General features: G+C 53.4%; 210 protein-coding genes, 4 tRNA genes, 1 other RNA gene and 4 pseudogenes (2 of these 219 only partly in view). 156 read left to right on the forward strand and 63 right to left on the reverse strand.

Annotation, left to right across the window (positions count from 1 at the left end; translation table 11 throughout):
* The 3 genes in view from GJQ55_RS03365 to GJQ55_RS03375 are tightly spaced (at most 9 nt apart) and all read left to right on the forward strand, a layout consistent with a single transcriptional unit that may run on beyond the window.
* Positions 1 to 619, forward strand: the 3' portion of a protein-coding gene (locus tag GJQ55_RS03365) for a thymidine phosphorylase family protein (RefSeq protein ID WP_228346105.1). Its footprint begins 899 nt before the window's first position; the window shows 619 of its 1,518 coding nt (coding positions 900–1,518); its start codon lies off the left edge, out of view; the stop codon is at positions 617 to 619.
* A gap of 9 nt (positions 620 to 628) precedes the next feature.
* Positions 629 to 1,552 (forward strand): ribose-phosphate diphosphokinase, encoded by a 924-nt coding sequence (locus GJQ55_RS03370; protein ID WP_228346106.1) that lies wholly within the window; start codon positions 629 to 631, stop codon positions 1,550 to 1,552.
* Between the two features lie 2 nt (positions 1,553 to 1,554).
* Positions 1,555 to 3,984 (forward strand): phosphoketolase family protein, encoded by a 2,430-nt coding sequence (locus GJQ55_RS03375; RefSeq protein ID WP_228346107.1) that lies wholly within the window; start codon positions 1,555 to 1,557, stop codon positions 3,982 to 3,984.
* A 65-nt stretch (positions 3,985 to 4,049) separates the two neighbouring features.
* Here GJQ55_RS03375 and GJQ55_RS03380 read toward each other — a convergent pair whose 3' ends face one another.
* From GJQ55_RS03380 to GJQ55_RS03390, 3 genes are all read right to left on the reverse strand, one after another.
* The gene (locus GJQ55_RS03380; protein WP_228346108.1) at positions 4,050 to 5,537 is read right to left on the reverse strand and encodes a flavin-containing monooxygenase; all 1,488 of its coding nucleotides are present in this window, start codon (positions 5,535 to 5,537) and stop codon (positions 4,050 to 4,052) included.
* 187 nt (positions 5,538 to 5,724) lie between these two features.
* Positions 5,725 to 6,060 carry an MGMT family protein gene (locus GJQ55_RS03385; protein ID WP_228346109.1) on the reverse strand — a complete coding sequence of 112 codons (336 nt, stop codon included), beginning with the start codon at positions 6,058 to 6,060 and terminating at the stop codon, positions 5,725 to 5,727.
* Positions 6,060 to 6,818: an SDR family oxidoreductase gene (locus GJQ55_RS03390; protein ID WP_228346110.1), complete on the reverse strand. Its 759-nt coding sequence runs from the start codon at positions 6,816 to 6,818 to the stop codon at positions 6,060 to 6,062. The genes GJQ55_RS03385 and GJQ55_RS03390 overlap by 1 nt, the downstream gene beginning before the upstream one ends.
* Positions 6,819 to 7,060: 242 nt before the next feature.
* On the opposite strand from GJQ55_RS03390, the gene GJQ55_RS03395 reads away from it, so the two are divergent.
* The 4 genes from GJQ55_RS03395 to GJQ55_RS03410 all read left to right on the forward strand — a co-directional run bounded on the left by GJQ55_RS03395 (position 7,061) and on the right by GJQ55_RS03410 (position 13,049).
* Complete coding sequence (locus tag GJQ55_RS03395; protein ID WP_228346111.1) at positions 7,061 to 8,260, forward strand: CaiB/BaiF CoA transferase family protein; 1,200 nt, start codon at positions 7,061 to 7,063, stop codon at positions 8,258 to 8,260.
* Positions 8,261 to 8,295: 35 nt separating this feature from the next.
* On the forward strand, positions 8,296 to 9,432 hold the full coding sequence (locus tag GJQ55_RS03400) for an acyl-CoA dehydrogenase family protein (RefSeq protein ID WP_228346112.1): 1,137 nt from the start codon (positions 8,296 to 8,298) through the stop codon (positions 9,430 to 9,432).
* A 240-nt stretch (positions 9,433 to 9,672) separates the two neighbouring features.
* Positions 9,673 to 10,878, forward strand: coding sequence for an acetyl-CoA C-acetyltransferase (locus GJQ55_RS03405; protein WP_228346113.1), 1,206 nt, complete (start codon positions 9,673 to 9,675; stop codon positions 10,876 to 10,878).
* 32 nt (positions 10,879 to 10,910) lie between these two features.
* Positions 10,911 to 13,049, forward strand: a complete 2,139-nt coding sequence (locus tag GJQ55_RS03410) for a 3-hydroxyacyl-CoA dehydrogenase NAD-binding domain-containing protein (protein ID WP_228346114.1) — start codon at positions 10,911 to 10,913, stop codon at positions 13,047 to 13,049.
* Between the two features lie 29 nt (positions 13,050 to 13,078).
* Here GJQ55_RS03410 and GJQ55_RS03415 read toward each other — a convergent pair whose 3' ends face one another.
* Both GJQ55_RS03415 and GJQ55_RS03420 read right to left on the reverse strand, forming a co-directional pair.
* Positions 13,079 to 13,696: an HD-GYP domain-containing protein gene (locus GJQ55_RS03415; RefSeq protein WP_228346115.1), complete on the reverse strand. Its 618-nt coding sequence runs from the start codon at positions 13,694 to 13,696 to the stop codon at positions 13,079 to 13,081.
* On the reverse strand, positions 13,623 to 13,883 hold the full coding sequence (locus tag GJQ55_RS03420) for an MHYT domain-containing protein (protein ID WP_338149187.1): 261 nt from the start codon (positions 13,881 to 13,883) through the stop codon (positions 13,623 to 13,625). Before GJQ55_RS03420 ends, GJQ55_RS03415 begins: the two co-directional genes overlap by 74 nt.
* Positions 13,884 to 14,029: 146 nt before the next feature.
* Here GJQ55_RS03420 and GJQ55_RS03425 point away from each other — a divergent pair, with 146 nt between their 5' ends.
* Positions 14,030 to 16,018: a methyl-accepting chemotaxis protein gene (locus GJQ55_RS03425; protein ID WP_228346117.1), complete on the forward strand. Its 1,989-nt coding sequence runs from the start codon at positions 14,030 to 14,032 to the stop codon at positions 16,016 to 16,018.
* Between the two features lie 64 nt (positions 16,019 to 16,082).
* Here GJQ55_RS03425 and ychF read toward each other — a convergent pair whose 3' ends face one another.
* The 8 genes from ychF to GJQ55_RS03465 form a co-directional block, all read right to left on the reverse strand.
* Entirely contained in the window at positions 16,083 to 17,174 is a 1,092-nt protein-coding gene (gene ychF, locus GJQ55_RS03430) for a redox-regulated ATPase YchF (protein WP_228346118.1), read from the reverse strand.
* 51 nt (positions 17,175 to 17,225) lie between these two features.
* Complete coding sequence (pth, locus tag GJQ55_RS03435; protein WP_228346119.1) at positions 17,226 to 17,813, reverse strand: aminoacyl-tRNA hydrolase; 588 nt, start codon at positions 17,811 to 17,813, stop codon at positions 17,226 to 17,228.
* A 102-nt stretch (positions 17,814 to 17,915) separates the two neighbouring features.
* Positions 17,916 to 18,539 (reverse strand): 50S ribosomal protein L25/general stress protein Ctc, encoded by a 624-nt coding sequence (locus GJQ55_RS03440; protein ID WP_228346120.1) that lies wholly within the window; start codon positions 18,537 to 18,539, stop codon positions 17,916 to 17,918.
* Between the two features lie 113 nt (positions 18,540 to 18,652).
* Positions 18,653 to 19,594 carry a ribose-phosphate pyrophosphokinase gene (locus GJQ55_RS03445; protein WP_228346121.1) on the reverse strand — a complete coding sequence of 314 codons (942 nt, stop codon included), beginning with the start codon at positions 19,592 to 19,594 and terminating at the stop codon, positions 18,653 to 18,655.
* Positions 19,595 to 19,640: 46 nt separating this feature from the next.
* Positions 19,641 to 19,715, reverse strand: a tRNA-Gln gene (locus GJQ55_RS03450).
* A 7-nt stretch (positions 19,716 to 19,722) separates the two neighbouring features.
* Positions 19,723 to 20,580 (reverse strand): 4-(cytidine 5'-diphospho)-2-C-methyl-D-erythritol kinase, encoded by an 858-nt coding sequence (gene ispE, locus GJQ55_RS03455; protein ID WP_228346122.1) that lies wholly within the window; start codon positions 20,578 to 20,580, stop codon positions 19,723 to 19,725.
* Positions 20,573 to 21,163, reverse strand: coding sequence for a lipoprotein insertase outer membrane protein LolB (gene lolB / locus GJQ55_RS03460; RefSeq protein WP_228346123.1), 591 nt, complete (start codon positions 21,161 to 21,163; stop codon positions 20,573 to 20,575). Before lolB ends, ispE begins: the two co-directional genes overlap by 8 nt.
* Positions 21,164 to 21,169: 6 nt before the next feature.
* Complete coding sequence (locus GJQ55_RS03465; RefSeq protein WP_228346124.1) at positions 21,170 to 22,978, reverse strand: tetratricopeptide repeat protein; 1,809 nt, start codon at positions 22,976 to 22,978, stop codon at positions 21,170 to 21,172.
* Between the two features lie 163 nt (positions 22,979 to 23,141).
* On the opposite strand from GJQ55_RS03465, the gene hemA reads away from it, so the two are divergent.
* The 4 genes from hemA (at position 23,142) to GJQ55_RS03485 (ending at position 27,874) form a co-directional block, all read left to right on the forward strand.
* Positions 23,142 to 24,440: a glutamyl-tRNA reductase gene (hemA, locus tag GJQ55_RS03470; RefSeq protein ID WP_228346125.1), complete on the forward strand. Its 1,299-nt coding sequence runs from the start codon at positions 23,142 to 23,144 to the stop codon at positions 24,438 to 24,440.
* Positions 24,437 to 25,522, forward strand: coding sequence for a peptide chain release factor 1 (gene prfA / locus GJQ55_RS03475; protein ID WP_228346126.1), 1,086 nt, complete (start codon positions 24,437 to 24,439; stop codon positions 25,520 to 25,522). The genes hemA and prfA overlap by 4 nt, the downstream gene beginning before the upstream one ends.
* Entirely contained in the window at positions 25,522 to 26,367 is an 846-nt protein-coding gene (prmC, locus tag GJQ55_RS03480) for a peptide chain release factor N(5)-glutamine methyltransferase (RefSeq protein ID WP_228346127.1), read from the forward strand. Before prfA ends, prmC begins: the two co-directional genes overlap by 1 nt.
* Before the next feature lie 229 nt (positions 26,368 to 26,596).
* On the forward strand, positions 26,597 to 27,874 hold the full coding sequence (locus GJQ55_RS03485; protein WP_228346128.1) for an NAD(P)/FAD-dependent oxidoreductase: 1,278 nt from the start codon (positions 26,597 to 26,599) through the stop codon (positions 27,872 to 27,874).
* A gap of 60 nt (positions 27,875 to 27,934) precedes the next feature.
* On the opposite strand, the gene GJQ55_RS03490 is transcribed toward GJQ55_RS03485, so the two are convergent.
* Genes GJQ55_RS03490 through GJQ55_RS03500 form a run of 3 tightly spaced genes read right to left on the reverse strand, consistent with a single transcriptional unit; the run spans position 27,935 to position 30,758 of the window.
* Positions 27,935 to 28,519, reverse strand: coding sequence for a phosphoheptose isomerase (locus GJQ55_RS03490; RefSeq protein ID WP_228346129.1), 585 nt, complete (start codon positions 28,517 to 28,519; stop codon positions 27,935 to 27,937).
* Positions 28,520 to 28,568: 49 nt separating this feature from the next.
* Positions 28,569 to 28,946: a YraN family protein gene (locus GJQ55_RS03495; RefSeq protein WP_228346130.1), complete on the reverse strand. Its 378-nt coding sequence runs from the start codon at positions 28,944 to 28,946 to the stop codon at positions 28,569 to 28,571.
* Between the two features lie 39 nt (positions 28,947 to 28,985).
* Positions 28,986 to 30,758 (reverse strand): penicillin-binding protein activator, encoded by a 1,773-nt coding sequence (locus GJQ55_RS03500; RefSeq protein ID WP_228346131.1) that lies wholly within the window; start codon positions 30,756 to 30,758, stop codon positions 28,986 to 28,988.
* A 34-nt stretch (positions 30,759 to 30,792) separates the two neighbouring features.
* Between GJQ55_RS03500 and rsmI the strand changes: the two genes are divergently transcribed.
* A complete protein-coding gene (gene rsmI / locus GJQ55_RS03505) occupies positions 30,793 to 31,653 on the forward strand; it encodes a 16S rRNA (cytidine(1402)-2'-O)-methyltransferase (protein WP_228346132.1) in 861 nt (286 codons plus the stop codon).
* A gap of 57 nt (positions 31,654 to 31,710) precedes the next feature.
* Here rsmI and GJQ55_RS03510 read toward each other — a convergent pair whose 3' ends face one another.
* Complete coding sequence (locus GJQ55_RS03510; RefSeq protein WP_228346133.1) at positions 31,711 to 32,193, reverse strand: hypothetical protein; 483 nt, start codon at positions 32,191 to 32,193, stop codon at positions 31,711 to 31,713.
* A gap of 394 nt (positions 32,194 to 32,587) precedes the next feature.
* Here GJQ55_RS03510 and GJQ55_RS03515 point away from each other — a divergent pair, with 394 nt between their 5' ends.
* The 5 genes from GJQ55_RS03515 (at position 32,588) to tmpT (ending at position 36,630) form a co-directional block, all read left to right on the forward strand.
* Entirely contained in the window at positions 32,588 to 32,998 is a 411-nt protein-coding gene (locus GJQ55_RS03515; protein WP_228346134.1) for a MarR family winged helix-turn-helix transcriptional regulator, read from the forward strand.
* A gap of 10 nt (positions 32,999 to 33,008) precedes the next feature.
* On the forward strand, positions 33,009 to 33,929 hold the full coding sequence (locus tag GJQ55_RS03520; RefSeq protein ID WP_228346135.1) for an alpha/beta hydrolase family protein: 921 nt from the start codon (positions 33,009 to 33,011) through the stop codon (positions 33,927 to 33,929).
* Positions 33,930 to 34,181: 252 nt separating this feature from the next.
* Positions 34,182 to 34,547: RNase P RNA component class A (gene rnpB, locus GJQ55_RS03525), an RNA gene on the forward strand.
* A gap of 729 nt (positions 34,548 to 35,276) precedes the next feature.
* Positions 35,277 to 35,846 (forward strand): PhnA domain-containing protein, encoded by a 570-nt coding sequence (locus tag GJQ55_RS03530; RefSeq protein WP_228346136.1) that lies wholly within the window; start codon positions 35,277 to 35,279, stop codon positions 35,844 to 35,846.
* Between the two features lie 103 nt (positions 35,847 to 35,949).
* Positions 35,950 to 36,630: a thiopurine S-methyltransferase gene (tmpT, locus tag GJQ55_RS03535; protein ID WP_228346137.1), complete on the forward strand. Its 681-nt coding sequence runs from the start codon at positions 35,950 to 35,952 to the stop codon at positions 36,628 to 36,630.
* Between the two features lie 12 nt (positions 36,631 to 36,642).
* Here tmpT and tsaA read toward each other — a convergent pair whose 3' ends face one another.
* On the reverse strand, positions 36,643 to 37,338 hold the full coding sequence (gene tsaA / locus GJQ55_RS03540) for a tRNA (N6-threonylcarbamoyladenosine(37)-N6)-methyltransferase TrmO (RefSeq protein WP_228346138.1): 696 nt from the start codon (positions 37,336 to 37,338) through the stop codon (positions 36,643 to 36,645).
* A gap of 290 nt (positions 37,339 to 37,628) precedes the next feature.
* On the opposite strand from tsaA, the gene GJQ55_RS03545 reads away from it, so the two are divergent.
* The 8 genes from GJQ55_RS03545 (at position 37,629) to GJQ55_RS03580 (ending at position 54,468) form a co-directional block, all read left to right on the forward strand.
* Complete coding sequence (locus tag GJQ55_RS03545; protein ID WP_228346139.1) at positions 37,629 to 38,993, forward strand: OmpP1/FadL family transporter; 1,365 nt, start codon at positions 37,629 to 37,631, stop codon at positions 38,991 to 38,993.
* Positions 38,994 to 39,147: 154 nt separating this feature from the next.
* Positions 39,148 to 40,206: a DUF2333 family protein gene (locus GJQ55_RS03550; protein WP_228346140.1), complete on the forward strand. Its 1,059-nt coding sequence runs from the start codon at positions 39,148 to 39,150 to the stop codon at positions 40,204 to 40,206.
* A 304-nt stretch (positions 40,207 to 40,510) separates the two neighbouring features.
* Entirely contained in the window at positions 40,511 to 41,650 is a 1,140-nt protein-coding gene (locus GJQ55_RS03555) for a DUF6160 family protein (RefSeq protein ID WP_228346141.1), read from the forward strand.
* A 1-nt stretch (position 41,651) separates the two neighbouring features.
* Positions 41,652 to 43,139: a DUF6160 family protein gene (locus GJQ55_RS03560; RefSeq protein ID WP_228346142.1), complete on the forward strand. Its 1,488-nt coding sequence runs from the start codon at positions 41,652 to 41,654 to the stop codon at positions 43,137 to 43,139.
* 13 nt (positions 43,140 to 43,152) lie between these two features.
* A complete protein-coding gene (locus GJQ55_RS03565) occupies positions 43,153 to 51,396 on the forward strand; it encodes a lectin-like protein (protein ID WP_228346143.1) in 8,244 nt (2,747 codons plus the stop codon).
* Complete coding sequence (locus GJQ55_RS03570; protein WP_228346144.1) at positions 51,393 to 52,817, forward strand: hypothetical protein; 1,425 nt, start codon at positions 51,393 to 51,395, stop codon at positions 52,815 to 52,817. The genes GJQ55_RS03565 and GJQ55_RS03570 overlap by 4 nt, the downstream gene beginning before the upstream one ends.
* A gap of 2 nt (positions 52,818 to 52,819) precedes the next feature.
* On the forward strand, positions 52,820 to 53,287 hold the full coding sequence (locus GJQ55_RS03575) for a DUF6160 family protein (protein ID WP_228346145.1): 468 nt from the start codon (positions 52,820 to 52,822) through the stop codon (positions 53,285 to 53,287).
* 26 nt (positions 53,288 to 53,313) lie between these two features.
* Positions 53,314 to 54,468, forward strand: coding sequence for a hypothetical protein (locus GJQ55_RS03580; protein WP_228346146.1), 1,155 nt, complete (start codon positions 53,314 to 53,316; stop codon positions 54,466 to 54,468).
* 185 nt (positions 54,469 to 54,653) lie between these two features.
* Here the strand turns inward: GJQ55_RS03580 and GJQ55_RS03585 are convergent, their stop codons facing one another.
* Positions 54,654 to 55,310: a leucine-rich repeat domain-containing protein gene (locus GJQ55_RS03585; RefSeq protein ID WP_228346147.1), complete on the reverse strand. Its 657-nt coding sequence runs from the start codon at positions 55,308 to 55,310 to the stop codon at positions 54,654 to 54,656.
* A 321-nt stretch (positions 55,311 to 55,631) separates the two neighbouring features.
* Between GJQ55_RS03585 and GJQ55_RS03590 the strand changes: the two genes are divergently transcribed.
* From GJQ55_RS03590 to GJQ55_RS03625, 8 genes are all read left to right on the forward strand, one after another.
* Positions 55,632 to 58,628, forward strand: coding sequence for a TonB-dependent receptor (locus tag GJQ55_RS03590; RefSeq protein WP_228346148.1), 2,997 nt, complete (start codon positions 55,632 to 55,634; stop codon positions 58,626 to 58,628).
* 87 nt (positions 58,629 to 58,715) lie between these two features.
* Positions 58,716 to 60,185 (forward strand): hypothetical protein, encoded by a 1,470-nt coding sequence (locus GJQ55_RS03595; RefSeq protein ID WP_228346149.1) that lies wholly within the window; start codon positions 58,716 to 58,718, stop codon positions 60,183 to 60,185.
* Between the two features lie 264 nt (positions 60,186 to 60,449).
* Positions 60,450 to 61,220: a DUF3450 domain-containing protein gene (locus GJQ55_RS03600; RefSeq protein ID WP_228346150.1), complete on the forward strand. Its 771-nt coding sequence runs from the start codon at positions 60,450 to 60,452 to the stop codon at positions 61,218 to 61,220.
* A complete protein-coding gene (locus tag GJQ55_RS03605) occupies positions 61,220 to 62,599 on the forward strand; it encodes a MotA/TolQ/ExbB proton channel family protein (protein ID WP_228346151.1) in 1,380 nt (459 codons plus the stop codon). The genes GJQ55_RS03600 and GJQ55_RS03605 overlap by 1 nt, the downstream gene beginning before the upstream one ends.
* A 5-nt stretch (positions 62,600 to 62,604) precedes the next feature.
* Positions 62,605 to 63,126: a MotA/TolQ/ExbB proton channel family protein gene (locus GJQ55_RS03610; protein WP_228346152.1), complete on the forward strand. Its 522-nt coding sequence runs from the start codon at positions 62,605 to 62,607 to the stop codon at positions 63,124 to 63,126.
* A gap of 24 nt (positions 63,127 to 63,150) precedes the next feature.
* Positions 63,151 to 63,561 carry an ExbD/TolR family protein gene (locus GJQ55_RS03615; RefSeq protein ID WP_228346153.1) on the forward strand — a complete coding sequence of 137 codons (411 nt, stop codon included), beginning with the start codon at positions 63,151 to 63,153 and terminating at the stop codon, positions 63,559 to 63,561.
* 1 nt (position 63,562) lies between these two features.
* Positions 63,563 to 64,189 (forward strand): energy transducer TonB, encoded by a 627-nt coding sequence (locus GJQ55_RS03620; protein ID WP_228346154.1) that lies wholly within the window; start codon positions 63,563 to 63,565, stop codon positions 64,187 to 64,189.
* 17 nt (positions 64,190 to 64,206) lie between these two features.
* Entirely contained in the window at positions 64,207 to 65,502 is a 1,296-nt protein-coding gene (locus GJQ55_RS03625) for a tetratricopeptide repeat protein (protein WP_228346155.1), read from the forward strand.
* 73 nt (positions 65,503 to 65,575) lie between these two features.
* On the opposite strand, the gene GJQ55_RS03630 is transcribed toward GJQ55_RS03625, so the two are convergent.
* Positions 65,576 to 66,598 (reverse strand): CvfB family protein, encoded by a 1,023-nt coding sequence (locus GJQ55_RS03630; RefSeq protein ID WP_228346156.1) that lies wholly within the window; start codon positions 66,596 to 66,598, stop codon positions 65,576 to 65,578.
* A gap of 187 nt (positions 66,599 to 66,785) precedes the next feature.
* Here GJQ55_RS03630 and GJQ55_RS03635 point away from each other — a divergent pair, with 187 nt between their 5' ends.
* On the forward strand, positions 66,786 to 67,271 hold the full coding sequence (locus GJQ55_RS03635) for an FKBP-type peptidyl-prolyl cis-trans isomerase (RefSeq protein WP_228346157.1): 486 nt from the start codon (positions 66,786 to 66,788) through the stop codon (positions 67,269 to 67,271).
* Between the two features lie 133 nt (positions 67,272 to 67,404).
* Here GJQ55_RS03635 and plsB read toward each other — a convergent pair whose 3' ends face one another.
* Both plsB and GJQ55_RS03645 read right to left on the reverse strand, forming a co-directional pair.
* Positions 67,405 to 69,858, reverse strand: a complete 2,454-nt coding sequence (plsB, locus tag GJQ55_RS03640; protein WP_228346158.1) for a glycerol-3-phosphate 1-O-acyltransferase PlsB — start codon at positions 69,856 to 69,858, stop codon at positions 67,405 to 67,407.
* Positions 69,859 to 69,999: 141 nt separating this feature from the next.
* Complete coding sequence (locus GJQ55_RS03645) at positions 70,000 to 70,236, reverse strand: SlyX family protein (RefSeq protein ID WP_228346159.1); 237 nt, start codon at positions 70,234 to 70,236, stop codon at positions 70,000 to 70,002.
* A gap of 135 nt (positions 70,237 to 70,371) precedes the next feature.
* Here GJQ55_RS03645 and GJQ55_RS13400 point away from each other — a divergent pair, with 135 nt between their 5' ends.
* On the forward strand, positions 70,372 to 70,863 hold the full coding sequence (locus GJQ55_RS13400; protein ID WP_275944431.1) for a cold shock domain-containing protein: 492 nt from the start codon (positions 70,372 to 70,374) through the stop codon (positions 70,861 to 70,863).
* Between the two features lie 77 nt (positions 70,864 to 70,940).
* Here the strand turns inward: GJQ55_RS13400 and GJQ55_RS03655 are convergent, their stop codons facing one another.
* Entirely contained in the window at positions 70,941 to 71,714 is a 774-nt protein-coding gene (locus GJQ55_RS03655) for an inositol monophosphatase family protein (protein WP_228346160.1), read from the reverse strand.
* 123 nt (positions 71,715 to 71,837) lie between these two features.
* Here GJQ55_RS03655 and trmJ point away from each other — a divergent pair, with 123 nt between their 5' ends.
* From trmJ to GJQ55_RS03725, 14 genes are all read left to right on the forward strand, one after another.
* Positions 71,838 to 72,590: a tRNA (cytosine(32)/uridine(32)-2'-O)-methyltransferase TrmJ gene (gene trmJ / locus GJQ55_RS03660; protein ID WP_228346161.1), complete on the forward strand. Its 753-nt coding sequence runs from the start codon at positions 71,838 to 71,840 to the stop codon at positions 72,588 to 72,590.
* Positions 72,587 to 73,420 (forward strand): serine O-acetyltransferase, encoded by an 834-nt coding sequence (cysE, locus tag GJQ55_RS03665; protein ID WP_228346162.1) that lies wholly within the window; start codon positions 72,587 to 72,589, stop codon positions 73,418 to 73,420. Before trmJ ends, cysE begins: the two co-directional genes overlap by 4 nt.
* An 84-nt stretch (positions 73,421 to 73,504) precedes the next feature.
* A complete protein-coding gene (gene iscR, locus GJQ55_RS03670; RefSeq protein WP_228346163.1) occupies positions 73,505 to 73,987 on the forward strand; it encodes a Fe-S cluster assembly transcriptional regulator IscR in 483 nt (160 codons plus the stop codon).
* 72 nt (positions 73,988 to 74,059) lie between these two features.
* Entirely contained in the window at positions 74,060 to 75,223 is a 1,164-nt protein-coding gene (locus GJQ55_RS03675; RefSeq protein WP_228346164.1) for an aminotransferase class V-fold PLP-dependent enzyme, read from the forward strand.
* A gap of 107 nt (positions 75,224 to 75,330) precedes the next feature.
* Positions 75,331 to 75,756 (forward strand): nucleoside-diphosphate kinase, encoded by a 426-nt coding sequence (gene ndk / locus GJQ55_RS03680; RefSeq protein WP_228346165.1) that lies wholly within the window; start codon positions 75,331 to 75,333, stop codon positions 75,754 to 75,756.
* A gap of 73 nt (positions 75,757 to 75,829) precedes the next feature.
* Positions 75,830 to 76,963 carry a dual-specificity RNA methyltransferase RlmN gene (gene rlmN, locus GJQ55_RS03685; RefSeq protein WP_228346166.1) on the forward strand — a complete coding sequence of 378 codons (1,134 nt, stop codon included), beginning with the start codon at positions 75,830 to 75,832 and terminating at the stop codon, positions 76,961 to 76,963.
* Positions 76,960 to 77,766, forward strand: a complete 807-nt coding sequence (locus tag GJQ55_RS03690; RefSeq protein ID WP_228346167.1) for a tetratricopeptide repeat protein — start codon at positions 76,960 to 76,962, stop codon at positions 77,764 to 77,766. The genes rlmN and GJQ55_RS03690 overlap by 4 nt, the downstream gene beginning before the upstream one ends.
* 2 nt (positions 77,767 to 77,768) lie before the next feature.
* Positions 77,769 to 78,881, forward strand: a complete 1,113-nt coding sequence (gene ispG / locus GJQ55_RS03695; RefSeq protein WP_228346168.1) for a flavodoxin-dependent (E)-4-hydroxy-3-methylbut-2-enyl-diphosphate synthase — start codon at positions 77,769 to 77,771, stop codon at positions 78,879 to 78,881.
* Between the two features lie 33 nt (positions 78,882 to 78,914).
* Complete coding sequence (hisS, locus tag GJQ55_RS03700) at positions 78,915 to 80,195, forward strand: histidine--tRNA ligase (RefSeq protein WP_228346169.1); 1,281 nt, start codon at positions 78,915 to 78,917, stop codon at positions 80,193 to 80,195.
* Positions 80,196 to 80,225: 30 nt separating this feature from the next.
* Positions 80,226 to 80,891 carry a YfgM family protein gene (locus tag GJQ55_RS03705; RefSeq protein ID WP_228346170.1) on the forward strand — a complete coding sequence of 222 codons (666 nt, stop codon included), beginning with the start codon at positions 80,226 to 80,228 and terminating at the stop codon, positions 80,889 to 80,891.
* Positions 80,891 to 82,114 carry an outer membrane protein assembly factor BamB gene (bamB, locus tag GJQ55_RS03710; RefSeq protein WP_228346171.1) on the forward strand — a complete coding sequence of 408 codons (1,224 nt, stop codon included), beginning with the start codon at positions 80,891 to 80,893 and terminating at the stop codon, positions 82,112 to 82,114. Before GJQ55_RS03705 ends, bamB begins: the two co-directional genes overlap by 1 nt.
* 68 nt (positions 82,115 to 82,182) lie before the next feature.
* Positions 82,183 to 83,682 (forward strand): ribosome biogenesis GTPase Der, encoded by a 1,500-nt coding sequence (gene der, locus GJQ55_RS03715; RefSeq protein ID WP_228346172.1) that lies wholly within the window; start codon positions 82,183 to 82,185, stop codon positions 83,680 to 83,682.
* Between the two features lie 258 nt (positions 83,683 to 83,940).
* Positions 83,941 to 85,554: a methyl-accepting chemotaxis protein gene (locus GJQ55_RS03720; RefSeq protein ID WP_228346173.1), complete on the forward strand. Its 1,614-nt coding sequence runs from the start codon at positions 83,941 to 83,943 to the stop codon at positions 85,552 to 85,554.
* A 91-nt stretch (positions 85,555 to 85,645) separates the two neighbouring features.
* A complete protein-coding gene (locus tag GJQ55_RS03725) occupies positions 85,646 to 86,479 on the forward strand; it encodes an ATP-grasp domain-containing protein (protein WP_228346174.1) in 834 nt (277 codons plus the stop codon).
* 23 nt (positions 86,480 to 86,502) lie between these two features.
* On the opposite strand, the gene GJQ55_RS03730 is transcribed toward GJQ55_RS03725, so the two are convergent.
* Both GJQ55_RS03730 and GJQ55_RS03735 read right to left on the reverse strand, forming a co-directional pair.
* Complete coding sequence (locus GJQ55_RS03730; RefSeq protein ID WP_228346175.1) at positions 86,503 to 87,285, reverse strand: crotonase/enoyl-CoA hydratase family protein; 783 nt, start codon at positions 87,283 to 87,285, stop codon at positions 86,503 to 86,505.
* Between the two features lie 268 nt (positions 87,286 to 87,553).
* Positions 87,554 to 89,356 (reverse strand): acyl-CoA dehydrogenase, encoded by a 1,803-nt coding sequence (locus GJQ55_RS03735; protein WP_228346176.1) that lies wholly within the window; start codon positions 89,354 to 89,356, stop codon positions 87,554 to 87,556.
* A 123-nt stretch (positions 89,357 to 89,479) separates the two neighbouring features.
* Between GJQ55_RS03735 and GJQ55_RS03740 the strand changes: the two genes are divergently transcribed.
* Genes GJQ55_RS03740 through GJQ55_RS03750 form a run of 3 tightly spaced genes read left to right on the forward strand, consistent with a single transcriptional unit; the run spans position 89,480 to position 91,827 of the window.
* Positions 89,480 to 90,460: a GlxA family transcriptional regulator gene (locus GJQ55_RS03740; protein ID WP_228346177.1), complete on the forward strand. Its 981-nt coding sequence runs from the start codon at positions 89,480 to 89,482 to the stop codon at positions 90,458 to 90,460.
* A 55-nt stretch (positions 90,461 to 90,515) separates the two neighbouring features.
* Complete coding sequence (locus tag GJQ55_RS03745; RefSeq protein WP_228346178.1) at positions 90,516 to 90,920, forward strand: YbaN family protein; 405 nt, start codon at positions 90,516 to 90,518, stop codon at positions 90,918 to 90,920.
* A gap of 25 nt (positions 90,921 to 90,945) precedes the next feature.
* Entirely contained in the window at positions 90,946 to 91,827 is an 882-nt protein-coding gene (locus GJQ55_RS03750) for an alpha/beta fold hydrolase (RefSeq protein WP_228346179.1), read from the forward strand.
* On the opposite strand, the gene GJQ55_RS03755 is transcribed toward GJQ55_RS03750, so the two are convergent.
* The 3 genes from GJQ55_RS03755 to GJQ55_RS03765 all read right to left on the reverse strand — a co-directional run bounded on the left by GJQ55_RS03755 (position 91,822) and on the right by GJQ55_RS03765 (position 96,127).
* The gene (locus tag GJQ55_RS03755) at positions 91,822 to 93,210 is read right to left on the reverse strand and encodes an ABC transporter permease (RefSeq protein WP_228346180.1); all 1,389 of its coding nucleotides are present in this window, start codon (positions 93,208 to 93,210) and stop codon (positions 91,822 to 91,824) included. The two genes, GJQ55_RS03750 and GJQ55_RS03755, sit on opposite strands and share 6 nt — an antisense overlap.
* Positions 93,207 to 93,896 carry an ABC transporter ATP-binding protein gene (locus GJQ55_RS03760; RefSeq protein ID WP_228346181.1) on the reverse strand — a complete coding sequence of 230 codons (690 nt, stop codon included), beginning with the start codon at positions 93,894 to 93,896 and terminating at the stop codon, positions 93,207 to 93,209. Before GJQ55_RS03760 ends, GJQ55_RS03755 begins: the two co-directional genes overlap by 4 nt.
* Positions 93,897 to 93,958: 62 nt before the next feature.
* On the reverse strand, positions 93,959 to 96,127 hold the full coding sequence (locus GJQ55_RS03765; protein WP_228346182.1) for a TonB-dependent receptor: 2,169 nt from the start codon (positions 96,125 to 96,127) through the stop codon (positions 93,959 to 93,961).
* 170 nt (positions 96,128 to 96,297) lie between these two features.
* On the opposite strand from GJQ55_RS03765, the gene GJQ55_RS03770 reads away from it, so the two are divergent.
* Complete coding sequence (locus GJQ55_RS03770) at positions 96,298 to 96,861, forward strand: DUF3299 domain-containing protein (protein ID WP_228346183.1); 564 nt, start codon at positions 96,298 to 96,300, stop codon at positions 96,859 to 96,861.
* A 69-nt stretch (positions 96,862 to 96,930) separates the two neighbouring features.
* Positions 96,931 to 97,608, forward strand: a complete 678-nt coding sequence (locus tag GJQ55_RS03775) for a phosphatase PAP2 family protein (protein WP_228346184.1) — start codon at positions 96,931 to 96,933, stop codon at positions 97,606 to 97,608.
* Between the two features lie 57 nt (positions 97,609 to 97,665).
* Here GJQ55_RS03775 and GJQ55_RS03780 read toward each other — a convergent pair whose 3' ends face one another.
* Positions 97,666 to 98,508: a Tim44 domain-containing protein gene (locus GJQ55_RS03780; RefSeq protein ID WP_228346185.1), complete on the reverse strand. Its 843-nt coding sequence runs from the start codon at positions 98,506 to 98,508 to the stop codon at positions 97,666 to 97,668.
* A gap of 218 nt (positions 98,509 to 98,726) precedes the next feature.
* Here GJQ55_RS03780 and GJQ55_RS03785 point away from each other — a divergent pair, with 218 nt between their 5' ends.
* Positions 98,727 to 99,197: a bacteriohemerythrin gene (locus GJQ55_RS03785; RefSeq protein WP_228346186.1), complete on the forward strand. Its 471-nt coding sequence runs from the start codon at positions 98,727 to 98,729 to the stop codon at positions 99,195 to 99,197.
* A 20-nt stretch (positions 99,198 to 99,217) separates the two neighbouring features.
* Here GJQ55_RS03785 and GJQ55_RS03790 read toward each other — a convergent pair whose 3' ends face one another.
* From GJQ55_RS03790 to GJQ55_RS03805, 4 genes are all read right to left on the reverse strand, one after another.
* Entirely contained in the window at positions 99,218 to 100,579 is a 1,362-nt protein-coding gene (locus GJQ55_RS03790) for an SLC13 family permease (protein WP_228346187.1), read from the reverse strand.
* A gap of 30 nt (positions 100,580 to 100,609) precedes the next feature.
* Positions 100,610 to 102,721, reverse strand: a complete 2,112-nt coding sequence (gene metG, locus GJQ55_RS03795) for a methionine--tRNA ligase (protein ID WP_228346188.1) — start codon at positions 102,719 to 102,721, stop codon at positions 100,610 to 100,612.
* 99 nt (positions 102,722 to 102,820) lie between these two features.
* Complete coding sequence (locus tag GJQ55_RS03800; protein ID WP_420907153.1) at positions 102,821 to 104,107, reverse strand: HlyC/CorC family transporter; 1,287 nt, start codon at positions 104,105 to 104,107, stop codon at positions 102,821 to 102,823.
* Between the two features lie 72 nt (positions 104,108 to 104,179).
* Positions 104,180 to 104,980: a cytochrome C assembly family protein gene (locus tag GJQ55_RS03805; RefSeq protein ID WP_228346189.1), complete on the reverse strand. Its 801-nt coding sequence runs from the start codon at positions 104,978 to 104,980 to the stop codon at positions 104,180 to 104,182.
* A gap of 125 nt (positions 104,981 to 105,105) precedes the next feature.
* On the opposite strand from GJQ55_RS03805, the gene ffh reads away from it, so the two are divergent.
* Genes ffh through GJQ55_RS03820 form a run of 3 tightly spaced genes read left to right on the forward strand, consistent with a single transcriptional unit; the run spans position 105,106 to position 107,981 of the window.
* Positions 105,106 to 106,521, forward strand: coding sequence for a signal recognition particle protein (gene ffh, locus GJQ55_RS03810; RefSeq protein WP_228346190.1), 1,416 nt, complete (start codon positions 105,106 to 105,108; stop codon positions 106,519 to 106,521).
* 30 nt (positions 106,522 to 106,551) lie between these two features.
* The gene (locus tag GJQ55_RS03815; protein ID WP_228346191.1) at positions 106,552 to 107,055 is read left to right on the forward strand and encodes a TIGR00645 family protein; all 504 of its coding nucleotides are present in this window, start codon (positions 106,552 to 106,554) and stop codon (positions 107,053 to 107,055) included.
* Positions 107,052 to 107,981 carry a bestrophin family protein gene (locus GJQ55_RS03820; protein WP_228346192.1) on the forward strand — a complete coding sequence of 310 codons (930 nt, stop codon included), beginning with the start codon at positions 107,052 to 107,054 and terminating at the stop codon, positions 107,979 to 107,981. Before GJQ55_RS03815 ends, GJQ55_RS03820 begins: the two co-directional genes overlap by 4 nt.
* A gap of 10 nt (positions 107,982 to 107,991) precedes the next feature.
* Here GJQ55_RS03820 and GJQ55_RS03825 read toward each other — a convergent pair whose 3' ends face one another.
* Positions 107,992 to 108,501 (reverse strand): BLUF domain-containing protein, encoded by a 510-nt coding sequence (locus tag GJQ55_RS03825; RefSeq protein ID WP_228346193.1) that lies wholly within the window; start codon positions 108,499 to 108,501, stop codon positions 107,992 to 107,994.
* 166 nt (positions 108,502 to 108,667) lie between these two features.
* Entirely contained in the window at positions 108,668 to 109,801 is a 1,134-nt protein-coding gene (locus GJQ55_RS03830; protein WP_228346194.1) for an NADH:flavin oxidoreductase, read from the reverse strand.
* 143 nt (positions 109,802 to 109,944) lie between these two features.
* Here GJQ55_RS03830 and GJQ55_RS03835 point away from each other — a divergent pair, with 143 nt between their 5' ends.
* The 10 genes from GJQ55_RS03835 to GJQ55_RS03880 all read left to right on the forward strand — a co-directional run bounded on the left by GJQ55_RS03835 (position 109,945) and on the right by GJQ55_RS03880 (position 119,155).
* A complete protein-coding gene (locus GJQ55_RS03835) occupies positions 109,945 to 110,448 on the forward strand; it encodes a DUF3087 family protein (protein WP_228346195.1) in 504 nt (167 codons plus the stop codon).
* A gap of 84 nt (positions 110,449 to 110,532) precedes the next feature.
* Entirely contained in the window at positions 110,533 to 111,942 is a 1,410-nt protein-coding gene (gene thrC / locus GJQ55_RS03840; RefSeq protein WP_228346747.1) for a threonine synthase, read from the forward strand.
* A 5-nt stretch (positions 111,943 to 111,947) separates the two neighbouring features.
* Positions 111,948 to 112,433 carry a DUF2947 domain-containing protein gene (locus GJQ55_RS03845; protein WP_228346196.1) on the forward strand — a complete coding sequence of 162 codons (486 nt, stop codon included), beginning with the start codon at positions 111,948 to 111,950 and terminating at the stop codon, positions 112,431 to 112,433.
* A 159-nt stretch (positions 112,434 to 112,592) separates the two neighbouring features.
* A complete protein-coding gene (bfr, locus tag GJQ55_RS03850) occupies positions 112,593 to 113,057 on the forward strand; it encodes a bacterioferritin (protein WP_228346197.1) in 465 nt (154 codons plus the stop codon).
* 12 nt (positions 113,058 to 113,069) lie between these two features.
* A complete protein-coding gene (gene bfr, locus GJQ55_RS03855) occupies positions 113,070 to 113,540 on the forward strand; it encodes a bacterioferritin (protein WP_228346198.1) in 471 nt (156 codons plus the stop codon).
* Positions 113,541 to 113,792: 252 nt separating this feature from the next.
* Entirely contained in the window at positions 113,793 to 114,845 is a 1,053-nt protein-coding gene (locus GJQ55_RS03860) for an ATP-dependent zinc protease family protein (protein ID WP_228346199.1), read from the forward strand.
* A 6-nt stretch (positions 114,846 to 114,851) separates the two neighbouring features.
* Positions 114,852 to 116,390, forward strand: coding sequence for an inactive transglutaminase family protein (locus tag GJQ55_RS03865; RefSeq protein WP_420907154.1), 1,539 nt, complete (start codon positions 114,852 to 114,854; stop codon positions 116,388 to 116,390).
* A 48-nt stretch (positions 116,391 to 116,438) separates the two neighbouring features.
* Complete coding sequence (locus GJQ55_RS03870; protein ID WP_229367421.1) at positions 116,439 to 117,362, forward strand: alpha-L-glutamate ligase-like protein; 924 nt, start codon at positions 116,439 to 116,441, stop codon at positions 117,360 to 117,362.
* A gap of 132 nt (positions 117,363 to 117,494) precedes the next feature.
* A complete protein-coding gene (locus tag GJQ55_RS03875; RefSeq protein ID WP_228346201.1) occupies positions 117,495 to 118,379 on the forward strand; it encodes an NAD(P)-dependent oxidoreductase in 885 nt (294 codons plus the stop codon).
* On the forward strand, positions 118,376 to 119,155 hold the full coding sequence (locus GJQ55_RS03880) for a hydroxypyruvate isomerase family protein (protein WP_228346202.1): 780 nt from the start codon (positions 118,376 to 118,378) through the stop codon (positions 119,153 to 119,155). Before GJQ55_RS03875 ends, GJQ55_RS03880 begins: the two co-directional genes overlap by 4 nt.
* Here the strand turns inward: GJQ55_RS03880 and GJQ55_RS03885 are convergent.
* Positions 119,152 to 119,523: a DUF1289 domain-containing protein gene (locus GJQ55_RS03885; RefSeq protein ID WP_228346203.1), complete on the reverse strand. Its 372-nt coding sequence runs from the start codon at positions 119,521 to 119,523 to the stop codon at positions 119,152 to 119,154. The genes GJQ55_RS03880 and GJQ55_RS03885 overlap by 4 nt on opposite strands.
* Positions 119,524 to 119,641: 118 nt before the next feature.
* Positions 119,642 to 119,851: a cold-shock protein gene (locus tag GJQ55_RS03890; protein WP_228346204.1), complete on the reverse strand. Its 210-nt coding sequence runs from the start codon at positions 119,849 to 119,851 to the stop codon at positions 119,642 to 119,644.
* A 319-nt stretch (positions 119,852 to 120,170) separates the two neighbouring features.
* Between GJQ55_RS03890 and GJQ55_RS03895 the strand changes: the two genes are divergently transcribed.
* From GJQ55_RS03895 to rfbB, 6 genes are read left to right on the forward strand one after another with little or no spacing between them, the layout of a single operon-like run.
* Positions 120,171 to 121,397 carry a GGDEF domain-containing protein gene (locus GJQ55_RS03895; RefSeq protein WP_228346206.1) on the forward strand — a complete coding sequence of 409 codons (1,227 nt, stop codon included), beginning with the start codon at positions 120,171 to 120,173 and terminating at the stop codon, positions 121,395 to 121,397.
* Positions 121,397 to 122,032: an endonuclease III gene (nth, locus tag GJQ55_RS03900; RefSeq protein ID WP_228346207.1), complete on the forward strand. Its 636-nt coding sequence runs from the start codon at positions 121,397 to 121,399 to the stop codon at positions 122,030 to 122,032. Before GJQ55_RS03895 ends, nth begins: the two co-directional genes overlap by 1 nt.
* Before the next feature lie 14 nt (positions 122,033 to 122,046).
* Complete coding sequence (gloA, locus tag GJQ55_RS03905; RefSeq protein ID WP_228346208.1) at positions 122,047 to 122,451, forward strand: lactoylglutathione lyase; 405 nt, start codon at positions 122,047 to 122,049, stop codon at positions 122,449 to 122,451.
* Positions 122,452 to 122,454: 3 nt separating this feature from the next.
* Entirely contained in the window at positions 122,455 to 123,009 is a 555-nt protein-coding gene (gene rfbC / locus GJQ55_RS03910) for a dTDP-4-dehydrorhamnose 3,5-epimerase (RefSeq protein WP_228346209.1), read from the forward strand.
* Complete coding sequence (gene rfbD / locus GJQ55_RS03915) at positions 123,009 to 123,914, forward strand: dTDP-4-dehydrorhamnose reductase (RefSeq protein WP_228346210.1); 906 nt, start codon at positions 123,009 to 123,011, stop codon at positions 123,912 to 123,914. Before rfbC ends, rfbD begins: the two co-directional genes overlap by 1 nt.
* Entirely contained in the window at positions 123,911 to 124,966 is a 1,056-nt protein-coding gene (gene rfbB / locus GJQ55_RS03920) for a dTDP-glucose 4,6-dehydratase (RefSeq protein ID WP_228346211.1), read from the forward strand. The genes rfbD and rfbB overlap by 4 nt, the downstream gene beginning before the upstream one ends.
* A gap of 414 nt (positions 124,967 to 125,380) precedes the next feature.
* On the opposite strand, the gene dapD is transcribed toward rfbB, so the two are convergent.
* The 6 genes from dapD to GJQ55_RS03950 form a co-directional block, all read right to left on the reverse strand.
* Positions 125,381 to 126,412 carry a 2,3,4,5-tetrahydropyridine-2,6-dicarboxylate N-succinyltransferase gene (dapD, locus tag GJQ55_RS03925; RefSeq protein WP_228346212.1) on the reverse strand — a complete coding sequence of 344 codons (1,032 nt, stop codon included), beginning with the start codon at positions 126,410 to 126,412 and terminating at the stop codon, positions 125,381 to 125,383.
* Positions 126,413 to 126,472: 60 nt separating this feature from the next.
* The gene (locus GJQ55_RS03930; RefSeq protein WP_228346213.1) at positions 126,473 to 126,817 is read right to left on the reverse strand and encodes an ArsC family reductase; all 345 of its coding nucleotides are present in this window, start codon (positions 126,815 to 126,817) and stop codon (positions 126,473 to 126,475) included.
* An 89-nt stretch (positions 126,818 to 126,906) separates the two neighbouring features.
* A complete protein-coding gene (locus GJQ55_RS03935; RefSeq protein ID WP_228346214.1) occupies positions 126,907 to 128,064 on the reverse strand; it encodes a DUF819 family protein in 1,158 nt (385 codons plus the stop codon).
* Positions 128,065 to 128,069: 5 nt separating this feature from the next.
* Complete coding sequence (locus GJQ55_RS03940; RefSeq protein WP_228346215.1) at positions 128,070 to 129,347, reverse strand: DSD1 family PLP-dependent enzyme; 1,278 nt, start codon at positions 129,345 to 129,347, stop codon at positions 128,070 to 128,072.
* Positions 129,348 to 129,473: 126 nt separating this feature from the next.
* Entirely contained in the window at positions 129,474 to 131,771 is a 2,298-nt protein-coding gene (gene feoB, locus GJQ55_RS03945) for a Fe(2+) transporter permease subunit FeoB (RefSeq protein ID WP_228346216.1), read from the reverse strand.
* Entirely contained in the window at positions 131,768 to 132,007 is a 240-nt protein-coding gene (locus GJQ55_RS03950; RefSeq protein WP_228346217.1) for a FeoA family protein, read from the reverse strand. Before GJQ55_RS03950 ends, feoB begins: the two co-directional genes overlap by 4 nt.
* Before the next feature lie 303 nt (positions 132,008 to 132,310).
* Between GJQ55_RS03950 and GJQ55_RS03955 the strand changes: the two genes are divergently transcribed.
* Positions 132,311 to 132,778: a hypothetical protein gene (locus GJQ55_RS03955; RefSeq protein WP_228346218.1), complete on the forward strand. Its 468-nt coding sequence runs from the start codon at positions 132,311 to 132,313 to the stop codon at positions 132,776 to 132,778.
* 67 nt (positions 132,779 to 132,845) lie between these two features.
* Here the strand turns inward: GJQ55_RS03955 and GJQ55_RS03960 are convergent, their stop codons facing one another.
* Complete coding sequence (locus GJQ55_RS03960) at positions 132,846 to 134,783, reverse strand: VacB/RNase II family 3'-5' exoribonuclease (RefSeq protein WP_228346219.1); 1,938 nt, start codon at positions 134,781 to 134,783, stop codon at positions 132,846 to 132,848.
* Positions 134,784 to 135,012: 229 nt separating this feature from the next.
* Between GJQ55_RS03960 and GJQ55_RS03965 the strand changes: the two genes are divergently transcribed.
* Positions 135,013 to 136,836 (forward strand): alkaline phosphatase D family protein, encoded by a 1,824-nt coding sequence (locus tag GJQ55_RS03965; RefSeq protein ID WP_228346220.1) that lies wholly within the window; start codon positions 135,013 to 135,015, stop codon positions 136,834 to 136,836.
* Positions 136,837 to 136,904: 68 nt separating this feature from the next.
* Here GJQ55_RS03965 and GJQ55_RS03970 read toward each other — a convergent pair whose 3' ends face one another.
* Positions 136,905 to 137,561 carry a class I SAM-dependent methyltransferase gene (locus GJQ55_RS03970; RefSeq protein WP_228346221.1) on the reverse strand — a complete coding sequence of 219 codons (657 nt, stop codon included), beginning with the start codon at positions 137,559 to 137,561 and terminating at the stop codon, positions 136,905 to 136,907.
* 62 nt (positions 137,562 to 137,623) lie between these two features.
* The gene (locus GJQ55_RS03975) at positions 137,624 to 138,367 is read right to left on the reverse strand and encodes an MBL fold metallo-hydrolase (protein ID WP_228346222.1); all 744 of its coding nucleotides are present in this window, start codon (positions 138,365 to 138,367) and stop codon (positions 137,624 to 137,626) included.
* A gap of 34 nt (positions 138,368 to 138,401) precedes the next feature.
* Here GJQ55_RS03975 and msrA point away from each other — a divergent pair, with 34 nt between their 5' ends.
* From msrA to GJQ55_RS04220, 52 genes and pseudogenes are all read left to right on the forward strand, one after another.
* Positions 138,402 to 139,040, forward strand: coding sequence for a peptide-methionine (S)-S-oxide reductase MsrA (gene msrA / locus GJQ55_RS03980; protein ID WP_228346223.1), 639 nt, complete (start codon positions 138,402 to 138,404; stop codon positions 139,038 to 139,040).
* Between the two features lie 9 nt (positions 139,041 to 139,049).
* Positions 139,050 to 139,787, forward strand: a complete 738-nt coding sequence (locus tag GJQ55_RS03985; protein WP_267874245.1) for a ParA family protein — start codon at positions 139,050 to 139,052, stop codon at positions 139,785 to 139,787.
* A gap of 10 nt (positions 139,788 to 139,797) precedes the next feature.
* A complete protein-coding gene (locus tag GJQ55_RS03990) occupies positions 139,798 to 140,601 on the forward strand; it encodes a TatD family hydrolase (RefSeq protein WP_228346224.1) in 804 nt (267 codons plus the stop codon).
* Between the two features lie 145 nt (positions 140,602 to 140,746).
* Positions 140,747 to 141,349, forward strand: a complete 603-nt coding sequence (locus GJQ55_RS03995) for a Yip1 family protein (RefSeq protein WP_228346225.1) — start codon at positions 140,747 to 140,749, stop codon at positions 141,347 to 141,349.
* Between the two features lie 129 nt (positions 141,350 to 141,478).
* A complete protein-coding gene (locus tag GJQ55_RS04000) occupies positions 141,479 to 142,822 on the forward strand; it encodes a DUF1329 domain-containing protein (RefSeq protein WP_228346226.1) in 1,344 nt (447 codons plus the stop codon).
* 54 nt (positions 142,823 to 142,876) lie between these two features.
* Positions 142,877 to 143,938, forward strand: coding sequence for a murein transglycosylase domain-containing protein (locus tag GJQ55_RS04005; RefSeq protein WP_228346227.1), 1,062 nt, complete (start codon positions 142,877 to 142,879; stop codon positions 143,936 to 143,938).
* Entirely contained in the window at positions 143,925 to 144,587 is a 663-nt protein-coding gene (locus GJQ55_RS04010) for a class I SAM-dependent methyltransferase (protein ID WP_228346228.1), read from the forward strand. Before GJQ55_RS04005 ends, GJQ55_RS04010 begins: the two co-directional genes overlap by 14 nt.
* Positions 144,588 to 144,618: 31 nt before the next feature.
* Positions 144,619 to 145,167: a hypothetical protein gene (locus tag GJQ55_RS04015; RefSeq protein ID WP_228346229.1), complete on the forward strand. Its 549-nt coding sequence runs from the start codon at positions 144,619 to 144,621 to the stop codon at positions 145,165 to 145,167.
* Between the two features lie 25 nt (positions 145,168 to 145,192).
* Positions 145,193 to 145,648 carry a ferritin family protein gene (locus GJQ55_RS04020; protein WP_228346230.1) on the forward strand — a complete coding sequence of 152 codons (456 nt, stop codon included), beginning with the start codon at positions 145,193 to 145,195 and terminating at the stop codon, positions 145,646 to 145,648.
* Positions 145,649 to 145,942: 294 nt separating this feature from the next.
* Complete coding sequence (gene ihfB, locus GJQ55_RS04025; protein ID WP_228346231.1) at positions 145,943 to 146,239, forward strand: integration host factor subunit beta; 297 nt, start codon at positions 145,943 to 145,945, stop codon at positions 146,237 to 146,239.
* Entirely contained in the window at positions 146,236 to 146,517 is a 282-nt protein-coding gene (locus GJQ55_RS04030; protein WP_228346232.1) for a lipopolysaccharide assembly protein LapA domain-containing protein, read from the forward strand. The genes ihfB and GJQ55_RS04030 overlap by 4 nt, the downstream gene beginning before the upstream one ends.
* A gap of 11 nt (positions 146,518 to 146,528) precedes the next feature.
* Complete coding sequence (locus tag GJQ55_RS04035; protein WP_228346233.1) at positions 146,529 to 147,707, forward strand: hypothetical protein; 1,179 nt, start codon at positions 146,529 to 146,531, stop codon at positions 147,705 to 147,707.
* An 11-nt stretch (positions 147,708 to 147,718) separates the two neighbouring features.
* A complete protein-coding gene (pyrF, locus tag GJQ55_RS04040) occupies positions 147,719 to 148,486 on the forward strand; it encodes an orotidine-5'-phosphate decarboxylase (protein WP_228346234.1) in 768 nt (255 codons plus the stop codon).
* A gap of 5 nt (positions 148,487 to 148,491) precedes the next feature.
* The gene (rfaH, locus tag GJQ55_RS04045; RefSeq protein ID WP_228346235.1) at positions 148,492 to 148,983 is read left to right on the forward strand and encodes a transcription/translation regulatory transformer protein RfaH; all 492 of its coding nucleotides are present in this window, start codon (positions 148,492 to 148,494) and stop codon (positions 148,981 to 148,983) included.
* Positions 148,984 to 149,119: 136 nt separating this feature from the next.
* A complete protein-coding gene (locus GJQ55_RS04050; RefSeq protein WP_228346236.1) occupies positions 149,120 to 150,565 on the forward strand; it encodes a mannose-1-phosphate guanylyltransferase/mannose-6-phosphate isomerase in 1,446 nt (481 codons plus the stop codon).
* Positions 150,562 to 151,917, forward strand: a complete 1,356-nt coding sequence (locus GJQ55_RS04055) for a phosphohexomutase domain-containing protein (RefSeq protein WP_228346237.1) — start codon at positions 150,562 to 150,564, stop codon at positions 151,915 to 151,917. Before GJQ55_RS04050 ends, GJQ55_RS04055 begins: the two co-directional genes overlap by 4 nt.
* A 51-nt stretch (positions 151,918 to 151,968) precedes the next feature.
* Positions 151,969 to 152,292 carry a hypothetical protein gene (locus GJQ55_RS04060; protein WP_228346238.1) on the forward strand — a complete coding sequence of 108 codons (324 nt, stop codon included), beginning with the start codon at positions 151,969 to 151,971 and terminating at the stop codon, positions 152,290 to 152,292.
* Positions 152,292 to 156,002 (forward strand): glycosyltransferase family 4 protein, encoded by a 3,711-nt coding sequence (locus GJQ55_RS04065; protein ID WP_228346239.1) that lies wholly within the window; start codon positions 152,292 to 152,294, stop codon positions 156,000 to 156,002. Before GJQ55_RS04060 ends, GJQ55_RS04065 begins: the two co-directional genes overlap by 1 nt.
* Positions 155,989 to 156,987 carry a glycosyltransferase family 2 protein gene (locus GJQ55_RS04070; RefSeq protein ID WP_228346240.1) on the forward strand — a complete coding sequence of 333 codons (999 nt, stop codon included), beginning with the start codon at positions 155,989 to 155,991 and terminating at the stop codon, positions 156,985 to 156,987. The genes GJQ55_RS04065 and GJQ55_RS04070 overlap by 14 nt, the downstream gene beginning before the upstream one ends.
* The gene (locus GJQ55_RS04075; RefSeq protein ID WP_228346749.1) at positions 156,987 to 157,349 is read left to right on the forward strand and encodes a GtrA family protein; all 363 of its coding nucleotides are present in this window, start codon (positions 156,987 to 156,989) and stop codon (positions 157,347 to 157,349) included. Before GJQ55_RS04070 ends, GJQ55_RS04075 begins: the two co-directional genes overlap by 1 nt.
* Positions 157,350 to 157,383: 34 nt before the next feature.
* Positions 157,384 to 159,477: a DUF7024 domain-containing protein gene (locus tag GJQ55_RS04080; RefSeq protein ID WP_228346241.1), complete on the forward strand. Its 2,094-nt coding sequence runs from the start codon at positions 157,384 to 157,386 to the stop codon at positions 159,475 to 159,477.
* Between the two features lie 36 nt (positions 159,478 to 159,513).
* Complete coding sequence (gene gmd / locus GJQ55_RS04085; RefSeq protein WP_228346242.1) at positions 159,514 to 160,548, forward strand: GDP-mannose 4,6-dehydratase; 1,035 nt, start codon at positions 159,514 to 159,516, stop codon at positions 160,546 to 160,548.
* Positions 160,548 to 161,447, forward strand: coding sequence for a GDP-mannose 4,6-dehydratase (locus tag GJQ55_RS04090; RefSeq protein WP_228346243.1), 900 nt, complete (start codon positions 160,548 to 160,550; stop codon positions 161,445 to 161,447). The genes gmd and GJQ55_RS04090 overlap by 1 nt, the downstream gene beginning before the upstream one ends.
* Positions 161,396 to 162,619, forward strand: a complete 1,224-nt coding sequence (locus GJQ55_RS04095; protein WP_228346244.1) for a glycosyltransferase family 4 protein — start codon at positions 161,396 to 161,398, stop codon at positions 162,617 to 162,619. Before GJQ55_RS04090 ends, GJQ55_RS04095 begins: the two co-directional genes overlap by 52 nt.
* Positions 162,619 to 163,752, forward strand: coding sequence for a glycosyltransferase family 4 protein (locus GJQ55_RS04100; protein ID WP_228346245.1), 1,134 nt, complete (start codon positions 162,619 to 162,621; stop codon positions 163,750 to 163,752). The genes GJQ55_RS04095 and GJQ55_RS04100 overlap by 1 nt, the downstream gene beginning before the upstream one ends.
* Positions 163,753 to 164,138: 386 nt before the next feature.
* On the forward strand, positions 164,139 to 164,285 hold the full coding sequence (locus GJQ55_RS04105; RefSeq protein ID WP_228346246.1) for a hypothetical protein: 147 nt from the start codon (positions 164,139 to 164,141) through the stop codon (positions 164,283 to 164,285).
* Positions 164,286 to 164,675: 390 nt separating this feature from the next.
* A complete protein-coding gene (locus GJQ55_RS04110; protein WP_228346247.1) occupies positions 164,676 to 164,906 on the forward strand; it encodes an addiction module protein in 231 nt (76 codons plus the stop codon).
* A gap of 141 nt (positions 164,907 to 165,047) precedes the next feature.
* Positions 165,048 to 165,773: a phosphoribosyltransferase gene (locus tag GJQ55_RS04115; RefSeq protein ID WP_228346248.1), complete on the forward strand. Its 726-nt coding sequence runs from the start codon at positions 165,048 to 165,050 to the stop codon at positions 165,771 to 165,773.
* A gap of 444 nt (positions 165,774 to 166,217) precedes the next feature.
* Positions 166,218 to 166,445, forward strand: a complete 228-nt coding sequence (locus GJQ55_RS04120) for a hypothetical protein (protein WP_228346249.1) — start codon at positions 166,218 to 166,220, stop codon at positions 166,443 to 166,445.
* Between the two features lie 271 nt (positions 166,446 to 166,716).
* A complete protein-coding gene (gene galU, locus GJQ55_RS04125) occupies positions 166,717 to 167,604 on the forward strand; it encodes a UTP--glucose-1-phosphate uridylyltransferase GalU (protein ID WP_228346250.1) in 888 nt (295 codons plus the stop codon).
* A gap of 315 nt (positions 167,605 to 167,919) precedes the next feature.
* Positions 167,920 to 169,131, forward strand: coding sequence for a nucleotide sugar dehydrogenase (locus GJQ55_RS04130; protein ID WP_228346251.1), 1,212 nt, complete (start codon positions 167,920 to 167,922; stop codon positions 169,129 to 169,131).
* Between the two features lie 62 nt (positions 169,132 to 169,193).
* Positions 169,194 to 170,735: an MATE family efflux transporter gene (locus GJQ55_RS04135; protein ID WP_228346252.1), complete on the forward strand. Its 1,542-nt coding sequence runs from the start codon at positions 169,194 to 169,196 to the stop codon at positions 170,733 to 170,735.
* Positions 170,736 to 170,760: 25 nt separating this feature from the next.
* Positions 170,761 to 170,826, forward strand: a pseudogene (locus GJQ55_RS13435) (4Fe-4S binding protein); the annotation flags it as partial.
* 9 nt (positions 170,827 to 170,835) lie between these two features.
* Positions 170,836 to 171,396: a coenzyme F420 hydrogenase/dehydrogenase beta subunit N-terminal domain-containing protein gene (locus tag GJQ55_RS13365; protein ID WP_267874246.1), complete on the forward strand. Its 561-nt coding sequence runs from the start codon at positions 170,836 to 170,838 to the stop codon at positions 171,394 to 171,396.
* The gene (locus tag GJQ55_RS13370; protein WP_267874247.1) at positions 171,393 to 172,130 is read left to right on the forward strand and encodes a Coenzyme F420 hydrogenase/dehydrogenase, beta subunit C-terminal domain; all 738 of its coding nucleotides are present in this window, start codon (positions 171,393 to 171,395) and stop codon (positions 172,128 to 172,130) included. The genes GJQ55_RS13365 and GJQ55_RS13370 overlap by 4 nt, the downstream gene beginning before the upstream one ends.
* Entirely contained in the window at positions 172,127 to 173,251 is a 1,125-nt protein-coding gene (locus GJQ55_RS04145) for a polysaccharide pyruvyl transferase family protein (protein WP_228346253.1), read from the forward strand. The genes GJQ55_RS13370 and GJQ55_RS04145 overlap by 4 nt, the downstream gene beginning before the upstream one ends.
* Before the next feature lie 363 nt (positions 173,252 to 173,614).
* Positions 173,615 to 174,724 (forward strand): EpsG family protein, encoded by a 1,110-nt coding sequence (locus GJQ55_RS04150; protein ID WP_228346254.1) that lies wholly within the window; start codon positions 173,615 to 173,617, stop codon positions 174,722 to 174,724.
* Positions 174,725 to 174,726: 2 nt separating this feature from the next.
* Positions 174,727 to 175,710 carry a glycosyltransferase family 2 protein gene (locus tag GJQ55_RS04155; RefSeq protein WP_228346255.1) on the forward strand — a complete coding sequence of 328 codons (984 nt, stop codon included), beginning with the start codon at positions 174,727 to 174,729 and terminating at the stop codon, positions 175,708 to 175,710.
* A gap of 79 nt (positions 175,711 to 175,789) precedes the next feature.
* Positions 175,790 to 176,023 carry a hypothetical protein gene (locus GJQ55_RS04160; protein ID WP_228346256.1) on the forward strand — a complete coding sequence of 78 codons (234 nt, stop codon included), beginning with the start codon at positions 175,790 to 175,792 and terminating at the stop codon, positions 176,021 to 176,023.
* 8 nt (positions 176,024 to 176,031) lie between these two features.
* A complete protein-coding gene (locus GJQ55_RS04165; RefSeq protein WP_228346257.1) occupies positions 176,032 to 176,607 on the forward strand; it encodes a hypothetical protein in 576 nt (191 codons plus the stop codon).
* Positions 176,597 to 176,752: pseudogene (locus GJQ55_RS04170) on the forward strand (ISAs1 family transposase); the annotation flags it as partial. The gene GJQ55_RS04165 and the pseudogene GJQ55_RS04170, both read left to right, overlap by 11 nt.
* A 192-nt stretch (positions 176,753 to 176,944) precedes the next feature.
* On the forward strand, positions 176,945 to 178,213 hold the full coding sequence (locus tag GJQ55_RS04175; protein ID WP_228346258.1) for an adenine nucleotide alpha hydrolase family protein: 1,269 nt from the start codon (positions 176,945 to 176,947) through the stop codon (positions 178,211 to 178,213).
* 17 nt (positions 178,214 to 178,230) lie between these two features.
* Entirely contained in the window at positions 178,231 to 179,016 is a 786-nt protein-coding gene (locus tag GJQ55_RS04180; protein ID WP_228346259.1) for a glycosyltransferase family 2 protein, read from the forward strand.
* Positions 179,017 to 179,055: 39 nt separating this feature from the next.
* Entirely contained in the window at positions 179,056 to 180,222 is a 1,167-nt protein-coding gene (locus GJQ55_RS04185; RefSeq protein ID WP_228346260.1) for a nucleotide sugar dehydrogenase, read from the forward strand.
* Between the two features lie 205 nt (positions 180,223 to 180,427).
* Positions 180,428 to 180,595, forward strand: a pseudogene (tnpA, locus tag GJQ55_RS13440) (IS66 family insertion sequence element accessory protein TnpA); the annotation flags it as partial.
* A 150-nt stretch (positions 180,596 to 180,745) separates the two neighbouring features.
* Positions 180,746 to 181,690: an IS5 family transposase gene (locus GJQ55_RS04190; protein WP_228346261.1), complete on the forward strand. Its 945-nt coding sequence runs from the start codon at positions 180,746 to 180,748 to the stop codon at positions 181,688 to 181,690.
* 88 nt (positions 181,691 to 181,778) lie between these two features.
* Positions 181,779 to 182,039, forward strand: coding sequence for a Rossmann-fold NAD(P)-binding domain-containing protein (locus GJQ55_RS04195; protein WP_228346262.1), 261 nt, complete (start codon positions 181,779 to 181,781; stop codon positions 182,037 to 182,039).
* A gap of 6 nt (positions 182,040 to 182,045) precedes the next feature.
* A complete protein-coding gene (locus GJQ55_RS04200; protein WP_228346263.1) occupies positions 182,046 to 183,002 on the forward strand; it encodes a UDP-glucose 4-epimerase family protein in 957 nt (318 codons plus the stop codon).
* 1 nt (position 183,003) lies between these two features.
* Positions 183,004 to 183,552, forward strand: coding sequence for a sugar transferase (locus GJQ55_RS04205; RefSeq protein ID WP_228346264.1), 549 nt, complete (start codon positions 183,004 to 183,006; stop codon positions 183,550 to 183,552).
* A gap of 794 nt (positions 183,553 to 184,346) precedes the next feature.
* The gene (locus GJQ55_RS04210) at positions 184,347 to 184,856 is read left to right on the forward strand and encodes a TrmH family RNA methyltransferase (protein WP_228346265.1); all 510 of its coding nucleotides are present in this window, start codon (positions 184,347 to 184,349) and stop codon (positions 184,854 to 184,856) included.
* Between the two features lie 427 nt (positions 184,857 to 185,283).
* Positions 185,284 to 185,562, forward strand: a complete 279-nt coding sequence (locus GJQ55_RS04215; protein ID WP_228346266.1) for a transcriptional regulator — start codon at positions 185,284 to 185,286, stop codon at positions 185,560 to 185,562.
* The gene (locus tag GJQ55_RS04220; RefSeq protein ID WP_228346267.1) at positions 185,559 to 186,854 is read left to right on the forward strand and encodes a type II toxin-antitoxin system HipA family toxin; all 1,296 of its coding nucleotides are present in this window, start codon (positions 185,559 to 185,561) and stop codon (positions 186,852 to 186,854) included. The genes GJQ55_RS04215 and GJQ55_RS04220 overlap by 4 nt, the downstream gene beginning before the upstream one ends.
* A 440-nt stretch (positions 186,855 to 187,294) precedes the next feature.
* Here the strand turns inward: GJQ55_RS04220 and GJQ55_RS04225 are convergent, their stop codons facing one another.
* From GJQ55_RS04225 to GJQ55_RS04265, 9 genes are all read right to left on the reverse strand, one after another.
* Positions 187,295 to 188,545 carry an ABC transporter ATP-binding protein gene (locus tag GJQ55_RS04225; protein ID WP_228346268.1) on the reverse strand — a complete coding sequence of 417 codons (1,251 nt, stop codon included), beginning with the start codon at positions 188,543 to 188,545 and terminating at the stop codon, positions 187,295 to 187,297.
* Positions 188,545 to 189,330, reverse strand: a complete 786-nt coding sequence (locus GJQ55_RS04230; protein ID WP_228346269.1) for an ABC transporter permease — start codon at positions 189,328 to 189,330, stop codon at positions 188,545 to 188,547. The genes GJQ55_RS04225 and GJQ55_RS04230 overlap by 1 nt, the downstream gene beginning before the upstream one ends.
* On the reverse strand, positions 189,323 to 190,174 hold the full coding sequence (locus tag GJQ55_RS04235) for a class I SAM-dependent methyltransferase (RefSeq protein WP_228346270.1): 852 nt from the start codon (positions 190,172 to 190,174) through the stop codon (positions 189,323 to 189,325). Before GJQ55_RS04235 ends, GJQ55_RS04230 begins: the two co-directional genes overlap by 8 nt.
* 226 nt (positions 190,175 to 190,400) lie before the next feature.
* Positions 190,401 to 191,252 (reverse strand): class I SAM-dependent methyltransferase, encoded by an 852-nt coding sequence (locus GJQ55_RS04240; protein WP_228346271.1) that lies wholly within the window; start codon positions 191,250 to 191,252, stop codon positions 190,401 to 190,403.
* Entirely contained in the window at positions 191,249 to 192,697 is a 1,449-nt protein-coding gene (locus GJQ55_RS04245) for a glycosyltransferase (RefSeq protein WP_228346272.1), read from the reverse strand. The genes GJQ55_RS04240 and GJQ55_RS04245 overlap by 4 nt, the downstream gene beginning before the upstream one ends.
* Positions 192,694 to 194,109, reverse strand: a complete 1,416-nt coding sequence (locus GJQ55_RS04250; RefSeq protein WP_228346273.1) for a glycosyltransferase — start codon at positions 194,107 to 194,109, stop codon at positions 192,694 to 192,696. Before GJQ55_RS04250 ends, GJQ55_RS04245 begins: the two co-directional genes overlap by 4 nt.
* Before the next feature lie 170 nt (positions 194,110 to 194,279).
* Positions 194,280 to 195,035: an enoyl-CoA hydratase/isomerase family protein gene (locus GJQ55_RS04255; RefSeq protein WP_228346274.1), complete on the reverse strand. Its 756-nt coding sequence runs from the start codon at positions 195,033 to 195,035 to the stop codon at positions 194,280 to 194,282.
* 88 nt (positions 195,036 to 195,123) lie between these two features.
* Positions 195,124 to 195,993, reverse strand: a complete 870-nt coding sequence (locus GJQ55_RS04260; protein ID WP_228346275.1) for a LysR family transcriptional regulator — start codon at positions 195,991 to 195,993, stop codon at positions 195,124 to 195,126.
* A gap of 125 nt (positions 195,994 to 196,118) precedes the next feature.
* Positions 196,119 to 197,015 (reverse strand): DMT family transporter, encoded by an 897-nt coding sequence (locus GJQ55_RS04265; protein ID WP_228346276.1) that lies wholly within the window; start codon positions 197,013 to 197,015, stop codon positions 196,119 to 196,121.
* Between the two features lie 96 nt (positions 197,016 to 197,111).
* Between GJQ55_RS04265 and GJQ55_RS04270 the strand changes: the two genes are divergently transcribed.
* The 4 genes from GJQ55_RS04270 (at position 197,112) to GJQ55_RS04285 (ending at position 201,058) form a co-directional block, all read left to right on the forward strand.
* Positions 197,112 to 197,810 carry a pirin family protein gene (locus GJQ55_RS04270; protein ID WP_228346277.1) on the forward strand — a complete coding sequence of 233 codons (699 nt, stop codon included), beginning with the start codon at positions 197,112 to 197,114 and terminating at the stop codon, positions 197,808 to 197,810.
* Between the two features lie 17 nt (positions 197,811 to 197,827).
* Positions 197,828 to 198,568, forward strand: coding sequence for a sulfite exporter TauE/SafE family protein (locus GJQ55_RS04275; protein ID WP_228346278.1), 741 nt, complete (start codon positions 197,828 to 197,830; stop codon positions 198,566 to 198,568).
* A gap of 120 nt (positions 198,569 to 198,688) precedes the next feature.
* A complete protein-coding gene (locus GJQ55_RS04280) occupies positions 198,689 to 199,987 on the forward strand; it encodes a homoserine dehydrogenase (RefSeq protein ID WP_228346279.1) in 1,299 nt (432 codons plus the stop codon).
* A gap of 135 nt (positions 199,988 to 200,122) precedes the next feature.
* Positions 200,123 to 201,058 (forward strand): LysR family transcriptional regulator, encoded by a 936-nt coding sequence (locus tag GJQ55_RS04285; protein ID WP_228346280.1) that lies wholly within the window; start codon positions 200,123 to 200,125, stop codon positions 201,056 to 201,058.
* A gap of 23 nt (positions 201,059 to 201,081) precedes the next feature.
* Here the strand turns inward: GJQ55_RS04285 and GJQ55_RS04290 are convergent, their stop codons facing one another.
* The 4 genes from GJQ55_RS04290 to GJQ55_RS04305 form a co-directional block, all read right to left on the reverse strand.
* Positions 201,082 to 201,978: a D-hexose-6-phosphate mutarotase gene (locus GJQ55_RS04290; RefSeq protein ID WP_228346281.1), complete on the reverse strand. Its 897-nt coding sequence runs from the start codon at positions 201,976 to 201,978 to the stop codon at positions 201,082 to 201,084.
* A 59-nt stretch (positions 201,979 to 202,037) separates the two neighbouring features.
* Positions 202,038 to 202,113 (reverse strand) — tRNA-Asn (locus tag GJQ55_RS04295).
* A 78-nt stretch (positions 202,114 to 202,191) separates the two neighbouring features.
* The gene (gene dcd, locus GJQ55_RS04300; RefSeq protein WP_228346282.1) at positions 202,192 to 202,773 is read right to left on the reverse strand and encodes a dCTP deaminase; all 582 of its coding nucleotides are present in this window, start codon (positions 202,771 to 202,773) and stop codon (positions 202,192 to 202,194) included.
* A gap of 72 nt (positions 202,774 to 202,845) precedes the next feature.
* Positions 202,846 to 204,675: a DUF885 domain-containing protein gene (locus tag GJQ55_RS04305; protein WP_228346283.1), complete on the reverse strand. Its 1,830-nt coding sequence runs from the start codon at positions 204,673 to 204,675 to the stop codon at positions 202,846 to 202,848.
* Positions 204,676 to 204,834: 159 nt separating this feature from the next.
* On the opposite strand from GJQ55_RS04305, the gene GJQ55_RS04310 reads away from it, so the two are divergent.
* The 8 genes from GJQ55_RS04310 to GJQ55_RS04345 all read left to right on the forward strand — a co-directional run bounded on the left by GJQ55_RS04310 (position 204,835) and on the right by GJQ55_RS04345 (position 212,794).
* Complete coding sequence (locus GJQ55_RS04310) at positions 204,835 to 205,698, forward strand: DUF4892 domain-containing protein (protein ID WP_228346284.1); 864 nt, start codon at positions 204,835 to 204,837, stop codon at positions 205,696 to 205,698.
* A gap of 16 nt (positions 205,699 to 205,714) precedes the next feature.
* Positions 205,715 to 206,632 (forward strand): patatin-like phospholipase family protein, encoded by a 918-nt coding sequence (locus GJQ55_RS04315; RefSeq protein WP_228346285.1) that lies wholly within the window; start codon positions 205,715 to 205,717, stop codon positions 206,630 to 206,632.
* A gap of 88 nt (positions 206,633 to 206,720) precedes the next feature.
* Positions 206,721 to 207,677: a 50S ribosomal protein L3 N(5)-glutamine methyltransferase gene (gene prmB, locus GJQ55_RS04320; protein ID WP_228346286.1), complete on the forward strand. Its 957-nt coding sequence runs from the start codon at positions 206,721 to 206,723 to the stop codon at positions 207,675 to 207,677.
* Between the two features lie 59 nt (positions 207,678 to 207,736).
* Positions 207,737 to 208,831: a chorismate synthase gene (aroC, locus tag GJQ55_RS04325; RefSeq protein ID WP_228346287.1), complete on the forward strand. Its 1,095-nt coding sequence runs from the start codon at positions 207,737 to 207,739 to the stop codon at positions 208,829 to 208,831.
* 45 nt (positions 208,832 to 208,876) lie between these two features.
* Positions 208,877 to 210,064 carry an MFS transporter gene (locus GJQ55_RS04330; RefSeq protein WP_228346288.1) on the forward strand — a complete coding sequence of 396 codons (1,188 nt, stop codon included), beginning with the start codon at positions 208,877 to 208,879 and terminating at the stop codon, positions 210,062 to 210,064.
* The gene (locus tag GJQ55_RS04335; RefSeq protein WP_228346289.1) at positions 210,061 to 210,315 is read left to right on the forward strand and encodes a hypothetical protein; all 255 of its coding nucleotides are present in this window, start codon (positions 210,061 to 210,063) and stop codon (positions 210,313 to 210,315) included. Before GJQ55_RS04330 ends, GJQ55_RS04335 begins: the two co-directional genes overlap by 4 nt.
* A gap of 183 nt (positions 210,316 to 210,498) precedes the next feature.
* Positions 210,499 to 210,888 carry a phasin family protein gene (locus GJQ55_RS04340; RefSeq protein ID WP_228346290.1) on the forward strand — a complete coding sequence of 130 codons (390 nt, stop codon included), beginning with the start codon at positions 210,499 to 210,501 and terminating at the stop codon, positions 210,886 to 210,888.
* Between the two features lie 97 nt (positions 210,889 to 210,985).
* Positions 210,986 to 212,794, forward strand: coding sequence for a PHA/PHB synthase family protein (locus GJQ55_RS04345; protein ID WP_228346291.1), 1,809 nt, complete (start codon positions 210,986 to 210,988; stop codon positions 212,792 to 212,794).
* A gap of 26 nt (positions 212,795 to 212,820) precedes the next feature.
* On the opposite strand, the gene GJQ55_RS04350 is transcribed toward GJQ55_RS04345, so the two are convergent.
* Positions 212,821 to 213,864, reverse strand: coding sequence for an AraC family transcriptional regulator (locus GJQ55_RS04350; protein ID WP_228346292.1), 1,044 nt, complete (start codon positions 213,862 to 213,864; stop codon positions 212,821 to 212,823).
* A gap of 178 nt (positions 213,865 to 214,042) precedes the next feature.
* Here GJQ55_RS04350 and GJQ55_RS04355 point away from each other — a divergent pair.
* Both GJQ55_RS04355 and GJQ55_RS04360 read left to right on the forward strand, forming a co-directional pair.
* Positions 214,043 to 214,119: transfer RNA gene (locus tag GJQ55_RS04355), tRNA-Met, on the forward strand.
* A 56-nt stretch (positions 214,120 to 214,175) separates the two neighbouring features.
* Positions 214,176 to 214,252, forward strand: a tRNA-Met gene (locus tag GJQ55_RS04360).
* A gap of 550 nt (positions 214,253 to 214,802) precedes the next feature.
* Here GJQ55_RS04360 and GJQ55_RS04365 read toward each other — a convergent pair.
* Complete coding sequence (locus GJQ55_RS04365) at positions 214,803 to 215,048, reverse strand: helix-turn-helix domain-containing protein (RefSeq protein WP_228346293.1); 246 nt, start codon at positions 215,046 to 215,048, stop codon at positions 214,803 to 214,805.
* A gap of 183 nt (positions 215,049 to 215,231) precedes the next feature.
* Between GJQ55_RS04365 and GJQ55_RS04370 the strand changes: the two genes are divergently transcribed.
* From GJQ55_RS04370 to GJQ55_RS04380, 3 genes are read left to right on the forward strand one after another with little or no spacing between them, the layout of a single operon-like run.
* Entirely contained in the window at positions 215,232 to 215,465 is a 234-nt protein-coding gene (locus tag GJQ55_RS04370) for a hypothetical protein (RefSeq protein ID WP_228346294.1), read from the forward strand.
* Positions 215,458 to 216,669: an Arm DNA-binding domain-containing protein gene (locus GJQ55_RS04375; protein WP_228346295.1), complete on the forward strand. Its 1,212-nt coding sequence runs from the start codon at positions 215,458 to 215,460 to the stop codon at positions 216,667 to 216,669. Before GJQ55_RS04370 ends, GJQ55_RS04375 begins: the two co-directional genes overlap by 8 nt.
* 9 nt (positions 216,670 to 216,678) lie before the next feature.
* Entirely contained in the window at positions 216,679 to 216,936 is a 258-nt protein-coding gene (locus GJQ55_RS04380; RefSeq protein ID WP_228346296.1) for a hypothetical protein, read from the forward strand.
* Between the two features lie 107 nt (positions 216,937 to 217,043).
* On the opposite strand, the gene cadR is transcribed toward GJQ55_RS04380, so the two are convergent.
* Positions 217,044 to 217,451, reverse strand: a complete 408-nt coding sequence (cadR, locus tag GJQ55_RS04385; RefSeq protein ID WP_228346297.1) for a Cd(II)/Pb(II)-responsive transcriptional regulator — start codon at positions 217,449 to 217,451, stop codon at positions 217,044 to 217,046.
* A gap of 95 nt (positions 217,452 to 217,546) precedes the next feature.
* On the opposite strand from cadR, the gene GJQ55_RS04390 reads away from it, so the two are divergent.
* The 8 genes and pseudogenes from GJQ55_RS04390 (at position 217,547) to GJQ55_RS04430 (ending at position 226,124) form a co-directional block, all read left to right on the forward strand.
* The gene (locus tag GJQ55_RS04390) at positions 217,547 to 218,443 is read left to right on the forward strand and encodes a cation efflux transmembrane domain-containing protein (RefSeq protein WP_228346298.1); all 897 of its coding nucleotides are present in this window, start codon (positions 217,547 to 217,549) and stop codon (positions 218,441 to 218,443) included.
* Between the two features lie 3 nt (positions 218,444 to 218,446).
* Complete coding sequence (gene lspA, locus GJQ55_RS04395) at positions 218,447 to 218,959, forward strand: signal peptidase II (protein WP_089140475.1); 513 nt, start codon at positions 218,447 to 218,449, stop codon at positions 218,957 to 218,959.
* Between the two features lie 21 nt (positions 218,960 to 218,980).
* Positions 218,981 to 220,270, forward strand: a complete 1,290-nt coding sequence (locus GJQ55_RS04400; protein WP_228346299.1) for an ISL3-like element ISPpu12 family transposase — start codon at positions 218,981 to 218,983, stop codon at positions 220,268 to 220,270.
* Positions 220,271 to 220,535: 265 nt separating this feature from the next.
* Positions 220,536 to 222,320, forward strand: a complete 1,785-nt coding sequence (locus tag GJQ55_RS04405; RefSeq protein ID WP_228346300.1) for a copper resistance system multicopper oxidase — start codon at positions 220,536 to 220,538, stop codon at positions 222,318 to 222,320.
* Positions 222,317 to 223,459, forward strand: a complete 1,143-nt coding sequence (locus GJQ55_RS04415) for a copper resistance protein B (protein WP_275944432.1) — start codon at positions 222,317 to 222,319, stop codon at positions 223,457 to 223,459. Before GJQ55_RS04405 ends, GJQ55_RS04415 begins: the two co-directional genes overlap by 4 nt.
* Before the next feature lie 17 nt (positions 223,460 to 223,476).
* Positions 223,477 to 223,887, forward strand: a complete 411-nt coding sequence (locus tag GJQ55_RS04420; RefSeq protein WP_228346301.1) for a copper resistance CopC family protein — start codon at positions 223,477 to 223,479, stop codon at positions 223,885 to 223,887.
* A gap of 17 nt (positions 223,888 to 223,904) precedes the next feature.
* Positions 223,905 to 224,804, forward strand: coding sequence for a copper resistance D family protein (locus tag GJQ55_RS04425; RefSeq protein ID WP_228346751.1), 900 nt, complete (start codon positions 223,905 to 223,907; stop codon positions 224,802 to 224,804).
* A 106-nt stretch (positions 224,805 to 224,910) separates the two neighbouring features.
* A pseudogene (locus GJQ55_RS04430) lies at positions 224,911 to 226,124 on the forward strand (IS256 family transposase).
* 88 nt (positions 226,125 to 226,212) lie between these two features.
* On the opposite strand, the gene GJQ55_RS04435 reads toward GJQ55_RS04430, so the two are convergent.
* The gene (locus GJQ55_RS04435) at positions 226,213 to 228,537 is read right to left on the reverse strand and encodes a heavy metal translocating P-type ATPase (protein WP_228346302.1); all 2,325 of its coding nucleotides are present in this window, start codon (positions 228,535 to 228,537) and stop codon (positions 226,213 to 226,215) included.
* Positions 228,538 to 228,853: 316 nt separating this feature from the next.
* Here GJQ55_RS04435 and GJQ55_RS04440 point away from each other — a divergent pair, with 316 nt between their 5' ends.
* Complete coding sequence (locus tag GJQ55_RS04440) at positions 228,854 to 229,537, forward strand: heavy metal response regulator transcription factor (RefSeq protein WP_228346303.1); 684 nt, start codon at positions 228,854 to 228,856, stop codon at positions 229,535 to 229,537.
* A gap of 3 nt (positions 229,538 to 229,540) precedes the next feature.
* Positions 229,541 to 230,686: the 5' portion of an Imm58 family immunity protein gene (locus GJQ55_RS04445; RefSeq protein WP_228346304.1), read on the forward strand. 261 nt of this gene lie beyond the right edge of the window; only the first 1,146 of its 1,407 coding nucleotides appear in the window; the start codon lies at positions 229,541 to 229,543; its stop codon lies off the right edge, out of view.

Consider the following 230,686-nt stretch of genomic DNA (forward strand, 5'->3'; position numbering starts at 1 on the left):
ACGCTCACAAGCCACTGCGCAAACCCTGAAACACCTGCTCGAACAAACCGGCGCAGCGCTGGGATTGGATGTGCGCACGGTCATTACCGATGGCAGCCAGCCGATTGGCCGGGGTATCGGCCCGGCGCTGGAAGCCCGCGATGTATTACAGGTATTACGTAACGATGGCCATGCACCGCAGGATCTGCGCGAAAAATCGCTGCAATTAGCCGGTGTGTTACTGGAAATGGGCGATAAAGCCGCGCCCGGGCAAGGCTATGCGCTGGCCCAGAGTACCCTGTTATCCGGTCAGGCCATGGCCAGGTTTGAAGCCATCTGTCTGGCCCAGGGGGGCTTTAATGAGCCGCAACTGGCCGATTACAGCCACGTTATCCGCGCCGAACGGACCGGCGTCGTCGCCTATTTCAATAATCGCTTTTTGGCCCGGCTGGCGTCGCTGGCCGGTGCCCCGAACGCCCGTAGTGCCGGCATGGATCTTCATGTAGCGCTGGGTGATCAGGTTCAGGCCGGCGATCCGCTGTTTACCCTGTACGCAGAAGCGCCGGGCGAACTGGCGTATGCGCTGGATTTCCTCAACGGCCACACCGATGTTATCCGCATCGAAGACGACATGGTTTAAGGAGTCGCTATGCCTGCTTTTATTTTGTGCCTGGATGACCATGCCGCCCTGGCCAGTACCCTGGCAGAACAATTAAGCCAGCAGCAGCCGGTATCGGTATTGCCGCTGGAGCGCCGCCATTTTCCCGATGGCGAGCTGTATTTTAATGTGCCGGCCGATGTGCAGGGGGCCGATATTATTGTGTTGTGCCACCTGCATCAGCCCGGTGAAAAAGCGCTGGCACTGTGGTTTATGGCCCGCCATCTGCGTGATATGGGGGCGCGGCGTATTGGCCTGGTCACCCCGTATCTGGCCTATATGCGTCAGGATATCCGTTTTCAGCCGGGCGAATGCTTAACCTCCAAATACTTTGCTGAACTGATCAACCTGAGTTTTGATTTTTTAATCACCATCGATCCGCATCTGCACCGTTACCACCACCTGAATGAAATCTACCGTATTCCGGCCACCGCGCTGCATGCCACCAGTGAAATTGCCGCTTATTTGCGTCAGCAGGTGAATAATCCAGTAATCATCGGCCCGGATGAAGAAAGTGAGCAGTGGGCACGGGAAGTGGCCGAACAGGCCGGCTGTGACGTCCTGGTGTTAACCAAAATCCGCAGTGGTGACCGTGATGTGGCCATCGACCTGCCCGACGTGCAGCGCTACGCCAGCCATCAGCCGGTACTGGTGGATGACATTATTTCCACCGGCCACACCATGCTGCGCACCGCCGAGCAACTGGTGCAGCAGGGCTTACAAAAACCCTTGTGCATCGGTGTGCACGCCGTATTTGCCGAAGGCGGGGCGGGTTTGCCCTCGGCCGCCGAAGAAATGCAGGCTGGCCCGGTCGCCGGCGTCATTACCTGTAACTGCATTCCGCACCCTACCAATGCCATTGATATCAGCCCGCTGCTGGTTCCCACCATTCTGCAGCATCTGAAGGAAGCCTGACTATGAACCTGTATCACACGCTGACCCAACCCGAATCTGTGCAGACGCTGACTGCCAGCGCGCGCCAGTTACGCGAACAGCATGCTGGTTTTGCTGCCTGGGCGGCTGGCGGCGGCGTTATCTGCCACAGCGACAAAACTCAGGTACAGGTCGCGGCACTGGCAGAAGAACTGCTGGCCGCCGGCCATATTGCTGACGTTGGCGAGTGTTACCAGGCGCTCAGCGCGCTGGATTGCCTGACCAATCAGGCGATGTGGCTGGTGGTGCACATGACCTACGCCAAAAATGTATTTCTTGATGGCCGCGATATGCAGCCGGACGATTTCAAACGCGATCCGCAGGGCCACACCGGTGGCTCGCTGAATATGGTACCGGCTTATGCCGGCATGCTGGCGCTGAACCGCTTAACCGGCCAGCCGCGCGACTGGCTGATGGGGCAGGGGCACTGTGTGGCCGCCGTCGATGCGCTGCAATTACTCACCGGCACCGCACTGTCGGAACGCCGCCAGCAGTACCCTCTGAACGATGACGGGTTAAGCCGGTTTACCCGCGATTTTTACAATTACCGGGTACGCCCGGACGGCAAACCGCTGTCGCCGCTGGGCAGCCATGTGAACGTACACACCGCCGGCGCCCGTATTGAAGGTGGTTATTTAGGCTTTGCCGGCCTGCAATATGTGCATCAGCCCTTACCCGGTGAGCGGCTGGTGGCCTTTTTAAGCGATGGCGCCTTTGAAGAACAGCGCGGCAGCGACTGGGCGGCGCGCTGGTGGCGCGCCGAAGACACGGGTTTAGTCAGCCCGGTGATGATTGCCAATGGCCGCCGCATTGACCAGCGCACCACGGTTGCCCAGCAGGGCGGCACTGAGTGGTTTGTGGAACATCTGCGTCATCAGGGCTTTGCGCCCTTTGTGATAGATGGCCGTGATCCGGCCGCCTTTGTCTGCGCCATTTTTGCCATGGAGCAGGAATTACAGCGCCTGGGGGCGGCGGTACAGTGCGGTGACAGCCGTTACCCGGTGGCATTGCCCTATTGCATTGCTGAAACCATCAAGGGCTATGGCTTCCCGGGCGCCGGCACCAACGCCGCCCACGGTTTACCGCTGGGCAGCAACCCGCGCCGCGATGCTGAGGCGCTGCGTTTCTTCCACAAAGGGGCCAAAGCCCTGTGGCAGGATGAGCAACAATGGCGCGCCGCCGTGGCTGAATTGAAGCAACCAAAAACCCCGGCTGCGCCAGTGGCGGTGACGGTGAACCGCCACGATCCGCACTGGCACAAAGACAACATTTCCCCCATGGCGGCGCTCGATGGCTATTTTGTTGACCTGATTGAGGTGAACCCGCAGCTGCGCGTGCGGGTGGGTAACCCGGACGAACTCAGCTCCAACCGCATGAACCAGACCCTCGATCACCTGAAACACCGGGTGACTGATCCGGAAGACGGGGTGGCCGAGGCCGTCGACGGTGCGGTGATTACCGCCCTTAACGAAGAAGCCGTGGTCAGCGCCTGTCTGGCCAATCAGGCCGGTCTGAACATGGTGGTGTCGTACGAAGCGTTCTCCACCAAAATGCTGGGCGCGTTGCGGCAAAGCATTATTTTTTCCCGGCACCAGAAAGAAGCCAACGATCCGGCTTCCTGGCTGGGTATTCCGGTTATTTCTACGTCGCACTTGTGGGAAAACGGCAAAAACGAACAGAGCCATCAGGACCCCAGCCTGGCGGAAGCCTTGCTGGGTGAAATGTCCGATATGGCGCGGGTGGTGTTCCCGGCCGATGGCAACAGTGCCATGGCCTGTCTGAAAGCCTGTTATGGCGACCTCGGTACGGTCTGGAACTTAGTGGTGCCGAAATCCGTGGTGCCGACCGTATTGGATGGCAAGCAGGCGGCAGCGCTGGTGCGCGATGGCGCTATTTGCGTGCGGGGGCATTGTGGGGCTGATCTGCAGCTGGTGGCCTGCGGGGCGTTTCAGTTGCAGCAGGCGTTGAAAGCGTCTGATCGCCTGCAGCAGCGGGGCGTAGCGCATTCGCTGATTTATCTGCTCGAACCGGGTCGCTTCCGCATTGCCCGCGATGCCCATGAAGCCGAAATTATGGCCGATGCATCGGTACTGGAATCGCTGTTCCCGGCCCGGGTACAGGGCCGGGTGTTGTTAACCCATACCCGTCCGGAAGTACTGTTGGGCCATGCCCGGCTGCTGGATCTGGGGCCGGCGCGTACGGTAGCGCTGGGCTATGTGAATCAGGGCGGGACGCTGGATACCGAAGCGTTACTCTTTGCCAACCATTGCACCTGGGCCGATGCGCTGGCGGCGCTGGCGCGCCTGGCTGGTCAGCCGCCTCAGCAGTGGCTGAGTGAGGAAGAATGGGCGGCCATTCAGGGAGAGGGCGATCCGTATCAGGTGATTAAACACCCCTATCCGGATGGCTTGTAAACGATTTATAAGACCAGGTAAGACCGGGCGCTTCGTTCTGAAACGCCCATCTTCGTACAGTCAGCTCAAACGGCTTCGCTGGGCTGGTTGCGGCCCCGGGAAACCGGGTTGCTGTATTCCAGTGAGGGGTCATCCAGACTGGCCAGCTTCAGCAATGTCATATCAAGAAAATAATTCTGATACAGCTTCCACGGTCGTTCGTCACCCTGCTGCGGAATCTGGTCTTTTACCCGGGCAATATAGCCCGACTGCATGTTAATAAAGGGCAGGCGCTTAATACCGGCGTTATGGTTGCGCGGTGTTACCTGGCGTACGCCTTTCTCATCCATATGCTGCAGCAAACGGCAGACATAGCTGGAAATCAGATCCGCTTTTAAGGTCCAGGAGGCGTTGGTGTAACCGAACACCATGCCCATATTGGGCAGGTTCTCGAACATCACCCCGCGGTAGCTCATGCTCTGGTTTGGCACGAACGGCTGACCATCCACGCTCACCTGCATTTTGCCCAGCATCTGCACCTTCAGGCCGGTGGCGGTAATAATAATATCGGCCTCCAGCGTTTTACCGGATTTCAGCAGAATGCCGTTTTCGACAAAACGGTCGATATGGTCTGTCACCACCGAGGCTTTACCGGCGGAAATGGCTTTAAACATATCGCCCTCCGGTACCGCGCACAGACGCTCGTCCCAGGGATTATATTTCGGCGTAAAGTGCTGCATATCGAAACCGGCCGGTAATTGTTTTTTTACCGTCCACTGCAGTAATTTCCGGGCGGCATTGGGAAAGCCTTTGCAGAAGCGGAACAGGCCCAGGGTAATAGAAACGTTGCGACCGCGGATAATGCGGTAGGCCCATTTCTGCGGCAACAGCGCGCGTAATACCTTCACCATGGCATCCTGTTGCGGCACGGTTAATACATAAGAGGGTGAGCGCTGCAGCATGGTAATGTGCGCGGCTTTGTCGGTCATGGCCGGCACCAGGGTGACGGCGGTGGCACCACTGCCGATGACCACGACTTTTTTATTCTGGTAATCGAGATTTTCCGGCCAGAATTGCGGGTGAATAACCTGGCCGTTGAAATCGTCGCGGCCAGCGAATTCCGGTGTAAAACCTTCCTCATAGCTGTAATAACCGGTGCAGCTGAGTAAAAAGTGGCAGCTGTATTCTTTCGTGCTGCCATCGGCCTGCTGTACGTCGACCGTCCACAGTGAGGTGCTGCTGTTAAAGCGTGCCGCGGTGACTTTTTGCTGGTAACGGATGTGCGGTTCGACGTTATTTTCGGCGGCGGCTTCGCGGATGTAATTGCGGATATCGGCACCATCGGCGATGCCTTTTTTGTTGTTCCAGGGCTTAAATTCATAGCCCAGGGTAAACATATCGGAATCGGAGCGGATGCCGGGGTAACGGAACAAATCCCAGGTGCCACCGCTGGCGTTGCGGCCTTCCAGAATCGCAAAGGTTTTATGCGGTAATTCTTTTTTCAGGTGACAGGCGGCACCAATACCGGACAGGCCGGCGCCGATAATAAGAACGTCAAAATATTCAGTTGCCATAATCTGTTCCGCTGCTGTGTGGTCGTTATTGTTGTCACTGCGCTGAGCTGAGTAAGTCTCTGAGCGTTACTGTCGGGCAGGCGGCTGTAAAAAAACAGGTGCGGCCCTGACATCTTTTACCGGTGTGGGTAGGGCGGAAGCGCGGATGGGGTAGTAAAGCCCGTGGAATCTGGGTTTTGGCAGGGGGTTAGTTCAGGCCATGACGCTGCAGAGCGATGCGTCCGCTGGGGGAAATGACCACGCCTTCGGCGCGCAGTAATTGCAGTTGGCGGGCATAAGCCGGGCTGGCGGGCGGAAAACTGCTGCGCCCCTGGGCGTTAATCACCCGGTGCCAGGGCAGGCGGCTGCCTTCCGGCAACCGTTGCAGCATTTGCCCCACCCAGCGGGCGCGGCGCGGAAAACCGGCTAAGGCGGCCAGCTGTCCGTAAGTAACCACCGTACCGGCGGGAATGGCCGCCAGCACGGTGTACAGCCGTTCGGCCGCACTGACGGCGGCCGTATCAGGCTGGTGGCTATTCGTCATTACAGACGCAGACCACCGTCGACTTCGACCACGCGGCCCGACATATAGTCGTTTTCCAGCAGGAAAGACACGGCGTGGGCAATTTCATCCGGTACACCCATGCGCTTGGCCGGAATGCCGGCAGTCATTTTTTCCAGCGCTTCCGGTTTCATGCTGGCGGTCATTTCGGTCGCGATAAAGCCCGGCGCAATGGCGTTGGCGCGGATGCCGTAACGGGCCAGTTCTTTCGCCCACACCACGGCCATGCTGGCGACACCGGCTTTGGCGGCCGAGTAGTTGCTCTGGCCCATGTTGCCGGCGCGGGAAATGCTGGAAATATTGATGATGCAGCCGCCTTCGCCGCCCTTGATCATCTGCACCGCCGCTTCCCGGCCGCACAGGAATACACCGGTTAAGTTCACATCGATCACCGACTGCCACTGCGCCAGGCTCATCTTGGTGACTTCACCGTCTTTCACTTTCACCATCAGACCGTCGCGCAGAATACCGGCGTTATTCACCAGGCCATGCAGGCCACCGAGGTCAGCGCTGATAGCGGCGAAAGTGGCCTCCACCTGATCTTCTTTGGCCACGTTGCAAACGTAGCTGCGGCCGGTGCTGCCGGCCGCTTCGACCTGACGCAGGGTTTCCGCCATGTGGCTTTCGTCCAGATCGATAATGGCCAGACGCGCGCCCTTGCTGGCCAGATACACGGCCATAGCACGACCCAGACCCTGGCCTGCGCCGGTAACAGCAATAACTTTATTGTGCAGATTCATAGCAAAACTCCTGAAGGATGTGAGGCACCGGTTGGCACAAAACGCGGCGATTATAAGGAATGCCGGCCTGATTTGCCCTGTCTGGATTAATGTCGCGCAGAAAAATGACCATTTTGTTGCTCTGGTCATAATTTTAATGTGCATTTATGCCAATGATTGTGCGCGCTTTGCACATTGCCGCGGGCTGCCGGCAGGGGTAGCCTGAGGTTCGTCACGTCCTATAACAATAACGAGGACCCCGCATGACTCTGCCATTAGCCGGTTTAACCGTGCTGGATTTGTCGCGCTTATTGCCTGGCCCAATGTGCTCATTGCACCTGCAGGATATGGGCGCGCGGGTAATAAAAATAGAAGACACCCACGCCGGGGATTACACCCGCAGTCTGGGCATGCCGAAAGGGCTGACCAGCCCGGTGTTTCATATTCTGAACCGTGGCAAAGAATCGGTGAGCCTTGATCTCAGCCATCCGGACGGGCATCAGTTGCTGCTGCAGCTGGTGGCCCGCGCCGACATTCTGCTGGAAAGCTTTCGCCCCGGGGTGATGAAAAAACTCGGCCTCGGCTACGAACGTCTGTGCGCGGTGAACCCGCAGCTGGTGATGTGCTCCATCACCGGCTTTGGCCAGACCGGCCCCTGGGCCAATAACGCCGGCCACGATATGAATTACTGCGCCACCGCCGGCATTCTCGACCAGAGCGGTGAAGCCGGCGGGCCACCGGCGCTGGGTAATTTTCAGATTGCCGATCTCGCCGGTGGCTCACTGAGTGCGGCCATGGCCATTCTGGCGGCGGTGGTGGGGCGCTTTCGCCACGGCGAGGGAAGTTATCTGGATATTTCCATGACCGACTGCGCCTTTGCCAATAACGTTATTCCGCTGGCCGCCATGAATTTAATGGGCAAAGCCATGCCGCGCGGGCAGGACATGCTCACCGGTGCGCGCCCCTGTTACAGCCTTTATAAAACCGCCGATAACCGCTATATGGCGGTGGGCGCGCTGGAACAGAAATTCTGGCATCAGCTGTGCGACGTTTTGGCACAACCTGACTGGAAAACCCGTTACCACGATATGGGGCCGCTGGCCGAACAATTACGCGCGGAAGTAGCAGCAGTTTTTGCTGCTCAGCCTCAGGCGCACTGGCGTGAAGTATTTGCCGCCACCGACTGCTGTGTTACTCCGGTATTAACGCCGCAACAGGCCTTTGAACATCCGCAATTACTGGCGCGGGAAATGGTGCAAACCCTGACCACGCCACAGGGGCAAACCCTGCGCTGCCCGGCGACGCCTTTCTGTTTTAATGAACCAAAACCCCAGCATCTCCGGCCTGGCCCGCAGCAGGGTGAACACAGCGTCAGCATCCTGCAGAACCTGGGGATTACGGATACTCAAATTCAGCAATGGCAGCAGGTCGGTGTTATCCGGACGGCGTCTGAACATTCTTAACCCGTAAATTCAAATAATAAATCAGGAGCAACAATATGATTCCACGTCACGTCTACACCGAAGAACACGATTTATTCCGCGACAATGTGCGCAAGTTTATGCAGCGTGAAATTCAGCCGCACTGGGAAGAGTGGGAAGCGCAGGGGCATATTTCCCGCGAAGCCTGGCACAAAGCCGGTGAGACCGGTTTATTGTGTACCCACCTGCCGGTGGAATACGGCGGTTCCGGGGTGGATTTTCGTTATTCCTCCATCGTTATTGAAGAACAGGCCTATGTGTTTTCATCCGGCCCGGGTTTTTCCCTGCACTCCGACATTGCCGCGCCCTATATTCTGCATTACGGCAGTGAAGAACAAAAACAACACTGGTTGCCCAAACTCTGTACCGGTGAAGTAATTACCGCCATTGCCATGACCGAACCGGGCACCGGTTCTGACCTGGCGGGGGTGCGTACCACCGCCGTAGCGGATGGCGACGACTACATTATTAACGGCTCCAAAACCTTTATTACCAACGGCCAGATGGCCGATCTGTATATTGTGGTGTGTAAAACCGACACCAGCGCTGGCGCTAAAGGCGTGAGTTTATTTCTGGTTGAAGGCACCCGTGCCGGTTTCAGCCGCGGTAAAAACCTGAATAAGGTGGGAATGAAAGCGCAGGATACTTCGGAACTGTTTTTCGACAATGTACGGGTACCGAAAGAGAACCTGCTGGGCCAGAAAAATGCCGGTTTTATTTATTTAATGCAGGAACTGGCGCAGGAACGTTTAAGTGTGGCCATCGGTGGCGTAGCGTCAGCCCGTGCCTGCTACGACGAAACGGTTAAATACGTAAAAGAGCGTCAGGCCTTCGGTAAGCCGATTGCGGCGCTGCAGAATACCCGCTTTAAACTGGCGGAATTACGCACCGAACTGGATGTAACCCAGTGTTATGTGGATCGCTGTCTGGAACTGCACTGCGAAGGCAAGCTGAGTGTCGACGATGCCGCCGCGGTAAAACTCTGGGCCACGGAAGCGCAGTTCCGCATTATTGACGCCTGCGTGCAGCTGCACGGTGGTTACGGTTATATGTGGGAATACCCGGTGGCGCGCGCCTGGGCTGATTCGCGCGTACAGCGGATTTATGCCGGTACCTCAGAAATTATGAAAGAGATTATTTCGCGGACGATTTAAACCATCTCAGTCAGAACAGTATGCCACCATGATGGTGCATTATTCTGCTGCCAGACACGCCGTGAATGCATCCATGCAGGCTCCGCTGCCGCATCGATCCCCACGACGGGGTGAATGCCTGATTTTATCGGGAATAAAATCAGGCCCGCGGCAGAGGGTCTGTCAGCAAAACAATACACCCGGTGGCAATATGAAAAGTCGCTGATGGTTCAGTCTTGATGGTTAACAAGGGATATAAAAATGACTGATGCTTATATATTTGACGCCGTCCGAACCCCGCGCGGCAAAGGTAAGAAAGATGGCAGTCTGCATGTGGTAACCCCGGTCAATTTAATGGCCGGCTTATTGCGCGATTTACAGCAGCGACACCAGCTGGATACCCGTCTGCTGGACGATGTGGTGCTGGGTTGTGTGGAACCGGCGATGGAGCAGGGCGCTGATATTGCCCGCACTGCGGTATTAATGGCCGATTACGCGCAAACCTGTGCCGGTACGGTGGTCAGCCGTTTCTGTGCCTCGGGGCTGGAAGCGGTGAATATGGCGGCGGCCAAAGTGAAGGCCGGTGAAGCGCAATTAACCATTGGCGGTGGGGTGGAATGTATGTCACGGGTGCCGATGGGTGCCAGTGGCGGTGCGTATTACACCGACCCGTCGGTGACTAATAAATTATCCTTCGTGCCGCAGGGGATTTCTGCCGATTTAATTGCCACACTGCACGGATTTTCCCGTACCGATGTAGACGCCTACGCGGTGGAATCCCAGCGGCGCGCCAAGCACGCCTGGGACAATGGTTATTTTAAAAATTCCGTTATGCCGGTTAAAGACCAGTTTGGTTTAACCCTGCTGGCGCACGACGAACTGATGCGCCCGGACGCCACACTGGAATCGCTGGCGACGCTTAAACCTTCCTTTGAGGTGCCGGGCAATATGGGCTTTGATGCCATTGCCCAGCAGGTGTATCCGCAGGTAGAGCGTATTCATCATGTGCACCACGCCGGTAATTCATCCGGCATTGTGGATGGCGCTTCTGCGGTATTAATCGGTACCAAAGAAATGGGCCAGGCGCTGGGTTTAAAACCCCGCGCACGCATCCGTGCCGCCGCCTCGGTGGGTTCCGAACCTACCATTATGCTCACCGGCCCGGCGCCGTCAGCGCGTAAAGCACTGAAAAACGGCGCCATGCAGGCCAGCGATATTGATTTATGGGAACTGAACGAAGCTTTTGCCTCGGTCGTGCTGTTGTTTATGCAAGAACTGAACATCGACCACAGCAAAATCAACGTTAATGGTGGTGCCATCGCCATGGGTCATCCGCTGGGTGCCACGGGGGCGATGATTTTAGGCACCGTGCTGGATGAGCTGGAACGCCGGGATCTGAATACGGCCCTTATCAATCTCTGTGTCGGCGGCGGCATGGGGACGGCCACGATTATTGAGCGCGTTTAAAAGCATTGGCTTTTACGATTTGAGGAAAGATTATGAGTACTTTTACACAGGAAATCGACGCTCAGGGCCTGGCCGTTCTTACCTGGAACGATCCCAATGGTCCGGTCAATTCACTGGCCCAGAGTGCGGTGCTGGCACTGGGCAAAGCCATCGATGATTTACTGGCCAATGATGCGGTAAAAGGCATTGTATTAACATCCGGTAAAGCCGATTTTGTCGTTGGTGCCAATTTAAAAGAAATTCAGACCATGCCGCAGAATGCGGAAACAGTGCTGAATTTTGTCCGCAGTCTGCATGCCATTACCCGACGCATGGAGCAGGGCGGTAAACCCATTGTCGCGGCCATGAACGGCACCGCATTGGGTGGTGGTATGGAAGTGGCGCTGGCCTGCCACCATCGTATTGCGGCCGACAACCCGAAAGCGGTGTTTGGTTTTCCGGAAGTCAATCTCGGCCTGCTGCCCGGGGGTGGCGGTACGCAGCGGCTGGCGCGCATGCTGGGCATTCAGGCGGCGATGCCCTGGTTGTTGCAGGCCACACAGGCGAAAGCCAAAGAAGCCCAGGCGGCCGGTTTCATTAATGCCGTTGTACCGGCCGAGCAGTTAATCAGTGCCGCCAAAGAGTGGCTGCTGGCCAATCCGGCGGCCTGCGTCCAGCCCTGGGACGAGAAGAAATTTAAACTGCCAAATGGCGAAGTACAGTCAGCAAAAGTGGCACAGGTCTTTATGGGTGCCGAAGCCATGCTGCGCCAAAAAGGCATGGGTAATTACCGCGCGCCGCAATTAATTCTGCAGGCCCTGTACGAAGGCTGTCAGGTGCCCTTTGATGCTTCACTGGAAATTGAAGCGCGGTATTTTACGGAATTACTGCTGTCGGACCAGGCCAAAGCCATGATCCGCACCTTCTTTGTGGCGTTGCAGGATGCCAATAAACTGAAAAACCGCCCTCAGGGCGTGGATAAAAAACAGTTTCAGAAAATCGGTATTTTAGGTGCCGGCATGATGGGTGCGGGTATTGCCTATGCTGCGGCCATCAGCGGTATGCAGGTGGTGTTACTGGATAGCACTCAGACCGCCGCGGATAAGGGTAAGGCGTATTCAGATGAGTTGCTGAAAAAGCGTGTCGCGCGCGGCAAAATGACGGCTGAAAAAGCCACCATTACTCTGGCGCATATTCTGCCTACTACGGATTTTAAGGATCTGAAAGGCTGCGAGCTGGTGATTGAAGCGGTATTTGAAGAGCGCACCATTAAAGCCGAGGTTACCGCCAGGGCCGAAGCGGTGCTGGCAGACGACGCAATTTTTGCTTCCAATACTTCCACGCTGCCGATTACCGGGCTGGCCGAAGCGAGTAAACGTCCGGCGCAGTTTATTGGCCTGCACTTCTTTTCACCGGTCGATAAAATGCCGCTGGTGGAAATTATTCTGGGCCAGCAAACCAACCAGCAAACCCTGGCCTGGGCGCTGGATTTTGTTCAGCAAATTAAGAAAACCCCCATTACCGTAAACGACAGCCGCGGTTTTTATACCTCGCGGGTATTTAAAACCTATGTGTTGGAAGGCATGGCGTTATTGCAGGAAGGGGTGGCGCCGGCGCTGATTGAAAATGCCGGTAAACTGGCCGGTATGCCGGTCGGGCCGCTGACCCTAAGCGATGAGGTGTCACTGGAACTCATGGACCGCATCGGCCGCCAGACCCAGCAGGATCTTGGCGCTGCCTATGTACCGCATCCGGGCGATGCCGTGGTGCAAACCATGGTGCATGAGTTAAAGCGTATCGGTAAAAAAGCCGGCGTTGGTTTTTATACCTACCCAACTGAGCCAGGCGCGAAAAAAACGCTGTGGACTGGACTGGCCGAACATTTTCCGGTCGCAACACAACAACCGGACGTGGAGACTGTCAAGCAACGCCTGTTGTACGCGCAGGCGGTGGAAGCACTGCATTGCCGTGCCGAAGGGGTTATTACCCGCGCCCATGAAATGGATATTGGTTCCATTTTTGGCTGGGGTTTTGCCGCCCATACCGGTGGGGTGATTTCCTTTATTGAAACCATTGAAGGGCTGGCGTCGTTTATTGCTAATGCCGATGCTCTGGCTGAGCGTTGCGGTAACCGCTTCCGCATACCGGAAAGTGTGCGGGATATGGCGGCCGCCGGACGGTCTTTTTATTAAGGAGTGTAAATGCGGGAGCAGAGCGGGCTTCAGGCCCGCTCTTCCGCCCACTGTTCTTTTATTTGCAGAACCTGCGGCAGCAATTCAATAAACAGCGGTACCAGTTCCGGATCAAAATGTTTACCCGCTTCGTCGCGCAATAACTGCACCGCTTGTTCTACCGGCCAGGCTTTTTTGTAAGGCCGCTCGCTGGTCAGGGCATCGAACACATCGGCAATGGCCACTATGCGGCCTTCCAGCGGAATATCGGTACCGGCTAAACCGGCCGGGTAGCCACTGCCGTCCCATTTTTCATGGTGGCTGACCGCAATATCATGCGCCATTTTCAGTAACCCGCTGCTGTGCTGGCCAATAATACGGCCGCCAATGGCGGCGTGGGTTTGCATAACCTGCCATTCGTCTGCATCCAGCTTGCCGGGCTTGCGCAAAATGGCATCGGGGATACCGATTTTTCCCACATCGTGCATGGGCGCGGCGTGCAGAATACGTTCAGCATCGGCGTCACTGAAACCCGCAGCCCGGGCTAACAATTGTGTGTAACGGCTCATGCGGATAACGTGCAAACCGGTTTCGTTATCTTTGTATTCCGCCGCCAGCCCCGGCAGCATGGACAACAGGGTCAGCAGCGGGTCGTAGTGAAATTGCACCGGTTGCGATGGCCAGGTGCCGGGTGCTGCGGGTGCGGCTCAGGCGTGCCAGACCAGCGATCTGCAGCGCCATGGCCGATGTCAGGATGGCGATCAGTACTGACAACAGCACAATGCCGTGGTTATGTTCCATGGGCAGTAAGTGGTTGATGGTGCCGGGCGGAACAAACCAGTCATTCAGTGTCATCAAGATATCTCCTGTCTGTTTTATAGGTCGCAGTATACAGAGGGCAGCGGTACTGTTCAGTGTTGGCGGTATTGGGGCTACCTAACCTGAAGTATGGCAGGCGGTTGTGGCTCTTCTACGCTGTCGGCACAAACCGGAGGCCTGTTATGAAGTTTATTCAGAATTTATCCATGCGGCATAAGCTGCTGATTCTTATTTTGCCAGCCATGCTGGTGTTGCTGATGCTGTTTGTGGAGCGTACCCACGGTTATCTGGGGCAGTATCAGGCGATGCAGCATCTGCAGCAGCAGGCCGCGTTATTACAGCTGCTCGACCCGGTGGTAACGGAATTGCAGAAAGAGCGTGGCCGCTCGGCGGTGTTTTTATCCAGCCGGCAGGCCCCGGCAGAGGCCACGGCCGCCCTGCAGGCGCAGTACCAGAGCAGTGACCGGGTGTTGTCTGGCTGGCAGCAGGGGTTAACCCAATGGCTGCAGAACAACGAGGCGCTGTCAGCGTTAACCGATTTTCAGCAACAGCTGCAGAAGCTCAGCCAGGTGCGCAATCAGGTGCTGGCTCATGCCATCAGCGGCGCAGAAGCGCTGCGCATCTATACCGATCTGGTTCATCAGGGGATGGCCTTTACCGGCCGTACATTACGGTCGGTGCAGGAGCCGGATATTCAGCGCCGGATGAGTGCCTATGCCGCCATTTCCAACCTGACAGAAGTAGCAGGACTGGAACGTGCACGGGGTGCTGCCTACCTCCGAATGGGTACATTCGAGCGGGCGGATTTATTACCGGTTACCCGCCTGCAGGGGCAACAGGAATCACTGCAGGCACAGGTGCCCTTGTTTTTGTATGAACAGGAAATGACCGACTGGAACAGCGCACTCAACAGCGCCGATAACCGCCAGTTTGAGGGTTTCCGTCAGCGTCTGAATGATCCCCAGGCGGCCGCCGCGATTACGCCGGCACAATGGTTTCAGCAAGCCACCGTGCGTATCAGCGTGCTGAATAACAGCAAAGAACAGCTGGTGCAGATTATTGCGGCTGATGCCGTCCAGCTGCAGCAGGCCGCTGCCACGGATTTATGGACGGAAACCGCGTTAATGGCTCTGGTGGTGTTGCTGGTGGTGGTGATGTCGGTGGTTATTTCGGCGCAGGTCAACGGCCAGGTGGGTGGGTTATTAAAGGTTATCCGCACCTCGATGCAGGAAAAGGATTTGTCGGTGCGGGTGCCGGTATCGTCACTGGATGAAATTGGTGAAGTGGCGGCGGCAGTGCAGGAATTATTTCTGGCTTTTTCCCGCGCCCTGGACCAGCTCGATAATGCCAGCCTGCAACTGGCGGCGGCGATGGAAGAAAGTGCAATGACCGCCGGTAAAAATGCCCTGCAGCTGGAACACCAGCAACAGCAGGTCGAGCAGGTAGCAACGGCGACGGAAGAAATGTCGGCCACTTCCGAACAGATTTCCCAGCATACCCAGCGGGTGGCGGATGCGGCCGTGAGTGTGCGCTCAAAGAGCGAAGCGGGGGAAGAAACCGTTAAACAGAGTGTCAATCAGGTGCAGCGTCTGGCCGGATCGGTACAGGGTGTGGACCAGTTAATGCAGGATCTGCAGCACCGCAGCGATTCAATGATTGAAGTGATTGATGTTATCCGTAACGTTGCTGACCAGACCAATCTGCTGGCGCTGAATGCGGCGATTGAAGCCGCCCGGGCCGGTGAGCATGGCCGCGGTTTTGCAGTGGTTGCTGATGAGGTACGCACGCTGGCCCAGCAAACCCACAGTTCCACCCAGAAAATTCAGGAGATTATCGAAAGCTTTACCGAACTGGCCGCAACGGCAACCCATTCCATTGAAAGCAGCCATAAAATTGCTGATGAAGCACTGCTGCAGTCGAAAGAGCTGGAACGCACCTTTGACGATATTCTTAACGATGTAAAAGGCATTTCTGATATGGCGTCGGAAATTGCCACAGCCTCGGAAGAGCAGGTGGCGGTAAGCCGGGAAGTGGCCCGCAGTATGGAAATGATCCGTGATGATTCGGCCCAGACGTATCAGGGCGCGATGGAAATACGTTCGGTTACCCAGAATCAGTCGGCACTGGCAACGGAATTAAAAGATCTGGCGGGTGAATTCAAAACTCATTGATGTCTTTGCGGAATAAAAAAACGGCGGTAAAAACCGCCGTTTTTTTTATAGCGTTAGCAACACTTCAGACGTTAAAGCGGAAATGCACGACGTCACCGTCCTGAACGATGTAGTCCTTGCCTTCCAGACGCCATTTACCGGCTTCTTTGGCGCCGTTTTCACCCTTGTACTGAATAAAATCGTTATAGCTGATGACTTCGGCGCGGATAAAACCACGTTCAAAGTCGGTGTGAATAGCGGCGGCGGCGCGCGGTGCGGTATCACCCACTTTAATGGTCCAGGCGCGCACTTCTTTTACGCCGGCGGTAAAGTAAGTTTGCAGGCCCAGAAGCTGGTAACCGGAGCGGATAACCCGGTCCAGGCCGGCTTCTTCCATGCCCATTTCCTGCAGGAATTCCAGTTTGTCTTCGTCGTCCAGCTCGGCAATTTCCGCTTCGATTTTATTGCAAACGGCTACGACGGAAGCGCCTTCGGAAGCGGCAATCGCCGTTACGGTATCCAGGTGCGGGTTGTTCTCAAAACCGTCTTCGGCCACGTTGGCAATATACATGGTCGGTTTAATGGTCAGCAGATGAAAGGTGCGGGCGAACTTACGCTCGTCATCGTTCAGCTCCAGCATGCGCGCGGTTTTACCCGCTTCAAAATGCGGAATCAGACGTTCCAGCAGCGCTTTCTGTGCCACCGCATCTTTGTCACCGCCTTTGGCGATACGGACAATGCGCTGGTACTGTTTTTCGCAGGATTCGAGATCGGCCAGAATCAGCTCGGTATTGATAATGTCGATGTCGTCGGCCGGATTAACGCGGTTGGCCACGTGGATTACGTTGTCGTCTTCAAAGCAACGCACGACGTGGGCAATGGCATCGGTTTCACGGATATTGGCCAGGAACTGGTTACCCAGGCCTTCGCCCTTGGAGGCGCCTGCCACCAGACCGGCGATATCCACAAATTCCATGGCGGTCGGCACCACGCGCTCGGGTTTTACAATGGCCGCCAGTTCATCCAGCCGCTTGTCGGGCATTGGTACGATGCCGGAGTTCGGTTCAATGGTACAGAACGGGAAGTTTTCGGCCGCAATGCCGGATTTGGTCAGGGCGTTGAAGAGGGTGGATTTACCCACGTTGGGCAGGCCCACGATACCGCATTTGAATCCCATAACAGGTCCTGTATATGTTCGTAAAAAATTTGCCGGGTAGTTTACCCGATTTCAGCCTTTAAAGGAGTGCAGACGGTTCATGGCTTTGGCCAGATCACCGCCCAGGGCCTGCGGCAGCACACAGAGTGCTTCGTCGATAACATCCTGCATGGCTTTCAGTTCGGCCTGTGAGGGTTTGCCCAGTACATGGCCGGTCACTTTGCTTTTATCGCCAGGGTGGCCGATACCTATGCGCAGACGGTGAAAATTCTGGTTATTACCCAGTTTGCTGATAATGTCGCGCAGCCCGTTCTGACCACCATGGCCACCGCCGAATTTGAATTTGGCCTGGCCGGCGGGCAAATCCAGCTCGTCATGCACCACCAGAATCTGGGCCGGGGCCAGCTTATAAAAATTCGCCAACGCCTGTACCGCATTACCGCTTAAATTCATAAAGGTGGTGGGAATCAGCAGCCAGCAATCCTGTCCGCCAATACGGCCTTTGCCATACAAACCGTGAAATTTTCGTTCCGGCAGAAGTTGGATGCCTTCCTGACGGGCCAGTTTTTCAACCAGCCAGGCACCGGCATTGTGGCGCGTGTGTTGGTATTCGGCTCCGGGGTTTCCGAGGCCGACAATCAGCTGAATAGAGTCGCTCATAACGGGTCGGCTCCCTGCAGAATGATGTCAGATAGATCAATGCGACCAGACATAAAAAAAGCGGGGACCAGCCCCGCTTTTTTGTTACCACCGGAGCAGAAATTACTCGGCGGCGGCTTCTTCGTCGTCACCGCCTTTAACGGCCAGAACAGACACAACGGCGTCGTCGTGGTCAGCACCGTGTGCCAGTTCCACAGACTCAACGCCTTTCGGCAGTTTCAGGCCAGACAGGTAAACAACGTCACCAACATTCAGCGCAGCCATATCGACTTCGATGAACTCCGGCAGGTCGCCGGCAGAGCACAGAACGTCGATGCTGGTCAGGTGGTGAGCAATTTTGCCACCGCCGGTTTTCACGCCCACGCAGACGTCTTCGTTGATGAAGTGCAGCGGGATGTGCGCTTTGATCTTGGTGGATTTGTTCACGCGCAGGAAGTCAGCGTGCCATACCATCGGCTTGGCCGGGTGACGCTGCAGGTCCTGCAGTACAACCTGTTCGGCTTTGTCGCCGATGGTCAGGGTGATGATGCTGTTGTAGAACGCTTCGTTTTCCAGAGCTTTGTTCAGCTCGTTCACTTTCAGAGTGATGGAAACTGGCTTGCGGTCGTTACCGCCGGCTTTACCACCGTAAACTACGGCTGGTACGCCATTTTCGCGACGCAGGCGGCGGCTCGCACCTTTCCCTTCGTCTTCGCGAAGTACTGCAGACAGAGTAAATTCTGACATGGTCTTTCCTCATGGTTTTGACATAAAAGCCGCCAGAGCTTGCGACCAGCTCGGGCGGCCCGGATAAAAACGGTTATTTCAGCGGGTTCGGTAAGAACCTTTACAGCCGTTCCTCAGCGGAACATCGCACTGATGGATTCTTCGTTGTTAACGCGGCGTACGGCTTCGGCCAACAGACCAGCAATGGTCAGCTGACGGATTTTACCGATGGCTTTGGCGGCTTCAGACAACGGAATAGTGTCGGTAACAACCAGCTCATCCAGTTCAGCCATAGCCAGACGCTCAACAGCGGGGCCGGATAATACAGGATGGGTACAATAAGCGACAACTTTTTTGGCACCGAATTCTTTCAGTGCTTTAGCGGCCTGACACAGGGTGCCGGCGGTATCGACCATGTCGTCAACCAGTACACAGGTACGGCCGTTCACATCACCGATAATGTTCATCACTTCAGACACGTTGGCTTTCGGACGACGCTTGTCGATGATGGCCAGATCAACGTTCAGCTGTTTGGCGATGGCGCGGGCACGAACCACACCGCCGATATCCGGGGATACCACCACCAGGTTTTCGTAATTCTGACGTTCCAGATCGTCAATCAGTACCGGAGAGCCGTACACGTTATCCACCGGCACATCGAAGAACCCCTGAATCTGGTCGGCGTGCAGGTCAACAGTCAGTACGCGGTCAATACCGGCGCCAGACATCATGTCGGCAACGGCACGGGCACTGATCGGTACCCGGGCTGAGCGCGGACGGCGATCCTGACGGGCATAACCAAAGTAGGGAACCACGGCGGTAATACGGCTGGCTGACGCGCGACGCAAGCCGTCGGCCATCAGCAGAATTTCCATCAGATTATCATTAGTCGGTGCGCAGGTCGGCTGCATGATGAACACATCTTTGCCGCGCACGTTTTCATGAATTTCGATGGTAATTTCACCATCACTGAATTTGCCAACAGTGGCTTCACCAAGGGGGATATCCAGGCGCTCAACAACGAGTTTCGCCAGTTCCGGATTTGCATTTCCGGAAAAAACCATCAATTTAGACACAGTTGTCCCCTTTGATGCACATTTTCAATGATGGAAAGAAGAGATTTGGCTGGGGTGGTAGGACTCGAACCTACGAGTGGCGGGATCAAAACCCGCTGCCTTACCACTTGGCGACACCCCAGCATCTTTTAAGACGGTCTGAATAATACCCTATGGGCCGGTGATTGGTTAACACCTTTAGCCACAAAGGCCACATATTCAGCCGGTAACTGGTCAGAAACTCTGATAGCTTCTGCCTCAGAACCGAAGCTTGAAAATATGCAAGCTCCAGTGCCCGTCATCTTAGCAGGGGATAATTTATTTAGCAAATTCAATGCGTTACCGATTTCCGGGTAAAGCACTGTGACAACTTGCTGGCAGTCATTTCTGCCCCCTTGCCTCAACGCGGTGCGAATATTAATGGGGGCCGTATCACGGGTCAAGCCCTCATGTGAAAAAATTTTCCCAGTATTAACATGCACTTGTGGGCACACCACCAGATACCAGGGTTCCGGCAGTTCCGGCACGGCCGTCAGCTGCTCTCCCACGCCTTCGGCGAAGGCCGCCGCACCCCGTACAAACACCGGTACGTCGGCGCCCAGGGTCAGGCCCAGAGTGGCCAGTTCGTCCGGGCTCAGCTGCAGTTGCCAGAGTTCGTTCAGCGCCAGCAGGGTAGTAGCGGCATCGGAACTGCCGCCGCCCAGACCGCCGCCCATGGGTAATGTTTTATCCAGCCGGATATCAGCCCCGCAGGTTTTGCCGGCCCGTTGTTGTAACAAGCGGGCGGCGCGGATAATCAGGTTGTCTTCAAACGGCACGCCATCAATGGCCGGCACCAGGGTCAGTTCATTGTCGTCCCGGCGGCGGAAATGCAGGGTGTCGCCATAATCCAGAAACTGAAACAGGGTTTGCAGGTTGTGGTAACCATCCGGCCGGCGGCCGGTAATGTGCAGCATCAGGTTGAGTTTGGCCGGTGCCGGTACACTCAGCCAGCGGGTGTCAGTCATTGAGGGTCCATTCCTGAATGGCAAAGGTAAAACGGAAATCGTAGCCGCTGATGCGGATTAACCCCGGCAGCCAGTAACCACCACGCTGCTGGTAACGGGAATAACGGATCTCCCAGCCGTGCTGCTGTAATTGGGTCAGTAACCCCTGGTCACTGTATTGGCTGGTAACACGACCGTTGGGGCTGGGCTGGCCTTTTACCCAATAGCGGATATCCGAGACCGGAAAATTCCAGCCCAGATGCGTCAGCATCAGTTGTTCCGGGCTGCGCGCCTGTTGGGGTTGTGGCCAGCCGGGCAGGCTGAGTTCGGCCTGTTGGCGGTTGCCTTGCAGACGGGAGGAGCCACTGCCGAACGGTCCGGCAATAAATAAATCGTACTGATCCTGCTGCTGCTGCCAGGTTAAATAACCGGTAACGCTGTCGTCCGGAGTGACGACGGATAATTTCCCCCGCACCTGCCAGTTGTGCAATTCATTCAGCCGGGTCAGCTGGCCTTCTTTGCCGCCCTGGGGCAGCAGTGCGGCACAGCCACCAAGCAGCAATAAGGCCAGGGCCAGCGCCGTTAAACGGGTAATGCGTAACATAGAACCTCAGAAGCCGGATGAGCCGGAAGCGCCCGGATTAACCTGCAGGCGCTCCAGTGTACGGTCGATGATGGGGCTGTCGGGGGTTTGTTCATAGCCCTGCTGCCAGACCTCAAGGGCCCGTTCGCGGTCACCGGTCAGCCACAATACTTCGCCCAGATGGGCGGCGATTTCGTGGTCAGGCATCAGGCTGAAGGCCTGCTCCAGCAGGGGCAGGGCTTTATCAATATCGCCCATACGGAAATAGACCCAGCCCAGGCTGTCGATGACCGCCGGATTATCCGGGGAAATTTCCAGCGCGCGTTCAATAAACGGCAGGGCTTCGGCCCAGCGTTCGGTGCGGTCGGCCAGGGCGTAACCCAGTGCGTTCAGGGCTTCGGCATGCTGTGGCTGGCGCTCAATAATATGGCGTAAATCCGCTTCCATTAAGGGCAGATTATCCGTACGTTCGGCCAGCATGGCGCGGGTATAGCGCAGATCAATATGCTCTGGCTGCTGTTGCAGTTCGTCGCTCAGCAGGTTCAGCGCGGTCTGGTATTCACCGGCGCTGCTGAGCAGTTCAATTTCGATGCGTAATAAATCTGTCTGATGCTGTGGGTGTTGTTGCTGCTGTTCCTGCAGAAAATCCCGCGCGGCTGCCAGGCCATGTTCCTGTTCCATCAGTTGTGCTGCCCGCAGCTGGGCCGGCAAAAACTCGCGACCGCTGTCAACCTGGCTGAAATGATTGATGGCCTGATCCGGGCGCCCTTCTTTGTCGGCGATGCGGCCCAGATAAAAGTGCGCTTCGTTAACATGCGCCTGGCTGGCCAGCAGTTGGTAAAAACAGGCGCTGGCCTGCTCGTACTGGCCGGCTTCCTCGTACAACAGTGCCAGCGACAGCAGAATGGCGGCGTCTTCCGGAAAGTTTTTATGCAGCTCGCTGAAGGCGTTCAGGGCATCCTCCATGCGCCGTTGTTCCAGCAGAATACGCGCCTGTAATACCTGAATGCCCTTGTTCTGCGGATGTTGGCGGCGCAGTTTCTGTAACCACTGCAGGGCGTCATCCGGACGTTTCAATAACACCAGAATACGGGCTTTCTGAATGCCGGCGCTCAGGTGCTGCGGGTCTTTTTGCAGGGCTTTTTCGGTGCTGTGGAGTGCCTCGTCATACCGGGCCAGATGCTGCTGCATAATGGCGCAGGCGTACCAGAGCGAAGCATTATCGGGCTGCTGCTGTAACAATTGCTGCAAATGCTGCAGCAGTTCCTGTTGCTGCTCTGCTGGCAGGTGGCCGGCATTGGCGGCCAGATAATCGTACTGGCTGATGCCGGTAAGACGCTGCAATTCCTCAAGATGTTGCAACGCCTGCTGGTGCTGGCCTTGCTCCATCAGCAGCTGCGCTGCGGCCTGATGCGGCGCCGGGTTGTCCGGCTCGGACTGCAGCCAGATATCAACCGCTTCGCTGGCATGCGGTGGGCTGCCGACAAATTGCGCAATGCGGGCAGCCCGCTCGGCAATCGCCGGGTCGCCGGTGGTGCGGGCCTGATCCATATAGTGGTAGAGCGCAATATCGAAACGCTGGCGCTGGCCGGCCATTTCGGCAACCAGCAGGGAATACAGTGTTGCAGCTGGAATGGGCCTGGCCGCTGTGGTTGCTGCTCCGGTTGCGGGGGCAGCGACAGTGGCGTTGGTAATCGGTGCCGCAGCCGGTGCAGCTGGCGCTGCGGCAGGGGGCGTGGTCAGCGTGGTGCAGCCACTGAGTAATAACAGCAGCCAGCCCGCCGGTATGAAAAACGCCGGCCGGCGCAAAGAAAACCCACAACACACTGACAACATAAGACAACAATCCGGTGATTCAGGCCCACTATTTAGGGTCAGACCCGCAGTTAAGTCAAAGATTTCAGCGGCAAAGCCCGGCGCAGATGTTTATAATCCCCGCTTTTATCGGATCCGGGCTCTGGCATGCAGAGCCGCCAACCAAGAGGCAGTTTCTGTCAGTATGGGTATCTGGACACTGGGCATTAACCACAAAACAGCACCGGTCGCGGTACGGGAGCGGGTCTCTTTCGACCCGGCCAGTATGCCCGTGGTGCTGAATGAGGTGCAGGCGCTGGACCCGGTGGCTGAAGTCGTGATTCTGTCGACCTGTAACCGTACCGAAATTTATTGCTCTTCCGATCAGTTGCCGGAACAAACGCTGGTGGATTGGTTGTCGCAGCATCATCAGATTGACCGCCAGCAGCTGAACGGCGCGCTCTATTATCTGCAGGAAGATAAAGCCGTGCAGCATGCTATGCGGGTCGCCAGTGGGCTGGATTCGCTGGTGCTGGGCGAGCCGCAGATTCTCGGCCAGATGAAATCCGCTTATGCCGTGGCGCAGGAGGCGGGCACCGTCGGGGCCGAACTGGGCCGTTTATTCCGCCAGACCTTTGCCATCGCCAAGCGGGTGCGTACCAATACCGCTATTGGTGAAAATCCGGTATCGGTGGCCTTTGCCGCGGTGCGCATGGCGCAGCATATTTTTGCCGATATGCAGCAGAGCACAGCATTGCTGATTGGTGCCGGTGAAACCATAGAGCTGGTGGCGCGGCATCTGAAACAGGCCGGTGTTGGCAGCATTATTGTCGCCAACCGCACGCTGGCGCGGGCACAGCATCTGGCGCAGGAATTTCATGCTGAAGCGGTGCTGCTGGAAGATATTCCGGAAGTGTTGCCGCGCGCCGATATTGTTATTTCTTCCACCGCCAGCCCGCTGCCCATTCTGGGGAAAGGGATGGTGGAAAAAGCACAGAAAAAACGCCGCCATAAACCCATGTTTATGGTGGATATTGCGGTGCCGCGCGATATTGAAGCCGAAGTAGCGGAATTATCCGATGTGTATCTGTACACCGTTGATGATTTGCGCAGCATTATCGAAGAAAACGTCCGCTCCCGCGAAGATGCTGCCCGTCAGGCCGAAGAATTAATTCTGGCCGGGGTCGACCATTTTATGCGCGAATTAAAAGCGCTGGATGCGGTGCGTACCGTCACCGATTTACGCGCCAGTGTGGATGCCCTGCGCGAAGAACAATTACAGAAAGCCCTAAAACAATTACAGGCCGGTACCGACCCGGAAAAAGTGCTGCGCTATTTTGCCCACACCTTCAGTAACAAGGTGCTGCATGCGCCCACCACTTCCTTACGCCGCGCGGGTTCTGAAAGCCGGCTGGAAGTGCTGGACTGGACCCGGGAATTGTTCAACCTGAACAGTCATCGCATTCCGGATGCCGCCACCGACGACGACTCTGCCTCCTCATGAAAAGCTCCATCCTGCAAAAACTGGAACACCTGCGCGACCGCTATGAAGAAGTCGGTCATCTGCTGTCCGAACCCGATGCTGCTAATGATCAGGAGCGCTTCCGTAAACTGTCGAAAGAATACGCCGAGCTGGAAACCATCGCCCGCACTTTCAGTGCCTACGAGCAGGCCGGCGCCGATCTGGCCGAAGCGCAGTTACTGGCGCAGGACAGCGATGCCGATATGCGCGCCATGGGTGAAGAAGAAGAAGAAGCGGCCCGCGAACGCCTGCAGCAGTTGCAGCTGGAACTGGAAATTCTGCTGCTGCCGCAGGACCCGGACGACAGCCGCAACGTGATTCTGGAAATCCGCGCCGGTACCGGTGGTGACGAAGCGGCGATTTTTGCCGGTGATCTGTACCGCATGTACAGCCGTTATGCGGAACTGCGTGGCTGGCGTACCGAGCTGCTCAGCGCCAGCGAGGGCGAGCACGGTGGCTTTAAAGAAGTGATTACCCGTATTTCCGGTACCGATGTGTACTCGCAGCTGAAGTTTGAATCCGGCGCCCACCGGGTACAGCGCGTACCGGCCACCGAAAGCCAGGGCCGTATTCATACCTCGGCCTGCACCGTGGCGGTGATGCCGGAAGTGAGCGAAGAAGAAGAGCTCGATATCAACAAAAACGACCTGCGTATTGATACCTTCCGCGCCTCCGGCGCCGGTGGTCAGCACATTAACAAAACCGATTCCGCCATTCGTGTAACCCACTTACCGACCGGCCTGGTGGTGGAATGTCAGGACGAGCGCTCGCAGCATAAAAACCGCGCCAAGGCGCTGGCGGTGCTGGCCACGCGCCTGCGCGATGCTCAACGGCAGGCGGCGCAGGCGGAACAGGCCGCCACGCGCAAAAGTCTGGTCGGCAGTGGTGACCGTTCCGAGCGTATCCGCACCTACAACTACCCGCAGGGGCGTATTACCGACCACCGCATCAACCTTACTTTATATAAGCTGGATGAAGTGGTGCAGGGCGACCTGAACCCGGTGATTGAACCGCTGATCCGCGAGCATCAGGCCAACCTGCTGGCAGATATGGCCGGCCAATAATGCGTATCGACGCCTGGCTGGCACAGGCCCGGGAACGGCTGGCAGCGGTCAGTGACAGCGCCCGGCTGGATGCTGAATTATTACTGGCCGGCGCCCTGCAGAAAGACCGCACCTGGCTGTATACCTGGGCCGACCGCGAACTGAGCAGCGCCGAACTGGCCCTGGCGGAACCCTTGTTACAACGCCGTGCCGCCGGTGAACCGGTGGCCTATATTCTGGGCTGGCGCGATTTCTGGTCGCTGCGGCTGCAGACTGAACCCTCTACCTTAATTCCCCGTCCGGATACCGAAACCCTGATCGAGTGGGCGCTGGAATTGCCCTTGCCGGCCAACAGTCACGTGCTGGACCTGGGCACCGGCACCGGTGCCATTGCACTGGCGCTGGCCAGCGAGCAACCGTCGTGGCAGGTCAGCGGGGTAGATCAATCGGCCGCTGCCGTGGCCCTGGCGCAGCGCAATGCTTTGGCGAATGGCCTGCCAGAAGTCAGTTTTCAGGCTTCTGACTGGTTCAGCACGGTGCAGGGGCAGTTTGATCTGATCGTCAGTAACCCGCCTTATATTGATGCCGCCGACCCGCACCTGCAGCAGGGCGATGTGCGCTTTGAGCCGGCCTCTGCACTGGTAGCAGGCCAGCAAGGGCTGCAGGATCTGGCCACCATTATTGAGCAGGCGCCGGTGTATCTGCGCGCCGGTGGCTGGTTATTGCTGGAGCATGGCTGGCAGCAGGCTGACGCTGTCTGCACCTTGCTGCAGGCGCGGGGCTTTGTGCAGGTGGCCAACCGCCGGGATATGGGTAGCCAGCCCCGCATCAGCGGAGGATGCTGGCCGCAACAGGCCATTGCCTGAGTGGTTGTGCCGTATATGACAGGCTGATGCTTGCTTGTCTGCCATAATTGGCAGTGTGAGTTTCGCATCTGATCCGTACCCCGCTGACGGCCCGGCCTGCAGGCCACTTATTCCGCCACCTCCGGCGCTTAAATTGCTACTTTATTACTATATGGTTATATCTGGCCCTGGTTTTGCTGTGTATGGTCAATAACTGATCTCAAACGGTAATAACAACAGCGAGGTAATTATGGCCAGAGTCATTATCCTGGGCGCCGGTACCGGCGGTATGGCAGGGGCTTACGAAATCCGCGAAGCCTTAAGCAATCAGCATCAGGTCACGGTGATTAACGAGCGGGAAGACTTCCAGTTCGTACCGTCCAACCCCTGGATTGCGGTGGGCTGGCGTGAGCGCCCGGAAATCAGCTTCCCCATTCGTCCGCATCTGGAAAAGAAAGGCATTGAATTTATTGCCGCCGCTGTCACCGAAATTGATCCGCACCATAACCAGCTGAAGCTGGTCAACGGCAACACCGAAGCTTATGACTATCTGGTGATCTGTACCGGCCCGAAACTGAATTTTGCGGCCATTGAAGGGGCTGGTCCGCACGGTGGTTATACCCAGTCGGTGTGTTCACTGGACCATGCTGAAACCTGCCGGGACGATGTGAAAGCCCTTATTGCCGAGCCCGGCCATGCCATTGTCGGCGCCATGCCGGGGGCTTCCTGTTTTGGCCCGGCCTACGAATACGCCTTTATTCTGGATAAAGAACTGCGTAACAAAAAAGTGCGCGACCGGGTGCCCATGACTTACGTTACCAGCGAGCCTTATATCGGCCATTTAGGCCTGGGCGGCGTGGGCGATTCCAAGTCCATGCTGGAAAGCGAACTGCGTAACCGCCACATTAAATGGATTACCAACGCCAAGGTCACCAAAGTGGGCGACGGTGTGATGTATGTGGATGAGCTGAACGACGATGGCTCGCTGAAAAAACAGCATGAATTACCGTTCAAACACTCCATGATGTTGCCGTCCTTTGCCGGGGTAGATCCGGTGGCGGCGGTTCCCGAGCTGGTGAACCCGAAAGGCTTTGTGAAAATTGATGAGTTCCAGCGCAGCCCGGCGTTTAAAAATATTTATTCGGCCGGTGTCTGTGTGGCCATTCCGCCGGTGGAGGAAACCCCGGTGCCGACCGGCACACCGAAAACCGGTTATATGATTGAATCCATGATGACCGCCATTGCCCATAACCTGGCCGCTGATCTGGATGGCAAAGGCCAGCCCGATGCCCGCGGCACCTGGAGCGCCATCTGTTTAGCCGACATGGGCGATACCGGCGCGGCCTTTGTGGCCATTCCACAGATTCCGCCGCGCAACGTGACCTGGTTCAAAAAAGGTAAGTGGGTGCATCTGGCCAAAATCGCCTTCGAGAAGTATTTCATTCACAAAATGAAAACCGGCTCCAGCGAGCCGATTTATGAGAAGTACACGCTTAAAGCACTGGGGATTAATCGTCTGAAAGACTGAGAAGAAAGCAAACCAACACACCCGCCATGGCGGGTGTATTAGTTTTTAAAGGCAGGAAAATTACTCTTCGCCGAACAGCGAACAGTCAATCATGTCGCACAGGCAGTGAATCACCAGCAGGTGTACTTCCTGAATGCGCGCCGTAACAAAAGCCGGAACGCGGATTTCCACGTCATCGGCGGTCAGCAACGAGGCCATGTGGCCGCCATCTTTACCAGTTAACGCCACCACCGTCATATCACGCTCATGGGCGGCCTGAATGGCCTGCACCACGTTGGCAGAATTACCGCTGGTGGAAATGGCCAGCAATACGTCACCGGCATTACCCAGCGCCCGGATCTGCTTGGAAAAAATTTCGTTGTAGCTGTAATCGTTGGCAATCGAGGTAACGGTGGACGAGTCCGTGGTTAAGGCGATGGCCGGCAGGCTGGGGCGCTCACGTTCAAAACGGTTCAGCAGTTCGGAAGAGAAGTGCTGCGCATCGCCGGCCGAGCCACCATTGCCACAGGTAAGAATTTTGCCGCCGTTCAGCAGGGCATTAACCATCACACTGCCGGCGCGTTCGATATAAGGAGGCAGCTCTTCAGCGGCCAGAGTTTTGGTTTCGATGCTGGCACCAAAATGGCCAATGATGCGATGTTGCACGTCGGAACTCCGTTACAGTAAGGCGGTTATCATAATGAAAGCGTGCCGGTCAGGCAAAAGCGTTCTGAATCCAGTCAAAGATAATTGGTTCCCCGCTGCCGGACAGCACATCAATACGGCAGAACGGCGGCCGGTTGCCAAAGTGTTGCTGTAAATAAAACTCGGCGGTGCGGCGTATTTTATTCTGCTTGGCGCGGGTAATGCTTTCGGCACCGCTGCCGTGGCCGCTGTCCTGGCGGTAACGCACTTCCACAAATACCAGCACGTCGTCCTGCCACATAATCAGATCAATTTCACCGCCGCGCAGGGTGAAGTTGCGCTCGACCAGCGTCAGCCCCTGCTGGCTCAGCCAGTGTTCGGCCAGTTGCTCAATGGCATGGCCTTTATGGCGGTTACTTAAGGCTGGATCGTTCGGGTCGGTGGCCATCCGTGCCTCCTGTGTATGGGTGAATTTCAGCCGCTGGTATCAGCGGTTGGCAATCCGTACCGGCCGGCCGTTTTCAAAAACCGTGCATTCGGTGCGGCGCACAATCCGGCGCTCGGCGTTCAGCATCAGGGCGCCGGTGCTGCCGAACACCTGGCTGTGCGGTAACACTTCCAGCTGCTTCAGGCGCGGTAATAAGCGGAATGCATCCACGCCCATGGCGTACAGGCGGGCATAGCTGCCCTGGCCACCGGGAATGGCTTTCTCCACGGTCTCCTGCAAACTGCCGGACTGCAGCAGCCAGGGCATATCGCAGAACTGAATGCCGTTCAGGTCGCGGTCGCGGGCGCTGTTGGGTTCACCGGTATACAGGTGCGAGGTGGCGTACACCGGCAGGTCGGCGGCAAAGTTAAACGCCAGCGTGGGTTTTATCTGACGCGCCTGCTGCGGCAGCGCCACCATAAAAATCCAGTCGGCATCTTGGCGGCGGCGCGGTTCAAATTCGGTGCTCTGGCGCAGTAAGCGGCGCACGGCCTGATAGCGGCGCTGGCTTTCATCCACGTTCAGCAGGGCGCGCACATCGGGGTTGTAGTCCTGGCGGTTGGGGTAATAACGCTGCTCGCTGATATCACCACCCAGTGCCAGCCAGTGCTCGCGGAAAGCGTTGTAAATGCGCTCCCCCCAGTCACCCTGCGGCACCAGTACCAGGGCCCGGCGCTTGCCATCGGCCCAGGCTTTTTCGGCAATCTGCACTGCTTCATCTTCAGCAGCCAGCCCATACTGATAGAGGTTGGCGGGGCTGCTTTCGTTATCGGTGCGGTCGCCGTAATTCAGCGCCAGCGTTGGCAGCGGCAGGCTGTCGCGTTGCTGCAAAGCCTGTACCTGCAGTTTATTCACCGGGCCAATCAGCCATTCGGCGCCGTCAAACTGAGCCTGGGCGTAGGCGGCATTCACATCGGCCAGTTGCTGGTTGTCGTAAATACGCACCCGCGGTACCGGGAAGCCTTTGTTCAGAGATTCATAATAGGCAGCCATAAAACCATCGCGGATGGCGCGGCCGGTTTTTTCCAGCGGGCCACTCAGTGGCAGCAACAACGCTACCTGTTGCGGACGTTCATTGGCGATTTCCTGCAGCATGGCCAAGCCACCGGGCAGGCTGAGTGCGGCCGGATGGCGGTTGTGCTGTTGCTGCCATTGGCTGACGGCGGCCACCTGTTCATCCAGCGTCAGGCGGGAATTACGTGCCACGGCGGCCAGCTGCAGCCAGTGGCCGAACTGGGTATCGGGGCTGCGTTCGGCCCATTCCAGCAGTTCCGCTTCCGGCATCAGCATCAGGTTTTGCCAGATGCGTTCATGGTTGGTTTTAGCAGCGTCGCCACTGAGCAGCGGCGCCTGAAAATCGCGCTCGCGGGCTGCGGCCAGATACTGGCCGGTGGCTTCATACCAGCGCGCTTTTAACAGGCTGGCCTGAATTTCCTGCGCGCTGCTGGCTTGCGGCAACAGATCGTTCAGTTCGGTTAAATAAGGCGCACTGAGGTCCGGCTCCTGCAGCATCAGATACAGCTCGGCGGATAACAGCAGAAAATCAATACGTTCACGGGCGCTCAGGTTGCGCTCGCCCAGAGGTTGCAATTGCGCGGCGGCGTTGCCAAACTCGCCGGCATCCAGCGCGCGCCGGGCCTGTTGCAACAAACTGGCCGTACCTTGTTGGTCACCCGCTATCGTTGCTGCGGTATCCACCGGGCCGGGTTTACTGGCGCAGCCGCTGAGGGCGGCACAACCGGCCAGCAGCAACCATAATGACGCGCGCGCCATTCCGCTTAATCCAGATTCAGGTAACTTTTCCCGCATGACATCCGATTCCAGAACTCAGGCCGGCACGCTCTACATTGTGGCGACACCGATTGGCAATTTGTCCGACCTGACCGTAAGAGCCCAGCAGGTGCTGGCCAGCGTCGATGTGATTGCGTGCGAGGATACCAGACATACCAGCAAATTACTCCAGCACCTGGGGCTGCATAAGCCGCTGTTGTCGGTGCATGAACACAACGAACGCGACCGCATTGAACAGGTGGCGCAATTGCTCCGCAAAGGGCAGAGCATGGCGCTGGTTTCCGATGCCGGCACGCCGCTGATTTCCGACCCCGGCTACCCTCTGGTGCAGGGTTTGCGCCAGCTGGGCCTGCCGGTAACGCCCATTCCCGGTGTCAGTGCCATTATTACCGCCCTGAGTGCGGCGGGCTTACCCACCGACCGTTTTACCTTTGAAGGCTTTCTGCCGCACAAAGCCGGCAGCAAACGTGAAAAACTGGAAGCCCAGGCGCAGGAACCGCGCACCCTGGTGTACTACGAAGCCAAACACCGCATTCTGGAAACTCTGCAGATGATGGCCGAGGTATTCGGCCCCGAACGCCCGGCCTGCGTGGCGCGCGAACTGACCAAAACTTTCGAGACTTTTTACCACGGTACGCTGCCTGAGATTCTGGCGCAGATCAGCGCCGACGACGACCAGCAAAAAGGCGAGTTTGTGGTGATGATTGCCGGCAACCCAAACCCGGCGCCAAGCAGCGAAGTGGACAGCGAAAAATTATTCCGCTTATTGCTGGCGGAATTACCGCCGAAAAAAGCCGCGGCGGTGATTGCCGAGCTGACGGGCGTGAATAAAAAAGAGTTGTACCAGAAAGCGCTGGAGATACAGGGGAAGGCGTGATTTTTATGGATTAGGCGGCGGACACCTGGGTGTCCGGTTTAGCTTGGCAGAATTACCTTAATCTGCCTTCGACTTGTCATAAGCTTTCCTTGATTTAATACTTTTTATCAAAGAAATTATTGCAAGAAAAGACATGAAAAAAGTAAAAAAACTCTCAGTCATAGGAGACGATACTGAAATCGCGGCTATTACGAAATAGAGTGCAAAACTAAACAAGTATTCATTTGGCGAGTACCGGTAATTATAGTCCAGTGATTTTCCTGCCAATGTGTCCGAAAAGAAAATGCTTAGCCCTCTTTGGGCAATGTTTTTACGAATATAGTTGTTAGCTTTTCGTCTTGAGAAGGACCAATACACAACATCGTTAGATGGAGCAGCTTTGACCTGAAAGGCTCTGGGTGAGTAAGGGAATTCAATTTTGTTTAATATAAGAGCTTGCGCATCGTTGATATCTTCGATGTTTATCGTTCCATTCAGAAAGCTTCGAGTTGGTCGCATTTTGCTCATTTCATATAACAGTTTCTTCGTAGGCATGCTCATTTACACACCTGTGTCCTTGTTTAAGTCCCGAGTCTAACCCACTGTTAACCAAGCGAAAAGCGCCGGTAATAACATCGTTATCAGGCTATAAACGCGCATGCACACGATCACTCCGCAGTCGTCTTTACACGTTGCGCGCTATCACTTTGAGTAATCTCTTAACTCATTGATTTTAAAGGGGGGATTCTTCGGCATTGGAGGCAATTCGCGCATCGCTATGCTGACACTGGCGCGTAAACGCGCACGATTCCGGCGGTTTCGCTCAATCATCTGGGGGGATATCCAGTACTTCGTGGTTCAATTGAAAGGTTTACATGTAAACTGAAAATTGTTTAGATGTGAACCATTGTGCTGCCTGTGCGGCAAACCCATTATCTGAGCGAGCCAACCCCGTATGGATAAACGTCTCTTCTTTTTACTGAACATGGCGCAGAAGAAGCTCTTCCGTCATGTCGATGCTCTGTGCGAGCGCGAGCTGGATGCATCCGTTACGCAGCTGGCGGCGCTGATGCTTATTTGCCAGCAGCCGGGTTGTTTGCAGAAGGATCTGGCGCAGGCGCTGGAGCTGAATAAATCGGCCGTTACCGGGCTGATTAGCCGTATGGAAAAGAACGGGCTGGTGCAGCGCGGCACTACCGATGATGCGCGTGCGGTGAGCCTGTTTCCGACGGAAGCCGGGCTGGCGAAAACCCGGCAACTGAAGCCGCTGATTACTCAGCTGAATAAGCGCTTTGCTGAGGAATTCAGCGACGACGAACTGCAGGTGGTGCTGCGTTTTCTTAATTTTATTTTGCAGACCTTCTGAGGGGGCTGATATGACCGCATCTATAAATACAAAAACATCGGGACATTTGGCCAGCGCCGGGCAGAACACACTGCCTGCAGGCGAGACTATCCGTATCCGTACTAAAAACGGTGCTGAATTGGCGGCCAAGGTATTCGAGCCGCAGGGCGTGGCCAAAGGTGTGTGCATTATTGCCCCTGCCACGGGCGTGGCGCATTACCTGTACGACGATTTTGCCCGCTGGCTGGCGGGGCAGGGGTATGTGGCGCTCAGCTTCGATTACGAGGGCATGGGCGATTCGGTGCGTGGGCATCTGAAGCACTGCAAAAGCGACAAGCTGAGCTGGGCCAGTAACGATTGCCCGGTGGTGCTGGCGTATGTGAAAGAGCGTTTTGCGGGGCTGGAGCGCATCTGGATCGGCCACAGCGTGGGCGGCCATATGATTGGTTTTATGGGACATAACCCGGATATCGACCGCATTATTACCGTGGGTTCGGGGGTGGGTACCTGGTGGTATAACTCAGCGCCGACCAAGCGTGTGGCCTGGTTTTTGTGGTATTTCCTGGTGCCGGCGGTGGTGCCGGTAGCGGGTTATTTCCCCGGTAAAAAGCTCGGCATTATGACGGATATGCCCAAGGGCGTGATTCTGCAATGGCGGCGCTGGTGCCTGAAAAAAGAATACGCGGTGGGCGCGGAAGGCGATTGGTTGCGTCAGCGGTTTGCTTCGGTAAAAACGCCGATTACATCAGTGGAATTCAGCGACGATGAAATGATGTCGGCGCGCAGTGTGGCCATGCTGCACAGCTTTTTTACCGGCGCGCCCAAGAATCATATTCGCGTGACGCCGCAGGATATCGGCCAGAAGCGCATTGGTCATATCGGCTGGCATCGCCAGCGTTATGCCGCGCTGTGGGATCAGGTATTTGCGCCGGTGTTGAAGGGTGAATGCTGAATGCTGGACGGGAGACGCTTTAAAAGCATGGCGCTGAATAATCCGCTTTGAATAAGCTGCGCCAAGACAAGCGATGCCTGTTTGTGTGTGATCGGCGCTGAAGGTGGTTGCGCCAAGACAAGCGATGCCTGTTTGTGTGTGATCGGCGCTGAAGGTGGTTGCGCCAAGACAAGCGATGCCTGTTTGTGTGTTATCGGCGCTGCAGATGGTTGCGCCAAGACAAGCGATGACTGTTTGTGTATGATCCGCGGCGGAGTCGGCCAAGACAGTCGCTGCCGGTATCAGCAATGGTATCGGGGGAGGAAAGTCCGGGCTTCATAGGGCAGGGTGCCAGGTAACGCCTGGGGGGCGCGAGCCTACGACCAGTGCAACAGAGAGCAAACCGCCGATGGCCCACGCAAGTGGGATCAGGTAAGGGTGAAAGGGTGCGGTAAGAGCGCACCGCGCGGCTGGTAACAGTCCGTGGCACGGTAAACTCCACCCGAAGCAAGACCAAATAGGCCCCCGTATGGCGCGGCCCGCGTTGGGGGCGGGTAGGTTGCTTGAGCCTGTGAGCGATTGCAGGCCTAGACGAATGACTGTCCACGACAGAACCCGGCTTAGCGGCTGACTCCTTTTACATCTAAAAGCCCCTGCAAATGTGAATTTGCAGGGGCTTTTTCTTTGGACCTGAAGCCGGTTTCTGCCATGGACAGTGACTGTCCACGACGACTCTTCAGAACAACCGGGGCTTAGCGGCTGACTCCAATTATTTAAAAGCCCCTGCAAGTGTGAATTTGCTGGGGCTTTTTCTTTAGGCCTTAAGCCGATTCTGCCGTGGACAGTGACTGTCCACGACGACTCTTCAGAACAACCGGGGCTTAGCGGCTGACTCCACTTATTTAAAAGCCCGCACAGAGCAATCTGAGCGGGCTTTTTCTTTGCATCCAGCCTTAAGCATCCAGCGTTCATCGCATAAGCGGGCCGTTGGCCCGATTCGCGGACAAGGTCCGCTCCTACAATGATTTTGGCGACGCGTTATTGGTGGTTTTAGAGCGGCTTCCGTCTCCCGTCCAGCATCCAGCGTCTGCGCATAAGCGGGCCGTTGGCCCGATTCGCGGACAAGGTCCGCTCCTACAATGATTTTGGCGGCGCGTTATTGGTGGTTTTAGAGCGTCTTCCGTCTCCCGTCCAGCCACCAGCCTCAAGCGTCCAGCTTCCAGCTTCCAGCTTCCAGCTTCCAGCGCCATGCTTGTAAAGCGTCTCCCGTCTCCCGTCCAGCATTCAGCATTCAGCATTCCGCACGCCGTTCCCCCAAAAAATGTCAATTTGTGTATAATTCCCGAACTTTTTATAAGGGTTTTATCTATGTCGATTGAGCAAAGTCTGCTGGCCCGGGCTGGCAACAAGTGTGAGTTATGCGGTTCTGAACAGGATCTGAGCGCGCAGCTGGTGTCGCCGCACAGTCAGTTGACCGTGGATACCGGTGTGGTGCTCTGTGGCACGTGCCAGCCGCAGGTAGCGGGCGCTGACGCCGATGCTAACCACTGGCGTTGTCTGAACGACAGTATGTGGAGCCAGGTGCCGGCGGTGCAGGTGGTGGCGTACCGGATGCTGAAGCGTTTAGGGGCGGCTGGTGAAGGTTGGGCGCAGGATCTGCTGGATGTCATGTATATGGAAGACGACACCCGCAAGTGGGCCGAAACCCGCAGTGCGGAAGAAGACCGTGAGCCCACCCGCGATTCCAACGGTGCCATTCTGCAGGCCGGCGACAACGTTACCCTGATCAAAGATCTGGATGTAAAAGGCGCCAACTTTACCGCCAAGCGCGGCACTACCGTGCGCGGTATTTCCCTGACCGATAACCCGGAGCACATCGAAGGCCGGGTAAACGGTGTGCGCATTGTGATCATCAGCGCTTACACCAAAAAAGCCTGAGTCAGAAACTGCATCGCTGCGGCTGCCGGCCTGCTTTCGTCGGGTTGGCAGCTGTATGCCATTTCGGTTATAAGGCGGTCTGCAGTTTTTACAGGTTTACTCTATGCACAGCGATTTCTGGCACGACAAATGGGAACGGATGGAAATCGGTTTCCACCTCAACGAAGTGAATAAAATTCTGCTCAAATACTGGCCAACGCTGAAGGTTGCGCCCGGCAGCACTGTGCTGGTGCCGCTGTGCGGCAAAACGCTGGATCTGGTCTGGCTGCGCAGCAAGGGCTACGGTGTGGTGGGTATTGAGCTGAGTGAAATTGCCCTGGATGAGCTGGCGCAGCTGCTGCGCGACGAGCTGAATCTGAGCATTGAAAAAACCCGTACGCAACTGAACGGCGAAGATGCCGCGGTCTACCGTGGTGACGGCGTGCTGCTGATTGCCGGGGATTTCTTTGCCGTAACCCCAGAGCTGATCGGCCCGGTACATGCCGTATACGATCGTGCTGCGCTGGTGGCCCTGCCGGCAACCATGCGGATTGATTACTGCAACCAGATCCGCCGCCTCAGCGACCATGCTCCGCAACTGTTGGTTACCTTCGATTATGACCAGAACATCGCCAATGGCCCGCCGTTTGCGGTGCTGGACGACGAAGTGCGTACTCACTACGCGGTTCATTATGCGCAGCTGGAACGGCTGGATGATCGTGAATTGATTGAGCAGGAACCGAAGTTCCGCGCCAAGGGCTTAACCTCGTTCCGCCAGCTGGTGTACCACCTGCACCAGAACTGATGTGCCGGCGGTTCAGGCCGCCGTAATCTCTAATACCCGGATGCGTTCTACCTCCGGGTAATGCCACACCACATTAATATCCCAGAAGCGCGCGCCGTAATGGCGTTCCGGCCCCGGCTGCTGATAGGCCGGTTTCGGGTCTTGTGCCAGGCATTGTTCAATTAAGCCCTGTACGTCTTCGCCCAGGCGTTGCCCCTGTTGGTGGGCGGCGGCCAGAGCCTGTGGCTGCCATTCCACCGTTACCGTGCCGGGCGCTGCACTGGCAATGCCATTGCTGGCCTGCGGCAGGCTGTCGGCGTAAGGCACATAGGGTTTGATGTCGATAATGGGGGTGCCATCCAGCAGGTCGATGCCGCTGACAATCAGGCGGGTGCCTTCGATGCGCTCCAGTTTCACCACCGACTGCCCAATGCTGTTGGGGCGGTGGGTGCTGCGGGTGGCAAACACGCCCAGTTTGTCGTTACCGCCCAATCGCGGCGGGCGTACCCGCAGGCGCGGTGGTTCGCCGTCGGCCGGCAAGGCTTCATGGAAGATAAACAGCAGCCAGATATGGCTGACCTGTTCCAGCCCGGCCAGCGCCAGCGGGTCGTTAAAGGGGGGCTGCAATTCAATAACGCCACGCGCCGCCGGCGCCAGTTGCGGCTGGCGGGGAATGGCAAATTTTTCAGCGAATGGGGTGCGGGCAACAGCGACCGGGGTAATGTGCATAAAAAAGCCGGAAATGCGGAAAGCGCCAGTATAGCGTGGTGACTGTGCCAGGGACGAGCCCGGCTGGTCAGGGCCTGCTGAAGGCCGGTTTTTCAGAATTGAACACCATTGTTCAATTTAATTTATTGATGCTCAAATAATTACAAATGGTTTCCGTTTGTTAACTAACAGTCACAAGTTGGCCTGTTCGGTGCTGGCATACTGCCGCCGTTTTTGACGGTTCCTGACCATGCCGTCGACCCTGTTGGCTGTTTTCTGGCCGCAACTGCGTTCTGCAAGGTGATTTCATAATGAACAAACATATTCCGGTATTAGCTGCTGCTGTGGCAGCCGCTTCTTTATTCAGCGCTGGTGTTCAGGCTGGTGGTTTTAAAATCAACGAGCAAAGCGCCAGTGGCGCCGGCCGTGCCTTTGCCGGCAGTGCTGCCATTGCCAAGGATGCCTCGGTGGTGTTTTTTAACCCGGCCGGTATGAGCCGCCTGGAACAGTCGCAGGCCAGCTTTGGTTTTACCTTTCTGAATCTGGAAGGTGAGTTTAAGAATGGTGAGCTCATCAATCCGGCAGGCGCCAGCAGTAATACCGCTGAAGCTGGTGTGTATAACGACGGTGGCGATTTTATGCCGGATAAAGTCATTCCGTTCGGTTACTACGTGCGCAAACTGGATGAAAAAATGGCCGTTGGTCTGGGTATTTTTGCCCCCTTCGGTACCTCAACCGATTACGCGCAGGGCTCGCTGGCCAGCGGTTTTGCCGATGAAACCATGCTGTCTGCCATTGATATTCAGCCGACCTTTTCCTACCAGCTGACCGATACCTTCTCGGTCGGTGTTGGTCTGGATATTGTTTATGCCAAGGGCGTGCTAAGCAAAGAGCTGGATTTAGCGCCATATAATCCATCAGTTCCTGCTTACAACGTTGAAGCTTATAAAGGTTATGAAAATACCTTTGAAGTATCCGGTGACGATATTGCCTTTGGCTGGAACTTCGGTCTGATGTGGGATGTTACCCCGGCGACCACGCTGGGCCTGGCCTACCGCTCTGAAATCGAATTTGAGTTGGAAGGGGATTCTGAACTAAAGCAACCTATCGGGGGCACGTTACCTAAACAAGCCTCGCGCGTACCGCTGACCGGCCCGCAATCCGCCACGTTGAGTGTTGCCCATCAGCTTAACGACCGTGTACTGCTGCTGGGCGGTGCGACCTGGACCGATTGGTCGAGCTTTAAATACTTCGACATTATCGGTACCGAGCCGGGTCTGATTTCAGCGGTCAGCGGCTTGGGTGAGAACTACATCGGCCATATCGTCGAAAAATGGCGTGATACTGTGTCTGTGTCGTTCGGTGCGGAATATATGCTGAACCAGAACTGGACCCTGCGTGCCGGTTACGCCTTTGATGAGTCACCGGTGAAAGAAGCCTACCGTACCGCCCGGGTGCCGGATAACGACCGTCAGTGGCTGACCGCCGGTGCCACCTATAACCTGAACCCGCGCTGGAGCTTTGATGCGGCGCTGGCTTACCTGTTTATCGGTACGTCCAAGCTGAATGAACAGAACAAAGGCCTGGATGATGAGGTAAAAGGAATCGATCGCCTGACCGGCGAATACGATATTAACGCTCTGGGTATCTCCTTCCAGGCCAACTACCGTATGTAATTTCCCCGGTAGTACCGAAACCCGCCCGCTTCGGCGGGTTTTTTTATGCCTGTTATTGGGGCTTCGTCAGCAAACTTGCGCTCTGTGCTTGTTCGCTGCGGGTGGCGGCGTTAGGCTTTAGCTCCGGATTTTTTAGTGGTACAGGAAGGAAAAAATGACCGAATCTATCAGCACGCGTGAACGCTTAGCCGAGCAGGTGCAGTCGCTGCGTGACAACTGGCGAGAGGGTGGCCCGCTGCGTTCTTTGGTTTTGGCGTTGCTGGTGGTGTTATTGCTGGCGTCACTGGTGCTGGGTTTCTGGTGGAGCACCGAGCCGGATGCGTTTCCGGTGCGTGAGCGCGCCATGGTCCGGGCCGAGCAGATGGCGGTAGAGCCGGTACCGGGTTTTGTTACCACGGCCACGTTAATAGAAATGACCGAAACCCTGCTGAATAAGCGCGGTGGCTATTTAAGCAACGACATTCTGCCCCCCGGCTTATGGCTGGATAATATTCCCAACTGGGAATTCGGCGTGCTGATTCAGGTACGCGATTTTACCCGCGCGCTGCGCCGCGATTTCAGTCGCTCACAAAGCCAGTCGACCGAAGATAAAGACCTGGCCGTAGCTGAACCGCAGCTCCATTTTGACAACAACAGCTGGGCGCTGCCTTCCACCGAAGCAGAATACAGCCGTGGTCTGGCGGCACTGGAAAGCTATCTGGGCCGGCTGGCCGACCCGCAGGATAGCAATGCCCAGTTCTATACCCGGGCTGACAACCTGCGCCGCTGGTTGACCGATGTGGAAAACCGTTTAGGCAGTTTATCGCAGCGTCTCAGTTCTTCGGTGGGGCGTCCGCGCCTGAATACCGATCTGGCCGGTGATACGGAAGCGCATCAGTCCACCCCGACCAGCACCGAGCAGGAAGTGAAAACCCCCTGGACCGAGCTAGACGACGTGTTTTACGAAGCCCGCGGCACTTCCTGGGCTTTAATGCACCTGCTGCGTGCTGTTGAGCATGATTTTCACGATGTGCTTACCCGTAAGAATGCACTGGTCAGCCTGCGGCAGATTATCCGCGAGCTGGAAGCCACGCAGGAAGCGCTGTGGTCGCCCATGATTCTGAACGGCGGCGGCTTCGGCATGTTCGCCAACCATTCATTGGTGATGGCCTCGTACATCTCCCGCGCCAATGCGGCGTTGAAAGACCTGAACGACCTGCTGGCGCAGGGCTGAGCCTGTCGGGCGGACGTTCTGTCCGCCCATTGCTACGCCCCTTCCCGTCACCTCCCGGGCGGCGATAAAAAAATCTTTGTATCTTTATGTAACTTTTTTGTCGTCGGCCGGATGGCCTTTACATAATGTTTATTTTGATCTAACTAATTGAAAATTAAGGGTATTTTGAAATTCATCTGAGCGTCGGCCGGAAACTGGCCCGATCCGCCAAGTAGCACGGACGTATGGCTTCTGGTATGTTCCGGTCTGTATCACCACAATCTGATAACAATACTTACAACAATAAGAAATCAGGGAGAGTCAGATGGCATCATTAGGCTGTCTTCGGCTGAGTGCATTGCTCGCAGGCTGTGTCGTTGCCTTCCCCATGCTGGCTATGCAGCCACTGGACGAGCAAAGCTTGTCGGAAGTGACTGGTCAGGCTCAGGGTTTACGCTATACCTCCGAGTACGACGCCCGTATCGATTCCATCTCCTACATCGATGACGATGGTATGGGGGATGGCAATGTCGGCATGCTGACGCTTTCTCCTGTCCGCCTCTATACACAAACCAACCGCCCGGTGCAGATCGACTTGGAAGTTAAGGAAGTGAACGGCCGCAAAGCGCTGGTGTTCACCAATCGTGACCTGCCCATCGAGACCGAAGTGGGTTCGTTTGCCATTAATGGCTATTCGCTGGGTGGTATTGGCCATGGCAACTTTCAGATTGGTACCGGTGACGCGCTGGTTACTACGCTCTATGCCGGTGGTAATGAAGGCAATGGTATTACCATTGATCTGGATATTCCCGGTTCTATGTCCTTTGACACCTGGCTGGAAGATGACGGTGCCCGTCTGACCGCGACGCTGGATTTTGGTGATCCGCGCAACCCGCTGGGCGGTGGTATGGCGCTGAAAAATATCTCCTTCGACCTGGAAGGTGATGGCCTGCGCATCGGCTTACCGGAAATTACCGATGGCAATGTTAACTTTTACAACGTCCGTATCGGTGATGATGTGCTGAACAGTGCGGCGCTGCGTAATGTGAACCTGCAGCCGGGTGGTTATCTGCTGGTGAAAAACGCCCGTGGCGCGGATGAAATCGGTATGGAAATGGACCTGCTGGTTAAAAAAGATTCCTCCCTCGACTTTGTCTATATCACTGGTGCCATTGGTGAGAACTACCCGGGCCCGAACGTATTTGAAATGTCGGCCAATATCAGCCTGGTGGATGATCTCAGTGTCCGCGGTATGCGCATGAACGTCGATGGTGAGCGTGGCCTGGTGTTTGATTTTGATAAAACCAATGCCCAGAGCGGTGTCAGCGGTAATTTGCTGGTCTCTGATTTCACAATGCAGCGCAGCGATAAGGTCGGCGTGGTTACTGACCCGGTGGGCATTGGCAGCATGGATATTCAGATGAATCTGACCAATAACACCTACATGCAGATTGAGGGCCATTAAGATGAAAAAAATCTGTCTGTGGGCCGGGTTGCCGCTGCTGTTGTCGTCGCCTCTGCTGAATGCCATGCAGGTTCTGGATGACGCAGGTATGGCCGAAATTTCCGGTCAGTCCGGTATTACCATTGAATTAACCACCAGTGATGCGGAAGGGCGTCTGGTGCAGACGGGTGAAATTCGTTTTACCGAACAGGATAACGACGGTGAGGGGGAAGATTATTTATCCATTGGTGGTCTGACGCTGCGCACGTTGGTCACCGACAATAATGGCAACGTTACCGGCGTTGATACCATTAAAACCACTATCGATGTGGATGCGGGCGGTAACGTCAGTATTAAGAGCAGAGACATTAATACGCTGGACCTGGAACTGGGCGAAATTTCTTTCAGCGGTCGCGCCATGTTTGGTGGTGTGCGTTTATCAGTTTGGCAGTTTATCGGAGACAGCTATCTTGAAACCGCTCTGCTGAATGATCCGTCCGGTTCAAAAATTGCCTTCCGTACCGTAATGGAAGCGGGCAGTGGTTTAACGTATCAATTTGATGAAGATGGTGTGACCTTCAGCTCGGATGTGGTGTTTACCCCAGCTACCGGCGAGACGGCGTTCCGCAGTGAAATGTTCCTTACTGGTGATAATGACGGCCTGAAACTGCAGGTGGGTGAGATGGTTGGCACCATTGAAATTCAGAATATTTCCATTCTCGATGAAAATGGCAACAACATCTTTGGTGCCAATAACTTTGGTGATGTGGGTTTCGGTGATATCAGTGTAAATCCGGCTGTCAGCTACTTCACCTTGTCGGCCAGCAAAGATCTCAATCGTGATGGTATTGAAGGTAAATTCAGTTCCGACATGAATATCGGCACCGTGTTTTACCGCACCGGTGATGAGCGTCTGAATGCCCGTAATGTGCAGTTGAATACCAACGGTGAACTCAGCTACCGGATGGATTTTACCGATAACGGCTTTATTACCGGCCTTGAGGCCAGCATCAGTGATATTAACGATCTGGATCTGATTATTGGGGCGCTGACGTTATCTTCTGGTGATGGCAGCAACGAATCGCTGAGTATGGGCAGTTACGCCATTGAAAATATGAATGTGACGAAGGCTGGCAATCAACCTGGCTCTGTCAATCTTGGCGTTTACACCATGCCAGGCAGTGGTGCTCAGGGTATGCAGATTGATCTTTCCATTGATGGTACCGCCAGTTTTGATCTCACCATTAAAGATGACCCGGCCAAAGTGGCTGGCAACCCGGATCCGCAGCTGACGGCAGAAATTGTGATGAATAACGTATCGCTGTCACAAAGCATCGATCAGACCAAAAAAGGTCTGCATATTGGTGTGGTGGATGCCAGCATGGATATGAATATTAACGCCATTAAAATGGGTGATGGTCAGACTTATCAGGGTCAGACCGGCCGTTTGGTAATGAACAATATGACTCTGCAACCGGGAAGTTATTTCCGGATCGAACCGCTCCAGTAAGGGCCAGCAGTTTATGAAAAATAATTATAAAAATATCGTATTCACCATCGTTCTCACCGCTGCCTCAGTTGTTTCTGAGGCGGCTGTTCGTGCTGATGGAACCTCGGTCTGGTTTGCTGGTGCAACCACGGGTGGCTTAACTGCGCTGCAGGCGCAGCAGGTCAGTGCCGATACCGCCACCTTCTGGAATGGTGGGGAACCGAATGATTCCAGCAATGAAGATTGTGCCGTTCAGCAGGCATCCGGTGGCTGGAATGACTTGTCCTGTACCAACAACACCAGTCGTCGTGCCGCCTGTTTTAACGGTTCTGACTGGGCTTTAACTGCCCCGGCAACCTCTATTCTGACCTCTGCCGCCAATTGTCCGGCCGGTTATTCTTATGCTGCACCCACAAACTTACAGCAACGCAATGCTCTGAGTGCACGTATCGTTGCTGCCGGTGCTGCTGATGTCTGGATTAACGCTCTGGATAACGTTACGGAAGGTGTATGGGTATTTAATGCCGGTACAACGTCTGTCTTTGCTCCGTTCTGGAATGCTGGCGAGCCGAACAACTCCGGTTCAGCTGAACATTGTGCCGAGGTTCTTGCTTCAGGTCTTTGGAATGATCAGAGCTGCGGAGTAACCCGCCCGGTGGTGTGTGCCAACACGGATTTTACCGCCTGGAACATTGCCAATAAAACCACTCCGGTTGCTTTCAATTCTCCCAATGAACTGCACGGTGTATGTCAGCAGGCGTTTGGTAATAACTGGAACTTTGCCGCTCCCCGCACGTTGGCAGAGCGTAATGCTTTGAGTGCTGCTTTAACCGCTGAAGCGGTTGCTTCTGCCTGGGTGAATGCCCGTGATTCTCAGGTAGAAGGTTACTGGATGCTGAACCATGGCCTGTTCAACTGGGCGGCCAGTCAGCCGGATTTTAACACCGGTATTTGTGCCACCATCCGTCAGACCGATGGCAAATGGATTTCTGCAGCCTGTGACAGCGAGGCCAAGCTGCTGTGCAGTGATGGTTATAACTGGGCGCTGCGTAATTTCGATCATCAGTTCAGCAATCAGGCGCTGGATGCCTGTAGCCGTCCGGATACTGAAACCCTGGACAATCCGTATGTAAATTACCGTCTGAAAACCCCGGTGACGGAAGGTGACCGCAGCCGTGCGGGTGCTCAGGTACAGGCAGCCGGTAACGGCATTGTGGCCTGGCTGAATATTAAACGCGTTACCGATGTTAACCGTTGGCTGATTAACGAAGACTACCGTGCGCCGGTAACGGCCGGTGGTGATCTGCGTAAAGTGGTTTGGTACGACCTGATTGAATCGGAAGGCGGTGGTTTATTTAATCCGAACCCAACGTTTTATGACAACTGGCGCCGTTATGAAGATGGTGTAACCATCAACAGACAGCAAGCCGTAGAAGCCAACAAACAGTTACAGCCTTACTTTCGTGAAAGTGAGCCGAATAATTCCGGCGCTTGTGTCCAGTTGTATATCAGCGATGGTTTATGGGACGACACCGAGTGTGACAACAGCAAGCGCGTTGCTTGTTTTAATGGTTCGCGCTGGGCCATTTCTCCCGACGCCACAGGACTGACAGAGACTAATGAAAATACCATCGTTGCCTCTGGTAATGCGGCTTGTGCACAAATTCCCAATGAAAATGGTGCGACCGGCGATTATAAATTTGCGGCACCGTTATCGTTCCAGCAAAGTCAGTTGCTGCAGGCTGTAGCTGCGGATGCCGGTGCTGGCGATGTCTGGATTAATGCCAACGATAAAAAATACGCCAATACCTTTGTGTTCAACCTGGATATGGACGTTATGGCGCCGTTCTGGGGCGCGGGCGAACCCAATAATGCCGGTGGAAACGAAGATTGCGCCGTGCAGCGTAACGATGGTTTATGGAATGATCTGAATTGTGCCAGTGCACAACCTATCGCTTGTTATAACCCCTGGCTGGGTGCCAATGGCACCTGGAAAGTAACCGCAGCTAATTACACCTTTAGCAGCCCGGATCAGATGACTCTGCAATGTGAAGCGGAATTCGGTGGTCAGTATAAATTTTATGCCCCGGAAACCCTGAGCCAGCGCAATGCTCTGCAGGCGGCCAAACCAGCTGGTGTGAACGATGTATTTATCAATGCCGATGACCAGCAATCTGAAGGTACCTGGCAGTTAAACAAAGACATTAATAACTGGGCCGCCGGCCAGCCCAGCACCAGTACCAGCGAACTGTGTGTGGCAGCTTCCGCTACCGATTCCCAATGGCGTGCCCGCAACTGTACTCAGGCATTGCCGGTGGCCTGTACGTCCGGCGGTCGCTGGTATTTCACCAATGATCCCATCACGCTGAATGATTTTGCCAATGGTCAGGAAGCCTGCAGTGCTTTCGGTAATGGTTATTTATTCAATGCCCCGCGGTCGCTGAATGATGCCCGTATTATGCAACACCAGGCCAAGCTGGCTGGTATTGGTGGTGAGTACTGGATTAATGGTAACCGGCTGGAAAATTTTGCTACCTGGGAATGGAATCAGCGACGCCTGAAAACGCCTCTGTGGTCTTCCGTAGAGCCCAATGGCAGCACCAGCGAAAACTGTGCCGTGCTGACCAATAACCAGGAAGGCAGCTGGGCTGATGAACGCTGTAATACCGCCAGTAATTATGCCTACCTGTGCCGTAATGGTAATAACTGGCAGGCATCGGTTATTACCGGTTCACTGGCTGATTTCTCTGCCGGTGTCAGCGCCTGTCAGGCCTTGGGTAACGGTTGGGTGTTTGCTGCCCCAGCCACATACAACGAGAACCTGGCCGCTAAAAATGCCATGGGCGGCGCGGCCAAGGTCTGGTTGAACGCCACCGATGCCATGAAAGAAGGCGCCTGGGTTCTTAATGCCGCGCCGATTGCAACCTACCCGGGCTGGGCCGCCGGTCAACCAGATAATGCCGGTATTAATGCCGCCGATGAAACTGCATTGGTAACCGGTGAAGACTGTGTGTATCAGTCTGCTGATGGTTATTGGTATGACACTTCCTGTACTGCTGCTACCGAGTATCCCTGGGCCTGTACCGACGGCTACGTATGGAAGGTAACCCAGTCTCAGGGCCGGGCACAGAAACCGGCAGATGGCCACAAAGCCTGCTTCAGCGAATACGGTTCCACCTTCGTTTTTGCCGCCCCGTTAAATAAAAACGATTCTATTCAGATCGACTTTGCCCGTTTGCTAGCCGAAAGCGAACGCGCCAGCCCGATGAATGCCGTGTGGCTGAACATGAATGATGGCGCTTATGAAGATAACCGCAGTGGTGCTGCCGATGGCCGTCATTTCCGTAAAAATCAGCCCTATACCAATTGGGTTGATGCCTACCCGGGTGTCGAGCCAGTTAATACCTGTGCCTACAAATCCACCACCGCCGCTGGTACTAACAACCCCTGGCGCAGTGGCAGCTGCAGCAACTTTGCTGCCCATTATGCCTGTACCAACGGTGCCGGCTGGAAGGTGGCTACCTCTAAAGGCACGCTGGTCAATGGTTCACTGCAGATTACGCCGCAAGTGGGTGAAGACTTCTGGTCTTACGAGCGCGGTACCCGTCTGTGTAAAGAACAATTCGGCGCAGAATATTATTTTGCCGCGCCGGTAACGGCAGCAGAAGATCTGGCGCTGGATGCGGCAATCCGCAACACCAATGCACAGGTTAAAAATACCTGGATTAACTATTACTTCGTTAATGCGATTAATCCGGAACATAACCCATGGTTCTCCAATCGCATGAAAACCGGTATCTGGCAGAAACCGGAATTCCGCAACCTGAATAATTCCGACTGCGCAGTGCTGCACAATGACGGTTCCTGGACCGATGTGCCCTGCAACAGCACCTATGCCTTTGCCTGTTTCGATGGCAGCTGGAAAGTAACCGGTAACGGCCAGTGGAGTGAAGGGTTTGCCGCCTGTGACAATAATCTGGGTGGTAGCTTATTTGCTGTGCCGCGTACCCCGGATGAAATGGATCAGTTGCTGGCCAATATTGGTGCCGAGCCGGTATGGATTAACTTTACCGATACCGCGCTGGAATCGCAGTGGATTGCCAACCGTCTGCGCTTTACCTGGTGGAAAGCCGGCGAGCCCAGCAACAGCTTTAACCGCGATTGTGCCCGTATTGGTACCGATGGCGAGTGGTACGCTGGTCGTTGTTCGATTGAACAGGCGGCGTTTGCCTGCCGTCGTATTGCCGGCAACAACATTGAATGGTTTGTAACCACCGGCAAAGGCACCTGGGCGGAAGGTTTTGGCTATTGCGCCAGTGAATTCCCGGGCAGTGAATTTTATACCCCGCAAGGTTTTGCCAATAACTCTGCCAAAGCGGATCAGCTGGTACTGGCTGCGGCCGTCACCGCCGCTGGTCAGGATGCCTGGCTGAACCTGAGCGATCAGGAAGCCGAAGGCAGCTGGCGTTCGCATCAGGCTTATAACGACTGGGGCGTCAGCAGTCTTATTGATCAGAACAACGACTGTGCCTATCTGAGCCGGGTGGCCAGTGGTACCGGTACCTGGTATGCCGATAACTGCAAATACACCGCATCGGCCCCGGTATCCCGTGGCTATGCCTGTACCGATGGCTATGAATGGAAACTGGTGAATACCGCTGCTGATACCAGCATGCGCTGGTCCGAAGGTTTCAGCGCCTGTCAGACCCTGGGTACCAACTGGCGCTATGCAGCGCCGGCGGATGCAGTTAACAACGCCAAGCTCAAGCTGGCCATGGAACTTGGTGGTCTTGAGCAGGTGTGGGTTAACGCTCAGGACCGGACCAGTGAAGGTAACTGGCAGGTGAATGGCCCGGAAACCAACTTTGCACCGGCCGCCAATCTCAGTGCAGTAGCGACCGTGGTGGCGGAAAATACCAGCAATATTCAGCTGCTGGCCACCTTGGAAGACGATGAAGAAATGGGGGTTGCCAGTGCCAGCTGGACTCTGGTTTCTGACAGTCGCTTTGCCGATGTCGCCAGTTCCGACATTGTTGTAAGCAACAATAATCTGGTCGCTGGTGCGGCAGGCTCTGCCACCGTTACCGCGAGCTACAGCACGCCGGTACTGCTGAAAGACGATGTGATTCTGACGTTCCGCTTAACCGCGACGGATATTCCGCCGGGTACCGCCGTGGCCGCAACCTCTGAAACCTTTGTCACCGTGCGCGTAAAAGCCCCGTTACTGGCTGGCTGGAATTTCAATAACAACGCTTTACCGCAGCAGGATTTCTCCGGCAACAATCAGGATGCCCTGAATACCGTATCCAACCCGATGCCGCCGGTGGTTAATGGTGCTCTGTCTGTTAGTCCGGGTCAGCGTATGGTTGTTCCGGGTCTGGCGGCCAAGCCTAATGGCGGGCTGGATATTCCTGCTGATGAATACAGTGTGGCCTTCCGTATCAGCATTGAAGATGCACCGACCGGTAACTGGCGTGGCATTCTGCAGAAAGGGGATGACGGTCTGGCTCGTCAGCCGGGGGTTTTCCTGTACCCCAATGACAATACTCTGCACAGCAGTAACAGCACCAGCGCCAGCTCTAATCAGGTGGTGAATATTCCTGGTCTGCTGGATCGTCAATGGCTGAATGTGGTGTACAACAAACGTGCTGATGGTTTCGATATTTATATCGATGGCGATTTAACCGGCAGCTTTGATTTTGCTGCAGGTGAAACCTCGGTTGGTAACAACGGTAATTTCTACGTGGGCCAGGTTCCGGGTGCCGCAGAGTCGTTCACTGGCCTGATTGATGATATTCAGATCTTTAACCGCCAGTTGTCTGCCGCTGAAATTACCGCCGTATTGCCGCCACCGCCAGCTGGCGTGGTGCAGTTCAGCGGCAGCAGTGTGCAGGTTGATGAAGACAGTGGCAGTGTAACTGTTGCGTTGGAGCGCAGCCGTGGCAGTAAAGAACCGCTGACGGTGTATGTGGATCTGGATACTGCCAACAGCACTGCCACGCTGGGAACCCAGGCCGATATGGCCACCGCCACCAATCCGGCTGATCTGGCTTTTGGTGCAGCCTATGTTAATGGCACAGGGATGCCGGTCAGCTGGCCTGCCAATACCCGTGGCACGCAGAATGTGGTGATTACCCTGGATAATGCCGACGACGAACAGCGTGAAGGTACGGAAATTGCCCGTCTGCGTCTGGCTGACCTGGCCAATGCCAGTGCCGGCCAAGCCAGCAATTTCAACCTGCGTCTGAATGACGTAACCCCTAACCCTTATGGCAACTTCTCGGTGGTTGCTCCGGATCCGGCGGTGGTACTGGAAACCAACTCTGCGGTACAGCAAATCTGTATTAAGCGCGAGTCTGGCTCTCAGGGTGAAGTGAATGTGAACTACAGCACCAGCGGTTCAGCCCTTGCCGGTACTGACTTTAACTATCAGGCCAGCGGCATTGTACCGACAGCCAATACCGGCACCGTGGTCTTTGCCGATGGTGACAGTGCCGACCAGTGCTTCGATGTGGTGGTTACAAATGACACTGCCATTAATGGCGCCGATCGTACTCTGACCGTATCTCTGACGGGGTTGAATCACGCTGCGGGATTAGACCCGATTTTAACCATGCAGAATCAGGCCCAGCTGTTTATCCGTGACTATGCGCCCGGTGAGTTTGCCTTTGAAACGGATAGCTACAGCTGCAAAGAACCAAACACCTCGGCAACCGTACCCGATGAATTACGGGCCAGCCCGAATGAGCTGGTCTGTGAAATCCGGGTTAAACGCAGTAACACGTCCGTTTATGCACCGGCTGCGACCCTGAATGTGGTTGCCCCGGCATCTACGGGATACAGCTTCACCAGCCAGCTGCAGTGGCATGAAATTACACCGGTTACTCCGGCCACCACGGCGACTGAAACCCAGATTATTACCTTCACAATCGCTAACGACGATGTGCAGGAAAATAATGAAGTGGTGGGGATCAGCCTGACGCCGACGAACGGTGACGGCCATGATGAGGTTATCGCTGCCACCAATGGTGTGGCTAACCTGACCATTGTCGACGTAACCAGCCCGGCGTTGGTCATTATTAATGAAAATATTCCTCCGGTTTTTGAAGGACAGAAGCTGGTTGTCGACATACAGCGTAGTGGAAACCCTGCTACGGATTTTGATGTATCACGCTATGTTGAAGTGTTGAATAAAGCAGCGGGAAAAACAGATAGTGACTATCTGGCGTTTGAATATTCATCACCTGCTTTACAATCCGGAACGATTAATTTTGATCCGGTCGCTACAGTTCCTCAGAACAGCCAGTTGATAATTCGGACCAAAGATGTTCTGTTTAATAGTAATGACTATCAGGTACGGGTTACTTTGCAGAATCCGGCACCTTCACGTGTGGTTGGGCTTGGCTCATTAACCAGCGCTAATAAAGACAATGATGTTAATAAAACCTTCCGGGATTTTGTTATCAGTAACGACATCAGTGTGAATGACCTTATTTCACTGTCTTCAACAGCACTCAGTAATAATGCTGAAGCTGGCGGTAAGTTTTATCCGATTGACAACTTCCTGGGGGCACGAGCAAAAGCTCAGGTGAGTTTTACCGTGCCACCCCGTGAATCAGTGAATAAAAAACACAACATTATTAATTACCGTTGGGAATGGATTAATGCAAATGGTGCAGTGTTTACCACTGGCGCTACTACATCCGGTAACTTTGCATACACTGACGCAATGAATGAGTCAGCAAGGACGCGTTCGATCAGTGTTGATCTGCCATATACCTCCAGTACCGATATTTTGTCGCAGTTACGTCTGACCGTATGGGGAGGAAACTCCACCAATATGGCTGAAGCCGATGAGGTTTATGTAACCCAGGAAAATATTATTACGACTCCGCGCTGGAGACGTTTGAAGTTTGGATCAGACCGATGTGTGGCGTTTGATTCGGGTGAAGGTCGCTATGAAGCCAATAATTGCGCCAACTCAGTCGTTGCGGGTGAGCTTTGGACATATAATCCGATCAGTAATCAGATGATCAACAAAGGTGATAATGCCTGTGCTGATGGCACCGGAGATCTGGGTAAAAAGGCTTGTAATGAAAACCCGACCACCTGGACGTTGGTAAAAGATGGCGAAAGCCTTAATGTTAAACGTACTGCTAATGGCGAGAAGTGGTGTCGTATGGGGACAAATCAACGTATTAACGTGCGTAATCTCCTCGATGATGTATTAGCTTGTACTGGTGGTGACGATCTGTTTGTATGGGGTGAAGACCAATGAGAAATGAAGTATCCATCGGCTTATTTTGTTTGCTGGTCAGCTCATCTGCCTTCGCCATGCAACCCCTGGATGAAACCCAGCTGGGTGAAGTCACCGGCGAGGGTATCGGTGCCACCTTTGATAGCGTAGTGATCTACTCCGGCGACTACGGTCAGCCGGATGATTTCCGCCTGCGTCTGCGCCTTACCGAAGGTTCAGATGCCGAGTCGGTGATTCTGAGTGAACTGCGCTTTAACCGCTCCGGTGCCACGCCGGGGAAGGCCAACAGCGGCGGTTTTTTCGGTACCTACGATGACCCTTTTGTTATTGGTGATCTGCGTGAGATTACCGAACGACATGTTGGTTTAATTGATCCGGAAGGTGACGGAACCTTTGTTACCGGCAGTCGTGTACACACGGCTTTTTATGCTGGTTTTCCGGCCGCTGATTTAACCCAGAAAGAACGGGGGTTCTACGATTGGTCTGGTAATCGCTTGGGCGTCGAGAATCGTGCAGACCGTTATTCCAGTGAGTCGGTTTCATACTATCGGGGCTTGCCTAACGACTTCTTTGCCAATAAGCCCATCAGTATTGGTAGCTTGACCAGCCTTAGTCAGGAGTACGCGGCGTATTTGCAGGAGCAGGAAGACCAGCTGGATCTGGCAACCAATAAGTTCGATCTGCATTTCCGTATTGATACCATTACCGATCAGAACCGTACGTTAAGCACAGATGATCAGTTTCTGGCTTATGCCGATCTGGAAGGTGTGCGCCTGTATGGTACCAGCGCCATGATCTGGGGCCACAGCAGCCAGGGTGAAACCCTTTCCGCAGCCAATCTGGCGCGTTATGAAAATAACGGCCAGCCGGTGTATGCCGACCGTGGTCTGGCCATGGCCGTTAATATTGGTTTACGTGCCGATGCTATTCGCTTAACCGCCGATCCGTCCGGTGCCGCTGCCAGTATGCTGGAGTTGCGTGGTGTGGATGCCTACTTGCCATTGGGGAGCGTTGATCAGCCGCTGACCATCAGTACCGTGCAGTTTGCGCAGATTCAGCGGGGAACCTGGAAAAATCCAACGTATTTACCGGCGACCACGCAGTTGCGCATGGAAATTGCCGGTTTGCCGCAAGACGTTGGGCAGGCACCGCAAGGCAATATTTTTATCCAGTCGATGGCCTTTGGTGACCCAAATGACCCTGAGCTGATTACCGGGGTTGAAGATATTTTCCTGCGTGATGCCAGTGGTAATATTGTAGCCACTTACGATAATGTTACTCACCGGGCCTTTGTGCCAAAAACGGTTATTTATAACGAACAGGTTGCGGTTTACAACGAGGCCAATCCGAATAATCAGATCCCCTTTATTCCGAATCAGAACGTTGTTGAGATCCGTGGTCTGGAAATCCAGCGTCTGGTTATTACGACTCAGGACTTATAACAATGAAAAAAATTATCCTGATCAGCGCGTTACTATCCTCGGTTAGTTATGCCGGCATGAGTGAACTGAATGAAGCAGAAATGCAGCAGGCTTCCGGGCAGGCAGGTATTACCCTGAGTGCTGGCATGGAGTTCGATACCGGAACCCGCATCAGCTACACCAACGAAGATGCCGAATACGATGACAACACCAAGGAATACTGGCTGGTGCTGGATAATATGACCGGTGGGGTGGAGTTCAAAAACATGAAAATTGATCTGGTGAATAACTTTGGCCCGGCCGGTACCGCCGGTGCCATTCAGGTGACCTTACCGGAAGAAGTGAATTTTGATGAACTGTCGGTTGAAGGGGTTTATCTGGGGCCAGGTAAAACGGTTACTGAAAACCATCAGTTTATTATGGGGGTGGATGTCGACGGACAGTTACAGTTCCCGGCTGAAACCCGTATGAATATTTTTGCAATCAAGTAGGTCGGGTTATGAACAGAATAATAAAAATGACATTACCTGCGATACTGGCTTTCTGGTCTGCCATTGGTATTGCTGGTATGCAGCCAATGGATGAGGATGCCTTGGCTGATACCTACGGTCAGGCAATTTTTGAAGTAACCGATCAGGTCGTTAACCAGGATGGTGGTGCTGATCTGCGGATGTTGCGGATGACCATGGGTGCCCGTATTGAGATTAACGCCAACATTGAAGAGCTGGCGTTGGGTCGTTACTGGCGTCCGGAAGGCACCAACTGTATTGGCGGTGCTAACGGCCAGGTGTGTTACAACAACATTATTCCTGCTTCATACAACGACAATATTAACTGGGCCTGTACGGGCAACCCCTGCGGTAACGTTGGTTTGTCGGATTCTGATTATCTGTCTTCAGAAAAGACGCATAACGTGGGTGAGATGAGTTTCTTTGACTACCCGGGTGGTTTTGAGCCGGATGGCGGTGTTGATATTAAACTGCGCGATGTCACCATGGGCCAAATCCGTGACAAGGGTAACGGACAGTATGAAATGCTGCCTATGGTGCAGGAAAACCCTTATTTCGAATTTGCTTTTGATGAAACTTCCGGCGCCCGTAAGCTGGTGGGCTTCCGGCTTGGTTTTGAAAATACGCTGGGGTATCAGGGGAATATCATTGACGTAATCAGTGGTTTTATCCGCCCGACCATTACTGCAGATTCAAAGTTACTGGGTTTGAATGTCGGGGCTATTAAGCTGGAAGCATTCCTTGGTGGGGCGCGGACTATTGGTTTCCTGGATAAAAACACCATGACCCTGGATGCAACCGGTGGCTTAACCGGTCTGCTGGTTTCTGACCGTGAATCGCTGATTGGCCAATCACCGCATGCACAGCTGTTTCCGGTGCAGTCCATTTTCCTGAATAATACCCCCAGCTTCTTTTTCAGTGTGGGTACCCGTTCTATTCAGTGGAGCCCGACTCAGGGTTTTTCACCTGAAATTACCCGTCCGGGCTTCTGGCTTAACCTGGGTGGTGATGGTGGTCTGATTGCAGAAACCCAGAAAGGCTCGCACCCGAATAACTACTTCCCGGGGCATCCGAACCATTCTGTTTACAGTGCTAACGAGAACTATGGTGACGTAGCTAATCTGCCCTCCTGGTCGCAAACCTACCGCAATAACGGTTACTGAGTTCTTGTTCTGGTCGTGGTGGTTTGATTTTAAAGAGGCCTTAGTGGCCTCTTTTTTATGTCTGTCTTACCCGTTTATAGCGATGCCGAAAGCACGACTCTGTAAGGGTAGTTCTGACCTATGCCACAGGATTTCCGGCATAAAAAAAAACCTGCCGCAGCAGGTTTTTTAACTAAGAAGAATCTTTAAATGCTGTAGGTTTTTATTCCTGCAGGCATGGCACTGGGAAAGCTGGCCTGGCTGTTATTGTTTTCAGCGGTCAGATGCTTCAGTGCCGGCATTCCATTCACAAATTCAAAGCTGTGCAGCTGATTGTGGCTGACATACAGCTTACTCAGCTCCGGTAATGCCAAAGCTTCCAGGGAGCGCAGCTCGTTGTGGCTGGCGTTCAGGCTGCTTAACTGCTGTAACGACTGCAGTGGACTGGCATCCTGAATGCGGTTGTAGCTGATATCCAGCCAGCTCAGCCCGGCCAGCTCGCCCAGCCCGGCAACAGACTGGATGGCATTATTTCGCAGGTTCAGTACCCGCAGCGCCGTAAATTGTTCCAGGCCAGCCAAGCTGGTGATCTGACTGTGCGGGCATTCCAGTATTTGCAGCTGATTAACTGTACTGATCCCGGTGGCCTCAATACAGGCGCGCAGATTCGCATCGTCAATGAGCTGATAATCAGGCGCAACAAACAGGATTGCTTTGTCAGCCGTGTCAGATTCTGAGACAGAAGGAATAACCGCTGCAGGGGCCGTAGCTTCTGCAGAAGATCCGGAACCACCGCCGCTGCAGCCGGTAAGGGCGGCACTGACGGCAATAGCCAATGTCAGTTGGGACAAGGACGCTTTCATGGTGATGCCTGTTTATTATTCTTTTTTTAGTGGAAAACATCGTATCACAATCACCTTGACCCGGCCAGATCTGTAACATTTTGTACTATGTATGTAACTGTCTGATTTTAAAGGGAAAAATAAAAAGTCAGCGCGCCTGTTTGTAAAGCCGGGGTAAGGACGAAGCTGGACACCAGGGGATGCGCAAGGCTCCATACTCTGCTCGTCATTACTCGCCATTCTGTCATCTGACTGCAACATATCCGCAACATACTGCCGCCTGTTCATAAGGGTGGCCGTACCTCGGTTGCCTGAAGTTTGTGTATTCCTTCAGGGGGCAAGATGAAAGCAACTAAAGTGCTGCTGGGTGCAGCCTCATACCTCGTCGCGGCGCAACTGCTGGCGGGTGAGGCGGTGTTTTACATAACTGAAGATGGCAGCGCCGTGCGTGACCTGGCTGTCTCGGTCAATGGCCAGAAAAAACTGATTGGTTCCTCCGGTTTTGTAACCTTCGATATTGGTTCAGGTAATTACCGGGTTGAACTGTCCAAGTATGGTGAATACGTTGGTGAATTTGACTTCACTGCCAACAGCAGCAAGGAAAATGCTGAAATTCAGGTAGAGCTCATCGGTGGCGAAGCCATGGCCGATGTAAACCTCTATGTGCCGGGCGATGAAGCAACGCCGGCGCTGGGGCAGCTGTCTGGCTTTATTCAGTCGGATGAGACCGGTGGTGGTGTAGCGGGTGCCAGTGTAGTGGTGAATGGCACCGAGCAAGCCATCGTAACCGACGATAAAGGCTACTTCAGCCTGGAACTGCCGCGCGGTGATTATTCATTGGTTATTGCCCACCCCAACTACGGCAAGCGCGACGTTAAGTCAGTGCGGGTAATGGGTAATGTGAACACCGGCCTGAATCTTACCCTCAGCATGTCCGGCGACGGCATGATCGAAGAAGTGGTAGCAGTGGGTTCTTATATTCCCTCTACTGCTACTGCGCAGCAGCGGGATTCCAGTGCGGTGCTGAATGCGATTGGGGCAGAGCAGTTAGCCCGCTTCGGTGATTCCAGTGCCGCGTCAGCATTAAAGCGTGTAGCCGGTGTGTCTGTTGTTGGTGGGCAATTTGCCGTGGTACGTGGCATGCAGGGGCGCTATATCTCATCCACCCTGAATGGCAGCTTAATGCCCAGTACGGATCCTATGCGCCGTGATGTCCCGCTGGATTTATTTCCGGCCAGCGTCTTAGGTGGCATTGAAATTCAGAAAACCTTTACACCGGATCTTCCAGGTGATTCAACCGGTGGCGCAATCAGGATGAAAACGAAAGAGATGCCAACTGAGTCTTCTGGCAAAGTTGCTGTATCACTGGGAATGAATACCCGTACTACTTTTGAAGATTATGTGAGCTATAAGGGTGGAGATCTGGATTGGCTCGGAATTGATGATGGTACCCGTGAGCAACCATCTTATGCTGAAAATATTACCAACGGCGGTATGGATTCCCCTCAGTTTGGTTGTAATTTCTCATTTTGTCGGCCTCTCTCTGAGCAGATCCGACTCGCAAATTCCTTTGAGAATATTTATAACCTGAAAACAAAGACCGCTGCACCCGATACAGGATTTTCACTGGCTCTCAGTGATTACAATGAAAAAGATTTTGGTGGTACCGGCAGTTATTTTGCTTTGCAATATAAAAATGAAACAGATAGTCGTCATAAGGCAAGACTTAATGATGTCAGTGAGGTTGGTTCTTATGAACGAAGTCAGCAAAAAATAGATCTGACAGGCTATTTTGTTTATGGGTTGGATTACGGCACTAATCATTACGAAAGCAAAACGATTCTTTTACGAAAAACTGATGATACCGTGCGGTTCGATAAGACGGTAGATGATAGTGCTGGCTATGAGGTTGAGAAAACACTGCTGCAGTGGGTTGAACGTCAATATATTGGCCAGCAGTTTTCTGGTAGTCACTATGTAAATTTACTGGGTGAGGATGAGGTATCGTGGCGCGTCGGTTTCAGCCAGACATCACGTTATGAGCCGGATCGCCGTTACTATGAATACGGTGCCAGTGAGGGCGCTGATAAACTGAACCTGTTGGGTTCCGTAGAAAGACGCTACTCAGATCTTACTGAGGATTCATTGGATTTTGGACTTGATTACACATCCGATATTACCTTTGGTAGCAGCTTATTTCGCTTAAAAACAGGTGTGCTTTTAAACCAGAAAGATCGTACAGTGGATGTTGCTCGTTATGAGAACAAATCCATCACAACGTTAGATACAACTCAGTCTTTGGAAGATTTGCTTTCCAAAGAAAATATTGATGCTGGCGTTATTCAGATTAACGGATCGACTGCTGATACCGATGATTATGATGCAACGGATGAAACCCTGGCAGCCTATGTGTCTGGTGAATTGGATTTCGGTTTAGTATCCGTTCTGGCTGGTGCGCGAGTCGAAGATTTTAAGCAAACGCTGGAGTATCCGGGTTCATCAGGTAGTGATAGTGAACTGTCCGAAACCAAAGTATTGCCGGTTTTATCGGCAGTTTTACGGCTCACAGATGATTTTCAGATTCGTGGTGGTGTAAGTCAGACGCTGTCAAAGCCTGGCCTTACAGAGCGCTCTGAATCGGCTCAGTATGACCCCGAAACAGAGAAGCTGATGGTTGGCAATCCCAATCTTAAAATTTCAGAAATTCTCAACGTTGATTTAAGAGCGGAATATTATTTCTCGGAAGATGAAAGTATTTCATTGGCCGCTTTCTATAAGGATGTTACTGATCCGATTGAGCGCTCTGTCCTTGATGGAAGTGGCAGTGCGGCGGATGGTTATACTTTTTCAAACGTACCCAGTGCCACTCTGCAAGGGCTGGAGTTGGATTTTCGAATCAATGCCTATAGCGGCGATTCTTGGTCATCATTTGTTGGCGGTAACTTCGCTTATATTGATTCGGAAGTTGACTTAAGTGGTACCGATGCTGAGCGTCTGGAAGGTATTTCAAAACGTCAGCTGCAGGGACAGTCTGAATATTTAGTGAATATTCAACTAGGTTTTGATCACTTGCCAACAGGTCAATCTTTAACCATCTTGTTTAATTATTTTGATGATCGAATTTATGCTGCAAGTCGTGGTCAGTTGGCTTCTGAGGTTGAAGATGGCCGTTATTCTCTGGATCTGACCTATCAATACGACATCAGTGAAACGCTGAATATTAAGGCGAAGGCGTCGAATATTACTGACGAGAAAGTTAGCTACTCAAGAGATTCTACTGAGATTGAAAGCTATTACAACGGTGCCAACATATCAGCATCGTTAGAGTATGTTTTTTAAATTCTGTAATAAAGATGAAACATAGTTAGGGAAAACTATGTTTCGGGATTTTTAATTAACTCTGATAAAACCTATCGAGGAAGTACCATGAAACTTAAGAAGAATTACTTGGCCATTGCTATTCTGTCGGCGTCTCTGGTTGCCTGCGGTGGCAGCGATGATGACGATGATGATGTATCCGTAACGCCTACTCCGACACCGTCTGAGCAATCTTCATTTGTTACTTGCAGTGACGATGGTTGTACTCTGCAAGGTACTGTCAATGAGGATTTCACCCTGACAGCAGATAAAACCTGGTTCCTGAAAGGTCAGGTTAAAGTGGGTGCAGGTAACGTTGGCGTTAACGCTGCTGACGTGGCGGCCTTGAAGGGTAAAGGGCCGGTATTGACCATTGAGCCGGGCACCAATGTTAAGGCACTGAATGACGGTGTGTTAATTATTACCCGTGGTTCGAAAATTATGGCTGAAGGCACCAAGACAGCCCCTATTACCTTCAGTTCTCTGGATGATGATTTCGATGGGTTGGGTGAATGGGGTGGCGTAATTGTGCAAGGCTTTGCACCTCACTATGGTGCTGGTAATACCGGTGCGTGCTACGGCGACGGCACTGTTTGTAACGTAACCGGTGAAGGCGGTCCTGGTATTGGCTATTACGGTGGCAATGATCCGGCCGATAACAGTGGTGTTATTAAATACGTACGCATTGCCGAAGGTGGGAAGTCTGTTGGTCAGAATAACGAAATCAACGGTCTGACTCTGATGGGTGTGGGTCATGGTACTGAAATCGAGTATGTGCAGGTGCACAATAACCTGGATGATGCGGTGGAATGGTTCGGTGGTACCGTCAATGCCAAGTATCTGGTTCTGACCGGTAATGACGATGACGATATCGATTTTGACGAAGGCTGGAAAGGCAACGTTCAATACGCCATTATTCGCAAAGATCCTAAGAAAACTTCTCCGAGTGGCAGCAACGATCCGCGCGGTATTGAGGCTAACTCTTCAGATGCAGATTATGTTCCGCAGACAGAAGGTGCCCTGGCGAATATCCTGATTGTTGGATCTGAAGTGAACAAAAACTATTTTGATGAAAAAAAGGGTAAGATTTCTGGCCAGCCGGGCATGCGTCTGCGCGGATCTGTTAATGTCTCGCTGTATAACTCAGCGGTGATTAACTTTACAGACTGTATTCGTATTGATGACTCTGATACTGATGGCAATGGAACCATTGTTGAATCTAAGGTAACTCTGGCTAACGTTATTGGTCAGTGCGATAGTGAGTTCTATGCCGAACGTGCTGCCAAAACTGTACAGTCCGGCACTATTACTGGAGCTAAAGCTGTAACGCTGGATGCGGCAGCGGCCTTGACTGATGCGCACGCTAAGGGTGTAACCACGGCGATGACTGCTGTTGATAACGGTTCTGCTTTTGCCTTCGACAATACCGATTACATCGGTGCCGTTAAGCCAGGTACTGCAGCAGCAGATGCCTGGTGGGCTGACTGGATTATTCCGGGTACACTGGATGATATTAAAGATCAGGGTCAGGATAAGTAATACAGACTCAGTTATATGAGACGGCGCCTCCGGGCGCCGTTTTTTTTTGCGGCTCTGGCGTCACAATTTCAGCGTCTCCCGTCTCCCGTCTCCCGTCTCCCGTCTCCCGTCTCCCGTCTCCCGTCTCCCGTCTCGCACCTGTCACAAATCTGCAGTCATTCTGTCATGTCACAGAACTGTCACAGAAACGCCGTATTCTGAGCGCGAATTTAAGGTGCCTGGCAGTCAGGCGAACAATGAACAGAACGGGTAAAGGTTATGCCGATGCAAGTGCGTACTCGCAATATTCTGGCGGCAGCCATCCTCGCAGGTGGTGTGGTTATGGGGGCTTCTGCGGCGGCCATTGATGGTGCACTGGATAAAGGTGTGCAGCGGGCCGGCAAGGCGCAGCAATCGCAGCAAAAAATTGATGCTGTGGATAACAGCATTCGTGCCGCTGAGCGCGAATACCGCGGCTTAATGAAAGAAGTCGATGGTCTGAATGTCTACATTGCACAGCTGGATCGTCAGCTGAATGCCCAGCAGGAAGAGCTGGTGGGTATTGAAGAAAGCATTAAAAACGTCACCTTGGTTGAGCGTCAGATTACCCCGCTGATGCTGCGCATGATCGATGCCATTGATCAGTTTGTGGCGGTCGATGTGCCGTTTCTGAAAGACGATCGCACCAAACGTATGAATGCTCTGAAAGATCTGATGGGCCGTTCTGACGTTACCGTGGCGGAAAAATACCGCAAGGTCATGGAAGCCTACCAAACCGAAATTAATTATGGCCGCACCATCGAATCGTACCGGGGCACGTTAAGCCTGAACGGTCTGGAGCGTGAGGTGGATTTCCTCCGTGTTGGGCGTATCGCGCTGATGTATCAGTCACTGGATGGTGAAGAACTGGGTGTCTGGAACACCGCCGCCAGTGAATGGCAGGCCCTGGATAAATCCTACAAAAGCAAATTAATGGCAGGCATCCGTATTGCCCGTGAACAGGCCGCACCGGCGTTAATTCAGGTGCCGGTTGCCGCTCCGCAGGAGGTTAAATAATGAAATTGCAGTCTCTGTTGTTAGCCGCTGCGCTTACTCTGGGTGGGTTGCCAACCGTACAAGCCAACGAGCCGGTATCGGTAAATGATCTGCTGAATCTGGTGCAGCAGGGTCAGGCCCGTGATGATCAGGAATTTAAACAGCGCATGGCGCGCTTTAATCAGTCCAAAGCCGAGCAGGACCGGATGGTGGCTGATGCGCAGGCTGAGCGCAGCCGCCTGGAACAATTAAGTGCGCAGAAAGAGCAGCAATTCCAGCAAAACGAAACCAGCATTGCCGAAGCGCAGGAGCGTCTGAACAACCGTCTGGGTAGTCTGAAAGAGTTGTTTGGTGTGCTGCAACAGGTTGCCGGTGATACCAAGGCGGTGTTTGAAGGTTCGGTCGTCAGCTCTGAATTACCAGGGCGTGAACAGTTTCTTACCGATTTAATCCGCGTCGCCGGCTCGTCATCCAGTTTGCCGTCTATTGGTCAGCTGGAGCGTCTGTGGTTTGAAATGCAGCGTGAAATGACCTTCAGTGGCCGTATCGCCAGCTACCCGGCGGAAGTGGTATTACCGTCCGGTGAAACCGTTGCCAAGCCGGTGATTCGTGTGGGTGGTTTTAATGCCGTGGCCGATGGCAAATACCTGAACTGGGATCTGGAAACCGGCCGTCTGGTCGAGCTGGATAAGCAACCGGCTGGTCGTTATACCGGCCCTATTAATGATCTGGCTGCCGCCACCGGCACTGAATTAACCGCGTTCTGGATTGATCCGGCCCGTGGTCAGCTGCTGAAAATTATGGGGCAGTCGCCGGAGCTGGGTGACCGTGTCGACCAGGGTGGTGTGGTTGGCTATGTCATTCTGGTGCTGGGTGCTTTCGGTATTTTCCTGGCCGTGTGGCGCATGATCGTGCTGTACAGCGAAGCCGGCAAAATCCGCAAGCAAATGGGCAATGAAACCCCGGATGAAAACAACGCTCTGGGTCGGGTAATGGCAGTATTTAATGCCAATAAAAAAGCCGATACCGAAACGCTGGAATTGCACCTGGGTGAAGCCATTGCTGCGGAAATTCCGCGCCTTACCAAAGGCATCGGCTGGATCAAAATCATCTCGGTGGTGGCGCCACTGCTGGGTCTTCTGGGTACCGTAACCGGTATGATCGATGTGTTTGAAACCATGTCGCTGTTCGGTACCGGTGATCCGAAACTGATGGCCGGCGGTATTTCTCAGGCGCTGGTCACCACGGTTCAGGGTCTGGTGGCAGCAATCCCCTGTGTATTCCTGCACACCTTAACCAACAACCGTTCCCGTGAGCTGATTATGATTCTGGAAGAGCGTGCCACCGGCATTCTGGCGCGCCAGTCCGAACAGCAAACTTCTCAGACTAAAGCGGCGTAAGCACTATGTTTGGTGAACTGTACGAACCGGTTTATCTGTTTATGGAGCGTGGCGGCGACGTCCTCTACGCCATCTGCGGATTGATCTTTATTTTGTGGTTACTGGTGATCGAACGCGTGGTGTATTTCGTGTTCCGTTATCGCAAGGATGTGGCCGAAGCGGTAGCGGAATGGGAGGGGCGCGCTGAGCGCCGCTCCTGGAGCGCGCATCAGATTCGTCAGGATCTGATTGGTAAATTATCCATCGACCTCACCGGCAATATGGGCACCATTAAAATGGTTATCGGTCTGGCTCCGTTATTCGGTTTGCTGGGTACGGTATCGGGCATGATCGAAGTCTTTGATGTGATGGCATTTTTAGGCAACGGCAGCCCCAAGGCCATGGCGTCCGGTATTTCCAAAGCCACCATTCCGACCATGGCAGGTATGGTGGGTGCTATTACCGGGGTGTTTGCCCAGTCGCTGCTGGAAAAATTTATCCGCCGCGAAAAAACCCATCTGGAAGATCGTTTTACTTTCGATCATTGAGCAAAAAATTAGCGGAACTGAATTATGAAACGTGGATTTTCCAACCTTACACCGCAGGCAGAAGAAGGCGAAATTGATATTACGCCAATGCTCGACGTGGTGTTTATTATGCTCATTTTCTTCATCGTCACCGCGTCATTTGTAAAAGAAACCGGTATTGACGTAAATCGCCCGGACGCCAGTACGTCCATGTCCAAACCACGCGCCAATATTCTGATTGCGGTGAATGACAAAGGCGAAATCTGGATTGATAAGCGCAAGGTCGAAGAAAGCCAGGTGCGCGCCAATATTGAACGGATGCACGCGGAAAACCCGCAGGGCACGGTGGTGATTCAGGCCGACGAAGAAGCCCGCACCAAGGTGCTGGTCGCGATAATGGATGCCGCCCGGGCCGCCGGTGTGTACGACGTGTCGCTGGCAACGGAGGCGCGTTGATATGCAATCCAGCCTGCCGCGTTTCGGCGTCGCATTGCTGGCCGCCGGGCTGGCAACTTTTGCCGTATTCTGGGTGATGCAAAGCCTGATCAGCAGTGGCGGGTCGGTACTGAATGATCAGACCACCGATCGTCTGCAAAGCTTTGTAATGGAAACCCCGGACGACGACGTACAAACCAAAGACCGCAAACCAGAAAAACCACCGGCGCCGCCGGAGGAGCCGCCAACGCCCGATCTGCCCAAACCAGAAATGGCCAAGGCCGATACCAGCGGCTTTGATGTCAGCGGCTTTGATATCGGTGCCGATCTGGCAGTGGATGCCGGCTTAAGTGGCGGCAGTGGCGATGGTGAATATTTACCCATTGTGAAAGTGGCGCCGAACTACCCCCGCCGTGCCGCTCAGCAGGGTATTGAAGGCTATGTGGTGGTGGAATTTACCGTCACCACGCTGGGCACGGTTACTAACCCGCGGGTTATTGAAGCCAGCCCGCCAGGTATTTTCGACCGCGAAGCCATGGCCGCGGTAACCAAATTTAAATACAAGCCGAAAATCGACAACGGTAAACCCGTGCAGGTGGACGGCGTACGCAACATTATCCGCTTCGAGCTGGATAAAAGCGGCCGCTGAGGCGGATGGAGGCAACCATGAAACGTTTATGCTCAGTCTTATTAACCGGCGTGCTGGCGTATACCGGCACCAGTGCGGTGCCCCTGCTAACGCCTGAAACGCAGGCGCAGGAGCAATCTTCACAAGCCAGCAAGCCACGGGTTCGCCGTACGCAAACCCTGCGGCCGCAGATTTATCAGAAACTGGATGAAGTGCGGGCACTGGCCGATGAAAAGAAATTTTCTGAAGCGCAGGATCGCCTGGATGCATTGGAAAAGATCCGCCGCAACAGTTATGAACAAGCGATGACGCATAATATGGCGGCCTATCTGGCGTTTAATAAAGAAGACTATGCCGGTGCCATCAAAGCCTACGAGCAGGTCATTGCCATTGAGAATATTCCGGAAAGTCTGGAACAAACCACGCTGTACAGTCTGGCCAAGCTGCAGATGATGCAGGAAAACTATAAAGCCGCGTTAAGTATGCTGAACAAATGGTTTTCCGTGGTCGAAAAGCCCAGCGCGGAGGCCTATATTCTGCGTGCCCAAATGCAGTTCCAGCTGGAACAATACGGCAAAGCACTGCCCGATGTTAAAAAAGCCATTGCTTTAACCAAAGAGCAGGGGCAGCAACCGAAAGAAAACTGGTTGTTGCTGGAGCGTGCGGTGTATTACCAGAACAAAGACTTCAACAGTCTGGCGCGTTGCCTGCAAGACCTGGCCACGCTGTATCCGAAATCACAATACTGGGTGCAGCTGGCAGCGGTTTACAGCGAACTGGACAAACCGCTGAAAGAACTTTCCACGCTGGAAGCCGCTTACGATAAAGGCATGCTCGGCAAAGAAGCCGAACTGGTGAATCTGGCGCAGGCATTGCTGGCGCAGGAAATTCCCTTTAAAGCCGCCGTGGTACTCAGCAAAGGCATTCAGGATGAGATTGTGAAGTCCAGCGCCCGTAATCTGTCGTTACTGGGCGATGCCTGGATGCTGGCGAAAGAATACGATAAAGCCATTGTGGTGATGGGCAAAGCCGCAGAAGCGTCTCAGGCGGGTATGGATTTCTATAAGCTGGCACAAATTCATACCGAACGTCAGGAATGGGATCTGGCGCTTAACAATATTAATAAAGCCTTGCAGCTGGGTGAGCTGGCACAACCCTATCAGGCGCATATTCTGAAAGGACTGGTGTTGTTTAATCTGGATGATCTGGGTTCGGCGCGGAAAAGTTTCGAGCTGGCGCAGCAGGATGAAGACGGTGCCAAAGCCGCTGAGCAGTGGTTACGCTATATTGCCAGTGAACAGCAGCGCCGTGATTATATGGCGACTGCTGAATAAACCCTGACGGCTGAAATTGAGCAAAAAAACGGGGCGCAGTGCGCCCCATTTTTTTATGGCTTTGCTGCCGCCATTATTTTTTCAGGCCCAGCGTGTTGCTGCTTTTATGTTTGGGATTGCGCAGCACTTTTTTCGCCGGTTTGGTGTTAACCCCGGTGGTTATTTCTGCCCGCTGTTCTGCACGGTGTTCAATATCGGCTACAGGTGTTTTGGGCGGACGTTGTATTTCGGCAGGCTGGTCAGTGGTTGTCAGGCGAATGCCATTTTCTTCAATAGCAATACGGCGCTCTTTCAGTAACTTACCAATGGCCATTTTGAACGTGCGCTTGCTCACGGCAAAATGCAGCTCAATTAAATCGGCCGGTGAATGGTCGCCCATGGGCAGGAAACCCTGGTTATCTTCCAGTTTTTTCAGAATGCGTTTAGCCAGCGGGTCGGCTTTTTCATGGCCGGCCGGTTCCAGCATTAAATCCAGTCGCTTATCTTCCCGAACCCGCTTGATAAACCCATCCAGCTTCTGGCCAACCCGTATCGCGCTGCGGATATCGGTATTGTATAAAATGCCCCAGTATTCGTTGTTCACCACCGCTTTGTAGCCCAGTTCGGTACGCTGGGCGATAAACAATTTCACCGCATCGCCATTTTTCAGCGGCAGGGGTTCGCCGGGCCAGATGGAGGTTACTTCATCTTTAATAAAGCGGTTCAGCTTGGTACTGGCGACAATGCGTCCGGTGTTGTCCAGATACAGGTACACAGCGCAGGATTTACCCGGCTCCAGCCGTTGCTTTTGTTCGCTGAAGGGCACAAATAAATCTTTCGCCAGCCCCCAGTCGAGAAAGGCGCCGGTCTTATTCACATCCACCACGTTCAGCCAGGCCACCTGATGCAGCTGGGCTTTCGGCCGCAGCGTGGTGGCAATAGGGCGATCATCGGAATCCAGATAGACAAAGACTTTCAGCACATCGCCGATGGCGGTATTGGCCGGAATCTGTTTGCGCGGCAGCAACACTTTGCCGCCTTCCGCGTCGTCCAGATACAGGCCGTGTGGCTGTTCTTCCACAACAGTCAGGTGATGATAGCGTCCGGGTTCGGCCATGGTTGGGTACCGTGCAAAGGGGTAAAAGAGGGCGCCAGTGTAGCACAGCGGCAGGGGGTGTTACCCGGCCTGTCAGTTGTTATACTGACCGGCCTTTCGTAGAGACCGGTCGTGCTGGAACGTTCGCATCGCCTTTGCGGAACTTCATTTTTCCCCCGTCAGGGGCGTAGCTACAAGGACAACCGACATGACCATCAGCCAGAACAAAGTCGTTACCATTCACTATAAAGTTGTTGATACCGCCAGCGGTGAAACCATCGACAGCTCTGAAGGCGGTCAGCCGATGACTTACCTGCATGGCGCGCAGAACATTATCCCGGGTCTGGAGCAGGCTCTGGAAGGTAAAACTGTGGGTGATGAATTCGAAGTGACCATCGCCGCCGGCGATGCGTACGGTGAATACAGCGAAGATCGTGTACAGCAGGTACCGATGGAAGCCTTCCAGGGCGTTGAGCAGGTTGAGCCGGGTATGGCCTTTACCGCCCAGACCCCGAACGGCCCGGTGAACCTGATCGTGACCGAAGTCGACGAAGCCATGGTGACTGTCGATGCCAACCACCCGCTGGCGGGTAAATCACTGAGCTTCAGCGTGAAGGTAGAATCCATCCGTGAAGCCAGCGATGAAGAAATGGCCCATGGCCATGTGCACGGTGAAGGCGGTCATCACCACTGAGTGATAACCCCGGTGCGGTTAACGCCGCATCGTTGCACAATAAAGCGTGATAAAAATGCCGGCTCTGAGCCGGCATTTTTTATATCTGCTTTTTTATATCAGTTTTTTTACCTGCAACAGAGGCAGCCAATGCTCAGACCAGGCTGCGCAAAATGCTCTGACGCAAGCCGCCATCCAGCAGTGCTTCCAGCATCTGGGCCAGGGGTTCCAGCTGGTCGCTGTGGCACAGCTGGTCATCGTTATGCTGCAGTACGCCTTGTTTCAGTAATTGCTGAATTAATGTACGGAACAGCGATTTATCGAAAAACTCCGGCGCATTAATGCCATACAGCAGGCTGATACGCTGTGCCAGCAAGGTGCATTGTTCTTCCAGCGAAGCGGTGCTGAGGGTGCAGGCCTGACGACTGCGCAGCACGCTTAAGGTCAGGTAATAACGCTGCAGGGTCTGCATCACGTTATCGGCCAGCCCCTGCAGGAACGCGTGTTCGTTGCTGCTGGATGGGGTGGAATGGTAGCCCTTGTCGTTCAGCAATAAGTAGCCGCGCTGCACCATAATATCCAGCCACTGCTGTACTTCGGTGGCCAGTTCCTCTGCCTGCCAGTGCAGGAAGAGTTCTGCCTGCAAATAAGGATAGAGCTGCTGCACAATGTTCTGTACCTGGGCGGCCGTATAACGCTGATTATTCACAAATAAGCAGGCCAGTAACGACGGCAGGGCCAGCAGATGCAGCACGTTATTGCGGTAATAGGTGAGAATGACCGCCTGGCGGTCGCTGGTCTGAATTAAATCCCCCAGCGGGTGTTTGCTGCGGGAAACGGAATCCAGTTTTTCGGCGTAGTGCAGCCATTCCTGGCCCTGACCTTCCGGCAACACCGTAATGTCGGTGTAGGGGTTGGCGGCCAGCAGGTCGCGGTAGGCTTCCATCTGCTGCACCAGCTGCTGTTCGTCCATGGCCTGACGGGGCGCACTCAGAATGCTTAATGCCAGCAGGTTGATCGGGTTAACCGAGGCGGCGGCATTAATGCCGGTTACGACCTGGTTGGCGAGTTTATCCACCACCACCGGTGCCCAGTCGGGGCGGTATTCACAGTCGCTGTAATCCTGTTCACGCCAGCCCGGTTGCTGCTGGTCTAGAAAGGCGTTTAATTCAATGGGCCGGCCGAAGGTAACATTCACTTTGCCGAATGAACGCTTAAAGGCGCGTAAGGTACCCAGTACGCCCAACAGGCTTTCTTTCTTTTTCGCAGCGCCGCGTAATTCACCCAGATAACTGTTGGCTTCAAATACTTTTTCATAACCGGTATACACCGGCATAAAGATAATGGGCTTGCGGGAATCTCGCAGGTAACTGCGTAAGGTCATGCCCAGCATGCCGGCTTTCGGAGTCAGGGTGCGGCCGGTACGCGAACGGCCACCTTCGACAAAGTATTCGGTGGCGTAGCCGCCGGAAAAAACCGAGTGCAGGTATTCATCAAACACGGCGGCGTAGAGTTTGTTGTCGCGGAAGGTGCGGCGCATAAAAAAGGCACCGCCACGGCGCAGAATGGGGCCGGCGACCGGCATATTCAGGTTAATACCGGCGGCAATGTGCGGCAGTTGCAGACCGTTGTGGTACAGCACATACGACAGCAGCAGGTAATCAATGTGGCTGCGGTGACAGGGCACATAAATAATTTCGTTGTCTTTGCTGACATCACGCAGGGTATTCAGGTTATGCACCGAAACGCCGTCGTAAATTTTGTTCCACACCCAGGTCAGCAATACATCGAGGAAGCGCACGTTGGTGTAGGAAATATTTGAAGCAATTTCATCGGCGTATTTCAGTGCCCGCTGGCGTGCTTTATCTTTGCTGATGTTTTTGCTCTGTGCTTCTTCTTCAATGGCTTTTAACACCAGTGGTTTATTGGGGATCTGATGCACCAGCGTGCGGCGGTGGGATAAATCCGGGCCCAGTACCGAAGCGGTTACCTGGCGGTTGTGAACCCGCAGCATACGCGCTGCTTTACGAGCCAGTTTTTCGGCGCTCTGATTGTCTTCGTACAGATCGCGCAGTGAAAACGGCTTGCTGAAATGCACATAGGTGTTGCGGCCGTTCAGCAGAATGGCCATTAAAGTAACCAGACGGCCACCCAGAATGCCGCTGATCTGCAGCCAGATACGCAGGAATGACTGCTCTTTCTCCGGGGCCTTACCCCAGAACACCCGTACCGGCACAATCTGAATATCGCGTTGGGCATCGGCACTGACCCAATCGGCCATTTTGATTAACTCGCGCGACACCACGGGCGTCAGCTGGCGCCGGAAGGGCGCCCGGGAGCGCCGGTAAATACTGAAGAAGGGTTTGGCTGGCAGTTGGTTCTGCAATCGTTGCAGGTGCGGGCTGGGCCAGCCCAGTTGCTGTACTTCCCGGTCAATCACCAGTCGTTCCGCCAGCGATTCATTCAGAACGGCGTACACCACCGGACGCGAGAGGTCCGGTTGCAGCTCATCGGCATCGGTGCCGATGCGGCGGGTACGCAACAGGCTGAACAGCAGCTTTTGCTGCCAGCGGAACAGGGTATTACGGAGTGTTTTAACAATATTCATGGCCAATCTCTGGTAACCGGGTCTGCTTTGCAGCAGGGCGCGGAGTTTACCTTGGCCGCGCCGCAGTTAAAACGCTTGTGCGTCAGCGGAAACGTAGCGGAAGTCTCATTTCTGCCATGCCGGCCGCTGCTGCTGCCGCACTCAGTAATGCGGTGGCGGGGTTTCGTCGCTGAAGTCTTTCATCAGCGACTCCGACGACTGCATCTGCTCCAGCCGCTGATGCATTACCTGCATCGCCTGCCGGGCGAGGGAAAATTCCTGCGTATTGGCCGCCAGTTGCTGGTTCAGCACCTCGACGGTGTCCTCCAGAAAGGTAATGCGCATCTCCAGATCGTCGATACGCTGTAACAGGTGTTCCGGGCTTTGATTCTGGCTCATAAGGGCTTCTTTACTCTGGGGCTATCGTGTTGATTTTTTTAATGAAATGGGCTTTTATAGCCGACTTGTCACAAGGCCCGGTGGGCCTTTGGGTATGTTTCTGTTGTGATAATAACGAGTGATACGGGATAACGCATGGGTAAATTAATTTTACGGAAAACGCTGCTCGCGCTGGTGTGTAGCGCGGTGGTTGTGGTGCTGGCAATTATGTTGTTTCCGGTGCTGGTAACCGGTTTGCAGCTGGCCGATGGTGTCGTACTGACCGCTGACAATCTGTTTATGGCTGAAGGTATGCAAGCTTTTGTACTGACGCTGGCCGTGCTGGTGTTTGCCGGTGTGCTGGTGGCGGTGCTGTTAACGCCGGTACGTCGTCGTCGCTTCCGCTCCAGTGGTACCGTGGTGGAAAGCGATGTGGAAGATGGCCGCGAGCGTGGTGTGGTGAAGTGGTTTAACGTCAAAAAAGGCTTTGGCTTTATTACCTGGGATGAAGGAGAAGATGTGTTTGTGCATTTCCGCTCCATCCGTGGTCAGGGTCATCGTTCCTTAACCGAAGGCCAGCGGGTGAAGTTTACCGTGGTGCGTGGGCAGAAAGGTCCGCAGGCGGAAGACGTATCCGCAGTGCGCTGAGTCTTTGCTCTGATTAAAACCGGAACAACAAAAAAGCGGCCTGGGCCGCTTTTTTGTTGTCTGCGATTCCGGCGGGCTTAATCGCGGGCCAGCATCGGCTTCAGCAGGCGCGGGTTGGTCACCACCAGGTTGGCCGGCGCGCGCAGTTTCGGCTGGCCACTGACATCGGCCAGCAGACAGCCGGCTTCGGTGGCGATCAGGCCAGCGGCGTTCAGAGCGAACTCATCGACGTTGCTGAGCAGTGCGCCCTGGAAACGGTCGGCGGCAACGTAGCACATAGACAGAGCGTTGGAACCGATATTGCGCAGGTCGAAGGCTTTCGACATCAGGCGCATCAGGCGTTCACGCTGGTCAAAGGCGGCTTCGTTATTGCCCAGTGGCTGGGTGTAACCGGCAATGGCATCGCTCAGGTTGGTTTCGCCACCGCAGCGGATACGGCGGTTGTTCAGCTGTGCACCGCGACCGCGGGAAGCGCTGAATTCATCACCATTAATGGGGTTAATCACCACCGCATGCTCGGCTTTATCGCCATTCAGGCAGGCCAGGATAATGGCGAAAGAGGGAATCCCTACGCGGAAGTTAGCCAGATCGTCGATCACGCACACCTGCCAGGTCGGCTGATTGCGGTTATCGCCATTGTGGCCGGTTTCGCGGCCGGCAAAGTTGTGCTCGGGCAAGGCTTTTTTCAGTTCAAAGATAATGCCTTTTTCCAGACTGATGGTGCAGTCAGCAATGAACTTTGCTTTTTCCAGGTCGGTGCTCTGTACCGCATCAAAGCGGTCGAGGCGGCGGATCAGGTCCTGACCTGCATTACGCGCAGCGCGCAACGCCAGATTTACCATGGGCTGCATAAGGGATTCTATCTCTTAAAGAACGTTGGGGGTCGGCGATTATAGCGGCAGCTCTATGGTTTGCGAAGCCCGTTTTGCGTTACACTTCGCGGCCTCATTTTTCAGGCAGCGGCAGGCCGGTTTATGCTCGGACAGATCCACATCGTTATGGTGAACACCACCCACTCCGGCAACATCGGTGCCGCCGCCCGGGCCATGAAGAATATGGGCCTCAGCCGGCTGACTCTGGTTGACCCCATTGCCGTGGTTGATGAGGACGCCATTCAGCGCTCCTCCGGTGCCGCCGACATTCTGCAGCAGGTGCGTATTGTGCCCACCCTGGAAGAGGCCATTGCCGGTTGCGGCCTGGTGGTCGGCACCAGTGCGCGCAGCCGCCATATTCCTTGGCCGCTGCTGACGCCGCGTGAATGTGCGGCCAAAGCGGCCCAGGCCATTCCGGCGGGTAATGAAGTGGCGCTGGTGTTCGGTCGGGAATCGCGCGGGCTCACCAACGAAGAGCTGCACCTGTGCAATGCCCACGTGCACATTCCCACCAATCCGGATTTCTCCTCCCTGAACGTGGCCCAGGCCATTCAGGTGCTCAGCTATGAAATGCGGCTGGCGCTGGTGGAAGACAGTGTGGCGGCCGACGCCGGTCAGTGGGGCGTGGAATGGGATTATCCGCTGGCCACCCACGCCGAGCTGGACGGTTTGTTTACCCACATGGAACAAGCCCTTATTGATACCGGCTTCCTCGACCCCAATACACCCAAACAGCTGATGAGCCGGTTGCGCCGCCTGTACCAGCGGGCGGCACCGGACAAAATCGAAGTGAATATTCTGCGCGGTATGCTGGCCGCTATGCAGAATCCGCGCAAACAAGGGGAATCATCTTGAGTATCCGTCACCTGCGTGAAGACATCGCCTGCGTATTCGAGCGCGACCCGGCCGCCCGCAATACCTTTGAAGTGCTGACCACTTACCCGGGTTTGCATGCTGTTATGCATTACCGGCTGGCGCACTGGCTGTGGCTGAAAGGCTTTAAATGGCTGGCGCGCTGGCTGTCGACCATCAGCCGCTGGTTTACCGGTATCGAAATTCACCCCGGCGCCACCATCGGCCGGCGTTTTTTTATTGACCATGGTATGGGCGTGGTGATCGGTGAAACCGCCGAAATCGGCGACGACTGCACCCTGTACCACGGCGTTACCCTGGGTGGCACCACCTGGAACAAGGGAAAGCGTCACCCCACATTGAAAAACGGTGTGGTGGTGGGGGCCGGCGCTAAAGTGCTGGGGCCGATTGAGGTGGGTGATAACGCCCGTATCGGCTCCAATGCCGTGGTCACCAAAGAAGTGCCGGAAGGCGCGACCGTGGTGGGTATTCCCGGTCGTATCGTGCGCAAAGCCAGCACCGCCGAAGATGAACAGCGCCGGCGCATGGCTGAAAAAATCGGGTTTGATGCCTATGGTATTGCCGATGAAATGCCCGACCCGATTGCCCGTTCCATTCATAACCTGATGGATCACATGCACGCGGTCGACCGCAAAATCGACACCATGTGCAAAGCCCTGCACACCCTGGGCGACACCACCTGCTCAGAGGCACTGCCGCAGCTGGAAGCGGAAACCTTCCTCAGCCTGAACGAGGGCGCGCGTGCGACCGCGGCAGAACCGGACGATAACAACGGAGCAGAACCGCCGTGTCAGCCCTGCGGTAAATCCTGACGGCGGTTGTGCATTAAAGTTGACTGAATTAGTCGGATATCCGCATAATGCCGTCCGGTTTGTAAGGATTATGCGGGGTTCGCAATGCGCTTAACCACCAAAGGGCGTTACGCCGTCACGGCCATGCTGGATCTGGCCATTCATGCCCAGCAGGGGCCGGTCAGTCTGAATGATATTTCTGGCCGTCAGGGTATTTCCCTGTCGTATCTGGAACAGTTGTTTGCCAAGCTGCGGCGCAGTGAACTGGTGGCCAGCGTGCGCGGTCCGGGCGGTGGTTATCGTCTGAACCGGGCGCCGGAGCTGCTGAACGTAGCCGATATTGTCGATGCCGTGAACGAATCCATCGACGCCACCCGCTGCAATCGCCGCGGTAATTGTCAGGACGGCCATGAATGTCTTACGCACCATCTGTGGTGTGATTTAAGTGAACAGATTCATGGCTTTCTGGCCGGCATTACCCTGGCGTCACTGATTGAGCGCGAAGAAGTGCGGGCCACGGCCGAGCGGCAGAATCAGCTGCGCCACAATCGTATCGCGGCGCTGGAAAGCCACGACGAAATCGCCTGACCCGGCTGCAGCCCCTTGACCCATCCGACAGAGCGGCGACAATGCCCGCTCTGTTTTTTTGACGGTACTGGCATGACTCCCCTGTATTTTGATTACGCCGCCACCACACCGGCCGATCCGGCCGTTGCCGCCGTAATGGCGGGTTGTCTGACCCTCGACGGCACCTTTGGTAACCCGGCTTCCCGTTCCCATCGTTTTGGCTGGCAGGCGGAACAGGTTGTGGAACATGCCCGCCGTCAGCTGGCCGACCTGCTCGGTGCCGATCCGCGGGAAATTGTCTGGACCTCCGGTGCCACCGAAAGCAATAACCTGGCCTTAAAGGGCGTGGTGGAAGCACTGCGCAATAAAGAGCCACAACGGTCGCTGCACATCATCACCTCGGTGATTGAACACAAAGCCGTGCTGGATACCTGTGCCTGGCTGCTGCAGCAGGGTGTGCATGTTACCTACCTGTGCCCGGATGCCGACGGCCTGATTCAGCCGCAGCAGGTGGCTGAAGCGCTGCGCGACGATACCTGTCTGGTCAGTCTGATGGCGGTGAATAACGAACTGGGCACCATCACCGATATCGCCGGCGTGGCGGCGGTGCTGAAAAACCATGCGGCGCTGCTGCACGTCGATGCGGCGCAGGCCATCGGTAAAGTGCCGGTGCATGTTCAGGACTGGGGCGTGGATCTGTTGTCGGTGTCAGCGCACAAATTTTATGGCCCTAAAGGCATCGGCGCGCTGTATGTGCGGCGTGAACCGCAGGTGCCGTTAGCGGCACAGCTGCACGGTGGTGGCCATGAACGCGGTATGCGCTCCGGCACCTTACCGACCCATCAGATTGCCGGTCTGGGCGAGGCGGCGCGTCTTGTCGCGGCTAATCTGGCTGAAGAATGTAGCCGTCTGGGCGCCTTGCGCGACCAGCTTTGGCAAGGTCTGCAGACGCTGGGGGATGTCTACCTCAATGGCCACCCGACGCAGCGGTCGGCGCAGCATCTGAACGTCAGTTTTGCCGGCGTCGATGGTGAAATTCTGCTGGCCTCGCTGGCCAAGGTGGCGGTGTCGTCCGGCTCGGCCTGTAACTCGGCCACCGTGGCGCCGTCCTATGTGCTGAAGGCCATTGGCCGCAGTGACGAACTGGCCCATGCCGGCCTGCGTTTCAGCCTCGGACGCTTTACCACCGCAGCCGATGTTGAAGCGGCGGTGGCGGAAGTAGGGCGGGTGGTGAAGTTGCTGCGCAAACAGGCATAAATAATGCAAAGCAGGCCGCGTCACGCGTACACCTTTAGTCAAAAGGTGCGTATAATCCGCGGGTTTATTTTCCCCTAACCCCTTACATAGACTTTCTGGAGCATAAAATGGCTGTTGAACGCACTCTGTCCATCGTAAAACCGGACGCCGTTGCCAAAAACGTAATTGGCGAAATCGTTACCCGTTTTGAAAAAGCCGGCCTGCAGGTTGTGGCTGCCAAAATGATCAAACTGGACGACGAAAAAGCCGGCGGTTTCTACGCTGAACACAAAGAGCGTCCTTTCTTCAAAGATCTGGTGTCTTTCATGACCTCTGGTCCGGTGGTTGTTCAGGTGCTGGAAGGCGAAAACGCCATTGCCAAAAACCGTGAACTGATGGGTGCTACCAACCCGAAAGAAGCCGCTGCCGGTACTATCCGTGCCGATTTCGCTGAAAGCATCGATGCCAACGCCGTACACGGTTCTGACTCTGCTGCTTCTGCTGAGCGTGAAATCGCTTACTTCTTCGCTGCAGACGAAATCTGCGCCCGCTGATAGCAGCGGAACTCAGAGGGCAGTGATGCCCTCTGATCCATCCTGCGGGAGGCAATACTCCGGGTAATTACTGATGACCGAAACCACACAAAAGATCAATCTGCTGGGGCTGTCACCGGCCAAAATGGAAGCCTTTTTTGCCGATATGGGTGAAAAGAAATTCCGTGCCCAGCAAATGCTGAAATGGATTCATCAGTACGGGCAACCCGACTTCAACAGCATGACCAACATGAGCAAAGCGTTGCGTCAGCGTATCAGTGAAGTCGCAGAAATCCGCCTGCCGGAAGTGGTTTACGAAGATTTCTCCAAAGACGGTACCCGTAAGTGGGTGATGCGCGTGGATGGCGGCAGCGCCATTGAAACCGTGTATATCCCCGAAAAAGACCGCGGTACTCTCTGTGTCAGTTCTCAGATTGGCTGCTCACTCGATTGCAGTTTCTGCTCCACCGGTAAGCAGGGTTTTAACCGCGATCTCAGCGTGGCTGAAATCATCGGTCAGGTCTATGTGGCGGCCATGAGCTTCCATGAGCAGGGCGAGCGCCGTGAGCGCCGTATCACCAACGTGGTGATGATGGGCATGGGCGAGCCGCTGCTGAATTTTGATAACGTCGTCGATGCCATGCAGCTGATGATGGACGACAACGCCTACGGCCTGTCCAAGCGCCGCGTTACCCTCAGCACCTCCGGCGTGGTGCCGATGATGGATAAGCTCGGTGATGTCACCGACGTATCACTGGCAGTATCGCTGCACGCACCCAATGATGAGCTGCGTAACCAGCTGGTACCCATTAACAAAAAATACCCGCTGAAAGAGCTGCTGGCGGCCACAAACCGCTATCTGGCCAAGCTGCCGGACCGCCGCAAAGCCACCATCGAATACACCATGATGGAAGGCGTCAACGACGAGCTGGAACACGCCGAACAGCTGGCCGAACTGCTGCGTGATACGCCCTGCAAAATTAACCTGATTCCGTTTAACCCGTTCCCGAATTCAGGGTATAAACGCCCCAGCAATAACCGCGTGTACCGCTTCCGCGATTATCTGCAGAGCAAAAATTACATCGTCACCATCCGCTCCACCCGGGGTGACGATATCGACGCCGCCTGCGGTCAGCTGGTTGGCCGCGTGGAAGACCGTACCCGCCGCAGCGAGCGCTATATCAAGGCGGTACAGATTGATGATGTGACCCAGGGAAAAGCACTATGATCAGACTGTCCGTTACGCCCCGTTTTTTCGCCCCGTTACTGTTGCTGGTGGCCAGCCTGCTGCTGACCTCCTGCGTTACCGTGACCGAAAGCCGGCTGACCAAAAAAGCCTCACCGGAAAAAGCGGTCGAAAATTACACCCAGCTGGGCCTGGGGTATCTGCAGCGTGGCCGTCCGGATCTGGCCCGTCAGCGCCTGCAGAAAGCGCTGGATATTGAAGAAGACTATGCCCCGGCCAACGACGCCATGGGCTTGTTATGGCAAACCGAAGGCGAGTTTGATCTGGCCGAAGAGTATTTCCGCAAAGCCATCCGCAACGACGGTTCTTTTACCCGCGCCCGCCACAATCTGGGCCGGCTGTTTTCTCAGACCAAAGAGTACGCCAGCGCGGAAAGCGAGCTGAAGCGCGCCAGTGGTGACCGTTATTACGACAACCGGGTCGGTGCCATGAATGACCTGGCGCTGAATTTTTACCGCCAGAACAAAATTGAACAGGCCATTGATACCTACGGCCAGACCCTGCGCATTGCGCCTTACAATGCCGAAGCGCTGGTAAACGGCTCTACGCTGTTGTTTGAAGCACAGCGCTACGAAGAATCGCTGAAATATTTCGACCGTTTTGACCGTCTGGTGCAACGCGAGCAGGCGGCTCACAACGCCCACAGCCTGTGGCTGGGTATCAAGCTGCTGACCATTCAGCAGGACACCCGCCGTACCATCGCCCTGGCCACCGATCTGAAGCGTAATTTCCCGGACTCGGTCGAATACCGTCTGTATCAGGAATCCCTGACCGGAGCCAACTGACCATGCATTTTGAAAACCCCATCAAGCGCCGGGTAAGCCGGAAAATCTGGGTTGGTAATGTCCCGGTGGGTGGCGATGCCCCCATTTCCATCCAGACCATGACCAACACCGAAACCTGCGATGTGGCGGCCACGGTGGCACAGATTCAGCGTGCCCAGGATGCCGGTGCCGATATCGTGCGGGTGTCGGTGCCGACCATGGAGGCGGCGGAAGCCTTCGGCCAGATCCGTAAACAAGTGAACGTGCCGCTGGTGGCCGATATTCATTTTGATTACAAAATTGCGCTGCGGGTGGCCGAGCTGGGCGTCGATTGTCTGCGTATTAACCCGGGCAACATCGGTCGTGAAGACCGCGTGCGCGCCGTGGTTGATGCGGCCCGTCACCATGGCATTCCGATCCGCATCGGTGTGAATGCCGGCTCGCTGGAAAAAGATCTGCAGAAAAAATACGGCGAACCAACGCCGGACGCGCTGGTGGAATCGGCCATGCGTCATATCGATATTCTTGACCGGCTGAACTACCCCGATTTCAAACTCAGCCTCAAAGCCTCAGACATTTTTATGACCGTGGCGGCCTATAAAAAGATCGCCAGCCAGATCGAACAACCGCTGCACCTCGGTATTACCGAAGCCGGCGGTTTGCGAGGTGGCACGGTGAAGTCGTCCATTGGTCTGGGGCTGCTGCTGTGGGAAGGCATTGGCGATACCATCCGCGTCTCGCTGGCGGCTGACCCGGTGGAAGAAGTGAAAGTGGGCTGGGACATGCTCAAGTCGCTGAAACTGCGTTCGCGCGGCATTAACTTTATCGCTTGTCCGAGCTGCTCACGGCAGAACTTTGACGTGATCAAAACCATGAACGAGCTGGAAATGCGCGTCGATGATATCCGCACTGACATGAGCGTGTCGGTGATCGGCTGCGTGGTGAATGGCCCGGGTGAAGCCAAAGAAACTGACGTCGGTCTGGCCGGTGGACAGCCGAATCTGGTCTACATCGACGGCAAGCCGGTGGGCAAACTGCAGAACGAAACCCTGGTCGATGACCTTGAACGGCTGATTCGGGCGCGCGCCGCCGAGCTGGATGAAGCCCGGCAAAAATTGATTGCCAGCGATCTGTAAGCAGGCGCGGCAGAACGGAATACACAGAAGATTATGGCGAACAAAATCCAGGCCATCCGTGGCATGAACGATATCCTACCGGCCCAGAGCCCGGTGTGGCAGTATCTTGAAGGCACCGTTAAAGAACTGCTGGCGTCTTATGGCTACGACGAAATCCGTATGCCCATCGTTGAGCAAACGGCGTTGTTCAAGCGCTCCATCGGCGAAGTGACCGACATCGTCGAAAAAGAGATGTACACCTTCGACGACCGCAATGGCGACAGCCTGACCCTGCGTCCCGAAGGCACCGCCAGCTGTGTGCGTGCCTGTGAAGAACACGGCCTGCTGTACAACCAGACGCAGCGTCTGTGGTACACCGGCCCGATGTTCCGCCACGAGCGGCCGCAGAAAGGCCGTTACCGCCAGTTTTATCAGATCGGCGTGGAAACCTTTGGCATTGCCAGTGCCGACATCGACGCCGAAGTGATTCTGATGACCGCCCGCCTGTGGCAGCAGCTGGGCTTAACCGATGCCGTTACCCTACAGCTGAACACTCTGGGCTCCAACGAAGCCCGCGCCCGCTACCGCGACGCGCTGGTGGACTTCCTCGGCGCGCGTAAAGAACAACTGGACGAAGACAGCCAGCGCCGCCTGGAAACCAACCCGCTGCGCGTTCTCGACAGTAAAGACCCGGCCACACAAGCCTTGTTGGCCGATGCGCCGCAACTGCACGATTACCTCGACGACGACAGTCGCGCGCACTTTGCCGAACTGCGCAGCATTCTGGATGCTGCCGGCGTGCAGTACGAAATTAACCAGCGCTTAGTGCGCGGCCTCGATTACTACTGCAAAACCGTGTTTGAGTGGGTCACCGACAAGCTTGGCTCGCAAGGCACCGTCTGTGCCGGTGGCCGTTACGATGGTCTGGTGGAACAGCTGGGTGGCAAGCCAACCCCGGCGGTGGGCTTCGCCATGGGGGTGGAGCGCCTGATTCTGCTGCTGGAAACCCAGGAACTGATTCCCCCCGCTGTGATGCAGACCATTGATCTGTATATTTGCCCGGTGGGTGAGGGCAGTGCCCGCAGCGCCTTGTTGCTGGCCGACCGGCTGCGTGACGAGCACAGCTGGCTGCGCATTCAGACCCATTGCGGTGGTGGCAGCTTTAAAAGCCAGATGAAAAAAGCCGATAAAAGCGGTGCCCGCTTTGCCCTGTTGCTGGGCGAAGATGAACTGGCCAATGACAGCGTAACCGTGAAAGATCTGCGTACCGACAGCGCCCAGCAAACCCTGGCGCAAGCGGAACTGGCCGGCTGGCTGACACAACAAACCTTTTAATAACAACACGAACCTGACGGGGAAGCGGACATGAGCGATTTGCGTACGGATGAAGAACAGGTAGAACTGATCAAGAGCTGGTGGAAAGAGAACGGCAAAACCCTGCTGTTGTCGGTCATCGTGGTATTGGGCGGTTGGTTTGGCTGGAACAGCTGGCAAACCAGCCAGCAGCAGAAAGCCGAAGCCGCGTCAGAGCTGTACAGTCAGCTGGTGGATGCGGTGGCCCAACCGGCGGCCCAGCAGACTGAAGAACAGAAAGCCAGTGCAGCGGCCCTGGCGACCGAGCTGAAAACCACCTATGCCGGTACTGCCTACGCCGATTTCGGTGCCTTGTTCCTGGCCCGTTTTGCCGCCGACGCTGGTGATTTTGCTGCCGCTGCCGCCGAGTTACAGGCGGTGGTCAATACCAGCAAAGCCGATGCGGTTAAATACACCGCTCAGGCCCGTCTGGCGCAGGTGCTGATTCAGCAGGAAAAATTCGACGAGGCACTGGCGCTGGTGAACACCGTGCCGGACCCGGCTTATACCGTGCAGTTTGAAGATGCCAAAGGCGATGCGCTGTACCGTAAAGGCGACAACGCCGAAGCCCGCAATGCCTGGATCCGTGCCCGCGATGCGGCACAGACGCTGGGTCTGAATACTCAACCGCTGCAGCGTAAAATTGATGCTCTGGCAGCGGTGGCCGGAGACGCCTGATGCCAAAAATTCTTGTTGCCCTGCTGACCCTGCTGGTATTGGCCGGTTGTTCTTCCAGCCCGGAAAAAGCCCCCGCAGAGGACGCGGCCGACAAGAGCGGCCTGCCCGAGTTTGACGCGCAGGCCGATATCCGCATCCGTTGGCGCACCCAGCTGGGGGATGGCTCCGGCAGCAATTACATCCGCCTGCAGCCGGCGGTGCAGAACGACACCCTGTACGCCGCCGATACCAGCGGCCGGGTAACCGCCATGACGCTGGCGGATGGTGACGAACTCTGGTCGGTGGATCTGGATGTGCCGGTATTATCCGGCGTCAGCCTGGCCGGCGAACAATTATTTGTCGCCACCCGCGACGGCTTTCTGCTCAGCCTTAACCGCGCCGACGGCACGGAGCTGTGGCGCAGCCGTTTAACCAGCGAGGCCTTGTCGCCGGCCTCAGCCGATGCTCGTCGGGTGTTTGTGCACACCGTCGATGGCCGGGTCACTGCGTTTGAGCGCGCCGATGGCAAGCAAGCCTGGTCTTATGAAACCGCCATGCCGGTATTAACCGTGCGGGGTACCGGTGCGCCGCTGGTGCTGGAACAATTGGTGGTTACCGGCTTTGCCACCGGCAAAGTGGTGGCACTGGATAAAACCCTGGGCATTCCGCGCTGGGAAGTACGGCTGGCCAGCCCGGATGGCCGCTCCGAGCTGGAACGTCTGGTGGATATCGACGGCCAGCCGGTCTGGGAAGAAGGCATTATTTATGCCGCCAGCTACCACGGTAATGTGGCAGCCATCAGTCTGAACGGTGAAACCCGCTGGCAGGAGCCCGGTTCATCCTACGGTCACCCCGAGCTGGCGCTGGGCAACCTGTACCTGACCCTCGACAGCGATGTGATTCAGGCTTACGACCAGAACATTGGTGCCCGCGTGTGGCAGCAGCCGGCGTTATCCGGGCGCAAGCTGGGCCAGGTAACGGCCCATGGCCGCTGGCTGGCGGTGGCTGATAACGACGGTTATCTGCATCTGCTCAGCCAGGTGAATGGTGAATTGGCAGCACGCCGGTTGCTGCGGCCGAAGCCGCTGCACATCGTCTATCCTAATCAGACCGAAGCCACCAACTGGCGCGCGGTGCGCGGCAAGCACATGGGTATCCGCAGTGCATTGCTCAGCACGCCGGAAGGTTTGTTGGTGTACACCAACACGGGTGAATTATTGTTGCTGGAGATTCGCGACCGTTAAGCGCGGGCGGCACGGCAACTCTGAACGGGGCATTGGCCCCGTTTCTTATTGAATTTGAGGTTACACGAATGGTTCCTGTTATAGCGCTGGTCGGACGTCCTAACGTTGGTAAATCCACGCTGTTCAACCGCCTGACCAAAACCCGCGACGCGCTGGTGGCGGAAATTGCCGGCCTGACCCGCGACCGTAAATACGGCGAGGGCAAAGTGGGCGATCACCCCTTTATTGTGATTGATACCGGCGGTATTACCGGCGAAGAAGAGGGCATTGATGCGGCCATGGCGCAGCAAAGCTATCTGGCCATTCAGGAAGCCGACATTGTGTTCTTCATGGTCGATGTGCAGGCCGGTCTGGTGGCTGCCGACCGTATGATTGCCGAACACCTGCGCCGCAGCGGCAAACACGCCTATCTGGTGGCGAATAAAATCGACGGCAAAAACCCCGATATCGTGCTGAGCGAATTTTTTGAGCTGGGGATGGGTGATCCGCTGCCCATCGCCGCCGAGCATAACCGTGGCATCAGCGCCCTGATCGACTATGTCATGGACGAGCTGCCGCAGGACGAACAGGCCGAAAACAACGCCTACTTCGCTGAACTGGACGGTGAAGAATTACCGCCGCCGCACGAAGAGCTGAATGTTAAGGGCATTAAAATTGCCGTAGTCGGCCGCCCCAACGTGGGTAAGTCTACCCTGGTGAACCGCTTTCTGGGTGAAGACCGGGTGGTGGTATACGACGAAGCCGGTACCACCCGTGACAGTATTTATATTCCCTACGAGCGCCACGGTCAGGACTACACATTGATCGACACCGCCGGGGTGCGCCGGCGTAAGAACATTGTTGAAGCGGCCGAAAAGTTTTCCATTATCAAAACCCTGCAGGCCATTCAGGATTGCCACGTCTGTATTCTGGTGCTGGATGCCCGTACCGGCATTGTGGAGCAAGACCTGCACATGCTCAGCTTTGTACTGAACTCTGGCCGTGCGCTGGTGCTGGCCATTAACAAATGGGACGGTATGGATGCCGATGCCAAGCAGCGCGTTAAAGATGAAATTGACCGTCGCTTTGAGTTTTTAACCTTCGCCGAAATGCATTTTATTTCAGCCCTGCACGGTACCGGCGTTGGCCATTTGTACGAGTCGGTCGATAAAGCCTACCAGTCGGCGATGGCCAAATGGCAAACCAGCATGCTCACTCGCATTCTGGAAGATGCCGTGTCCAGCCATCAGCCACCGGTGGTACGTAACCGCCGGCCGAAGCTGCGTTATGCGCACCAGGGTGGCTCGAACCCGCCGATTATTGTGGTGCATGGTAACCTGGCCAAAGAATTACCGGATGACTATAAGCGTTACCTGGCCAACACCTTCCGCCGCGTGCTGGAAATTCAGGGTACCCCCATCCGCATGGAGTTCCGCCAGGGCGACAACCCCTTCGCAGACAAAGAAAAAGAGATTCGTCACTCCAGCAAGAAACGCGCAGAGGCGGTCGAGCGGACCACCAATAAACGTAAAATTAAGATTGAAAAAGCCCGTAAACAGCTGCGTAAAAGTTATAAAAAACCGACCTGATCCGGATCGGAATATTGCTGCATTATTTTCATTAAAAGGGGCGTTTGCCCCTTTTTTTATGGGGTTTCCAACCGTTAATTCACAAGCCTTGTGATGGCAGGAAATAACAGGCCGATACAGATCAAGTTATGGTGCGATTGTCCGATAACCTCTTGGTAAGGTGGCGCATCTGGACTAAAAATATAGTGGTAGCTGGATACGCTTTTATGAGTAAAAAGGTATCGGAGCTGCTGCTGATTCCATAACGGTGAGGTTTGCATGACCAGATTTCTGGGTTCGTTGTCGGTTCGTCAAAAATTAATGTTCAGTTTTGGCCTGTTGGCGGCTTTGATGCTGGTGGTGGCGCTGACCATTTCCCTGTCATTGCGCAATATGGCCCTGGCAGAAAGCAAAGCGCGGGAAGAGATGGCCGTGACGTTGCTGCAGTTTGACCGTGAAATCGGTCACCTGGTGTGGGCCAATAATCTGGCCAACAGCATTATGTTCAGCCGACCTTTCGCCGGCAAACTGGACCCTACCCAGTGTGAGTTTGGGCAGTGGTACGACCAGTTCCGCCGCAGTGATGCCTACCGCAATGCCATGCCGGCACTGAAGCGGGCGCTGGACAGCCTGGATCAGCCCCATAAAGACCTGCACGCCAGTGCCCGTGAAGTGCTGGCCAATCCTCAAACCGCCCTGTCGGTATACGACAACAAGACCATGCGCCACTTAAGCGATATGCGCGCAGCGTTTAATACCGTGCGTACCTTGCTGCAGGAACAGCAGGAAATTTACATCGCCGAATCCGAGGCGGCTTCAGAGCGTGCCAGTGTGGTGGTATGGGTTGCGACCGGTATTACCGCCGTGCTGGCGCTGGGGCTGGCGATTCTGCTCAGTATGCTGATTTCCCGCCCATTGAACGCACTGAAGAAAAAAGCCGAACAGATTGCCAGCGGTGATCTGACCATGGCGCCGATGCGGATCGAATCCCGTGATGAAGTCGGACAAGCCAGTGAAGCCTGTAACCAGATGCAGATTCAGCTCAGTGAGCTGATCCGCGGCCTGGTGGACTCAGCCCAGACGCTGGCCCATGAAGCCGATGTGGTGGCCGAAACCACGGCCCAGACCAATATGGACTTGCAGAAGCAGGCCATGGAAATTGATCAGCTGGCGACCGCTATGAACGAAATGGCCGCCACCATTACCGAAGTGGCCCAGCATGCGCAAAATACCTCGGAAGCCACCGGTGAATCCCAGCGCTTCGCTGAAACCGGCCAGAGCACTGTGCGCACCGTTATTGAATCCATCCGCAAACTGGCCAGCGGTGTGGATGAAGCGGCGGGTGTGATTGGTAACGTGCGGCAGGAAAGTGTGAATATTGGTGCCATTCTCGACACCATTCAGGCCATTGCCGAACAAACCAACCTGCTGGCCCTGAACGCTGCCATTGAGGCCGCACGTGCCGGTGAACAGGGCCGTGGTTTCGCCGTGGTGGCCGATGAAGTACGGACTCTGGCGGCGCGTACACAGCAATCGACCTCGGAAATTAAAACCCTGATCGACCGCTTGCAGCAAAGCTCGTCCAGTGCGGTAACCAGCATGGAAAGTGGCGTGAAACAGGCTAACTATAGCGTGCAGGAAGCGGATAAAGCCGGTGAGGCACTGCAGCAGATTACCGGTTCGGTGACCACCATTACCGATATGACTCATCAGATTGCCAGCGCCACGGAAGAGCAGAGCCTGGTGGTGAAAGAGATGGACCGTAACCTGATTCAGGTAAACCACCTAACCGAACAAACCAAAGAGCGTTCACGTTCGGCGGATGAAGCGGCGGAAAAACTGGGCAAAACCGCCAAGGTGCTGCTGGGGTATACCCAACGGTTCAAATTCTGAGCATTTCTGATCGTCACGCGCAGAAAATTTCGCTGTAGACCGCAAGGCCGCTCATTAATATGAGCGGTCTTTTTTATGCCAGCTATCTTCCATGCAGCTGATTACCTTTGATCCGTACCGGACACTGAGTTACGCCCGTACCGAGTACATCAAGCCTGAGTTGATGAACAATCACCTTGACCGGCTGATTGCTGCCGATGGCATTTTATTTCCGCAATACTGGCAGGTGAATGCACTGCTGTATGGGCTGAAAAAGCGTATTTTCCCCAGCCCGGCCAGTTATTACATTGGTCACGATAAAGTGGAAATGACCCGCTGCTTCCAGACCATTGCGCCGCAGCAGGTACCCTGGACCATCATTGAAGCCAATACCGCCACTGCCGCTGCTCAGGTGTGGGACAGCATGCCCTTGCCCTTTGTCGCCAAAATTCCGAAAAGCAGCATGGGCAACGGCGTATTTCTGATCGAAACCCAGGCCGACTGGCAGCGCTATCTGGCGCAAACCCCGGTGATTTATGCGCAGGAATATCTGCCCATTGACCGCGACCTGCGCATTGTCTGGGTGGGTAACCGCATCATCGGTGGTTACTGGCGGATTCAGGCGGAGCAGGGGTTTTACAACAACGTCGCTAAGGGCGGCCAGGTAGAAACCGGTATTCTGCCGCCGGAAGCCTGCGCGCTGGTGGAAAAGCTGGCGTTGGGGCTGGGCATTGACCACGGCGGTTTTGATATTGCCATGGTCGGCCATCACCCTTATGTGTTCGAATTTAACCGTTTATTCGGCAATCAGGGGCTGGCGGGCATGCAGGATAAAATCGACGCCGCCATTCATGAGTATCTGGCCCAAAGCTGGGGCGATAACGAGCCGGATAACCCGCTGACGCCCGATCTGGGTGATGAGCCGAACCTGCCGGAAGCGGTGTAAAAACCACTTCTGGCAGGTCTGCTTTAACGGCCTTTAAACTGAGCCGCGCGGCGTTCCATAAAAGAACGTACGCCTTCCATGGCATCCTCGCTGCGCATCACCGCCGGCATATCATTAAATACCTGAGTTAATGCCGCCGTATCGCCGTGCAGACGGGCGGTTTTGGATGACTTCAGGGCTGCCTGTACGCCCAGCGGGGCGGCTGCGGCGATGCTGAGCGCCAATTCCCGGGCGCGGCTCTGCACGGTATTGGCACTGCACAATTCCGTAATCATGCCCCAGTCATAGGCTTGCTGGCCGGTAAATTCATCGCCGGTAAGCAGATACCGCTGCGCCCGCGCCCAACCGATTTCTTCCGGCAGCCGTACCGTGCCGCCACCGCAGGGGTAAATGCCGCGTTTCACTTCCAGTTGCGCAAACCGCGCTTCAGGGGTTGCCACGCGAATATCGGTGTTCAGCAGTAATTCCAGCCCGGAGGTGTAGCAAATGCCCTGTACTGCCATCACCAGCGGTTTGGTTAATGGCTCACCGCTGATGCCGTAGGGATCGAGATGCTCTGGTGGTAATTCCGGCATTTTTCCTTTAGCAAAAATCGGTGCCCATTTTTCCAGTTCCAGCCCGGCAGTGAAATGCATACCGTTGGCCTGAATCACGCCGACGCGTAATTCCGGATCGTGTTGCAGACGGTACAGCGCCTGCGCCAGCTGGAAGAAACTTTCCGGGTCCAGGGCGTTCATTTTTTCTGGCCGGTTAAAGGTAATGGTCAGAATATGCTCGCTGCTATCAATCAGAATTTTTTCGCTCATATCAATCCCTCTTAAATATTGGAGGTCGTTCGCAGATGTACATGCCTCTCACGCTGACTCGCCGTGAATCCGTCCTTGGAGGCTCGAGTGCGCCATCGATCCCCAGGACGGGGTGAATGCCGAATCTTGTCGGGAACAAGATTCGGCCATGGCGCACACGGTTCATGCACAGACATCCGGCAACGCCAGCGCGCGCTGCAGCATTGAAGCTGCTGTTCGATTCATTGGGAGAACGGTATCCCTGAATGAGAAGAACAACCGGGGTGAATTAAAACCAATCCGCCTGCATATCCAGACAAGTGCGATCAAAGCTTTGCAGCAGCCGCGCCTGATGCTGAACTTCAGGTAATTCCCAGCGAATAAAATACTGCGCTGCCTGACATTTACCGGCGAGGAATTGTTGTTCTTCCTGCACCGGCGAATTGGCAAAGGCATCCAGTGCTTTATCGGCCATTTCCAGCCACAGCCAGCCGATGATGGTTTTACCCATCATGTCCAGATACAACGCCGAGTTGGCCAGCGCCTCGGTCACCTGACCTTTCTGCAGCGCGCCGCCCAACAGCAAGGTGGTTTCCTGTACGGTTTTTAATTGCGCCTGATATTCACCCACCAATGCAGCCAGCTCCGGTTTCTGACTGGCCGAGGCGAGGGTGGCATGAATGCGCGCCATTAATAATTTCAGACCTTTGCCATTGTGCTGCCACAATTTCCGGCCCAATAAATCCAGCGACTGAATGCCGTGGGTACCTTCGTGAATCGGATTCAGGCGGTTATCGCGGTAACACTGTTCCACTGGATATTCGCGCGTATAACCCGCGCCACCCAATACCTGAATGGCTAAATCGTTGGCGCGGGGGCCATAAAACGACGGGAAAGATTTCACCACCGGCGTGATTAAATCCAACAGCATGCCGCTGTCTTCGCGCTGCTGCGCATCGGTGCCGGCTTCCTGCTCATCGACTAAACGCGCAGCCAGTAAGCACAGCGCCAGCGAACCCTCCACATAGGATTTTTGCGCTAACAACATACGTTTTACATCGGCGTGTTCAACGATATTCAGCGGTTTGCTGTGCGGATCTTTTTCCGCCGGTGAACGGCCCTGTGGACGGTTGCGGGCATAATCCAATGATTCCAGATAACCGCGGTAACCAATCATAGCGGCCCCTAAGCCAACGCCAATACGCGCTTCGTTCATCATTTTGAACATGTACATCAGGCCACGGCCGGCGTCGCCGATTAAATAGCCGACGCAGTTATCCTGTTCACCAAAACTCAGAACGGTGGAGGTGGTGCCACGATAGCCCATTTTGTGCAGCAAACCGGCCAGTTGCACGTCGTTGCGCTGCGCCAGTGTGCCATCGGGGTTAGTGATGAATTTCGGCACAATAAACAACGAAATGCCTTTTACGCCTTTTTCCGCGCCTTCAATACGCGCTAACACTAAATGCACAATGTTTTCGGTAATGTCCTGATCACCACCGGAAATGTACATTTTCTGGCCTTTAATCCGGTAGGTGCCATCCGCGGCCGGAACCGCCCTGGTGGTTAAATCACCCAGTGACGATCCCACATCCGGCTCCGTCAGAGCCATGGTGCCGGCAAAACGGCCATCAAACATCGGCGGCAAAAAAGTCGCCTTTTGCTCGTCACTGCCAAAGGCGTGAATCACGTTGGCGGCGGCGCTGGTTAAAAACGGATAACCGGCGGTCGATGGGTTGGCGGCCATAAAAAAAGCGTTGGCGGCCATGTGAATGAGCGAGGGTAATTGCATGCCGCCGTCTGCATAGGCATGCCGGGCATTGAGTAAACCGGCCTTGGCAAAATGCTGCCAGGCTTCTTTTACTTCCGGGATGGTGGTCACGGTTTTGCCGTCGAATTGCGGTTCGTGTTCGTCGGCTTTGCTGTTATGCGGGGCGAAATAGGTCTCGGCAATGCGTTCTGCGGTGGTCAGAATGCCATCGAAGGTGGTGCGGTCGTGGTCGGCAAAGTGCGGCAGGCGGGTAAGCTGTTCGGCGTTAAACACCCGGTACAGTAAAAATTCCAGATCTTTCAGGCTGATAAGTTTGGACACAGGACACTCCGCTAACAATATGGCTATTTCGACCAGTATCGGGGTTGTCATGCCGTTGTTTAATCGTCAATATAGCCACACATAAGGCTTAAAGTGACAGTTTCTGAACATTCCGGAGGATTCATGCTGAACGTCGTGATTGTGGGGTTTGATAAGGCACTGTCTTCCGCCATGACCGGGGTGGCCGACTTGTTTGGCCTGGCCGGCGTTACCTGGAACCGTATTCAGGGGCAACCGGCCGAGCGGCTGTTTAATGTGCGCATTGCCAGCCCTGATGGCCAGCCGGTGCAGTGCATCAACGGCATTCAGCTGGGGGCGCATTTAAGTTACGACCAGGTGCAGGATGTGGATGCCATTGTGGTGCCCACTATTGGCGGCCCGGTGACTGAGGTGGTGGAGCATAATCCGGCCCTGCTGGCATTATTGCGCCGCGCGGATGCCGAAGGCTGGACCATTACCGGCAACTGTACTGGTAATTTTCTGCTGGCTGAGGCCGGTATTCTGGATGGCAAAACCGCCACCACCCACTGGGGCTTTAAAGATTATTTTCAGCAACGCTACCCGCAGGTGGATTTAAAAGCCGACCAGCTGATTACCCGGCAGGATCATATTTATTGCGCCGGCGGCGGGCTGGCCTGGTTTGATCTGGGGCTGCACATTATTGAACGGCACTACGGTTTTGAAACCGCCATTCAGACCGCCAAAGCCTTTGTGATTGATTACCGCCGTGACAGCCAGTTGTCCTACTCATTAATGCGGCTGGCCAAACCGCATAAAGATGACCTGGTGAAACAGGTGCAGAAGTGGCTGGAAGATCATTACGCCGATAATTTTACCGTGGATGAACTGGCCGACCGTTTCAGCGTGTCCAAGCGGACATTAATCCGCCGCTTTAATGCGGCACTGGATATGCCGCCCAATACCTATGTGCAATCCATCCGCATTGAAGCAGCGCAGAAACTGCTGGAAGAAACCGAACGCACGGTGGATGTGGTGATGAACGATGTCGGCTACGAAGACGCCAGTTCCTTCCGGCGTTTATTCCGCAAAAAAACCGGCTTAACGCCGACAGAATATCGCCGCCGTTTCAGCCGTCGTTTTTAATAACAGCATGCATACCGGACCGCGCCCACCACAACCTACAGAATCAGCCGCCGGATTGGCTGAGCGTAAAGCCATCCGCAATCCGTTATTACGGCCGTTGATTTTTGCCTGTGGCTGGCTGAGTGTGGTGCTGGGCGTACTGGGTATTTTTTTACCGGTATTGCCGACCACGCCATTTTTACTGTTGGCGGCCGCCTGTTTTTTACGCACCTCGCCACGCTTTTATCACTGGCTGATTCACCACCCACGGCTGGGTAAATACGTTATTTACTACCTGGATGGTAAGGGTATTCCGCGTAAGGCTAAAATTTATACTTTGACGACCTTATGGCTGACCATGCTGATCACGGTTGTACTGGTGGACAGCACAGTGGTGCGGATTATTCTGCCGTTAATCGGCCTGAGCGTGACTGTGTATATTCTGCGGTTACCCACATTGGTACTGCCGCCGGAAAAATAACCATAACAACAATAAGAGAGCCGTGATGAGTATTTCCTTAGCACAATGGCAACAGCAGGGTTTGTATTTCACCGTTAACGGCGAGCAGATTTTTTACCGCTGTTCTGGCAACCGGCATAAGCCGGTGCTATTACTGATTCACGGTTTTCCCACCGCCAGCTGGGACTGGCGCCACCTGTGGCCGGCATTAAGCCGGGATTATTGCCTGGTGGCGGCCGATATGCCGGGCTTCGGTTTCAGTGCCAAACCGCGCAGTTGGCAGTACAGCATCGTCCTGCAGGCCGATGTGCAGCAGGCATTGTTGCGCGAGCTGAATATTCAGCAGTTTCATATTCTGGCCCACGATTATGGCGATACGGTGGCGCAGGAGTTGCTGGCGCGCCATGCTGAACAGCCCATCGGTATTCAGACTGTGACGTTACTGAACGGCGGTTTATTTCCGGAAACCCATCAGCCGGTACTGGTGCAGCGGTTATTAATCAGCCCGCTGGGTTTTTTGCTGGCCAAATTCTTTTACGGGAAAAAACTGCGCCGCACGTTCTCCCGTATTTGCTCCCAGCCACTGGCGGAAGAAGAGCTGCAGGGGTTCTGGACGCTGATGAATTATCAGAATGGCCGGGCGGTGCTGCCTAAATTAATTCGTTATATGAGCGAGCGCCGCCGTTATCGCAGCCGCTGGGTCGGGGCTTTGCAACACAGCCCGGTGCCGCTGTGTTTGATTAATGGCAGTGATGATCCCATTTCCGGGCGTCACATGGTGGCGCGTTACCGGGAACTGGTCGGGGATACCAATATTACCGAGCTGGAACAGGTGGGGCATTATCCGCAGCTGGAAGCGCCGGCGGCGGTGCTGGCCGCCTGGCAGAATTTTATGGCAGCGCAGCAACCCAACGAACAGAATTTATAAATTAGCCGGGTGCAATGACATCCGGTAGGCCGAAACCGCCGGAATTAAACCAGCCACTAAGCCCAGACCAATACTCAGCCCCAGATACAGCGGTAATTCCTGCAGATTCAGCCAGCCATTCACCAGCACGCCGTAATGGCTGGCCAGCCAGCCCTGCAGTAACCATAACGCTGCACTGCTTAGCAGTACCGCCAGCAGCCAGCTGGCCATAATAATGAACAGCACTTCCAGCTGAATTAACAGCAACAGCTGCCAGGGGCGGGCGCCGATCAACCTTAATAAACCGATTTCCGCTTGCCGTACCGCCAGGCTCAGCTGCAGCATGGCCACTGAGCCCAGCACCGCCGTCACCAGCATAATGCCGCTGAGCAGATTCAGCAGTTGTTCGGCGCTGCTTAATAATTGCCAGAATTCACTGAGCGCCACGCCGGGTAAAACTGCACTCAGTGGTTCGCTGTGCGCGCCGTTAAGTTGCGCCTGCGCCTGAAAGGTCAGGGCACGGCTTTTTAAACCGATAAACACCGCCGACACCGCACTGGCGGGTGGCAGTTGCGCCAGGCTCAGCGCCGGCAGGGCACGCGCTTCGGCCGCCGGAATATGCAGCGGGTGATGGCCGTGATGGCCATGGTCATGCTTATCGTGCGTGTGTTCTTCGTGAGCCTGTTCTTTATGCGCGTGTTCGTCGTGTGCGTGTTCGTCTTCTGCCACTGCTTCCGCGGCCGCCAATAAGCGTGGCAGCGCCGGTGAGTGCAGCGCTTCCAGCGTATTCAGATGCACATGAATGGAACGGTCGACCGGTGTGCCGGTGGGCGCCAGCACGGCGCTGATCTGAAAACTCAGTTCATCATGGTGCTGGAAACTGTGCTGGTGGCTGCCATGGCTGAGCAGCAGATGGTCGCCCATCCGGTAGCCCAGTTCGCGCGCCACGCTGGCACCAATAATGGCCTGCAGCGGGTGGTTAAAGGCGGGTTCGTCGCCCTGCTGGCTGACCAGCGGCTGGCGGCGGCCGTAGCGGAAATGCTGAAAATAATCGTCATTGGTGCCGATCACCGCATAACCGCGGTGCGAATCACCCAGCACCAGCGGAAATTGCCAGGCCAGCTGCGGCAGGTTGCGGATGTCCTGCCAGCGTTCTGCCGACAAGGCCTGAGTCGGCGTGCCGAGGCGAAACACCGAGTACAGCACCACCTGCAGCGGATGGCTGCGGGCCGCGACAATTAAATCGGTGCCGCTGACGCTGCTGTTAAAACTGCTGCGTAATTCCTGGCTGACACTGCGGCCCAGCAATAAAGCCGACAGGCTCAGTGCCATGGCCAGAATGACCAGGCTCAGCGCCAGCTTGCGGGTGAGCAGGCTGCGTAACGCGACTTTCCACAACATCATACCGGCTGCTCCTGCATCGTCTGCGCTGGCTGCTGCAACTCCTGCAGGCTGCACACCCGGCTGAAATACTGGCGCAGCCGCTGATCGTGGCTGACCAGCAATAAGCCAGCGCCGGTATCGGCGCATTCCTGCAGCAATAACTGCATAAAGGCGGCGGTATTGTCGTCGTCCAGCGCCGAGGTAGGTTCATCGGCAATAATCAGCGCTGGCCGGTGCACCAGTGCGCGGGCAATGGCGGCCCGTTGTTGCTGGCCAATGCTCAGCTGGCTGACCCGCTGCTGGCGCTGGCCGGTGAGATTCAGGCTGCCTAACAAATGCTGCAGCCAGGCCGGCTCGGCTTTCTGGCCGGCAAAATGCAGCATTAATTGCAGGTTTTCTTCCACGGTCAGATAGGGCAGCAGATTCAGCGTCTGGCTGATAAACCCCAGCTGGCGCGCGCGCCAGTGGTCACGCCGGGCAGCGCTCAGTTGCCACAAGGATGTTCCCTGCAGAGTTACCGAACCGCTATTGGGACACTGCAGACCGGTAATAATCTGCAGCAGGGTGGATTTGCCAGAACCGGACGGGCCGTGCAGAAACAGGCGTTCGCCCGCCTGCAGGCAGAAGTGTGGAATGTGCAGCAGCGGCCGGGGCTGCCCCGGCCACTGGTGCTGCAGGTTGTTCAGTTCTAATAACGCGTCCGTCATGCCGGTTCCTTTTATTGGCCGTACTTTATTACCGTGCTTGTATCAGCCGTGCCTGGCCGGCGTTAAAAACGCCAGCGCACACCGGCCTGCAGGTTACGGCCCGGCAGCGGCGCGGCTTGTTTCAGATATGACACATGATTGACCGCGTATTCATCGGTCAGGTTCTGTACCGCCAGATGCCAGATTAACTCGCTGCCACCGATTGGCATATTGTATGCCGCATAAGCATTCAGAAGCATAAAGTCACTGGTTCTGGTTTCGTTTGGTGCGGTGTCATTCTGGGTAAAGATGGCACGACCTTCGGCGCGCAGATCCCAGCCATTATGCTCCCAATTTAGCGCTAACAGCATACTGGCCGGAGGGGTGCGCGGCAGATCTTCACCATTCGTGCGTTCCGCTTTAACCACGTCGCCACCAATATCCACATGCCAGGTGTTGGTCAGGTTATGCTGCCAGTTGAACTCCGCACCGGTAAAGCGGGCATCGCTCTGTTCATAACGGTAGACGTCATCGCAGTGGAAGGGATCGCCAGTGTTACCACATGGGCGTCCATAGTTATGCTCAATCTCTTTTATTTCGTTATAGATGTAATCGTCAAAGCGGTAGTGGTATACCGCCGCCTGCAGTTTGTTACGGTCACCCTGATACAGCCAGTTAAGGTCGATGGTCCAGGCTGTTTCGACATCCAGATCCGGGTTGTCCAGCTGGAAAGAGGAGGTGGCGTGGTGATCACCGTTCCAGTACAGCTCATACACTTCCGGAGCGCGTTGTACCCGTGCCAGGCTCAGGCCCAGGCGTTGTTGTTCAGACAAGACCCAGGTGCCGGCTGCTGACAGACTGACAGGAGTGAACTCTTTGTCATCGTAATAACTGCTCTGGTGGCGATAGTCATGGGTACCCGTAAATTCAATCGGGTCAGGATCGGTGCTGATATTAATGTGGTCAATCCGTGCGCCCAACTCGATGGTGCCATGGGTCCAATCACGTTGTTCTACCAAAAATACCCCAGCCTGTTCTGTGGTGGTGAGCGGCATGGGGGTGCTGTGAGCAAACTGATAGGTACCGTTAACATCAGTGCTGAAGTTCGCTCCTTCCAATCCGTCCCATCCAGTTGAGCCAAAGGAAGCGATATCATCACAGCCACCGTGGCTGTGACAAAGTCCAAGGTCTTGCTTCTCTAACTGAATACCGAACGTACCCTGCCATTGGCCAATAGCGCGATGACGGATACGGCTTTGCAATTCCCAGGTTTCTTGTTGGAATAAACCAACCACTTCGCCGGGTTCGGTTTCATCATGTTCGTAATCGGTGTAGGACAGTTCAGTACGCCATTCTTCCATCCAGTGGAACGCCGAGTCCGCAGCCGGACGCCAGGCGCCTTTTAAGTCGTAGCGGATTTGTTTGGGGACAACGCGGTACTGATCATCGTCGAGGCTGGGTACGCCGTAATCGTATTCCAGTGTGCTGATGCTGCCACCAACAAAGCCATTCACACCATCGGCCCAGCTGAGTGCTACCGCGCCACCCTTGCCTTCAGTGTTGCTGTTGGCAATGCGACCGCTGTTGTTACCGGCAGGAACGCGACCATTTTTACCACTGCGGTAATTGTCAGAGTCGCGTTTGAAACCATCCAGGTGCAGTGTCCAGTTGCCTTTACTCAGATCGAGTACTGCATCGGTACTGTAACCACTGTCGACACTGCTGCTTTTAACACCGACTTCTCCACTGATGCCATCGCCGGGTTGTTCATGAATGCGGCGATCAATGACGTTAACTACACCACCAATCGCACCACCGCCATACAACAGGGTTGCCGGGCCATAGATGACCTCAATTTGTTCCGCCGCACTGGCTTCGCTCATCGGGCTGTGGTCGGAGCTCATCGCAGAGGTATCACCGGTATCACTGCCGTTCTGCAGGATTTTTACCCGGCTGCCGCTCATGCCACGAATAACCGGTCGGCCTACACCCGGGCCAAATGACGAGTTGGCAATGCCCGGAGTGCTCTCCAGCAAGGTACCCAAAGAGGTTCCGCTGTTGTTGTCGATAGCATTTTTATCCAGCACGGTGACTGGTTGGGCAACATCGTAAACCGAACCTTGGCTAGCGCTGCTGATCACTAAGGTATCTAATTCTGTTGTATGAGCAGCAACTTGTGCGCTGCTGGTGGTGGCACAGATCGCCAGAAACAAGGCATTACGACGGTAACCGGATTGAAACGGCTGGAACATACAAAACCCTTAAATATGAACATCACAGGAGACCATTGCAGCGCACAAAATTCAGCAGCCACATAGGTGGTGCGGCTGGTTTCATTTATAGTCACAACAATGAATCAATCGGCCGGATCGGCCATTTGAACGATATGTTATATTATAACTTTTCAGTTTGGGAAGTCTTTATGCGTGGATTTTTGCTTTTACTGCTCAGCCTGGCGCTGCCGCTGCAGGCGCAACCCTACAAAACCATCGAGTTTATGGAGCTGCTGCCGGCGAAAGATTTACAGGCGTTGTCGAACCCGCCCGAAGATCTGCTGAGTATTGAAGAAGGCTCGCTGGAAGATCAGGTTGCCGCTGCTGTGGGAAAAGCGGTGGAGCAGTCGGCTAACAAAGAACCGCAGAACGAATGGGAGCGGGCGCTGCAGTCCACTGATGTACGGCCCGAGTACAACGGCAAAAAAATCCGCATTCCGGGTTTTGTGGTGCCGCTGGAGTTTGATGATCAGCAGGTGGTAACCGAGTTTTTCCTGGTGCCTTACTACGGCGCCTGCATTCACCTGCCGCCGCCACCACCGAACCAGATCATCCTGATGCAAAGCAAGAAAGGGGTGTATATGGACACCATCTACGACCCCTATTGGATTGAAGGCACCCTGTACACCGATCTTAAAACCAACGAGCTGGCCACCTCGGCGTACCGCATGGTGGTGGATAAGATCGAGCTGTATATCGGGCCGGCTGAATAGTCTTGTTGTGCGGGGCGGTATAAAAACCGTTATCCTGTGCGCCGTTTTACCTCTGAAAGTGAGTGATTTATGTTGTTGCTGAAACAGCACGCCGACTGGATTCTGTTTGCCCTGGTGGCGTTTCTGTTTGTGGTTTTTCCACAACTGGACCTGTGGGTCAGTGGCTGGTTTTACGACCCTGACAGCCACAGCTGGCCGATGAATGACAATGCCGTTGTTATGTCGATTTATGAATTGCTGCGCTATGGGCCGTTTTTTATCGTGCCATTGTTGCTGGCGGCCGTGGCCATGACCTTTGTAAAGCATGGCATTGATAAAGCTCAGCGCCGGATCTGGGTCTTTTTACTGGTGGGGTTGCTGGCGGGGCCGGGGTTGCTGGTGCACAGTGTTTTTAAAGAAGTGTTCGAGCGTCCGCGGCCGCGTGCAGTACAGGAGTTCGGCGGTACGGAAACCTTTGAGCCGGCCTTTGTTGTGTCTGAAAAGTGCCAGCGCAGCTGTACATCCTTTGTCAGCGGGCATTCCGCAATGGGGTTCTGGCTAATGGCTTTTGCCTGGGTTTTCCGGCGTCGCAGCTGGTTGTGGGCCGGTATTGTTGTCGGTTCACTGGCCAGTGCCGGGCGCATTGTGCAGGGCGGGCATTTTCTCAGCGACACCCTGGTTTCCGGCTTTATCTGCTACTTCGTTTACCGGGGTTTCAGCTGGTGGTTGTTGGGCCACAGCCGGATTCAGGAACCGGCTACGCGATAAGAAATGCAAATAAAAAAAGGCGCCGCGGCGCCTTTTTGTTTACCTGTAAAACGGCAATTATTCCGCTTCAATACCAGCAATTAACCAGGGTGCGTTGTCTTTGCTCAGGTCGCGCTCCAGATGCCAGACATCAAAGACGGCATCTTCGCTCTGCTCGCCGGCATCGCGGGCTAAACCCCGGAACAACAGGCTGATTTCAGCGCTGTTGCCCTGAGTGCCTGCGGCCACAATTTCGGCGTTCAGGTCGATAATGTCGGTTTGCGGGGCGCTGTCCATTTGCTGGCGCTGGTTGGCCAGCTGGGCAAAGAGTTCTGGTTTCACGTATTCGGCAATTACGTCCAGGTTGCCACTGTTCCAGGCGCTCTGTACGGCGCGGTAATGTTCCAGCGCACCCTCAATAAAGGCCTGCTGATCAAAGCCGGCCGGCAGATCAATCACCGCGGTGCTGGCCGGTGCGGCTGCTGCAGAATCACCGATGCTGCCCATATCAAACGCCTGGCGTTGCTGCGGCTGGGCCGGGCTTTGCGCACCGGGTGCGTAAGCGGCAGCGGGTTGCGGCGCGCGGCGACGCAGCAGTTTGAACAGTACAAAGCCCACCAGTGCAATCAGCAGGATGTCCATAAACTGAATGCCTTCAAAGGCACCGCTGCCGAGCAGGTAAGCGAAAATTCCGCCGGCCAGTAACCCCCCCATCAGTCCGCCCAGCATGCCTTTACCGGCTGCGCCGGCTGCCGGTGTTGCCTGCTGAGCCTGATCCTGCTTTTGCGGGGCCTGACGTTGTTGCGTGGGTACGGCTTTGCTTTTACCGAAACCACCGCCACCGAAGCGCTTGGCATCGGCCTGGTGGGCAATACCAAAGGTCAGAATCAGTACGGAAAACAATGTCCAGAAGGCTTTCATAAGGTCCTCTATGCAGGTCAAAAAATGATGCCCATGGTAGGTAAGGGCTGAGTAAAAGTCACCTGCGGCTTAGGCAGGAAGCGTAAAGCCGGGGCGCACACCTGTGCCGGCGATTAAAGCCTTTATTTTTGTGTGGGTTTGATTCAGGTCAACGCGTGTTTTGCTGGCTTGCCTAGACTCGGCAAGGATACGCCATCTGATAAGAGGGAAAAGGACGTATGGAAATCACTGAATGGACACAGGATCTGAACCTGGGTATTGAGATTATTGATTCGCAGCATCGCCGTATTGTCGATTACATCAACGATCTGACGCACGCCATTATTGCCGAAAATCAGGCCGAAGTGGCGGATGTGCTGGAGCGTCTGCGCGATTACACCTTTGACCACTTTGCCTTTGAAGAGCAGCTGATGAAAAAGGCAGGCTATGAGCTGCTGGAGGCGCATCAGGCGGTACACCGGCGTTTTGAGGAAAAAGTGGTGCGTATGCAGCATGAACTGCAAAGCGGCCGCGACCCTTTCGGCATTGCCCGGCGCGTGCGTACAGCGCTGCTGGCCTGGCTGATTCAGCATATTCGCCACGAAGACGTGGACTACGTGCCGCTGGTGAAAAAGAGCCTGAAAAGCAATGAAAGCTGGATCGAAAGCACACTGACCAGAATCTTTGGCAGTTCCTCGGCCACCAGTTAACTGCCGCCCTGCCGGCAGGCTTACCAGAACAGGGTGGCGTAGCCGCTAATCAGGCCAATACAGAGCAGGTTAAGCCAGATACCGGTGCGCATCATCCGTTGCTGCGGTACCTGGCCGGTACCAAATACAATGGCATTGGGCGGGGTGGCGACCGGCAGCATAAAGGCACAGGACGCTGAGACTGCAATCAATACCGCTAAGGTCACCGGATCCACGCCCATACTGCCGGCAATGCCGGTAAAGACCGGAATCAGCAGCGCGGCACTGGCGGTATTGCTGGCAAATTCAGTCAGAAACACCACGAAGGTAACAATCACCAGCGTTACCAGTACCGGGCTGGCCTGATCCAGTAACGCACCGATGTTATTGGCCAGAAACAGGCTGGTGCCGGTGGTGTTCAGCACCGCACTCAGGCACAGGCCACCGCCGAACAGCAGCAGTACACTCCAGTCGGTGGTGCGCTCTATGTCTTTCCAGCCCACCACGCCGCTGATGGCCAGGGCAATAATGGCGGCAATGGCCACCAGGGTGTCAAAGGACGATAACCCACCCAGCAGCTTGTTCAGCGGCGCACTGAAAATCCAGCACAGTACGGTGGCAATAAAAATCAGCAGGGTCAGCTGGCGTTGGCGGGTCCACTGTACCTGGGTTTTTTCTACGGCGACGCGGGCGCTTAAATCCGGTTTCAGAACCATATACAAAACCAGTACCGCGGCTGGTAATAACAGCAAGGTCAGCGGCAGGGCTTTCTGCATCCAGCCCATAAAGGTTAAGCCGGTCTGGGCCGCAGCAATGGCATTGGGCGGGCTGCCAACCAGGGTGGCAATACCACCAATGCTGGCACAGTAAGCAATGCCCAGCAGGGTGAAAACCCAGGTGTTCTGGTTATGTTCACGGTCGAGCTGGCTCAGCATCCCCAATGCCAGCGGCAGCATCATGGCCGCTGTAGCGGTATTGCTGATCCACATGGACAGTCCGGCAGCCACGGCAAACAGCAACAATACGGCAACGGCCAGGCGGCCACGGGCAAAGTTCAGCACCAGCGCAGCGATGGCTTTATCCAATCCCTGCGTGCTGAGGGCCGAAGCCAGGGCAAAACCACCCAAAAACAGAAAAATAATGGGGTCGGCAAAGCTGCTGAGGGCTTTGCCGGTGGGAAAGACATCCAGCAAGACGGCCAGCACCGGCACCAGCAGCGCCGTGATGCTGACGTGAATAGCCTCGGTCAGCCACAGCACGGCAATAAAAATCAGCATGCTGAGGCCTGTGACCACCTTCGGCTCAAACGGCAGCAGGTTCAGCAGGGCAATCAGCAACAGTACATCGACTGCCAGAATGATCCGTTTGCGGCGGATGTGCGCCGCCGGTACTGATAAGCTCATAGGTTCTCCGCTAAACAGGCCGGGGGCGGGTTACATCACCCGCATACCCGGTTGGGCACCTTCGTGGGGTTCCAGCAGGAAAATATCGCTGCCACCGGGGCCGGCGGCCAGCACCATGCCTTCTGATAAGCCGAATTTCATTTTGCGTGGGGCCAGGTTGGCGACCATGACCGTCAGCTTGCCGTTCAGGTCTTCCGGGTTATAAGCCGATTTAATGCCGGAGAAAACATTACGGGTTTCGCCGTTGCCGATATCGAGGGTCAGTTGCAGCAGCTTTTCGGCGCCTTCCACATGCTCCGCTTTGATAATGCGGGCAATGCGCAGATCCACTTTGGCAAAATCCGGAAATTCGATGGTGTCGGCGATCACTTCATTGCCGTCGTCGCGCAGGGCAGGGCCTTTCGCTTTCTCTTTTTTATCGGCTTTTTTGTCCGCTTTTTTATCAGCGGGATTGGCAGCCGCTGGTTGTACGCCACCGTTTTCTTTTTCCAGCTCGGTTTTGGTTTCTTCCAGAATGGCGGTTACTTTGTCCATTTCTGCGCGCGCCAGCATGGGCTGGAATTTATTGATTTTGTGGCTGGTCAGAATGCTGCGGCGGGCTTCCCAGTTAAGGTTTTCCAGGTTCAGGAACTCACAGGTTTTGGCCGCAATTTCCGGCAGCACGGGCGCCAGGTAAGTAACCAGCTGGCGGAACAGGTTCAGCGCCACCGAGCACACCTCCTGCACTTCCTGCTGGCGGCCTTCTTCCTTGTTCATGGCCCAGGGGGCTTTATCCTGAATGTATTCGTTGGCACGATCGGCCAGCGCCATAATCTCTTTCATGGCGCGGCTGAATTCGCGTTTTTCGTAGTGCCCGGCAATCTGGTCGCCGGCGTCGATAAATTCCTGCACCATGGCCGGTTCGGCACAGGTGGCACTTAATTCACCGCTGGCCTTGGCAATAAAATTGCCGGTACGGCTGGCAATGTTCACCAGTTTGTTGACCAGATCGGCGTTCACGCGCTGCACAAAATCTTCCAGATTCAGGTCGAAATCATCGACGCTGGCACCCAGCTTGGCGGCAAAGTAATAGCGCAAATAGGTGGGGTTTAAATGGTTCAGGAACGTGCGGGCCTTAATAAAGGTACCGCGCGACTTGGACATTTTGGCGCCATTTACCGTTACAAAACCGTGCGCATTGACCGCCGTGGGGGTGCGGTAATCGGCGGCGGTCAGCATCGACGGCCAGAACAGCGCGTGGAAGTTAATAATGTCTTTGCCGATAAAGTGGTACAGCTCGGCTTCGGAGCCTTTTTTCCAGAACGCATCAAAATCGATATCGCCGCGCTGGTCGCACAGGTTTTTAAAGCTGGCCATGTAGCCGATGGGGGCGTCCAGCCAAACGTAGAAATACTTGCCCGGGGCATCGGGAATTTCAAAACCGAAATAGGGCGCATCGCGGGAGATGTCCCATTCCTGCAGGCCGGAATCCAGCCATTCCTGCAGCTTGTTGGCCACTTCGTCCTGCAGCGTGCCGGAGCGGGTCCAGTCTTTCAGAAACTGCTGGAAATCCGGCAGTTTGAAGAAGTAATGCTCGGATTCTTTTTCCACCGGCGTGGCGCCGGAAATAGTGGAAAACGGATTTTTCAGTTCAGCCGGGGTGTAGGTGGCACCGCAGGCTTCACAGTTATCGCCGTACTGGTCGCCAGCGCCACATTTCGGGCACTCACCTTTAATGTAACGGTCGGCCAGAAACAGCTCTTTCACCGGATCGTACAGCTGTTTGATTTTGCGTACGGCAATATGGCCTTTATCACGGCAGGCTTTGTAGATCCGCTCGGAGAAATAACGGTTTTCTTCGCTGTGGGTGCTGTGAAAGTTATCGAAGGCCACCTGAAAACCGGCGAAATCGGCTTCGTGCTCGGCTTTTACCCGGTCAATCAGTTGTTCCGGAGTAATGCCCTCTTTTTCGGCACGCAGCATAATGGCGGTGCCATGAGCATCGTCGGCGCAAACGTAGTAACACTCGTGGCCACGGGCTTTCTGGAAACGAACCCAGATATCCGTCTGAATATATTCCAGCATATGGCCCATGTGGATGGAGCCGTTGGCATAGGGAAGGGCGCTGGTTACCAGAATTTTACGAGGGTTCGGTGCGGTCATGACAATTCGCTACGGTTGCTCAAAGGAAAGGCGGCATTGTAGCGAATTTAAGGCCTGCCCGCGATGGGCCACCGCAGGCAGGTTAAGAGGCACTCTGGTTTATTCGTCGTAACGGAAGGACGGGTCAATGGTGACGCGGGCGGCACGCACGGTGTTGTCTTTGATCTGCAGAATTTCCACCCGGTACTGGTTAATACGCAGACAGGCCGGGGAGTCGGGGATGTGCTCCATCATTTCCACAATCAGGCCGCTGATGGTTTTCGGGCCATCGGTCGGCAGGTTCCACTTCAGTGCTTTGTTCACATCACGCACATAAGCCGCACCGTCCACCACATAGCTGCCGTCTTCCTGCGGATGCACATCCGGTGAGCTGGCGGCCACCACGTCGGTGGTAAACTCACCCACGATCTCTTCCAGAATATCTTCCAGGGTGCAAATACCCTGAACGTCGCCGTACTCATCCACCACCAGGGCGATGCGGCGTTTGTTTTTCTGGAAGTTGAACAGCTGGGTGTGCAGCGGCGTGCTTTCCGGAATGAAGTAGGGTTCGCGGCAAATTTTCTCGATATGCTCTTTCAGCAATTCACCGGCATTCAGAAAACGGCTGATATTACGGGTGTGCAGCATGCCCACCACGTTATTGATATCACCGCGGTACACCGGCATCCGCGTATGCTGGGTGGTGCGCAGACGTTTGGTCAGGGCGGCAATATCATCGTCCAGATCCAGCCCTACCACTTCATTACGCGGCACCATAATGTCGTTTACGGTCATTTTCTCGAGGTCGAGAATACTGATCAGCATATGCTGGTGGCGCTTCGGGATCATGGTGCCGGCTTCCCGCACAATGGTGCGCAGCTCTTCGGTACTGAGATTATCCGGGGTGTTGTTGTGAACATCGATCCGCACCAGCCGCAGCAGGCCATTGGCGATAGCACCAACAAACCATACAAAAGGATGCAGCAGGGTTTGCACCGGCAACAGAATGCGCGATGCCGGGTAAGCAATGCGCTCGGGCCGGATGGCGGCCAGGGTTTTCGGCGTCACTTCGGCAAAAATCAGCACCACCAGAGTAAACAGAATGGTGTTTACAAAGACGGCCAGGTCGGGGTTATCGGGCCACAGGCGTTGGCTGATGATGGTAGCCAGAGCGGCAGCGGCAAAGTTAACCAGGTTATTACCGGTAAGAATGGTACCGATCAGACGATCGGGCTTTTCCAGCAATTTCGTGGCGCGTACGGCCCCTTTATGCTTGTTCTTTGCCAGATGCCGTAACCGGTAACGGTTCAGCGACATCATGCCGGTTTCTGAACTGGAAAAAAAAGCAGAGCACAGTAACAGGACGATCAGTATGCCAAACAGCATACTTAAGGGAACGTCGCTCAAGAGTGGATCCTTCTGTTATTAAGATTCCGCCATCATAGGCACAGACAACAAGCTGTCAACTGCAGAGCCGGTTCAGGGCTGCTGCAGCAGCAGTTCCAGGACGAATTTGGTACCCATGTACGACAAGATCAGAAAGGCGGTACCGGTCAGGGTCCAGCGGCTGGCAATGATGCCGCGCCAGCCAAAGCGGTAACGGCCAAACAGCAGGGTAGCGAAGACCAGCCAGCCGATGCTGGCAAAGGCCACTTTGTGCAGCAGATGCTGGGCTTTTAAGTCCCATACCACCGGCAGGCCAATGGCGAATGCGGCGGTCAGCAGCAGCATGCCCAGCCAGATCATTTCAAACAGCAGCGCATCCATGGTTTGCAGAGATGGCAGGGCCTGTACCAGACCACGGGTCTGACGGGCTTTCAGGGCGCGGTCCTGCAGCCACAGCAGAATGGATTGTACGGCGGCGATGCTGAACACACTGTAGGCCAGAATGGACAGCAGAATATGCCAGGTAAGGGCATAGCTGAGTTCTGGCAGCGGTGCCTGCACGTCGGTAATGGCAGCAATCAGCAGCAGCAGGCTGGCGATGGGCAGCAGGCCGACCAGCAGGTTGTCGACCGGTTTGCGCCAGCTGGAGAACAGCAGTAACAGCACCACCACCCAGGCGATGAGTGAACCGACTTCAAATAAGGCGAAGTTAATCTGTGGCTGTCCCAGCATGGCCAGGCCCAGATACACCAGATGCAGCAACGCACCGACCATGGTGCCGGTGAGAACCTGTGAACGGTTGGCGGGTGCCTGGCCGCTCAAGGTTTGCCATTGGCGATATGCCGCCCACAGATAAAAACCGGCGGCGGGAACTGCTGCTACTAATCCGGACATGCCCGATCTCCTGTCAAGAGCGGCAGTTTCGCACAAGGCGGGCATTGGTAAAAGTGCGTGTTTGGGGCCGGGGCGGTGGCGGGGTATACTGCGCGCTGAATTTTTATGGGTTTGAGTCATCCGCTATGTTTGAGAGCCTTACCGACCGCCTTGGCAGTGCCTTAAAAAGCATCACTGGCCAGGCCAAACTGACCGAAGACAATATTAAAGCGACCGTCCGCGAAGTGCGCATGGCGCTGCTGGAAGCCGACGTGGCTTTGCCGGTTGTAAAAGCCTTTACCGAGCAGGTAAAAGAGCGTGCCATTGGCGCTGAAGTGCTGAAAAGCCTGAATCCGGGCCAGGTATTCCTGAAGATCGTCCATGAAGAACTGATGCAGGTTATGGGCGAGGCCAACGAAAAACTGAATCTGGCCACGCAGCCACCGGCCATTGTGTTAATGGCCGGTTTACAGGGTGCCGGTAAAACCACCACGGTGGGCAAACTGGCGCGCTTTCTGATTGAACGCGAAAAGAAAAAAGTGATGGTGGTATCCGCCGACGTTTATCGTCCGGCCGCTATTAAACAGCTGGAAACCCTGGCCAACGATGTCGGCGCGCTGTTCCACCCATCCAGCGCTGACCAGAAGCCGGTCGATATTGCCAAAGCGGCCATTGATGCGGCTAAGCGTGCCGCCGCCGACGTACTGCTGGTGGATACCGCTGGTCGTCTGGCGGTAGACGAAGAAATGATGGCGGAAATCAAACAGCTGCACGCCGCCATTAATCCGATTGAAACCCTGTTCGTGGTCGATGCCATGACCGGCCAGGACGCGGCCAATACCGCTAAGGCCTTTAATGAGGCGTTACCGCTGACCGGCGTGGTGTTAACCAAAGCCGACGGTGATGCCCGTGGCGGTGCGGCACTGTCGGTGCGCCACATTACCGGCAAGCCAATTAAGTTTATGGGGATGGGTGAAAAAACCGATGCCCTTGAGCCTTTCCACCCGGACCGGGTGGCGTCACGGATTCTTGACCTCGGTGATGTACTGTCGCTGATCGAACAGGCCGAGCGCACCATCGATAAAGCCAAAGCCGATAAACTGGCGAAAAAGATCAAAACCGGTAAAGGCTTTGATCTGGAAGATTTCCTCGACCAGATTCAGCAAATGAAAAACATGGGCGGTTTAACCTCCATGCTGGATAAATTGCCGGGCATGGGCAACCTGGGCCAGATGGCCAAGCAGACCGATGCGGCAGAGAAAAACTTCAAACAAATGGAGTCGATTATTTTCTCCATGACCCGTGAAGAACGTCGTTTCCCGGACAAAATTAACGGCTCGCGCAAAAAGCGTATTGCCGCCGGTTCCGGTACGCAGATTCAGGACGTTAACCGCGTACTGAAGCAGCACGCCCAGATGCAGAAAATGATGAAGAAAGTCACCGCCAAAGGTGGCATGCAGAAAATGATGCGCGCCATGGGTGGTATGCGTGGCATGGGGGGCGGCGGCCCGTTCGGCGGCGGTGGTGGTCCGTTTGGTGGTGGCATGCCACCGATGCGCTGAGCTGGGTAATTAATAAGGCGGAATACCGGTATGGAACGTTTGTTTGAGCAGTTAATGTACGCCTCCCGCTGGATTATGGCCCCGATTTATCTGGGCCTGAGCCTGCTGCTGATTGCCCTGGGTATTAAATTTTTCCAGGAAGTGATTCATCTGGTCCCCATTATTTTTTCCATTAAAGAAGTGGATTTAATTCTGGTGGCGCTGTCGTTAATCGATATTGCCCTGGTTGGCGGTCTGATTGTGATGGTGATGTTTTCCGGTTACGAAAACTTTGTTTCCAAGTTGGATGTGGATGCAAGCCAGGAAAAACTCGGCTGGCTGGGTAAGCTGGATTCTAACTCCCTGAAAAATAAAGTGGCCGCCTCCATTGTGGCTATTTCCTCCATTCATCTGCTCAAAGTCTTTATGAATACCGAGAGCATTCCGAACGACAAAATTCAGTGGTACCTGCTGATTCACATTACCTTTGTGATTTCAGCCTTTGCCATGGGCTACCTGGATAAACTGGTGCGCGAAGGTAAGGACAGCAAATGATTGTCCGTCCGCGCCCCAATGCCATTGCCTTGTTATTTATTATCCGTGGTTCTGTGGTGCCACGGGTGTTACCGCATTTGCTGGTGCTGGGTGCATTTGCTTTTCTGGTGGTAAAACTGCACGACAGCAACTGGATTGTGTTGCCGGAGTTTTCCATCGCGCCTTTCGCCCTGCTGGGTATCGCTCTGTCCATTTTTCTCGGTTTCCGTAATAACGCCGCTTACGACCGCTGGTGGGAGGCGCGTAAACAATGGGGCGAAATGGTGTACGAAATCCGCAGTCTGGCGCGTTCCAGTGAAACCCTGCTGGATCTGCAGGCTGAACATTCTGATGCCGGCCCGTTGCGCCGGCGCCTGCTGGAATGGTGTGCCGCGCATTGCCATGCCTTGCGCGCATCGCTGCGCCAGGAAAGCGGCCAGGCCGAGCTGGAAACCTGGCTGGGCAAAGAAGATGCCGCCCACACGCTGAAGCACACCAATCATGCCGATTACTGTCTGCGCCGTGCCGGCCGTATTATCGGCAGCCTGTACCGGCAGGGGCATATTGATGCGATGGGCCTGCGTATTCTGGATGAGCATCTTACCCGGCTGGCGGCGGTGCAATCTTCCTGTGAGCGCATTGCAACCACACCATTACCCTTTGCATATACCTTGCTGACTCACCGCACCGCCTATATCTACTGCTATTTACTGCCCTTTGCGCTGGTGCCCGCCATTGGCGCTTATGCGGTGTTGTTTACCATGGTGGTGGCGTACACATTTTTTGGTCTGGATGTGTTGTCGCAGGAACTGGAAGGGCCGTTTGGCCGCGAAGCCAACGATCTGCCGCTGGACGCGCTGTGCCGGGTTAACGAAATTTCCATTGCCGAATCACTGGGGCAGCAACCGCCACCCCTCTTACAGCCGGTCAAAAACCGGCTGACCTGATCCGGAGCTGTCAGGCACGCAACCAGCCGGTCATCCGGTTCCAGAACCCTTTGCGTACCGGCTCTTCGTTGGCGGCTATGGTTGGCAGAGCTTCACCAGCCTGAGCGCGCTGAAAGTAATCCAGCAGCATCTCAATCATCGGCAATGAAAATTCCAGCGGCACAAACCGGCGGTAGCCTTCGCGCTTCAGCAGTGCCTGCACTTCATGTGCGGCGGGTACGTATTTCATCGACCAGTCGTTAAACAGACGTTTGGTGATCGGTTTATTCTGCAGAATGGTAGCGCCGGTGTGGCGGCTGTCGCGAGTAATGCGGGCATAGGTTTGTAATACCTGACTTTCCTCACCTTCCAGACACTGGAAAAAATACCCATCCCCGAAAAACAGCACGCCGCCGATCTGGTCCTTCTGATTATTACGCCGAGATTGCGCCAGAATGGAGCCGATTGACGATTCAACACTGCCGCGCTGCGATGCTTGGGTTGAGCGGCTGGCGTATACCAGACGAATCAGATGGTTCATACAAATCTCATACAATTATCTATACAGAAGTTGTGCAGATTGTTGTACAAGAAGGGTGATATTGACAGGCTTGTCGATCTATTGGTTTTTGAAAATCTATAGCTTAAAACAATAAGACCGGCAGGCGCCGGTCTTATCAATAACAGAAGAGCCTTTAAGGCGTTGGTTAAACCAGTGTTTTCAGGGCTTCTTTGTCGTAGTCCTGCAGCTCGTCATAACGGCCGGCCTTCACTTTCAGCACCCATTCCGGGTCCTGCAGCAGCGCCCGGCCAACGGCAACCAGGTCAAATTCACCGGCGGCCATGCGCGCACCCAGTTCATCAATGGAAGCGGTAGCGACGCCGGAACCATCAACCATGTCGCGCTTTTCTTCATCAATAAAGCTGGCGTTCAGGCCCACAGAGCCCACGGTAATCACCGGCTTGCCGGTCAGTTTTTTGGTCCAGCCGGCCAGGTTCAGATTGGAGCCTGCAAATTCCGGTTCCCAGAAACGACGGGTAGAGCAATGGAAAATATCCACGCCGGCGTTCACCAGGGGTTTCAGGAAGGCATCCAGTTCCTCAGGGGTGTTGCACAGGCGGGCGTTGTAATCCTGCTGTTTCCACTGTGAGAAGCGGAAAATAATCGGGAAGTCCGGGCCTACGCGCTCGCGGATAGCGGCGACAATTTCACAGGCAAAGCGGGTGCGGCCAACCAGATCACCACCGTATTCATCGCTGCGCTGGTTCGAACCTTCCCACAGGAACTGGTCGATCAGGTAGCCGTGGGCGCCATGTACTTCCACCGCATCAAAGCCAATGGCTTTGGAGTCTTCTGCGGCCTGGGCGAAGGCTTCAATCACCTCGTTAATATCGTCTTTACTCATGGCCACGCCGTTTTCCACGCCCGGACGTACCAGGCCGGACGGGCTGTAACCCGGTACGCTTTCATCCGGACCGGCGCCAGTGTTTTCTTTGCGGATGGCACCTACGTGCCACAGCTGCGGGGCAATTTTGCCGCCCTTGGCGTGTACGGCATCGACCACTTTTTTCCAGCCGGCCAGGGCTGCTTCACCGTAAATAAAGGGTACGCGCGGGTAACCGTTGGCGGCTTTGTGGCCAACGCAGGTGCCTTCGGTGATGATCAGGCCCACTTCGTGTTCGGCGCGGCGGGCGTAATACTGTGCCACCAGATCGTTAGCGGCATAACCCGGGCTGAAGGTGCGGGTCATGGGGGCCATCACAATGCGGTTGCTCAGGTGCAGCGGGCCCAGGGTAATGGGTTCAAACAGAGCGCTGACAGCGCCGTGGATATTGCTCATAATCGCCTCTTCTCACAGGTGTACAGAATGGCGCTCAGCATACTTGGCCCTTTGGCCTATCAAGAGGGGCAAAAGTGCCATTTTCGTCCAGCAGCTGGTGCACCTGTGCAACAAACTGATGCAGAACTGATGCAGAGAAGGTTATGGAATTGCAAAACATCGACAAAGCCCGCTTCAAAAAACACCTGAACCGTTTTCAGGGTGGGCTGGTGGTGGCGTTACTGCTGTTAAGTCTGGGCTTGTCGGAGCTGTATGTGGGGTTGTGGTCAGACGGGGGTTCGCATTTCTGGCTCAATGCCGCCGCGGTAGCGACAGCGGCGTTTATCATTGCCGGGGTGGTGGGGCTGGTGAAAAACCATCCGGCGCTGACCGAAGTAATGTATGTGTGGCGGCTGAAAAACGAGCTGAACCGTATTTACCGCGCCAGCCGTAAGCTGGATAAAGCGCTGGCGGACAATAATCCGGATGCGCTGGCCATTAAGTATTACCAGCTGCACGCCTCCAAACACCTGTATCAGCTGGAAGACAACACCTTAACGCTGGATGAACTGAACCAGCAGATCACCGACTTTGACCAGAAGCTGGCCGAGCTGGGGCTGACCCTGAGCATAGGTGATTATCAACCGGACTTGCTCAACCGCTTGTAAGCGGCGGCGGGTGCGCCGCGCCCGTTATCCATGTAAACTACGCCCCAATTTTTTCCCGTCCGAGATACGCAGGCACCTGCCATGATGAAATACATTTCTACCCGCGGAAACGCCCCGGAACTGAGCTTTGAAGACGTACTGCTGACTGGCCTGGCCACCGACGGCGGTCTGTATGTACCGAAAGAAGTGCCGCATTACAGCCTGGAAGAAATCGAATCCTGGCGTGACCTGCCGTACACCGAACTGGCGCACAAGGTGATTTACCCCTTCGTCGAAGGCTGTGTGGATTCAGCGGCGCTGAAAAAGATGCTGGAATCGGTTTACAACAACAGCGTGTTCGGCCACAAAGCCATTGCGCCGCTGCAGCAGATTGACCACAACGAATACGTGCTGGAACTGTTCCACGGCCCGACTCTGGCGTTTAAAGATTTCGCCTTGCAGATGCTGGGCCAGCTGCTGGATTACGTGCTGGAACGCCGCCACGAAAAAGTGGTGATTATGGGCGCTACGTCCGGTGATACCGGTTCCGCCGCCATCGAAGGCACCAAAGCCTGCCGCAACGTGGATATTTTTATTCTGCATCCGCACGGCCGCGTGTCTGAAGTACAGCGCCGCCAGATGACCACCGTGAAAGGCGACAACATTTACAACATTGCCATCGAAGGCAACTTCGACCAGGCGCAGGATATGGTGAAAGCCAGCTTCGGCAATCAGGCCTTTCTGCGTGGCGAGCGCAAGCTGGTGGCGGTAAACAGCATTAACTGGGCGCGCATCATGTCCCAGATTGTGTACTACTTCTATTCCAGTCTGAACCTGGGCGGCCCGCTGCGCCCCATGGCCTATTCCGTACCGACCGGTAACTTTGGCGATATCTTTGCCGGCTATATGGCGAAGAAAATGGGCCTGCCGGTTGAGCAGCTGATTATTGCCACCAACAGCAACGATGTACTGCACCGTCTGCTGAGCAAAAACCAGTACGAAGTGCACCCGCTCAAGCACACCATCACCCCGTCCATGGACATTGCCGTCTCCAGCAACTTTGAACGTCTGCTGTTTGATCTGTACGACCGCGATGGCGCTAAACTGGCCGATCTTATGGCGCGCATGAATGCCAAAAAAGAGGTGGTATCCCTGGACGAAGACAAGCTGGCCAAGGCCCGCGAACTGTTTGACTCGTACGCCGTCGACGAAACCACCACCGTGGCCACCATGCAGGAAGTGTACGGTGAAACAGGTTACCTGCTCGACCCGCACACCGCCATTGGTGTTAAGGCCGCGCGCGAATGCCGCCGCAATAAGCACATTCCGATGATCACTCTGGGCACTGCCCACCCGGTGAAATTTGAAGATGCCGTACAGCGCGCCGGTTACGACATGCCGAAACTGCCGCACCATCTGAGTGACCTGATGGAGCGCGAAGAGCGCCTGAACGTATTGCCGGCCGAGCTGGCTGCGGTGCAGGAATTCATCGCTGCCAACACCTTCCGCGACTGACCCGGATGAGCAACGTCCGCGCCTGGTCCGACTACCCCGAAGGCTGGATTTTCCGCCACCGCGAATTGCCGGTGGCAGCGGAAGATCTGGCCGCTATTCAGCCGTTAACCGCGGTGGCGTCGCGTCAGTATTGGGTGCAGCAGATCAGCCGCGAAGCCAGCCACGCCAGTCATTTCCTCAACGATGACTGGCCGGCCCGCAACGGCGTCTGGACCGACAGCGGCAACTGGCAAAGTTGCTGGGACAGCGACAGCAACGAACTGCCGGAATTATTGGCCGCGCATTTAAGCTGGGACGACAACACCCCGGTATATTTCTGCTATCACGCCGAACACGTGGTACAAACCACCTGGAAAATCTTCCGCCGTTACTGGAAAAATTTCCTCTTCTACGATGATGAACCCTTGCTGCTGGCGAAAAAGCGCGCTCAGGTGGCGCAGTTTCATTCCGATGGCACCTTTCATATAGGTATTCGTCCGGCCGGGCAATAAATCCTTGACCGGAAATTACCGTAATAAGAGTATTTTTTATCGGTAAATTAAGGCTTTTTAATACTGGTTTTTATTGCGTTTATTATCTTCCCGGTGCTGGTTGCAGCGACCTTAGCCTGCACCTACACTGTGGCTTAAATCCGCTCCGGAGAACCGACTATGCAAGGCGACGCCAAGGTTAATGCCTATCTGAACCAGATACTGGCCATCGAATTAACCTCCATTAATCAGTATTTTCTGCATGCCCGTATGTTTAAAAACTGGGGTCTGGAACAGCTGAACGACAAGGCTTACAAAAAATCCATTAAGGATATGAAACAAGCCGACGCACTGATTGAACGCATTTTATTTCTTGAAGGCTTACCGAATCTGCAGAAGCTCAACCGCCTGCGTATTGGTGAACACACCGCTGAAATGCTGCAGTGCGATCTGGACCAGATTCTGGAACAGCTGGAGGTGCTGAAAGAAGCCATTGCCTACTGTGAATCGGTCCGCGATTACGTTACCCGCGAACTGCTGGAAGACATTCAGGAATACGAAGAGGAATACCTCGACTGGCTGGAAACCCAGCAAACCCTGATCAGCCAGCTGGGTATCGAAAACTATCAGCAATCCATGATGTAAGGGGAGATCACCATGAAAGGTAACGCGCAGGTAATTGCCAAACTGAACGAACTTCTGGCCGGTGAACTCAGCGCCATGGACCAGTATTTTATTCATTCCCGTATGTACGATGACTGGGGTCTGAAAAAACTGTTTGAGCGCATCGACCACGAATTTGAAGACGAAAAACTGCACGCCTCCAAACTGATTGAACGTATTCTGTTCCTCGGTGGCACGCCGGATATGGTAACCCGCGTACCGCTGAATATTGGCGCGGATGTGCCGTCCATGCTGCAAAACGACCTGAACCTGGAGTACAAGGTGATTGTCGATCTGCGCGAAGTGATGGCGCTGTGTGAAGAAGTCCGTGATTACCAGACCCGCGATATGCTGCAGGTACTGCTGGAAGATACTGAAAACGACCACACCCACTGGCTGGAGCAGCAGCTGGGCCTGATTGAGAAAATCGGTTTGCCCAACTATCTGCAGTCGCAGATGGGCTGACCGGCATTTCTGGTATCACTGCAACAGTGCGTTGCACCTTTAAAAAGCTCCCGCGGGAGCTTTTTTTTATTCTGGCTGTCAATAGCCCCTTCTGAAAGCACCCCTTGCCGGTTTATGCTGTGCACCGCGTTGTTATTGTGCGCAAACCGTTGCTGTTGGCGGTGTTGTAACAGTCCTGGTTGCCCGCAGGTTCAGCCTGCTGTGTTGTTTGTGATTAAATGGCGACCAAAATAATAGATTCTGGAGGTTGTTATGCCCCATCGGGCAAGGCTGATGGCCGGCACGGTGTTGTCGTTGTTTCTGAGTGGCTGTGCGCATTGGCCGGGGCCGGAGCACCGGGCCGTTACCCTGGAGGGTATTCAGCAGCTGTTGCAGCAGCAGGCTGAACCGCAGCCACAGATACAGACCAATATCCCGACGGAATGTAGTGGTCTGGCGGGTATAGAAGATCAGCTCGAAGCTCAGCATCTGCAGATCAATCGCCTGAGCAAGCAGGTGCAGAACCTGACCGCTGCCACCCCGGCCTTTGCAAACAGCAGTTGTCCCCCCAATACGCCGGCCGCCTATTACGAAGGGAAGCTGGTGGTTGGTTCGACCGAATGGATCTATCTGACCCCGCCGGGGCATCATTACCAGGCCCGCGTTGACAGTGGCGCCACCACCTCGTCCCTGAGTGCGCAGGAAATCACCCGCTTTGAGCGGAATGGCAAACCCTGGGTCAGTTTCAAACTGCAGCATGATGACGAAGCCGAACCGCTGCAGATCGAAGCGCCGGTGGTGCGTAATGTGCGTATCCGGCAGGCTTCTGCGGATGACGTTGAACGTCGTCCGGTGGTGCAGCTGACCATTAATCTGGGTTCCGGATTGCAACAGGATGCCGAATTTACTCTGACTGACCGCTCACAGATGACCTATCCGATTCTGCTCGGGCGTGAATTTCTGCGCGATATAGTGCTGATTGATGTGGGGCGTAAGAATGTGCAGCCCAGATTCCAGCCGGATGATGGCAAATTACCCGTACCGGCCGTGCCGAAAGCCCAGCGCCCGGTGGTGGTAAACCCGGAGGCTGCCGAGGAACCCAGGGTTAAACCCAAAGCAGCATCCAAAGCCGAGCCAAAGACTGACCCAAAGGCTGACCCAAAGGCTGACCCAAAGGCTGACCCAAAGGCTGACCCAAAGGCTGACCCAAAGGCTGACCCAAAGGCTGACCCCAAAGCAGTGCCAAAAACTGAACCTAAAGCAGCCGCCGAACCCGAGGCTGAGGCTCAGCCTGCCATTCCTCCTTCTTCCGCTGTCAGCGAGTAACCGAACATGATGTCCAGCCGTCAGTCGTCTCTGCGTTTACCCTTGTATGTGTTGGTGGCTGTGCTGCTGATCACCGGAACCTTTCTGATCGTGCATCGCCACTGGGTGTATGAAGTACCGTTGATGTACGGCGAAACCCAGACCATCTGGTCGGTGGAAGCGCGGGTGGAATTTACCGCCAGCGGTGGACCGGTGAAGGTCTCTATGGCGCGCCCCTCGGCTCAGGATGGTTACACCGTATTGAAAGAGGCGGGCGCCTCGCCCGGTTACGGCCTGAATTTTATTGATGAAGAAGAACCGCGGGCCGAATGGTCAGTGCGGGGTGCCAGTGGCCGGCAGGAACTGTTTTACCGGGCTGAAATTCTGGTCAGCCAGAATCAGGGCCGTACCGAGTTACCCGCCCCCGGAATCCGCCCTGTTAGCTGGCCCGAACCCTATGCCGCCGCCATCAGCGAAGTGCTGGCCCAGGCGTATTCAACCTCGGCCGACAATTACAGCCTGACGCGGGAGTTACTCAAGCGTTTCAGCAGTGACGAAGTGGCCCAGAACATTGAGCTGTTGCGCACTCAGTTTGGCGATAAACTGCCGGAATTGTGGGTGGATATGCTGCATAAGGCGCGGGTCCCGGCCAGTCTGGTGTATGGTCTGGAGCTGCGCGACGGCCGGCGCCGGCAGTCGCTGATACCGCTGTTACGGGTGTGGGATGGCGATGACAGCCAGGTGTTTGAATTGCCGGTCAGCGATGGCCGCAGTGTGCTGGTGGGCAAGCATCCGGTACTGCTGTGGGAGCAGCGCGGCGCCCCTGTTCTGGATGTGCTGGGGGGCACCGATTCCAATATCCGTTTTTCCATGATCCGGCGCGAAGAATCCACCTACGCCAACATCGCTGAAAACCTGTCCAGCCAGCACGACTTTCTGAATTTCTCGATTCACAGCCTGCCGATCGAAGAGCAGGCCATGTTCCAGACCATTCTGCTGTTGCCTATCGGCGCTCTGGTGGTCTGTTTGTTGCGTGTTCTGGTGGGCATTAAAACGTCCGGCACCTTTATGCCGGTGCTGATCGCGCTGGCCTTTATTCAGACCTCATTAATCACCGGTCTGGTGGGTTTTCTGCTGGTGGTGGCCACCGGTCTGTACATCCGGGGGTTCCTGTCACGATTGAATTTATTGCTGGTGCCCAGGATCACGGCGGTGATTATTACCGTGATTGCCATCATCAGTTTATTCAGCGTGCTGTCGTACAAACTGGGGCTGACCGAAGGTCTGAAAATCACCTTCTTCCCGATGATTATTCTGTCCTGGACCATCGAGCGCATGTCCATTCTGTGGGAAGAAGAGGGCGGGCGTGAAGTGATGAAACAGGGCGGTGGCAGCCTGCTCACTGCGGTGCTGGCCTACTGGGCCATGAGCGATCCCTGGGTGCGCCATCTGACCTTCAACTTTATTGGTCTGCAGTTTGTGGTGCTGGCGCTGGTGCTGATGATCGGTTCTTACACCGGTTACCGCCTGCTGGAACTGAAACGCTTCAGCGTGTTTGGAAAATAAGCCGTGTTTATTTTGCCCTGGCATTTAAAAGCGCGCGGTATTCTGGGCATGAACCGCCGTAATATCCGCTACATCAGCCGCTACAATCCACGGCATCTGTACCCGCTGGTGGATAACAAGCTGAAAACCAAAATCCTGGCCCAGAAAGCCGGTATTACCACGCCGAAACTCATCGGTACGGTGGAAAGCCAGCACGAAGTGGCCGATCTGGGCCGGATTCTGGAAGGTGTGCAGGGGTTTGCCATCAAGCCGGCCAAAGGCAGTGGCGGTAAAGGCATTCTGGTGCTGCACCGTAATGAACAAGGCCAGCTGGTGAAAAACAGCGGCGCGGTGGTCAGCCTGGAAGACCTGCAGCGCCACGTTTCCAACACCCTGTCCGGCCTGCACAGTCTGGGCGGCAGCCCGGATGTGGCCATTATTGAAGAACTGATCGAATTTGATCAGCAGCTGGGCGGCTTTTCTTTTGAAGGCGTGCCCGATATCCGCGTGATTGTGTGCCGGGGTTACCCGGTGATGGCGATGATGCGGCTGTCGACCCGCGCCTCCGACGGCAAAGCTAACCTGCATCAGGGCGCCGTGGGCGTGGGGCTGGATATCGCCACCGGACGGCCGTTAAATGCGGTGCAGAATGGTCTGCAGGTCGAGCGTCATCCGGATACCGGCCGTATGTTGGCCGAATTACAGATTCCCGACTGGGAAGTGCTGCTGGAACTGGCGGCGCGTTGCTATGAAGTGACGGGGCTGGGCTATCTGGGCACCGATATGGTGCTGGACCGCCGCTACGGTCCGATGCTGCTGGAGCTGAATGCCCGCCCGGGGTTAACCATTCAGGTCGCCAATGGCACCGGCTTATTGCCGCGGTTGCAGAAAATCGATGCACTGGGCCCTGATGATATCGCCTTGCCGGCCGCCGAACGGGTAAAACGCAGCCGCGAATGGTTTGCTGCCGATCCGGCCGATTTGTTCAGCTGATTTCTCCAGATGCTAATCCGGCTGATTGTTACAGCCGGCAGATTCTTTTTTCCCTGTCTTTACGGCGCTATCATGCGCCGTTTTTACAGGCTGCTTTGGCAGCCACCGGATTCTCTGCTGAAAGGAGCCGTTATGCACAGCCCCCGTATTGGTTTTATTGGCATGGGCTTAATGGGCGTGCCCATGAGCCTGCGCCTGTTACAGGCTGGTTTTCCCCTGACCGTGTGGAACCGTAATCCGGCCAAAACCGCCACTGTGGCTGCCGCCGGCGCCGTGGTGGCCGGCTCGGTTGCTGAGCTGGTACGCAGCAGCGACATTATTATGCTGTGCGTCACCGATACTGCTGCGGTTGAGACCCTGGTGTTTGGCGAGGGCGGCGTGGCCAGCGCGGCGCAAGCCGGTCAGCTGCTGGTGGATTTTTCCAGTATTGATCCCGAAGCCACCCGCACCATGGCGGCGCGCCTGCAGCAACAGTGCGGTGCGGGCTGGGTGGATGCGCCGGTATCCGGCGGTGTGGCCGGGGCTGAGCAGGGCACATTAGCGATTATGGCTGGCGGTGAAGCCAGCGATATTGAACGCCTGCAGCCGCTGCTGGCACCGCTGTCGCAACGGGTAACCCGTATGGGGCCGGTGGGTGCCGGGCAGGTGACGAAAATCTGCAACCAGATGCTGGTCAGCTGCAATGTGCTGGTAATGGCGGAAGTGATGGCGCTGGCGGAAAAAGCCGGCGTGGATGCCGGGCTGATTCCGGCGGCGCTGAAAGGCGGTTTTGCCGATTCCATTCCGCTGCAGCTCACCGGCCCGCGCATGGCCGGGCGTGATTTTGAAGGGGTGAAATGGCATGTCAAAACCCTGCTGAAAGACCTGGATATGGCCAACGCGCTGGGGAAATCGCTGCACAGTGCCATTCCCATGGCCGGGCTGGGCGCTGAGCTGATGCGCCTGCACGCCAGTAAAGGCCATGCCGACCACGACCCCTGCACCTTAATCGATTTATACGCGGAGCCACGCCCATGAAACTCTGCGCCAACATTACGTTGCTGTATCCGGAGCTGCCCTTTATTGAACGCTTTGCCGCCGCTGCAGCCGATGGCTTTAAGGCCGTGGAAATCCAGTTTCCCTATGACACCCCGCTGGCGGTTATTCAACACGAATTGCAGCAGCATAATCTGCGTTGCGTGCTCATTAACGTACCGGCCGGCGATTTAATGCAGGGCGGAGAAGGGCTGGCGGCGGTGCCGGAACGTCAGGCTGAGTTCCGTGCGGCGCTGGAGCAATGCGTTGAGTACGCCAGGGGGCTGCAGGTGGACTGCGTGAATGTACTGCCAGGTCGTTGTAACGATAACAGCCGCCGGGCCCAATACCTGGCCACCTTGCAGAGCAACCTGCGGCTAGCGGCGGCGGCGCTGGCCCCACTGGGCATTACCACCACCTTCGAAGCCATTAATACCTTCGATATGCCCGGTTTCCTGATTCACAGCGGCCAGCAGATGCTGGATGTGCTGGCCGAGCTGCAGCAGCCGGCGGTTAAGGCGCAGTTTGATCTGTATCACATGGCCAGAATGGGCGAACCGCTGGTGGAATTTATCCGCGCAAATATTGGCAGCATTGGCCATATTCAGTTTGCCGACACGCCCGGACGGGGTGAGCCAGGCACTGGTGAGCTGGATTTTGCCGCTGTTTTTGCCGCGATTACTGAATCCGGTTATTCCGGCTGGGTGGGGGCGGAATACCGCCCGAGCGGTCCGACCAGCAGCACGCTGGGCTGGATGCAGAGGGTACCGGCGGCTTAAAACAGATCAATCTGGCCCGGTTGGGCCGGTTTGGATTCTGCTGCTGGTGCGGCCGCTGCTGACGGTGTGCCGGTATTGGTTGTGGCAGCGGTATCGGTTTCGCTGAGGGCGGTAAATAAATCCGGTTGCGGTGGCAGGGGGTCTGCAATGGCGGCCGGTTGTAACGCCGCCTGTTTGGCGGCCAGCACCTTCAGGCGGCGCTTTTCACACAGGTTTACCACTAACTGCTTCTGAAAATTACTGAACTGATTCCAGTACAGGCGCTCATCGCGGCTGCGGAAACAGCCTTTGCAATAGCCACGGTTATTCAGCTCGCAGATACGCTTGCAGGGGCTGGGAATGTCAAAAAACTCACCCTGATCAATCATAACAGGCCGTTAAAACACAAGAGGCATTCAGCTTACCAGCAGCTGAGCCGGAGGCAAAAACAAAACAGCCCGCAGGCTTGCGCATGCGGGCTGTCGGGAGAAACACTAACCAGCTGGATTACAGCGGGGTAACGTTCTCGGCCTGTGGGCCTTTCTGACCTTGGGTAACTTCCATGGTCACTTTCTGACCTTCAGCCAGAGACTTACGGCCGTTGCCGTTGATCGCGCTGAAGTGAACGAATACGTCTTTGCCAGATTCTTGAGCGATGAAGCCGAAGCCTTTTTCATCGTTGAACCACTTGACGGTGCCTTGAACTAAATTTGCCATGCTTTTTTTCCTGAGTAATGCGCCGGTTGAAACCGGCCTTGCTATTCATCTGGCATTATCATCGATACTGGCCGGCGAACCGGAAAACAATCAATCAATGCCGCTATCGACCAGTATCTTGCATATCTTACGAATATGGAGCACTCGCCAATATGTTCCAACCCAAGTCAGAACGAAGCCATAGTAGCTTACTTATTCACGCCTACCAAGCGTTTAGAACCCCCGATTGGCAACATTTTTACTGTCACAGATCAGGCTTCGTGCTGCTGCCGGCCAGGATGGTTATACTGGGCGGCGTTTTTATCACCCGGAGCTGATTGTGTCGCTTGCCCGCCTGATGTTGATTCTGCCGCTGCTGCTGTGCCTTATCCTCTTTGCCACCGGCGTACCGCGCATGGCCGGCTGGGTGGCTGACTCCGGCACCTTGCTGGTGGTGGTGCTGGGTGCCGGCGGGGCATTACTGCTGGTATTGGCACAGGTGTTTAACCAGGGCCGCATTGGTCACATGGCATTATTGGTGCTGGCCAGCTTCGCGTTGCAGCACTATGGCTTACCGGCACCGGGCGTGGCGTACAGCGGGCCGGCGTATTGGCTGTTGTTCTGGCTGGCGCTGCTGCTGCCGCTGAACATTGTTCTTATCCGCTGGCTGCCGGAATACCGGCCCTGGTCGGTCGGGGCGCTGAGCTGGCCGGTGTTGTTGCTGGTGCAGCTGGTGCTGGTGTGGGCGGTACCGCGCAGCCCGTTATTTGTTGATGCGTACAGCTGGGTGCAGAGCTGGCAATTGCAGGCGGGTGGTGGTGGATTGCCGTTACCTGCCTGGATGTCTGCCACATTGGCCGCCGGTATTTTGCTTACCCGTCTGCCGCGCCAGCCCGATACCGTACTGGCCATGCTGGGCGTGCTGTTATTACAGGCACTGGCGTTTTATTTTGCCGCCAGTGCAGGTGCGCCGTTGCTGGCGGCGCTGCTGTCGTTATTGTTGTTACTGGTGGCTTTGCTGATTCATAACCATCAGCTGGCTTTTGTGGATGAACTCACCGGCATTCCCGGCCGCCGCGCACTGCTGAACGATCTGCGCCATCGCCATGGCCGCTACACACTGGTAATGGCCGATATTGATCATTTCAAATCCTTTAACGATACCCATGGCCACGATGTCGGCGATGATGTGCTGCGCCTGGTCGCCAGCCAGCTGCGTCTGGTCGGCGGCGGTGGCAAGGCATTCCGTTATGGCGGCGAAGAATTCACTCTGGTGTTTGGCAGTGACGACCTGAAAGAGGTAACGGCCGAAGTCGACCGGCTGCGAGAAAGCATTGCCGTTTACCCGCTGGTGGTGCGCAATAAAGCCGGTCGCCCGGCCGATAACCGCAGTGGTAAACAACAGCGCGGCCGTCAGCCGAAAGACAAAGTGCTGCACGTCACCATGAGTTTTGGGGTGGCGTTGCGGCAGCCGGGTGAAGAGAGTGAAATGTTAATGAAACGCGCCGACAAAGCACTGTACAAGGCCAAACAAAATGGCCGCAACCGGGTAGAGCGGGCACGCTGATGAACAAAGAAAAACGCACCGAAATTTTCCGCCGCCTGCGTGAACACAACCCGGAACCGCGCACCGAACTGGAATACAGCACGCCGTTTGAATTACTGATTGCGGTGTTGTTGTCAGCGCAGGCCACGGACGTAAGCGTCAATAAAGCCACGCGCAAACTCTACCCGGTGGCCAATACCCCGGAGAGCATTCTGGCGCTGGGCGAAGACGGCCTGAAGGATTACATCAAAACCATCGGCCTGTTTAACAGCAAAGCCAGCAACGTGATAAAGCTGTGCCGCATGTTAATTGACCAGCATGGCAGCGAAGTGCCGCAAACCCGCGAGGCGCTGGAAGCGCTGCCCGGGGTAGGGCGGAAAACCGCGAACGTGGTGCTGAACACCGCCTTTGGTCAGCCCACCATTGCTGTTGATACCCATATTTTCCGGGTGTCGAACCGCACCAAAATTGCGCCGGGAAAAAATGTGGATGAAGTGGAGCAGCGGTTAATCCGGCTGGTGCCGGCCGAATTCCGGCTGGATGCCCACCACTGGCTGATTCTGCATGGCCGTTATACCTGTGTGGCGCGCAAACCCAAATGCGGTGCCTGTATTATTGAAGATCTGTGTGAATACAAACAAAAAACATCTGACTGAGACGGAGAGAGACGATGAGACTGTTGCATACCATGCTGCGCGTAGGCGATTTAAAACGCTCGGTTGAGTTTTACACCCAGGTGATGGGCATGACCTTGCTGCGCCAGCACGACAACGAAGAATATAAATACAGCCTGGCCTTTGTGGGGTATCAGCCGGAAAGCGCAGGCGCGGTGATTGAACTCACCTACAACTGGGGCGTTACGGAATATGAGCTGGGCACCGCCTACGGCCATATTGCGCTGGAAGTGGATAACGCTGCGGAATCCTGTGAACGTATCCGCAATAACGGTGGCCGGGTAACCCGCGAAGCCGGCCCGGTAAAAGGCGGCAGTACCGTCATTGCGTTTGTAGAAGATCCGGATGGCTACAAAATTGAATTAATCGAGAAAAAATCCATCGCCAGCGGACAATTCTGAACCATGCAGATTACCCGCGCCGGCCGCTTCGCCGATGTGTACGTACTGACGCCGCCGGTGTACAGCGACGAGCGCGGGTTTTTTATGGAAAGCTTCCGCGCCAGCTGGCTGCATGATATCGCGCCCGGTGTGCAGTTTGTGCAGGATAACCACTCGTTTTCCCACGCGGGTGTGCTGCGCGGTTTGCATTATCAGCTGCAGCAGCCACAGGGCAAACTGGTGCGGGTAATGCGCGGCCGCATTCTGGATGTGGTGGTGGATATGCGCGCAGCATCACCCACCTTCGGGCAATGGGAGCGCGTCGAATTATCCGCCGCCAACCGCTGCCAGTTATGGATACCGCCGGGTTATGCCCACGGCTTTTACACACTGGAAGACGCCGATTGTTTATACCGCTGCAGCGATTATTACCACGCCGCCAGCGAGCGGGTATTGCGCTGGGATGATCCGCAGCTGGCTATTCAATGGCCGGCAGCACAGCCGCTGGTGTCGGCCAAAGATCAACAGGGCGTGGCCTTTGCTGAAGCCGATTATTTTACCGAACCCGGGCTGCTTTAATGCGCGTCTTAATGACCGGTGCCGGTGGTCAGTTAGGGCAGGCGTTACTGGCCTTACCGCCTCGCGCCGATACCGAATGGCTACTGTTCACCCGGGCGCAACTGGATATTACCGACCGGCAAACTGTGCAGCGTTTGGTGGCAAAATACCGCCCGGATGTGATCATTAATACCGCTGCTTATACCGGCGTGGATAAAGCCGAAACGGATAGCGAACAGGCCTTTACTGTGAATGCTAAGGGGCCGGAAATACTGGCACAGGTTTGTACTGAACATCAGGTCGCGCTAGTGCAGCTGTCCACCGATTTTGTTTTTTCCGGAACCGCGACTCAGCCCTATACCGAAGTGGATACAACCGACCCGCAGTCCGTCTACGGGCGCAGCAAACTGGCCGGTGAGCAGGCTGTTTTAACATCGCCCGGTGTGCAGGCGCTGGTGCTGCGCACCAGTTGGCTGTGTAGCCGTTACGGAGATAATTTTGTCAAAACCCTGCTGGCCAAAATGCAGCAGGGGCAGCACCTGCAGGTGGTTAATGATCAGATTGGTTCCTTTACTTTGGCCGATGATCTGGCTGGCTGGATCGTGGAATTATTACCGCTGCTGCGGCAGGGAAAATTGCCGCCGTTATTACACGCGGCCAACAGCGGTCAGTGCAGTTGGTACGACCTGGCGGTGGCTATACAGAAAACAGCCGTAGAACAAGGTGTATTACAGCAGCCGGTAGCCATTACCCCTGTAAGTACGGCCGCTTACAGCGCCGGTAAAACGCTTGCGCCACGGCCGGCGTATAGCGCGCTGGATAACCATTTATTAAGTCATTATCTGCCCCAGCCACCGCAATCCTGGCAGCAGGCGTTAGCGCGCTGCGTGGCCGGTTTACATACATCTTCGGATAAACATTCATGAGACGACTGCTGGTTACCGGCGCCGCCGGCTTTATTGGCGCCAATTTTATTGAATACTGGCAGCAGCAGTATCCGCAGGATTTTATTCTGGCGCTGGATGCGCTTACTTATGCGGGCAATATCCGTAATCTGGACCGCGCACGGCAGCAGCCTAATTTTGAATTTGTGCAGGGCAATATCGCCGATCAGGCGTTAATTGAACATTGCCTGCGCCATTACCAGCTGGATACGCTGGTGAATTTTGCTGCTGAATCGCACGTTGACCGCTCCATCAGCGATCCGGCGATTTTTTTGCACACCAATATTCTCGGTACTTTCAGTTTACTGCAGGCAGCGCGCACGGTCTGGCAGGAAGAACCGCGCGCCCGTGGTGAAGCGCCCGTTAAACATCGCTTTCATCATGTGTCCACCGATGAAGTGTTCGGCGACCTGGGTGAGCAGGGCGAGCCTTTTGTGGAAACCAGCCGCTACCAGCCGAGTAACCCGTATTCCGCCACCAAAGCCGCGTCCGACCATTTATTAATGGCCTGGGCACGCACCTACGGACTGCACGTCAGTTTATCGAATTGCTCGAATAATTTCGGAATTTACCAATACCCGGAAAAGCTGATGCCGCGGGTGATTACCAATATTCTGCACAACCGGCCGCTGCCGGTATTCGGCAGTGGTTTGCAGGTGCGCGACTGGCTGTATGTGCACGACCACGCAGCGGGCATTGACCGTATTCTGCAGGCCGGCCAGCCTGGTTGTTATTACAATATTGGCGGACGTAACGAACGCACGAATATTGAGGTGATTAAACTGCTGTGCGAATCAGTGGAAAATTTTTTGCAGGAAAACCCGGACTTGCAGGCGCGTTATCCGCAGGCGCAGCAGGCGCTGGCCGGTAACGCGGCGGCGCTTATTCAATACGTCGCTGACCGGCCCGGTCACGACCAGCGTTATGCGATTAATCCGGATAAAATTGAACGGGAATTAGGCTTCCGGCCGCAGCATGATTTCCGTGCGGCGTTACGGACAACGGTGGAGTGGTATTTGCAGTATTTTGCCTGAGTGCTGGCTGTTTCATAGTGATCAGGGCCGTCACTGCGTGACGGCTTTTTGCGGGCTACGCCCGCTGGTATTGCAAGGGGAGGTATCCCCTTGCGAACCCCTCTGGCCCGCGTCCCAGCTGTTTACTCGCTTCGCTCGCCCTTCGGGTCAGCCTGCGGCTGTTACTCCCGTTGGTCGTTTCCTCGTTTACCAAACCCAATTGAGCATACGCGGCCAAAGGGCATCCATGCCCCTGGCCACTCGTTTGGAGTCATCCAAACGATGCTATTGGCTTTGGTAAACTTCGGGCTGGCCCGAATGGGCCGGGAAACATCGGGGGCGCTGGGTTCGTTCGGCGTTAAGGGTTCAGCGAGCGTTGCGGTACATTACCATGCACGCTCAACGCTCAACCCAGAACGCCTGACGAACCGCGACTCAGTTATTCGCGTGCAGTTCGTTGTTCAGCTCAATGGCGGTTTTGTTGGTCACGCACTGCACCGCACCGCTGATGGAATCACGACGGAACAGCAGGTCGGTTTTACCAGCCAGATCACGGCCTTTCACCACTTCCACCACGTTTTTCTGGTCGTCCAGCAGCTGGATTTTGGTACCGGCGGTCACGTACAGGCCGGCTTCGACGGTGCAGCGGTCGCCCAGCGGAATACCGATACCGGCGTTGGCGCCGATCAGGCACTTCTCGCCCACGGAAATAATGATATTGCCGCCACCGGACAGGGTGCCCATGGTTGAGCAGCCGCCACCCAGATCGGAGCCGTCACCCACGACTACGCCGGCAGAAATACGGCCTTCAACCATGGAAACGCCCAGCGTGCCGGCGTTAAAGTTCACAAAACCTTCGTGCATGATGGTGGTGCCTTCACCAATGTAAGCACCCAGGCGCACGCGCGAGGTATCGGCAATGCGCACGCCTTTCGGTACTACGTAATCGGTCATGCGCGGGAATTTATCCACGCTGTTCACGCTCAGAATTTCGCCGTGCAGGCGGGCTTCCAGCTGCGCCGCCGGCAGATCGTTCAGATCCACCGCGCCTTTGTTGGTCCAGGCGACGTTCGGCAGCAGACCGAACATGCCGGCCAGGTTCAGGCTGTGCGGCTTGGCCAGACGGTGCGACAGCAGGTGCAGTTTCAGGTACACCTCGGGGGTGCTGGTGGATTGCGCATCGCTTTCCAGTACGGTTACCACCACCGGACGTTCGCTTTCGGTAAAGGTACGGGCCAGCGCGGCCAGTTCAGCATTGGTGCTTTCTGCGGCTGCTGCAAAGGCTTCCAGTTCGCCACCATCGGCTTCCAGGGCCACGTTGCCACCCTCATAACCCAGCGCGGTTTTTGCGGCTTCAATCAGTGCGGCGGCCGGGTTCAGCAGTGGCTGCGGGTAATACACTTCCAGCCAGTCACCGTTGCTGTTTTTGGTGCCAATACCAATGGCCAGGGCAAATGCTTGCGTCATAAGAAATCCTCGTAAAAATGGGGTAAGCGAAAATTCAGTTAAACCGTTCAGGTAAACCCGTTAGTTAAATAATGCGGCGTAGTCGGCGGCGCTGAAGCCCAGCACTTTACGGCTGCCGGTATCCAGCAGCGGACGTTTGATAATGGACGGGTTGTTCAGCATCAGGGTTTTGGCGCTGGCGGCATCAATGCCGGCTTTCACGTCATCGGGCAGGGCGCGCCAGGTGGTACCGCGCTTATTCAGCAGGTCTTCCCAGCTCAGCTCGGCCAGAAAGCTGTCCAGCAGCTCAGCGCTCAGGCCGTCTTTTTTGTAATCGTGAAAGGCGTACTCAATACCTGCTGCTTGCAGCCAGGCGCGGGCTTTTTTGATGGTGTCGCAGTTTTTGATGCCGTACAGGGTCACCATGGGCATGTCTCCTGTGCTGTCTGAACCGTAAAAATGACGCGCAAGGATACCAGAAGCTGCCGGCAGGGTCAGCCGCAGTGGCGGCTGGTTCAGATCAGAGCCCGGGTTGCCCAGGCCACGGCAATGCCCAGATAATTGCCCAGCACATAGCCAATAATGGCAGCGGCAAAGCCGGGCACGATAAGGGCGCGGTTTTTCAGGGCGCCGGCGATCACCGGAATAAAGGGCACCGACATAATGGCGGCCGAGGCGGTAATCAGGAAGGTGTCGGTATCAATCTTCAGCCAGCGGCACAGCAGCGCCTGCAACACCATGGCACCGATCAGAATGCAGCTGATGTAACCGAATAAGGGCATGTTCAGGCGGGTCAGGATGCCGGTATCGGTCATGCTGCCGGTGGTAAAACAAAACACCAGAATCAGGTACATCCCCAACGGGTAGCTGTTCGGCAGATTCCGCACCGCCGGCACAAAGGACGCCGCCACCCCCAACGTGGTAATGGCAATAATGGCGATGGCGGAGGCCATGCTGCCGGGCACCAGTTTGGCAATGCCAACCGCAGCACCGACGATCACACCGGCCAGCAACAGCGCCAGCAGGGTTTTCGGCAGCAAGGCCAGGCGCAGCAGCGGTTTGTAGGCATGGGCGGTTTCGTCGGCCAGATGACGGAACACCGAGTGATCCTGCTCCTGCTCCGGTGCTTGAAAGGCTGGCAGCAGGCGGCTGAAGATGGGTTTGGCGATGGTCATGACAAACAGCAGATACATGGCCGAGAGCAGAATGTCGTAGGTAATCATGGTGGTGAACAGCGTATCGTCAGCACCGATGGCGGTTTTGATGGCGGCCATATTGGGGCCCCCGCCGGTGTAAGCCCCCACTGACATACCGGCAATCTGCCAGATGTCATTCAGATGGGGAGCAAAGAGCACGGCCGCCACGGTGCTGACCAGCATCACCGCCAGCAGAGCCAGGCCTAAGCTTTTCAGGGTATTGCCAGCCAGACGCAAGGCTGCGCCAACATCCATGGAAAACACCAGCAGTGGTAAGGCCAGCGCCACACTGACTTCGGCTAACGTACTTTGCAGAGCGCGGATATCATCACCGGCCGGTAATACGCCGCTGGCCGCCAGCAGAATGCCGAGGGTGAACGACAACACCACTACTCCGGCTTTATCCAGCCAGGGCAGCCGCTGGCACAGCCAGATCAGCAGAGCGGGCAGGCATAAGCCACACAGAATGACCAACATGGCGATCAGTCCGGTTGCATCAGCGTGCTGGCGCAGGGCTGCGGCTGACGTGCCCGCTGCAGACGATATTGCGGAAAGGTATCGGGATAGCTGAACACCGGCCACCAGTCGCAGATGCGTCCTTGTTCCACCACCGCCAGCTGGCCGAATTGCAACAACAACGCTTCGCTTTGGGTGGGTTGGAAGAATACATAATCATCCTGCTGCAGGCGGGTATCGGCGGGCAACTGGTAAAATTCCTGATTGCTGGAGCGGCCCAACAGGCTGCTCAGCCTGGCCTCCGCCGGGTAGCAGGGCGACGCCAGCCAGTTGCCGCCGTATAAATAACAGCCCTGTTTCGGCAGCAGGCCGATGGCGCGTAATGCCCGCGACAGGCGCGGCGCTTCAGGAATTTCCGGCTGTTGCACACGTTTTAATACGGGTGCGGCAATGTAGGCAGCGGGCAGGTGGTGTTCCAGGGTTTCCACGTCAAAATCGGTGGGTTTAAGCAGCGCTGAACCGACCGAAATTTCACTGACAATGCCCAGACTGTCGGCATCGTACAGTGGGTAGGTGGTGCTGCCGCCGGTGTTCAGGCACAGGGTTTTCAGTACCGCTTCGCCCAGCACGTCGCGCACTTGCTGTACGCAGGCGGCATAGCGCTGGCGGGTGGCGTTGAAGGCCGCGGTTGGGCCACCCAGCAGGGCCGGGATTTTGCCGATATGAGCCTCATAGCCCATCAGGCCGGACAGGCTCAGCCAGGGTGAACGGCTGATTTTTTCCAGCGCGGCGATAAAGGCTTCACCCGGCTGAAAACCACCGCGGTGCAGCCCGACATCAATTTCCAGGCTGACGCGCATGCGTACATTCAGTTCCTGTGCCAGTTGTTCGTATTGCTGCAGGCGTTGCGGGCTGTCGATCAGCCATTGCAGCTGCAGCTCGGGGGCAAAACACATACTGCTGGTTTGCTGGCCATGCCAGGCATAAAAATGCCGGGCGGCGCATACCGGCATGGGCTTGCCGAGCAGAATATCGGCGGCCGGAATATGTTCGATCAGGTGCATCAGAAAGGGCAGGTGAAAGCACATCAGCCGGCTGGTGCCGGTGCGGCGCATAATGTATTGCAGCAGCGGCACCGAGGGCAGGGATTTGGCCACAATGCGGTAATCAAAACCGCGGTTCATCACATCAATTAAGTGGTCAATATTGTGGTCGAGCCGTTCCCGGTCAATAACCATAACAGGCGTGCACACGCCGGCATCGTGAAGGGCGCTGGTGAGCGTCCGGAAATACAGATCGGTCATGGTGTGTTCCGCGATGAGCATGGTGATTATTATTGTTGTTATTTATGTTTGGTACCTTTGTACCACAAGCATTTTCGGCCGGCCACAAAAAAGGCGGACAGTGTCCGCCTGATCGTGAGCAGGGCCTTACAGCTGCACTAAGGGGATGCGTTTGGCGTCCTGCTGCTGGCCGTAGCGGCGCATTGTCAGTAAACAGCCGCCGACAAAGGTGATGCTGCCGGTAATCCATAAGGAAGAGCTGAGAGGGTGCTGGCCAAAGCTGCCAACCTGATACACCACTACGGCGGTGGTATAGGCCAGCCCGGTGCTCCAGCCGGCGACAAACAGCATCCAGCGCAGCCCGGCTTCGCGCACCATAGCGCCCAGTGTGGCTACACAAGGGGTGTAGAGCAGCACAAACACCAGGTAAGAGAACGCCGCCAGCTGGCTGCCGAATAACTCACCCATGCGGGTAAAGGTACTGCTTTCCACACCTTGTTCTTCGGTCTGGTCGGCGCCAATCAGGCTCAGCCCCAGCGGGTCGAGCAGGGCATCAGCCAGCCCGGCCAGATTGTCCGGGATGGTTTGCAGCGCTTCGGTTAAGCCACCCAGCAGGGAATAGCCTTCATCACTGGCTTCCGCGTCCGGGCTGTACAGCGCATCCAGCGTACCCACCACCGCTTCTTTGGCAAAAATGCCGGTAATCACGCCGACGGTTGCGGGCCAGTTATCGTCCTGAACGCCCAGGGGGGACAGGGCCGGGGTTACCACGGCAGCCATTTTGGCCAGCACGGATTTATCGGTGTCTTCGTTGCCGAACGAGCCGTCGGTACCAAAAGAATTGAGGAAGCTCAGCACCACCACCACGGTGACGATGGTTTTACCGGCGCGCAGGCAGAACGATTTCAGTCGTTCCCAGGTTTTCAGCAGTACGCCTTTTACAGTCGGAATATGGTAGGCCGGCAGCTCCATTACGAAAGGCGTCAGCTCGGGTTTGAACAGGGTGTTTTTCAGTGCCATGCCGGTCAGCATGGCCATAACAATGCCCAACACATAGAGGCTGAAGACGATCAGCGCACCGTTGCTGGTAAAGAAGGCGGCGGCAAATAAGGCGTAGACCGACAGCCGCGCACCGCACGACATAAAAGGCGCCATGGCGATGGTTAATAAGCGGTCTTTTTCGGTATCCATGGTGCGCGCCGCCATCACCGCCGGCACGTTACAGCCGAATCCAACAATTAACGGCACAAAGGCTTTACCGGGTAAGCCCACGGCGCGCATCAGCCGGTCCATCACAAAGGCGGCACGGGCCATATAACCGGAATCTTCAATGACCGACAAAAACAAATACAGGCCACCGATTACCGGAATAAAGGTAGCGACCAGCTGAATACCGCCACCCAGGCCATCGGCTAATAAGGTGGTCAGCCAGCCGGGGCTGCCGACGGCGTTTAATAATTCGCGCGGGCCTTCGACAAATACCGTGGCAAAGGCGATATCGAAGAAATCAATAAAGGCGCCACTGACGTTAATGGCGAATAAGAACATCAGGTACATCACGCCGAAAAAGAACGGAATGCCCAGCCAGCGGTTTAATACCCAATCGTCAATGCGTTCGGTCAGGCTGCGGCCCCGGCGGCCGATGGTTAACACACTGGTTAAAATGCTGCGGATCGCCTGATAACGGCCATTGGCCAGCAACACATCCAGCGGTTGCTGCACCTCTTGTTCCAGCTGTTCGCGGTGCTGGCGGGCGCTGGTGAGAATATCGTTACGGCGGGCTTCTGGTAATACATCACCGGCATAACGGTCGTTTTCCAGAATACGGGTGGCCGACCAGAAGGGGTTGGGTACCAGCCCGTGCAGTTGTGTTTTCAGGTCGTCAATGGCCTGCTGCAAACCGGCATCCGGCCGCAGCAGCGGTGTGGCGACGGTGGGGTGTTCCAGGTTATGCGCCAGTACCCGGCATAACTCTTCAATACCCTGACCACTGGCGGCGACAATGGGTACCACCGGTACGCCCAGCTGTTGCGACAGCAGCACGGTATCAACATGAATGCCTTCGCGCTCGGCCACATCCAGCATATTCACCGCACAGACTAGCGGTACGCCCATATCCAGTAATTGTGAGGTGAGGAATAAATTACGTTCCAGATTACTGGCATCCAGAATATTAATAATCAGCTGTGCTTCGCCGCTTAAGGCAAATTCACGGGCGATTTTTTCATCGGTGGATAATTCATCATCGTGGCTGTCCAGTGCATAGGTGCCGGGTAAATCGACCAGGGTATGGGCGACATCGCGCAGGTTTAATACGCCCTCTTTACGGTCAACCGTTACGCCGGGCCAGTTGCCCACTTTCTGACGCGAGCCGGTTAACGCATTGAACAGGGTGGTTTTACCGCAATTCGGATTACCGATAACACCAATCACCGCGGGTTTCATGCCTGCACCTCCACCTGAATAATCGACGCTTCCTGTTTCCGCAGGCTGACCGACGCGCCGCGCAGCTGAATCTGCATCGGGTCGCCCAGCGGGGCGAAGCGGCTGACTTCGATCTCGGTGCCGGGCATCAGGCCCAGGGCGAGTAACTTACGGCGGAAGTTGGTGGCCGTGGTAGTGAAACCAACAATGCGGGCCTTACTGCCGGCCGTCAGCTGGTCGAGGGTGCGGAGAGTCATGCTGGACGCTGCTTTCTGGGATGAATGTCAGAGCGAATGTTAATCTTTATCATTTATAAGTACAAGCTCGTGTGCCGGGTCCGGAAGGGGTAGTGGCTGTCTGCAGACAGACTGTTGTTTATACAGGAATAATCAAAATCACATTGCCGCAGTGTGGGTCATTACATATTTCATTCATTGTTGTATATTAGCGCCCGGAAAAAACACCGATATCTATTATCCCGATATGGCGTTCGCCTTATTACATTACTTTGCGATAACCGGCGAAGCCATATTATTGATATTTACCCAAGAGGTTATACCGTGAGCGTTTTCGATCTCGATATTGATAAGCAAATTAAACAACACCAGCAGAAAATCCAGGAACTGGAAGCCCTGCGTATTACCCATGAAAAGAAACTGGAAGGCGTTAAAGAATTTGCCGAACAGATTCAGCGTCTGTGCAACCAGAACAACCTGACGGAAGAAGAACTGTACGTATCCCGTTCTGAGCAAATCGAGAACTGGATTGTCGGCATGGCTAAGCAGGATAATCCGTCTTCTATTTATCAGAACCTGCGTAAGCATTTTGCCCGCACCGCACCGCGTGGTCCGCGTGCGGCTAAAGAAGAAAAAACCTCCAGCCTGCCGAAACCGAAACTGGCGGTGGGCACTTACGAGCACCCGGTGTCACATCAGCGCGTAACCAAAGTAAAACGCAACCCGCGTGAACTGGATCAGTGGATCGAAGAGTTCGGTTTCGCCGTGGTGCGGACCTGGAAAAAAGACTGATATTGTCTTTTAATCCATAAAAAAAGGAGCCGGTTGGCTCCTTTTTTTATAGGTGTGAGTTATTGAATTAAACCAACGCAAACCGCGCAATACGCGCCTGCGGTTGTACTTCCAGCACTTTTACCCGCACCGGCTGGCCCAGCACAAAGCGGCCGGCATCGCTGTGGTGGCTGATGGTTTTGGTATCAAAAGTCCATTCTTTACCGGCTTTGCGGCGGTCGATGCTGCCTTCAATGCCGCAGTCTTCCAGCCGTACGGTGATACTGGCTGAATTCATGTGCACGATGCTGGCATCAAACAGCAGTTCGCTGTCTTGTTGCTGCAGCTGTTGTAACCACTGCAGCTTCAGCCAGGCTTCGGCCTGGTTGGCCGCCATACGGGCATTGGTCTGGGCGGCCTGAATGCTCAGCAGTAAATCACTGTCCGGCAGCGTCGGGGTTTGTTGCTGCAGCAATTCACGCACAATGCGGTGAATCAGCAGGTCGTTGTATTTGCGCAGCGGTGAACTGAAGGTGGTGTAGTAATCAAACCCCAGGCCTTTATGCGGCTTGGCTTCCAGCGATAAATTACTGCGTTCCTGCTGGCGGCTGATAATCATCCGCAGCGGTAATTCACTGGCGGCTTCACCGGCGCGCTGCAGCCAACCGACATAATCGGCCAGACTGTGCAATTCCGGCTTTTGCTCCAGCCCCAGCTGTTCTTTTAACAGTGCAGCCACTTCACCGTGGCGTTCGGTACGCACACCGCCGTGTTCAATAAAGAAACCGGTATTCTGCGCCGCCAGCCAACCGGCGACGCTGCGGTTACAGGCCAGCATGCATTCTTCCACCAGGCGGTGGGCGGCATTGCGCTCAATGCGGACAATGTCTTTGACCTTGCCGTTGTCATCGAACACCAGCTTGTAATCCGGGCGGTCTTCCATAATCAGGCAATGGGTTTTGCGCCAGTTGGCCAGTGCCTGCGCACAGTTATGCAGATGCAACAACGGGCCACGCAGTTCAGCACTGATATCGGCTTCTTCACCGTCAATAAATTGCGCTACCTGGTGGTAGCTGAGTTTGGCGTGACTGCGGATGCTGGCTTCATGCAGGTGTAATTGCTGCATGCCGCCGTCTTCGCCAATGCGTAATTCCGCCACCATGGCCGGGCGCAACTCCCCCGCCTGTAATGAACACAGTTGCTCGGATAACTCCGGCGGCAGCATCGGAATGACCAGGTCGGGCAAATACACTGAGGTGCCACGTTCAGCGGCGGCTTTATCCAGTTCCGAACCGGGGGCAATTAAAGCCGACGGATCGGCAATGCCTACCCATAAGGTCCAGCCTTCGCTGTGTGCTTCAGCAAATAAAGCATCGTCAATATCGCGGGTGCTGGCCGAATCAATGGTAACGAAGGGCAGGTGCGATAAATCGGTACGGCCGGCCAGCACACTGTCCAGTCCGTTTGCTGCCAACGCGCTGGCCTCGGCCAGGACGGCGGCGCTGAAGCTGTCCGGCAGCGCCCATTTGGCCAGAGTAAAGCGCTGTTCTATGCCAGCATCAGAGGGGTGGCCGATTACGGCATCAATATCCGCCTGGGCTTTGCCATGCGGAAACGGGTGCTGGCTGATATGGGCCTGCACCAGATCACCGGCGGCGGCGTTATTACGCCTGGCCGGCGGCACAAAAATCCAGCGGTTTAAGGTGGGGTGGTCGGCTTCAATAAAATGGCCTTTACCGCGCACCACATAAGTGCCAAAAAATTCCCGGATATCGCTGCTTAGCAGCTTTTCCACAATCGCCTGTTCTTTGCCTTCACCGGCGGGTTCCACCCGGAATTCCACCACATCGCCGGGCAGCACTTTTTCCATTTCTTCCGGAGTCAGGAAAAAAGACTGATTGTCATCGGTATTCACAAAACCAAAGCGGCCGTTACTGGCACGGACACGCCCGCTGAAGCGCGGAACACTGTCGTGAATTTCTTTTTTCAACGACTGAAGCTGAGCAAGGGCGTTTTTATCGAGCATCCGCAGAAACCATGGGCAAAAGGAAAGGTGCGGAAGTGTACTGGAAGGGCGGCGGCGGGGCTACCGCCAGCGTTCACTCTGTGTTGACTCACCGATGCGGACAGTGATGTATCGTATTGAGACAAGTGGTTGAAAACACTGGATTTCTATATTGGCTTGTCATACTTCTGTCGCACTTTGATGGTCCTATATGGATAACAATAAACACAGACTACTGAAGGGGCTGTATATGAAAATCCGCAATGAACTGAGCCGTCGCTCATTTCTGAAAAGTATGGCAGCAGGTGCTGGTGCGGTCTCAGTACCGGCTGCGCTGACCGGTTGTTTTGGCGAAGACGATGACGATCAGCGTGATCTGACCGTGTTTGTCTTCGGTCACGGTGTGGCTTCCGGTGATCCGCTGGCCGATCGGGTGATCATCTGGACTCGTGTCACCCCTTCAGAATACGGAATCAGCAAGGATGCTCAGGTGGCCTGGGTAGTGGCAACAGATGAAGATCTGACCAGCGTTGTTGCGTCTGGCACGGTGTATACGAATGCTAGTCATGATTATACCGTAAAGGTCGACGTGACTGGTTTAAGCCCGGATACCACCTATTACTATCAGTTTGCTGGTAAGGATAAAGAGGTTTCTCCGGTTGGCCAAACCCGTACTCTACCAACCGGCAATATTGATTCTGTGAAGTTGGCGGTGTGTTCTTGTTCTAATTACCCGGCCGGTCTGTTTAATGTGTATCGAGATATTGCCAACAGCGATGCTGCTGTGGTTTTGCATCTTGGTGATTATATTTACGAATACGGCTCCAACGAATACCCGAAAGCTGATGCTCAGGTGCGTGCACCTGAGCCATCGCAAGAGATTCTGAGCCTGAGTGATTACCGTGCACGTTACTCTCAGTACCGCAGCGACATCGATCTGCAGGAGGTGCATCGTGTTAAGCCCTTTATTTGCGTCTGGGATGACCACGAACTGGCCAATGACACCTGGAAAAACGGTGCTGAAAATCATCAGCAAGATGAAGGTGAGTTTAGTGAGCGCCGGGCCGCCGCAATTAAGGCTTATCATGAATGGCTGCCCATCCGAAGCAATGAAGATCAGACAAAGATCTGGCGCACCTTTGCCTTCGGTGATCTGGTCAACCTGGTCATGTTAGATACCCGTATAGTTGCCCGCGATGAACCGCTCAGCTTTGCCAATTACATCACTGCAGCGGGTCTGGATTATGCTGGCTTTTTGAGCGATATGTCAGACACTAACCGTACTCTTTTGGGAGCTGAGCAGCAGCAACAGGTATTAACTGCTCTGGCCACCGATCAGGCAACCTGGCAGGTACTGGGTCAGCAGGTCTTGATGGGACGAATTTTTATTCCAGTAGAACTATTACAGGATTTGGCTGCTGTACAGGCTCTGCTTGCTTCTGGGCAGGATGCTTCATCCGCACAGTTAGCGATAGCCGAAAAACTGGCAGCGCTGGCGGGTATTAAAATTCGGATTTTACAGGGTGATGACAGCGTAACAGCGTCAGAGCGAGCGCGTGTTGAAACCACGGCCCCCTATAATCTGGATGCCTGGGATGGCTATTCGCCAGCCCGGGAAGCGATTTTGCGTACAGCACAGCAGGCGGATCAGAATCTGGTTGTTCTGGCGGGTGATACACACAACGCCTGGGCCAGTGATCTGTACATAACCGATGACACTGGTGCAGTTCAGCGCAGTGCCGGTTCGGCAGGTGTTGAGTTCGCAACGCCCTCGGTTACTTCACCGGGTTTTGAAAACTATGTAGGGTTTAATGCCATTACCGATCCGACCAATCGTGCTAATCAGCAGGCTGGTTTTGAACAGGCCGTAAGTTTTTTGGTGGATGATCTGAAATATCTTAACTCTGCTGATCGTGGCTATATGCTGGTGGATTTCAACAGAACTAATGCCACCTGTGAATGGGTGTTTGTTGATACTATCGCGTCTCGCAATTACACCGCTGTGATCAAGAAAAAAATGCGGGTGGAAGCAGGTTATGGCAAGCGCATACTGGAAAATCTGCAGCTGGTATAACTAATCACTGCTGCTGAGGCAATCTCAGCAGCGGTACTTTCCCCAGCCGTGGCGCCAGTACCCATCTATCAACATCGATATAACGTTACCCAGCGGAATTCATCCAGCTCATCGAGGTCGGGCACGGTAAAGGATTCGTGCCGGCCCAGCGCCTGATAGGGTGGAAAATCAAAGTCTTTAATGCGTGAATCGGCAACCAATACTGCGTTGGCTTTGGCGCGGAAAATATCCAGCAGCGGCAGGTTGGCGCGGTCGTACAGCACGTCGGCGGCAATCAGCAGATCCAGTGGTTCATCGAAGGCAAACAAATCGCCGTGCAGGCGGTAGTTCACGCCGTTTAAGCGCGCATTGGCGGCACTGGCCAGTAAGGCATCCGGGTCGATATCGCAGGCGATTACCTCACGCGCGCCGGCCAGCACACAGGCCACCGCCACCACGCCGGAGCCGGCACCAAAATCCATTACTTTTTTACCGGCTACCCAGTGCGGATTAGCGAGTATTTCCCGCGCCAGTACCTGACCGCTGGCCCAGCAAAAGGCCCAGTAGGCGGGGTTATCCTGAATAGTACGGATTTCGTCAGCGCTGAACGGACGACGCATGGCTTCCGGCTCCACCAGCCACAGCGCAATCTGCGGGCATTGCGGCAGTGTTTGTGCGGTAACCGTGGCGTCGCTGAGCATACGGCCAATGGCGCTGTTCAAAGCCTGTTCGTCAGCGTTATTCATACTCACAGCACCTCCGTTTACAGGGGGGCGGCTCACAGAGCCTCCGTTTACAGGTGAGCGGCTCACAGAGCGCTCAGCGGAAATTCATCGCCGGGGCGGGCGACCCGGTAACCGGCCTGTTGTAACTGTTGCGCTGCCTGCTCGTTGGCGTAGTGGTACAGCACCAGCCGCTGCCGTAAGTCGGGCTGATATTCCCGCGCCAGATCGTCCAGCCCGGTGTGAGAGGGGTTGGCGACCAGGCCGCAATCGTGAAACACCGGTTCCTGGCCACTGAGTTCGTGGTGCAGAATTTCCGGAATCGGGCGGGTATCACCGCTGTAAAAAAACAGCCCCGGCACCTGTAAGGCAAAACTGCTGCCGGGGGCGTGGTGGCGGGTGGCGTGCAGGCGGAAACTCAGCCCGGCGTGGGTAAAGGTTTCGGTCACCGGCAACAGCTGAAAAGACTGCCAAAAATCATGCCCGCCTTCGGCCATGCTGCCGGGGTAGGTGGCTAGCCGCTGATGCAGCAGCGGAATTAACCCCAGCGGTACATACAGAGGAATGGGGGCGGCATTTTGCAGTTTTGCCCGCACCGTCAGAATTTCCAGATCGGCAATATGGTCAAGGTGGCCGTGGGTAATAAACACGGCCTTCGGCAACTCACCAAAACGCTGCTGAAAGGCGTTTAACGTACCCGGGCCGCAATCAATCAGTAACCGGGGCTGGTTATGCTCACACAGCGTGGCCGCCGAACATCCCATAGCCAGCTCACCGCCACTGCCGGTACCATGAAAAACCAAAGAATATTGTGCTGTGGGCTGGGTCATGGTGGCTCACCAACAAAAAAACAGGAGAAGCATTATGTGGCGTCCGAAACTGATGTCCATACCAGGCGCCGAAGAAGCCCTGCCGGGGCGTGAGCAGCCCTTGTTCAGCGTGGCCGATACGCATTATGTGAACGGCAACCGTATTACCGGTCCGTGCCCGAACGGGCTGGCCGAATTAATGGTCGGTATGGGCTGTTTCTGGGGCGCGGAGCGCAAGTTCTGGAGCCTGCCGGGTGTTTATTCCACCGCCGTCGGCTACGGCGCCGGGCATACACGCAACCCCACTTACGAAGAAGTGTGCAGCGGCTTAACCGGCCACAACGAACTGGTGCGCGTCTGGTATGATCCGGCCCACATCAGTCTGGAAGAATTGCTGATCGTCTTCTGGGAAAATCACGATCCCACTCAGGGCATGCGCCAGGGCAACGACATCGGTACCCAATACCGTTCCGGTATTTATCTGGCCAGTGCGGAGGAAATGGAGCGGGCCGCGGCCAGTAAAGCACAGTACCAACAGCGCTTGCGCCAGGCCGGTTACCCGGACATTACGACTGAAATTTGCCCCGGTATTGAATTTTACCTGGCCGAAACCTATCACCAGCAATACCTGGCCAAAAATCCCGGTGGTTATTGCGGGCTGGGTGGTTGCCCGGTCAGTTTTGCAGAACATTAAGGAAGACCCATGCGAACGCTGGCGATTTATCAGTTAAAAGGTGGGGTTGGAAAAACCACCACCGCCGTCAATGTAGCCGCTTTGGCCGCACAGGAAGGGTTGCGCACGCTGGTGTGGGATCTTGACCCGCAGGGTGCCGCCGGCTGGATGCTGAATGCCGAAGCGCGCCAGCCGCAGCTGCAGCTGTGGCAGCAGCAACAGCCGATCAACCATTTTATTTGCCATACCGGGGTAGAGCGGCTGGACGTGCTGCCCGGTGATATGTCGCTGCGCAAACTGCTGCAATTATTTCCCAAACGCAAACAAACCCGTGATTTTCTTGCCGATGCCCTAAGCCAGCTGAGTGAAACCTACGGGCTGGTGATTCTGGACTGCCCGCCGTTGTTAAGCCCGACTATGGACGGCGTGTTACAGGCCGCCGACCGGATTCTGCTGCCGGTGGAGCCCTCGGCCTTATCGCTGCGGGCTTATCACCAGCTGCGCGAGCATTGCGATTGGGTGAAAAGCGCCCAGTGGCTGCCTTTTGCCAACCTGATCGACCGCCGTAAACCCGCCCATGGACAATGGATACGCGACACACTGCCGGAACATCCGGAGTTTTTACCTACCTTTGTGGCCTGGTCAGCCACCGCTGAACGCATGGCACAAAACCGTACGCCGGTGGTGCTGGAGCAGCCGGCTACCCCCATGGCCCGCAACTACCGGGCCTTGTGGCAAACGGTGCGGCCGCTGCTGAAGCTGGGTTAAGGCCGTTATTGTGTGGATCGACAGCCATTGCCACTTTGACTTTGCGGTGTTTGCCGGTCAGCGCGAACGGCTGTGGCAGCAAGCGCAACAACTGGGGGTGGCCGGGCTTATCATCCCCGGCGTCAGCCGCCTGCAGGGCGAACAACTGCCGGCCTTCTGTGCCGGTCAGCCCTGGCGCTACGCGCAAGGCTTGCACCCGTATTTTCTGCATCAGCATCAACCGGCCGACCTGCACTGGCTGGAACAGCAGCTGCGTGAAGACCCAGCCGTACTGGCCGTGGGTGAAATCGGCCTGGACAGCGTCCTGGTTGCCGGTGATACCAGCCGGCTGCAACAGCAGTGGGATTTTTTCAGCGCCCAGGTGCAACTGGCGCAGCGGTATGGCAAGCGGCTGATTCTGCATATCCGTGGCCAGCACGATCAGGCCTGCGCGTTTTTACGGCGCCAGCACTTTACCGCTGGCGGTATCGTGCATGCCTTCAGTGGCAGCGAACAGCAGGGCAGGGCCTGGCTGGCGCTGGGGTTTAAACTTGGCATCGGCGGTGCCATGACGCATCCGCGGGCGCACAAACTGCGCCGTACCATCGCCGCCTTACCGGCGGATGCCTGGCTGCTGGAAACCGACAGCCCGGATATGCGACCGGCGTTCTGGGCCGGTCCGGTCAACAGTCCGGCCGCCATTCCGTTACTGGGCGCCTGCCTGGCGGCACTGCAGCAATCCGACCTTGGTCATGTCCGGCGGCAGCAAATGGCGACTATTCATAATTTGTGGCCGGAAATGTCTGCCGCAATACAGGCCAGTCATCCTGACTGAGAAGCGCGTTTATCGCAGCGGCCCTGAGAGCCGGACAAGCCTTCTGTTGTTCGTCACAATCGGCCCATGCATTAAAAAAACTGATCAATAAGTCAGCTCTCACCCGTAACCAGCTGCAGTACCACCATCAGACCAGGGAGTGTTTATGATGTTGAACCATGTCTTGGGATTGCTCACCAACCCCCGCCACCAATGGCAAACCCTGCGGCTGCAGCACAGCAGCTCGATTGTCGAAGTCTTTATCCGCTATTTGCTGATGCTGGCGTTAATTCCCACGCTGGCGTTGTTGTTGGGCACCACGCTGGTGGGCTGGAGTGTCGCCGGCAGTGCCCCTTTGCTGTTAAGCGTACAAACCGCTGTGCCCATGGCGCTGGTGTTTTACCTGCTGTTGCTGGTGGGCGTGGTGATGATGGCCTACATCATGTTTGGCATGGAGCATTACTTCGGCATCGAACCCGATTTTGAACGCTGCCTGGTGTTTACCATTTTCACCTCAGTTCCGCTGTTTCTGGCCGGCCTCAGCGGGCTGTACCCGATGTTGCTGTTCAATATACCGGTGGTGCTGGCGGCGTCTGCCTACAGTCTGTATCTGTTGTTTGTGGGCCTGCCGGTGTTTATGGATCTTACTCCGCAGCAGGGGGCGAAATTCGCCATCGCGATTGTGGTGGCGGGCCTGGCGGCACTTATCGGTTGTCTGGCGATCATCGCACTGGTGTGGCTGGGCGGAATGGCCTGGTTACCCGCCTGAAGTGGCATAAATACATCGGTCTGTGGCCGGACCGGTGTGCCGATTGTTGTCATTTTGTTACAACAGATTGATCATTCTTTCATCAGTGAGTAGCCTCACTGCCTTCCCATATTTGCTCTGGATGATGCGATGAAAATGTTCAGTGTATTGCTGGCGTGTTTAATGCTGTCGATGCCTGCCCTGGCGGCTGTAAGCCCCCAGGAAGCGGCCCGTTTGGGCAATGACCTTACCCCGGTAGGGGCAGAAAAGTCCGGCAATGGCCGCGATATCCCTGCCTGGACCGGTGGCCTGCCGAAAGACACCAGCCATGTTCCCGGTGCCTACCACAAAGACCCCTTTGCCACCGATAAGCCCCTGTTCCGCATTACTGCGGCCAATATGCAGCAACACCGCAACCGTCTGACCGACGGCCAGGCGGCCTTGCTGCAGCGCTTCCCGGAACTGTATTTCGAGGTATACCCCACCCGGCGTTCCGCCTCGTATCCGCAATATGTGTACGACGGCATTAAAACCAACGCCACCCGCGCCAACCTGATGAAATACGGTGCCGGTGTGACCGGTGCCACCATGTCGTCACCGTTCCCGATTCCGACCGAAGGGCTGGAAGTGTTGTGGAACCATACGCTGCGTTTCCGTGGCCACTCGCTGGGTTACACCGCCGTAGCATCGTCGGTAACCGCCAACGGCAATCGCATGGATGTGCTGCGCGAATATCAGTACTTTATGAACTACAGCGTCCCCGGCGCCAGTCCCCAGGATCTGAACAACAATATTTTCTTCCTGAAACGTAAAACCCTGGCCCCGGCCAAGCTCTCCGGCAGCATTACGCTGGTACACGAAACCCTGGATCAGGTGCAGTCACCGCGTAAATCCTGGATCTACATGCAGGGCCAGCGCCGTCTGCGCCGTACCCCGGATTTAGCCTACGACACCGCCGACATCAACACCGACTCCATCCGTACGATTGATCAGGTGGATATGTTTAACGGCGCGCCCGACTATTACGACTGGGAATTAAAAGGCAAACAGGAGATTTACATTCCCTACAACGCCTACCGTGTGCATCAGGGCAACCTGAAACTGGATAACATCCTGCTGGCCCAGCACATCAACCCGCAACATCTGCGCTATGAAGCGCACCGGGTGTGGGTGGTGGAAGCCAAACTGCGCATCGGCTTCAGCCACCGTTACGCCACCCGTCGTTACTACGTGGATGAAGATTCCTGGTCCATTGTCTACGCCGAAGAATACGATGAAGACGGTGAGCTGCTGCAGGTAACCGAAGCGCACACCATCAACTATTACGATATGCAGGTAGTCTTTCCAACCCTGGAAGTCACCTACGATCTGGAAAACCGTCGTTACTACGCCGAAGGCCTGGATAACGAACGCGGTGCCACCATCAACTTCGCTGAAGACTTTAACCCCAAAGACTTCTCGCCCAACGCCATTCGCCGCGAGGCCGTGCGCTGACAAGCGCCGGCCCACTGGCTACACTGGGCAGCCAAATCGCTGCCCGGTAAGCCCGTGATTCGTTTTTTATTCCTTTTTATTGTGACGTTGCTGCAGGCTCAGACGCTGCAGGCTGCCTTGCCGGAAAATTTCTCCGAATTATCCGACGATGTACAGGCGGTGATTCTGGAATACCTGTTCTTTCCCGAACAAGCCACGCAGGTCTGGGGCAAAGATTTCGCCGCGCCCTCGGCACACCGCATGGTGAAATACCTGGACGACTATCACACCCGGGTCAACATCGACTTCAGCCGCGGCCATATCCGGGTCGAAAGTGAGCGCAGCAAAACGCCACTGGGCGCCCTGCAGCACGCCATTGTCGCCACCTTATTAACCCCGGCCGACCCCAACGCCGTGGATTTATTCACCGCCGCTGATATGGGTTTAACCGGCAAACCCTTTTTAACCGGACTGGTGCAGGACCACGAAGGCCAGGCCATTGCCAGCCAGTGGCGGGCTGAACGCTACGCCCAGTATCTGCTGCAACACAAAGTGCAACGGCGCGGTGCCCGTTACTGGGTGGATATACCCATGGTGCGCAGCTACCGCCAGCGCAGCGCCGAACAATATCGTCAGCTGGTGTATCAGGCGGCGCAGCGTTATCGCGTACAGCCAGCACTGATACTGGCCATTATGGAAACCGAAAGCAGCTTTAACCCCTTTGCCGTCTCGCCGGCCGGGGCGTTTGGCCTGATGCAGGTGATGCGGGCCACCGCCGGGCGGGATGTGTTCCAGCGCGTCTATCGCCGCGCCGGCCAGCCCGACCGCAATTTTCTGATGGACCCGGCGCGCAATATCGACATCGGCACCGCCTATTTAACCATTCTGCGCGACACCTATCTGCGCGACGTGCGCGACCCGCTGGCACGGGAATACTGCATCATCGCTGCCTACAACGGTGGCACCGGCAATTTGCTGAAAGCCTTTCATAAAGACCGCAAAAAAGCCGTCGAGCGTATTAATAAACTGTCGGCCGCCGAAGTGTACCGGCGCATAGTGCGCGACCACCCCAAAGACGAATCGCGCAACTACCTGAAAAAAGTCACCCAATACAAGCAACGCTATGCCCACTGGTAACCTGTTACGCCTACAACAGGCGTTAAAACTGCCCGGCGCCAGCCTGCAAACGCAGTATCTGCCCGACGCTGAACTGAACTTACTGCTGCTGCAGCTGCAGGATACTCAGCTGCAACTGGATGCCGGGCAAATCGCCGACTTCTGGCAACAACTGCCGTACTGGGCCTTTGCCTGGGCCGGGGGTAGGGCGCTGGCGCAGTGGCTACGGCACAACCCGCAGGCCGTGCGCGGTAAACGGGTGCTGGATTTCGGCTGTGGTTCGGCGCTGGTGGGCATCGCCGCCGCCCGCGCTGGTGCGCGGGAAGTGTGGGTAGCCGACCTGGACCCCAATGCAATGCTCGCCGCGCAACACAACGCCGCACTGAATCACGTAACCCTGCACCCGGTAACCGCCGGGCAGTGGCCCGAGGTGGATGTGCTGCTGGCCAGCGACGTCCTGTACGACATCAGCAGCAGCACCGATTTGCGTACCTTAATGCTGACCATTCCACACTGGCTGCTGGCTGAAAGCCGCTACAAAAAACCGGATTTTGTTGTCCTGCAATGCCTGGCCACCAACACCACCTCTACCTTGCCGGCAATAGGCGATTTTGACGAGGCCGTACCCGTGGAGATTTATTGCCGCGCCACCGATTCTCCACTACTGTAGCCACTACCTACCGTCTTTCAGGGAGATCCCCATGCGTCTGTTAACCCTGCTGCTGTGCAGCCTGCTTACCATGGCGGCCCAGGCCGCTACCCTTACCGACAGCGAAATAAAATTGTGGATCAAAACCATGCCCACCCTGCAGGGCTGGCTGGATGAACGTGAAGACCAACTGCCGGATAACGACATTCCCGATGCCGATTACAGCATGGATGCCGCCTTCGCCCGCGGTATTGACCAGCTGCGCGAAGCCGGCCTGTATAACCAGTTCAGCCAACAGGTAAAAAGTGCCGGGTTCAGAAGTGTGGAAGACTGGGTGCGCGTCAGCCAGCAAATTTCCATGGCCTACATTGCGATTTCCATGGAAGAACAGCCCGCCACCCGGGTAGAAATTGAAAACCAGATGCAAGCCATCCGCAGTGCTAAAAACATTCCGGCCGAAGAAAAAGCCATGCTGGAAAACATGCTGCAGGCTTCCCTGAATATGCTCGATTCACTGGCGAACGTAACCGCCGCCGACAAAGACCGCGTGCGCCCCTACCTGCCACAGCTGGTTGACCAGTTTGGTGATAACGAAGAATAACCCGGCTGCTCAGAAGGAGAACACCATGAGCTATTCCACGGTAAAAGACGTACTGGATTACAGCCGCAAACTGCATGAACACACCCGCAACCTGTACCAGCAACTGCGCGATCAGACCCAGCGCGAGCGGGTGGATATGATGCTGACGCTGCTGGCCGCCCATGAAAACACCCTGGCCGACGCGATGGCCAGTATGCAGGAACACACCAGCCAGAAAGTGCTGCAGGAATGGCACCAGTTTGAACCCGGCTCCATCAGCGAAGCGCTGCAGGATGCCCGCGAACTGCATCCCGATATCAGCCTTGATGAACTGGTCAAAGTGGCCCTGCGCATCGACGACTACCTGATTAGCCTGTACCGGCAAATACTCAGCGAAACCACCAGTGACGATGCCCGGGCGGTGTTTGAAAGCCTGATCCGGCTGGAAGAAACCGAAAAAATGCGGACGGTGCGTGCGGCCTTGTCGGCCAACGACTGGTAACCAGGCGCTGCCGCGCCCTGGATTTGGCCGTCACTGCGTGACGGCTTTTGCGGCTTGCAGCCGCTGTTTAAGCTGCCGCTGCGCGACAGCGGTACCAGCCCAGCGGGCTGGCGTACAGCATGCAAGGCTGGCAACCGTCTCCCGTCCCCCGTCTCCCGTCCAGCGAAGCGAGCATTAAGCCGCCACGCAGTGGCCCACCGAGTGAAAAATAAACAATGCTTGCAAAAGCAAAACCCTAACTGCATGATTTGGCTAGGTTTATTGCCAGGCTTGGTTCTCAAGGAGGGAATAGCTATGACAAAATCCGAGCTGATCGAAAAAATCGTCAGCCGTCAGCCACAACTGTCCACCAAAGACGTGGAGCTGGCGGTTAAGACCTTGCTCGACCACATGTCGCAAAGCCTGTCCTCAGGCGAGCGTATTGAGATCCGTGGCTTCGGCAGCTTTTCGCTGCATTACCGCGCGCCACGGCTGGGCCGTAACCCAAAAACCGGCGAAACGGTCGACCTGAAAGGCAAGTTTGTACCGCACTTCAAACCCGGTAAAGAACTGCGCGATCAGGTAAACGACGACCACCCGGACGCCCTATGAAAACTGCCAAAACCATCCTTAGTGTTGTGTTCTTCCTGCTGGTGCTGGCCTACGCGCTGGCCTTTGCCGCCCACAACAACCAAAGCATCACCCTCGATTTCTTAATCGGCAGCCCCATCAGCTGGCCGGCGCCGTTATGGCTGGGGTTGGTATTGCTCTGCGGTACCTTGCTGGGCATTTTAAGCGGCGCTTTTATTTACACCCGCCAAAAACTGCACATCCGCCGTCTGCACAAAGAACTGCGCGACACCCAACAACGGCTCAGTAAAATTTCGTAGGCCCACTTACTATGCTCGATTCCGCGCTGCTGTACCTGCTGCTGCTGGGGGGCGTTGCCACCGGATGGCTGCTGGGTTACCGCTTTGCCAAACAGAGTAAAAATTCGGCCCACCCCAACTGGGTGCCCAGCGTGGAATACCTGCTGGCCGAAGCCAACGATGCCGCTTTAGAGCGCCTGCTGAACATTCCCCAGCTGGACGACGACGCGCTGGATTTATTTCTGAAGCTCGGCCGCAGCCTGCGCGAAAAAGGCGAAACCGACCGCGCCATACACCTGCACCAGGCCCTGTTTGCCCGCAACGACCTGAACCGCAACACCCAACAACAGCTGGAACTGGAACTGGCGATAGACTACTCGCGCGCCGGCCTGTTAGACCGCGCCGAACGCCTGCTGCTGGCCCTGCTGAACGTCCGCGGCCGCATTGGTGAACGCGCCGCCCGTTACCTGGTAGAACTGTACGAAGAAGAAGGCGAGTGGCAGAACATCCTCGACCTGTACCGCAAAAAAGCCCTGCCACACAGCCAGCTGCTGGAAAAACGCATCGCCCAGGCCGTCTGTGAACTGGCCGAAAAAGCCGTACAGCAAGGCAACTACCTCGATACCCAGAACCTGTGCCGGCAAGCCCTGCGCATCGACAACCGCTGCGCCCGCGCCTATGTGGTACAAGGCAATTTAGCCTTCAGCCAGGACGAACCCAACGAAGCCATCCGCTGCTACTTAAAAGCCATGGATGTCGACCCGCAAGCCGTGGTCAGCGTGCTAACCCCACTGCGCGACAGCTTCAACAAAGTCGGCGACAGCGCCGGTTTAATGGCCCACCTTTCCAAACAATGGCAAGCCAGCCAATACGTACCGGTACTGATGGCCAGCACCCAGTGCATTGCCGATGCCAACGGCCCCGAACAAGCCATTACCGCCTTATTAAAAGAACTGGCTAAAACGCCCTCTAACCAGGGCTTCTTCGCGCTGGTCGAACTGGTGGTGCAGCACCGGCTGCAGCTCGACAAGTCGCAGCTGTTAACGCTGTATGGTATTCTGCGCCGCATTGTTGAACACGAACCCAAATTCCTGTGTAAAAGCTGCGGCTTCAAAGCCACCGAGTTCCACTGGCGCTGCCCAAGTTGCAAAGACTGGTCCACCATCGGGCCGTTTATACCGCAGCTTACTGGCTCCAGGCTCGACCTGTAACGGACACCAACATGCATTCTGAAACCAACTCGCCGGTGATCAGCTCACCGGTAGTGGTCGCCCTCGACTACGCCACCCAGGCCGACGCCATCGCCATGGCGCAACGTCTTAACCCCGCTGAATGCCGGGTAAAAGTAGGCAAAGAACTCTTCACCAGCGCCGGCCCGCAAGTGGTCGAAGCCCTGCACAAACTGGGATTTGAAGTATTTCTGGATCTTAAATTCCACGACATTCCCAACACCTGCGCCAAAGCCGTGGGCGCCGCTGCCGACTTAGGCGTATGGATGGTAAACGTCCACGCCAGCGGTGGCCGCCGCATGATGGAAGCCGCCCGCAACGAACTGGCCAACAAAACACACCAGCCGCTGCTGATTGGCGTAACCGTACTTACCTCCATGGAACGGGCTGATCTGGCGGAAATAGGGCTGGATACAGACCCGCAAGTACAGGTAGAACGCCTGGCGCGCCTAACCCAACAATGTGGGTTAGACGGCGTGGTGTGTTCGGCGCAGGAAGTGGCTCTTATTAATGGTTTATCGCGGCAAGTTAGCGAATTATCGCGACAAAGTGTCGCTCCTACAGACAAACCGTTTTTAACCGTCACCCCCGGCATTCGCCCGGCGGGCAGCGAGCAGGGCGACCAGCGCCGCATTATGACCCCGCAACAAGCCCAGGCCGCCGGCGTCAGCTACATGGTGATTGGCCGCCCCATTACCCAGGCAGCCGACCCCGCCAAAGCCTGTGAACAGATTCTCGCCAGCCTGCACCACGAAAACTAACGCTTATGAACACGCCGCAATGGTATGTGGTGCTGACCAAGCCCAAACAGGAACAACTCGCCGCCGAACGCCTGCAACAGCAGGGCGGCGAGGTTTTTTTACCGCTGTTTGAAGTAGAGCGAATGTACAAAGGCAAGCGCTGTAAGCGCCAGGAACCCCTGTTTCCGGGCTACCTGTTCCTGCAAACCCACGCCGACAGCGGCCTGCTGAGCAAAGTACGCAGCACCATCGGCGCGCGCCAATTGTTAACCTTTGGTAATCAGCCGGTAACCGTAAACGATTTACTGATCAACGACTTGCGTCAGCGTTGCGGCGTTATTCATAATGTTCCACTTTTCAAAAGTGGGCAGAAGGTAAGTCTGAGAGAAGGCCCATTCAGGAACTATGAAGCCATTTTCAAGGAATATGATGGCAATGAGCGCGCCATAATATTGCTTGGCCTTTTAGGACAGCAAAATGAACTGGTAGTGGAACTGAGCGAACTTGGCGAACCCTAAACCAAAGCAGATCTCGAGTACCTGCTGCGCGTAAAATTAAGTATGACTGAAGCGATTACAGGGACTATTCGCGAAGAACCCTTGGGCGGCAGCGTGTCTTGCCTGAGGATCAAAAATAAAAACGAAAGGTTTATTGATGAAAATTATCCCTGTCATTATGTCTGGCGGCGTAGGCAGTCGCTTGTGGCCTGAATCTCGTGAAACTAATCCAAAACCATTTATGTCATTACCTGATGGCGATAATCTAATTCGTAAAACGTACCGCCGAGCCACTGCTTTTGATAACGTAACCGAAATAATGACAGTGACGAATAGAGATTTGCTGTTCAAAACAGAAGATGAATATAAAGCGGCAAAAACCTCCTCTATTGTTCAAAGCTTCATCCTGGAACCCTTTGGCCGCAACACTGCGGCTGCTGTAGCCGCTGCCGCGATTCAAATCCAAAAAAACCACGGCGACGATGCCATCGTTCTGGTGTTGGCGGCAGATCACCTTATTCAGAATGAGCAAGCATTTTCTGAAGCCGTAAATAGTGCAATACAGCTGGCCACCGAAGGCTGGCTGGTAACCTTTGGTATTCAGCCAGAAGCTCCTGAAACCGGCTTTGGGTATATTGATGCCAATAAGTCAGCACCATTAGGAGACGGCTTTAAAGTAAATCGTTTTGTAGAAAAACCGGATTTGGCTACTGCCACGGAATACATAAATGCGGGTAATTTTCTGTGGAATTCGGGAATGTTCTGCTTCCGTATCGGTACACTGATGGAGGAAATGGAGCAGCATTGTCAGGAGGTCCTGGTTGCTGTTAATACAACCATTTCAACGTCGCGTTTGAGTGAGGCGCCTCGTTATAGTGCCTTATCATTGGATGCCGAAACCTTCGGAAAAGTACCCGACATCTCTATCGATTATGCCTTAATGGAGCGCTCGGAAAGAGTTGCGACTATTCCCTGTAATATCGGATGGAGTGACATTGGTTCCTGGACGGCTATGAGTGAACTTACTCCTTGTGATGACAGTGGAAATCGTTTCGATGGTGACGTTTTAACCTTTCAATCCAGCAATAATTTTGTAAGAAGCTCTGACCGATTAACATCTCTGGTTGGTGTAAATAATTTGATTGTGGTCGATACGCCAGACGCTATTTTAATTGTCGATAAAGATCATGCTCAGGATGTTAAGCACATTGTCAGTCAACTAAAAAAATCAGGACATAGTGCACATTTATATCATCGCACTGTGCATCGTCCATGGGGAACGTACACTACCCTGGAAGAAGGTGAGCGGTTTAAAATTAAACGCATAGTTGTTAAACCTGGTGCATCACTATCGTTACAGATGCACTATCACCGCAGCGAGCACTGGGTTGTTGTAAGTGGTATGGCACGAGTTATTAACGATGATCGTGAATTACTGCTGGATACCAACGAATCTACTTTTATACGTGCTGGTCACAAACACCGTCTGGAAAACCCTGGTGTTGTCGATTTAGTGTTGATTGAAGTGCAATGTGGCGATTACCTGGGTGAAGATGACATCGTCCGTTTCGCAGATATTTATGGCCGTGCAGATACCAAATGAAAGAACTCACCTGTTTCAAAGCTTACGACATCCGCGGCAAAGTACCTGAACAACTGAACGAAGACATCGCCTACGGCATTGGCCGTGCATTGGCGACCGAACTGGGTGGTAGTAGCTACGTGGTCGGTCGTGATATGCGCTTAGAAAGTCCGGTATTGGCTCAGGCTCTGATCAATGGCCTTACCGATGCTGGCGCCCATGTTATTGATATTGGTCTTTGTGGCACGGAAGAAGTTTATTTTGCCACCAGTCATTATCAGGCATCTGGCGGTGTTATGGTGACTGCGAGTCACAATCCCAAAGGCTATAACGGCATGAAGCTGGTTCGTGAAGGATCACGCCCGATCAGTGGTGACAGCGGCCTGAATGCCATTCGCGACCGGGTTGCCTCCAACAATCTAGGTGAACGTGCAGGCACGCAAGGCCAGGTTCAGCACAAAACTGATAAAACGGCCTATTTGCAGCATTTGTTGGGCTACGTAAATACCGCCAATATAAAACCTCTGAAAATATTAGCTGACCCGGGTAATGGTGCCGCTGGCCCGGTTATTATGGCGTTACAAAATCTGTTACCCCTGCAATGGGTAATAATCAATGGCGAACCAAATGGTCACTTCCCCAATGGTGTTCCCAATCCACTGTTGCCGGAAAACCGTGAACTAACCCAAAAAGCCTTGCTGGAAAACCAGTGTGATATGGCGTTGGCCTGGGATGGTGACTTTGACCGTTGCTTCTTCTTTGATGCCAAAGGTCGTTTCATTGAGGGCTACTACCTCGTGGGTTTGCTGGCCGAAATGCTGTTACAAAAACACCCTGGCAGCAAAATCATTCATGACCCGCGCTTAACCTGGAACACCATTAATCAGGTGCAGCAGGCGGATGGTATTGCCGTACAAAGCAAAACCGGCCACGCCTTTATTAAAGAACGTATGCGCACTGAAGACGCTATTTATGGCGGTGAAATGAGTGCCCATCATTACTTCCGCGATTTCTTCTACTGCGACAGTGGCATGATCCCGTGGTTGCTGGTCGCCGAGCTGATGAGTATCAGCGACAAAACACTGGCTGAATTAGTGGATGAGCGTATGTTGGCTTACCCTTGTAGTGGTGAAATTAACTTCACCGTCCCTGATAGTGGAGCTGTTCTTCAGCAAGTAGAAGCCCTGTATGCCAACCAGAAACCGATAATCGACAGGACCGATGGCCTGAGTATGGAGTTTTCCGATTGGCGCATTAATCTGCGAGCTTCTAATACCGAGCCTTTGCTGCGCCTGAACATTGAAACCAGAGGGAATCCGGAATTGTTGCAGAAAAAAATTGAAGAAATAGAGCACGTTATAAATATTAGTTGATGGTATTTTTCTAAATTAACCGTTTTAATAAATAGTAGAATTATGGTTTTCATGAATTTAACAGTAATAATAAAAAGACAGTATGATCTTTTAGTTCGATTATTGAAGTTGTTAATTAAAAAAACATTGATGCATGTTTTGAAGGTTGTTGTTAAACGTCCTCGATTAAAGAAAGTTGTAGTTGGTGTGTTAATAAAATTCCCGAAATTACATGGCTTTGTTGCTGATGTTGTGCTTAAGGTTTGGTCTGGTCAGAGAAATATTAATCAGGGAACACAAATTATTCCGGCAAGTATTGCAACAATAAGTTCAAGGGCAAATCAGATATATTCAGATTTGCTGGATGCTTTAGAAAAAAGTAAGGAGCATCAATAATGCGCATTGTCATCGATATGCAGGGTGCGCAAACAGAAAGCCGATTTCGGGGTGTTGGCCGTTACACCATCGAGTTTGCGCAGGCAGTCGTGCGTAATCGTGGTGAACATGACATTATTCTGGCGCTGAATGGCTTATTCCCAGATACTATCGAACCTATACGTACCGCCTTTGAAAACTACTTACCACAAGAAAATATCCGCGTTTGGTATGCGTCCGGTCCGGTAAGGGAAGAGCAGCCCGGTAATGATACCCGGCGTGAGATTGCTGAGCTGATTTACGAAGCCTTTCTTGCCAGCCTGAATCCAGACATCGTACACATTACCAGTCTGTTTGAAGGCTACGTAGATTGTGCCGTAACCAGTATCAGAGACTCAGTCTCTGCCCCCCCCGTCAGCGTTACACTATACGACTTAATTCCACTGCTTAATCCAGAGCAATACTTAAAACCAAATCCACGATATCAGTCATACTATTATCGTAAAGTCGAATGGCTGAAGAATGCCACTATAATGCTGGCAATTTCTGACTATGCTATGCATGAAACACTGGAAACTCTTGGTGTTGGAAAAAACAGAGTTGTCACCATTTCAACAGCAATTGAGAATAGATTTACTAAAAAGGAAATATCCGGGCAAGATGCCGAATATCTACTCCGTAGTTATGGTATTCAATCATCGTTTGTGCTTTACACCGGCGGCGCTGATGATCGGAAAAACCTTCCAAGGCTGATTCAGGCTTATGCACAACTGCCCACCGATCTTCGTAAACAGCATCAGTTGGTTTTTGCCGGTAGAATGCCGGCATGGCATGTGGAGCAATTCCGTGCGATTGCACATGAACATGGCCTTAGTGCAGAAGATCTGATATTTACTGGTTATATCAGCGAAGATCATCTGGTTGCACTCTATAATCTCTGCAAACTCTATGTATTTCCATCCTGGCATGAAGGCTTTGGGTTGCCCGCATTGGAAGCGATGGCTTGTGGCGCACCGGTAATTGGTTCCAATACAACCAGCTTGCCAGAAGTGATTGGCCTAGACGATGCACTGTTTGATCCTTTTGATGTGGTTTCTATTGCTCAAAAAATTCAGTTGGCATTAGAAGACAAGAATTTTCGAAAAACCTTGATTCAACATGCAGAACAACAGGTTAAGAAGTTTTCTTGGGATAAAACAGCAACGATCGCCATAAGCTCTTGGGAAAAAATCATCGCCGAAAAGAAAGACTATGTCGTCAGTGAACAGATAGAGGTCCGGCATCAGGTTCTTATCAACCAAATTGCGAATACAATTAAGGCTGACGAATCATTAAATCTTGTCAAAATTGCCAAGCATCTTGCTCACAATGAAGGGGCTGGAACGCAGCGTCAGCTATTGGTGGATGTATCTGAGCTTTGCCAGAACGATGCTGCAACAGGCGTACAGCGTGTTGTACGCAGCTATTTGCATCATTTGCTGCTTAATCCACCAGAAAATTTTACTGTTTATCCGGTATATGCCACACAAACGGAAAACTATCGCTATGCGAGCCAGTTTCTTGCTCGATTGAAAGGTAAGGATCCTGAAAATTTTGAAGATTTTCCCATGCGTTGGCAGAGGGGCGACATCTTTTTTGGCCTGGATATGCAGCACCATGTGCAGTTAGCTCATTCGGCTCTCTATGATCGGATGAGAAATGATGGAGTCACAGTAAAATTTCTTGTCTACGATTTACTGCCTATCCAGTTGGCTGATCTGTTTAAGGATGACAATGCTAAAGAGTTGCACGAGCAGCTAATGTGCATGATTGCCCAGCAAAATGAAGCAATATGCATATCCAAGGCAACTGCCGATGCATTTAAGAGTTGGCTTACAACAAAAAAAATTAAGAAAAACTCGCAATTGAAAATCAGTTGGGTACATATGGGTGCAGATTTGGAAGGCTCAAAACCATCGAGTGGTATAACGATCGATGCTAAAGAAGTGCTGGGAAAATTAACTACCCGACCTATATTTTTAAGTGTTTCAACACTAGAGCCAAGAAAAGCGCAAGAACAGATTCTGGATGCGGTAGAAAAGTTGTGGGCAGAAGGCGTTGATATAAATCTGGTACTTGTCGGGAAGCAGGGCTGGAAGGTTGATGCGCTAGTCAATCGTATAAATACCCATCCCGAAAATTTAAAGCGCTTGTTCTGGTTGAAAGGTATTAGTGATGAGTATTTGACACAGGTGTATCAGAACAGCACCTGCTTGATAGCGGCTAGTATAAACGAAGGCTTTGGGTTGCCACTGATTGAAGCAGCTCGGCATAAAATTCCTGTTATTGCCCGTGATATCCCTGTTTTCCGTGAAGTAGCAGGTGACGCCGCATTTTACTTCAGTGGTAATACCGGCAAAGAGCTGGCTGAATCAATGAAGAAATGGCTTCAACTGTATAAAACCAGTTCGGTACCTGATTCTGGACTAATGCACTGGAATACCTGGCAACAAAGTGCTGAACAACTTAAAACGGTACTTACGCAGCAAAACTATGCACCTAAACAGCTGCTTGTTGATGTATCTGAGCTTGTCGAAAGAGATGCCAGGAGTGGAATTCAACGGGTTGTTCGCGCAATTTTACAGCAATGGTTGCAAAATCCACCGGATGGCTATCGTGTGGAGCCAGTTTACGCCAAGGCAGACCAACAAGGGTATTGGTATGCCAAGCGCTTTACCAACCAATTTCTGGGAATGTCGGAAGCGGATATACAGGACTCAGCTGTCGATATTTGGCAAGGTGATGTGTTCGTAGGGTTGGATTTACAGCCGGTTATCATTCCTGCTCAACAACCTGTATTACAACAATGGCGCAATGATGGCGTTTCCGTCTGGTTTGTTATCTATGACTTACTCCCCATTTTGCAAAGCCAATGTTTTCCTCCGGGTTCTGAAATCATGCACAGACAATGGTTGCACACCATAGCAGGGTTTGATGGAGTAGCCTGCATATCAAAGGCGGTGGCTACAGAGTTTCAGCAATGGCTATCAGAGCAGGATGATATTAAATCCTTGCGTCCCGCTAAGGTTGAATGGTTCCACTTAGGTGCTGATGTTGCAGAATCTGTGCCTTCTTCAGGTCTCGATGAAAATGCAGCAATGTTAATCAGTCAGTTTTCCCGCATACCTGCGTTCCTGATGGTGGGTACAATCGAACCACGCAAAGGCCATGCACAGGTATTGGCTGCATTCGAACAATTGTGGGCTAATGGCATTGATGTAAGTCTGGTAGTCGTGGGTAAAGAAGGCTGGATGGTCGATGATTTAGTCAATCGGCTGCGCAATCACCCGGAAAACGGCAAGAAACTGTTCTGGCTGGAAGGTATCAGTGATGAGTATCTTGAAAAAGTATATGAAGCTTCAACGTGCTTAATTGCAGCATCTTATGGTGAAGGTTTTGGTTTGCCTCTTATTGAAGCTGCGCAACATAAAATTCCGATCATTGCTCGTGATATTCCTGTATTCCGCGAAGTCGCTGGAGAGCATGCCTTCTATTTCGATAGTAAAGAACCAGGAGCATTAGTCAGATCTGTGCAAGAATGGCTGGAACGTTATCAGCTAGACAAGCATCCACGCTCAGATAAGATGCCATGGCTTACATGGCAGAAAAGTTCAAAAGAATTACAACAAAAAATACTCAATGCTGAATCGAAATATTTCAGCATAAAAGGACAATCCAATGACAATACTTAGTCCGGATGATTTTAAAGACAAGATTGCTGTCGTCATCCCAACCTACAAGGCCAGAAACCATATTCTCGATGTCATCGGTGGAATAGGCCCTGAAGTTAACCGGATATACGTTATTGATGACTGTTGTCCTGATGGTTCTGGTGAGTATGTATCAAATAATTGTACAGATAGCCGTGTTGTAGTAATCAAGCATGCCGAAAACCAAGGGGTTGGCGGTGCTGTTATGACTGGTTATGCCGCAGCTATTAATGATGGCATGACAATTTTGGTAAAAATTGATAGCGATGGTCAAATGGACCCTTCCTTGTTGATGGATTTTGTTACTCCCATCATTCTAGGCGAAGCGGATTATGCCAAGGGAAATCGTTTTTTTGATCTTGAAAAAGTGCGCGCAATGCCAGGAGTGAGACTTTTTGGCAACGCCGTACTTTCGCTGATGTGTAAGTTATCCTCTGGCTATTGGAATATCTTCGATCCAACCAATGGGTACACCGCTATACATTCTGATGCAGCCAGGCACTTACCATTTGATAAAATAAGTCGGCGTTATTTTTTTGAAACGGATATTCTTTTCAGGCTGAATACATTGCACGCGGTCGTTGTTGATGTGCCAATGGATGCTAAGTATGGTGATGAGGTCAGTAACCTTAAAATATCCGATATTGTTGGTGAGTTTCTCAGAAAGCATATAAGAAATTTTTTCAAAAGAATTTTTTATAATTACTACTTAAGGGATATGTCTCTTGCATCAATAGAGCTACCTGTGGGGGTTGTGCTACTGATGTTTAGTCTTGTTTTTGGTGGTTACCATTGGTGGAACTCAGTTGCTACTGGCATGGCAACACCTGCTGGTACCGTAATGCTTGCTGCAATGCCAGCGCTGGTTGGATTACAGTTTATTTTTGCCTTTCTTTCTTATGATATAGCATCGGTTCCTAAGCGTCCTATTCATGGTCGGTGGGTTATAAAGAAGAATAACAATTGATGATTTCAAAGCGTTTTATTGTGTATCTTTCCGTAGGGGTCGTATGTGCTGCGGTTGATATCGGCTTGATGAAACTACTCATGTTTAATGGGGTAAATTATTTGATCGCTGCAACAGTAGGTTTTGTGGCTGGTTTAATCCTTAATTTCTTTCTGCATACATGGGTAACATTTAACGCACAATATTCTCATTCTGCGTTTGGCCGGTATCTTGTGGTCGTTTTTGCTAACTATATTTTGACTTTAATCTCCATCGCAGTTTTCCAGTATCTTGTAGATATGCCAGTTTTGGGTAAATTGATTTCGTTACCAGTGGTGGCTGTAAATGGATTTCTATTGATTAAGCATTGGGTGCATCGATGATTTTTCTGGAGTGTGTCAGTAACAATTATGTGGGGTGATTGCATTGGTTTATAACAATAAGAATCTGCTTATTTTATTCGGATTAGCATTTTTCGTTTTTTTTCTATTGCTCTTTAAAAGCCTTGGTCTGTATCCTGTGGTTATGGCTGATGAATATACATACAGTAAGCTCTCAAGGCTTATGGATGTTGGGGATTCATTTATACCTGGATATTTATTTTTGTCTGTATATAGGGCTACTGATCTTTGTGGTGATGCATTCTTAAGTTGTGCCAGGTTGTTCAATGTATTCTTCTATGTTTCGTCGTTGCCTTTTATATACATGATTGCTAGGCGGGTAACTGGTGGGCGTACATCACTGTTACTGTGTGTCTTAGTGTTATTGAGTCCGGTTAGTTCTTATACGGCATATTTTATGCCAGAAAGTTTTTATTTTTTATCGTTTTGGGTTTTTGCCTGGTTCATATTGTCACTTGATGCAGCATCACCGCTTTATTCTTGGATGATGGCGTCATCACTGTTTGTTTTGACATCATTTATAAAGCCACACTCGTTTTTCTTTTTGCCGGCGGTTGTTTGCTATATAGGTTATGTTTTTCATGTTGGAGACAAGTTTTTTAGCAGATATTTTATAAAGGTTCTGGCAATATTTCTGGGTACTGTATTTTTCCTTAAGTTTGGTGTTGGTTATCTATTTGCTGGTAAGCAAGGGATTACAATTTTTGGCTCATTTTATGGTTCGATGGCTGAATCATCAGGGATGGATTTTGATAAGGTTGTAAATCTTATTAAGCTAGTTTTGGTGAGTTTAGGTGGGCACTTTCTGTCTATATCTTATATTTATGCAATTCCTTTTATTATAGCTGTTTATGTTGTGTTGGTTAGCCTGTTTCGTAGAGATTATGCTGTTCGGGCTGATAAGAGGTCTCAATATTATGGCAGGCTCGCATTTCTCTCTTTATTTGTAATTCTCAATCTTATTTTTGTTGTTGCAATTTTTACGGCGTCAATTGCTAATACCAGTATTTATGAAACCCCTTATCGCTTGCATCTGCGGTATTACAATTTCGCTTTACCAATGTTTTACATTGTTGTGGCGGGATTTTATTCTGTGTCGGAATCATTGAAGTCTGATATTTTCAGAGTTTTTAGTGGTGTTGTTTTTTTGTGTATTTTCATTTTTGCTGTTTATGCGCAGTTCAATCCATATATTAACAGTATTATTGATAATCCAGAGATAGGAGGAATCCTTAGTAGAAATAAAAGTGGCTTGTTTTATTTTTTCAGTTTTTTCGTTTTTTGGTGTTTCATTATTTTTATATTTAAGTCCGCTAATCTGGCGTCACGTTACTATGTATATTTTGTATTGCCGATATTTGTGGCCTCAACTCTTGGTGGTGTTACATATCAGCTACGCGCAAGAATGACTCCTGATATGTACGATGATGCTGGTTATTTTACAAATTCTTATCTGAGTTCTGATTCCATATCAAAGCTATTGCTGGTTGGTTCTGAGCCTGGAGCGCTGTTTCGAACGCTATATCATCTCGATACACCAGTACCCGAGGGTATGATGCTAAGATTTTTGGATAAGGGGGCATATTTTGATCTTAAAACAGTTCCGGAAGATAAAGACTGGGTGCTGGTTGTTGGTGACCACAAAATATCAGGATCTGATTATAAAACTATAATAATGAATGGTTTTACGCTTATAAGAATTCGTGAAGATATCCGCATTGATTTTTCTTCAGGTGATTTTTCATTCTTTCTTGATTCAGTCCGTGGGTTGTCTTCTGTTGAACCTTGGGGGCGATGGTCTGATTCAGCGAGTATCGAGTTGATTTTTTCTGATCCACTTCCTGATGATTTTGATGTTATATTTAAAGCTAATGCGTATGGACCGAATTTTAATTCGGAATTTAAAATGGTGGTTGGTGATGAAGAAGTTCCCTTTTCAATTGTTGAAAATGGCCAGGTCATCAAGCTTTCTTTTAAAAATAAAAATAAAGTAAATTTATTGACGGTCGTCATTCCTTTTCCAACTTCACCTAAAGAACTTGGTAAAAGTTCTGATGATCGTAAGTTAGGAATTGGGCTTGTTGAAATGATGATTAGTCCTAATAATTAAAAATATGTTTTTCATAGTCTTTATGATGGAGTTTGCATGACCAAAGCAATCGTTACAGGAATCACCGGCCAGGATGGCGCATACCTGGCAGAACTGCTGCTGGAGAAAGGGTATATCGTCTATGGCACATACCGTCGCACGGCGTCGGTTAATTTCTGGCGCATAGAGGAGCTGGGTATTGCCAAACACCCAAATCTTCACCTTGTGGAATATGATTTAACTGATTTGTCCTCCAGCATCCGGTTATTACAACACTCAGGCGCAACCGAAGTTTATAACCTGGCGGCACAAAGTTTTGTTGGGGTTTCATTTGAGCAGCCCTTAACCACCGCTGAAATTACAGGTATTGGCCCGGTTAATCTGCTGGAGGCCATCCGTATTGTTAACCCAAAAATCCGTTTTTATCAGGCTTCTACCTCGGAAATGTTTGGCAAAGTACAGGCTATTCCACAGCAGGAAGATACGCCGTTTTACCCACGCAGTCCTTATGGTGTTGCCAAGTTATATGCCCACTGGATGACCATTAACTATCGTGAGTCTTACGGTATTTTTGGCACCAGTGGCATTCTGTTTAACCATGAATCGCCACTGCGTGGACAAGAGTTTGTAACCCGTAAAATCACTGATTCTGTAGCCAAAATAAAACTGGGTAAGCAGGATGTATTAGAGCTGGGTAACCTGGACGCCAAGCGCGATTGGGGGTATGCCAAAGACTACGTAGAAGGTATGTGGCGTATGCTGCAGGCAGATGAGCCTGATACGTTTGTATTGGCTACAAACCGCACAGAGACTGTACGTGATTTTGTAACCCTTGCCTGTAGAGCAGCAGATATAACGATTGAATGGCAAGGTAACGGCGAAGAAGAGAAGGGAGTGGATGTCGCTACCGGTAAAGTGATAGTGCAAGTTAACCCTAAATTTTATCGCCCGGCAGAAGTTGATTTACTTATTGGTAACCCGGCCAAAGCTAAAGCCGTACTGGGCTGGGAGCCAAAAACCACCCTTGAGGAACTGTGTAAAATGATGGTAGAAGCTGACCTTCGTCGTAATAAAGCCGGATTTTCATTTTGATGAGAAAGCATGTTCTGGTTACCGGCAGTTCTGGGTTTACTGGTCGATATATGTGTGCCGAGCTACAGGCCGCCGGTTATAAGGTTACCGGGTTAGGTAGCCAGCCCGAGGATATACACCATAATAGTCTTGCCGATTATTTCCAGGCTGACTTACAAAATCCTGCTCAACTACAGCAAATAATGAACGAGGTTCAGCCCGATGTCGTGATACATCTGGCAGCCTTGGCCTTTGTCGGGCATGGTGATGCCAATGCTTTTTATCAGATCAATTTACTCGGTACCCGAAACCTGCTGGAAGCTATTGCTTGTTGTGGTAAGACGCCAGAATGTGTGCTGTTGGCCAGCAGTGCCAATGTGTATGGTAATCAGGCCGGTGGGATGCTGACAGAGAATACACAACCAGAACCAGCTAACGACTATGCCGTGAGCAAAATTGCCATGGAATATATGGCCCGTACATGGATGCACAAGCTCCCCATTATTATTACCCGGCCATTTAATTACACCGGAGTGGGGCAGGCAGAGAACTTTCTGCTGCCTAAAATCGTGTCACACTTCCGGCGTAAGGCTGACGTTGTAGAGCTTGGTAATCTTGATGTATGGCGGGATTTTAGCGATGTACGAGCCGTTGTGGCGGCTTATCGGGGGTTAATTGAACGCTGTCCTGCGGGCCAGACTATTAATGTAGCATCCGGTGTGGCGACATCGTTGCGTGAAGTATTGGCTATGTGTGAATCCATCACCGGGCATGCTATGAACGTAAGGGTGAATCCTGCTTTTGTGCGTGCCAACGAAGTAAGAACCCTGTGTGGTGATGCCAGCTTGTTACGCCAGCTACTATCAGAATGGAAATCACCATCGCTGAGAGAAACGCTGGAATGGATGCTGGCCGAATGACTGTCAATGTGATTCTGAATACAGAAGCAATTCGTTCCCCTCTGACGGGGATTGGCCGTTATAGCTATGAACTGGCTAAAGCATTACAGGAACATCCAGAAATCGATTCGTTGCGTTTCTTCGCATCGGGACGATTTTCAGAGGCCCTTCCGGTTGCAGAAGTACTTAGTGGCGATTCTGTTTCGAGCAAAGAAATTAATCTGGGATTAATTAAACGTTGGGTTCAAAAAAGCTCATTAGCTATAGAAGTGCATCGGCGCTTGCTTGGCATGGTACGAGCCAATGGCTTAAAAGGATATGAAGATAATATTTACCACAGCCCCAATTTCTTTTTGCCGCGTTTTTCTGGCCCTAAAGTCGCTACCTTTCATGATCTTTCACCATTCACCTGGGCGCATTGCCACGAGCCGGCCAAGGTGCATTATCTGCAGACAGAACTGCGTAACACTTTGCAGAATGCTGATCGTTTAATCACTGACTCAGAATACACACGCCAGGAGTTGGTCTCGTTCTCCGGTATTTCTGCGGACAGAATTTATGCTGTACCGTTGGCAGCAGCTCCGGAGTTTCACCCACGTCCGTCCGCTCAGGTGCAGCCATTTTTACAACACTACGGACTTAGCTACCAAGGCTATACATTGTTTGTGGGAACCATCGAGCCGCGCAAAAATATTATTACCTTGTTACAGGCCTATGAACAGCTACCGTTGACTGTACGCCAGCGCTGGCCGCTGGTGTTGACTGGTTACCATGGCTGGAACAGTGCCAGTATACATGCACGAATAAAGCGGGCAGAAGAGCATGGTTGGGCAAAATACCTCGGTTATTTGTCAGCGACAGACCTGCCTTACATCTACGCGGGTGCACGGTTATTTGCATTCCCGTCACATTATGAAGGTTTTGGTTTGCCAGTGTTGGAAGCCTTGTGTAGCGGTGTGCCAGTAGTCTGTTCCAATAGCTCCTCTTTACCCGAAGTTGCTGGCGGTGCAGGATTATTCCATCTTCCTGAAGACACCGACACCTTGCAGCAACATCTGCAAAAAGCTCTGGAAGACCAGCAGTGGCGTGACCAGGCGATCAGTGACGGGCTAAAGCATGCTCTTACGTTTTCCTGGCAGCGTTGTGCCGAAGAAACCACTCATGTATATAAAAAACTGGCAGCTGATTTGTAATGAAAGTTCTGCATTTTTATAAAACCTACTACCCCGATGGTTACGGTGGTATACAACAGGTTATCTACCAATTGGCAGAAGGAACTGCAGAGCACGGTATACATTCCGATGTTTTATTTTTAAGTCAAAGCGAAGAGCGTAGCTATGTAACATCGGGGCAGCACAGAGTACACAGTTCACGTCTTAACTTTGAAGTAGCCTCTACTGGGTTTTCCTGGGAAGTAATATCACGCTTCCGCAAACTGGCCAGCGAAGCGGACATTATTCATTATCACTTTCCGTGGCCTTTTATGGATGTGGTGCACTTCCTTGCGGGTATTAAAAAACCGATAGTCGTTAGCTACCACTCCGACATAGTGAAGCAAAAGTACCTGCTGCAACTGTATAAACCGCTGATGCATCTGTTTTTACGCCAGGCAAATGTGATTGTGGCGGCATCACCGGCCTATATACAGCACAGCCCGGTTCTTAAACACTACAAAAACAAAACCCGGGTAATAACCTACGGACTGGATGAGAGTACTTATCCCAAGCCTGAAGCCAGTGCATTGGAAAAGTGGCGTAGCCAGCTACCAGAAAAGTTCTTCCTGTTTGTAGGAGCATTGCGTTACTACAAAGGGTTGCACTTTTTACTTCTGGCCGCCGCTCAGACTGGACTACCGGTCGTAATAGTGGGCAGTGGCGGGGTAGAGGCCGAATTGCACGAACAAGCCGGGCAGTTGGGGCTGAACAATGTAATATTTACCGGTGCCCTGGCCGATACTGACAAAGTAGTCTTATTACAGCTGTGTACCGCTTTTGTGTTTCCTTCTTACTTGCCGTCCGAGGCCTTTGGCATATCGTTACTTGAAGCCGCCATGTACGGCAAACCGATGATTTCATGTGAAATCGGTACCGGCACCACTTTCATTAACATTCATGAAGAAACCGGTTTGGCGGTAGGCCCGGCAGACCCTACCGCGCTCGCTCAGGCCATGGTCAGATTATGGAGTGCCCCGGAGCAGTGTAAACAAATGGGTAACAAAGCCCGTGTAAGGTTTGAACAGCAGTTTACATCAGCGGTGATGGCAAAAAGCTATGCAGGGCTATACAAGAGCTTGTTGGCGCCAAAAAAATATTCTGGCGCAGACTGACTTTTAGAAGCTGCAGGTTGCTTGCTGCCCTGTCGTTGTTAATAATGCGCACCTCTATTGTGAATGGTGCATCTAATGGCCCGGCCATGATGGCCCAAAGCCCGCCAGACACGCACAATTCGGCATTATCGAAGCGATTACAGGGACTACTCGCGAAGAACCCTCGGGCGGCAGCGTAACTTTTTGGTGGCCAGAGGCCGTTGAGGGTTAGGCGTTAAGGGTTCAGCGAGCGTTGTAGCAAAATACCGGGCACGCCCAACGCTAAACCCCGAACGCTCAACGAATTTACTGTAGGAGCGGCATTTCTGCCGCGAATGCCCGCCAACAGCGGACCAATGAACATCAACGCGGTATAGACGGGTTTAACAACCCGAATCGTGACAAAAATGTCACTCCTACAAACCCGGCGCAGCCGCTGCGGTTTTACCCGGCCCATTCGTTACAGCCCGCAGCTGAAAAAATCCGGTAGCCATGCCCGGATGGACCGGGCAAGGATCGTGGCGCACGACGCGCCTTACGATCCGCTGGCGTAACCGGAATTTTTCAGCAAGGTTAAGCTGGAACGCGGGCCAGAGGGGTTCGCAAGGGGATACCTCCCCTTGCACTGGGGCGCAGGGGCAGAGCCCCGCATAAGCGGGCGAAGCCCGCAATGTAGGAGCGGGCCATGCCCGCGAATGCCCGCCAACAGCGGGCCAATGAACATCAATGCGATATAGGCGGGTTTAACAACCCGGATCGTGACAAAAATGTCACTCCTACAATCGGTGCACGCCCAACGCTCAACCTAGAACGCTCAACGAATTTACTGTAGGAGCGGCATTTCTGCCGCGATGCCCGCCAACGGCGGGCCGGTTACCATCAGCGTTATGACTATCCCCCACGCAGAACGTGGATTGGTAAATATAATTCCAGTGAGGTGACCTATGGACACTCAAGAACTGTCTGCAGAAATAAAAAAACTGCCGGTTGCTGAACAAATCCAGCTACTGGATAGCCTTTGGGTATCGTTGCAACCCCATCAGGCAGCAGTATCACCGGAACATGCACAAGAACTGGATAACCGATATCAGCAGTTCAAAGATGGTCAGCTGCAAACGAAAGACTGGCAGACCGTACATCATGGAATTCGGGGGCGCTTGAAGCTCGACGCTTGAGGCTTGAGGCCAGACGCCAGACGTTCAGCGAGCGGTTTTCCCGGCCCAATTGATTGACCGTTCAAGGCTACTGCGTTCAGCTTCTGGATGATTTTTAATCCGTTTTTTAAATCAGATGTTGAAAACTAATAAGGAGTTGCTATGGAAAGACTTTACGCATTTCCCGACAACTCCAAACATTTTCATCAATTCGATTCGGACCAACGAATTAAAGAACACTCTGCCTATAAACAAGCCAAAGCAGGTGATGCAGAAGCAGCCTTCAGGTTGGTAACAGAACTTTCTATTGAATTCATAAAAGCCCTGGCAGGTAAGTTTCCACCAGGGGTTATCTATGTAGCCCCCTTTGCACAAGAAGCAACAGGTGATAACGCCATACCTTTGTTGCTTTCAATTTTGTGTGCCCAGGTGCTGAATGGCAGTAATGAAACCGACATTGTTCAGCAGCAGCGTGTTTACCATACAGGCGCAGATCCAATGGAAAGGCTGCGATTAAGGCCATCCTTTGAGGGTTGGGTTACCCCGGATGCAAGCTATGTTCTGGTCGATGATGTTGTCAGCATGGGTGGAACTTTGGCAGAACTGGCAAACTTCATTCAGCTTAATAATGGTAAAGTGCTTGGAAGTATCACATTAGTGAATGCCGGAAGAACAACGGCATTTAAGCCAAATAAAAAGCACATTCGTCTCTTACAGGAGCGATTTGAAAATGAAATCAAAACCATCTTCGGAATTCACACCAGCGCCCTTACAGCCAACGAAGCAAGCTACCTTGTCGGCTTTAAAACCGCTGACGAGATCCGAAATCGATGCCTTAAGGCAGAAAAAGAAACAGATCTCCGACTACTATCAAAAGGTCTTGGCTAGTTACTGAATACATAGGGTGCCAGGAGCGGCATTTCTGCCGCGATGCCCGTCAACGGCGGGCCAATGAACATCAATGCGATATAGGCGGGTTTAACAACCCGAATCGTGACAAAAATGTCACTCCTACAAACCCGGCGCAGCCGCTGCGGTTTTACCCGGCCCATTCGTTACAGCCCGAAGGTTACCAAAACCAATAGCATCGTTTGGATGACTCCAAACGAGCGGGTAGGGGCAGGGACCGCCCCTTGGCCGCGTATGCTTAATTGGTTTTGGTAAACAAGGATTAAGCTGGAACGCGGGCCAGAGGGGTTCGCAAGGGGATGCCTCCCCTTGCACTGGGGCGCAGGGCCGGTTTTTGCTCCTGCAAAACCGGCATTTCCGCCATCCATGGCGGTAGGCAGAGCCCCGCATAAGCGGGCGAAGCCCGCAATGTAGGAGCGGGCCATGCCCGCGAATGCCCGTCAACGGCGGGCCAATGAACATCAATGCCGTATAGGCGGGTTTAACAACCCGTATCGTGACAAAAATGTCACTCCTACAAAGCCGGCGCAGCCGCCGCTGTTTTCCCGGCCCATTCGTTACAGCCCGCAGCTGAAAAAATCCGGTAGCCATGCCCGGATGGACCGGGCAAGGATCGTGGCGCACGACGCGCCTTACGATCCGCTGGCGTAACCGGAATTTTTCAGCAAGGACAAGCTGGAACGCGGGCCAGAGAGGTTCGCAAGGGGATACCTCCCCTTGCATCCGGGGCGCAGGGGCAGAGCCCCGCATAAGCGGGCGAAGCCCGCAATGTAAGAGCGGGCCATGCCCGCGAATGCCCGCCAACGGCGGGCCAATGAACATCAACACAGCATAAGCGGCCCTTGCGGGCCCGATTCGTGGGCATGGCCCACTCCCACAAAATCCAGCGAAGCGCGCGTCAAGCAAACACCAAGGAACCCACATGCCAAAAGTCACCAAAGCAGTCATCCCGGTCGCCGGCCTTGGCACCCGCATGCTGCCCGCCAGCAAAGCCATTCCCAAAGAAATGCTCACCCTGGCCGACAAACCCCTTATTCAATACGTGGTGAACGAATGCGCGGCAGCGGGCATTACCGAAATTATACTGGTAACGCACTCCTCCAAAAACGCCATCGAAAACCACTTCGACACCTCGTTTGAACTGGAAACCACGCTTGAAGCGCGGGTAAAACGCCAGCTGCTGGACGAAGTGCGCGCCATTACCCCCAAAGGCGTAACCATCATGCACGTACGTCAGGGCCAGGCCAAAGGCTTAGGCCACGCCGTACTGTGCGCCAAACCACTGGTGGGCGATGCCCCCTTTGTCGTGGTGCTGCCCGACGTATTAATAGACGACGCCGCCGCCAACCTGGAACAGGAAAACCTGGCCGCCATGGTGCGCGAGTTTGAACAAACCGGCACCAGCCAGATTCTGGTTGAACCCGTACCGGAAAAAGACGTAAACAAATACGGCATCGTCGACGTAGGCGGTGCAGACCTGCCGCCCGGCCACAGCGCCCAGCTGACCGGCATTGTTGAAAAACCCAGCCCCAAAGAAGCACCGTCTAACTTATCGGTGGTGGGCCGCTACGTATTCAGCAACCACATCATGCAACTGCTGGCCCACGTACCCCCGGGCGTTGGCGACGAAATACAACTGACCGACGGCATCTTCGACTTAATGAAACAAGAACCCGTCAACGCCTTCTGCATGACCGGCAAATCGCACGACTGCGGCGGCAAACTGGGCTACATGAAAGCCTTCGTAGAATACAGCATGCGCCACAACACCGAAGGGAAAGCCTTCAGTGAATGGATTAAAAGCTTATAAAGGTTGAGGGTTGGGCGTTCTGTAGGAGCGACATTTTTGTCGCGATGCCCGCTAACAGCGGGCCTATCGGCCCGAATCGTGACAAAAATGTCACTCTTACAATCAGAGCACGCCCAACGCCCAACCCGGAACGCCCAACGAATTTACTGTAGGAGCGGCATTTTTGCCGCGATGAATTACAAAACTCGCGCCCCTGATGTTTTCCCGGCCCATTCGTTACAGCCCGCAAAAAGCCGTCACGCAGTGACGGCCAGAAACCGAACTGTCACAAAGCTTACCTAGCATCGTCCCAAACAGACATGCAGGGTAAGCACAATGAAAATAGCGGTTGCAGGAACAGGATACGTAGGGTTATCGAATGCCATACTGCTGGCGCAGCACAATGAGGTTGTGGCAACAGACATTGTTCCCGGCAAAGTAGCCATGCTCAACAACCGGCAGTCACCTATTGCCGATGCCGAAATAGAACACTTCCTGCAACACAAAACGCTCAACTTCCGCGCCACGCTAAACAAAGAAGATGCCTACAAAAACGCAGAATTCGTAATAATCGCCACCCCAACGGACTACGACCCGTACACCAACACCTTCAACACCCAAAGTGTCGAAGCGGTAATACACGACGTACAGGCCATTAACCCTGCGGCGGTGATGGTAATAAAATCCACCGTGCCGGTAGGGTATACCCAGCGGATTAAAGAATTGTTGCAATGCGAAAACCTGCTGTTTTCGCCCGAATTCCTGCGCGAAGGCAGAGCCCTGTACGACAACCTGCACCCCTCCCGCATTATTGTGGGCGAACGCAGCCAGCGTGCCGAAACCTTCGCCAACCTGCTGCAACAAGGTGCGATAAAACAAGACATACCGGTACTGTTTACCAACAGCACCGAAGCTGAAGCGGTAAAACTGTTCAGCAACACCTATTTGGCCATGCGCGTAGCCTACTTCAACGAGTTGGACACCTACGCCGAAACCCACGGGTTAGACACCAAACAAATTATTGAAGGGGTAGGGTTAGACCCACGAATAGGCAGCCTCTACAACAACCCCAGCTTCGGCTACGGCGGCTACTGCCTGCCGAAAGACACCAAACAACTGCTGGCCAACTACAACGAAGTACCGAATAACCTGATTCGCGCCATTGTCGATGCCAACACCACCCGCAAAGACTTTATTGCTGAATCCATTGTGCGCCGTAACCCCAAAGTCGTGGGCATATACCGGCTGGTAATGAAAAGCGGCTCAGACAACTTCCGCGCCTCGGCCATACAGGGCGTGATGAAACGCATCAAAGCCAAAGGCATTGAGGTAGTGGTGTACGAACCTGTACTGGAAGAAGAACGCTTCTTTAATTCACGGGTAATAAACGATTTAACGGAATTTAAACAGCTTGCCGACGTTATAGTGGCTAACCGCCCAGCGCAACAGTCGATAGCCTACCTGTTTAAGATTACTCAGTGCTTAGAAGTGTTTAGTACCTTGTTACCGGCTGTGGCGTTAGAACAGTATTTGAGTGAGAAGGCGTAGCAGGCGTTGAAGGGTATAAGAGAAAAGTTTTTAGGTGACAATTCTATGGGTGATAAACCACAGTGACTGTAGATACCTCAAATCAAAAATACAAACGTATGGCCAAAAATGCGGGGATGCTTTACATCCGCATGCTGTTGACAATGGCAGTGACTTTGTACACATCAAGGGTCGTGTTACAGACGCTTGGCGTTGATGATTTTGGTATTTACAGTGTGGTTGCTGGTTTTGTCACTATGCTGGGCTTCCTAAACAGCGCTATGTCGTCAGCTACTCAGCGCTTTCTTTCATTTGAGTTGGGTAAGCCAGGCGATAAAGATATGCGTGGAATATTCAGCATGAGTCTGAATATCCATGTCCTTATTGCTGTATTTGTGCTGGTATTGGGCGAAACTGTTGGGCTGTGGTTTGTAAAAACGCAAATGACCATACCTGCCGATAGAATGCTTGCCGCAGAGTGGGTATTTCACTTCGCACTGTTGTCATTTATGGTCACCATCGTGAGTGTGCCCTATAACGCCCTAATCATTGCTCATGAGCGCATGAGTGTCTTTGCTTGGGTCAGTATCATTGATGTAACGCTGAAACTGTTAATTGTGTTTATGCTCAGTTGGTTCGGCATGGATAAGCTGATCCTATATGCAGTACTCAGCTTGGCTGTAGTTTTTATCGTATTTATGGTGTATCGCAGCTACTGTAAAATTCGCTTTACGGAGTCTCGTTTTAGGCTGTATTGGGATAAACAGCTATTCAATATTATGCTCTCTTTTACCGGCTGGAGTCTATGGGGTAATCTTTCTGCTGTTATGACTGGTCAGGGAATAAATGTACTCTTAAATATTTTCTTTGGGCCAGTAGCTAATGCTGCTACTGCTATTGCTATGCAAGTCTCGGGTGCGTTAAACAGTTTTATAAGTAATTTGCAGGTGGCGATTAGCCCGCAGATTATAAAGTCTTATGCAACACAGGATATGGAGTATATGCATAAGCTTGTATGTAATGGCGCTAAGTATAGTTTTTTTGTATTGTTATTATTATCCGTTCCAGTATTAAATAATATGAGTTTTATTTTGTCAGTATGGCTCGGAAATGTTCCTGACTATACAGTTGTTTTTACCAGGTTGATTATATTGAGTATCTTGATTGAAAGCCTTTCTCGTACATTTATTACTGCTGCGCAAGCTACTGGGCGTGTTAAGCTTTATCAGTTTGTTGTTGGTGGAATATTACTCCTAAATATTCCAATTTCCTATGCTATTCTCAAGGCAGGAAGTGCACCTGAAGTAGTCTTTTATGTAACTATCTCTTTGTCAGTTTCCGCGTTGTTAGCAAGGATTCAATTAGCATCATCATTGATAAATATGAAAAAGCGCAAGTATATATTTGATACGCTAGTGCCTGTGATCGCTGTAGCATTATTTGTATTTCTTGCGAATAGATTTATTAATGATTTTTTTACTGCCTCACTCTTAGATTTTTTTCTTTCTACACTAGCATCAAGTTTTTTGATTGTTGTTGCAGTTTTTTTTGTTGGTTTAAAGCAAAACGAACGCGCTTTATTAGGTCGAATATTTTTAAATATAAAAAAAAGAATGTGGCAGTAATATGACAAGTAAATATTAAGTTATAGTGCAAGTTGTTGATAATGACATGTGCACAGGGTGTGGGCTTTGTACATATAAGTGCTCATCGAATGCCCTCTCTATGGGCTGGAATAAAGAAGGCTTTCTTGTTCCTGAGCTAACGGGGTCCTGTGATAACGATGCAGCTTGTATCAGTGTGTGCCCGTTTAATCCACTACCTCTTGAGCCTGTAAAAGATGAAACGGCGTTAGCTGAAATCTTTCTTACCGAAGGTACACAAACTGAAGAAAAGCTCGGCAGGCTGACCGGTATTTATGCTGCTTACTCAAATGAGTTCCGCGAAACTTCATCCTCTGGTGGTATTGCCACGTATGTATTTGATCAGTTGCTTGATAAAGGCATCATTGACCATGTGTTTTCAGTGCGTTCACCAAATGAAAGTGGCCCGCACTATGAGTACAAAGTCGCGAGTAATAAAACTGAACTAAGAGACTCAGCAAAAACAAAATATTATCCTGTGACCTTAGCAACGGTACTACCTGAATTAGAAAAGCTTGAAGGTAAGGTTGCTATTGTTGGTGTTGCCTGTTTTGTAAAAGCGGTACGGTTAGCGCAGCACTACGATCCAGTATTGAAAGAAAAAATCCCTTTTGTTGCTGGCATTATTTGTGGGGGGGGGTGAAAAGTAAATTTTTCACTGAGTATCTTGCTTCAAAAGCAGGAGCAGATCATGAGAATATTAAGTCACCAAACTTTAGAATAAAAGATGTAACAAGTACGGCTAGCGACTATGCATTTGGTTGCGAAGACGTTGCGAGTGACGATTATAAAAAGATAAAAATGCGCGAAGTCGGCGACATGTGGGGTACAGGTCTTTTTAAAGCCAATGCATGTGATTTCTGTGATGATGTTGTTACTGAGTTGGCCGATATCTCTTTAGGCGATGCCTGGCTTGAGCCCTATAGCAAAGACGGTCGTGGTACCAGTGTGATTGTAACCCGCAGTCCTTTGGCTGAAAGCATCATACAAGAAGGCGCTAACAGCTCGGCTATTGTTATTGAGCCTATCAGCCCAGACACCATGCGCGCTTCTCAGCAAGGCAGCTATAACCATCGCCACGACGGACTTTATGTCAGAGTAAAAGAAGCGCAGGCAATGGGTGTGGCTATTCCTGAAAAAAGATATGGAAAGAAGCCCGTCACGCTTGATGTGGCCTTAGTGCAAAAGCTAAGGCGCGTGACTCGACAAAAAAGCCTAGAAGTTTGGAGTCAGACACAAACAGCCGCTGAGTTTGATAAAGAAATGCAGAGTGCTTTATTTAACTTAAGAGTTGCAACAAAGATTACACATATTAGGCGCATGGGCTTTAAGCATTTTATACAACGGTTAACAGCACGAATTATGAGAGAAAAATGAAAATAGCAATCCTTACCCAGCCCCTACATACCAACTACGGCGGCAACCTTCAAAACTTTGCCCTGCAAAAAGTGCTTACAGACATGGGGCATGAACCGGTGACTATTGATAGGCACCATACTGTTAAGTTACGTACAAAACTAAAGCTAGGCTACTTTAAAAATTTGCTTATGCATTTTTTAAAAGGCACACCTAAACCACTATGGAAAAGCTACTTTTCTTCCAAAAAAGAGCAGGCGTATCTTCGCCAAGATATCACTGCTTTTATTGATACCTATATTAATAAAACGCCGCGTCTATATTCTAACGCCGCCGTTCATGCTGTATTCAAACAAAATAAATTTGATGCAGTGATCGTGGGCAGTGACCAATGCTGGCGTCCTAAATATTCGCCTAATATTTATACCTACTACCTAGACTTTCTGAAAGACAATAAAGAAATAAAAAAACTTGCCTATGCAGCGTCATTTGGTACAGACCAATGGGAATACACCGAAGAACAAACAGCGCGTTGCAAAAAGTTAATTCAACAGTTTGACTTAGTCACAGTACGTGAAAAAGCAGCCGTTAACCTTGTTACAGAAAAACTCAACAAAGACGCCGAGTTTGTATTGGACCCTACTCTTCTCTTAAGCAAAGAAGACTACATTGAATTATTTGTTGGAAAAAACTTACCAGACAATAAAGGAATATATACTTATATACTCGATGACAGCGACTGGAAAACCCAAGTAGTAGAAACTGCAAAAGAAACACTTGGCTTGCCGCAGTTTAGCAACCAGCACAATAAACACACCATAAACAGCGAAAAAATACCCAGCATAGAAAGCTGGATAAAAGGCTTTGCCGATGCAGATTTTGTTATAACAGACTCATTCCATGGCACGGTTTTCTCAATTATTTTCAACAAGCCCTTTATCAGCCTTGTTAATGTAAGCCGTGGTGCATCAAGGTTTGAGTCCATATTGGGTGAGTTTGATCTTATGCAAAGACTGGCCAGTGATTTTGATCAACAGTACATTGAAGCACTTATAGAAGAAGCTATTGCTTATGATGGCGTAAACCAGAAGCTGGACGCTCTGCGCAGTCATTCAAAAGAAGTACTTAAAAAAGCACTGTAAGCCATCGAAATCAAGCAGTAAGAAACGGCATTAAAACCTTGCTATCTTCATTCTTATTTCAAGCTTATTACTAGCCTGCAACAACCAGCGTTTACGTAGCGATGAGAGGCCGCTGCCTACTAGATAGATATAGTTATAGCTACAAAGCCTCATTGCATCAATAAGCCGTTTGCTACGGAAGCATTATGTGTATGTTTGTGAGGCGTTGGGGGATGGGAAGTAAAATAGCTGAGCCTTTATAATATCTGGCTTACGGTGCTGTATAATCCAGCACATATATTCTTGCTGATGTAAGTTGTTTTGAAATATTAAACATAAATATTTTTAGCTGTTCGCACAAAATTTAAAAAAGTAAAATAACTAATGGCAACCGTAATTTTTTATAACTTTATACTACTTAGCAGCACTTTTTTTGTGTGGGCAAGCGAGAAAGGACGCACGCGATTTGACCGCTGGTTTCTGCTAGGTATCGCCTTTTTGCTTGTGTTTGTGCCTGCGGCAATACGTTATGACATAGGTACAGACTATGTTAATTACTTAGCAATATATGAAGGCACGTCAGCTACAAAAACACTTGAGCCTTATAAGTTTAAAGAGCCTTTATTCTACTTTGTTAATTGGTTTTACCAAAGTATTGACGCTCATTTTCAATGGGTGTTTGCCACATTCGCTTTTATATTTACGGCTGTAGCTTTTAAAGCATACCCAAAAAAGAATGCTTGGTTACTGCACTTCTTGTTTTTTTCGATGTTGTGGTTTTTTAGCTTTAATGGTATTAGGCAAGCAATTGCCTTGTCATTTTGTTTGTTAGCTTTATTTAATTATTTTGATAAACGTTACTTATGGTTTGCTTTTTTAACTGTTCTTGCTTCTTTCTTTCACCAAAGTGCTCTACTAATAACCTTAGCAGGTGTTATTGCATTAATACCCTTGCCAAATTTTTTGAAAAACAAGGTTTCACCTTTGGTTATTTTAGGCGTGTTAGCAATTGCTTTATTTTCTACGAGTCTTCTACTTAGTTATATGGAACAAATTTTAAATTTAATAGGCTTAACAAAATACGCTAATTACTTTAATAGCACTAGGCACTTTATTCCAAGAGGTTTTGGCACGGGCTTGGGTGTGCTGGCTAAAGTGTTATTCTCTATTTTTATAATATCTAATATTAAAAGCTTTGTTGACATCAATAAAAACTACTGGTTATTAATAATTTTAATAGCCCTTTATGCTTTAGGTGTAGTGCTTGCAAATCAAATTATTATATTTGGTAGGATGGCAGACACTTTTGTGGTTGCGCAAATTTTGGGCGCATATTTGCTGTGGACATTACCCCGCAATAAAAAACTTAATAGACTGGTAGTTAGTATATTCATGCTATTTCTTATCTTGTCTTTCACTAAAGATGGGTTTGGTATTGAAACCAGTTACGCAGACCCAAAACGTAACCCTTATCAAACTATTTTCTCAGAGTAAAAATGTCTAATAATCCTAAAATATCTGTAATTATCCCCGTTTATGGGGTTGAAAAGTACATAGCAAAGTGTATCGAAAGCATTAAAAATCAAAACTTTACTAATTTTGAAGCGATTTTAATTAATGACGGCACTAAAGATAATTCTGTAGCAGTTGCAGAAGATGCGATTGCTGGCGATGAACGCTTTATCATATTACATAAAGAAAATGGCGGCCAAGGTTCTGCTCGTAACCTGGGTTTAGACAATGCACGTGGTGATTATATTGCTTTTATAGATAGTGATGATTGGGTAGAACCACGTTACTTACAAGCTATGTATGAAAAGATAACTGAAGAAGATGCAGATATTTGTACTTGTGATGTTAGGCTTTTGAGTCCTGAAGGTTCTTTAGAGAAGGAATTCGTTAGTTTGGTTGATAAATATAAAGAAACAAATGATATTTTAAACTCGGGCTTTTTTATATCTAACTGGTTTTGGGATAAGTTATATAGAAAAAATGTTTTTTCTCATCATAGATTTGATTTAAATGTAAGAACCTTTGAAGATGCTCATCTTTTGTTCCGTGTTGTATATGGAAATAAATTAACCAGTGTGCATGAGTATTTGTATAACTATATTCAGCACCAAGGCTCAACCAGTCATGATTTAAAGCCAAGCTATTTACAAGATAGAGTGGCTGTTAAAAACAAACAATTAGAATTTGCAAAAGAACATGGTGTTGATGATGCTAAATATCTTCTTCATGTGTATTTAAAAACCTTTATTTATTTCTGTATTAAAACATTTTCACGCTATTCCAAAAACTATTCAGAAGATATTAAAAAACTTAAAGTTGAAATAGACGCTGATAAATTTACTTTTAAAAATATTTTTTTCATGATTAAAAAAGAAAAGAAGGCAGGTTTATCTTTACTGCTTTTTAAAATATCCCCCCAAGCTTTTAGGCTGTTTGCCCGCTTTTGGTTTAGAAACCACGCTGCTTAGATATATTATTAAAATGAAGCTCATCTCCTATTAGATCAACTCAGGCAACAGCCCTAAAGAAATACACACGGATGATGGTATGGTGTTAATCGTTGGTTATTACAACCATAAAAACCAGCATGCAAAAGGCGAAAAAGCCTTAGGCGCACACTGGGGGGATTATCCGCAATCAAGAGGTGTGCTAAGCCCTTGTGTTATACCTGCTTCTACTAGAAGCGCTATTTTATCGGGCTTGTTACACCAAGCGGTATTGAGCAAAAAGCAGGTGCAAATAATGCGCATCACTGAAGCTTTAGCATTTTTTAACACCTAGAAAACATAATGATTAATCTTTCTATAAACCTTCAAAACTGCTACGGAATCCCCAGTCTAGATTACGAGTTTAAATTCGCTAACCAAAACCACAAAGGAAGGCGTATTGAACAAGCCTATGCCATTTATGCCCCTAACGGTTTAATGAAAACCTCTTTTGCTAAAACTTTTACCGATTTGGCAGGTGGAAAGCAGCCTAAAGAAGAACGCTTTAACCGAACATCAAGTGCAGTGGTGTTGTGGGATGGTGCTGCAATTCAACCAGATCAGATTTATGTTTTAGATTCCGAGGTGGATATATCTACTCGTACAGAGGCAATGACTAGTTTACTGGTTAACCAAGCCCAAAAAGCTGAGTACGACAAATTAGTAAAGGAGCTTAATGCACTGCAAGATAAGTTAAAAACTGAATTGCAAAAAGCATCAGGCGTTAAAAAAAACGATGTGGCATCTACTTTATGTAAAGATATGAACACAGGCCGAGATTTTATTGCCGCTGTGCAGGCTGCGTTAAAAATAGAGTTAGACAATGACTGTGCGGCATTTAAATACCAAGATATTTTTGAACCAGACGCAAGCGGGTGAAAACTTCGCTGTGTTACGTCATATTGCATTGAATCTGCTTAACGCAGACACGAGTTTTAAAGCGGGCATTAAGCGAAAACAAAAACGGGCAGGACGAAATAACGATTACCTATTGCGAGTCCTTGCAGGGCAAGGGGTTTCGTAATCTTGCCCTGCCTATATTACCTAAAAATATTCACAGCTTTTTTCAGGAAAGGTTACGATGAAAATTTTATGCTAATCGAATTCTAGCGACATTTAAAGCTTGAAAAATTTTATAATTGATTGAATTTCATTTATTATGTGACTAGCCTTTACAATCAATAGCTAGTCTAATATTACCGGGAGCAGGTTTTAAATGAGTTTAACCTCCATGGAAGTCTCTACTTTTGCTCGGCATATGATTTGCCCTGAGCGTGTTCGAAATAAAAGCAGCGCTAACTTGAGTTCTCTTGGTTTGCAGGACTATGAAAGTTACCCCTATAAACACTTAAGTAATCATTACTCAGCCGATAGTTTGCCAACTACTGATACCCTCATAGAGAAAATTAAAGATACTTTAAAAGTTGTTATAGAATCAGGTAAAAAGCCACTTCTTCTTCTGAGCGATGGCAAAGACTCGATGAGTTTGGCTATTGCATTCCAGGAGCTAGGCGTATCAGTCACTACGCTTACATTTCTTAGAAAAGATGATTTGGAGTTGCGTGAATATATAAAAATATCAGCTGAAGAAATGGGGCATACTCCATTTTTCTTAGATGTTAACGATATACTTAGTACTTTTGATGAAAACTACTTTGTTAATGCTTCTAAACATCTTACTTATCCTGTAATGGATCAAGCGTTACTATTCTTTGTTTTTGGAATAAAAAAATTTTTTGAAGACCATTCAAAAAGAGCATCCGAATATGTGATTATTGATGGCATGGGAAACGATGAGACCTTTGGTCATTTGCCAACTGCACAACAACTAAAATCATTTAAGCTTTCCAAGGCAAAGCTTTGGAGATTAATACCACATTCGTACGGAAGCTTTAGATGGTACATAAGATCCCCTTTTGAATCGCATGGTGGTCTTTCAGCCCTTTCTTATTTTTTTCCAATTCCAAAAGCATACGATTTAAACAAATACTTCTCGTTCTTTAATGCATCATTGCTACCCCTAAAATTTGTTGATTTTAGAGCCTTCTCCAGAGGGCAGTATAATGATCGTCAATGCATGATGGGAAAAACTATGGTTGCCGCACGTGCCGCGGGGTCAGATGTATATTTTCCATGGGCTACTGAAAACTTAAGTCATTATGTGTTCAACTTACCAATAGTTAGTAAGTTTTGCTTCGAATCTTTAACAAACAAAATTTTGCTTCGTGACTTATTAAAAGAAAAAATAAACTGGGAGCAGAAAAAAAGAGGAGTGGATTTGTATTTTGATATTAATCCAGTGGACTTTAGTAACGGGGTAATTTCAAAAATCATCCCTGCTAAATTTGTACTCGCTATTGATAAGAAGCTAGCCCCAAGAGCCGTTAAACAACGCGCATACTTAGAGCTTTTGAATCTAATTGCATATTGTAAGTCCCGCGATTGGAATGAGAATATAATGAATGAAATTCTCTACGGAAATTAAAAAAGGCGGCTAGCAACTTGAATCTAATCAGTATTTCTATAATAACTCCTTCCTATAACTCTTCCTTACTTATTTCTAACACTATTAAATCTGTGTTAGCTCAAACAGTAACAGATTGGGAAATGATCATTGTCGACGATTGTTCCTCTGATAACTCCGTTGATGTGATTCAGTCTTTTGTAGATCAAGATCCGCGAATTAAGCTGATTCAACTGGCTGAGAACTCAGGCGCTGCTGTTGCCCGCAATACTGCAATCGAAGCTGCGAAAGGCCGTTATATAGCTTTCTTAGACAGTGATGATACTTGGTTGCCTAATAAGCTTGAAAAGCAAGTTGCGTTTATGCAAGAAAATAATTACCCATTTACTTACGCTGCTTATGACAAGGTGAATGAATCTGACGAGGTATTTGGTAATGTTGGTGTGCCAAGTAAAGTAGCTTACTCAGATTTACTTAAATCCTGCTCGATAGGCTGTTTAACTGCTATTTACGATACTGAGTATTTTGGCAAAGTTTATATGCCGCTAATAAGAAAGCGTCAGGATTTAGGACTGTGGTTAAAACTACTTAAGAAAACTAAGTATGCCTATGGTCTTAATGAGACATTAGGTTTGTATAAAGTACGTTCAGATTCAATTTCAGCGAATAAAAAAAGTGCTGCTTTGTTTACTTGGCGCTTATACCGTGAAGTTGAGCAAATAAACTTGCTTAAATCAATTTATTATTTCTCACACTATGCTGTTCGCGGCTTGTTACGTACAAAATATCCAGGCGTTGCTAGAGCCTTAGGCATTTTGAAGTGATTATATTGTGTATACCAAAGTTAATTTAAGGAAGTTGATATGAAAATCGCTATTGCCGGTACTGGTTATGTGGGGCTATCTAATGCTGTTTTATTAGCTCAGCACAATGAGGTGATAGCAGTAGATATCATTGCTGAAAAAGTTCAACAGCTTAATGCTGGCCAGTCACCGATTGAAGACAAAGAAATCCAAGCTTTTTTAATTGAAGGCAATCTTAATTTTACTGCTACGCTCGATGGCGCTACTGCTTATGCAGACGCTGATTTTGTAATTATTGCTACACCTACCGATTACGATCCAAAAACTAATTACTTCAATACCAGCAGTGTCGAGACTGTAATTCAGGCAGTGCTAGCGGTTAATCCTAATGCTGTGATGGTGATCAAGTCTACAGTTCCCGTGGGTTACACTGAAGAAGCTAAACAGCGATTTAATACGCAGAATCTACTTTTCTCGCCTGAGTTTTTACGTGAAGGCAAGGCACTATACGACAACCTGCATCCATCACGTATTATTGTTGGTGAACGCTCAGCAAGAGCAGAGCAATTTGCTCAGCTATTACTACAAGGTGCAATTAAGAAAGATGTACCGCTGTTATTCACGGAAAGCACCGAAGCCGAAGCGATAAAATTGTTTTCTAATACCTATCTAGCTATGCGCGTGGCCTACTTTAACGAGTTGGACAGCTACGCCGAAGCTTATGGTTTAGACAGTCGACAAATTATTGAAGGCGTAGGACTCGACCCACGTATTGGCAATCATTACAACAATCCGTCTTTTGGTTATGGTGGTTACTGCCTCCCTAAAGACACCAAGCAGCTTTTGGCTAACTACGAACAGGTGCCTAATAATATTATTCGCGCAATTGTAGATGCCAACCGTACTCGTAAAGACTTTATTGCCGATGCGGTATTAAAGCGCAAGCCTAAAGTTGTTGGTGTGTATCGCTTAGTTATGAAAACCGGCTCTGATAACTTTCGAGCCAGCGCCATGCAAGGTGTGATGAAGCGCATTAAAGCGAAAGGCATTGAAGTGATTGTGTATGAGCCCGTACTCGATGAAGCGTACTTTTTTGGCTCAAGAGTGATTCGAGATTTATCCGCGTTTAAGCTAGAAGCTGATGTAATTATCTCAAATCGCTTGTCTATTGAGTTGGAAGATGTGGTGGATAAGGTTTATACCCGTGACTTGTTTGGTAGCGACTAAGGAAGGCTGTTTTGATTGGTACATGGACTAACGCTTTCTATTCAATTGCCCCCGATGCTTTTATACCCGCACAACGAGTCAGCTTCGGCACTTCTGGCCATCGCGGTTCTTCTTTAACCCAACCTATACAGCACGCTGATGCCTGTCTTTTTAAGGGAGGTATTGGATTATGAAATCAAAAGAGCGTCAGTAATTTTGGCGGCAGCACATTGAAACATGGCAGGCATCGGGTTTATCCGGAGCCGCTTTTTGTAAACAGTATGATCTGAACTATGCACAGTTTAATTATTGGCGACCAGCCAAGCAGATGCCAGAGATCTACTTGTACCGTATCGGCTGGCCAATTCAACCAGCAATTAATGTCTATAAATGATGGCAGCTTTGATTTAACTCGTATTAGAGAGATAAACAAACTTGCAAACTACCCCATAGCTAACAAAGATATAGCTAAGGAGACTCTGAATAAGTCCTCAAAATCAGCGATAATACGGCCATCGTCAACTGCATAGGATTCCGTGCTTTTATGGATCAGATCACTTTCTCCGAAGCCGAGTACCAGACCAAGAAGCGCAAGACACGTCGCGAGATCTTTCTGGATCGGATGGACAACCTGATTCCGTGGAATCAGCTGGAGAAAAAGGTAGCCCGTTATTATCCCAAGGGTCAGAACGGACGGCCTCCTTATCCTTTGTCTGCCATGCTGCGAGTTCACTGCATGCAGTTGCTCTATAACCTCAGTGATCCCGCCATGGAAGACGCCCTGTACGAGATCGAATCCATGCGCCAGTTTGCTGGACTGAAGCTGGATCGTCTGCCAGGCGAAACCACCATTCTTAAGTTCCGCCATTTTCTGGAGCAGCATGGCCTTGGCAAGGTACTGTTCAAAGAAGTGAATAAGCATCTTGAGAAAAACGGCCTGATGCTGCGTGAAGGCAGCATTGTCGGTGCCACCATCATTTCTGCACCGAGTTCCACCAAGAACAAGACCGGCCAGCGTGATCCGGAAATGCATCAAACCAAGAAGGGCAATGAGTGGCGCTTCGGAATGAAGATGCACATCGGCGTCGATGACACGCTGGGCCTCATCCACAGTATTGATACCACCGCTGCCAACGTGCACGACATTGTGCCCACGGACAAGCTGCTGCATGGTGAAGAGCAACGGGTTTTCGGCGATGCCGGCTACCTCGGTATTCAAAAGCGGTCTGAACATAAGCACCGCCAGAATGTATCGTGGTACATCGCTACGCGCCCTGGGGCACGAAAAACGCTGGATGCTGAAAAGCTTAAAGCCGAGAAAATCAAAGCCAGCGTTCGTGCCAAGGTCGAGCATCCATTCCGGTACATAAAGCAGGTCTTTGGCTACAGCAAAGTTCGCTATCGCGGCTTGGCCAAGAACAACAACCGGTTGCATTTGCTGGCCGCGTTCAGCAACCTGCTTATTGGTGGAAAATACCTTCTGGCATAGGGCCAGTGCGCCTGTTTTCCGCCAAAATGGCGGGGAATGGGCAAAAAATATGCAAGCAACGGGAAAATAGCGTCTGAATTTCATATTTTTGCCGGTTTATGCCGATGCTGGTGAAAATTGGCAGTTATTCAGACCTTCCCTGGATATGGTAAATGCCTTTGAATCGGCCAGTGGTGTAACAGTGCCTTACAAGTTGGTTGACCGCCGTGCGGGGGATATTGCGGTGTGTTATTCCAACCCGTCTAAGGCGTTTGCTGAGTTGGGCTGGCAGGCGCAGTTGGGGTTAGAACGGCTGATGGCCGATGCGTGGCGTTGGCAAAAAAATAATCCCAATGGTTACGGGAGTTAACCAATTATGAATACCGTTCTGCTGACAGGCTCTAGCGGCTTTGTTGGCTCTGCTTTATTGGCTGAACTTAAAAAGTTACCTGAGTTTCATGTAGTTTCTGCGGTTCGTTCTGCTGTTTCGCCTGCTTCCGATGATGTTGTTGTGGTTGGCAATATTGATGGCACTACGGATTATTCCTCGGCACTTAACGGTGTTGATGTAGTGGTTCACTCTGCTGCGCGTGCGCACATTATGCGTGATGAAGTAGCCGACCCACTGGCGGAATATCGTAAGGTAAACGTAGAAGGCACGCTGAACCTTGCTAAGCAGGCAATTGCAGCGGGGGTAAAGCGGTTTGTTTATATCAGTTCTATTAAGGTTAATGGCGAAAGCACAACCGGGTTGCCAGCCTTTATCGAGGCCGATGCAGCGAAACCGGAAGATCCTTACGGTGTTTCTAAGTACGAAGCCGAAGAAGGTTTGCGCTTACTGGCGCAGGAAACCGGTTTAGAGGTAGTTATTATTCGCCCGCCGCTGGTGTATGGGCCGGGTGTTAAAGCTAACTTTCTGAGTTTGCTTAAGTTATCAGCTACTGGGTTGCCTTTGCCTTTTGGAGCAGTGAATAACCACCGCAGTATGGTGTATGTGGGTAACCTGGTGAGTTTTATTATTCGCTGCATTCAGCACCCTATGGCTGCTAACCAAACCTTTTTGGTGTCGGACGGTGAAGATGTTTCACTGCGTAACCTGGTTACTTATATTCGCTTGTGCCTGGGCTGTTCGCCGCGTTTGCTACCCGTGCCGGTAGGGTTGTTTAAGCTGGCCGGTGCGTTAACGGGTAAGCGGGGTGTGGTGGATCGTTTAGTGGGTGATTTACAGGTCGATTCCTCCAAGGCCCGTACGTTGCTGGAGTGGGTGCCGCCGTTTACGGTAAGCCAGGGTGTTGAAGCGACTGTGGCCGATTTTATGAATAAGGACAAATAACGTGTTACGCATTTTTGATTTTACCTTTGCCCTGTTGGGGCTGGTGTTTGGTTTTCCGGTGTTGTTGGTTATTTATGTGCTGGGGTTGTTTGATACGGGGTCGCCGTTGTTTTGGCAGGAGCGGGTAGGGCGGAATAAAAAGCCGTTTACCTTGGTTAAGTTCCGCACCATGACGGTGGATACCGCGTCGGTGGCCAGCCATTTGGCCTCTACGGCGTCTATTACCCGTATGGGTGGTTTTTTGCGTAAAACCAAGCTGGATGAGCTGCCGCAGTTGTGGAATGTGCTGAAAGGTGAAATGAGTTTGGTTGGCCCGCGTCCGAATTTGTTTAACCAGGATGAGTTGATTGCCGAGCGTGATGCGCTGGGTGTGTATGCGGTTCGGCCGGGTATTACCGGGTTGGCGCAGGTGAATGAGATTGATATGTCGATGCCGAAGCTGTTGGCGGAGACCGATGCGAAGATGATAGCCGAGATGTCGGTGGGGAATTATTTCCGCTTTATTTTGCAGACGGTTACCGGGAAAGGGGCGGGTGATAGGGTTCGGTGATGGGCCGCCGCTGTGCGGCTGGCCTATTGCGGCCTTCGGCCGCTGGTATTGCAAGGGGAGGTATCCCCTTGAGAACCCCTCTGGCCCGCGTTTCAGCTTAACCTTGCTGAAAACAGCCGCCAACGGCCACGGATCGTAAGGCGCGTCGTGCGCCACGATCCTCGCCCGGTCCGTCCGGGCGGGCCTACCGGCTGTTTTAAGCTACGGGCTGAAACGAATGGGCCGGGAAAACAGTAGCGGCTGCGCCGGCTGTGTAGGAGTGACATTTTTGTCACGATTCGGGCCGGTAGGGCCGTTTATATTGGCCCGCCGTTGGCGGGCATCGCGGCAGGAATGCCGCTCGTACGGTTTTATCGCGGCAGGAATGCCGCTCGTACAGCGGGTAGGTTAAGCGTTAAGGGTTGGGCGTTCTGCGTGCTCGGGTTGTAGGAGTGACATTTTTGTCACGATTCGGGCGGCAGGGCCGTTTATATTGGCCCGCCGTTGGCGGGCATCGCGGCAGAAATGCCGCTCGTACATTGCTCGCGGAACCTTTAACGCCGAACTTTGAACGGCTAATCGATTGGGCCGGGAAAACAGTAGCGGCTGCGCCGGCTGTGTAGGAGTGACATTTTTGTCACGATTCGGGCCGGTAGGGCCGTTTATATTGGCCCGCCGTTGGCGGGCATCGCGGCAGAAATGCCGCTCGTACATTTTCATCGTGGCAGGAATGCCGTTTTTTTAAACCCGCTTCGGCGGGTTTTTGTGTTTTTATGGTCTGGTTTTTTAACAGTGTTTTTTTAACAGGGTTTTGCATGGTTACGCTGGGGTTAGTAAATCCGAAAGATGCCGCGAATGTGGGGTCGGTGTTGCGGGCGTTGGGTTGTTATGGCGCGGATGGGGTGGTGTATACCGGCACCCGTTACGATGTTGCGGCGCGGCATCATACCGATACCAAGAATCTGCGTGAGCAGGCGAATATCCGTAAGGTATCCGGTATGCAGGAGGCGCTGGCGCAGTTGCCGGCAGGTACGAAGCTGGTGTGTGTGGAGTTGGTGGTGGGGGCGGTGCCGTTACCGGAGTATCAGCACCCGCAGGATGCGTTGTATGTGTTCGGCCCGGAGGATGCCAGCCTGCCGGCCGATGTGGTGCAGGCGGCGGATGATGTGGTGTACATCCCGACGGTGGGCTGTATGAACCTGGCGGCCACGGTGAATGTGCTGTTGTACGACCGGCTGGCGAAGCTGGGGCCGGCGGCGGGTATACAGGCGGGGGATGCGTTGATAATGGCCAGCCGGGATAACCGGAATAGGTTAAGACGCTAAATGCCTGACGCTCGCTGCGCTGGACGGGAGACGGGAGACGGGAACGCGCAAGCAGCCCGCCGTTGGCGGGCATCGCGGCAGAAATGCCGCTCCTACAGTAAATTCGTTGGGCGTTGGGCGTGCTTGGTGTGTAGGAGTGACATTTTTGTCACGATTCGGGCCGGTAGGCTCGTTTATGCAGCGTTGATGTTTATTGGCCCGCCGTTGGCGGGCATCGCGGCAGAAATGCCGCTCGTACAGTAAATTCGTTGGGCGTTGGGCGTTGGGCGTGCCCGGTATGTTGCTACAACGCTCGCGGAACCCTCAACGCTGAACCTTGAACGGCTATTCGATTCGGGCCGGTAGGCTCGCCGAGTTCTGAATAAAAAAGACACCATTGTATCTTTTCGGCGTATAATTACGGCAATTTTAGATATTGGGGTGTCTTATGGTCTCGCTGCTCTCCGCCCATGATGTACAAACCGCACTGGCTGCTTATGTGCAGCAACGGCGCAAAGCCCTGAAGTGGTCTCGGGCTGAGTTGGCTGTACGCAGTACCGTGCCGGCCCCTACTATTAAAAAATTTGAAACCACGGGTCAGATTTCCCTGCGCCAGTTGTTACTGCTGTGGCAGTGCGTCGATAACCTGCAACGCTTGCATGCTCTTACACAAGAATCTGCGCAAAAAGCCATGCCGCGCAGTCTGGCTGAGGTACTGGCCGAATGAGTATGGAACCGATCCGGCAGTTAACCGTATGGCGCACGTTCAGTGATGGCCTGAAGGTTGCTGCGGGCGGCCTGGCGCAAAACCGGCAGGGCGTGTTTTTTCAATACAATGAAGCCTATTTGCAGCAGTACCCGGCGTTATCGCCGTTCACTCTGAAAACCGATTCCAGCGTTCAGTTGGCACCTGCGCAACCTCACGCTGGTTTACATGGCGTGTTCGCCGACTCTTTGCCCGATGGCTGGGGCTTATTGCTGATGGATCGGGTGTTTCGTCAGCATGGCATGTTACCCGCACAGGTAACTGCTATGGATCGGTTAGCCTTTGTCGGTAACAGCGGTACCGGTGCCTTAAGTTATACCCCCGCAACCCCTATTGCCCCGGCAGCAGACCAGCAGCCGGTTGATATCGCTAACCTCGGCTTGCAGGCTCAGGCGGTATTTGATGGACAAACGACCGATGTCCTGGCCGAATTGGTGGCGGCTGGCAGTTCTGGCGGTGCTCGCCCCAAAGCCCAGCTGTACTTTGCTAAGGGGAGCGAACAGGTCTGCCGTACCCGCCCGCTTGCTGGCGATGAGGCCTGGCTGGTGAAATTCACCTCGGCCAATTTACCCCTGGGCCATGAAGAGGGGCTGTGTGAAGCCACTTATTTAACGCTGGCCCAGCGGGCGGGGTTGCAGGTTCCCAATTGGCGTTTATTACCAGCGCCGCAAGCTTCCGGGGCACAAGCATGGCTTGCTGTGGAGCGGTTTGACCGGGTATGGCGGCCAGACGATGTGCCAGGCAGTTTGCATCTGCACAGTGCTTGCGGTTTGCTGGATGCCGATTTTCGTACTCCCAGCCTGGATTATCAGGATCTCATTAAAGCCAGCAGCCAGTTGTGCCGTAGCGTAAAAGCCGCGCAGCTGCAGTTTTTGCGCGCCGTTTTTAATTTGTTCGCTCTGAACCAGGATGACCACAGCAAAAACTGGGCGTTTCTGCAGATGGATAACGGCGACTGGCAGCCGGCTCCGTTCTACGACATTACCTTCAGCCCTGGCCGCTTTGGTGAGCACAGCACCGCTTATGCCGGTTACGGTAAAAACCCGCCGTTAAAAGCCCTGCAACGTCTGGCTGCCGAAGCAGGCTACGCCGACTGGCAACAAGCCCGCCAGCAAATCAGCGGTGTTTTGGCGGCGCTGGCAGGTTTTTCTGATGTTGCTAAGGCGTTGGGCGTCAGCCCGGAAACTACCCGGTTAATACAGCAGCAGCTGAATCAGCAGTACCAATACCTGCGTGCTGGGCTGGATGTCTGATGCTTGTTGCCTGAAGCTCGCTGCGCTGGATGGGAGACGCTGCTGTCGTGGGGTGTTGAGGGTTAGGCGTTGGGCGTGCTCGGGGTGTAGGAGTGACATTTTTGTCACGAATCGGGCTGCCAGGCCCGTTTATGCAGCGTTGCTGTTCATTGGCCCGCCGTTGGCGGGCATCGCGGCAGAAATGCCGCTCCTACATTGCTCGCTGAACCCTTAACGCCGAACGTCGAACTTTGAACGCCAAACCTTGAACGGCCAATCGATTGGGCCGGGAAAACCGTCAGGGACGCTGGGTTTTGTGGGATTAGGATTTTGTGGGAGCGGGAATCGCCATGGATGGTGTGAATGCCGGTTTTGCCGGAGCAAAAACCGGTCCATGCCCGCGAATCGGCCCTATAGGCCGCCTGGATAATAATCGGCCCCGCAGGGACCGATTATGCAAATCAGGAAGTAACGGGTACCCCGTTGGCCTTCTCTTGCTGAATATCCAGTGTGGCATCCAGTGATGCATAGCCAACAAAATCCGGCTTTTTAGTATTTATTACATGGAAGATAAGCGCAAAATCACGCCATTCGTAGTTCTTTTCAAGGTGAGAATCCAGCCGAGAAAGGCTTAACGCTACCGAATAGTTGCCTTTGCCGATATTGGCATTAAAGCTGTACCGGTATACTACTCTGTCGCCCGCTTTAAGGTTTGTTAACGGTCGATTGATACGATGGGTGTTTATGCCGTAAATAGCCTGGCCCATGCGGTCTTTAATCATAAAGCCGAGCACTAATCGGTCAATGTCCTGGTTAACGTCTGCCGTTATTTGCAGCGTGACGGCTGTTCCGGTTTCTATTACATCAACCTGCTTTCCGTCGGCATTCAGCAGTATCACATCTGCAATACTGGCTTCGCCTGTGCCCGAAATTGTACGGATTTTGTTGTCGGCCAGACGCTCCTGGCGAATAGTACTTTGTTCGCGTTCTGCAATCATGGCGCTGAAGTAGTCCATTACTTCTTCGGGCGCGCCTTCCATTTTCAGGCGGCCTTTATCCAGTAATATGGCGCGGTCGCAGATTGTTTGTATGGCTTGCCGGTCATGCGAAACAATTAACAGTGTGGTACCCAGTTTGCGGAACTCACGTATGCGGTCGAAGCTTTTATGCTGAAAGTAGGCGTCACCTACCGATAAGGCTTCGTCCACAATCAGAATATCCGGGCGCCTGGCGGTCGCTACGCTGAATGCCAGCCGCATCTGCATGCCGCTGGAATAGGTGCGCACAGGTTGATCCATGTATTCACCGATTTCGGCAAAAGCTTCAATATCGGGCATCAGCTGGTGCAGTTCTTCTACGGTCATGCCCAATAGCTGTCCGGCCATAAAGACATTTTGACGGCCGGTAAATTCGTGGTGAAAGCCCATGCCCAGTTCCAGCAGCGCTGCTACCCGGCCTTCAAAACGGATGTGGCCACTATTGGGTTGGGTTGTGCCGGTAATCATTTTAAGCAGGGTACTTTTGCCCGCACCGTTAACACCAATAATGCCCAGTGCCTCTCCAGGGTTAACCTGAAAATTAATATCTTGTACCACCCAGTGCAGCTGGTGGCGTGGGCCGGTAAAAGGGAGAAGCCATTCGGCAAGCCGTGACCAGCGGGTTGGGTATTGGCGGTAGGCTTTACCAAGATTTGTTACCTGAATTGTTCCCATCAGAGTTCATCCACCATTTCACCCGCGCGTTTGCGGAACATTGATAACGCCAGCAAACTTAAAACTATCGATACGACTGCCATTGGCCACAGTGAGTGCCATGCAGGCGCTACGCCTTGTACAAAGATCCCTTGATAGGCTTGTACCAGCGGAGTCATAGGATTCCATGCCAGTATGCTAGCAATGTTGTCTGGCAATATACTGGGTGGGTAGATAATAGGCGTAAACCAGAACCAGAATTGCAGCACAATCCCGGTTAGCTGGCCTACATCGCGAAAGAATACGTTCAGTATGCCCAGAATAATGCCCAGTGAGGCTGCAAAGATAACTTGTATTAATAGCACCGGCAGCATGGCCAATACCACCCAACCAGGAAAGTTACCGGTAATAACCAGAAAACCGATAAACAACCCAAAGATAATGGTGAAGTTAAGCAGGGCATTCAGTACCACGATAATAGGCAAACAAATGCGGGGGAAGCTGAGCTTTTTCAATAATGAGGCGTGCTCAAGAAATACCCCTTGGCTGCGTCCGATAATTTCGGCAAAAAGCCCCCAGGTAAGCAGGCCAGCACATAGGTAAATACCATAACCGAAATCGTTGGCAACACCGGGCAGTCTTGCTTGCATCAGTTGCGAGAAGATGACGGTGTAAACAATGATCATGGCCAGCGGGTTAAGAATTGTCCACACGGCTCCCAATAGCGAGTTGCGGTAGCGGGTCTGGAACTCCCGTTGTACGCTGCCTATAACGAAGCCCCGGTATTGCCAGAGGGATTTAAACATTGCGGTGGCCATGGTTGTTGAGGGCTAATTCATTTTGGGGCTTACGAGCAATGATGATCTGACTCTTCGGCATTGCATCATCCAGTGCTTTTTTGATTTTTTCACCGTCAGGCATTTTTAGTAGTGTTTCCCACGTGCTATTCCAGTATTTCAGCAAGGGGTGCAAGGGAGAATTCAGATCTTGGTTACAGGTCCAGAAAAAGGACCAGAAGATTGACCAATAAAATCCATAACTACTGCGCTTTTCTATAACTAATCCCGCGTCTGTAATAAGTTTAGAAAAATCATCGTTTGAGAAGATGTTTATGTGGAAAGGCTTTTCAAAATAAAGTGCAGGTGCTACTTTCTTCTGTACTTCTTCACTCAGCGGATCTGGAACACTCAATAAGTAGAGCGCCCCGGGCTTGCCGACACGAACAAGCTCTTGAATAAAGATGACCGGATTTTCTACATGCTCAATTACTTCAGTGCATACTATTCGATCAAATTTGTTATCAGATAGAGCTAAGGGGGCAGAGTTGCTTACTAAGCCATGGAGTGCTCGCGCCTTGCTATTTTTTAATCTTTCGAGCGTTGAATTAACCATTAATGGGTCAATGTCAACAAAAGTGATTTCCGCTCTCTGGTTGGCGCAGAAGTTAGAGTTTCCACCTTCGCCACAGCCAACATCCAAAACATGATGCTCGGGTTTTATATCGAAACCAGTAAATAGTTCATTGGTTTCATTTTGAAACCAGCCACTAAGGCAGGCGTCTTGTAAACTGCAGTCAGCAGATATTTCTTGCCCTGATGGCATTGTGGTGTCTTGTTTTCCGAACAGGTAGTTTTTGATACGACTCAGCATTTAGATTCCCGGTATTACTTTTGAATGATTTTATATTCGGATGTTGATGGTTTAATTTTCTGGTCTTGGTTCTCAAAACGCTCCGCTATGCGGGCGCCACGCTTGCGCAATGGCATTTCAATAAACCGATAGTTAAGCTCACTGGAAACGATAATTAAGATAGTGGCTGTAAGTAAGTAATGCCAGAATAAACTATTGCTTGGAACTTGTTCATTAAGTGGCTCGATTATGGCTTTCGGGCGATAACGATCTGGCTTTTGGGTAATGCCTCATCCAGCGCTTTTCGGATGGGTTCTGCTTCAGGAAGGCTAATGAGGCGATCCCATATTGAAGCCCAGTCATCTAGGATCGGATAAAAAGGCGGTTGAACACCGTTGTGAGAGGTTTCTCTGGCAGGTGTTTTTGCTGCTTTATCACAAGCCCACAACAGGCAGATCCAAATATTCCAGAAAAATCCATAGCCTGTATGGTCTATAACCTCAAGGCCAGCCTCTGTCACCAGATTGGCCAGTTTTTCTTTACTAAAAATATGAATGTGATTGGGTTTCTGAAAATATTCTGGTGGCGCAAAAGGTTTTTGCAGGTTTTCTGATGCTGCATCAGGAACCGAAATCAGATAGAGGGCGCCTGGTTTGCCAATACGCGCCAGTTCCGCCATAACAGCCGCCGGATCGTCTACATGCTCAAGCATTTCCATGGAGATAACCCGGGTGGCAAGATTGCTTTCCAGTGGCAGGGGCATGCAATTGGTTACAACGCCCTGGTGGCTACGGGCTGGTGTTTCTTTTACTTTTTCGGTAAGCCTATCAATGCTGTCCTGACCGATATCACAGTAAACAACGTGTGCTCCGGTTCTGGCGCAAAATAAGGTGGCACCACCGGCGCCGCAGCCTACATCCACTACGGTATCTCCAGCACTGATCGGAAAACCACGGAATAGTTCGTTCTGATCGTTCTGGTACCAGCCTGCTCTGACTGCATCTTTCAAACCAACATCGCGGGAGTCAGAAAATTCTGGGTTTAACTTCTTCTTTTCCCATTCTGCTAATGAGGGAACCTGTAGCCATGTTGGAATCATACGGGGAATGTCTCGTTAATGATTTGTTGTACCAGTTTGTTCAGCCGATTTTCAGCGATGTCTATTGAACAATGCTGCTGCATTTGCTGTATGGCTGCGTTGCTCATTTGCTGATATTTTTGCTGATCCGCACAGAAGCATTCATAGGCATCACGATAGGCCTTGCATAGCGATGTCCAATCAATTTGCTGGCGCAGGGTACGGTAGGCAACCCGTGGATCGTGTGGCCATGTGGTGGCATCGGCCCAGCTGTCAATAACGAAGGCAATGTCGTTATTAATGTAGTCGGCCAGGGCAGAATGGCAGGGCGCAACCGCCGGTTTGCCGCAGGATAAATATTCCATTAGAGGCAGGCATTGGCCTTCGCCGTACGAGGCATTAACGGTAAAGTGGCTTTGCTGCAGTAGGCTTTGGTAGGCATTGTTATCCAAAAAACCGTGCAGCAGTACAACACGGCAACGGTATGGTTCCAGTCTTGGGAAGGCCATTAATACATCATGCAACGCTTGCCGATGGTCGCGGTGCCCCAGTTTGAAAACCAATGTGGCATTGGGTTCATCTTTGAATGTATGGCAAAAGGCGGTGAGCATATCCAGCCAGTTTTTACGTCCGTCACGCGGGTTAAACAAGCTGGTAAACACCACACCGCTAAGCGTTAGTTGGCAATGGCCTGGCTCCCACGGGTTGGCACGTTGTGCCCAATGGTCAGGTGTTTTGCGCATCCATTTGGGCAATATGGGGGCTAGTACTTGCTGATACCAGGCAATTATATGTTCCAGTGTTATGCGTTTGGCGCTTTTTGGTGTGCGCTGAAAGCCGCGATTGAGATCAACCGTAATTTGTCCCCGTGCTTCAGCAACGGCGCGGATAATATCTTCTTCGGTTGGCAGCCAGCGGGTGAAGTCCGGATCGTGACTGTCAAAGATAATGCCGCGTTGCAGCTCAATAGGCTGGTTGTCTGCCATGGTTGCGCGGTTGCGGGTATTTTCCATGCGATCCCAGAGCGGTGCCGGAATATCAATAACAGGGAAATCCGGCCCCATCATTTGAGTTACAATATCGGCACTTTGACGAGAGTGGACAATAGCGCCGGCACATTGTTGCAGGCACCACTGCCAATTATGTTCTGGTCTGTCTGCCCACCAGGCTTCATTGGGCATGGTGGAAAATTCCCAGGCGAATACCGGAATGGTTGGGCACTGCAAGCCAAGGCAGGTGAGGTGTGGAGGCGAAAAACTTAAAAATACACAGTTTTGTCCGGCTGCTTGTGCCTTCTGGTACAGTGGGTCTACTTCCGTGGCCGGGTCTTGTACTGTCACTACCTCACCCAGTTTGTTCAGTAGTGGCAGGAACTCCCGCAGTACAAAATAGTAGCTGTATTCTGGCTCGCCGAAGTTTTGTACTACGGTTTCAGCGTTCATTGCTGAATAGACAATAAACTTCATTTTTTGCACCCGTTGAACAGATTCTGTAATGCCGTTACCACTGTGGGCAGGTCTGAAAATGTTTGCATTTCTGTCCAGGCGCGATGGGACATGTGTTGGTATTCCTCGGGTTGAGTCTGAGCCATCTGGTAACAGTGACGGTACCCTTCCATTAGCGATTGCCAGTTAATACGGTGACGGCGGCTGCATAACGTTCCGGCGGGGTCGTGTGACCAGCAAGCTGGTTCTTCCGAGCTTTTCACAACACAGGCAATATCTTCATTCAGATAATCCAGCATGGCGGTATGCTTTGGGGCCAGGGCGGGCTTGCCGGCCGACAGGAATTCCATTAATGGCAGACACAAACCTTCGCCGGTTGATGCATTTACGTAGAAGTCTGTTACCTGAATCAGGTTACGGTACTGTTCATCATCCAGATAGCCGTGCAACGCCACAACCCGGCATTGGAAAGGGGCCAGACGTGACAGCATGGTTAGCAGGAATATCCGGTAAGACTCCAGATCATGATGTGTCATCTTCAGAATCAGGGTGGCATCTGGGGTGTCACGAAATGCCCAGCAAAACGCAGTGACAATGTCGGTCCAGTTTTTTCGCCCATCAACCGGGCTGAACATGCTGCAAAAAACCACACCGTTAAGGGACAGCTGACAGTTATCGACGGGTTGAAGACCGGCCTGATTCGGCGCCGGCTGATTTTCTTCTGTTGCGTTGGCTGCGATGGCCTGGCTACGCTGGCGCAAAGCTTGTCGCCAGCTGCGCAATAGCCGGTAGCTTTTTCTTAACGCACTGGGCTCGGCAGTGGGTTTTACTGCTTGGCTGGTTTGAGCCACAGGGCGGTGCATATGCTGTACCAGGCCATCGGCCGATAAACCCAACAGCGGGCTGTCGATAATATGGCCGCTGAGTGAGAATACTCGTTCAGCTTGTATGGGCAGCCAGCCTTCGGCAGGGTGCAGATTCTGAAACTGCGGCCAAACCGGTGCCGGTAAGGCTATTACTGGGTAGTCCTCCCCCATAAGGTTGCGCACCGCTTGAGCAGACTCCTCGCTACAAGCAATAGCGCCGGCAATGCGGCTGAACACATAGTGCCAGTCGTTAGCGGGATTATTTTCCCAGGCCTTGTTCGGCGTATCGGGAAACTCCCAGGCGAACAGGCATACCGTTGGGCACTGCAGGTCGGTTGGGGTTTGTTGCGGAGGACTGATGCTCAGGAATATAACCTGTTCGCCAGCATCTCTGTGCTGTGCGAACAGCGGGTCTACTTCAGCAACCGAGGACACTTCAATGACCTGTCCAATTTGCTGCAATGCCGGCATAAAAAGCTTCAGTAGAAAGTAATAGCTGTATTCTGCTTTGCCGAGTGACGCCTGAATGCTGCTTCCGGTCACTTTGGAGTTTACGAGGATGATCATTTTATTTTTTATGCGTCCTTATGAGCACACGCAGTAACGCTATATGTGATGTACGGCGGATTGCTGCTCTTTTTAGGGGGCACATCTAACCAATATTTATTGGGTGGTGCAATAGATGGCCCCGTTTGCTCCCGTCCGTTCGTCTGGCATTCAGCACTCCGTGCTGAACTTTACTTGCCGCCTTTCAGCACGTGGGTAATGCGCGCCTGGGTTTCCGGCGTGCGCAGCAGGTCGGTAAATAACGCCAGCTCAGCTTTGACCGCGCGGTTAACGCGTTCGTGGTGCCCTTCGGCTTTGGCCAGTTTTTTAATGGCACGAATAGAACCCTGCGAGTTTTTTACCAGTTCGCGGGCGGTGTTCATGGCGGTTTCCAGTGCTTTACCATCTTCGACAGCAGCGTTGATTAAGCCCCATTTTTCCGCTTCAGCAGCGGTGAAGAAGCGGCCGGTGTACAGCAGTTCGTTGGCGTGTTTGGGGCCAATGGCTTCGCTTAACAGCACCGAGCAGGCGCCTTCAGAGGTGACGCCGATTTTGGCGAACGGCAGGCTGTAGCGGATGCTGTTGCCGGCGTAGGCGATGTCGGCGTGCAGCAGCATGTTGCAGGCAATGCCAATGGCCACGCCTTCCTGGGCCAGAATCAGCGGTTTATCCAACCCGGCCAGAGCGTCAAAAATATCAATCACGCATTGATTCAGGGCTTGCAGGTCGGCGCCCGGCAGAAGGTCGCTGAGGTCATTACCGGCACTGAAACGGCCTTCGGCGCCGGTCATTACTATTACGTTTACCGCGTCGTCGGCGTTGCTTTTGTGCAGCGCGTCGATGATGTCGTAATACGTTTGGCGACGGATGGCGTTCAGCACTTTCGGGCGGTTAATGGTAATAACGGCGATGCCGTCTTCCTGCTGGTAGTGAATGTCCTGATACATGCGGATTCTCAGTCTGGTTTGTTATGGCTGGCATGATGGCAAACCCAAACCGACAGGGCAATGATCAAACCGCACAAGTCGCTTACCCTTAGCGGCTGCTCAGTAACTGCGCCAGTTCGCGGGTGGCGGGGCCGGCGCTGTCGGGGTGGGCTTCGATCAGGTGTAAATCCACGTAACGGGTGCCGTCCGGGGTCAGAGGAATAACTTTCAGCGTGCCGCGTTGCAGGTCGGTGGCAATCCAGTGTTCCGGTATCCAGGCAAAGCCCAGCCCGCGCCGCACAATGTTCAGGCTGGTGCTGCTGTGGGTTACGGTCCAGCGCTGGTGCGCGCCCAGCCAGCCGGCATCGGTGCGTTGTTTGCGGCTGGAGTCGCGCAGTACCACCTGGCGGTGTTGGGTCAGATCGTCGTAGGTGACGTCGCGGCCCAGTTGCTGCAGCGGATGGTCGGGGGTGGTAACCGGCAAAAAGCGCGCCCGTTCAATATGCTGGCCATGCCAGCCTTTGGGCACGGTGGGGCTTATCAGCAGGTCAATACTGCCTTCTTCCAGCATGTCGATGCCGCCACTCAGTACGTATTCTTCCAGCTCGATACGGGTGTCGGGAAAGCGGCGGGAAAACTCTTCCAGTACGTCGAACAGCTGGTCGTAAGGGTAAATCATGTCCAGCGCCAGTCGCACTTTGGCTTCAATGCCGCTGCTGAGCGAGCTGGCAATGGCGTCGAGATTTTCGGCCTGGTCCAGCAGCTGGTTGGCGCGTTGCAGCAAAATGCGGCCATGTTCGGTCAGCACGGCTTTGCGGCCTTCCACTTCCAGCAGTTGTACGCCCAGCTGTTCCTGCAGTTTGTGTACGCCGTAGCTTATGGTGGACTGGCTTTTGAAGATGGCCTCGGCCGCTTGGGCGTAGCCGCCGTGCTCGACCACGGCTCTGAACATACGCCATTGTTCCAGGGTGGTTTTCATTGCCGCTCCTTGTGGTGCTGAGATTTGCGCCGGTTTTTCTTTGGGTGTTTCTTTCGTTGTAATCGAACAGTTATGGCGAAATTATGCGCTTTTTTATAACACCGGGCGATTTAAACTGCACCCCATTAACGGCGGAACCAGTCTTTTACCACGCTCCAGCGGTTTACCAGTAAGGCCAGCAGAATAAGGCCGCAGCCCGCGATTTGTGCAATGGCCATGCGTTCGTCGAACCAGAAGGCGGCGAATACCGCAGTCCAGACCGGTTCCAGAATCATAATGACGGCGGCATGGCTGGGGGATGCTAAGCCCTGGGCGTAGGTTTGCAGTAAAAATCGGGCGGCGGTGCCAACAATAACGCTCAGCCATAACCACAGCCACATGGTCGGGGTAAACGTGGCGGGCCAGCTCTCCAGCACCACGGAGGCGCTGAAGGCCACGATGCCAACCAGCACCAACTGAATAGCGCTGAGAGCGAGGGCGGAAATGCGCGCCGCGGCGCGGCCGTTCAGAATAAAGGTAAGCGACAGCAGCAGGGCGGAAATAAAGAAAAAGATCTGGCCGGGGTCGGGGTTAAATCCCTGGCGTAATGACAGCAACGCCAGTCCGCCAATGGCCAGCGGTAACGCCAGAAACATGGCCCGGGCCGGCGGTTCGCGAAAGATTAACCAGCTGAGCAGCGGCACCAGCACCACCGCCAGGCTGGTAATAAAAGCGCCTTCGCCGAGGGTGTGAGCGTTGAACAGGCCCATAATCCAGAAGCTCATGGCCACCCCGAACAGCACGCCCACTTTGGCCGAGGCGCGCCATTCTTCGGCTTTTAAGCGGCGCAGGGCGCGGCGACCGGGAATGGCCAGAATAAGCCCGGCCAGGGTAAAGCGGCAGGCCATAAACAGCAGCGGCGGAAATTCGGCCAGCGCTTCTTTGGAAAACATCCAGCTGACCGCCGCCAATACGGTGACCAGCAATAAAATTAAATCGGCGCGCAATAATTGCGCCTGATGGGCAACAGCAGGGGACGACACGGCAGGGCACCGGCAAGCTTAAGTGACAAGCCGCGCAGTATTTCACAGCCTTTGCCGGTTGTCTGTACACCAATAGTTAACAGAGGAACACTGCAGATGATGATTTTACGCGCCGCCCAGGATCGTGGCCGGGCCCACTTTGGCTGGCTGAAAAGTGCCCATACGTTTTCGTTCGGGGAATATTATGACCCGCGCTTTATGGGCGTTTCCGCTTTGCGGGTGATTAATGACGACCGCGTGGAACCGGGCGCCGGCTTTGGCACCCACGGCCACAGCAATATGGAGATCATCAGTTTTGTGCTGGACGGCACCATTGCCCACCGTGATTCCATGGGGAACGTGGCGCATTTGCCGGCGGGCGAGTTTCAGCTGATGTCGGCCGGACGGGGGGTAACGCACAGCGAATTTAATCCGTCGGAGCGCGATGGCCTGCATTTTCTGCAGATCTGGATTCAGCCCAATGAGAAAAACACCGAGCCGGGTTATCAGCAAAAACGCTTTGAACGTACTCAGGCCATTCAGCCGGTGATTACCCCGGACGGTCGTGACGGCACGTTGAAAATCCGGCAGGATGCGCGCCTGTTGCATATCCGCTTGCACAGTGAAGCCGCTGAGCAGCCGCTGGATGCGCAACGTACTTATTATGTGCACTGCATTCGCGGGCCATTAAGCCTGAGCGCCGGTGAGCAAACCCTGGTGCTGCAGGATGGCGATGGCGTGGCCATTAAAGATGAGGCGGCGTTGCGGGCGGTAAGCAGTGACGAGGCGGAAGCGCTGTTATTTGATTTGCCCTGATTGTTTAAGGAATCGGCTTGGATATTACCTTTGTACTGGTGGCGATGCTGGGGGTGTTATTAACCGGCATTGCCAAATCCGGTTTCGCCGGCGGCGTGGGCGTGGTGGCGGTACCGATGATGGCGCCTTTTATTGGTGGTGCTGAAGCCATTGGTATTTTGCTGCCGGTGTTGTTGTTAATGGATTTACTCACCCTGCGGGTGTTTCGCCGGCAGTTGTCCTGGGCGTTATTTAAGCCACTGCTGCCGGGCATTGTTATTGGCATTGTGCTCGGCAGCTTGCTGCTGGGCGTGGTGAGCGAGCGAGGTATTCAGGCGTTAATCGGCCTGATGGGATTTTGGGTGCTGGCGCAACGGCGCTGGCCCTGGCTGGCCGGGCGTGGCGTTAACCTGCAGGGTACGGCGGCATTCAGTCTGGGTGGGATTGCCGGGGTTGGCAGCACGCTGGCGCATGCCGGAGCCGCACCACTGCAGGCCTATTACCTGTTGCAGGGGCTGGATAAAGAACGCTTTCTGGCCCAGGTGTCGCTGGCGGTGGCCTGTATGAACGCTATTAAACTGGTGCCATACGGCGCGCTGGGGTTGCTGGAATTTACCCTGTCGCCGTTGCTGCTGGTGTTGCTGCCGCTGGCCTGGCTGGGGGTGCAGATTGGCCGCTGGCTCAGCCGTAAAATCGACGGCGAGCTGTTTTTCCGCATCATGATGTGGCTGCTGGCCATCAACAGCCTGTGGCTGCTGGGGCAGGCCGTGGTTGGGTAAGGGCTTTGGCTTCCGCGCTATTGGGCATCGGCGCGGGCTTAGCGTAGAATACCGGCCTTTGTGTCTGGCGCCCGGATGGTGCGGCAAACTCAACCATTCTCTATCTGAAAGGAGACGGCCTTGAAACCGGTAAAAGTAGGTATCTGTGGTTTAGGTACAGTGGGTGGCGGCACCTTTAATGTGCTCACCCGTAACGCTCAGGACATCGCACGCCGGGCGGGTCGCGACATTATTATTGCCCAGGTGGCTACCCGTCATCCGAACCCCGCGGTCGACACCGGTAACGTGGCCGTTACCACCGACGTAAACGACGTTATCAATAACCCCGACATCGATATCGTGGTGGAGCTGATCGGTGGTTACACCATCGCCAAAGACGTGGTGCTGGGCGCAATTGCCAACGGTAAGCACGTGGTGACCGCCAACAAAGCGCTGATTGCCGTGCACGGCAAAGAAATTTTCGCCGCCGCCGAAGCCAAAGGCGTGAGCGTGATGTACGAAGCCGCCGTCGCCGGTGGTATCCCGATTATTAAAGCCATCCGTGAAGGCCTGGCCGCCAACCGTATTAACTGGCTGGCCGGTATTATTAACGGCACCGGTAACTTTATTCTGACCGAAATGCGCGACAAAGGCCGCGACTTCGCCGACGTACTGGCCGAAGCACAGGCGCTGGGTTATGCGGAAGCCGACCCGACCTTCGACGTGGAAGGTATCGACGCCGCCCACAAGCTGACCATTCTGTCGTCCATTGCCTACGGTATTCCGCTGCAGTTTGAGCGTTGCTACACCGAAGGCATCAGCCGCATTACTCCGGAAGATGTGGAGTTTGCCACCGAGCTGGGGTACCGCATTAAACACCTGGGCGTCAGCCGTCGTACCGACAAGGGCATCGACCTGCGCGTACACCCGACCATGATTCCGGTGGCACGCCCGATTGCCACCGTCGATGGCGTTCTGAACGCCGTGATGGTGAACGGTGATGCGGTGGGCAACACGCTGTATGTGGGCGCCGGCGCCGGTGCCGGCCCGACGGCTTCTGCCGTGGTGGCGGATATTATTGATCTGGCCCGTCTGATTGATGCGCCGGCGCAGGCCAGCGTGAACCATCTGGCGTTCAATGATATTCAGGACGAACAGGTGCTGCCGATGGATGAGGTGGAAACCCGTTACTACCTGCGTATTCCAGTGGAAGACCGTACCGGTGTGCTGGCCGGCGTTGCCACCATTCTGAGTGAGAAGGGCATTAATATTGAAGCCATTATTCAGAAAGAACCCAAGGCTGGTGAGTCGCTGGCGCAGATTATTCTGCTGACGCACACCGTGGTGGAAAAGCAGATGAACGCGGCCATCGCTGCCATTGAGGCACTGCCGAGCACCGTGGGTAATATCACCCGTATCCGGGTTGAGCATCTCAACTAAGCCGGTAAGGGCACTGAAAACGGAGCTTCGGCTCCGTTTTTTTTTTGCTGAAAAACCAGACAGGCTATAGGCTATTTATTTGGTGAATACCTTAAAGGCTGTGATAATGCCTGCCTATATTACGGAGTGCCTGCTGTGAATCTCGACCGTATTGACCTGAATTTATTGGTGTATCTGGATGTGCTGCTGCGCGAAGGCAGTGTCACTAAGGCCGCCCAGCAGCTGGGCATTACCCAGCCCGCCATGAGCAACGGTTTGCGCCGGCTGCGCGATTTATTCAACGACCCGTTGCTGGTGCGCACCTCCGATGGTATGACCGCCACCGAACGGGCGCGGGAATTACAGCCGGTTATCCGTAAGGCGTTAGGCGAGCTTGAGGTGGCGTTGCAGCCGCAGCAGGAGTTTGATGCCCGTACCAGTAATCGTGTGTTCCGCATTATGGTGAGCGATTACGCGGAATCGACGCTGGTGCCCGAGCTGGTAAAACGCCTGCGGACCGACGCGCCGGATATTATTCTCGACGTATTGACGCCCTCGGACGTGACTTTTAAAGATGTGGAAGCCGGCAAGGTCGATATGGCCATTAACCGCTTTGATGAAATGCCGCAGTCGTTCCATCAGACCACGTTGTGGCAGGACGATTTTGTGTGCCTGGTAAACCCTGACCATCCGGGCATCGGTAATTTTGATTTACCGGCCTATCTGGTCAGCAAGCATATCTGGGTGAGTAAAACCGGTATGGGGGCGGGCGTGGGCATTGACCCGGAAAAGGTGATCCGCCTTGGCTGGGTGGATAACGCGCTGGCTGAGCTTGGCCATAAGCGCAAAATCTCTGTTTTTACCCGTCATTATCAGATGCCGGCGTTGCTGGCGCTGAATAATGACTTAGTCGCTACGCTGCCGCGCAAAGTGGCGGATATGCAGGCTGAATCGGCCTCGCTGGTGGTGAAAGAGCCGCCGTTTAAAATCCCGCCCTTCGAGCTGAAAATGGCCTGGTCACCGCTGGTGCAGCATCATCCGGCGCACCGCTGGCTGCGCCGCACCATTGTCGATGTGGCGCAGTACTGCTGAATTTTTCAGCCCTTTTTACGTCTTTAATCCTGACTTAACCGCAACACCAGCCGGTGTTCTGCCCCCGGTGCCAGGGTAACGGCATCGGCGGCGGCGTTGGCGGTTTCCACGCAGAACATCCGTTGCCAGGCGTCGGCAGCAAACTGGCTGAGCGTCAGTGATTTGTTAATCCACGGGTTCCATACCACCGCACTCCGGCTGCCTTCGGTCTGCAGGGTTAAACGCCGCTGCGGGCTGTGCAGTTGTATTGGCTGGCTGGGGTAATAAATGCGGTCGGTTTCACCATGAAAAGCCACAGCGCCGGTCTGGGTTTTCTCCTGCCATTGTTCCAGCGTGTCGATGTAACGACAGTCGTGCAGGCCTTGTACGCGGGTGGCATTAATATCGGCAGTGGGAAAATACGTATGCAGCGCCTGGCTGAAAGTAGCGGTTTCGCTACCCTGGTTGCGGGTAGTCAGTTCCAGCTGCAGGGCATAGGCAGAAAAAATAAGCCGCAGTTGTGGCTGCAGATTGGCCTGCCACAGCGGGTGGCGGTTATCTTCCAGCATCAGGGTCAGTTCGACCCGGTCGGCGGCTTCGTACCAGTGGCTTAACGCCCAGCGACGGGCGCGGGCAAAACCATGGGCGGGCGCTGCGTTACTATCCGTCAGGTGAGCCTGCACGGCCGGCGGGTTCATGGCGGCGTTGCCGAACCAGGGCCAGCACACCGGAATACCGCCGCGCACCGATTGCCCCTGCAGGTAGGCCGCTTGCTCGCTCAGCCATAACCAGTTGCTGTCACCGGCAGGGGCAAAGCGGAGCAGTTGCGCACCCTGCAGTAACAGGTCAGCGCTGAACAGCGGATGCTGCACGCACAGCAGTTCCAGTTCACCGCGTTGCTGTAGGCGGATAAAAGCACTTTGCGATAACCGGGATAACAAATCAGCACCTGCCAGGCATAAAAAAACCCAGTGTTGTTGGCACTGGGTTTTAGAATTAGTGGCTCCCCGAGCTGGACTTGAACCAGCGACCAACGGATTAACAGTCCGCTGCTCTACCGACTGAGCTATCAGGGAACATCAGTAAGTGCGCGCATTATCCTTAGCCCCTGCCGGGGTGTCAAGCATCTGTTTGATTTTACTGAATTTTATTTTTTAATCTTTGGCAATGCGGGAAAACACCGCACCTTTCTGGTCGCGATACTTGGCGTTTTCGCGTTTGTTATACGGGCGCTTGGCCGGGCTGCTGAGCATTTCAAACGACATGGCGCAAATAACCATGCCGGGGCGCAGCGCCAGTGGCAGTTTGCCGTTGTTGTAGAACTCCAGCACGATCTGGCCTTGCCAGCCCGGATCAATGCGGCCGGCGGTGACGTGCACCATTAAGCCCAGCCGTGCCAGCGAGCTGCGGCCATCCAGCCAGCCGACCAGATCATCCGGTACGGTTACCGCTTCCAGGGTGGCGCCCAGCACCAGTTCGCCAGGGTGAATAAACAGCGCGTCACCTTCGGCAATTTCGATTTCTTTGCTCATGATGCGGTTAATGTCGCGGTCGAGCTGAGCGCGGTCACCGGATAAATCGAGGTGGGTAACGGAGTTGTTGTTAAACACCCGGAAGCGGTGGTCGAGGCGCAGGTCAACGCTGATGCCGGCGATGTCGTCGCTGGCGGGCGCGGGTTCAATCACAATGCTGCCGTCGGCCAGCCGTTGTTCAATATCGCCGTCGCTGAGTCGCATGATCTGCTTCCTGTAGTGCTGAATCTGAAAACCTTGTGGCTGCCCGGGCGGGGAACCGGGCGCGAGTTTACCTTAACGCTGTTGCCCGGCCCAGAGTTTCATCTGCTCTTCCAGTACATCCAGCGGCATGCTGCCCTGGCTGAGCAGAGCGGTGTGGAAGTGCGCCAGATCAAAGCGGCTGCCGAGGCGGTTTTGCATGGCACGGCGGATCGACCATAAGCGCTGTTCGCCCATGCTGTAAGCCACCGCCTGCCCTGGCAGCACCAGATAGCGGCTGATCATGGCGTCGGTATCGGCCTGTGAGAAGGGCGTGTTATCCAGTTGGTATTGCAGCGCCTGCTCGCGGCTCCAGCCTTTGGCGTGCAGGCCGGTATCCAGTACCAGGCGCACGGCGCGCCACAGTTCCTGCACTAAGCGGCCGTATTCTTCCTGTGGCCCTTCATAGACGCCCATTTCGCCGGCCAGTTTTTCCGCATACAGCGCCCAGCCTTCGGTAAAGGCGGGGCTGTGCAGAATACGGCGGAAAGCCGGCAGCTGTTGGTTTTCCTGCGCCAGGGAAATCTGCAGGTGGTGGCCGGGCAGGGCTTCGTGGAAGGCCAGCGCCGCCAGCCGGTAGCGCGGCAGGTCGTTCAGGCGGGTGGGGTTAACGTAATACAGGCCCGGGCGGCTGCCATCCAGTGACGGCGGCTGGTAAAAGGCCACCGGGGTGTTGCTGTGGCGGTAGTCTTCCACCATGCGGATGGCCAGCGGGGTTTGCGGCAGCTGGGTGAAATACCAGGGCAGGCGTTCGGCCAGTTGTTGCAGGCGCGTGCGCTGCAGGCCGAGAAAGGCATCGCGGCCCAGATCGTCATTGCTGAAACGTTCGCTGCGCTCTTCCATCCAGCGGAAAAAGGCGCTGATGTCCTGGCGTTCGCCGGTATAGCCCAGTGCCGGCATCAGCTGGCGGATTTCCTGCTGAATACGGCTGACTTCGGTTAAGCCCAGCTGATGAATCTGGTTGGCATCGGCGTTGCTGTCGCTGTACCAGCCCAGCTGCAGCTGGTAATAACGCAGGCCGTCGCGCAGATCGGCAGCCGACTGATGCGCCGGGGCGCGCTGAGCCAGTTCCTGCAGCTGTTTTTGCAGGCGTTTGTACGCGGGTAATACCTGCTGTTGCAGGGCGCTGCGGGCACGGCGTTCCAGCAGGGCACGGGTGGATGGGTACAGCTGCAGGGCATCCAGTTTGCGGCTGAAATCGGCCCAAAGCGGCGAGACGCCCTGGTTATCAAAGGGAACGCCGCGGGTAATGGCGGCAATGCTTTGCTGTACCGGCTCAAACACAAAGGCCGGTGGCACAATGCCCTGTTCTTCGGCGGCGCTGATGTTTTCCTGCCAGCGGTTAAATAAAGCCGGAATGCCCTGCAGGCGGGTGATGTAGTCCTGCACTTCGGCAATGCTGCTGACCGGGTGGTGGTTGATTAAGACATCGACCACTTCGGTGTGCCAGCCGTGCAGCTGGCTGAATTCGTAGCCGTGCTGCTGAAACGGCAGCAGCAGTAATTCATGTTCCAGCTGGGCTAATAAGGTGCGGTAGCTGGCTAAGGTGGGGGCATCCAGCGCGTCTTCGCGGATGGCCTGCAGCTGCTGGCGCAGTTCCTGATAATAGGCGGTGCGCTGGTCGCGGGCTTCCTGGCTCAGGTCGTCCCATTCAAACTGGCCACGCAGGCCCAGCTGGCTGCGCAGCACCGGGCTTTGTTCCAGCTCAAACTGGTAATACTCTTCAAATAATTGCTCCGCCAGCGCCTGCTGCTGTTGCCGCTCTTCAGTGCTTAACGGGCGCAATTCTACCGCGCTGGTGGGTTTGGTTTGCCATTGGCAGGCGACCAGAGGCAGTACTAACAGCAGGCAGACAATTCTTAACACAGACAGGCTTCCATCAGTCAAAAGGCTGGCGGAGTGTATCAGGCTGACCTGATGGCGCAAGGCAGGGCCGGAACCACGCCGGGCTGTGGTAGTCTTGCGCGTCAGCGGTTGGCCATTGAACAGAAAGGGGATGAGATGATAGGGCGGATACTTGTACGGATGTTGGTACTGATGGGGTTGGTGGGCTGCAGCGGGGTCTTGCAGGCGCAGACCATTCAGCCCTTTCCGCAGTCACAACTGGATGATGAACAACGGCGCACCTTAACCGATCATCGGGTGGTTATTTCCGGGCTGACCCGGACGCAGGCCACCACGGTGCCGACCCGTGAATTGCGTTTAAGTGGTGAGCTATGGCGGCGGGTGTGGGCGGTGGAGCAGCGCTTTACTCTGCCGGAAGTGGCCGACCATTTTTTCCGCCAGCTGGATGATCTGGAAATTCTGTACCAGTGCAAAGCACTGGACTGCGGCAGCAGCCATTTCTGGGCCAATGAAATTTTCCGCAATGCGCGGCTGGTCGGGCGCGAGCAATTCCAGCACTACCGGGTGGCGCTGCAGCAGGAAGCCGGCTCCGATAAGAAAACCCTGTATGTGCTGTATGTGATGCAGCGTGGCACGCGCCAGGTAATGGTGAACCTGGATATTTTCACCACCACCGATCCGGTGCAGAGCGGGGTCGATATGGCCGCCCGAATCCGCCAGACCTTAAGCCGCAGCCATGGCTGGTTGCCGGGCTTCGTTACGCATAATCAGCAGTTAAATACGGAAGCCAGTGAGGCATTGGTTAATACCCTGAAGTCGCTGTCGGTGTCGGAAAAATCGCGCTTATATTTGCTGGTGCATTGTTACGACAGCAGCGATATGGACCGCAACCGGGCCTGTTCGGAACGGTTGGCAGACCAGCTGCGGGTACAGACCTTTGATGGTCAGCGTGAATTGCATATTGAAGGCCAGGGCGCCTTAACCGCAGCCGCCGGCAGTGATGTGCAGCCGGCGTTGCGTTTTGTGTTCTGGCCGGCCCGTTGAGTGTAAGGAGAATCGTATGAGTAAAACGGTCGCTCTGGCCCTGGGCAGTGGTGGTGCGCGGGGCTACGCCCATATTGGGGTTATTGAGGCACTGGAAGCCCGTGGCTATGACATTGTGACGGTGTCGGGCAGCTCGATGGGGGCGGTTGTCGGGGGCTTTTACTGCGCCGGTAAGCTGCAGCAGTATCGTGATTGGGTGGTTGCGCTGAAGTATCTGGATGTGCTGAAACTGCTGGATATCAGCCTGTTATCCAGCGGCATGATCCGTGGTGACCGTATTTTTAATATTGTCGGTGAGATGCTGAACGGTCAGCTGATTGAAGACTTACCCATTCCTTTTACGGCCGTGGCCACCGATTTAACCAACCATAAAGAGGTGTGGTTTCAGTCGGGGTCGCTGTCGCAGGCGGTGCGTGCATCGGCGGCCATTCCCAGCCTGTTATCGCCGGTGGCCTATAACGGTCGTTTGCTGGTGGACGGTGCGGTGCTGAACCCGCTGCCGATCACCCCCTGCGTATCGGCCCATGCCGATTTTATTATGGCGGTGGATATTAACGCCGATGTGCCGCAGCCCATGGATTTGCTGCAACAAAGTGAAGACGCGGCAGCGGAAAAAAATAAGTGGTTCAGCAGTTTTCTGGATAAAGCCGGTAAGTGGTTTGAGGGTAAGGGGACGCGCCGGCAGGCCGAGGAAAACCTCGGCAAGCTGGAGATTCTGGATCAGGTGCTGGAAGTGATGGGCGGCGCCTTAACCCAGTATAAAATTGCCGGCTACCCGCCCGATTTGCTGATTAAAGTGCCGAAAGACAGCTGCCAGATGTACGAATTTTACCGTGCCGAAGAAATGATCCGGCTGGGCCGGCGCATTGCCGACGATGCCCTGGACGCCTTTGAAGCCGGCCATTCCAGCCTGTATGGGCAGCGTTTGGCCTGACCCGGCCAGCAACCTAAAGCGGATGCCCGGCGGCGTTAAAACGGGTAAACTGCCGGGCTTTTAATCTTCTCATTCTGTTGAGTGTGTTATGGACCATCCTACCGCCCCTGATCTGTTTGCCCAGGCTGGCCAGGCCGCCGACGAGCTGCAGACCATGCAGGATTTTATCCGCTGGACGGTCAGCCGGATGAATGAGGCCGGCATTTATTTTGGCCACGGCACCGACAACCCCTGGGATGAAGCCCTGCTGCTGGTTACCCATGCGTTGCATCTGCCGTGGAATCTGGCCGATGAGTGGCGCCATTCGCGCTTAACCCGCAGTGAACGGGAAGCCATTCTGGACTTAGTGGTAGCGCGCATTGAACAGCGGGTACCGGCACCGTATTTAACCGGCGTGGCCTGGTTCTGCAATTTGCCCTTTGTGGTGGATGAGCGGGTGCTGATTCCGCGCTCGCCCATTGGCCAGATGATTGAACAGAATTTTGCCCCCTGGTGGCAGGGTGACCTGCACAGTGGTAAGCCGGCACCGCGCCGTATTCTGGATGTATGCACCGGCAGTGGCTGCATTGGCATTGCCTGTGCGGTGCAGTTTCCGCAGGCCGAAGTGGAATTACTGGATATTTCCTTCGAAGCGCTGGAAGTGGCCGAAGAGAATATTCACCGCCATGAGCTGCAGGAGCGTGTTACCGCACTGCAGTCTGATCTGTTCAGTGCCGCCAGTGGTAAGTACGATCTGATTGTGTCGAACCCACCCTATGTGGATGCCGACGATATGCACAGCCTGCCGGAGGAATACCGGCACGAACCCGAGCTGGCGCTGGCCGCCGGGGATGATGGCCTGGATCTGGTGCGCATCATGTTAAAAGAAGCCCGCCAGTACCTGACCGATGATGGTCTGCTGGTGCTGGAAGTGGGCAACAGCTGGCCGGCACTGGTCGAGGCTTACCCGCAACTGCCTTTTGTATGGCCCACCTTTGAACGCGGTGGCCATGGGGTGTTTGTGCTGCAGGCGCGTGACTTAGATTTACTGAGTTCGATTGACTGAATTCGATTGACTGAATTAATTGATGGCCGCCTGACCGGCCCTGAAATAAGAGACTGATTATGTCCGGAAATACCTTTGGCAAAAGTTTTACCGTTACCACCGCCGGCGAAAGCCACGGCCTGGCGCTGGTGGCTGTTGTGGATGGTTGCCCGCCGGGCATTGAGCTGAGCGAGGCCGACCTGCAAGGCGACTTGGATCGCCGTAAACCGGGTACTTCCCGCTACACTACGCAGCGCCGTGAAGACGACGTGGTGAAAATCCTGTCGGGCGTGTTTGAAGGCAAAACCACCGGCACGCCGATCGGCCTGCTGATTGAAAACACCGACCAGCGCTCCAAAGATTACGCCGACATTGCCAAGACGTTCCGGCCGGCCCACGCCGATTACGCCTACACGCAAAAATACGGTTTCCGCGATTACCGTGGCGGTGGTCGTTCGTCCGCCCGAGAAACCGCTATGCGGGTGGCCGCCGGCAGCATTGCTAAGAAAGTGCTGGCCGCCAAAGGCATTCAGGTGCGCGGTTATTTAAGCCAGCTGGGGCCGATTAAAATTGAACAGTTTGACTGGGAACAGGTTGAGCAGAATCCGTTTTTCTGCCCGGATGCCAGCAAAGTAGAAGCCATGGAAACCTACATGAACGCCCTGCGTAAAGAAGGTAACTCGGTGGGGGCAAAAATTTCTGTGGTCGCCACCGGCCTGATGCCGGGCCTGGGTGAGCCGATTTTCGACCGTCTGGATGCTGAACTGGCCCACGCGTTGATGAGCATTAACGCGGTAAAAGGCGTGGAAATTGGTGATGGCTTTGCCTGTGTGGAACAAAAAGGCACCGAACACCGCGATGAAATGACCCCGGATGGTTTTTTAAGTAACCACGCCGGCGGCATTCTGGGCGGTATTTCCACCGGTCAGGACATCATTGCCCATATTGCGCTGAAACCGACCTCCAGCCTGATTATTCCAGGCCGTTCCATCGACTCTGACGGTAACCCGATTGAAGTGATTACCAAGGGCCGCCATGACCCGTGCGTGGGTATCCGTGCCACACCCATTGCTGAAGCCATGATGGCCATGGTGCTGTGTGATCACTTACTGCGCCACCGTGGCCAGAACGGCGATGTGCAGTGCAGTACTCCGGTGATTAACGGTCAGGCGTAAGCCTGACCCTGCCGGCCAGCGTCTTTTACCTTACCTAAGGTGGCCATGAGCAACATCGCGCCTACGTACCTTACCCGCCGGCTGGCCACCTTTTACGCCCTTTATTTTGCCCTGCTGGGCTGCATCGCCCCGTACTGGGGCTTGTTTCTGCAACACAAACACTTCAACCCCGAGCAAATCGGCCTGCTGATGGGCGCCTTTGGCCTGATGCGAGTAGTGGCACCCAACTTATGGGCCTACTGGGGCCGTTATTTTCGTTCGCCCTTACAGATGGTGCGCACCTCGGCGGTGCTGACGCTGCTGTGCTTTGCTTTTATCGGCATGGTCGATACGCCGCTGGGGATGGGCGTGGTAATGATGCTGTACGGCTTTTTCTGGGCCGCCATGCTGCCACAGTACGAACTGATGACCATGCAGGCCTGTGCCAACGAAGTGGGCGCTTACAGCCGTATCCGGGTGTGGGGGTCGCTGGGGTTTGTCGTTACCGTGCTGGCCGCCGGTGCGCTGTTTGAGCAGGTGTCGGTAGGCTGGTTGCCGCTGTTAATGGTGGTGCTGATTGCGGTGATTACCCTGAACAGCTTCCGTCTGCCCGATGGGGCTGCTCCCAAAGCGGTGAGTCCGGCACCGGGGGCCTTCTGGCAGTTGTTACGCAGCCGGCCGGTGCAGGTATTTATTCTGATGACCATTCTGCTGCAGGTAAGCCACGGGCCGTATTACACCTTTTTCAGTATTTATCTGCAGCAACAGGGCTACCCATCGTCGCTGATCGGAGTGTTGTGGTCGGTTGGTGTCAGCGCTGAGGTGCTGCTGTTCTGGACGTTTCAGCGGCTGGTGCACTGGTGCAGCTGGCGGCTGTGGTGTGTGATCAGCCTGATCATTACCGCCATACGCTGGTGGCTGGTGGGCACTGTGGCCGATGTTTGGTGGCTGTTGCTGCTGGCGCAGCTGGGCCATGCCTTCAGTTTTGCCGTGATGCATGCAGTATCTATGCGCTATGTGCAGCAGTTGTTTCCACCGGCGTTGCAAAGCCGGGGCCAGGCCTTGTACGCCAGCGTTGGCTTTGGGTTGGGCGGGGCGCTGGGAGCCTTTCTGAGCGGCTGGCTGTGGCAGCCACTGGGTGGTGCTGGTGTATTTATGGGGGCCGGTGTGCTGGCCTTGGCCGGCGCCTTGGTGGCGTGGTACGGTTTGCGGGATAGCGATTCCGTTTTAATGTCTGCAGAGAATAAAAAATGAAAATTAATATTACGTTTGATTTAACGCCGGAAGAATTTCGTCAGGTGATGGGTTTGCCGGATGTACAGGAATATCAGCAGGAATTGTTTAATGCCATGCTGGAAAAAATGAAGGCGGGTGAAGAGGGGTATGATGCCATGAGCCTGTACCAGCCATTGGTAAAAGAAAGCATGAATGCCATGAGCCAATTCCAGAACCTGATGTTCTCGGCTATGTCAGGAAATGGCGATAAAAATACCAATAAAAAATAAAAATAGGTCAAAACGGGCCGGGCTTTGGCGGAATTGTAGCGTGGTAAAAATTCCAATCAGAACAAAGCCTGATATTTATCAACTTTTTCTGCGCCAGAGCCAAATGTGTCATTTTAGTGTAAGAAACTATGGCTTAGTATAAAGCCTCCCCTGTTGCTATAAGACGTTTGAAGGAGCAAAACCATGCAAGAGAACATTCTGAACGCATTCGCTGAACAAGCTAAATCCATGTACGCACCGCTGTCCAAGTTCAACAGCCTGTTTGTAGAAAACATGGAAAAAATGACCGAATTCCAACTCAACGCCATCAAAACCTACGCCGAAATGGGTATGGAACAGATGAAAAAAGCGGCTGAAGTACAAGACGCAGATTCCATGCGTAACTTCACCGCTGCTCAGGCTGAAACCGCTTCTGCACTGAACAAAAAAGTGATGGAAGATGCCAAGGCTCTGTCCGACATGGCACTGGAATTCAAAACCCAGGTTGAAGGTCTGATGGAAGAAGCCCGCAGCACTGCCGCTGCTACTGCTACTACCGCTGCCAAGCCGGCTGCTGCCAAAAAATCAGCCTGATCCTGTAAGACCTTTGTAAGGCCACCCACGGGTGGCCTTTTTTACATAGAGCGCGTAAAAATAACGCATGCCCAATGTTGTTGAGTGCAGGTGAAGCATGAACGTACCCAAGGAAAGCATGGAAACGGCCATCCGCGATTACTACGAAGTGGCCGGACAAGTCGCCGAGCAATATGGCCATCTGTTGCAGAAAGCCATCAGTCAGCCCACCAGTGCCGAAGACCCGGCTGCCTCCGTATTAAGCGACTTCAGCAAATCGTTCCAGGAACTGGGCGAGCAGCTGATGAAAAATCCGGCCCGTCTGGCCGAAGCGCAGATGGAACTGCTGAAAAAACAACAGCAGCTGTTTCAGACCGCGACCTTAAAGTTTCTGGGTAAAGAGGTTGCCCCGGTAGCGACACCAGAACCCGGTGATAAACGCTTTAAAGACGAGCAATGGAATGAAAACCCGTTGTTTGACTACATCAAGCAGCTGTACCTGCTGCAGGGCCAGACCCTGATGAATATGATCAAAGGCACCGAAGGCCTTAGCGATCATTCCAAGCAGAAAATCGAATACTTTGTGCGTCAGTACATCAATGCACTGTCGCCCACCAACTTCGCGGCGCTGAACCCGGAAGTGATCCGTAAAACACTGGAAAGCGGCGGTAAAAACCTGCTCGATGGTATGGCGCAGCTGATGAAAGACATGGATGACAGCGTGAAAGGTGCGCTGAACGTAGCCATGACCGATACCAGCGCCTTCCAGGTCGGCCGTAACCTGGCCACCACGCCCGGTAAAGTGGTGTACCAGAACGACCTGATGCAGCTGATTCAGTACACCCCAAGCACGGCCAAAACCTTTAAACGGCCGCTGCTGGTGATTCCGCCCTTTATTAATAAGTTCTACATTCTCGATATGCGCGAGAATAACTCGTTTATTAAGTGGCTGGTCGATCAGGGCCATACCGTGTTCTGCATTTCCTGGGTGAACCCGGGCCCGTCACTGCGTGATAAGGGCTTTGAGGATTACATGCAGGAAGGGCCGCTGGACGCCATCGCCGCCATTGAGAAAGCGACCGGTGAAAAAGAAGTAAACGCCATTGGCTACTGCCTGGGCGGTACGCTGCTGGCGGCGACGCTGGCGTATCTGAAAAAGAAAAAGAAAGAACCGATTAAAGCAGCTACCTTCCTGGCCACCTTAACCGACTTCTCGCAGCCGGGCGAAATCGGCGTATTTATTAACGAAACTGCTATTAGTGCGCTGGAAAAACAAATGAACCTGCTGGGCTTCTACGACGGCCGGCAAATGGCGTTCAGCTTCAATACCCTGCGTGAAAATGACCTGTTCTGGTCGTTCTTTATCAACAACTACCTGAAAGGCGAACGCCCGGCGGCGTTTGACCTGTTGTACTGGAACACCGACAGCACCAACCTGCCGGCGCGCATGCACTCGTTCTACCTGCGCAATATGTACCTGTACAACAAGCTGATTGAAAAAGACGGTATTGAACTGAATGGCGTGAAGCTCGACCTGCGCCAGATCAGCGTGCCGACTTACTTCCTGTCAACCGCTCAGGACCATATTGCCCTGTGGCAGGCCACCTATACCGGACCGCTGCTGATGGGCGGTAAAAACCGCTTTGTACTGGGTGGCTCCGGCCATATTGCCGGGGTGGTGAATCCGCCGGCGCAGAACAAATACGGCTACTGGACCAATGACAACCTGCCGCAAGACCCGAACGAATGGTACCGCAATGCCACCCAGAACGAAGGTTCCTGGTGGAATGACTGGCAACAGTGGGTGCTGCAGCAGGGCAATATGGAAGAAGTTGACGTCCGCCAGCCCGGCACCGGCCTGGAGGTTATTGAAGATGCTCCGGGTCGTTATGTGAAACAACGCATTATCGACGTACTGCACAAATAACCCGGCTGAAACCGGCCGGAGCCCTGTTAATGCGCTCCGGCCATCTCTCCTGCATCATTCCGGCAGGTACGGCGATACGCCGCCGGTGTATGGCCTGTCCATTGTTTAAATGCCCGCTCAAACCCCCGCCGATCAGAAAAGCCCAGCTCGATGGCCAGTTGCTGCACATCCGAATGCCCGGCTTCCAGTGCCTGCTTGGCTTTTTCCAGCCGTACATCGCGCAATAAAGATGAGAACTGACAGTTTTCTTCCTGCAGTCTGCGGGTAAGAGTGCGGCTGCTGGTGCTCAGCAACTCTGCCACCGCTTCTTTGGTAATAGGGATCGAATCCGGCCACTGATACAGAATGTGCATGACCTTGCTGCTGAATTCCTGCATTGAGCCAAAGCGGCTGACGGCCCGCTCGGCCTGCCGGCGCAGGCGGCCGAACAGATCGGGGTTGGTGTGCATCAGCGGTTTATCCAGCATACGGCTGGAAAAACTGACCCAGTTGTGCGGCTGGCTAAATTGCAGCGGTACACCGAAAAACTGCTCCAGCCGTTCGCGGTAGGGCGGAGCCGGGAAGCGGAAACCCGCTCCCTGAATCTGGTACAGGTTGTCACCAAAAGCCTTACCGGCGGCATGAATGCTGCTGGCGATCAGTTCGCTGCGCGCCTGACAGCCAAAGGCTGTGCCTTCCGCCACGTAATACACCAGCTTGATGCTTTGCTGGCCGACAAACAGATCGGGTGAGCGCGTATCACTGATTAACGAGTAATAGCGGCGCAGCAGGGTTAGGGCTTCGCGCCCGGTGTGGCAGCCGCTTAACAGAAAGGTGAGCAGGTAAAAATTCGACAGCTCCATCTGCTGGCCGGATGCCAGACCAATAGCCGGTTCCCCCAGCAATTTGCTGGCTTGTTCCAGCAGCCGGTCGAACTGAGCAATGCTCATGCGCTGGCTGCAGAACTGACCGTGACGGGCGTTAAATCCGGGCGGCACCAGCTCATCGATGGAAAGCCCTTTGCTCTCCAGCAAGCGCAGTAATGGCTGAACGGCAGCCGTGGTCAACGTACTGGCAGAATTCGTACTCATAGGCGTCTGTTTTTTGTTGTTATTTTTAACCCGACTAACCTACCACCAGTCGGCATGATGTGCCAGTCAGGGCAACCGGATTTCTGGCCGGCAGCGGCGTATAGCGGAAAACCTACCGTAAAACAATAAATTAGAGTTGACAGAGCAGGGTACCCTGCGTAATATTCGCAGCCTCTGACGCGGGATGGAGCAGCCTGGTAGCTCGTCGGGCTCATAACCCGAAGGTCGTCGGTTCAAATCCGGCTCCCGCAACCAACGTTTTTTGTGGTCAGAGCAGTAGTGTTTAAGTCTCTCTTAGCAGAGCAATTTGTCGCGGGATGGAGCAGTCTGGTAGCTCGTCGGGCTCATAACCCGAAGGTCGTAGGTTCGAATCCTGCTCCCGCAACCATTTAAAAGAACCCAACCATGTGTTGGGTTTTTTTATGCCTGAAATCCGCATGAATGCTGGGTTTCTTCCTTCAGGCCCTGCTGTTGGGCCGCCGCCTCTTTCGTTTCCCTGAAAAAATCGTCTGACCTTAAGGCTACTATGGGCACAGCCAGATTTTGTCTTCCAGTTGGCCGTCCTGAGTTGCTCAACTGCATCTGTTTTTACCCTTCTGAACACCACCCACAAGCCCTTGAAATCGGCCGGTCAAAAGCGGCAGAAAAGTGGCCTGTGACGTTTCTGTGACGAATCTGTGACGTTTTTTTCAATCGCTGGGAATATGAAGATTTTGCGCTGACCTTAAGGCTGCTGTGACGCAATAGGTGTTTATGGCTGCTGGAGATCTCAAAGCGGCTTCTGGCCAAGATCAGATTTGAAATGTCAGATACATGAGCATGTATCCGACAGCCTGAACCCAATGTTACAGGCTGGAGTTAATGGTTCGGACTTTTGAGTTGGGCTTGATCCTTTCAGAATCCAAGCGTCTTATCATTTTTCAGTATTGAGATTTGTATCAATCTTGCTGAGTTTCTGTGGCCGGATCGGGTATGTACTCAGCAACTTCATTAGTTGTGACATTGAAGTAGGCGCACAGCTTGTCAATTACATCAGTACTGCTGATATAGCCTTTCTGATTGGATACACGCGACAAGGTGGTGCGGTGTATGCCTGTTTCACGCGAAACCTCTTCCATAGTCACCCTGCGCCCTTCCTGAAACTCTTTCTCAGCAATGAGTTCCTTTAATCGAAATCTGATCATGATTGTGCCTATCGAGAGCATGAGATCAGCATGGTATCCGCTTTCCAACTAAACCCCAAATGCATCGCTTCCGTCATAAAAGATCCGGATGTGGCTTATATGCTACAAAATACGCTTGACACGACTCATATATGATTCTAATGTTTCTTATACGCTACATAAGTGCCAAATAAGGAACGCAAAATGCAAAACACTTACCTGACTACTCAAGAGCTTGCCGACCGCATCAAATACGACGCGCGCACCATCCGTAACTCGCTAAAAGACAATGTTTTCCTTGAAGGGAGGCATTACATCCGGCCGTTTGGCGGTCGCAAAATTCTGTACATCTGGGAGGTGGTGGAAGAGGAAATGCTGCGTACCGGGCCAAGCCCAATCGCAATCCCGATGGCTAATGGAGGGGTTGTTCATGGGTAACGTACGGGTACGCAAAGAAACAGGTCGGCTTTATATTGATTTCTTCTACAAGGGAGTTCGCTGCCGTGAGCAAACTTTACTGGAAGACAACGCAAAGAACCGCAAGCAAGTGGAGCAACTGCTGCAACGCATTGAGGCCAAGATTGTTCTGAATGACTTCAACTACTCGGAATTTTTTCCAAGTAGTAAGAATGCCGCCAAAATTGCGGAAATTCAGGCTGCAGCTGGCGGGCTTCAAACTCAAGCGGCAGCGCTGCCGCAATCTGGCATTAGATCTTCAGTGAAAACGGCCACACCAACCTTCGCCGAGTTCTGCCAACAATGGTTCACAGAGAAATCCATTGAGTGGCGGGCATCGCATTTGCGTAACGTACGCTCACTGCTCGATAGTGCCTTACTCCCGGCCTTTGGTGATCAACCGCTGAATCAGATCACCAAAGAGGATCTGCTCAACTTTCGCTTGCAGCAGGCGGCGATTCCGGGGCGTTGCGGCAATGCCACTCTGTCAGCTAAAACACTCAACAACCGTATGGGCGTGTTGAGAATGATCATGGATGAAGCATGCGACCGTTACGGCTTTGAAAATCCTTACCGGAACATCCGTCCTTTAAAGATGAAGAGGGTCCACATCGAACCTTTCTCACTCGTCGAAGTGAACAAGATCCTCGAAAACGTGCGTGCTGATTATCGTCACTACTACACCGTGCGTTTTTTTACCGGCATGCGTACAGGTGAGATAGATGGATTGAAGTGGCAGTACATCGATTTTGAGCGCCGGCAGATTCTGGTGCGTGAAACACTGATTGCAGGCCAAACCGAATACACCAAAAACAATGGTTCTCAGCGCGAAATTCCCATGCTTGGGCCGGTCTACGATGCCCTGATGGCGCAGCGTGCCAGCACCGGACGCATCAGCCCCTATGTGTTTTGTAACTCCGCCGGAGAGCCACTGGATCAGAACAACGTCACCAAAAGAGTCTGGTATCCGCTGCTGCGTTACCTGGGTCTGGCAAAGCGCCGGCCGTATCAAACCCGCCATACCGCCGCCACCTTGTTTCTGGCTTCGGGGGAGAACCCTGAGTGGGTGGCGCGGGTATTGGGTCACTCATCCACGGAAATGTTGTTCAAAGTCTATTCCCGTTTCATCCCGAACCTGACCCGCATGGACGGTTCGGCGTTTGAGAATCTGGTTGGTAACCGTTAGGAGGTGTTTATGATTCAGCAACAAACTTACTGCAGCATCTGGATACCTCCCAAGGCATACGATCTGGCCGAGTGGCTGATACGCAGCTTCAACATTCAGCCTGGGTATGGGCTGGCCAGATATCTGGGGGTTAGTCGTCGCTATAATAATTATCGTGCAGTGCAGGTGTGGGTGTTAGAGCAGCAGCGCAACTGGCCTGCAGAAAAACGTACAACAGGACAGTTGCGTAGGGCTTTTTCTGCGTTGTTACCGAATGATCAGTTTTAAAAGTATGTGCATTTAATTTTGGGTAAGCGGATTAAATGGTTGATCTTACCTTTGCATGAGAGTGAGACAGACCGGCATCTCATCGGATTATCTGGTTGATGCTTCACCTACTTCTGGTGCATGTTTCCTTCGCTAATTCCAGCAAGAACCCCACACGCCTCAACTTCCCGGTCATCGTTGCAACTCGCTCTCAGTGAAACGAGTTGTTTCTCAAGCGCTTGCAGAGCGGTTATCTGCGACCGCACATGAGAGATGTGATCATCGAGCAAGGCATTGACAGCGGTACAGGACTGATGAGGGTCGTCCTGATAGCGCTTTAGTTCGTGAATTTCTGCCAGTGACAGATCCAGGATGCGGCAGCGACGAATAAAGGCCAGCCGCTCAACGTGTTTCTCGGTATAGACACGGTAACCGTTCTCCTGCCGACCAGGCGGCGGCAACAAGCCCTGCCGTTCGTAGAAGCGGATCGTCTGTGTATCTACCCCTACTGACTGTGCCAACTGACCAATACGCATCGGGTTCCTCCGCAACGGATTCTCTACGCTATTGACCTTATAGCGACTATATAGTTTTAAATGAAAACCCGATCACATTCAAGTGGAGTCATATCATGAGTAAAAACTGCGGAGGCCCCTGTGGCGACCATGCAAGGCCTGCGGCGGATACCGATATGCAGGCCTCCTCCGATGCGTCGGGGGAATGGGTCAGTGTTTATGCCGTGCCGAAGATGGACTGTCCATCAGAAGAGCGCATGATTCGCCTGGCCCTGAACGGCGTTGAGGGGATTCGGGCACTGTCCTTCGACTTGTCGAACCGCCGGTTGAAGGTCGTGCATGACGGTGAGGTCGAGCCCGTCACCGCGAAGCTGAAGACCTTGGGGCTAGGCGCCTCGCTTCAGGAAACCGTCGCTGCAAATCCGGAGACCATCAAGGCCGCCGAGTTTTCGGCAGCTTCTGCTAAGCAAGAATCCGGGACCCTGCGCTGGTTGCTCGGCATCAATGCACTTCTGTTCGTGGTGGAAATGACTGCCGGTCTGATGGCTCAGTCAACTGGCCTCATTGCAGAGTCCCTGGACAATTTTGCTGATGCGGCAGTGTACGGACTCGCTCTTTATGCGGTTGGGCATAGCGTGAAAAGGCAGGTCCGTGTTGCGCACGTTGCTGGTGTGGTCCAACTGGTTTTGGCTGTTGGCGTACTCGTAGAGGTGGTGAGACGCTTTGTATTCGGTAGTGAGCCTGAATCGCTGGTGATGATGGCTATCGCATTCGTCGCATTGATTGCCAATACCGCCTGTCTGCTGATGGTATCCAAACATCGAGGGGGCGGAGCTCATATGAAGGCTAGCTGGATATTTTCGGCCAACGACGTGGTGATCAACCTGGGGGTCATCACCGCCGGCGCCCTGGTCGCGTGGACCGGGTCCAATTATCCGGATCTGATTATCGGTACCATCGCGGGGGTCATTGTACTTAACGGTGCCAGACGCATTTTGGCGTTGAAGGGTTAAATAATGCTCATTATTGGCAAAAAGCTCTCGCCGTATGCCCTATTGTCCATATCGGGCCTGCTGGCAGCGTCTGATCAGGCTGTAAAGTGGCTGGTGCAGCAATCAATGGCCTATGGCGAGTATGTTTCGGTGACCCCGTTCTTTAACTGGGTGCACCTATGGAACACCGGTGCCGCATTCAGTCTTTTTGCGAATGGTGGAGGCTGGCAGCGCTACTTTTTTATCGGAATCGCGGTAGTGGTCTCGATTTTTCTGATCAACCTGATCCTTGAAAATCGTCATAAAGGAGAAGCCATCGCTTACAGTCTTATCCTCGGTGGCGCCATGGGCAACCTGATTGACCGGGTCTTTCGCGGCTATGTTGTGGATTCCTTTGATTTCTATTGGCGAGACTGGCATTGGCCGGCCTTCAACCTGGCTGATATTGCAATTGTCCTCGGTGCCTTACTTTTCGTTTCCAGCAGCTTGTTGGGTAAAAAAGCAAACACCAATGCCGAGCCGGATGGATCTGACTGACACCTACGCCTATACAACACCATGACCGAACGTCCCGACAACATCCTTCACCTGCCGCAATACCAAGTACTGGGCTGCAAATCAACCGACGACGAAATGCACTTTCAGGTGGACGTGCCCGATCCCATCGCCTGCGAGGAATGCGGCGTGCAGGGTGAGTTCGTACGGTTCGGCAAGCGTGACGTTCCCTATCGTGATCTGCCCATCCACGGCAAGCGGGTCACTCTCTGGGTGGTCCGCCGCCGATACACCTGCCGGGCCTGCAAGACAACATTCAGGCCCCAGCTACCGGAGATGGTGGACGGATTCCGTATGACACTGCGGCTGCATGAGTACGTGGAGAAGGAATCCTTCAACCACCCCTACACCTTTGTGGCGGCACAGACCGGCCTGGACGAGAAGACGGTGCGCGACATCTTCAACGCCCGCGCCGAGTTCCTGGGGCGCTGGCACCGCTTCGAGACGCCCCGCATCCTGGGCATTGACGAGCTATACCTGAACAAGCGCTACCGCTGCATTCTGACCAACATTGAGGAGCGAACCCTGCTCGACCTGCTGGCCACCCGCCGCCAGGACGTGGTGACCAACTACCTGATGAAGCTGAAAGACCGGCAGAAGGTCGAGATCGTCAGCATGGACATGTGGAACCCCTACCGGGCAGCGGTCAAGGCTGTGCTGCCCCAGGCCCGTATCGTGGTCGATAAGTTCCATGTGGTGCGCATGGCCAACGATGCCCTAGAGAGAGTGCGCAAGGGCCTCAGAAAGGAGCTGAAACCGTCCCAGAGCCGGACTCTCAAGGGAGACCGGAAAATCCTGCTGAAACGCGCTCACGAAGTCTCAGACCGGGAGCGCCTCATCATGGAGACCTGGACAGGCGCGTTCCCGCAACTGCTGGCCGCCTACGAGCACAAGGAGCGCTTCTACGGCATCTGGGACGCCACCACACGGCTCCAGGCAGAAGCCGCCCTGGACGAGTGGATAGCCACCATCCCGAAGGGCCAAAAGGAAGTCTGGAGCGATCTGGTCAGGGCAGTGGGAAACTGGCGCGAAGAGACCATGACCTACTTCGAGACGGACATGCCCGTCACCAACGCTTACACGGAGTCCATCAACCGACTGGCCAAGGACAAGAACCGTGAAGGGCGCGGTTACTCCTTCGAGGTGATGCGGGCACGAATGCTCTACACCACGAAGCACAAGAAGAAGGCACCGACTGCGAAGGTCTCTCCTTTCTACAAGAAAACCATCGGTTACGGACTGCCGGACTTCGCAGAGGAACTCAACTACGGAGTCGATCTATCAACCATCTGAGGGTGGTATCAGATTGATGGGGTGAAGGTGCCCCATCAACCATTAAATCCGTATACCCGTTTTAAATAATCACCCGTTTTGATCTCATCTTCCACAATCAGTAATCGCATAGCCTTTCCTGTAAATAAGGGTTACTTATAGCTTGCAATAAACAGACTGTCAGCTCGATGATAACAAGATTACAATTTTGTCATGTCAGAGTCATGTTGCAGACAGCTATAAATAGCTACGCTAGATGAAATAAATAAGCTCAAGGGTTATATAAATGGATGATAACAAGTTCAAATTACCAGCTTCTATCTCGCGGCGCCGCTTTGTACAAGGTCTTGCCGTCGGAGGCGTTATAGCGAGTTTCCCGCATGTTGTTCGCGCCGGTAGCTCTTTTAAAGACAATGCCGCGACAGGTTCTGCACCAGAATTAAGCGGCAAAGTTATCGAGCTAACTATTGCTGAGTCCTTAGTCAATTTTACCGGTGTAGTACGTACAGCAACCACCATTAATGGCTCTATTCCGGCACCAACGCTGCGCTTACGCGAAGGCGATGAGGTGACGATTAAAGTGACCAATACCTTATCGGTGCCTAGCTCTATTCACTGGCATGGCATTATTTTACCTTATCAAATGGATGGGGTACCAGGCTTAAGCTTTAAGGGCATTATGCCCGGTGAAACCTTTGTCTATAAGTTTAAACTGCAGCAAAGCGGTACTTACTGGTATCACTCTCATAGTGGCTTCCAAGAAATGACTGGCATGTACGGTGCACTAATCATCGAGCCTAGAGAGCAAGATATCATCGTTGCTGATAGGGAGTATGTGGTACAGCTTTCAGACTGGACCGATGATGACCCGATGAAAGTATTTAGTAAACTAAAAGTGCAAGGTGATATCTACAATTATAATCAACCAACAGTACGAGATTTTTTCCGAGACCTGTCAGAAAAAGGGCTTAGTTCAGCATTATCAAAACGTAAAATGTGGCAAGAAATGCGCATGAGCCCGACAGACTTGGGAGATGTGTCAAGCGCTGTACTAACCTACTTATTTAACGGCAGCACACCGCTGGCCAATTGGCGAGGCCTGTTTAAAAAAGGCGAAAAAGTTCGCTTGCGCTTTATTAATGGCGCCAGCAATACCTTCTTCGATGTCCGTATCCCGGAACTGCAAATGACCGTAGTACAGTCAGATGGCCAAAATGTCCATCCAGTAACCGTTGATGAATTCCGATTTGGCCCGGGTGAAACCTATGATGTACTGGTCACACCGCAATCTGATGCTTATACCATTTTCGCCCAGACCATAGAACGCACCGGTTATGCTCGAGGCACCCTAGCGGTAGCCGACAATATTAATGCACCCGTACCGGCAGTCGATCCAGTAGAGTGGTTAGCGATGGCCGACATGATGGGCAATATGTCCCATGGCGGTTCAATGACAGAGGGCGCTATGGATCATAGCCAACATGGCGCAGCTATGCCGATGGATTTAAGTCAGCATGCAGGGCCGGCCGCTGCTTATGCTAAAGCCAGCACGCAAGTGCGCCATGCCAGTACTGAATATGGCCCTTCGGTTGATATGCGGGTAGATACGCCAAGAACTAACTTGGACGATCCGGGCATTGGTTTACGCAATAATGGCCGAAAGGTGCTGACGTTATCCGATTTACACTCACTAGAAGGTGTTATTGAACCACAGCGTCCTGAAGCTGAAATTGAATTGCACCTAACTGGCAATATGGAACGCTATAGCTGGTCAATTGATGGTTTAGAGTTTGGCCAAAGTACACCTGTGCATATGAAGTTACATCAGTGCGTTAGGGTGATTTTACATAATGACACCATGATGACTCACCCTATGCATTTGCATGGAATGTGGAGTGATTTAGAAAGTGAAAGTGGTGAAGTCCAAGTCAGACGCCATACTATTCCGGTGCAACCTGCTCAGCGAATTAGTTTTTTAACAACGCCGCATGATGTAGGACGGTGGGCCTGGCATTGTCATCTGTTATTTCATATGGATGCAGGTATGTTTAGAGAAGTGGTGGTGTCATGAAAATAACAAAATTAGTCAGTAGCGCGCCGGTGATTGCGTTAACAGCGAGTTTATTGCTAGTAAATGCTGGGGTGATGGCAGACAGCCAAATGGACCATAGCGAAATGGATCATAGCAAGATGAAGCATGGTGATAAGGCGATGGACCACAGCGCAATGGATCATAGCAAGATGAAGCATGGTGATACGGCAATGGACCACAGCGAAATGGATCATAGCAAGATGAACCATGATGATAAGGCGATGGACCACAGCGCAATGGAACATAGCAAGATGAAGCATGACGATAAGGCGATGGACCACAGCCAGATGGACCATAGCAAGATGAACCATGGCGATAAGGTAATGGACCACAGCCAGATGGATCATAGCAAGATGAACCATGGCGATATGAAAACGCAGGGCGGAAAAGCGCCTGCAGATGCCCGAGATCCTCATGCTTATTCTGGCGGTTATACCTTAGCCGACGGGCCTTATGCTATAGGCGGCGGTCGCCAGTTAATATTGGCTGATGAACACCGTTTTTACGCAATTAGAGCAGATGAGTTGGAGCACCAGTTCGCTACGGATAGCTTAGCATTTGAATTACAAGGCTGGTATGGCACTACTTTTAATCGACTAGCAATAAAGCTGGAAGGTGAGGTAAGCGATGGTAAGTTAGAGGAAAGCCAAACCGATTTGCTATGGAGCCGTGCGGTTTATACGTTTTGGGATGCCCAGCTCGGAGCCCGGTTTGATACCTACACGGAAGGGGAAAGTCGGCAGTGGTTGGCATTGGGTGTCCAAGGCTTAGCGCCGTATTGGTTTGAGGTCGATGTAACTGCCTATTTAGGCAACTCTGGGCGGACAGCCATAGCAGCAGAAGCTGAATATGAATTGCTATTCACGCAACGTTTAATCTTACAAAGCACAGTGGGATTAACTGCTTATGGTAAAGACGATGCCATTAATGGTATCGGAAAAGGCTTAGCGTCTTTAAATGCTGGAATGCGTTTACGTTATGAGTTCTCACGCCAGTTTGCGCCTTATATCGGTGTTGAGTGGATGGCTAAGTATGGCAATAGCGCTGACTTTGCCCGAGCGAATAATGAAGCGACTGATACTACGAGTGTGGTCGCGGGTGTGCGGTTCTGGTTTTAATAATTAAGGTGATAAAAATGAATATATTAAAAATATTAAAAATAGTGAGTACTATAGCTGTTTTATTAATGGCGACTACGGTGTCTGCACATATTGATTTAACTGAGACAGTACCAGCAGATGAGGCGATGTTAATGCAAAGCCCTGCAACGTTAAAGCTGACATTCAGTGCCCCAGTACGGATGATGAAATTAAGCTTAATTGATGCAGAGAAAAAAGCGGTTAAATTTGGTTTTGCGGCTTCAGCTACAGCCGCCTCAGAATTTGAGTGGCCACTGCCAACCCTTAAAGAGGGCGAGTATCAGGTGAGTTGGATTGTTATGGGCCAAGATGGCCATAAAATGACCGGTGATTATAGTTTTATGCTCCATGGCGATATGAAGATGGAAGCAAAACAGCCATCTAGTCACAATTCACATTCTCATTAGTAGAAGGTAACTTAGTGATGGTTGGCAATTGGGAGTTAATGCTATTACTAACAAAGTTTGCCACTTATGCTGCAGTCAGCAGTTGTGTCGGCAGCATATTAATGCAAACTTTACGATCAAAGCAATTAAGGACTACTGATACTAAGCTGGAGGCTTTTGATGTTTGGCTTAGCCGTTGGTTTTTAAAATGGGCGGGCTTAGGCCTAGTAATATCACTGTTACAATTGCCAATTCAAGCCGGTGCTATGGCTGAAAATGGCTTAGCAGGCATGTTTGACCCCTTAATGCTTAGTATCATGTGGCAATCAGCAGTGGGTAGCCAAGTCAGTTTCATTGTTGTCGGTTTTACGCTGTTGTTACTTAGTGAGTGGGGGATAAACAAGCTGGCAAGGTTTAAAACCATACTAAGAATAGTCACAGTGACTGGGTTTATTCTGCTAGCAATTAGCTTTACTTTTACGGGCCATACGGTAGAGCTCAATACGGTGTTTAAAGGCTTGTTAATGTTGCATATACTTGCCATGGCAGCTTGGGCTGGTTCTCTGTGGCCCTTACATCAAAGTTGTAAAGCGTTGCCAGCTGATAGTTTAGTGACATTAATGGAAAACTTTGGCAAGGTAGCGGTGTTTTTTGTATCCATATTAATCGCTTGTGGTGTGCTATTACTACTGCAGCTTGTAGAGCCTATTAGCAATTTATTCACTACCAATTATGGTCAGTTATTGATGTTAAAGCTGATATTTGTCAGTGGTATGTTGCTGTTAGCAGCTTGGCATAAACTTAAACTTGTTGCTGAGTTGGCGCAGCATAAAAATGCCCAACCGCTGCGGCTGTCAATTTTAATTGAAACGCTATTGGTGGTCTCAGTATTAGTGACGACTAGCGTGTTTACGACACTTGTTGGGCCACAAAGTTAATCTTAGCTTTATTTGTTATTAAGACTTATTTGAGCCTGTAAACCAAATTGTGTAACTGCCCATGACTGAGTAACCTTTTTAAAAGGATGCCATCGTGGGTATGCAATTGAACCAAGAGAAACTCAAAGCCATGGCCGCCGAGTTGGCCAAAGACATTAAGTCTGAAAAAGATCTCGGAGCTCTTACTCAACAGTTGATCAAAATGACTGTTGAAACCGCCCACAATGCCGAACTGGACGAGCACCTAGGATACGAGAAAATGCTCCTGAAGGCCGTGGCACTGGCAATAGCCGTAACGGCTATTCAGCCAAGCGCCTGAAAGGGCAGCACGGCGAAGTATCGATACAGGCTCCGCGAGACCGGAACGGTTCCTTCGAACCTCAATTCGTCCGTAAAGGCCAGTCCCGTCTGACCCAGATGGATGACCAAATCCTCGCACTTTACGCCAAGGGTCTGAGCACCCGGGATATCGTGGATGCCTTCAAGGAAATGTATGACGCGGATATATCGGCCACGCTCGTCTCTAAGGTGACAGAGCGAGTTATCGAGCAGGTTCACGAGTGGCAGAACCGCCCGCTGGATCCGATCTATCCCATCGTCTATCTGGACTGCATTGTTCTGAAAATTCGACAGGATAAACGCGTCATCAACAAATCCCTGTACCTGGCTCTGGCTATCAACATGGAAGGCCAGAAGGAGCTTCTTGGCCTTTGGCTGGCTGAAACGGAAGGCGTGAAGTTCTGGCTATCGGTACTGACGGAACTGAAAAACCGTGGTCTGGAGGACATCCTTATCGCCTGTGTGGACGGCCTGAAAGGGTTCCCGGATGCGATTGCTGCAGAGTATCCGCAGACCCAGATACAGCTGTGTATTGTGCACATGGTTCGCAACTCGCTGCGCTACGTGTCCTGGAAGGACTACAAGGCCGTGACGGCCGATCTGAAGCAGATCTACCAGTCTGCCACCGAACGTGAAGCCCGGCAGGCGCTGGATGCCTTTGGCTAACGCTGGGACAGCCAATACCCGCAGATCTCTCGATCCTGGAACAGCCACTGGGACAATCTGATTACGCTGTTCGAATACCCTCCGGCGATTCGGAAGGTGATCTACACCACTAATGCCATCGAGTCGCTGAACAGTGTGATTCGTAAAGCGACCAAGCGCAGAAAGTTATTCCCTAGCGATGACTCGGCACTGAAGGTGGCTTTTCTGGCGATCCAGCAGGCTTCGAAGAAATGGACCATGCCGCTCCGTGATTGGAGGCCGGCATTGAATCGTTTTATTATCGAATTTGGTGACCGCCTGAACGGTCACCTGTAATGGGGTGGGCAGTTACACAGATTTATTTACAGGCTCGTAAAGAACAGGCTGTTCTATCGTGGGGGGATTACCCCTCGACGTATCCAGCTTAAACCGAACCACGAAGCCGCAGCGAGTTGAATACAACGGACGCTGAACTCAGACTCATCGCTAGGGCTGCAAACATGGGTGATAGAAGCAACCCGGCAAACGGGTACAGGACGCCAGCAGCCAGTGGAACGCCTAACGCATTATAAATGAACGCAAAACCAAGGTTCTGCTTCATATTGAGAACAGTCTTGTTTGACAAGTCCCGGGCAATCGAGATACCCCGCAGGTCTCCTTTTACCAAGGTGATTTGCGCACTGTTCATCGCTACGTCCGTCCCGGTTCCCATAGCGATACCGACATTCGCCTTGGCCAGTGCCGGGGCATCGTTGATGCCGTCGCCCGCCATCGCAACGATGCAACCTTCTGATTGAAGCTTATCAACCAGATTCAGCTTGTCGGCCGGTTTCACTTCGCCATGAACTTCGTCTATGCCTAGTTGTTCGGCGACCGCTTTTGCCGTTGAAATACCGTCACCAGTAGCCATGATGACCCTGATTCCCGCGGCCTTGAGCGCCTGTACCGCTTCAGGGGTGCTCTGTTTGATGGGGTCGGAAACGGCGAGTAGGCCGACCAGTGTGCCGTCAACCGCCAGGTACATCACACTCGCACCCTTTGTCCTCCATCCCTCAGCGGTGGCAGCCAGGCCATCAACATTGACGTTATCCTGCTGCATGAACGCAGTGTTGCCCAACAGCAGTGTTTTGCCTTCAACCTTGCCCCGTACGCCTATGCCGCTACCCGAGTCAAAGTCGTCCACTGGGCTGAGCACCAAATTACGTTCGCGCGCAGCGCTGACAATAGCGTCAGCCAAAGGATGCTCGCTGCCTTGATCGAGGCTGGCAGCCAGGCGCAAGATTTCATCGGCGTCCAACTCGCCAGCGGAAACAGCCTGATCGAATGCGGGTCGGCCTTCTGTCAAGGTGCCGGTCTTGTCTACGATGAGCGTATCGACTTTGCGCAGATTTTCTATTGCTGCTGCATCACGAAACAGAACACCCTGGGTTGCGCCTCGTCCGGTAGCAACCATGACTGACATGGGCGTTGCGAGCCCCAGCGCACAAGGGCAAGCGATGATCAGAACAGCGACCGCATTGATCAGGCCATAGACCCAGCTTGGCTGCGGGCCGAACATGCCCCACACGACCAAGGTGAGGATGGCGATGGCTACCACCGCCATGACAAAGTAACCCGCCACCAAATCAGCCATCCGTTGCATCGGCGCCCGAGAGCGTTGGGCCTGAGCCACCAACTGGACAATTTGTGACAACACAGTGGCCGAGCCGACTTTCTCCGCCCGGATCACAAGTGCACCAGAGGTGTTCATCGTTGCCCCTATGACCTTGTCACCCGGGCGCTTGCTGATGGGTAACGATTCACCAGTCAACATGGATTCATCGAGAGAACTTGCACCCTCTTCAACAATGCCATCGACAGGAACTTTCTCACCGGGACGTACGCGTAAACGATCACCTTCATGCACATGCGTCAGCGGTACATCTTCTTCTGTTCCGTCTGCATTGATACGGCGGGCCGTCTTGGGCGCCAGACCGAGCAATGACCGGACGGCAGCGGATGTCTGGGAACGCGCGCGAAGCTCCAGCACCTGACCAAACAGCGTAAGGGAAATGATCACCACTGCGGCTTCGAAATAAACCGCCACACGCCCCATGGACATGAATGTTTCCGGAAATATACCGGGAGCTACGGTTGCCAGCGTGCTGTAGACGAAGGCGGCACCGGTACCCAAGCCGATGAGCGTCCACATGTTGGGACTGCGGTTGACCACTGATTGCCAACCCCGTACGAAGAACGGCTGTCCGGCCCACAGCACCACGGGAAGCGACAGTACAAGCTCTATCCACGTTTGCGTCGCCATCTCGAACCAGCCAAGCTGTGGCCCAAACATGGCAAGCACCGTGACAATGACGGTAAAAGGCAATGTCCACCAGAATCGCCTGGAAAAATCGTCCAGCTCGGGATTGTCATCTTCCAGACTGGGCATCAGGGGTTCAAGTGCCATGCCGCATTTAGGGCAGGTTCCGGGGTTGTCCTGACGTATTTCCGGATGCATCGGGCACGTATAAATTGTGCCTTTGACCGCTTCCGAGGGAGGTGGCGGGGTTGGTGAAAGAAACTTCTCAGGGTCATGCTGGAATCTATTCATGCATTTGGTGCTGCAGAAGTAGTAAGTTTTACCCGCATGCTCAACATGCTGGGCAGAGTCTGCCGTTACACCCATGCCGCAGACCGGGTCTGTAAGCCCTGAGCCCGTGTGGGAGGGTGTATGGTGATGACAATGAGACTCAGAATTATCGTGAACCATGGATAAGCACCTTTTCAAATAAGCAGGCAGTTTGCGCCGCGTTTTTTGCGGCTTCTTAAAGGAGGAGATTACATGAATCATGATGCCATAAACTTATTAGTTAAAGATGACCAGGCTGCTCCCGCAAGCATTACATTTTAGTCATGTTATGCGAACAACGCTTTTCTCACCGATATAACCTAGCTTCCGGCCACCAACATTACATATTTGTCATTTTCTGGTCATGTTGTGGGCAGATTTCAGACTATAAAATTGATATTGACGACAATGAAATGGACTGGCTTCCTTGGCCTGAACTGTAGAGCGGAGTGGAACGATGAAGATTCTCATCGTAGAAGATGAAGTGAAAACTGGGGATTATATCCGGCAGGGCCTCATGGAATCCGGCTTTGTGGTAGATCTCGCCCGGACCGGGCTCGATGGTCACCACCTGGCGCTTACCGGCTCGTATGACTTGATTGTCCTTGATGTAATGCTGCCTGATGTGGATGGCTGGCGAATTATGCAGTCATTGAGAGAGGCCAGATCCACCACGCCTGTGTTATTTCTCACCGCAAGGGACAGTGTAGAAGACCGGGTCAAGGGTCTGGAATTGGGAGCGGACGACTATCTGGTCAAGCCTTTTGCTTTTTCGGAGCTGCTGGCACGAGTACGTACATTGTTACGGCGCGGTGCTGCGCCGGTTTTTCAGGATCAACTCCAGGTGGCTGACCTGATGCTGGATATACCTCGCCGTCGCGCACAGCGACATGGCGTGAGGATCAACTTGACCAACAAGGAGTTCACCCTACTTGAACTCCTTGTGCGGCGCCAAGGGGAAGTGTTACCACGCTCATTGATCGCTTCCCAGGTGTGGGACATGAATTTTGACAGTGACACCAATGTCATCGATGTTGCTATCCGGCGGCTGCGCGCGAAGATCGATGATGATTTTGAACCAAAGCTGATTCATACCGTACGCGGCATGGGTTATATGCTTGACGTGACACAGCCAGGCTAGCCCATGAAAAGACGCCCGCTATCTCTGGTCGTTAGACTCACCGTCTCCATTGGCGCTGTGATAACCGCTGTTCTCCTCACCTTTGGCTGGATGATGGAGCGCTCTATCAATAATCATTTCGTCCAGCAGGATGTGGATGAGCTCAATTCAGTAGTTCAGGCGTTGCAATACCTCCTCGCGACCGTACCGGCCGATATACCCGCCGATGAACTGCATCAGCGTCTCGCTAGCGTGGTAACAGGCCATCGTAACGCCCAATACCGAATCAGTACCGATAGCGGGTCATTGATCTACTCAACACCGGGTTTCAATCTGGACACGTTCGCCCGCACTGCCCGACCTGTAGAAGAAATCACTATCGATACGGTTGAGAGCTGGAATGATCATCAAGAAGCCTTTCGTGGTGCGGTCTTGTGGATTGAATCAGACAGGCTTGAAGGCAAAGCCAGGTTCAGACTCGCGGTCGCCACAGGAATCGACTTTCATCTGCATTACCTGGACGGCTTTCGGAACCACCTTCGGATTGTCACCCTTGCCGCGTGCTTGATAGTTCTTCTGGCAACCTGGTTCGCGGTTTACCAGGGACACGCTCCTATTCGACGTATCAGCCGAGAGATGAGACGCATCAGGTCTGATCAGATGGATTTTCGCCTTGAACCGCGATCCGTCCCCGCCGAGTTGGTAGAGCTGACGATTTCCTTCAATGAAATGATTGGCAGGCTTGAAGATGTATTCCGACGCCTATCGGATTTTTCCGGTGACATCGCGCACGAACTGCGCACACCCGTTACCAATTTGAGAACCCATACTGAGGTAGCGCTAACCCAGGCGCGCAGCGTGGAGCAGTACCGGGAAGTGCTGTATTCAAACCTCGAAGAATATGATCGCATGGCCAAGATGGTCGGTGACATGCTTTTTCTGGCTCAGGCTGATAATCAGCTGCTGAAACCGGAACTGGTCGATATCGATCTTCAGTCAGAGCTGAGAAACCTGTTCGATTATTTCAGCGCCTGGGCAGAAGAGCGGGAGGTGCTGTTAGAAAATACCGGAGAGCAAGTTCATGTCCATGGCGACCGACTAATGATCCGTCGCGCCTTGAGTAACTTGCTGTCCAATGCAGTCCGGCATACGCCAGAGGGGCAGAGCGTA

The sequence above is a fragment of the Venatoribacter cucullus genome (assembly GCF_016132445.1).
GTDB classification, from domain to species: domain Bacteria; phylum Pseudomonadota; class Gammaproteobacteria; order Pseudomonadales; family Oceanobacteraceae; genus Venatoribacter; species Venatoribacter cucullus.

What these genes read in the sequence shown, in the direction of transcription:
- GJQ55_RS03605 (WP_228346151.1), top strand. Translation starts at nt 61,220, where the DNA reads ATGAAATTGCAGTCTCTGTTGTTAGCCGCTGCGCTTACTCTGGGTGGG.
- GJQ55_RS04390 (WP_228346298.1), top strand. Translation starts at nt 217,547, where the DNA reads ATGAGTAAAAACTGCGGAGGCCCCTGTGGCGACCATGCAAGGCCTGCG.
- rfaH (WP_228346235.1), top strand. Translation starts at nt 148,492, where the DNA reads ATGAACACGCCGCAATGGTATGTGGTGCTGACCAAGCCCAAACAGGAA.
- GJQ55_RS04270 (WP_228346277.1), top strand. Translation starts at nt 197,112, where the DNA reads ATGATGATTTTACGCGCCGCCCAGGATCGTGGCCGGGCCCACTTTGGC.
- GJQ55_RS03835 (WP_228346195.1), top strand. Translation starts at nt 109,945, where the DNA reads ATGGAATTGCAAAACATCGACAAAGCCCGCTTCAAAAAACACCTGAAC.
- GJQ55_RS04380 (WP_228346296.1), top strand. Translation starts at nt 216,679, where the DNA reads ATGATTCAGCAACAAACTTACTGCAGCATCTGGATACCTCCCAAGGCA.
- GJQ55_RS03860 (WP_228346199.1), top strand. Translation starts at nt 113,793, where the DNA reads ATGCCCCATCGGGCAAGGCTGATGGCCGGCACGGTGTTGTCGTTGTTT.
- GJQ55_RS04400 (WP_228346299.1), top strand. Translation starts at nt 218,981, where the DNA reads ATGACCGAACGTCCCGACAACATCCTTCACCTGCCGCAATACCAAGTA.
- GJQ55_RS03770 (WP_228346183.1), top strand. Translation starts at nt 96,298, where the DNA reads ATGCGTGGATTTTTGCTTTTACTGCTCAGCCTGGCGCTGCCGCTGCAG.
- aroC (WP_228346287.1), top strand. Translation starts at nt 207,737, where the DNA reads ATGTCCGGAAATACCTTTGGCAAAAGTTTTACCGTTACCACCGCCGGC.
- GJQ55_RS03580 (WP_228346146.1), top strand. Translation starts at nt 53,314, where the DNA reads ATGACATTACCTGCGATACTGGCTTTCTGGTCTGCCATTGGTATTGCT.
- GJQ55_RS03440 (WP_228346120.1), bottom strand. Translation starts at nt 18,539, where the DNA reads ATGTCAGAATTTACTCTGTCTGCAGTACTTCGCGAAGACGAAGGGAAA.
- cadR (WP_228346297.1), bottom strand. Translation starts at nt 217,451, where the DNA reads ATGCGTATTGGTCAGTTGGCACAGTCAGTAGGGGTAGATACACAGACG.
- GJQ55_RS04435 (WP_228346302.1), bottom strand. Translation starts at nt 228,537, where the DNA reads ATGGTTCACGATAATTCTGAGTCTCATTGTCATCACCATACACCCTCC.
- rfbC (WP_228346209.1), top strand. Translation starts at nt 122,455, where the DNA reads ATGCAGATTACCCGCGCCGGCCGCTTCGCCGATGTGTACGTACTGACG.
- GJQ55_RS04370 (WP_228346294.1), top strand. Translation starts at nt 215,232, where the DNA reads ATGCAAAACACTTACCTGACTACTCAAGAGCTTGCCGACCGCATCAAA.
- GJQ55_RS03790 (WP_228346187.1), bottom strand. Translation starts at nt 100,579, where the DNA reads ATGAGCTTATCAGTACCGGCGGCGCACATCCGCCGCAAACGGATCATT.
- GJQ55_RS03675 (WP_228346164.1), top strand. Translation starts at nt 74,060, where the DNA reads ATGACTCCCCTGTATTTTGATTACGCCGCCACCACACCGGCCGATCCG.
- GJQ55_RS13365 (WP_267874246.1), top strand. Translation starts at nt 170,836, where the DNA reads ATGGGCTGGAATAAAGAAGGCTTTCTTGTTCCTGAGCTAACGGGGTCC.
- iscR (WP_228346163.1), top strand. Translation starts at nt 73,505, where the DNA reads ATGCGCTTAACCACCAAAGGGCGTTACGCCGTCACGGCCATGCTGGAT.
- GJQ55_RS03400 (WP_228346112.1), top strand. Translation starts at nt 8,296, where the DNA reads ATGATTCCACGTCACGTCTACACCGAAGAACACGATTTATTCCGCGAC.
- GJQ55_RS03885 (WP_228346203.1), bottom strand. Translation starts at nt 119,523, where the DNA reads ATGATTGATCAGGGTGAGTTTTTTGACATTCCCAGCCCCTGCAAGCGT.
- GJQ55_RS04010 (WP_228346228.1), top strand. Translation starts at nt 143,925, where the DNA reads ATGCCCACTGGTAACCTGTTACGCCTACAACAGGCGTTAAAACTGCCC.
- lolB (WP_228346123.1), bottom strand. Translation starts at nt 21,163, where the DNA reads ATGTTACGCATTACCCGTTTAACGGCGCTGGCCCTGGCCTTATTGCTG.
- GJQ55_RS04340 (WP_228346290.1), top strand. Translation starts at nt 210,499, where the DNA reads ATGCAAGAGAACATTCTGAACGCATTCGCTGAACAAGCTAAATCCATG.
- GJQ55_RS03395 (WP_228346111.1), top strand. Translation starts at nt 7,061, where the DNA reads ATGACTCTGCCATTAGCCGGTTTAACCGTGCTGGATTTGTCGCGCTTA.
- GJQ55_RS03620 (WP_228346154.1), top strand. Translation starts at nt 63,563, where the DNA reads ATGCAATCCAGCCTGCCGCGTTTCGGCGTCGCATTGCTGGCCGCCGGG.
- GJQ55_RS03655 (WP_228346160.1), bottom strand. Translation starts at nt 71,714, where the DNA reads ATGCAGCCCATGGTAAATCTGGCGTTGCGCGCTGCGCGTAATGCAGGT.
- GJQ55_RS04200 (WP_228346263.1), top strand. Translation starts at nt 182,046, where the DNA reads ATGAATACCGTTCTGCTGACAGGCTCTAGCGGCTTTGTTGGCTCTGCT.
- GJQ55_RS03785 (WP_228346186.1), top strand. Translation starts at nt 98,727, where the DNA reads ATGGAAATCACTGAATGGACACAGGATCTGAACCTGGGTATTGAGATT.
- galU (WP_228346250.1), top strand. Translation starts at nt 166,717, where the DNA reads ATGCCAAAAGTCACCAAAGCAGTCATCCCGGTCGCCGGCCTTGGCACC.
- dapD (WP_228346212.1), bottom strand. Translation starts at nt 126,412, where the DNA reads ATGACGCAAGCATTTGCCCTGGCCATTGGTATTGGCACCAAAAACAGC.
- ispE (WP_228346122.1), bottom strand. Translation starts at nt 20,580, where the DNA reads ATGACTGACACCCGCTGGCTGAGTGTACCGGCACCGGCCAAACTCAAC.
- GJQ55_RS04105 (WP_228346246.1), top strand. Translation starts at nt 164,139, where the DNA reads ATGTCACTCCTACAAACCCGGCGCAGCCGCTGCGGTTTTACCCGGCCC.
- der (WP_228346172.1), top strand. Translation starts at nt 82,183, where the DNA reads ATGGTTCCTGTTATAGCGCTGGTCGGACGTCCTAACGTTGGTAAATCC.
- GJQ55_RS04240 (WP_228346271.1), bottom strand. Translation starts at nt 191,252, where the DNA reads ATGATTCCAACATGGCTACAGGTTCCCTCATTAGCAGAATGGGAAAAG.
- GJQ55_RS13400 (WP_275944431.1), top strand. Translation starts at nt 70,372, where the DNA reads ATGGGTAAATTAATTTTACGGAAAACGCTGCTCGCGCTGGTGTGTAGC.
- GJQ55_RS04110 (WP_228346247.1), top strand. Translation starts at nt 164,676, where the DNA reads ATGGACACTCAAGAACTGTCTGCAGAAATAAAAAAACTGCCGGTTGCT.
- GJQ55_RS03765 (WP_228346182.1), bottom strand. Translation starts at nt 96,127, where the DNA reads ATGTTCCAGCCGTTTCAATCCGGTTACCGTCGTAATGCCTTGTTTCTG.
- GJQ55_RS04090 (WP_228346243.1), top strand. Translation starts at nt 160,548, where the DNA reads ATGAGAAAGCATGTTCTGGTTACCGGCAGTTCTGGGTTTACTGGTCGA.
- GJQ55_RS03950 (WP_228346217.1), bottom strand. Translation starts at nt 132,007, where the DNA reads ATGACTCTCCGCACCCTCGACCAGCTGACGGCCGGCAGTAAGGCCCGC.
- GJQ55_RS04020 (WP_228346230.1), top strand. Translation starts at nt 145,193, where the DNA reads ATGAGCTATTCCACGGTAAAAGACGTACTGGATTACAGCCGCAAACTG.
- GJQ55_RS04420 (WP_228346301.1), top strand. Translation starts at nt 223,477, where the DNA reads ATGAATATATTAAAAATATTAAAAATAGTGAGTACTATAGCTGTTTTA.
- bfr (WP_228346197.1), top strand. Translation starts at nt 112,593, where the DNA reads ATGCAAGGCGACGCCAAGGTTAATGCCTATCTGAACCAGATACTGGCC.
- msrA (WP_228346223.1), top strand. Translation starts at nt 138,402, where the DNA reads ATGTGGCGTCCGAAACTGATGTCCATACCAGGCGCCGAAGAAGCCCTG.
- GJQ55_RS04000 (WP_228346226.1), top strand. Translation starts at nt 141,479, where the DNA reads ATGAAAATGTTCAGTGTATTGCTGGCGTGTTTAATGCTGTCGATGCCT.
- GJQ55_RS03995 (WP_228346225.1), top strand. Translation starts at nt 140,747, where the DNA reads ATGATGTTGAACCATGTCTTGGGATTGCTCACCAACCCCCGCCACCAA.
- GJQ55_RS03775 (WP_228346184.1), top strand. Translation starts at nt 96,931, where the DNA reads ATGTTGTTGCTGAAACAGCACGCCGACTGGATTCTGTTTGCCCTGGTG.
- GJQ55_RS04160 (WP_228346256.1), top strand. Translation starts at nt 175,790, where the DNA reads ATGGTGTTAATCGTTGGTTATTACAACCATAAAAACCAGCATGCAAAA.
- GJQ55_RS04310 (WP_228346284.1), top strand. Translation starts at nt 204,835, where the DNA reads ATGTTGGTACTGATGGGGTTGGTGGGCTGCAGCGGGGTCTTGCAGGCG.
- plsB (WP_228346158.1), bottom strand. Translation starts at nt 69,858, where the DNA reads ATGAATATTGTTAAAACACTCCGTAATACCCTGTTCCGCTGGCAGCAA.
- GJQ55_RS03690 (WP_228346167.1), top strand. Translation starts at nt 76,960, where the DNA reads ATGATCAGACTGTCCGTTACGCCCCGTTTTTTCGCCCCGTTACTGTTG.
- GJQ55_RS04235 (WP_228346270.1), bottom strand. Translation starts at nt 190,174, where the DNA reads ATGCTGAGTCGTATCAAAAACTACCTGTTCGGAAAACAAGACACCACA.
- GJQ55_RS04145 (WP_228346253.1), top strand. Translation starts at nt 172,127, where the DNA reads ATGAAAATAGCAATCCTTACCCAGCCCCTACATACCAACTACGGCGGC.
- GJQ55_RS04230 (WP_228346269.1), bottom strand. Translation starts at nt 189,330, where the DNA reads ATGTTTAAATCCCTCTGGCAATACCGGGGCTTCGTTATAGGCAGCGTA.
- GJQ55_RS03425 (WP_228346117.1), top strand. Translation starts at nt 14,030, where the DNA reads ATGAAGTTTATTCAGAATTTATCCATGCGGCATAAGCTGCTGATTCTT.
- GJQ55_RS04060 (WP_228346238.1), top strand. Translation starts at nt 151,969, where the DNA reads ATGAATTTAACAGTAATAATAAAAAGACAGTATGATCTTTTAGTTCGA.
- GJQ55_RS03940 (WP_228346215.1), bottom strand. Translation starts at nt 129,347, where the DNA reads ATGACCGATCTGTATTTCCGGACGCTCACCAGCGCCCTTCACGATGCC.
- GJQ55_RS04440 (WP_228346303.1), top strand. Translation starts at nt 228,854, where the DNA reads ATGAAGATTCTCATCGTAGAAGATGAAGTGAAAACTGGGGATTATATC.
- GJQ55_RS04260 (WP_228346275.1), bottom strand. Translation starts at nt 195,993, where the DNA reads ATGAAAACCACCCTGGAACAATGGCGTATGTTCAGAGCCGTGGTCGAG.
- GJQ55_RS04175 (WP_228346258.1), top strand. Translation starts at nt 176,945, where the DNA reads ATGAGTTTAACCTCCATGGAAGTCTCTACTTTTGCTCGGCATATGATT.
- thrC (WP_228346747.1), top strand. Translation starts at nt 110,533, where the DNA reads ATGAAATACATTTCTACCCGCGGAAACGCCCCGGAACTGAGCTTTGAA.
- GJQ55_RS03965 (WP_228346220.1), top strand. Translation starts at nt 135,013, where the DNA reads ATGAAAATCCGCAATGAACTGAGCCGTCGCTCATTTCTGAAAAGTATG.
- GJQ55_RS03520 (WP_228346135.1), top strand. Translation starts at nt 33,009, where the DNA reads ATGACCGCATCTATAAATACAAAAACATCGGGACATTTGGCCAGCGCC.
- GJQ55_RS04425 (WP_228346751.1), top strand. Translation starts at nt 223,905, where the DNA reads ATGGTTGGCAATTGGGAGTTAATGCTATTACTAACAAAGTTTGCCACT.
- GJQ55_RS04415 (WP_275944432.1), top strand. Translation starts at nt 222,317, where the DNA reads ATGAAAATAACAAAATTAGTCAGTAGCGCGCCGGTGATTGCGTTAACA.
- GJQ55_RS03725 (WP_228346174.1), top strand. Translation starts at nt 85,646, where the DNA reads ATGCAGCTGATTACCTTTGATCCGTACCGGACACTGAGTTACGCCCGT.
- ispG (WP_228346168.1), top strand. Translation starts at nt 77,769, where the DNA reads ATGCATTTTGAAAACCCCATCAAGCGCCGGGTAAGCCGGAAAATCTGG.
- GJQ55_RS04015 (WP_228346229.1), top strand. Translation starts at nt 144,619, where the DNA reads ATGCGTCTGTTAACCCTGCTGCTGTGCAGCCTGCTTACCATGGCGGCC.
- hisS (WP_228346169.1), top strand. Translation starts at nt 78,915, where the DNA reads ATGGCGAACAAAATCCAGGCCATCCGTGGCATGAACGATATCCTACCG.
- GJQ55_RS03720 (WP_228346173.1), top strand. Translation starts at nt 83,941, where the DNA reads ATGACCAGATTTCTGGGTTCGTTGTCGGTTCGTCAAAAATTAATGTTC.
- GJQ55_RS03380 (WP_228346108.1), bottom strand. Translation starts at nt 5,537, where the DNA reads ATGGCAACTGAATATTTTGACGTTCTTATTATCGGCGCCGGCCTGTCC.
- nth (WP_228346207.1), top strand. Translation starts at nt 121,397, where the DNA reads ATGAACAAAGAAAAACGCACCGAAATTTTCCGCCGCCTGCGTGAACAC.
- GJQ55_RS04250 (WP_228346273.1), bottom strand. Translation starts at nt 194,109, where the DNA reads ATGATCATCCTCGTAAACTCCAAAGTGACCGGAAGCAGCATTCAGGCG.
- GJQ55_RS03630 (WP_228346156.1), bottom strand. Translation starts at nt 66,598, where the DNA reads ATGGCCGAACCCGGACGCTATCATCACCTGACTGTTGTGGAAGAACAG.
- GJQ55_RS03820 (WP_228346192.1), top strand. Translation starts at nt 107,052, where the DNA reads ATGATTGTCCGTCCGCGCCCCAATGCCATTGCCTTGTTATTTATTATC.
- ndk (WP_228346165.1), top strand. Translation starts at nt 75,331, where the DNA reads ATGGCTGTTGAACGCACTCTGTCCATCGTAAAACCGGACGCCGTTGCC.
- hemA (WP_228346125.1), top strand. Translation starts at nt 23,142, where the DNA reads ATGGGTATCTGGACACTGGGCATTAACCACAAAACAGCACCGGTCGCG.
- GJQ55_RS03740 (WP_228346177.1), top strand. Translation starts at nt 89,480, where the DNA reads ATGCTGAACGTCGTGATTGTGGGGTTTGATAAGGCACTGTCTTCCGCC.
- GJQ55_RS04245 (WP_228346272.1), bottom strand. Translation starts at nt 192,697, where the DNA reads ATGAAGTTTATTGTCTATTCAGCAATGAACGCTGAAACCGTAGTACAA.
- GJQ55_RS03615 (WP_228346153.1), top strand. Translation starts at nt 63,151, where the DNA reads ATGAAACGTGGATTTTCCAACCTTACACCGCAGGCAGAAGAAGGCGAA.
- GJQ55_RS03865 (WP_420907154.1), top strand. Translation starts at nt 114,852, where the DNA reads ATGATGTCCAGCCGTCAGTCGTCTCTGCGTTTACCCTTGTATGTGTTG.
- GJQ55_RS03625 (WP_228346155.1), top strand. Translation starts at nt 64,207, where the DNA reads ATGAAACGTTTATGCTCAGTCTTATTAACCGGCGTGCTGGCGTATACC.
- GJQ55_RS04115 (WP_228346248.1), top strand. Translation starts at nt 165,048, where the DNA reads ATGGAAAGACTTTACGCATTTCCCGACAACTCCAAACATTTTCATCAA.
- GJQ55_RS03805 (WP_228346189.1), bottom strand. Translation starts at nt 104,980, where the DNA reads ATGTCCGGATTAGTAGCAGCAGTTCCCGCCGCCGGTTTTTATCTGTGG.
- GJQ55_RS04220 (WP_228346267.1), top strand. Translation starts at nt 185,559, where the DNA reads ATGAGTATGGAACCGATCCGGCAGTTAACCGTATGGCGCACGTTCAGT.
- GJQ55_RS04065 (WP_228346239.1), top strand. Translation starts at nt 152,292, where the DNA reads ATGCGCATTGTCATCGATATGCAGGGTGCGCAAACAGAAAGCCGATTT.
- GJQ55_RS03760 (WP_228346181.1), bottom strand. Translation starts at nt 93,896, where the DNA reads ATGACGGACGCGTTATTAGAACTGAACAACCTGCAGCACCAGTGGCCG.
- GJQ55_RS03825 (WP_228346193.1), bottom strand. Translation starts at nt 108,501, where the DNA reads ATGAACCATCTGATTCGTCTGGTATACGCCAGCCGCTCAACCCAAGCA.
- GJQ55_RS03985 (WP_267874245.1), top strand. Translation starts at nt 139,050, where the DNA reads ATGCGAACGCTGGCGATTTATCAGTTAAAAGGTGGGGTTGGAAAAACC.
- GJQ55_RS03750 (WP_228346179.1), top strand. Translation starts at nt 90,946, where the DNA reads ATGAGTATTTCCTTAGCACAATGGCAACAGCAGGGTTTGTATTTCACC.
- GJQ55_RS03890 (WP_228346204.1), bottom strand. Translation starts at nt 119,851, where the DNA reads ATGGCAAATTTAGTTCAAGGCACCGTCAAGTGGTTCAACGATGAAAAA.
- rsmI (WP_228346132.1), top strand. Translation starts at nt 30,793, where the DNA reads ATGACATCCGATTCCAGAACTCAGGCCGGCACGCTCTACATTGTGGCG.
- GJQ55_RS03385 (WP_228346109.1), bottom strand. Translation starts at nt 6,060, where the DNA reads ATGACGAATAGCCACCAGCCTGATACGGCCGCCGTCAGTGCGGCCGAA.
- bamB (WP_228346171.1), top strand. Translation starts at nt 80,891, where the DNA reads ATGCCAAAAATTCTTGTTGCCCTGCTGACCCTGCTGGTATTGGCCGGT.
- GJQ55_RS04375 (WP_228346295.1), top strand. Translation starts at nt 215,458, where the DNA reads ATGGGTAACGTACGGGTACGCAAAGAAACAGGTCGGCTTTATATTGAT.
- GJQ55_RS03815 (WP_228346191.1), top strand. Translation starts at nt 106,552, where the DNA reads ATGGAACGTTTGTTTGAGCAGTTAATGTACGCCTCCCGCTGGATTATG.
- GJQ55_RS03975 (WP_228346222.1), bottom strand. Translation starts at nt 138,367, where the DNA reads ATGACCCAGCCCACAGCACAATATTCTTTGGTTTTTCATGGTACCGGC.
- bfr (WP_228346198.1), top strand. Translation starts at nt 113,070, where the DNA reads ATGAAAGGTAACGCGCAGGTAATTGCCAAACTGAACGAACTTCTGGCC.
- GJQ55_RS03575 (WP_228346145.1), top strand. Translation starts at nt 52,820, where the DNA reads ATGAAAAAAATTATCCTGATCAGCGCGTTACTATCCTCGGTTAGTTAT.
- GJQ55_RS04365 (WP_228346293.1), bottom strand. Translation starts at nt 215,048, where the DNA reads ATGATCAGATTTCGATTAAAGGAACTCATTGCTGAGAAAGAGTTTCAG.
- GJQ55_RS03515 (WP_228346134.1), top strand. Translation starts at nt 32,588, where the DNA reads ATGGATAAACGTCTCTTCTTTTTACTGAACATGGCGCAGAAGAAGCTC.
- GJQ55_RS04155 (WP_228346255.1), top strand. Translation starts at nt 174,727, where the DNA reads ATGTCTAATAATCCTAAAATATCTGTAATTATCCCCGTTTATGGGGTT.
- GJQ55_RS03465 (WP_228346124.1), bottom strand. Translation starts at nt 22,978, where the DNA reads ATGTTGTCAGTGTGTTGTGGGTTTTCTTTGCGCCGGCCGGCGTTTTTC.
- GJQ55_RS03755 (WP_228346180.1), bottom strand. Translation starts at nt 93,210, where the DNA reads ATGATGTTGTGGAAAGTCGCGTTACGCAGCCTGCTCACCCGCAAGCTG.
- GJQ55_RS04055 (WP_228346237.1), top strand. Translation starts at nt 150,562, where the DNA reads ATGAAAGAACTCACCTGTTTCAAAGCTTACGACATCCGCGGCAAAGTA.
- GJQ55_RS03845 (WP_228346196.1), top strand. Translation starts at nt 111,948, where the DNA reads ATGAGCAACGTCCGCGCCTGGTCCGACTACCCCGAAGGCTGGATTTTC.
- GJQ55_RS04050 (WP_228346236.1), top strand. Translation starts at nt 149,120, where the DNA reads ATGAAAATTATCCCTGTCATTATGTCTGGCGGCGTAGGCAGTCGCTTG.
- GJQ55_RS03930 (WP_228346213.1), bottom strand. Translation starts at nt 126,817, where the DNA reads ATGGTGACCCTGTACGGCATCAAAAACTGCGACACCATCAAAAAAGCC.
- GJQ55_RS04130 (WP_228346251.1), top strand. Translation starts at nt 167,920, where the DNA reads ATGAAAATAGCGGTTGCAGGAACAGGATACGTAGGGTTATCGAATGCC.
- tsaA (WP_228346138.1), bottom strand. Translation starts at nt 37,338, where the DNA reads ATGCACATTACCCCGGTCGCTGTTGCCCGCACCCCATTCGCTGAAAAA.
- GJQ55_RS04315 (WP_228346285.1), top strand. Translation starts at nt 205,715, where the DNA reads ATGAGTAAAACGGTCGCTCTGGCCCTGGGCAGTGGTGGTGCGCGGGGC.
- GJQ55_RS03405 (WP_228346113.1), top strand. Translation starts at nt 9,673, where the DNA reads ATGACTGATGCTTATATATTTGACGCCGTCCGAACCCCGCGCGGCAAA.
- GJQ55_RS03545 (WP_228346139.1), top strand. Translation starts at nt 37,629, where the DNA reads ATGAACAAACATATTCCGGTATTAGCTGCTGCTGTGGCAGCCGCTTCT.
- GJQ55_RS03870 (WP_229367421.1), top strand. Translation starts at nt 116,439, where the DNA reads ATGAACCGCCGTAATATCCGCTACATCAGCCGCTACAATCCACGGCAT.
- GJQ55_RS03375 (WP_228346107.1), top strand. Translation starts at nt 1,555, where the DNA reads ATGAACCTGTATCACACGCTGACCCAACCCGAATCTGTGCAGACGCTG.
- prfA (WP_228346126.1), top strand. Translation starts at nt 24,437, where the DNA reads ATGAAAAGCTCCATCCTGCAAAAACTGGAACACCTGCGCGACCGCTAT.
- GJQ55_RS04070 (WP_228346240.1), top strand. Translation starts at nt 155,989, where the DNA reads ATGACAATACTTAGTCCGGATGATTTTAAAGACAAGATTGCTGTCGTC.
- pth (WP_228346119.1), bottom strand. Translation starts at nt 17,813, where the DNA reads ATGAGCGACTCTATTCAGCTGATTGTCGGCCTCGGAAACCCCGGAGCC.
- GJQ55_RS03595 (WP_228346149.1), top strand. Translation starts at nt 58,716, where the DNA reads ATGAAACTTAAGAAGAATTACTTGGCCATTGCTATTCTGTCGGCGTCT.
- GJQ55_RS04100 (WP_228346245.1), top strand. Translation starts at nt 162,619, where the DNA reads ATGAAAGTTCTGCATTTTTATAAAACCTACTACCCCGATGGTTACGGT.
- GJQ55_RS04165 (WP_228346257.1), top strand. Translation starts at nt 176,032, where the DNA reads ATGATTAATCTTTCTATAAACCTTCAAAACTGCTACGGAATCCCCAGT.
- GJQ55_RS03410 (WP_228346114.1), top strand. Translation starts at nt 10,911, where the DNA reads ATGAGTACTTTTACACAGGAAATCGACGCTCAGGGCCTGGCCGTTCTT.
- GJQ55_RS03550 (WP_228346140.1), top strand. Translation starts at nt 39,148, where the DNA reads ATGACCGAATCTATCAGCACGCGTGAACGCTTAGCCGAGCAGGTGCAG.
- GJQ55_RS03560 (WP_228346142.1), top strand. Translation starts at nt 41,652, where the DNA reads ATGAAAAAAATCTGTCTGTGGGCCGGGTTGCCGCTGCTGTTGTCGTCG.
- GJQ55_RS04190 (WP_228346261.1), top strand. Translation starts at nt 180,746, where the DNA reads ATGGATCAGATCACTTTCTCCGAAGCCGAGTACCAGACCAAGAAGCGC.
- GJQ55_RS04030 (WP_228346232.1), top strand. Translation starts at nt 146,236, where the DNA reads ATGAAAACTGCCAAAACCATCCTTAGTGTTGTGTTCTTCCTGCTGGTG.
- GJQ55_RS03645 (WP_228346159.1), bottom strand. Translation starts at nt 70,236, where the DNA reads ATGAGCCAGAATCAAAGCCCGGAACACCTGTTACAGCGTATCGACGAT.
- GJQ55_RS04215 (WP_228346266.1), top strand. Translation starts at nt 185,284, where the DNA reads ATGGTCTCGCTGCTCTCCGCCCATGATGTACAAACCGCACTGGCTGCT.
- GJQ55_RS04185 (WP_228346260.1), top strand. Translation starts at nt 179,056, where the DNA reads ATGAAAATCGCTATTGCCGGTACTGGTTATGTGGGGCTATCTAATGCT.
- GJQ55_RS03830 (WP_228346194.1), bottom strand. Translation starts at nt 109,801, where the DNA reads ATGAGCAATATCCACGGCGCTGTCAGCGCTCTGTTTGAACCCATTACC.
- GJQ55_RS04255 (WP_228346274.1), bottom strand. Translation starts at nt 195,035, where the DNA reads ATGTATCAGGACATTCACTACCAGCAGGAAGACGGCATCGCCGTTATT.
- rlmN (WP_228346166.1), top strand. Translation starts at nt 75,830, where the DNA reads ATGACCGAAACCACACAAAAGATCAATCTGCTGGGGCTGTCACCGGCC.
- trmJ (WP_228346161.1), top strand. Translation starts at nt 71,838, where the DNA reads ATGCTCGGACAGATCCACATCGTTATGGTGAACACCACCCACTCCGGC.
- feoB (WP_228346216.1), bottom strand. Translation starts at nt 131,771, where the DNA reads ATGAAACCCGCGGTGATTGGTGTTATCGGTAATCCGAATTGCGGTAAA.
- GJQ55_RS04335 (WP_228346289.1), top strand. Translation starts at nt 210,061, where the DNA reads ATGAAAATTAATATTACGTTTGATTTAACGCCGGAAGAATTTCGTCAG.
- tmpT (WP_228346137.1), top strand. Translation starts at nt 35,950, where the DNA reads ATGCACAGCGATTTCTGGCACGACAAATGGGAACGGATGGAAATCGGT.
- GJQ55_RS04035 (WP_228346233.1), top strand. Translation starts at nt 146,529, where the DNA reads ATGCTCGATTCCGCGCTGCTGTACCTGCTGCTGCTGGGGGGCGTTGCC.
- GJQ55_RS04350 (WP_228346292.1), bottom strand. Translation starts at nt 213,864, where the DNA reads ATGAGTACGAATTCTGCCAGTACGTTGACCACGGCTGCCGTTCAGCCA.
- GJQ55_RS03600 (WP_228346150.1), top strand. Translation starts at nt 60,450, where the DNA reads ATGCAAGTGCGTACTCGCAATATTCTGGCGGCAGCCATCCTCGCAGGT.
- GJQ55_RS04330 (WP_228346288.1), top strand. Translation starts at nt 208,877, where the DNA reads ATGAGCAACATCGCGCCTACGTACCTTACCCGCCGGCTGGCCACCTTT.
- GJQ55_RS03530 (WP_228346136.1), top strand. Translation starts at nt 35,277, where the DNA reads ATGTCGATTGAGCAAAGTCTGCTGGCCCGGGCTGGCAACAAGTGTGAG.
- GJQ55_RS04210 (WP_228346265.1), top strand. Translation starts at nt 184,347, where the DNA reads ATGGTTACGCTGGGGTTAGTAAATCCGAAAGATGCCGCGAATGTGGGG.
- GJQ55_RS03590 (WP_228346148.1), top strand. Translation starts at nt 55,632, where the DNA reads ATGAAAGCAACTAAAGTGCTGCTGGGTGCAGCCTCATACCTCGTCGCG.
- GJQ55_RS03780 (WP_228346185.1), bottom strand. Translation starts at nt 98,508, where the DNA reads ATGAAAGCCTTCTGGACATTGTTTTCCGTACTGATTCTGACCTTTGGT.
- GJQ55_RS03960 (WP_228346219.1), bottom strand. Translation starts at nt 134,783, where the DNA reads ATGCTCGATAAAAACGCCCTTGCTCAGCTTCAGTCGTTGAAAAAAGAA.
- GJQ55_RS04120 (WP_228346249.1), top strand. Translation starts at nt 166,218, where the DNA reads ATGCCCGCGAATGCCCGTCAACGGCGGGCCAATGAACATCAATGCCGT.
- GJQ55_RS03970 (WP_228346221.1), bottom strand. Translation starts at nt 137,561, where the DNA reads ATGAATAACGCTGACGAACAGGCTTTGAACAGCGCCATTGGCCGTATG.
- gloA (WP_228346208.1), top strand. Translation starts at nt 122,047, where the DNA reads ATGAGACTGTTGCATACCATGCTGCGCGTAGGCGATTTAAAACGCTCG.
- GJQ55_RS03875 (WP_228346201.1), top strand. Translation starts at nt 117,495, where the DNA reads ATGCACAGCCCCCGTATTGGTTTTATTGGCATGGGCTTAATGGGCGTG.
- GJQ55_RS03610 (WP_228346152.1), top strand. Translation starts at nt 62,605, where the DNA reads ATGTTTGGTGAACTGTACGAACCGGTTTATCTGTTTATGGAGCGTGGC.
- GJQ55_RS03420 (WP_338149187.1), bottom strand. Translation starts at nt 13,883, where the DNA reads ATGACACTGAATGACTGGTTTGTTCCGCCCGGCACCATCAACCACTTA.
- GJQ55_RS03570 (WP_228346144.1), top strand. Translation starts at nt 51,393, where the DNA reads ATGAGAAATGAAGTATCCATCGGCTTATTTTGTTTGCTGGTCAGCTCA.
- GJQ55_RS03370 (WP_228346106.1), top strand. Translation starts at nt 629, where the DNA reads ATGCCTGCTTTTATTTTGTGCCTGGATGACCATGCCGCCCTGGCCAGT.
- GJQ55_RS03730 (WP_228346175.1), bottom strand. Translation starts at nt 87,285, where the DNA reads ATGAGCGAAAAAATTCTGATTGATAGCAGCGAGCATATTCTGACCATT.
- ihfB (WP_228346231.1), top strand. Translation starts at nt 145,943, where the DNA reads ATGACAAAATCCGAGCTGATCGAAAAAATCGTCAGCCGTCAGCCACAA.
- GJQ55_RS03565 (WP_228346143.1), top strand. Translation starts at nt 43,153, where the DNA reads ATGAAAAATAATTATAAAAATATCGTATTCACCATCGTTCTCACCGCT.
- prmB (WP_228346286.1), top strand. Translation starts at nt 206,721, where the DNA reads ATGGACCATCCTACCGCCCCTGATCTGTTTGCCCAGGCTGGCCAGGCC.
- GJQ55_RS03495 (WP_228346130.1), bottom strand. Translation starts at nt 28,946, where the DNA reads ATGGCCACCGACCCGAACGATCCAGCCTTAAGTAACCGCCATAAAGGC.
- GJQ55_RS04345 (WP_228346291.1), top strand. Translation starts at nt 210,986, where the DNA reads ATGAACGTACCCAAGGAAAGCATGGAAACGGCCATCCGCGATTACTAC.
- GJQ55_RS03705 (WP_228346170.1), top strand. Translation starts at nt 80,226, where the DNA reads ATGAGCGATTTGCGTACGGATGAAGAACAGGTAGAACTGATCAAGAGC.
- GJQ55_RS03880 (WP_228346202.1), top strand. Translation starts at nt 118,376, where the DNA reads ATGAAACTCTGCGCCAACATTACGTTGCTGTATCCGGAGCTGCCCTTT.
- prmC (WP_228346127.1), top strand. Translation starts at nt 25,522, where the DNA reads ATGCGTATCGACGCCTGGCTGGCACAGGCCCGGGAACGGCTGGCAGCG.
- rfbB (WP_228346211.1), top strand. Translation starts at nt 123,911, where the DNA reads ATGAGACGACTGCTGGTTACCGGCGCCGCCGGCTTTATTGGCGCCAAT.
- GJQ55_RS04225 (WP_228346268.1), bottom strand. Translation starts at nt 188,545, where the DNA reads ATGGGAACAATTCAGGTAACAAATCTTGGTAAAGCCTACCGCCAATAC.
- GJQ55_RS03485 (WP_228346128.1), top strand. Translation starts at nt 26,597, where the DNA reads ATGGCCAGAGTCATTATCCTGGGCGCCGGTACCGGCGGTATGGCAGGG.
- GJQ55_RS03390 (WP_228346110.1), bottom strand. Translation starts at nt 6,818, where the DNA reads ATGAATCTGCACAATAAAGTTATTGCTGTTACCGGCGCAGGCCAGGGT.
- rfbD (WP_228346210.1), top strand. Translation starts at nt 123,009, where the DNA reads ATGCGCGTCTTAATGACCGGTGCCGGTGGTCAGTTAGGGCAGGCGTTA.
- GJQ55_RS04095 (WP_228346244.1), top strand. Translation starts at nt 161,396, where the DNA reads ATGGAAATCACCATCGCTGAGAGAAACGCTGGAATGGATGCTGGCCGA.
- GJQ55_RS03585 (WP_228346147.1), bottom strand. Translation starts at nt 55,310, where the DNA reads ATGAAAGCGTCCTTGTCCCAACTGACATTGGCTATTGCCGTCAGTGCC.
- GJQ55_RS03510 (WP_228346133.1), bottom strand. Translation starts at nt 32,193, where the DNA reads ATGAGCATGCCTACGAAGAAACTGTTATATGAAATGAGCAAAATGCGA.
- GJQ55_RS03555 (WP_228346141.1), top strand. Translation starts at nt 40,511, where the DNA reads ATGGCATCATTAGGCTGTCTTCGGCTGAGTGCATTGCTCGCAGGCTGT.
- lspA (WP_089140475.1), top strand. Translation starts at nt 218,447, where the DNA reads ATGCTCATTATTGGCAAAAAGCTCTCGCCGTATGCCCTATTGTCCATA.
- GJQ55_RS04405 (WP_228346300.1), top strand. Translation starts at nt 220,536, where the DNA reads ATGGATGATAACAAGTTCAAATTACCAGCTTCTATCTCGCGGCGCCGC.
- GJQ55_RS04075 (WP_228346749.1), top strand. Translation starts at nt 156,987, where the DNA reads ATGATTTCAAAGCGTTTTATTGTGTATCTTTCCGTAGGGGTCGTATGT.
- gmd (WP_228346242.1), top strand. Translation starts at nt 159,514, where the DNA reads ATGACCAAAGCAATCGTTACAGGAATCACCGGCCAGGATGGCGCATAC.
- metG (WP_228346188.1), bottom strand. Translation starts at nt 102,721, where the DNA reads ATGACCGCACCGAACCCTCGTAAAATTCTGGTAACCAGCGCCCTTCCC.
- GJQ55_RS04150 (WP_228346254.1), top strand. Translation starts at nt 173,615, where the DNA reads ATGGCAACCGTAATTTTTTATAACTTTATACTACTTAGCAGCACTTTT.
- ffh (WP_228346190.1), top strand. Translation starts at nt 105,106, where the DNA reads ATGTTTGAGAGCCTTACCGACCGCCTTGGCAGTGCCTTAAAAAGCATC.
- ychF (WP_228346118.1), bottom strand. Translation starts at nt 17,174, where the DNA reads ATGGGATTCAAATGCGGTATCGTGGGCCTGCCCAACGTGGGTAAATCC.
- pyrF (WP_228346234.1), top strand. Translation starts at nt 147,719, where the DNA reads ATGCATTCTGAAACCAACTCGCCGGTGATCAGCTCACCGGTAGTGGTC.
- GJQ55_RS03635 (WP_228346157.1), top strand. Translation starts at nt 66,786, where the DNA reads ATGACCATCAGCCAGAACAAAGTCGTTACCATTCACTATAAAGTTGTT.
- GJQ55_RS03935 (WP_228346214.1), bottom strand. Translation starts at nt 128,064, where the DNA reads ATGTTGGTCATTCTGTGTGGCTTATGCCTGCCCGCTCTGCTGATCTGG.
- GJQ55_RS03500 (WP_228346131.1), bottom strand. Translation starts at nt 30,758, where the DNA reads ATGGCGCGCGCGTCATTATGGTTGCTGCTGGCCGGTTGTGCCGCCCTC.
- dcd (WP_228346282.1), bottom strand. Translation starts at nt 202,773, where the DNA reads ATGCGACTCAGCGACGGCGATATTGAACAACGGCTGGCCGACGGCAGC.